The 229,376-nt window shown below is 71.6% G+C and carries 197 protein-coding genes (2 of these 197 cut by a window edge); 101 read left to right on the forward strand and 96 right to left on the reverse strand.

Annotated elements, in window-relative coordinates:
• The 4 genes from ACQP03_RS18980 to ACQP03_RS18995 all read right to left on the reverse strand — a co-directional run.
• Nucleotides 1-1,449 carry the 5' portion of an urease subunit alpha gene (locus ACQP03_RS18980; RefSeq protein ID WP_357117686.1) on the reverse strand. 255 nt of this gene lie to the left of the window's left edge, so only the first 1,449 of its 1,704 coding nucleotides appear in the window; its start codon is at nt 1,447-1,449; its stop codon lies beyond the left edge, outside the window.
• Nucleotides 1,446-1,811: an urease subunit beta gene (locus tag ACQP03_RS18985; protein WP_433457736.1), complete on the reverse strand. Its 366-nt coding sequence runs from the start codon at nt 1,809-1,811 to the stop codon at nt 1,446-1,448. Before ACQP03_RS18985 ends, ACQP03_RS18980 begins: the two co-directional genes overlap by 4 nt.
• The gene (locus ACQP03_RS18990) at nt 1,808-2,110 is read right to left on the reverse strand and encodes an urease subunit gamma (protein WP_222957358.1); all 303 of its coding nucleotides are present in this window, start codon (nt 2,108-2,110) and stop codon (nt 1,808-1,810) included. The genes ACQP03_RS18985 and ACQP03_RS18990 overlap by 4 nt, the downstream gene beginning before the upstream one ends.
• Before the next feature lie 92 nt (nt 2,111-2,202).
• Entirely contained in the window at nt 2,203-2,340 is a 138-nt protein-coding gene (locus ACQP03_RS18995; RefSeq protein ID WP_357117672.1) for a hypothetical protein, read from the reverse strand.
• A gap of 162 nt (nt 2,341-2,502) precedes the next feature.
• Between ACQP03_RS18995 and ACQP03_RS19000 the strand changes: the two genes are divergently transcribed.
• The 3 genes from ACQP03_RS19000 (at nt 2,503) to ACQP03_RS19010 (ending at nt 5,227) form a co-directional block, all read left to right on the forward strand.
• The gene (locus ACQP03_RS19000; RefSeq protein WP_357394707.1) at nt 2,503-3,321 is read left to right on the forward strand and encodes a hypothetical protein; all 819 of its coding nucleotides are present in this window, start codon (nt 2,503-2,505) and stop codon (nt 3,319-3,321) included.
• Nucleotides 3,322-3,450: 129 nt separating this feature from the next.
• Nucleotides 3,451-4,728: a barstar family protein gene (locus ACQP03_RS19005; RefSeq protein ID WP_433457739.1), complete on the forward strand. Its 1,278-nt coding sequence runs from the start codon at nt 3,451-3,453 to the stop codon at nt 4,726-4,728.
• Nucleotides 4,729-4,849: 121 nt separating this feature from the next.
• Nucleotides 4,850-5,227, forward strand: coding sequence for an Imm32 family immunity protein (locus ACQP03_RS19010; RefSeq protein WP_357117664.1), 378 nt, complete (start codon nt 4,850-4,852; stop codon nt 5,225-5,227).
• Nucleotides 5,228-5,244: 17 nt separating this feature from the next.
• On the opposite strand, the gene ACQP03_RS19015 is transcribed toward ACQP03_RS19010, so the two are convergent.
• Together ACQP03_RS19015 and ACQP03_RS19020 are read right to left on the reverse strand one after the other, a co-directional pair.
• Nucleotides 5,245-5,892 carry a hypothetical protein gene (locus ACQP03_RS19015; protein ID WP_357117661.1) on the reverse strand — a complete coding sequence of 216 codons (648 nt, stop codon included), beginning with the start codon at nt 5,890-5,892 and terminating at the stop codon, nt 5,245-5,247.
• A gap of 74 nt (nt 5,893-5,966) precedes the next feature.
• Nucleotides 5,967-7,157 carry an LLM class flavin-dependent oxidoreductase gene (locus ACQP03_RS19020; RefSeq protein ID WP_357117658.1) on the reverse strand — a complete coding sequence of 397 codons (1,191 nt, stop codon included), beginning with the start codon at nt 7,155-7,157 and terminating at the stop codon, nt 5,967-5,969.
• A gap of 147 nt (nt 7,158-7,304) precedes the next feature.
• Between ACQP03_RS19020 and ACQP03_RS19025 the strand changes: the two genes are divergently transcribed.
• The 5 genes from ACQP03_RS19025 to ACQP03_RS19045 are packed head-to-tail and all read left to right on the forward strand — an operon-like array spanning nt 7,305 to nt 11,863.
• On the forward strand, nt 7,305-8,270 hold the full coding sequence (locus ACQP03_RS19025; protein WP_357169551.1) for an aliphatic sulfonate ABC transporter substrate-binding protein: 966 nt from the start codon (nt 7,305-7,307) through the stop codon (nt 8,268-8,270).
• Nucleotides 8,267-9,097, forward strand: coding sequence for an ABC transporter permease (locus tag ACQP03_RS19030; RefSeq protein ID WP_357117652.1), 831 nt, complete (start codon nt 8,267-8,269; stop codon nt 9,095-9,097). Before ACQP03_RS19025 ends, ACQP03_RS19030 begins: the two co-directional genes overlap by 4 nt.
• Complete coding sequence (locus ACQP03_RS19035) at nt 9,070-9,801, forward strand: ABC transporter ATP-binding protein (protein ID WP_396832953.1); 732 nt, start codon at nt 9,070-9,072, stop codon at nt 9,799-9,801. Before ACQP03_RS19030 ends, ACQP03_RS19035 begins: the two co-directional genes overlap by 28 nt.
• A 29-nt stretch (nt 9,802-9,830) precedes the next feature.
• Nucleotides 9,831-11,237, forward strand: a complete 1,407-nt coding sequence (locus tag ACQP03_RS19040) for a selenium-binding family protein (protein ID WP_357394720.1) — start codon at nt 9,831-9,833, stop codon at nt 11,235-11,237.
• The gene (locus ACQP03_RS19045) at nt 11,234-11,863 is read left to right on the forward strand and encodes a hypothetical protein (protein ID WP_357394722.1); all 630 of its coding nucleotides are present in this window, start codon (nt 11,234-11,236) and stop codon (nt 11,861-11,863) included. The genes ACQP03_RS19040 and ACQP03_RS19045 overlap by 4 nt, the downstream gene beginning before the upstream one ends.
• Nucleotides 11,864-11,955: 92 nt before the next feature.
• Here ACQP03_RS19045 and ACQP03_RS19050 read toward each other — a convergent pair whose 3' ends face one another.
• Complete coding sequence (locus ACQP03_RS19050; RefSeq protein WP_396832950.1) at nt 11,956-12,807, reverse strand: alpha/beta fold hydrolase; 852 nt, start codon at nt 12,805-12,807, stop codon at nt 11,956-11,958.
• 168 nt (nt 12,808-12,975) lie between these two features.
• Here ACQP03_RS19050 and ACQP03_RS19055 point away from each other — a divergent pair, with 168 nt between their 5' ends.
• Complete coding sequence (locus ACQP03_RS19055; RefSeq protein ID WP_433457744.1) at nt 12,976-13,842, forward strand: metallophosphoesterase family protein; 867 nt, start codon at nt 12,976-12,978, stop codon at nt 13,840-13,842.
• A gap of 147 nt (nt 13,843-13,989) precedes the next feature.
• On the opposite strand, the gene ACQP03_RS19060 is transcribed toward ACQP03_RS19055, so the two are convergent.
• Entirely contained in the window at nt 13,990-14,448 is a 459-nt protein-coding gene (locus ACQP03_RS19060) for a MarR family transcriptional regulator (protein WP_433457746.1), read from the reverse strand.
• Between the two features lie 93 nt (nt 14,449-14,541).
• Between ACQP03_RS19060 and ACQP03_RS19065 the strand changes: the two genes are divergently transcribed.
• Both ACQP03_RS19065 and ACQP03_RS19070 read left to right on the forward strand, forming a co-directional pair.
• Nucleotides 14,542-14,928, forward strand: a complete 387-nt coding sequence (locus ACQP03_RS19065) for a MerR family transcriptional regulator (protein WP_357117631.1) — start codon at nt 14,542-14,544, stop codon at nt 14,926-14,928.
• A 251-nt stretch (nt 14,929-15,179) separates the two neighbouring features.
• Nucleotides 15,180-16,022 (forward strand): hypothetical protein, encoded by an 843-nt coding sequence (locus ACQP03_RS19070; RefSeq protein ID WP_433457749.1) that lies wholly within the window; start codon nt 15,180-15,182, stop codon nt 16,020-16,022.
• Nucleotides 16,023-16,211: 189 nt separating this feature from the next.
• On the opposite strand, the gene ACQP03_RS19075 is transcribed toward ACQP03_RS19070, so the two are convergent.
• Entirely contained in the window at nt 16,212-17,498 is a 1,287-nt protein-coding gene (locus ACQP03_RS19075) for a helix-turn-helix domain-containing protein (protein WP_433457751.1), read from the reverse strand.
• Nucleotides 17,485-17,646 (reverse strand): hypothetical protein, encoded by a 162-nt coding sequence (locus tag ACQP03_RS19080; protein WP_433457753.1) that lies wholly within the window; start codon nt 17,644-17,646, stop codon nt 17,485-17,487. The genes ACQP03_RS19075 and ACQP03_RS19080 overlap by 14 nt, the downstream gene beginning before the upstream one ends.
• A gap of 193 nt (nt 17,647-17,839) precedes the next feature.
• Here ACQP03_RS19080 and ACQP03_RS19085 point away from each other — a divergent pair, with 193 nt between their 5' ends.
• Nucleotides 17,840-18,589 (forward strand): helix-turn-helix domain-containing protein, encoded by a 750-nt coding sequence (locus ACQP03_RS19085; RefSeq protein ID WP_433457755.1) that lies wholly within the window; start codon nt 17,840-17,842, stop codon nt 18,587-18,589.
• 12 nt (nt 18,590-18,601) lie between these two features.
• Nucleotides 18,602-19,072: an NUDIX hydrolase gene (locus tag ACQP03_RS19090; RefSeq protein WP_433457757.1), complete on the forward strand. Its 471-nt coding sequence runs from the start codon at nt 18,602-18,604 to the stop codon at nt 19,070-19,072.
• Here the strand turns inward: ACQP03_RS19090 and ACQP03_RS19095 are convergent.
• The 4 genes from ACQP03_RS19095 to ACQP03_RS19110 form a co-directional block, all read right to left on the reverse strand.
• Nucleotides 19,060-19,614, reverse strand: a complete 555-nt coding sequence (locus tag ACQP03_RS19095) for an HD domain-containing protein (RefSeq protein WP_433457759.1) — start codon at nt 19,612-19,614, stop codon at nt 19,060-19,062. The genes ACQP03_RS19090 and ACQP03_RS19095 overlap by 13 nt on opposite strands.
• 334 nt (nt 19,615-19,948) lie before the next feature.
• The gene (locus tag ACQP03_RS19100; protein ID WP_433457761.1) at nt 19,949-21,562 is read right to left on the reverse strand and encodes a hypothetical protein; all 1,614 of its coding nucleotides are present in this window, start codon (nt 21,560-21,562) and stop codon (nt 19,949-19,951) included.
• 470 nt (nt 21,563-22,032) lie between these two features.
• Nucleotides 22,033-24,411 carry a galactose-binding domain-containing protein gene (locus ACQP03_RS19105; RefSeq protein WP_433457763.1) on the reverse strand — a complete coding sequence of 793 codons (2,379 nt, stop codon included), beginning with the start codon at nt 24,409-24,411 and terminating at the stop codon, nt 22,033-22,035.
• Between the two features lie 151 nt (nt 24,412-24,562).
• The gene (locus ACQP03_RS19110) at nt 24,563-25,150 is read right to left on the reverse strand and encodes a TetR/AcrR family transcriptional regulator (protein WP_357169515.1); all 588 of its coding nucleotides are present in this window, start codon (nt 25,148-25,150) and stop codon (nt 24,563-24,565) included.
• Between the two features lie 117 nt (nt 25,151-25,267).
• Between ACQP03_RS19110 and ACQP03_RS19115 the strand changes: the two genes are divergently transcribed.
• Nucleotides 25,268-26,467 (forward strand): FAD-dependent monooxygenase, encoded by a 1,200-nt coding sequence (locus ACQP03_RS19115; protein ID WP_433457765.1) that lies wholly within the window; start codon nt 25,268-25,270, stop codon nt 26,465-26,467.
• 72 nt (nt 26,468-26,539) lie between these two features.
• Here the strand turns inward: ACQP03_RS19115 and ACQP03_RS19120 are convergent, their stop codons facing one another.
• From ACQP03_RS19120 to ACQP03_RS19130, 3 genes are all read right to left on the reverse strand, one after another.
• Nucleotides 26,540-28,393 (reverse strand): adenylyl cyclase, encoded by a 1,854-nt coding sequence (locus ACQP03_RS19120; protein ID WP_357169509.1) that lies wholly within the window; start codon nt 28,391-28,393, stop codon nt 26,540-26,542.
• A gap of 232 nt (nt 28,394-28,625) precedes the next feature.
• The gene (locus tag ACQP03_RS19125; RefSeq protein ID WP_357117583.1) at nt 28,626-29,300 is read right to left on the reverse strand and encodes a maleylpyruvate isomerase N-terminal domain-containing protein; all 675 of its coding nucleotides are present in this window, start codon (nt 29,298-29,300) and stop codon (nt 28,626-28,628) included.
• Nucleotides 29,293-29,889: a DJ-1/PfpI family protein gene (locus ACQP03_RS19130; protein WP_357117580.1), complete on the reverse strand. Its 597-nt coding sequence runs from the start codon at nt 29,887-29,889 to the stop codon at nt 29,293-29,295. Before ACQP03_RS19130 ends, ACQP03_RS19125 begins: the two co-directional genes overlap by 8 nt.
• Before the next feature lie 53 nt (nt 29,890-29,942).
• Between ACQP03_RS19130 and ACQP03_RS19135 the strand changes: the two genes are divergently transcribed.
• The gene (locus ACQP03_RS19135; RefSeq protein ID WP_357169500.1) at nt 29,943-30,884 is read left to right on the forward strand and encodes a GlxA family transcriptional regulator; all 942 of its coding nucleotides are present in this window, start codon (nt 29,943-29,945) and stop codon (nt 30,882-30,884) included.
• Nucleotides 30,885-31,025: 141 nt separating this feature from the next.
• Here the strand turns inward: ACQP03_RS19135 and ACQP03_RS19140 are convergent, their stop codons facing one another.
• A complete protein-coding gene (locus tag ACQP03_RS19140; RefSeq protein WP_363660425.1) occupies nt 31,026-31,793 on the reverse strand; it encodes an alpha/beta fold hydrolase in 768 nt (255 codons plus the stop codon).
• 110 nt (nt 31,794-31,903) lie between these two features.
• On the opposite strand from ACQP03_RS19140, the gene ACQP03_RS19145 reads away from it, so the two are divergent.
• Nucleotides 31,904-34,945 carry a BTAD domain-containing putative transcriptional regulator gene (locus ACQP03_RS19145; RefSeq protein ID WP_433457769.1) on the forward strand — a complete coding sequence of 1,014 codons (3,042 nt, stop codon included), beginning with the start codon at nt 31,904-31,906 and terminating at the stop codon, nt 34,943-34,945.
• Nucleotides 34,946-34,964: 19 nt separating this feature from the next.
• Here ACQP03_RS19145 and ACQP03_RS19150 read toward each other — a convergent pair whose 3' ends face one another.
• The 9 genes from ACQP03_RS19150 to ACQP03_RS19190 all read right to left on the reverse strand — a co-directional run bounded on the left by ACQP03_RS19150 (nt 34,965) and on the right by ACQP03_RS19190 (nt 46,482).
• Nucleotides 34,965-35,519, reverse strand: a complete 555-nt coding sequence (locus tag ACQP03_RS19150) for a dihydrofolate reductase family protein (protein ID WP_433457771.1) — start codon at nt 35,517-35,519, stop codon at nt 34,965-34,967.
• Between the two features lie 73 nt (nt 35,520-35,592).
• Nucleotides 35,593-36,159, reverse strand: a complete 567-nt coding sequence (locus ACQP03_RS19155) for a hypothetical protein (protein ID WP_433457773.1) — start codon at nt 36,157-36,159, stop codon at nt 35,593-35,595.
• A 17-nt stretch (nt 36,160-36,176) separates the two neighbouring features.
• Nucleotides 36,177-38,012, reverse strand: coding sequence for a S9 family peptidase (locus ACQP03_RS19160; RefSeq protein WP_433457775.1), 1,836 nt, complete (start codon nt 38,010-38,012; stop codon nt 36,177-36,179).
• Nucleotides 38,013-39,791 (reverse strand): N-acetylglutaminylglutamine amidotransferase, encoded by a 1,779-nt coding sequence (locus ACQP03_RS19165; RefSeq protein ID WP_433457777.1) that lies wholly within the window; start codon nt 39,789-39,791, stop codon nt 38,013-38,015.
• A gap of 98 nt (nt 39,792-39,889) precedes the next feature.
• Nucleotides 39,890-42,556 (reverse strand): carboxylate--amine ligase/circularly permuted type 2 ATP-grasp protein, encoded by a 2,667-nt coding sequence (locus ACQP03_RS19170; protein WP_357119377.1) that lies wholly within the window; start codon nt 42,554-42,556, stop codon nt 39,890-39,892.
• Nucleotides 42,557-42,832: 276 nt separating this feature from the next.
• Complete coding sequence (locus tag ACQP03_RS19175) at nt 42,833-44,206, reverse strand: cellulase family glycosylhydrolase (RefSeq protein ID WP_433457779.1); 1,374 nt, start codon at nt 44,204-44,206, stop codon at nt 42,833-42,835.
• Between the two features lie 101 nt (nt 44,207-44,307).
• Nucleotides 44,308-45,171, reverse strand: coding sequence for a hypothetical protein (locus ACQP03_RS19180; RefSeq protein WP_396832942.1), 864 nt, complete (start codon nt 45,169-45,171; stop codon nt 44,308-44,310).
• Between the two features lie 191 nt (nt 45,172-45,362).
• Complete coding sequence (locus tag ACQP03_RS19185) at nt 45,363-45,965, reverse strand: dihydrofolate reductase family protein (RefSeq protein ID WP_357117550.1); 603 nt, start codon at nt 45,963-45,965, stop codon at nt 45,363-45,365.
• Between the two features lie 172 nt (nt 45,966-46,137).
• The gene (locus ACQP03_RS19190; RefSeq protein ID WP_396832941.1) at nt 46,138-46,482 is read right to left on the reverse strand and encodes a GNAT family N-acetyltransferase; all 345 of its coding nucleotides are present in this window, start codon (nt 46,480-46,482) and stop codon (nt 46,138-46,140) included.
• 135 nt (nt 46,483-46,617) lie between these two features.
• Here ACQP03_RS19190 and ACQP03_RS19195 point away from each other — a divergent pair, with 135 nt between their 5' ends.
• Nucleotides 46,618-47,595 carry an aldo/keto reductase gene (locus tag ACQP03_RS19195; RefSeq protein WP_357117544.1) on the forward strand — a complete coding sequence of 326 codons (978 nt, stop codon included), beginning with the start codon at nt 46,618-46,620 and terminating at the stop codon, nt 47,593-47,595.
• Between the two features lie 22 nt (nt 47,596-47,617).
• On the opposite strand, the gene ACQP03_RS19200 is transcribed toward ACQP03_RS19195, so the two are convergent.
• The gene (locus ACQP03_RS19200) at nt 47,618-48,361 is read right to left on the reverse strand and encodes a YqjF family protein (protein WP_396832939.1); all 744 of its coding nucleotides are present in this window, start codon (nt 48,359-48,361) and stop codon (nt 47,618-47,620) included.
• 177 nt (nt 48,362-48,538) lie between these two features.
• Here ACQP03_RS19200 and ACQP03_RS19205 point away from each other — a divergent pair, with 177 nt between their 5' ends.
• The 3 genes from ACQP03_RS19205 (at nt 48,539) to ACQP03_RS19215 (ending at nt 51,026) form a co-directional block, all read left to right on the forward strand.
• Nucleotides 48,539-49,462, forward strand: coding sequence for an RNA polymerase sigma factor (locus tag ACQP03_RS19205; protein WP_357394774.1), 924 nt, complete (start codon nt 48,539-48,541; stop codon nt 49,460-49,462).
• Between the two features lie 114 nt (nt 49,463-49,576).
• Entirely contained in the window at nt 49,577-50,461 is an 885-nt protein-coding gene (locus tag ACQP03_RS19210) for an alpha/beta fold hydrolase (RefSeq protein WP_433457783.1), read from the forward strand.
• 112 nt (nt 50,462-50,573) lie between these two features.
• Nucleotides 50,574-51,026: a DUF5709 domain-containing protein gene (locus ACQP03_RS19215; RefSeq protein ID WP_433457785.1), complete on the forward strand. Its 453-nt coding sequence runs from the start codon at nt 50,574-50,576 to the stop codon at nt 51,024-51,026.
• A 62-nt stretch (nt 51,027-51,088) separates the two neighbouring features.
• Here ACQP03_RS19215 and ACQP03_RS19220 read toward each other — a convergent pair whose 3' ends face one another.
• A complete protein-coding gene (locus ACQP03_RS19220) occupies nt 51,089-52,687 on the reverse strand; it encodes a DHA2 family efflux MFS transporter permease subunit (RefSeq protein ID WP_357117531.1) in 1,599 nt (532 codons plus the stop codon).
• A 314-nt stretch (nt 52,688-53,001) separates the two neighbouring features.
• Here ACQP03_RS19220 and ACQP03_RS19225 point away from each other — a divergent pair, with 314 nt between their 5' ends.
• Entirely contained in the window at nt 53,002-53,835 is an 834-nt protein-coding gene (locus ACQP03_RS19225) for a helix-turn-helix transcriptional regulator (protein ID WP_357169464.1), read from the forward strand.
• A 114-nt stretch (nt 53,836-53,949) separates the two neighbouring features.
• Nucleotides 53,950-55,554 (forward strand): ricin-type beta-trefoil lectin domain protein, encoded by a 1,605-nt coding sequence (locus tag ACQP03_RS19230; protein ID WP_357169461.1) that lies wholly within the window; start codon nt 53,950-53,952, stop codon nt 55,552-55,554.
• Nucleotides 55,555-55,647: 93 nt separating this feature from the next.
• Here the strand turns inward: ACQP03_RS19230 and ACQP03_RS19235 are convergent, their stop codons facing one another.
• Nucleotides 55,648-58,179: an FtsX-like permease family protein gene (locus ACQP03_RS19235; protein WP_433457788.1), complete on the reverse strand. Its 2,532-nt coding sequence runs from the start codon at nt 58,177-58,179 to the stop codon at nt 55,648-55,650.
• On the reverse strand, nt 58,176-58,934 hold the full coding sequence (locus ACQP03_RS19240; protein WP_357169455.1) for an ABC transporter ATP-binding protein: 759 nt from the start codon (nt 58,932-58,934) through the stop codon (nt 58,176-58,178). Before ACQP03_RS19240 ends, ACQP03_RS19235 begins: the two co-directional genes overlap by 4 nt.
• A gap of 148 nt (nt 58,935-59,082) precedes the next feature.
• Here ACQP03_RS19240 and ACQP03_RS19245 point away from each other — a divergent pair, with 148 nt between their 5' ends.
• The 4 genes from ACQP03_RS19245 (at nt 59,083) to sthA (ending at nt 63,489) form a co-directional block, all read left to right on the forward strand.
• On the forward strand, nt 59,083-60,285 hold the full coding sequence (locus ACQP03_RS19245) for a sensor histidine kinase (RefSeq protein WP_357117515.1): 1,203 nt from the start codon (nt 59,083-59,085) through the stop codon (nt 60,283-60,285).
• Nucleotides 60,282-60,920: a response regulator gene (locus ACQP03_RS19250; RefSeq protein WP_433457791.1), complete on the forward strand. Its 639-nt coding sequence runs from the start codon at nt 60,282-60,284 to the stop codon at nt 60,918-60,920. Before ACQP03_RS19245 ends, ACQP03_RS19250 begins: the two co-directional genes overlap by 4 nt.
• An 89-nt stretch (nt 60,921-61,009) precedes the next feature.
• A complete protein-coding gene (locus ACQP03_RS19255) occupies nt 61,010-62,032 on the forward strand; it encodes a fibronectin type III domain-containing protein (protein ID WP_357117508.1) in 1,023 nt (340 codons plus the stop codon).
• A 53-nt stretch (nt 62,033-62,085) separates the two neighbouring features.
• On the forward strand, nt 62,086-63,489 hold the full coding sequence (sthA, locus tag ACQP03_RS19260) for a Si-specific NAD(P)(+) transhydrogenase (protein ID WP_357117505.1): 1,404 nt from the start codon (nt 62,086-62,088) through the stop codon (nt 63,487-63,489).
• A gap of 161 nt (nt 63,490-63,650) precedes the next feature.
• On the opposite strand, the gene ACQP03_RS19265 is transcribed toward sthA, so the two are convergent.
• On the reverse strand, nt 63,651-65,045 hold the full coding sequence (locus tag ACQP03_RS19265; RefSeq protein WP_433457794.1) for an endo-1,4-beta-xylanase: 1,395 nt from the start codon (nt 65,043-65,045) through the stop codon (nt 63,651-63,653).
• A gap of 28 nt (nt 65,046-65,073) precedes the next feature.
• Complete coding sequence (locus ACQP03_RS19270) at nt 65,074-66,444, reverse strand: extracellular catalytic domain type 1 short-chain-length polyhydroxyalkanoate depolymerase (RefSeq protein WP_357169448.1); 1,371 nt, start codon at nt 66,442-66,444, stop codon at nt 65,074-65,076.
• A gap of 308 nt (nt 66,445-66,752) precedes the next feature.
• On the opposite strand from ACQP03_RS19270, the gene manD reads away from it, so the two are divergent.
• Nucleotides 66,753-67,961: a D-mannonate dehydratase ManD gene (manD, locus tag ACQP03_RS19275; protein ID WP_357134640.1), complete on the forward strand. Its 1,209-nt coding sequence runs from the start codon at nt 66,753-66,755 to the stop codon at nt 67,959-67,961.
• Nucleotides 67,962-68,007: 46 nt separating this feature from the next.
• Here manD and ACQP03_RS19280 read toward each other — a convergent pair whose 3' ends face one another.
• Nucleotides 68,008-69,747 carry an alpha-glucuronidase gene (locus tag ACQP03_RS19280; RefSeq protein ID WP_433457797.1) on the reverse strand — a complete coding sequence of 580 codons (1,740 nt, stop codon included), beginning with the start codon at nt 69,745-69,747 and terminating at the stop codon, nt 68,008-68,010.
• Between ACQP03_RS19280 and ACQP03_RS19285 the strand changes: the two genes are divergently transcribed.
• Together ACQP03_RS19285 and ACQP03_RS19290 are read left to right on the forward strand one after the other, a co-directional pair.
• The gene (locus tag ACQP03_RS19285; RefSeq protein ID WP_433457799.1) at nt 69,703-69,942 is read left to right on the forward strand and encodes a hypothetical protein; all 240 of its coding nucleotides are present in this window, start codon (nt 69,703-69,705) and stop codon (nt 69,940-69,942) included. The genes ACQP03_RS19280 and ACQP03_RS19285 overlap by 45 nt on opposite strands.
• Nucleotides 69,921-70,181, forward strand: coding sequence for a hypothetical protein (locus ACQP03_RS19290; RefSeq protein ID WP_433457801.1), 261 nt, complete (start codon nt 69,921-69,923; stop codon nt 70,179-70,181). Before ACQP03_RS19285 ends, ACQP03_RS19290 begins: the two co-directional genes overlap by 22 nt.
• On the opposite strand, the gene ACQP03_RS19295 is transcribed toward ACQP03_RS19290, so the two are convergent.
• From ACQP03_RS19295 to ACQP03_RS19315, 5 genes are all read right to left on the reverse strand, one after another.
• Entirely contained in the window at nt 70,171-70,860 is a 690-nt protein-coding gene (locus ACQP03_RS19295; protein WP_357134644.1) for a hypothetical protein, read from the reverse strand. The two genes, ACQP03_RS19290 and ACQP03_RS19295, sit on opposite strands and share 11 nt — an antisense overlap.
• 90 nt (nt 70,861-70,950) lie before the next feature.
• Nucleotides 70,951-72,591 (reverse strand): ABC transporter substrate-binding protein, encoded by a 1,641-nt coding sequence (locus ACQP03_RS19300; protein ID WP_357134645.1) that lies wholly within the window; start codon nt 72,589-72,591, stop codon nt 70,951-70,953.
• Nucleotides 72,592-72,635: 44 nt separating this feature from the next.
• On the reverse strand, nt 72,636-73,574 hold the full coding sequence (locus ACQP03_RS19305; protein WP_357134647.1) for a carbohydrate ABC transporter permease: 939 nt from the start codon (nt 73,572-73,574) through the stop codon (nt 72,636-72,638).
• Nucleotides 73,571-74,563, reverse strand: a complete 993-nt coding sequence (locus ACQP03_RS19310) for an ABC transporter permease (RefSeq protein ID WP_357134649.1) — start codon at nt 74,561-74,563, stop codon at nt 73,571-73,573. The genes ACQP03_RS19305 and ACQP03_RS19310 overlap by 4 nt, the downstream gene beginning before the upstream one ends.
• A 9-nt stretch (nt 74,564-74,572) precedes the next feature.
• The gene (locus ACQP03_RS19315) at nt 74,573-76,954 is read right to left on the reverse strand and encodes a glycoside hydrolase family 3 N-terminal domain-containing protein (protein WP_433457805.1); all 2,382 of its coding nucleotides are present in this window, start codon (nt 76,952-76,954) and stop codon (nt 74,573-74,575) included.
• Between the two features lie 248 nt (nt 76,955-77,202).
• Here ACQP03_RS19315 and ACQP03_RS19320 point away from each other — a divergent pair, with 248 nt between their 5' ends.
• The 3 genes from ACQP03_RS19320 to ACQP03_RS19330 all read left to right on the forward strand — a co-directional run bounded on the left by ACQP03_RS19320 (nt 77,203) and on the right by ACQP03_RS19330 (nt 80,575).
• Nucleotides 77,203-78,243, forward strand: a complete 1,041-nt coding sequence (locus tag ACQP03_RS19320; protein WP_357134652.1) for a LacI family DNA-binding transcriptional regulator — start codon at nt 77,203-77,205, stop codon at nt 78,241-78,243.
• A gap of 14 nt (nt 78,244-78,257) precedes the next feature.
• Nucleotides 78,258-79,247, forward strand: a complete 990-nt coding sequence (locus tag ACQP03_RS19325; RefSeq protein WP_357134654.1) for an acetylxylan esterase — start codon at nt 78,258-78,260, stop codon at nt 79,245-79,247.
• Nucleotides 79,248-79,378: 131 nt separating this feature from the next.
• Nucleotides 79,379-80,575, forward strand: coding sequence for a cellulose binding domain-containing protein (locus ACQP03_RS19330; protein ID WP_433457808.1), 1,197 nt, complete (start codon nt 79,379-79,381; stop codon nt 80,573-80,575).
• 235 nt (nt 80,576-80,810) lie between these two features.
• On the opposite strand, the gene ACQP03_RS19335 is transcribed toward ACQP03_RS19330, so the two are convergent.
• The 10 genes from ACQP03_RS19335 to ACQP03_RS19380 form a co-directional block, all read right to left on the reverse strand.
• A complete protein-coding gene (locus ACQP03_RS19335; RefSeq protein WP_357134655.1) occupies nt 80,811-81,377 on the reverse strand; it encodes a hypothetical protein in 567 nt (188 codons plus the stop codon).
• Between the two features lie 612 nt (nt 81,378-81,989).
• Nucleotides 81,990-82,454, reverse strand: a complete 465-nt coding sequence (locus ACQP03_RS19340) for a MaoC family dehydratase (RefSeq protein WP_357134656.1) — start codon at nt 82,452-82,454, stop codon at nt 81,990-81,992.
• An 89-nt stretch (nt 82,455-82,543) separates the two neighbouring features.
• On the reverse strand, nt 82,544-85,312 hold the full coding sequence (locus ACQP03_RS19345; protein WP_433457811.1) for an AAA family ATPase: 2,769 nt from the start codon (nt 85,310-85,312) through the stop codon (nt 82,544-82,546).
• A 69-nt stretch (nt 85,313-85,381) separates the two neighbouring features.
• Nucleotides 85,382-85,993: a TetR/AcrR family transcriptional regulator gene (locus ACQP03_RS19350; RefSeq protein ID WP_357134659.1), complete on the reverse strand. Its 612-nt coding sequence runs from the start codon at nt 85,991-85,993 to the stop codon at nt 85,382-85,384.
• 250 nt (nt 85,994-86,243) lie between these two features.
• Entirely contained in the window at nt 86,244-87,530 is a 1,287-nt protein-coding gene (locus ACQP03_RS19355) for an ABC transporter substrate-binding protein (RefSeq protein ID WP_396832933.1), read from the reverse strand.
• An 84-nt stretch (nt 87,531-87,614) separates the two neighbouring features.
• Nucleotides 87,615-88,727 (reverse strand): branched-chain amino acid ABC transporter permease, encoded by a 1,113-nt coding sequence (locus ACQP03_RS19360; RefSeq protein ID WP_357392886.1) that lies wholly within the window; start codon nt 88,725-88,727, stop codon nt 87,615-87,617.
• Nucleotides 88,724-89,602 carry a branched-chain amino acid ABC transporter permease gene (locus ACQP03_RS19365; protein WP_357392894.1) on the reverse strand — a complete coding sequence of 293 codons (879 nt, stop codon included), beginning with the start codon at nt 89,600-89,602 and terminating at the stop codon, nt 88,724-88,726. Before ACQP03_RS19365 ends, ACQP03_RS19360 begins: the two co-directional genes overlap by 4 nt.
• 31 nt (nt 89,603-89,633) lie before the next feature.
• The gene (locus tag ACQP03_RS19370; RefSeq protein WP_357134663.1) at nt 89,634-90,356 is read right to left on the reverse strand and encodes an ABC transporter ATP-binding protein; all 723 of its coding nucleotides are present in this window, start codon (nt 90,354-90,356) and stop codon (nt 89,634-89,636) included.
• Complete coding sequence (locus ACQP03_RS19375; RefSeq protein WP_357134665.1) at nt 90,353-91,138, reverse strand: ABC transporter ATP-binding protein; 786 nt, start codon at nt 91,136-91,138, stop codon at nt 90,353-90,355. The genes ACQP03_RS19370 and ACQP03_RS19375 overlap by 4 nt, the downstream gene beginning before the upstream one ends.
• A gap of 134 nt (nt 91,139-91,272) precedes the next feature.
• Nucleotides 91,273-92,172: an alpha/beta hydrolase family protein gene (locus tag ACQP03_RS19380; RefSeq protein WP_357134667.1), complete on the reverse strand. Its 900-nt coding sequence runs from the start codon at nt 92,170-92,172 to the stop codon at nt 91,273-91,275.
• 171 nt (nt 92,173-92,343) lie between these two features.
• Between ACQP03_RS19380 and ACQP03_RS19385 the strand changes: the two genes are divergently transcribed.
• Nucleotides 92,344-94,605, forward strand: a complete 2,262-nt coding sequence (locus tag ACQP03_RS19385) for a catalase (protein ID WP_357134669.1) — start codon at nt 92,344-92,346, stop codon at nt 94,603-94,605.
• Between the two features lie 158 nt (nt 94,606-94,763).
• On the opposite strand, the gene ACQP03_RS19390 is transcribed toward ACQP03_RS19385, so the two are convergent.
• On the reverse strand, nt 94,764-95,735 hold the full coding sequence (locus ACQP03_RS19390) for an LLM class F420-dependent oxidoreductase (protein ID WP_357134671.1): 972 nt from the start codon (nt 95,733-95,735) through the stop codon (nt 94,764-94,766).
• 59 nt (nt 95,736-95,794) lie between these two features.
• On the opposite strand from ACQP03_RS19390, the gene ACQP03_RS19395 reads away from it, so the two are divergent.
• From ACQP03_RS19395 to ACQP03_RS19405, 3 genes are read left to right on the forward strand one after another with little or no spacing between them, the layout of a single operon-like run.
• Nucleotides 95,795-96,928, forward strand: a complete 1,134-nt coding sequence (locus ACQP03_RS19395) for an acyltransferase family protein (protein WP_357134673.1) — start codon at nt 95,795-95,797, stop codon at nt 96,926-96,928.
• Complete coding sequence (gene alr / locus ACQP03_RS19400) at nt 96,925-98,067, forward strand: alanine racemase (protein WP_363661310.1); 1,143 nt, start codon at nt 96,925-96,927, stop codon at nt 98,065-98,067. The genes ACQP03_RS19395 and alr overlap by 4 nt, the downstream gene beginning before the upstream one ends.
• Nucleotides 98,061-99,080: a D-alanine--D-alanine ligase family protein gene (locus ACQP03_RS19405; RefSeq protein ID WP_357134675.1), complete on the forward strand. Its 1,020-nt coding sequence runs from the start codon at nt 98,061-98,063 to the stop codon at nt 99,078-99,080. Before alr ends, ACQP03_RS19405 begins: the two co-directional genes overlap by 7 nt.
• A 15-nt stretch (nt 99,081-99,095) precedes the next feature.
• Here the strand turns inward: ACQP03_RS19405 and ACQP03_RS19410 are convergent, their stop codons facing one another.
• The 4 genes from ACQP03_RS19410 to ACQP03_RS19425 are packed head-to-tail and all read right to left on the reverse strand — an operon-like array spanning nt 99,096 to nt 102,769.
• On the reverse strand, nt 99,096-99,587 hold the full coding sequence (locus ACQP03_RS19410) for a hypothetical protein (protein WP_363661309.1): 492 nt from the start codon (nt 99,585-99,587) through the stop codon (nt 99,096-99,098).
• Nucleotides 99,584-101,077, reverse strand: coding sequence for a HAMP domain-containing sensor histidine kinase (locus tag ACQP03_RS19415; RefSeq protein ID WP_363661308.1), 1,494 nt, complete (start codon nt 101,075-101,077; stop codon nt 99,584-99,586). The genes ACQP03_RS19410 and ACQP03_RS19415 overlap by 4 nt, the downstream gene beginning before the upstream one ends.
• Nucleotides 101,074-101,769 (reverse strand): response regulator transcription factor, encoded by a 696-nt coding sequence (locus tag ACQP03_RS19420; RefSeq protein WP_357134681.1) that lies wholly within the window; start codon nt 101,767-101,769, stop codon nt 101,074-101,076. Before ACQP03_RS19420 ends, ACQP03_RS19415 begins: the two co-directional genes overlap by 4 nt.
• A gap of 16 nt (nt 101,770-101,785) precedes the next feature.
• Entirely contained in the window at nt 101,786-102,769 is a 984-nt protein-coding gene (locus tag ACQP03_RS19425; RefSeq protein WP_363661307.1) for a phosphatase PAP2 family protein, read from the reverse strand.
• Between the two features lie 276 nt (nt 102,770-103,045).
• Between ACQP03_RS19425 and ACQP03_RS19430 the strand changes: the two genes are divergently transcribed.
• A complete protein-coding gene (locus ACQP03_RS19430; RefSeq protein ID WP_357169406.1) occupies nt 103,046-103,549 on the forward strand; it encodes a winged helix-turn-helix domain-containing protein in 504 nt (167 codons plus the stop codon).
• A gap of 348 nt (nt 103,550-103,897) precedes the next feature.
• On the opposite strand, the gene ACQP03_RS19435 is transcribed toward ACQP03_RS19430, so the two are convergent.
• The gene (locus tag ACQP03_RS19435; RefSeq protein WP_363661393.1) at nt 103,898-108,304 is read right to left on the reverse strand and encodes a S8 family serine peptidase; all 4,407 of its coding nucleotides are present in this window, start codon (nt 108,302-108,304) and stop codon (nt 103,898-103,900) included.
• A gap of 290 nt (nt 108,305-108,594) precedes the next feature.
• Here ACQP03_RS19435 and ACQP03_RS19440 point away from each other — a divergent pair, with 290 nt between their 5' ends.
• Together ACQP03_RS19440 and ACQP03_RS19445 are read left to right on the forward strand one after the other, a co-directional pair.
• Nucleotides 108,595-109,149, forward strand: coding sequence for a winged helix-turn-helix domain-containing protein (locus ACQP03_RS19440; protein WP_357133199.1), 555 nt, complete (start codon nt 108,595-108,597; stop codon nt 109,147-109,149).
• Nucleotides 109,150-109,327: 178 nt separating this feature from the next.
• Nucleotides 109,328-110,884, forward strand: coding sequence for an OFA family MFS transporter (locus ACQP03_RS19445; protein ID WP_357133197.1), 1,557 nt, complete (start codon nt 109,328-109,330; stop codon nt 110,882-110,884).
• A 37-nt stretch (nt 110,885-110,921) separates the two neighbouring features.
• Here ACQP03_RS19445 and nrfD read toward each other — a convergent pair whose 3' ends face one another.
• From nrfD to ACQP03_RS19465, 4 genes are all read right to left on the reverse strand, one after another.
• Nucleotides 110,922-111,872, reverse strand: a complete 951-nt coding sequence (gene nrfD / locus ACQP03_RS19450) for an NrfD/PsrC family molybdoenzyme membrane anchor subunit (RefSeq protein ID WP_357133195.1) — start codon at nt 111,870-111,872, stop codon at nt 110,922-110,924.
• Nucleotides 111,869-112,912: a 4Fe-4S dicluster domain-containing protein gene (locus tag ACQP03_RS19455; RefSeq protein ID WP_357133193.1), complete on the reverse strand. Its 1,044-nt coding sequence runs from the start codon at nt 112,910-112,912 to the stop codon at nt 111,869-111,871. Before ACQP03_RS19455 ends, nrfD begins: the two co-directional genes overlap by 4 nt.
• 3 nt (nt 112,913-112,915) lie before the next feature.
• Nucleotides 112,916-116,191, reverse strand: a complete 3,276-nt coding sequence (fdh, locus tag ACQP03_RS19460; protein WP_363661394.1) for a formate dehydrogenase — start codon at nt 116,189-116,191, stop codon at nt 112,916-112,918.
• Between the two features lie 147 nt (nt 116,192-116,338).
• Nucleotides 116,339-117,130 carry a PrsW family intramembrane metalloprotease gene (locus ACQP03_RS19465; protein ID WP_357133189.1) on the reverse strand — a complete coding sequence of 264 codons (792 nt, stop codon included), beginning with the start codon at nt 117,128-117,130 and terminating at the stop codon, nt 116,339-116,341.
• A gap of 59 nt (nt 117,131-117,189) precedes the next feature.
• Between ACQP03_RS19465 and ACQP03_RS19470 the strand changes: the two genes are divergently transcribed.
• Nucleotides 117,190-117,573, forward strand: coding sequence for a low temperature requirement protein A (locus tag ACQP03_RS19470; protein ID WP_363661395.1), 384 nt, complete (start codon nt 117,190-117,192; stop codon nt 117,571-117,573).
• Between the two features lie 113 nt (nt 117,574-117,686).
• A complete protein-coding gene (locus ACQP03_RS19475; RefSeq protein ID WP_357133185.1) occupies nt 117,687-118,097 on the forward strand; it encodes an NUDIX hydrolase in 411 nt (136 codons plus the stop codon).
• A gap of 42 nt (nt 118,098-118,139) precedes the next feature.
• Here the strand turns inward: ACQP03_RS19475 and ACQP03_RS19480 are convergent, their stop codons facing one another.
• Nucleotides 118,140-118,700 (reverse strand): dihydrofolate reductase family protein, encoded by a 561-nt coding sequence (locus tag ACQP03_RS19480; protein WP_357133182.1) that lies wholly within the window; start codon nt 118,698-118,700, stop codon nt 118,140-118,142.
• A gap of 126 nt (nt 118,701-118,826) precedes the next feature.
• Between ACQP03_RS19480 and ACQP03_RS19485 the strand changes: the two genes are divergently transcribed.
• From ACQP03_RS19485 to ACQP03_RS19495, 3 genes are all read left to right on the forward strand, one after another.
• A complete protein-coding gene (locus ACQP03_RS19485) occupies nt 118,827-119,846 on the forward strand; it encodes an RNA polymerase subunit sigma-70 (protein ID WP_363661396.1) in 1,020 nt (339 codons plus the stop codon).
• 18 nt (nt 119,847-119,864) lie between these two features.
• The gene (locus ACQP03_RS19490) at nt 119,865-120,578 is read left to right on the forward strand and encodes a permease-like cell division protein FtsX (RefSeq protein ID WP_357169391.1); all 714 of its coding nucleotides are present in this window, start codon (nt 119,865-119,867) and stop codon (nt 120,576-120,578) included.
• A 686-nt stretch (nt 120,579-121,264) separates the two neighbouring features.
• Nucleotides 121,265-122,794 carry a TROVE domain-containing protein gene (locus ACQP03_RS19495; RefSeq protein WP_357398552.1) on the forward strand — a complete coding sequence of 510 codons (1,530 nt, stop codon included), beginning with the start codon at nt 121,265-121,267 and terminating at the stop codon, nt 122,792-122,794.
• A gap of 39 nt (nt 122,795-122,833) precedes the next feature.
• On the opposite strand, the gene ACQP03_RS19500 is transcribed toward ACQP03_RS19495, so the two are convergent.
• Nucleotides 122,834-123,718 (reverse strand): LysR family transcriptional regulator, encoded by an 885-nt coding sequence (locus ACQP03_RS19500; RefSeq protein ID WP_357133174.1) that lies wholly within the window; start codon nt 123,716-123,718, stop codon nt 122,834-122,836.
• 81 nt (nt 123,719-123,799) lie between these two features.
• Here ACQP03_RS19500 and ACQP03_RS19505 point away from each other — a divergent pair, with 81 nt between their 5' ends.
• On the forward strand, nt 123,800-125,047 hold the full coding sequence (locus ACQP03_RS19505) for an MFS transporter (RefSeq protein WP_433457823.1): 1,248 nt from the start codon (nt 123,800-123,802) through the stop codon (nt 125,045-125,047).
• Between the two features lie 40 nt (nt 125,048-125,087).
• Here ACQP03_RS19505 and ACQP03_RS19510 read toward each other — a convergent pair whose 3' ends face one another.
• Nucleotides 125,088-125,837 (reverse strand): glyoxalase, encoded by a 750-nt coding sequence (locus tag ACQP03_RS19510; protein ID WP_433457825.1) that lies wholly within the window; start codon nt 125,835-125,837, stop codon nt 125,088-125,090.
• A 163-nt stretch (nt 125,838-126,000) separates the two neighbouring features.
• Here ACQP03_RS19510 and ACQP03_RS19515 point away from each other — a divergent pair, with 163 nt between their 5' ends.
• The 4 genes from ACQP03_RS19515 to ACQP03_RS19530 are packed head-to-tail and all read left to right on the forward strand — an operon-like array spanning nt 126,001 to nt 129,243.
• Nucleotides 126,001-126,924 carry a hypothetical protein gene (locus tag ACQP03_RS19515; protein ID WP_357133168.1) on the forward strand — a complete coding sequence of 308 codons (924 nt, stop codon included), beginning with the start codon at nt 126,001-126,003 and terminating at the stop codon, nt 126,922-126,924.
• Nucleotides 126,921-127,373: an ABA4-like family protein gene (locus ACQP03_RS19520; protein ID WP_433457827.1), complete on the forward strand. Its 453-nt coding sequence runs from the start codon at nt 126,921-126,923 to the stop codon at nt 127,371-127,373. The genes ACQP03_RS19515 and ACQP03_RS19520 overlap by 4 nt, the downstream gene beginning before the upstream one ends.
• A gap of 5 nt (nt 127,374-127,378) precedes the next feature.
• Entirely contained in the window at nt 127,379-128,620 is a 1,242-nt protein-coding gene (locus ACQP03_RS19525; protein ID WP_433457829.1) for a sensor histidine kinase, read from the forward strand.
• Complete coding sequence (locus tag ACQP03_RS19530; protein WP_357133162.1) at nt 128,617-129,243, forward strand: response regulator transcription factor; 627 nt, start codon at nt 128,617-128,619, stop codon at nt 129,241-129,243. The genes ACQP03_RS19525 and ACQP03_RS19530 overlap by 4 nt, the downstream gene beginning before the upstream one ends.
• 10 nt (nt 129,244-129,253) lie before the next feature.
• On the opposite strand, the gene ACQP03_RS19535 is transcribed toward ACQP03_RS19530, so the two are convergent.
• From ACQP03_RS19535 to nhaA, 5 genes are all read right to left on the reverse strand, one after another.
• The gene (locus ACQP03_RS19535) at nt 129,254-131,044 is read right to left on the reverse strand and encodes a gamma-glutamyltransferase family protein (protein ID WP_433457834.1); all 1,791 of its coding nucleotides are present in this window, start codon (nt 131,042-131,044) and stop codon (nt 129,254-129,256) included.
• A gap of 68 nt (nt 131,045-131,112) precedes the next feature.
• Entirely contained in the window at nt 131,113-135,147 is a 4,035-nt protein-coding gene (locus tag ACQP03_RS19540) for a discoidin domain-containing protein (RefSeq protein ID WP_357398569.1), read from the reverse strand.
• A gap of 149 nt (nt 135,148-135,296) precedes the next feature.
• Entirely contained in the window at nt 135,297-137,081 is a 1,785-nt protein-coding gene (locus ACQP03_RS19545; protein ID WP_433457836.1) for an alpha/beta hydrolase, read from the reverse strand.
• Between the two features lie 112 nt (nt 137,082-137,193).
• Entirely contained in the window at nt 137,194-138,180 is a 987-nt protein-coding gene (locus ACQP03_RS19550; protein ID WP_357133154.1) for a LuxR C-terminal-related transcriptional regulator, read from the reverse strand.
• A gap of 63 nt (nt 138,181-138,243) precedes the next feature.
• Entirely contained in the window at nt 138,244-140,175 is a 1,932-nt protein-coding gene (gene nhaA, locus ACQP03_RS19555; protein WP_433457838.1) for a Na+/H+ antiporter NhaA, read from the reverse strand.
• 139 nt (nt 140,176-140,314) lie between these two features.
• On the opposite strand from nhaA, the gene ACQP03_RS19560 reads away from it, so the two are divergent.
• From ACQP03_RS19560 to ACQP03_RS19585, 6 genes are all read left to right on the forward strand, one after another.
• On the forward strand, nt 140,315-140,713 hold the full coding sequence (locus tag ACQP03_RS19560; RefSeq protein WP_433457840.1) for a YbaB/EbfC family DNA-binding protein: 399 nt from the start codon (nt 140,315-140,317) through the stop codon (nt 140,711-140,713).
• A complete protein-coding gene (locus ACQP03_RS19565) occupies nt 140,700-141,020 on the forward strand; it encodes a type VII secretion target (protein WP_357133148.1) in 321 nt (106 codons plus the stop codon). The genes ACQP03_RS19560 and ACQP03_RS19565 overlap by 14 nt, the downstream gene beginning before the upstream one ends.
• A complete protein-coding gene (locus tag ACQP03_RS19570; protein ID WP_433457843.1) occupies nt 141,017-142,330 on the forward strand; it encodes a WXG100 family type VII secretion target in 1,314 nt (437 codons plus the stop codon). The genes ACQP03_RS19565 and ACQP03_RS19570 overlap by 4 nt, the downstream gene beginning before the upstream one ends.
• Nucleotides 142,327-142,719 carry a hypothetical protein gene (locus ACQP03_RS19575; RefSeq protein WP_433457845.1) on the forward strand — a complete coding sequence of 131 codons (393 nt, stop codon included), beginning with the start codon at nt 142,327-142,329 and terminating at the stop codon, nt 142,717-142,719. Before ACQP03_RS19570 ends, ACQP03_RS19575 begins: the two co-directional genes overlap by 4 nt.
• 59 nt (nt 142,720-142,778) lie before the next feature.
• Complete coding sequence (locus tag ACQP03_RS19580) at nt 142,779-142,958, forward strand: DUF4926 domain-containing protein (protein ID WP_433461191.1); 180 nt, start codon at nt 142,779-142,781, stop codon at nt 142,956-142,958.
• Nucleotides 142,959-143,177: 219 nt separating this feature from the next.
• On the forward strand, nt 143,178-143,435 hold the full coding sequence (locus ACQP03_RS19585) for a hypothetical protein (RefSeq protein WP_357133142.1): 258 nt from the start codon (nt 143,178-143,180) through the stop codon (nt 143,433-143,435).
• A 45-nt stretch (nt 143,436-143,480) separates the two neighbouring features.
• Here ACQP03_RS19585 and ACQP03_RS19590 read toward each other — a convergent pair whose 3' ends face one another.
• Nucleotides 143,481-143,732, reverse strand: coding sequence for a hypothetical protein (locus tag ACQP03_RS19590; RefSeq protein ID WP_363660715.1), 252 nt, complete (start codon nt 143,730-143,732; stop codon nt 143,481-143,483).
• Complete coding sequence (locus tag ACQP03_RS19595) at nt 143,729-144,031, reverse strand: DivIVA domain-containing protein (protein ID WP_433457847.1); 303 nt, start codon at nt 144,029-144,031, stop codon at nt 143,729-143,731. The genes ACQP03_RS19590 and ACQP03_RS19595 overlap by 4 nt, the downstream gene beginning before the upstream one ends.
• 232 nt (nt 144,032-144,263) lie before the next feature.
• Between ACQP03_RS19595 and ACQP03_RS19600 the strand changes: the two genes are divergently transcribed.
• The 13 genes from ACQP03_RS19600 to ACQP03_RS19660 all read left to right on the forward strand — a co-directional run bounded on the left by ACQP03_RS19600 (nt 144,264) and on the right by ACQP03_RS19660 (nt 155,782).
• Complete coding sequence (locus ACQP03_RS19600) at nt 144,264-145,151, forward strand: helix-turn-helix domain-containing protein (RefSeq protein ID WP_433457849.1); 888 nt, start codon at nt 144,264-144,266, stop codon at nt 145,149-145,151.
• Nucleotides 145,144-145,347 carry a DUF397 domain-containing protein gene (locus ACQP03_RS19605; protein WP_357133134.1) on the forward strand — a complete coding sequence of 68 codons (204 nt, stop codon included), beginning with the start codon at nt 145,144-145,146 and terminating at the stop codon, nt 145,345-145,347. Before ACQP03_RS19600 ends, ACQP03_RS19605 begins: the two co-directional genes overlap by 8 nt.
• A gap of 267 nt (nt 145,348-145,614) precedes the next feature.
• The gene (locus tag ACQP03_RS19610; protein WP_357392681.1) at nt 145,615-146,118 is read left to right on the forward strand and encodes a hypothetical protein; all 504 of its coding nucleotides are present in this window, start codon (nt 145,615-145,617) and stop codon (nt 146,116-146,118) included.
• A 67-nt stretch (nt 146,119-146,185) separates the two neighbouring features.
• Entirely contained in the window at nt 146,186-146,521 is a 336-nt protein-coding gene (locus ACQP03_RS19615) for a nucleotide pyrophosphohydrolase (RefSeq protein ID WP_357169337.1), read from the forward strand.
• 140 nt (nt 146,522-146,661) lie between these two features.
• Nucleotides 146,662-148,569, forward strand: a complete 1,908-nt coding sequence (locus ACQP03_RS19620) for a DNA/RNA helicase domain-containing protein (RefSeq protein WP_433457852.1) — start codon at nt 146,662-146,664, stop codon at nt 148,567-148,569.
• 227 nt (nt 148,570-148,796) lie between these two features.
• Nucleotides 148,797-149,273: a hypothetical protein gene (locus tag ACQP03_RS19625; protein ID WP_357133072.1), complete on the forward strand. Its 477-nt coding sequence runs from the start codon at nt 148,797-148,799 to the stop codon at nt 149,271-149,273.
• Nucleotides 149,274-149,301: 28 nt separating this feature from the next.
• The gene (locus ACQP03_RS19630) at nt 149,302-151,101 is read left to right on the forward strand and encodes a glycoside hydrolase family 15 protein (RefSeq protein ID WP_433457854.1); all 1,800 of its coding nucleotides are present in this window, start codon (nt 149,302-149,304) and stop codon (nt 151,099-151,101) included.
• Nucleotides 151,102-151,147: 46 nt separating this feature from the next.
• On the forward strand, nt 151,148-151,816 hold the full coding sequence (locus ACQP03_RS19635; protein ID WP_357133068.1) for a response regulator transcription factor: 669 nt from the start codon (nt 151,148-151,150) through the stop codon (nt 151,814-151,816).
• 43 nt (nt 151,817-151,859) lie between these two features.
• Nucleotides 151,860-152,345, forward strand: a complete 486-nt coding sequence (locus tag ACQP03_RS19640; RefSeq protein WP_433457857.1) for a hypothetical protein — start codon at nt 151,860-151,862, stop codon at nt 152,343-152,345.
• Entirely contained in the window at nt 152,288-153,010 is a 723-nt protein-coding gene (locus ACQP03_RS19645; protein WP_433457859.1) for a sensor histidine kinase, read from the forward strand. The genes ACQP03_RS19640 and ACQP03_RS19645 overlap by 58 nt, the downstream gene beginning before the upstream one ends.
• A gap of 92 nt (nt 153,011-153,102) precedes the next feature.
• The gene (locus ACQP03_RS19650; protein WP_357133064.1) at nt 153,103-153,597 is read left to right on the forward strand and encodes a DUF2231 domain-containing protein; all 495 of its coding nucleotides are present in this window, start codon (nt 153,103-153,105) and stop codon (nt 153,595-153,597) included.
• 66 nt (nt 153,598-153,663) lie between these two features.
• Nucleotides 153,664-154,500 (forward strand): aldo/keto reductase, encoded by an 837-nt coding sequence (locus ACQP03_RS19655; RefSeq protein WP_433457861.1) that lies wholly within the window; start codon nt 153,664-153,666, stop codon nt 154,498-154,500.
• Nucleotides 154,501-154,546: 46 nt separating this feature from the next.
• Nucleotides 154,547-155,782, forward strand: coding sequence for a hypothetical protein (locus tag ACQP03_RS19660; RefSeq protein ID WP_357169325.1), 1,236 nt, complete (start codon nt 154,547-154,549; stop codon nt 155,780-155,782).
• A gap of 307 nt (nt 155,783-156,089) precedes the next feature.
• On the opposite strand, the gene ACQP03_RS19665 is transcribed toward ACQP03_RS19660, so the two are convergent.
• Complete coding sequence (locus ACQP03_RS19665; protein ID WP_433457863.1) at nt 156,090-158,159, reverse strand: phosphocholine-specific phospholipase C; 2,070 nt, start codon at nt 158,157-158,159, stop codon at nt 156,090-156,092.
• Nucleotides 158,160-158,276: 117 nt separating this feature from the next.
• Here ACQP03_RS19665 and ACQP03_RS19670 point away from each other — a divergent pair, with 117 nt between their 5' ends.
• Together ACQP03_RS19670 and ACQP03_RS19675 are read left to right on the forward strand one after the other, a co-directional pair.
• Nucleotides 158,277-159,290, forward strand: coding sequence for an SEC-C domain-containing protein (locus tag ACQP03_RS19670; RefSeq protein WP_357133056.1), 1,014 nt, complete (start codon nt 158,277-158,279; stop codon nt 159,288-159,290).
• Nucleotides 159,291-159,390: 100 nt separating this feature from the next.
• Nucleotides 159,391-159,876, forward strand: coding sequence for a DUF2231 domain-containing protein (locus ACQP03_RS19675; RefSeq protein ID WP_357133054.1), 486 nt, complete (start codon nt 159,391-159,393; stop codon nt 159,874-159,876).
• A 49-nt stretch (nt 159,877-159,925) separates the two neighbouring features.
• Here ACQP03_RS19675 and ACQP03_RS19680 read toward each other — a convergent pair whose 3' ends face one another.
• Nucleotides 159,926-163,270, reverse strand: a complete 3,345-nt coding sequence (locus ACQP03_RS19680) for a S8 family peptidase (protein ID WP_433457866.1) — start codon at nt 163,268-163,270, stop codon at nt 159,926-159,928.
• Between the two features lie 322 nt (nt 163,271-163,592).
• Here ACQP03_RS19680 and ACQP03_RS19685 point away from each other — a divergent pair, with 322 nt between their 5' ends.
• Nucleotides 163,593-165,476, forward strand: coding sequence for a Xaa-Pro dipeptidyl-peptidase (locus ACQP03_RS19685; protein WP_357133050.1), 1,884 nt, complete (start codon nt 163,593-163,595; stop codon nt 165,474-165,476).
• Nucleotides 165,477-165,485: 9 nt separating this feature from the next.
• On the opposite strand, the gene ACQP03_RS19690 is transcribed toward ACQP03_RS19685, so the two are convergent.
• A complete protein-coding gene (locus ACQP03_RS19690) occupies nt 165,486-166,370 on the reverse strand; it encodes a helix-turn-helix domain-containing protein (RefSeq protein ID WP_357392658.1) in 885 nt (294 codons plus the stop codon).
• 189 nt (nt 166,371-166,559) lie between these two features.
• On the opposite strand from ACQP03_RS19690, the gene ACQP03_RS19695 reads away from it, so the two are divergent.
• The 3 genes from ACQP03_RS19695 to ACQP03_RS19705 all read left to right on the forward strand — a co-directional run bounded on the left by ACQP03_RS19695 (nt 166,560) and on the right by ACQP03_RS19705 (nt 169,181).
• Nucleotides 166,560-167,321 (forward strand): SDR family oxidoreductase, encoded by a 762-nt coding sequence (locus ACQP03_RS19695; protein WP_363660706.1) that lies wholly within the window; start codon nt 166,560-166,562, stop codon nt 167,319-167,321.
• 292 nt (nt 167,322-167,613) lie between these two features.
• Nucleotides 167,614-168,501: a DUF1996 domain-containing protein gene (locus ACQP03_RS19700; protein ID WP_363660705.1), complete on the forward strand. Its 888-nt coding sequence runs from the start codon at nt 167,614-167,616 to the stop codon at nt 168,499-168,501.
• Nucleotides 168,502-168,581: 80 nt separating this feature from the next.
• Nucleotides 168,582-169,181, forward strand: a complete 600-nt coding sequence (locus tag ACQP03_RS19705; protein WP_357133042.1) for a DUF305 domain-containing protein — start codon at nt 168,582-168,584, stop codon at nt 169,179-169,181.
• A gap of 22 nt (nt 169,182-169,203) precedes the next feature.
• Here ACQP03_RS19705 and ACQP03_RS19710 read toward each other — a convergent pair whose 3' ends face one another.
• Both ACQP03_RS19710 and ACQP03_RS19715 read right to left on the reverse strand, forming a co-directional pair.
• The gene (locus ACQP03_RS19710) at nt 169,204-169,938 is read right to left on the reverse strand and encodes an alpha/beta fold hydrolase (RefSeq protein WP_363660704.1); all 735 of its coding nucleotides are present in this window, start codon (nt 169,936-169,938) and stop codon (nt 169,204-169,206) included.
• Nucleotides 169,935-170,564: a TetR/AcrR family transcriptional regulator gene (locus ACQP03_RS19715; protein WP_433457870.1), complete on the reverse strand. Its 630-nt coding sequence runs from the start codon at nt 170,562-170,564 to the stop codon at nt 169,935-169,937. Before ACQP03_RS19715 ends, ACQP03_RS19710 begins: the two co-directional genes overlap by 4 nt.
• Nucleotides 170,565-170,673: 109 nt before the next feature.
• Here ACQP03_RS19715 and ACQP03_RS19720 point away from each other — a divergent pair, with 109 nt between their 5' ends.
• Entirely contained in the window at nt 170,674-171,777 is a 1,104-nt protein-coding gene (locus ACQP03_RS19720; protein ID WP_433457872.1) for an aldo/keto reductase, read from the forward strand.
• 61 nt (nt 171,778-171,838) lie between these two features.
• Here ACQP03_RS19720 and ACQP03_RS19725 read toward each other — a convergent pair whose 3' ends face one another.
• The 4 genes from ACQP03_RS19725 to ACQP03_RS19740 all read right to left on the reverse strand — a co-directional run bounded on the left by ACQP03_RS19725 (nt 171,839) and on the right by ACQP03_RS19740 (nt 176,117).
• Nucleotides 171,839-172,816 carry an alpha/beta hydrolase gene (locus tag ACQP03_RS19725; RefSeq protein ID WP_357133036.1) on the reverse strand — a complete coding sequence of 326 codons (978 nt, stop codon included), beginning with the start codon at nt 172,814-172,816 and terminating at the stop codon, nt 171,839-171,841.
• A 78-nt stretch (nt 172,817-172,894) separates the two neighbouring features.
• Complete coding sequence (locus ACQP03_RS19730) at nt 172,895-173,800, reverse strand: acetyltransferase (protein ID WP_357133034.1); 906 nt, start codon at nt 173,798-173,800, stop codon at nt 172,895-172,897.
• 155 nt (nt 173,801-173,955) lie between these two features.
• Nucleotides 173,956-175,155, reverse strand: coding sequence for a low temperature requirement protein A (locus tag ACQP03_RS19735; protein WP_357133032.1), 1,200 nt, complete (start codon nt 175,153-175,155; stop codon nt 173,956-173,958).
• Between the two features lie 53 nt (nt 175,156-175,208).
• Nucleotides 175,209-176,117 carry an NAD-dependent epimerase/dehydratase family protein gene (locus ACQP03_RS19740; protein ID WP_357133030.1) on the reverse strand — a complete coding sequence of 303 codons (909 nt, stop codon included), beginning with the start codon at nt 176,115-176,117 and terminating at the stop codon, nt 175,209-175,211.
• A 119-nt stretch (nt 176,118-176,236) separates the two neighbouring features.
• Here ACQP03_RS19740 and ACQP03_RS19745 point away from each other — a divergent pair, with 119 nt between their 5' ends.
• The 3 genes from ACQP03_RS19745 to ACQP03_RS19755 all read left to right on the forward strand — a co-directional run bounded on the left by ACQP03_RS19745 (nt 176,237) and on the right by ACQP03_RS19755 (nt 178,614).
• A complete protein-coding gene (locus ACQP03_RS19745; protein WP_357392657.1) occupies nt 176,237-176,647 on the forward strand; it encodes a VOC family protein in 411 nt (136 codons plus the stop codon).
• Between the two features lie 104 nt (nt 176,648-176,751).
• Entirely contained in the window at nt 176,752-177,171 is a 420-nt protein-coding gene (locus tag ACQP03_RS19750) for a PPOX class F420-dependent oxidoreductase (RefSeq protein ID WP_433457876.1), read from the forward strand.
• Between the two features lie 117 nt (nt 177,172-177,288).
• Nucleotides 177,289-178,614: a glycoside hydrolase family 18 protein gene (locus ACQP03_RS19755; protein ID WP_357392656.1), complete on the forward strand. Its 1,326-nt coding sequence runs from the start codon at nt 177,289-177,291 to the stop codon at nt 178,612-178,614.
• Nucleotides 178,615-178,704: 90 nt separating this feature from the next.
• On the opposite strand, the gene ACQP03_RS19760 is transcribed toward ACQP03_RS19755, so the two are convergent.
• Nucleotides 178,705-179,067, reverse strand: a complete 363-nt coding sequence (locus ACQP03_RS19760; RefSeq protein ID WP_357133022.1) for an effector-associated constant component EACC1 — start codon at nt 179,065-179,067, stop codon at nt 178,705-178,707.
• A gap of 168 nt (nt 179,068-179,235) precedes the next feature.
• Here ACQP03_RS19760 and ACQP03_RS19765 point away from each other — a divergent pair, with 168 nt between their 5' ends.
• Nucleotides 179,236-182,037: a M14 family zinc carboxypeptidase gene (locus ACQP03_RS19765; RefSeq protein WP_357392655.1), complete on the forward strand. Its 2,802-nt coding sequence runs from the start codon at nt 179,236-179,238 to the stop codon at nt 182,035-182,037.
• 53 nt (nt 182,038-182,090) lie between these two features.
• Here the strand turns inward: ACQP03_RS19765 and ACQP03_RS19770 are convergent, their stop codons facing one another.
• Entirely contained in the window at nt 182,091-182,891 is an 801-nt protein-coding gene (locus ACQP03_RS19770; protein ID WP_357133018.1) for an SAM-dependent methyltransferase, read from the reverse strand.
• A 283-nt stretch (nt 182,892-183,174) separates the two neighbouring features.
• Here ACQP03_RS19770 and ACQP03_RS19775 point away from each other — a divergent pair, with 283 nt between their 5' ends.
• Genes ACQP03_RS19775 through ACQP03_RS19790 form a run of 4 tightly spaced genes read left to right on the forward strand, consistent with a single transcriptional unit; the run spans nt 183,175 to nt 186,584 of the window.
• Nucleotides 183,175-184,089, forward strand: coding sequence for an ABC transporter ATP-binding protein (locus tag ACQP03_RS19775; protein ID WP_357133015.1), 915 nt, complete (start codon nt 183,175-183,177; stop codon nt 184,087-184,089).
• 1 nt (nt 184,090) lies between these two features.
• A complete protein-coding gene (locus ACQP03_RS19780) occupies nt 184,091-184,822 on the forward strand; it encodes an ABC transporter permease (RefSeq protein WP_357133013.1) in 732 nt (243 codons plus the stop codon).
• On the forward strand, nt 184,819-185,982 hold the full coding sequence (locus ACQP03_RS19785) for a sensor histidine kinase (protein WP_433457880.1): 1,164 nt from the start codon (nt 184,819-184,821) through the stop codon (nt 185,980-185,982). The genes ACQP03_RS19780 and ACQP03_RS19785 overlap by 4 nt, the downstream gene beginning before the upstream one ends.
• Nucleotides 185,979-186,584, forward strand: a complete 606-nt coding sequence (locus ACQP03_RS19790; protein WP_357133009.1) for a response regulator transcription factor — start codon at nt 185,979-185,981, stop codon at nt 186,582-186,584. Before ACQP03_RS19785 ends, ACQP03_RS19790 begins: the two co-directional genes overlap by 4 nt.
• 44 nt (nt 186,585-186,628) lie before the next feature.
• On the opposite strand, the gene ACQP03_RS19795 is transcribed toward ACQP03_RS19790, so the two are convergent.
• From ACQP03_RS19795 to ACQP03_RS19810, 4 genes are all read right to left on the reverse strand, one after another.
• Nucleotides 186,629-187,609 carry a LacI family DNA-binding transcriptional regulator gene (locus tag ACQP03_RS19795; RefSeq protein WP_396832715.1) on the reverse strand — a complete coding sequence of 327 codons (981 nt, stop codon included), beginning with the start codon at nt 187,607-187,609 and terminating at the stop codon, nt 186,629-186,631.
• Between the two features lie 90 nt (nt 187,610-187,699).
• Nucleotides 187,700-188,539: a carbohydrate ABC transporter permease gene (locus ACQP03_RS19800; RefSeq protein ID WP_357133006.1), complete on the reverse strand. Its 840-nt coding sequence runs from the start codon at nt 188,537-188,539 to the stop codon at nt 187,700-187,702.
• Nucleotides 188,536-189,534, reverse strand: coding sequence for a carbohydrate ABC transporter permease (locus ACQP03_RS19805; protein ID WP_396832686.1), 999 nt, complete (start codon nt 189,532-189,534; stop codon nt 188,536-188,538). The genes ACQP03_RS19800 and ACQP03_RS19805 overlap by 4 nt, the downstream gene beginning before the upstream one ends.
• Nucleotides 189,535-189,586: 52 nt before the next feature.
• Entirely contained in the window at nt 189,587-190,882 is a 1,296-nt protein-coding gene (locus ACQP03_RS19810) for an extracellular solute-binding protein (protein WP_357133002.1), read from the reverse strand.
• A 253-nt stretch (nt 190,883-191,135) separates the two neighbouring features.
• Here ACQP03_RS19810 and ACQP03_RS19815 point away from each other — a divergent pair, with 253 nt between their 5' ends.
• On the forward strand, nt 191,136-192,761 hold the full coding sequence (locus ACQP03_RS19815) for a glycoside hydrolase family 43 protein (protein ID WP_357133000.1): 1,626 nt from the start codon (nt 191,136-191,138) through the stop codon (nt 192,759-192,761).
• Between the two features lie 14 nt (nt 192,762-192,775).
• Here the strand turns inward: ACQP03_RS19815 and ACQP03_RS19820 are convergent, their stop codons facing one another.
• Both ACQP03_RS19820 and ACQP03_RS19825 read right to left on the reverse strand, forming a co-directional pair.
• Nucleotides 192,776-193,390, reverse strand: a complete 615-nt coding sequence (locus ACQP03_RS19820; RefSeq protein WP_357132998.1) for a hypothetical protein — start codon at nt 193,388-193,390, stop codon at nt 192,776-192,778.
• 184 nt (nt 193,391-193,574) lie between these two features.
• Nucleotides 193,575-194,453 carry a dihydrodipicolinate synthase family protein gene (locus ACQP03_RS19825; RefSeq protein WP_357169288.1) on the reverse strand — a complete coding sequence of 293 codons (879 nt, stop codon included), beginning with the start codon at nt 194,451-194,453 and terminating at the stop codon, nt 193,575-193,577.
• Between the two features lie 71 nt (nt 194,454-194,524).
• Between ACQP03_RS19825 and ACQP03_RS19830 the strand changes: the two genes are divergently transcribed.
• The 4 genes from ACQP03_RS19830 to ACQP03_RS19845 all read left to right on the forward strand — a co-directional run bounded on the left by ACQP03_RS19830 (nt 194,525) and on the right by ACQP03_RS19845 (nt 198,532).
• Nucleotides 194,525-195,442: a LysR family transcriptional regulator gene (locus tag ACQP03_RS19830; RefSeq protein WP_357132994.1), complete on the forward strand. Its 918-nt coding sequence runs from the start codon at nt 194,525-194,527 to the stop codon at nt 195,440-195,442.
• Nucleotides 195,443-195,560: 118 nt separating this feature from the next.
• Nucleotides 195,561-196,778, forward strand: a complete 1,218-nt coding sequence (locus ACQP03_RS19835) for a chitosanase (protein WP_357132992.1) — start codon at nt 195,561-195,563, stop codon at nt 196,776-196,778.
• Between the two features lie 22 nt (nt 196,779-196,800).
• Nucleotides 196,801-197,136 carry a hypothetical protein gene (locus ACQP03_RS19840; protein WP_433457885.1) on the forward strand — a complete coding sequence of 112 codons (336 nt, stop codon included), beginning with the start codon at nt 196,801-196,803 and terminating at the stop codon, nt 197,134-197,136.
• Nucleotides 197,137-197,278: 142 nt separating this feature from the next.
• Nucleotides 197,279-198,532, forward strand: coding sequence for an HNH endonuclease signature motif containing protein (locus ACQP03_RS19845; protein WP_357132990.1), 1,254 nt, complete (start codon nt 197,279-197,281; stop codon nt 198,530-198,532).
• A gap of 272 nt (nt 198,533-198,804) precedes the next feature.
• On the opposite strand, the gene ACQP03_RS19850 is transcribed toward ACQP03_RS19845, so the two are convergent.
• Nucleotides 198,805-199,683, reverse strand: coding sequence for an aldo/keto reductase (locus tag ACQP03_RS19850; RefSeq protein WP_433457887.1), 879 nt, complete (start codon nt 199,681-199,683; stop codon nt 198,805-198,807).
• Nucleotides 199,684-199,769: 86 nt separating this feature from the next.
• On the opposite strand from ACQP03_RS19850, the gene ACQP03_RS19855 reads away from it, so the two are divergent.
• Nucleotides 199,770-200,471, forward strand: a complete 702-nt coding sequence (locus ACQP03_RS19855) for a TetR/AcrR family transcriptional regulator (RefSeq protein WP_433457889.1) — start codon at nt 199,770-199,772, stop codon at nt 200,469-200,471.
• A gap of 188 nt (nt 200,472-200,659) precedes the next feature.
• Here the strand turns inward: ACQP03_RS19855 and ACQP03_RS19860 are convergent, their stop codons facing one another.
• Entirely contained in the window at nt 200,660-201,193 is a 534-nt protein-coding gene (locus tag ACQP03_RS19860) for a pyridoxamine 5'-phosphate oxidase family protein (RefSeq protein ID WP_433457891.1), read from the reverse strand.
• Nucleotides 201,194-201,263: 70 nt separating this feature from the next.
• Between ACQP03_RS19860 and ACQP03_RS19865 the strand changes: the two genes are divergently transcribed.
• On the forward strand, nt 201,264-203,174 hold the full coding sequence (locus ACQP03_RS19865; protein ID WP_433457893.1) for an ABC transporter ATP-binding protein: 1,911 nt from the start codon (nt 201,264-201,266) through the stop codon (nt 203,172-203,174).
• An 80-nt stretch (nt 203,175-203,254) separates the two neighbouring features.
• Here ACQP03_RS19865 and ACQP03_RS19870 read toward each other — a convergent pair whose 3' ends face one another.
• Together ACQP03_RS19870 and ACQP03_RS19875 are read right to left on the reverse strand one after the other, a co-directional pair.
• Nucleotides 203,255-203,785 carry a PepSY domain-containing protein gene (locus tag ACQP03_RS19870; RefSeq protein ID WP_433457895.1) on the reverse strand — a complete coding sequence of 177 codons (531 nt, stop codon included), beginning with the start codon at nt 203,783-203,785 and terminating at the stop codon, nt 203,255-203,257.
• A 97-nt stretch (nt 203,786-203,882) separates the two neighbouring features.
• A complete protein-coding gene (locus tag ACQP03_RS19875) occupies nt 203,883-204,362 on the reverse strand; it encodes a GNAT family N-acetyltransferase (protein ID WP_357169279.1) in 480 nt (159 codons plus the stop codon).
• 71 nt (nt 204,363-204,433) lie between these two features.
• Between ACQP03_RS19875 and ACQP03_RS19880 the strand changes: the two genes are divergently transcribed.
• Nucleotides 204,434-205,342, forward strand: a complete 909-nt coding sequence (locus ACQP03_RS19880) for a LysR substrate-binding domain-containing protein (protein ID WP_357125678.1) — start codon at nt 204,434-204,436, stop codon at nt 205,340-205,342.
• Here ACQP03_RS19880 and ACQP03_RS19885 read toward each other — a convergent pair.
• The 3 genes from ACQP03_RS19885 to ACQP03_RS19895 are packed head-to-tail and all read right to left on the reverse strand — an operon-like array spanning nt 205,326 to nt 207,887.
• Nucleotides 205,326-205,880: a DUF5872 domain-containing protein gene (locus tag ACQP03_RS19885; protein ID WP_357125675.1), complete on the reverse strand. Its 555-nt coding sequence runs from the start codon at nt 205,878-205,880 to the stop codon at nt 205,326-205,328. The genes ACQP03_RS19880 and ACQP03_RS19885 overlap by 17 nt on opposite strands.
• A 28-nt stretch (nt 205,881-205,908) precedes the next feature.
• Nucleotides 205,909-207,195, reverse strand: coding sequence for a HAMP domain-containing sensor histidine kinase (locus ACQP03_RS19890; RefSeq protein WP_433457898.1), 1,287 nt, complete (start codon nt 207,193-207,195; stop codon nt 205,909-205,911).
• Entirely contained in the window at nt 207,192-207,887 is a 696-nt protein-coding gene (locus tag ACQP03_RS19895) for a response regulator transcription factor (RefSeq protein WP_357125669.1), read from the reverse strand. Before ACQP03_RS19895 ends, ACQP03_RS19890 begins: the two co-directional genes overlap by 4 nt.
• A gap of 103 nt (nt 207,888-207,990) precedes the next feature.
• Here ACQP03_RS19895 and ACQP03_RS19900 point away from each other — a divergent pair, with 103 nt between their 5' ends.
• On the forward strand, nt 207,991-208,455 hold the full coding sequence (locus ACQP03_RS19900) for a septum formation initiator (protein WP_357125666.1): 465 nt from the start codon (nt 207,991-207,993) through the stop codon (nt 208,453-208,455).
• 57 nt (nt 208,456-208,512) lie between these two features.
• Here the strand turns inward: ACQP03_RS19900 and ACQP03_RS19905 are convergent, their stop codons facing one another.
• Both ACQP03_RS19905 and ACQP03_RS19910 read right to left on the reverse strand, forming a co-directional pair.
• Complete coding sequence (locus ACQP03_RS19905; protein WP_357125663.1) at nt 208,513-212,448, reverse strand: ThuA domain-containing protein; 3,936 nt, start codon at nt 212,446-212,448, stop codon at nt 208,513-208,515.
• A 150-nt stretch (nt 212,449-212,598) separates the two neighbouring features.
• Nucleotides 212,599-213,192 carry a hypothetical protein gene (locus tag ACQP03_RS19910; RefSeq protein ID WP_357125660.1) on the reverse strand — a complete coding sequence of 198 codons (594 nt, stop codon included), beginning with the start codon at nt 213,190-213,192 and terminating at the stop codon, nt 212,599-212,601.
• Nucleotides 213,193-213,315: 123 nt separating this feature from the next.
• Between ACQP03_RS19910 and ACQP03_RS19915 the strand changes: the two genes are divergently transcribed.
• A complete protein-coding gene (locus tag ACQP03_RS19915) occupies nt 213,316-213,924 on the forward strand; it encodes a class I SAM-dependent methyltransferase (protein ID WP_357125657.1) in 609 nt (202 codons plus the stop codon).
• Nucleotides 213,925-214,037: 113 nt separating this feature from the next.
• Here the strand turns inward: ACQP03_RS19915 and ACQP03_RS19920 are convergent, their stop codons facing one another.
• Nucleotides 214,038-214,649 (reverse strand): TetR family transcriptional regulator, encoded by a 612-nt coding sequence (locus tag ACQP03_RS19920; RefSeq protein WP_357125721.1) that lies wholly within the window; start codon nt 214,647-214,649, stop codon nt 214,038-214,040.
• A 66-nt stretch (nt 214,650-214,715) separates the two neighbouring features.
• Between ACQP03_RS19920 and ACQP03_RS19925 the strand changes: the two genes are divergently transcribed.
• From ACQP03_RS19925 to ACQP03_RS19960, 8 genes are all read left to right on the forward strand, one after another.
• On the forward strand, nt 214,716-215,657 hold the full coding sequence (locus ACQP03_RS19925; RefSeq protein ID WP_433457902.1) for an NmrA family NAD(P)-binding protein: 942 nt from the start codon (nt 214,716-214,718) through the stop codon (nt 215,655-215,657).
• Nucleotides 215,658-216,274: 617 nt separating this feature from the next.
• Nucleotides 216,275-217,078: a thioesterase II family protein gene (locus tag ACQP03_RS19930; protein ID WP_433457904.1), complete on the forward strand. Its 804-nt coding sequence runs from the start codon at nt 216,275-216,277 to the stop codon at nt 217,076-217,078.
• Nucleotides 217,075-223,701, forward strand: a complete 6,627-nt coding sequence (locus ACQP03_RS19935) for a condensation domain-containing protein (protein ID WP_433457906.1) — start codon at nt 217,075-217,077, stop codon at nt 223,699-223,701. The genes ACQP03_RS19930 and ACQP03_RS19935 overlap by 4 nt, the downstream gene beginning before the upstream one ends.
• Nucleotides 223,702-223,713: 12 nt before the next feature.
• On the forward strand, nt 223,714-225,102 hold the full coding sequence (locus ACQP03_RS19940) for an MFS transporter (protein WP_357125645.1): 1,389 nt from the start codon (nt 223,714-223,716) through the stop codon (nt 225,100-225,102).
• Nucleotides 225,099-225,329, forward strand: coding sequence for an acyl carrier protein (locus ACQP03_RS19945; RefSeq protein WP_355048096.1), 231 nt, complete (start codon nt 225,099-225,101; stop codon nt 225,327-225,329). The genes ACQP03_RS19940 and ACQP03_RS19945 overlap by 4 nt, the downstream gene beginning before the upstream one ends.
• Entirely contained in the window at nt 225,326-227,044 is a 1,719-nt protein-coding gene (locus tag ACQP03_RS19950) for a hypothetical protein (protein ID WP_433457909.1), read from the forward strand. The genes ACQP03_RS19945 and ACQP03_RS19950 overlap by 4 nt, the downstream gene beginning before the upstream one ends.
• Nucleotides 227,041-228,069 carry a 3-oxoacyl-ACP synthase III family protein gene (locus ACQP03_RS19955; RefSeq protein WP_357125637.1) on the forward strand — a complete coding sequence of 343 codons (1,029 nt, stop codon included), beginning with the start codon at nt 227,041-227,043 and terminating at the stop codon, nt 228,067-228,069. Before ACQP03_RS19950 ends, ACQP03_RS19955 begins: the two co-directional genes overlap by 4 nt.
• Nucleotides 228,070-228,107: 38 nt before the next feature.
• A protein-coding gene (locus ACQP03_RS19960; RefSeq protein WP_357169250.1) for an HAD-IIIC family phosphatase crosses the window boundary here: on the forward strand, nt 228,108-229,376 show its 5' portion. 615 nt of this gene lie beyond the right edge of the window; 1,269 of the gene's 1,884 nt are visible here — the first part of the coding sequence; it begins with the start codon at nt 228,108-228,110; its stop codon lies off the right edge, out of view.

The raw sequence follows: 229,376 nt of genomic DNA on the forward strand, positions 1-229,376 counted from the left end.
GCCGTACGCCCCGAACATCGGTCGCGGCAGCATCGGCTGCGGCGTCGGGATGGACGCGTTGGCGTCACCCATCTGGGCGTACGCGATCATGCCGCCCTTGATCACCAGGTGTGGTCGTACGCCGAAGAACGCCGGGTCCCACAGCACCAGGTCGGCGAGCTTGCCCGGCTCGACCGAGCCGACCTCGCCGTCCAGCCCGTTCGCCATCGCCGCGCAGATGGTGTACTTCGCCACGTACCGCCGGGCACGGTGGTTGTCGGCGGCCCCGTCGCCGGGCAGCGCGCCCACCCGCTCCTTCATGACGTGCGCGCTCTGCCAGGTCCGCAGGATCACCTCGCCCACCCGGCCCATCGCCTGCGCGTCGGAGCCGATGATGGAGATCGCGCCGAGGTCGTGCAGCAGGTCCTCGGCGGCCATCGTGGACGGTCGGATGCGGCTTTCGGCGAAGGCCAGGTCCTCGGGCACGGACGGGTTGAGATGGTGGCAGACCATCAGCATGTCCAGGTGCTCGGCGAGGGTGTTGGCGGTGTACGGCCGGGTCGGGTTGGTCGAGGACGGCAGCACGTTGGGCTCGCTGGCCACCGTGATGATGTCCGGCGCGTGCCCGCCGCCCGCGCCCTCGGTGTGGTACGAGTGGATGGCCCGGCCGCCGATCGCCCGCAGCGTGTCGGCCACGAACCCGGCCTCGTTGAGGGTGTCGGTGTGGATCGACACCTGCACGCCGGAGGCGTCCGCCACCCGCAGACAGGCGTCGATCGCCGCCGGGGTGGTGCCCCAGTCCTCGTGCAGCTTGAAACCGCCCGCGCCGGCGCGCAACTGCTCCCACAGCGCCTCTGGCGAGACGGTGTTGCCCTTGCCGAGCAGCAGGACGTTGACCGGCAGCGTGTCCAGCGCCTCGTGCATGCGCGCCAGGTGCCAGGCGTTCGGGGTGACGGTGGTGGCCCGGGTGCCCTCGGCGGGGCCGGTGCCGCCGCCGACGAGCGTGGTGACGCCGCTGGCGAGCGCCTCGGTGACGATCTCCGGGCAGATGAAGTGCACGTGGGTGTCGACGGCGCCGGCGGTGAGGATCCGGCCGTTGCCGGCGATCACCTCGGTGGCCGGGCCGATGACCAGGTCGGGGTGGACGCCGGGCATGGTGTCCGGGTTGCCGGCCCGGCCGAGGGCGACGATCCGCCCGTCCCGCAGGCCCACATCGGCCTTGACGATCCCCCAGTGGTCGAGCACCACCGCGCCGGTGATGACGGTGTCGAGGGCGCCCTCGGCACGGGTCGCCCGTGACTGACCCATCGACTCGCGGATCACCTTGCCGCCGCCGAAGACCGCCTCGTCGCCGCCCACGCAGTGGTCGGTCTCGACCTCGATCAACAGGCTCGTGTCGGCCAGCCGGATGCGGTCGCCGGTGGTGGGCCCGTACAAATCGATGTAGCGGTCCCGCCGCACGGCGCTCACCGCGCCGGCCCGTCGGTCGTCGGCGCGTCGGTCGTCGGTCTGGCTGGTGACGCCGTGTCCAGCGGCCCGGCGCACTCGCCGCGCAGGCCCGGCACGACGCGCGCGCCGCCGAGCGGCACCAGGTCGACGCGGCGGCTCACGCCCGGTTCAAACCGGACCGAGGTACCCGCCGGGACGGCGAGACGCTGCCCCCAGGCGACGTCCCGGTCGAACGCCAGGGCCGGGTTGGCCTCGGCGAAGTGGTAGTGCGAACCGACCTGCACCGGACGGTCGGCGGTATTGACCACGACCAGCGTGGTGACCGGCCGACCCACGTTGATCTCCACCGGGCTGTCCGCCGGCAGGATCTCCCCGGGGATCACGGGATCGGGTGGTGCACCGTCACGAGCTTGGTGCCGTCCGGGAACGTGGCCTCCACCTGCACCTCCCTCAGCAGCTCGGGGATGCCGTCCTGGACGTCGTCGCGGCCGAGCACGGTCCGGCCGGCCGACATGAGGTCGACCACCGAACGCCCGTCCCGGGCCCCTTCGAGCAGGAAGGCGGTGATGATCGCGACGGCTTCGGGATAGTTGAGTCGCAGGCCGCGCTCGCGGCGGCGGCGGGCGACATCGGCCGCGACGTGGACGAGCAGGCGGTCCTGCTCGTGCGGGCTGAGGAACACGGGATTCTCCGGTGGGGTTCGGCGTGGTCGGCTCGCCGTCGGCTCCGCGCTGAGCCACGCCCGGACAGCACCACCCGGGGTACGAGCTGGGATCACACGACCGCCGTGACGACCGTCGACGGGGTGGCCCGGGACTCCACCATCCCGGCCCGCACGACGGGCACCCGGCGGTGTCGGTCGGATGCGGACCGCACCGCCCACCGCTTCAGCAGACCGTAGAGGATCGTCACCGGCGGCGGCAACAGTGTGCCCGGGATGAGAGATCACGCTGGGACGTCGGACAGTTGACTCGATCCGCGCCGCAAGGCGGTCCGCCGACGAGCGCGCTGATGGGATCATGACGGGGGCGGTACAGTCCGCTCCGGCACCGCTATCCACAGTGGAGGTAACCGTTGGGTGAGTCCCCGCCCCCCGCACCGGCCGGCGGCAACAGCGACGACCGCCGGATCAGGACCCTCGCCGTGATCGGCGTGGCGGCGAACGTCCTCGGCGTGGTGACCGCGGTGGAGAGCTGGCTCAAACAGGACGTGCTGTTGTTCGCCCTCACCCTGACGGCGGTCCTGGTGCTCGGGGCGTTCTGGCTCTGGCGGCGGCGGACCCGCGTCGCGATCGCGTTGCTGGCACTCGGTTGCCTGCTGCTCGGCGGTGTCCTGGCGAGCCAGCTCCGCGATTCGTCGACGCCGCCACCCACCGCCGGCTCCTCGTCGACGTCACCGCCCGCCGGAGGGCCGACGGCGACGGCGACGCCGAGCGCCAGCCCGGCCGCGCCGCCCACCGGCCAGACCACCCCGACCCCCGGGGGTACGACGGACCCCGACGCGCCCCGCACCCTCGTCGTCCGGAACTTGGTGCTGCCCCGAGAGGCCGCCGTCGACGTCGACCAACCGGATCAGCCGGTCGTGCCGCACCACTCCGACGGGGCCACGGACGGGCTCGACCTCTACCACGATTGGGGCGATCTGCGTTCGGACAACATCCAGGTCGCCAACGCCCCGAGCGTGTACCAGTACTCCGGCGGCAACCCCGGCCAGGCGTACGCGGGGTGCGTCGCATCCGCCACCGGCTCGGCGCGGGCCTTGTTCACGCCCGGCGCCGACTGGTGCTTCCGCACCTCGGAGGGACGCCTCGGGTTCGCCACCATCACCAACGACAGCCGCGCGGACAAGGCGTTCGTCGTGCGCGTCGTGGTGTGGGACGCAACGGGCGGCTGACGCTGCGCCGCATCGCGTCGCGGAGCCCGCTGCTGCCGAGGAGCGGACGCATTGAGGTTACGGATGCCGTGCTTCGTCGTCCGCGAACGCGCTCTCCGCCGCGGCGTTTCCAGTTGGTAGGGTCGCGGCGTGACGACGAGCGCGGGCCTTGAGGCTGGCGTTCCGCCGGAGCTGCGGCGGTGGAAGTGGGAGCATCCGGTCAGCCCGCGCTGGCTGCTCCTCGGCGACGTCGACTTCGAGTGCTCCTACGAGATCGACATCCCGCTGGCGCTGTGCGCGGAGATCGAAGGAGTGTTCGTCGACCTGCCGCCACGGCCACGGGAGCGGTTCACGCTCGTCGGTTGCGCCCCGGCCGGCGCCCTCGCCGACCTGCTCGACCGGCTGCCCGCCGAGGCACTCGGAACCGAAAGTGCCTGGCTGGGGAACGTCTCCGTAACGGCGCCTCCCCCACTACCAGGCACGCCGCCGTCCTGGTGGGGCGAGGACCTCGCCGACGTCGTCGTCCTCGCGCAACGGCCAAACGCGACGATGCCGGAGACCGTGGACATCGACCTCGACGGGTTCGTCCACGTCTACGACCGCACGGACGCTGTCGAACGTCCTAGCGACGACGTCACCGAATTCGTACTCCTGAGCCCGGACGAGGCACCCTACGGCACCTGTCGGGACGTCATCGGCGTGTTCCGCGAGCAAGCCGAACCGCCGGTGCCGCAGGTCCGGCTGCTCGGCTGCCGACCGGAACCACTGTTGCTGGATGCGCTGGACGCGGTCGGGCAGTCGACCAAGGGCTGCCTGCGCCGCCGCCGGATCCGCGCCGAGGTCTACCTGGTCGCCGCCGACGGTTCGATCAGCCCGGTCATCGCCGCCGTGGTGTCCGGAACCGTCCAGGCCGGCGAGCCATCGCGCCTCGGTCCCGGACTCCTCGACGTGACCGTCGACAGCGACCCGCAGGAACCGATGCCGACCGGCGTCCTGGGCATCCTCAGGCACTGGTGGGCCGGACGGCCCGTCGAGAAGAACCTGTGGGCCGGCTACGACCGGGAGCTGCGCCACCGCTGGGCAGGAGCAGCACTCGCCCACCAATCCGGCGTGCCGGACCGGCCGGCCGGCAGCACGTACGAACTCGACGGCCGGTTCGTCACCGACGTTGAAGGGTTCTACTGCGCGATCGGCGAGGCGATCAACGGGCCGGGCGGATACTTCGGTTGGAATCTCGACGCCCTCGACGACTGCCTCGCCGGAGGGTTCGGCGCGCATACACCATTTCGGCTGGTGTGGCACAACTCTGCCATCGCCCGCGAACACCTCGTCGCCGGCTACGACCGGCGTTTGCTGCGTCCGGCGACGACGTTGGAGTATCTGCTGGGCATGCTCACCGAGCACCAGGTTGAGATCGACTTGCGCTGAGCCGTGAGCCGACGGGATCGCCGATCGCGCCACGGGTTGGCGGTCTGCCGGATGAACGACAAGACCCTCGGCGATCAGAGCTGAAAGTTGCTGGATAGACGCGGGAGCCTAGGGTTGCGGGGTGAACCTTGACTACTACTCAGCGGCCGAAGGTGTCGACATCGCGGGTGCCCGTGCTGAGCTTTGTCACCTCGCTGAACTGGTAGCAAGCGGAGGCGAGTTGAGCCTTGCGCCGTCGGCTCACTCTCGGCACCTACGGGGTGTTCTCATCGAAGCGACACAGGGGCCCGTCGTCATTGGTGTCGACGATCGCCACTATCTCAGCATCCACGGTGGCGCGGAAAGCCGGTCGCTCCTCGCCGACCTGCTACGCCAGGTAGCCAGCATGGACGACGGCGGCCACGTTCACCTCGAGTACTTCGAGGACCACTATTTTCTGGCACCAGACAGCGTGCCGCTCATAGTCAACAGTCCTCATGGCGGGATGCCTCGGCACTAATCAAGCCCCCGCTCGTCTCAGGACGGCCCGGCGGTCCAGGGCGCGTCCGGCCCGGTTCGGTAGGCGCTCTCGCCGGGGCCGAGGTCGAGGACGTCGAGCAGCGTGAGGTCATGTTCCACGGCGTGGTGAAGGTGGCTGAGCTTGCCCGTCGCGGGGTCGGCGTCGCTCGCGCCGATGAGTTGCCAGAGTCCGTCGTCGGCGTCGTGGCTGACGTACAGGATCGGCTCTTTCTGGTCGAAAACCTCGCTGGTCTGGATGCTGTTGGTCCCCAGCAGCCAGTGCTTCATCCACCGCGCGCGTCGGTCACGCTCCATGACGAGGTCCACCACCCACCAGATGAACGGCAGATCCTCGTGTGCGCGGGCCTCGGTCGCGGTGAGGTCCGGGCCGCCCTCGGGGACTCGCTCGAACGGCTCGTCGACGAGCGAGCAGGCGTAGCTGTTCTCGCTGTCGAAGATGATCGCGTGGAAGCTGGCGCCGCCGGGGTTTCCGGCCCCGATCCCTACCGTGAGCCGGGCGACGTGCTGCTCGGAGTTGGTCGTCCAGCCGAACGCGTACGAGGCGAGTTCGCCGTGGGGCCCGACGAACTCACCGAAAGCGCGCCGTTCCACACCCGAGCCGGCCTGCGTCTCGGTCAACCGGCCCTCGATCACCTTCGGATTCACGCGGCGAGACTACCGGCACGGACGGAACGGGAGGTAGGCGGCGGGGCGTCGCTGGGCGCTGGCGCGCCGCCTACTCAACGACCAACGATCGCGGGCTCCGGCGTCGGGCGGGGTGTCGTCGTGCCGGCGAAGGGGATGTCCGGGAGGTCCGCCGCCGAGGGCTGGGCGTCGGGGTGTTGCCACAGGCCGCGCTGGCGCAGGATCGGTAGCACCCCCTCGCCGAACCAGTACGCCTCCTCGAGGTGGGGGTAGCCGGAGAGGATGAACTCGTCGATGCCGAGCGCGTGGTACTCGGCGATCCGGTCGGCGATCTCGCGGTGGCTGCCCACCAGGGCGGTGCCGGCCCCACCGCGTACCAGGCCGACGCCGGCCCACAGGTTGGGTGCGACCTCGAGGCTGTCGCGAGAGCCGCCGTGCAGGTCGAGCATCCGGCGCTGCCCCTCCGACTCGCTGCGACGCAGCCCTTCCTGCACCGCCTTGATGTCGGCCTCGGCGATGCCGTTGAGCAGCCGGCGGGCCTGTGCCCACGCCTCGTCGGCGGTGTCGCGGGCGATGACGTGCAGCCGGATGCCGAAGCGCAGCTCCCGACCGGCCTGGGCGGCCAGGGCCCGTACCCGGTCGATTTTGTCGGCGACCTGGGCCGGCGGCTCGCCCCAGGTGAGGTAGACGTCGCTGTTCCGCACGGCCACGGGCAGGGCGGCGGCGGACGAGCCACCGAAGTAGACCGGCGGCGTGGGGTCGGGCAGCCGGTGCAGTCGCGCCTGCTCGACACGCAGGTGGTCGCCCGCGTGGTCGACGGTCTCCCCCCGCCACAGCGCGCGGACGACGTGCAGGAACTCGTCCGTGCGCGCGTACCGGGCGTCCTTGTCCAGGAAGTCGCCGTACGCCCGCTGCTCGGTCGACTCGCCGCCGGTGACCACGTTGAGCAGCAGTCGGCCCCGGGACAGCCGCTGGAAGGTGGAGGCCATCTGCGCGGCCAGGGTGGGTGAGGTCAGGCCGGGCCGGAACGCCACCAGGAACTTGAGGCGTTCGGTGACCTCGGTGAGCATCGCGGTGCTGAGCCAGGCGTCCTCGCACCACGCGCCGGTCGGGGTGAGCGCGCCGACGAAGCCGAGTTGCTCGGCGGTGCGGGCGATCTGACCCAGGTAGGCCACGCTCGGCGGGCGGGCGCCCCCGGCCGTGCCGGTGGGTACGCCGTGTCCACCGCCGACGACGTCCCGGCTGTCGCCGTTGGTGGGCAGGAACCAGTGGAAGGTGAGGGTCATCGGGACTCTTTCCGTGTGTGCGCGCGGCGCTCCTGAGGGGTGGGACGAACCCGCCGACAGCCTACCCATAAAACCTATCGGGTTAGTAGGCTACCGCCCACGCCGGTCGACGCGGCCCGGCTCATCCGCTCATGTCAAGGAGCCGCCATGCGTACCCCCTCACCTGTTCGTCCCCTGCTCACAGCGGCGTTCACCGCCCTCGTCCTGCTCGCTGCGGGCGGCGTGAGCGCCTGCGGCGGGTCCGCCGACGCCGGTGACGACGGGGGCAAGCTGCGGATCGGCTACCAGCGCTTCGGCGGGCTCAGCCTGGTCAAGGCGCGCGGCGCGGCCGCCGACGTCGAGTGGTCGCTGTTCGAGAGCGGGCCGGCGCTCACCGAGGCGCTCAAGGCCGGGTCGATCGACATCGGACAGGTGGGCGAGGCCCCGCCGGTCTTCGCCGCCGCCGGCAAGATACCGTTCTCCATCATCGGCACCTCCGCGCCGATCCCGCAGGGTGAGGCCGTGCTGGTCAAGGCCGACAGCGGCTACCGCAGCTTCGCCGACCTCAAGGGCCGGACGGTCGCCCTCAACAAGGGCTCCAACGTGCACTGGCTGCTGGTCCGGCTGCTGGAGGCCAACAGGATGACGCTGCGCGACATCAACGTGAAGTACCTCAAGCCGGCCGAGGGACGGCCCGCCTTCGACAGCGGGCAGGTCGACGCGTGGGTGATCTGGGACCCGTACTTCGCCCTGGCCGAGCAGCCGGGCGTACGGGTGCTCGCCGACGCGACCGGCCTGGCCAGCAACCGCGAGTACGTGCTGGCCGCCCCCGACGCGGTCACCAGGCGCACGGACGACGTCCGGGCGTTCCTGCAGAAGTACCGCGAGGTGACCGACTGGGGCATCGCCAACCCGCAGGAGCGGGCCCGCACCCTCGCGCCGGAGTTGAAGATTCCGGAGGACGTGACCAGCCGCGCCCTGGCCCGCAGCGCCAGGCCGCTCGCCCCGGTCAGCCCGGCCATCGGCGACGAACTTCAGGCGATCACCGACAGCTTCATCGCGCTGGACCTCATCCCGGGACCGGTCGACATCAGGAGCCAGGTGGACGACCGGTTCAGCGCGGTGTTCCAGTGAGTCGTACCCCTCTGCTGGAGACGCCGCCGGAGGTGGCGGCCGAGGCGACGCCCGAAGCGCGCCCCCGGCGGACCCGGCGGTGGCGGCGGCTGCTCAGCCCGGTCGCGCTGGTGCTGGGCTGGGAGCTGGCGGCCCGGACCGGCGTGCTGGCGCCGGAGAAGCTGCCCGCTCCCAGCGACATCCTCGCGACCGGCTGGCGACTGTCCCGCGACGGCACGCTCGCCGTGCACCTGGTGGACTCCCTCACCCGGGCCGGCGCGGGGCTGCTCATCGGCGGCGTGCTGGCACTCCTCCTGGGCACGGTGGCCGGGTTGTTGCGCCTCGGCGACGATCTCGTCGACCCGCCGGTGCAGATGGCCCGCATGTTGCCGCACCTGGGCCTGGTGCCCCTGCTGATCATCTGGGTCGGCATCGGCGAGTCGCTGAAGATCAGCCTGGTGGCGCTCGGCGCGTTCTTCCCCGTCTACTTCAACACGTACGCCGGCATTCGGGACATCGACGAGCGGCTGGTGGAGGCCGCCCGGGCCTGCGGGCTCGGGCCGGCCGCCCGGCTGCGTCACGTGGTGCTGCCCGGGGCGCTGCCGTCGCTCTTTCTCGGCCTGCGCCTCGCGATCGGCGCGGCCTGGCTCAGCCTCGTGGTCGGCGAACAGGTCAACGCCCAGACCGGCATCGGCTTCCTGATGATGGAGGCCCGCGAGTTCAGCCAGACCGACGTGGTGCTCCTCGGCCTGCTCGTCTACGCGCTGCTCGGGCTGATATCCGACCTTGCCCTACGCGTGGCGGAGAGGAGGATGTTGACATGGCGACGCGGACTGCGAGCCACCTGATCGGCGCGACCCCGGTGCTGACCGCGACTGCGATCCGCCGGTCCTTCGGGCCGACGGTCGTGCTGGCCGGGGTCGACCTGCGCATCGCCCGGGGCGAAGTCGTGGCCCTGCTCGGCGGCAGCGGTTCGGGCAAGAGCACTCTCCTGCGCATCCTCGCCGGCCTGGACGGTGAGGCGACAGGTGAGACCGCCGTGCACGGCACCGCCGCCGTGGTCTTCCAGGAGCACCGGCTCCTGCCCTGGAAGCGGGTGGCGGCCAACGTCGGGCTCGGCCTGACCGGCCCGGACACCGCCGGCCGCATCGAGCGGGCGTTGACCGAGGTCGGGTTGGCCGAGCGGCACCGGGCCTGGCCGGCCGAGCTGTCCGGCGGGCAGGCACAGCGGGTCGCCGTCGCCCGGGCGCTGGTCCGCGAACCGGACCTGCTGCTGCTCGACGAGCCGTTCGGCGCTCTCGACGCGCTCACCCGGCTGCGGATGCAGGTGCTGCTGCGCCGGCTGCGCGCCGAACACGGCTTCGCCGCCCTGCTGGTCACCCACGACGTGGAGGAGGCGCTGCTGCTCGCCGATCGGATCCTGCTCCTCGACGAGGGACGCATCGCCGCGGACCTGCTCGTCGACCTGGCCCCCACCCGCACGCCGGACGACCCGGGCTTCGGCGCGCTGCGCCGTCTCCTGCTCGACCGGCTCGGCGTTCCCACCACCTGAGGCCCACCACCTGACGAAGCGGAGATGCGATGACCCGCTGGACGCCCGACCCCACCTTCTACCCGTCACCCCGCGAGGCGGCCACCGCGCCGGCCGAGAAGCTCGCCTACGTGGCGGCCTTCGACCGTACGGCGAGCCGCCCGGACGCCATCGTGGTGCTCGACACGGACCCGGACTCCCCCGACTACGGCCGGGTCGTCGGCTGGACCGACCTGCCGCACCTCGGCGACGAGCTGCACCACTTCGGCTGGAACGCGTGCAGCAGCGCGCTCTGCCCGACCGCCCCGCACCCGCACGTGGAGCGGCGCTACCTGATCGTGCCGGGCCTGCGCTCCTCGCGTATCCACGTGATCGACACCCAACCCGATCCCCGCCAGCCGCAGGTGGTCAAGGTGATCGGCCCGGAGGAGCTGGCGAAACGGGCCGGCTACTCCCGGCCGCACACGGTGCACTGTGGCCCGGACGGCATCTACCTGTCCGCGCTCGGCGGCGCGGACGGCGAGGAGGGTCCGGGTGGCGTCGCGATCCTCGACCACACCACCTTCGAGGTACGCGGGGCGTGGGAGGCCGACCGGGGGCCGCAGTTCCTCGCATACGACGTGTGGTGGCACCTCAACCAGGACGTGCTGGTCACCAGCGAGTGGGGCACCCCGTCGATGATCGAGGACGGCATCATCGGGGAGCTGCTGCTGGGCCGCCGCTACGGTCACGCCATCCACTTCTGGGATCTCGCCAAGCGCCGGCACGTGCAGCGGGTCGACCTGGGCGATCAGTACCAGATGCCGCTGGAGCTGCGCCCGGCGCACGATCCGACGAAGTCGTACGGGTTCGTGGGGGTGGTGATCAGCGTCGAGGACCTGTCCGCCTCGGTGTGGCTGTGGCACCGCGACGGGGACGCCTGGGCGGTCACCAAGGTGATCGACATCCCGGCCGAGCCGGCCGACCCGGCGGACCTGCCCGACCTGCTCAAGCCGTTCGGCGCGGTGCCGCCACTGGTGACCGACATCGACCTGTCCGTCGACGACCGGTTCCTCTACGTGTCGTGCTGGGGCACCGGCGAGCTACGCCAGTACGACGTCAGCGACCCGCTGCACCCGGTGCAGACCGGCTCGGTGCACCTGGGCGGCATCGTCCGTCGTACCGCCCACCCGTCCGCCCCGGACGAGGCCCTCGCGGGCGGCCCGCAGATGGTGGAGGTCAGCCGGGACGGCCGGCGGGTCTACGTCAGCAACTCCCTCTACGGCGCGTGGGACGACCAGTTCTACCCCGACGGGGTGGGCGCGTGGCTCGCCAAGCTCGACGTGGACGTCGAAGCCGGCGGGCTCGCCCCGGACGAGCGGTTCTTTCCGCACGGGGACGAGTTCCGGGGGCTGCGCGTGCACCAGACGCGCCTACAGGGCGGGGACGCGTCCTCCGACTCGTACTGTTTCCCGTGACCGTCGCCACCCTGGTGACGCTCGCCGCGCTCGGCGCGTTCCACGGCCTGAACCCGGCGATGGGCTGGCTGTTCGCGGTGGCGCGGGGCCTTCAGGAGCGCAGCCGTTCGGCGCTGCTGGGGGCCCTGCCACCGATCGCGGCCGGGCACCTGGCCTCGGTGGGGATCGTCGCCGCCCTGGTCACGGCGACCCGCTCGGTGACGGCGAGCACCGTCCTGGCGGTGGTCGGCGGGGTGCTGCTGGTCGGCTTCGGACTGTGGCGGCTGCTCTCCGAGCGGCACTTCCGCTGGGCGGGCATGCGCCTGTCGGCGGCACAGCTCGCCGGCTGGTCGTTCCTCATGTCGTCGGCGCACGGCGCGGGGCTGATGCTGCTGCCGGTGCTGGTGGCCGAGCCGGTGTCCGGGGGCCATTCCGGGCATCTGGCCGCCGCGCCGGTGGGCGCGCTGCCCGGGTTGGCCGCGGCGGGCGTGCACACCGTGGCGATGTTCGGCACCGCCCTGGTCGTGGCGGTGCTGGTCTACGAGGTGCTCGGGGTGGGGGTGCTCCGCAAGGCGTGGTTCAACGTCGACCGACTCTGGGCCGGCGTGCTGGTGGCGGCGGGGCTGGTGACGCTGATCCGGGCGTGACCGACGCCGACACCCGGCCCCGGTGCGAAACCCTGGGGCCGGGTGCCGCAGCGCCGTTACGGCGCTGGCGTCCGATCGGCTACCGGTACGGGTCAGGCGCGCGCCTTCGCGGGCTGCTTCATGAAGTCCATGATCGCCTTGTTGACCTCGTCGGCGTGCGTCCACGGGATACCGTGCGGCGCGCCCTTGAGCGTGACGAGCGTGCCGGTCGGCATCATCGGGCCGAGCCGCTGACCGGTCACCGGGTACGGCAGCACCCGGTCCTGATCACCCTGCACGATCAACACCGGAATGTCGATCTTCGGCAGGTCCTGGCGGAAGTCCTCCTGCCAGGAGTCCACACTGTCGTGGGTGGCCTTGCCGGAGGCCATCGCACCGATCTGCCAGTGCGCCCGGTACGCCTCTTCGCTGACCCGCTTGCCCATGTTCTGGTCCGGGTTGAAGAACGCGTCGCAGAAGGACGTCAGGTAGGCGAAGCGGTCCTTGATGATGGCGTCCTGGAAGCCCTTGAAGAGCTTGCGGTCGACGCCCTCGGGGTTGTCGTCCGCCTTGGCCAGCATCGGTTGCAGCGGGCTGAGCACCACGGCCCGGCTCACCCGTCGAGAGCCGTAGTTGCCAAGGTAGCGAATCACCTCGCCGGTGCCCATCGAGTGCCCCACGAGGGTGACGTCGCTGAGGTCCAGCTCGGTCATCAGCACGTCGAGATCCGCCGCGAACGTGTTGTAGTCGTACCCGAACGCCGGCTGCGCCGAGTTTCCGTAACCGCGGCGGTCGTAGGTGATCGTCCGGTATCCGGCGTTCAGCAGCGCCCTGGTCTCCTTCTCCCAGGTCGCACCATTGAACGGGAAGCCGTGGATCAGCACCACGGGCTTACCGGAACCGTGGTCCTCGTAGTACAGGTCGATGGGTGCGGAGTTTTCCGTCCCCACGGTGATGAAAGGCATGTTTCGTCTCCTGCTCCGGTTTCGGGCTCTCGGACGCCCCGCGCTTTCCCGCCGGGTCACCGGATATGCCGGCCAGCCGGCACGTCCCGTGGTAGCCCACGGCGAGCGGAGGAGGACACGAGCGGATCGGAGTGTGCCGATCGGGCCACCGCCGCCTAGCCTCAAGGCGTGAGCGCTTCCCCCCGGCTGCGGGCCGTCAGCGACCTGCACATCAGCTACGCGGAGAACCGCGCCTTCGTCGAAGACCTGCGCCCGGACCACCCCGGCGACTGGCTGCTCGTCGCCGGCGACGTGGCCGACCGGTTCGCCGACATCGAGTGGGCGCTCGAGCTGCTGAGCAGCCGATTCGCCACGGTCGTCTGGGCACCGGGCAACCACGAGCTGTGGACACCGCCCGGCGACCCCGAGCACCTGCGCGGCGAAGCCCGCTACCGCGAGCTGGTGGCGATGTGCCAACGCCTGGGCGTCGTCACGCCCGAGGACCCGTACCCGGTGTGGGACGGCGAGGGCGGCCCGGCCACCATCGCCCCGCTCTTCGTGCTCTACGACTACACGTTCCGGGTGCCCCAGGCGAGCACCAAGCAGGAGTCGCTGGACATCGCGTACGCGGCCGGCGTGGTCTGCACGGACGAGGCGCTGCTGCACCCCGACCCGTACCCGAGCCGCGAGGCCTGGTGCGACGCCCGCGTCACCGAGACCGAGCGCCGGCTCACCGAACGCGACCCGGACCTGCCGACCGTGCTGGTCAACCACTACCCGCTGGTGCGCGAACCCACCGACATCCTGTGGTTCCCCGAGTTCGCCCAGTGGTGCGGCACCGTCCGCACCCGCGACTGGCACCTGCGCTTCGGCGCGTCCACGATGGTCTACGGGCACCTGCACATCCCCCGCACGACCTTCTACGACGGCGTCCGATTCGAGGAGGTCTCACTCGGCTACCCGCGCGAGTGGCGACGACGCGGCCCGGTCCCGAACCCGGTCCGCACCATCAACCCCGCCGACGACGTGCGCCGCCGCGAGTCCGTCACCGGGTAAGCCCAACGAGCGTCGCCAGCCGCGCCACGCCGGCCGGCGCCGGCTTGGCACGGGCAACATCGGCGATGAGGGTACGCGCCAGAGGCCGCCCCCGAACCTCAGCCGGCGCGACGGCCAGGGCAGGCCCGAGTACTTCTCACGCAAGTCTCAGGCTTCCGCCTCTGGCACCAGGGTGGTGTTGGCGATGAGTTTCTGCAGCACCGTCAGCGCCGCAACGTAGTCCGCGTCATCGATACCTCGGTGGATCAGCGACCGAATCTCGGGAGCTGACTGCCCCATCTGGAGACGAGCCGCCTCGCCGGCGTCGGTGAGTCGTAGGTGTCCGTCCTGATCTGCGTGGATCCATCCGCGGCTGAGGAGCACCTCGGCTTCGCTCGCGAGGTCGTCGTCGGGGCGGATGTACTCGGTCATGGCTTGCTGAAGTTGGGAAATGGTCCTGGCTGCGCCGTCATGAGGCGCGAGGTCGTGTGGAGACAGGTGGCGCAGGATCCAGAACTGCGGCTGCGTGAAGCCGCGCTTGGCCTGCTCGTCGCGCGTGAACCGGACGATGGATTCGTACGCCAACCGCGTCCAGTACGCGGCCACCTGGTTGGCGTCGGCCTGCATCGGGGCACCGCTGCTTCCTGGGATCTGCATACGGCTGATGCTGGGGGTTCAAGGACTGTTGAAGTCAAGAGGGTGTTGCAGCATGTTGGGGACATGACCGTCAGTCCGCAGGCCCCGACATCTTTCGTGTTCACCGTCAAAGACGTTGCACACGCGAGCCACGTCGCTCCGTCGGCGGTGCGCTTCTACGAAGAACAAGGTCTGATCCAAGCGCGCCGAACCACTGGAAACCAGCGCCGGTTCGACGAGAACGCGGCCTGTCGCATCCGGTTCGCCCGACTCGCTCAGCGGGTCGGGCTGACAGTTCGGGAGATCGCCACCATCTTCCAGGCTTTACCCGAGAAGCCGTCGGCGCAGGACTGGGCGCGGGTCTCCGACTCGCTGGTCGCCGAGGCCGAAGCCCGCGTGGCGCACCTGCGCCACGACCTCGACGCCCTCCAGACCGTCACCACCAGGTGCACTGCCGGAGTCCTACGGTGAGGAACGGGGCGGTCCTCCCTGGTGGTGACAGTGCCGCCGCCTCGGCGGCCGCAGTCCGGATCCGTCGTCTGGGCGTAAGCCAGGCGGCGACGACACCAGAGAGCACGCCCGTGGCCCGGGTCGACAACGTTGCGGGCCACTGGCGTGTGCCGCCCGTTCCTGCCACACGCCAGCGTGCCGGCATTCCGGAAGATCGACTCGGTTCCAGCCGCGGGTGCCACGTCTGGGATCCGCCTGTATACCCTGTGCGGATGCCTTCAGCGAAGCAGCTTCTGCTGCTCCTCGGGGCCGCGCTGCTCGCCGTCGTGGGCGCGCTGTTCGGATCCCCCTGGGCGACCGGGGCCGGCGTCGTCGTCGTGCTGAGCGTTCTTGCCGTCCACCCCGCGGTGACCGGTCCCGCGGTGCCTCGGTCGACACGTCTGCTGCTGCAGGGTGGCCTGCTTCTCCTCACCCTCGCGGGTCTCGTGCAGATGTGGGGATGGGCGGCCTCGTCATTCGGCGATGCTCCGCCGAGCGCGAGCGAGCTGATCGCGCTGGTGACCGACCCGGTACGGCAGCGGACGCAGTTCCTGCGACAGCTAGCGGTGGCAAGTTGTCTGATCCTGGCCTGCGCCTGCTTCGGCGTCGCTGTCGGGCGGTTGCCGCGGGATCGGCTGCGCCGGATCGGCCGGCCCGCGCCGGCCGTGGGCGTGCTCACGCTGGTCACCCTGGTATTCGTTGCCCTCCTGACGTCGGGGCTGACCGCCCTGCTCGGCTCGCTCACCAATGTGGCCGTGGCGGTGTTGCTCGTGCTCGGGGGGTATGCCTGGGTCGTGAGCCGCGCGGTCCGGCGCCATGGCACCGGCCCGATCGCCGTAATAGGTGCCACGCTGCTGGCCGCGGTGGCCTGGCTCGCGGTGGACGATGCCTTGCGGAGTCGGCCGGAGCCGCGCGGCAGCGACGCCTTCCACCAGCCGGGCGTCAGTGTGTCCGTGGCGGTCGAGACCGGGCCCGACGTTGAGACCGCCGTCGCCGTCGCGGCGCTGCTGCTCGGAGCCGCCCTGACCGTGCTGGCCTGCGCGAGGCTCAGCACGCCCCACAGCGAGACGCGCTGAGCCGGATCGGGTAGCTGTGCCATCCGCGTTGGCATCGTTGATGATGAGGATGTGGAGCACGTCGAAGAGGCAGTCTCAGCAGAGTGAGCACCGCTGAAGGTCTTTGGGCTTGGCGTTGTCTCACCGCCGCGTGACGGGCGGCCGCTCCACAGTGAGGCATCCGTATCGGTGACCAGCACATGCGCCGGCCTACGAGAGCGCGGTGGGTGGCGGCCGCCGGTCGGCGTCCGGCGGCCGAATAAGCCCAACCAGCGTCGCCAGCCGCGCCACGCCCGCCGGCGCCGGCTTGGCACGGGCAACCTCGGCGATGAGAGTACGCGCCAGAGGCCGCCCCCGAACCTCGGCCGGCGCGACACTGTCCGCGTCGACCAGGGCCCGCGCCGCCCCACGCAGGTCACCGGCATGCAGGTACACCCGCGCGGCGTCGAGCAGGTAGGCACCCCGACACTCGGCCGGCAACCGCCGCCACCCCTCCCGCCGAACGACGCTCACATGCCGTGTCAGTGCGCCGTCGACGTCACCCCGCTGCGCCGCGACGAGCACCCGCGCCATCTCTACGGCGACCGTCCCGAAGCCGATGGAGTGCGGTTCGTCGTACTCCCGGAGGTTGGCGGCAGTGCCCGCAGCCCGGTCGATCAGCTCGGTGGCCCGGCGGTGCTCGCCGCAGCCGGCGGCCGCGAGGGCGGCCTGGACCAGCAGGGTCCCACCCACCGCCCACCCACGACGGTCGCCCGGCCCTGCGTGCTCGCCCTGTCCCCGGTGATCAAGAGGTTTGCGTCGACTTTGATCTCCAAACGTGCCGCAAACCTCTTGATCACCGGGGCGCAGTGCCGGTGGCAGAGTTCGGTTGGCCGCTGTGAGGGTCGCCGACAGGGCGAGTCGGTCGCGGCCCGACGCGCGTAGGGCCTGGGCGACCGCGACTGCCGCTGTTGCCGCCAGGACTGGGTCGTCTTGGGCAGCGCCCATGGCCCGGTCGGCGGCGAGCCAGGCGAGGTCAGCCTCGCCGAGTTTGATCAGCAGCAGCGCGGTGATCCGGTACGCCTGTACCAGCACCTCCGGCGACCGCGCGCCCTGGGCGGCGTCGAGCAGGCTCGGCACCGCCCGCACCAACTGCGGGTAGTGCGCGTGCTGGTACGTCAACCAGGCATGCCCGACCTGACGCCGCAGCTCGTGCAGGTGTGGTGAGGTCGGCGGGGTGTCATAGCGGGCGAGCGCGGCCCGGATGTCGTCCACGCCGGTCGGGGTGCTCGTCGGGGTGCTGGGAGGCTGTCCGAGCAGCACCTCCGGGTCGACCCGCAGGACGCGGGAGAGTTCCTGGATGACCGAGTACCGGTCCAGGGGGCGGACGCCGCGCTCGATCTTGTCGACCCAGCTCTTTGACCTGCGCAGGCGATCGGCAAGCATCTGCTGCGTCATCGAGCGCCGCACCCGCCAGCCGGCCACCCGTCGACCGATGGGGAGGTCATCGCTGCTCACGCCGCCACCGCCGGTCCGGGACCGTACGGGTCGTGTCGTCCACGGGCACGCGTTCGGCCTCGGCCTGGGCCAGGATGCGCTGCTTGGCAGCCTCCCGCTCGGCCGCCTCAGCCTGTTCACCCTTGCTCGCCGTCTCGTCGCCGCGCATAGCCACCTCCATCAGGCCATCGGCGCGGCGATCCCGTTAGCTCGTCGCGTCCTATCTGGATGGCATGTGTTGTGGAGTCAGGTTCCGCGAATTGGTAATGACAACTTCACCGCGAGTCACGGACGAGTGGGGACGTCCTTGTTAGGGTGAGTCGTCCCCGAAGCCGTCCCAAGCCCAGTCAGCAGGAGACGCGATGCCGAACGATCGTCTTCGCAACGGGATGCTCAACAAGGGCCTGACGGCATCGGCATTTGCCGAGAGAGTCGGCGTCGACCCCAAGACTGTCGAGCGGTGGGTGACCCAGGCTCGCATCCCGTACCCGCGCTATCGCCACTCCATCGCCGAGCTACTGGACGAAAGCGAGTCGTACCTCTGGCCGGATGCGGTCCCGACGCAGCGGGCCGTGCAGATCAGCCAGTCGGAACTGGTCCACATCTACCCGCGTCGCGGAGCCGTCCCCACTGACCTCTGGCAGCGGCTCCTGGAGCAAGCCACCCGGCAGGTTGGCGTCCTGGTCTACGGAGGACTGTTCCTGCCCGAGTTCAACCACCGTTGGATCGCGACCCTGCGCGAGAAGGCGTTGGCAGGAGCGCAGGTCGAGTTGCTGTTCGGCGACCCGGAGGGTGTGCATATCGCCGAGCGTGGAGACGCCGAGGGCATCGGGGCAGCCATGTCCAACAAGATCCTGAACGCGTTGGCCTTCTACAAAGAGCTTCGGGATCTGGACAATGTCGGGATCTACTTCCACGACACCATCCTCTACAACTCGATCTACCGCTTCGACGACGAGATGCTGGTCAACACTCATCTCTACGGCACGCCGGCCGCGTACTCACCGGTGCTTCACCTGCGGCGTCTTGGCGGCGGGGACCTCTTCGACAGCTACGTAGCGAGCTTCAACCGCGTACTCGGGCAGAAGCGGGCTGTGTGGCCCGAACACTGACAGGGTGGAGGCATGGCACGGATCGAGCACTTCAACAACCCGAACGCTCCTAAGCCGAACAGGATCGTCGTAGCGGTGACTGTCTTCGTTCAGGACCGCCAGGGCCGGGTGCTGCTCATCCAGCGGACCGACAACGGCCTCTGGGCGCTGCCGGGCGGTGCTCAGGACTTCGGCGAGTCCATCGCCGAGACGGTCGTGCGGGAGACGCGCGAAGAGACCGGCATCGAGGTGGAGGTGACCGAGCTAGTCGGGATCTACTCCGACCCCAGGCATCTGGTGGAGTACAGCGACGGCGAGGTACGGCAGCAGTTCTCCATCTGCTTCCGCGCCCGGTACCTCTCCGGCGATCCGACGACCAGCGATGAGTCCTCGTCCGTGGTGTGGGTGGCCCGTGACCAACTGGACCGGCTTTCGATGCACCCTTCGATGCGGCTCAGGGTCGACCACGGATTCCAGCGGCGTCCAGTCCCCTACATCGGCTGAGCTGACAGGCGACATTGGGTCCTGTCCACGACCTCCCGAAGCATCGGCTCAGCTTTCTGCCAGAACCGCGTCACCACGTCGTCTGGCCCGTAGCGCTGCCGGATCTCCGCCAGCCTCTCGTCCACCGTGAGGTCCTGGCCGTCCGGGCCGGTCGTCATGTCCGCATACCAGAGGGCATCTGAGACAGCGGTCTCTTCCCGCGGGAACTCGCTGGCCAGAGCCTGCCCCAAGCCGCGCTCGTCTGCTTCGTGGACGGCGCAGGAGTGGTGAGCGACAAGCGCAGCGATGCGATCTCCAAAGCCATGGCGCTGAAGCCAACGTGCGCCGTCGAGCGCGTGGAAGCCCGTATCGGCGATACCTGGGGCGTAGCCGATGTCGTGCAGCCACGCCGCCGCCGTCAGCAACTCCGTATCGTCTCCTACCAAGTGCGCCAGCCCTTCCGCCCTCGCCGCTACTGCCCGCACATGAAGCCAGCGACGAGGTAGGGCAACTTGCAGATAACGCTGTGATGTTGTGGCGGCTAAACCGGAGGACGGATCCACGCGGCAAGTCTAGAACCCGGACCAACATCTTGACGCCCTAGAAACGCCGCGATCTTGAGCCCCGCGAAGGCGCGGTGACCTACGCGTCACGAGTTTCAGTTGCCCGTTTCGCAAACCTGGTCACACGAACGGTCCCGCAGGGAGGCGTGCAGATTTCGTCTTGGGCGCGTGATGTGGTCGATGCGATTACATAGCAATCCGATCGCTGCCGGCGAGGCTCAAAGCATTGCCTCCGGCAGGGGCCAGACGAATCCAGGATGCAATTGCCGAGGAATTCCAGTCGTGGATAGTTGGGACGTTTGCCTCGATGGGTGTTCTCGCGAGGGATGCGCCCTCAACTACCGATAATTATCTTCTTCGACCTGTCTGGATCTTGGAGAAGGTCGGGGTGCTGAAGGTATAGCTTCCTGACGCACTCAAGAACAACCCTTATAGCATAGTCTCGAGATTCGATTGCATCCGCAACGGTAATATTCTGAGCCCCGTGAAGCACTTTGCTACGTTTTGTGTATAGCCTTATCAGCCTCTTATGTTCCGCCAATCGATCAGCCGGCCCGTCAAAAAGCAACTTTGCCATCGCAGCACAGATACGAAACGACAGTTCGCCTTGATCGGTTCCCGCAAAGAGGCTCTCCCAGGCGATCACCGCATCGATGAACCCGTCGACGGGATCTCCCCGCTCAGCAATCGCAGAGAGTATCCGGCGGCGCGGTATCTCAACTTTGTTGGCGGGCGTAGATCTCAGCCTTTCCGCCCACGCACGAAGTTCCGAGACCTCCGAAGGAGACAACTGATAGTGCCCCACCGGCGCCAGCACGTCCGTGCGGTAAGACATGTGGCATCCGAACGAAAAGGGGTCGACAATCGCCGTCCAAAGATGCGCGCATGCCGCCGGCGGGTTGTTCTCGCTTGCGAGCGCTGTCGCGAAGAAGGTATGACTTAGCATTTCTGCGATCTTGGCTTGCTCCGCTTCCATACTCTCCGGCCAGACTATTTCGGATACTTCTGCCTTCGGCTTACCAATTACGATTTCATACAGGTAACTTGTCTCAAGAATTGCGCCAAGGGTTATGTGGTTACCCTCTTCGTCGCCCGTAATTGATGGCCTAGCACCAGGCGGGACCACCTCTAGCTCAGTCGGGAACGGATAACGACGGAGGCTGCCCCATGGCACCTCGACGTCATCTTCAGGCAAATGGATATTGCCGATACCGATCCAAGCCGGAACCGCAGTGGCCTGGCCACGGGCAACTGAGCGGAGAATTCTCAACGTCTCGGTCAGAGAATCCCGCAACTCCGGCGCAGAGGTTTGCTGACGCAAGCGAAACATCGTGTACGCGCATTTGAATATTGCACTACTCATGACGGCAAGTTGCAGCCCGCCTGCGGTTCCCGTGTTGGTAGCAGCCGGACTAACGATGTCGAAGAAGTCTTTACCTTGGTCAGGAAAGAGCCTCGAGAGGTCGTCGTCCTCGAGAACCACCCGGGCGAGGCGCTGCGATAGATCGGGGTCGAATGGGAAGTCGGGCGCCGGAGTGAACCGCGACGGCTGCCCGGTCAGATGACGGATCGCAAGCGTGGCCGGATACACAAAGGTGAGGCCCGGGGCCATAACGTCGATGACCGGGTCTCCGGTACGGAAATCGGGAATCGTCCCCCCGCAAGCAGCTCGCCACAAATTGAAGATCGACGTCTTTCTGCCCAATTCATCCAGGGCAGCAAGGTGGGGAATCAAAAGCTCCAGAGGGCTATCTGAAATCGCGGCTTGCACCTTAAGCTTGGTCAGTTCTTCGAAAACGATTAACAGGACTGAAGCGTGACCCTCAGGCAACTGATCGGGAGCAGCCTCGCATTCCTCAATGTCAGAAATGTCAACATTAAGGCAGTAAGCGAGGAGTTCCCTCCCATATACCTTGGTCAAGCGGCGCAGCTGAGCGGTTGATATCACGCCCTTGAACCTTACTGGGCTAACGGCTACACGTTCGACTGCTGGGCGGTGGTGGCGGTGAGGACGGTCAGACCGGCCAGGGCGAGCATGGTCAGGGTGTTGAAGCGTTACCAGCCGGTCCATCCGCGGACCTAGCAGTGGTCCAGGCCGACTGACCTTTGCCGAGCGGCCAGCCCTTCGTTGCTTCTGAGTCCGGGTACGTCGAGACCTACGTGCACGACAGCGGGGAGACGTACCCCTACCCGACAGCCGAGGATGTACGCGATCTTGTCCACTTCGCCCTCGGCGCTGGATGGACGCCGCAGGCGTTGGGGGGTGGGACGTTCAGAATCGCGCCACCGGCCGAACTTGAGCTACCGCGATTTGTCATCACCGAGCTTGTGCCAAACATCGACTAGCACCGCTAGGTTCTGGGTGCTCGACGGGAGGAGCGGCCGCCGGTCGGCGTCCGGCGGCCGCCCCACGTCCGGTCAGCTCGCGTACACCTCCAATGCCGCCAGCTGCCCGGCCGTCCAGCCGGTGTTACCGGTAACGGTGATCCGCACGTAACGAGCCTGCGCGGCACCGAACGTCAACGACACCGAGTTGCCCGTTGAAGGGTCAAAGGTCTGCCCCGCCGAACCAACCAGCGTCCCGAAGCTCGACCCGTCCGTACTGCCCGTGACGGCAACCGTCTGCGTCCGAGCACCCCACGCCGACGACGGCGGCAGCTTCAGCACCACCCGTCCGACCGTGCGCGCAGCGCCCAGGTCGACCTGCACCCACTGGGGGAAGGCGTTGTTGGCGCTCTCCCAGTAGCTGTTGGCGTCGCCGTCGACCACGTTGCCCGAGCCGTAGCTCTGCACGTGGCTGCTCTCCGAGGTGGACCGGCCGCGGGCCAGGTCAGAGTTGGCGGCGGCGTCGGTCGTCACGGTGACGGCGTTCGACGCGGTCGAGGTGTTGCCGGCCTCGTCGCGCGCCACGACGGTGAAGGTGTACGAGGTGGACGCGCTGAGCCCGCTCACGGTCGCCGTGGTGCCCGTGACCGTGGCGACGACCGTGCCGCCCTGGCGTACCTGGTAACCCGTGACGCCCTTGTCGTCGGTCGACGCCGTCCAGGCCAGGGACACGCTGCTCGACGTCTTGGCGGTCACCGCAAGATTGCTCGGGGCGGTCGGTGGGTTGTCCGTGGTGCTGCTGGCGCCGTACACCTCGACCTTGGCGAGCTGGCCCGCCGGCCAGCCGGTGTTGCCGGCGATGCTCAGCCGGACGTAGCGGGCCGTGGTGGTCGTCAGCGTGCGGCTGACGGTGTTGCCGGTCGCCGGGTCGAAGGCGAACGCCGAGGCCCCGGCGATGGTCGAGAAGGAGCTGCCGTCGACGCTGCCCTGCACGGTGATGGTCTGGGTACGTGCGCCCCAGCCGGCGGGGAGCCGCACCACGAGGCGGCTGACCTGCTGGCTGGCGCCCAGGTCGACCTGCCACCAGTGCGGGAAGGAGCCGCCGCCGCTCTCCCAGTAGCTGCCGGCGTCCGAGTCCACCGCGTTCGCGGCCACGAAGGAGCCGTTCTGGCTGCTGGCCGAGGTGGATCGGCCGGCCGCAAGGTCGCCGCTGGTCGGGGGCGGGGTGCCGACCATGGGCGGGGTGGGTCGGGTCGCGGTGAGGGCGAGCTGTCCCTTGAGCATCCGGCCGCCGTCGGCGGTGATCCGCAGGTAGTAGTCGGCGGAGCAGGCGACGCCGTCCTCGTCCAGGGCGCGGATGTTCGCGCCGGCCGGGGTGGTCGCCTGTGTCTCGGACGTCTTGGCGATCTGGTTGCCCTCGTTGTACTCGTCGAACATGGACACGTAGAGGCCCTGGGAGCCGAGCCGGACCATGTTGTAGATGTGCCGCCAGTAGAAGTCGCCGTGGCGGCGGTGCCCACCGGCCAGGTCGCCGGGCATCACGCAGGGCAGGTAGTCGATGCCGCGCGCCGCGCAGTCGGCCATGTCGCCGATGTTGACGTTGTTGTAGTACGAGTCGAGGCCTTCGAGGGTGTCCGTCCGGTAGACCATCCACGGCGAGATCGCGTTGAAGGCGTGGTAGACGTCGAGGAAGCCGGCGCGGGAGTCCTCGACTCCCTGCCGCCACCAGGTGGGCACGCCGCCGATGACGTAGCAGCCCTGCGCCTTGAACCAGTTGATGACCTCCAGGCACGGCCCGGGGGTGAAGGGTCGGCTGGGCTCGCTGAAGCCGAAACCCCAGATGCAGACGACCGGCTTGCCGTTCTGGCGGGCGTACGCGCTGGACGCGGTGTGCGTCGACATCTTGTTCAGCCAGTCGGTCTTGATGTCCGCCTGCATCGTCAGCCAGTCGGTGACGTCGTACATGATGTAGAACTTGCGGTTGTAGCGCTCGGCCGCCGCGCGGACCTTGAGCGTCATGGCGTCGCGGGTCGGCCCCTCGTCGCCCGTCGGGTTGAAGCGTTGCAGGGCGGCGGTGTCGCAGCCGTACTCCTGCATCCAGCGGAAGTGGGTGTCCACGGTCTGCTGGTCGTAGGAGGAGAAGAGGGTGGCCGGCGATCCGTTGCCCAGGTTCGGGTACGCGGTGGGATAGCTGCGCGTGTACTCCCGCATGTCCGGCCAGGACACGATTGTGGTGTTGCTGGGCGACGGCGGCTGGAACCGGTCGCGGCTCCAGTGCCACCAGCCGCCGATCGGCGCGGAGTCGCCGGGTGCGCTGAACCAGCCCTGGTAGCCGACGGTGACCTTGCCGACCACGTCGCCGGGAGGGCTGGCGGCCTGGGCGGGGCTGGCGAGGAGCTTCGTGGTGGAGGCGGCGGCGAGGGCGGAGCCCGCCAACACGGACGTGACGAACCTGCGGCGGGTTACCGCCATGACGACCACTCCTTCGGGACGGAAGGCATTGACGGCCATCGTGGCAGCATCGAATGCCACCCCGCAAGAGTACGACTGATCGATGAAATTTTGAGTCAGTCCGGCGGAAGGGTCGGAGGGCGCGCGACGGCGCGGCCACCCGGAGCCGGGTTCAGGGCTGCTCCGGCTGCGGTCGGAGCCCGTCCAGGATCACCGCGAGATAGGCCTCGGAGAGACTTTGTGAGGCGGACGCCGACCGCGCGATCGCGTAGGTCAACTCGTTGATCAGCACGGCGACGACAGCCACGTCGAGGTCGGTACGGATCACCCCCTCGTCGCGGGCCCTGGTGATCAGATCGAGTCCGACCCCGTCGAGGGCCGCCCGCTGCGCGGCGGTGGCGGGCAACTCCATCACCCCGAGCCGCTCGCCCATGACCCAGTGAGCGGACTGGAACGCCATCGCCTCGACCAGGAACCCGCGAAGAGCCTGCTCGGCGTCCGGCTCGGACAGCGCGGCCCGACCTCGTCGGATGAGCGGTTCGAGCAGGTCGGCCACGGCGGCGTCGACGAGCGCCTCCTTGCTGCCGAAGGTGCGAACGACTGTGGCGGCACCGACGCCCGCCCGCCGCGAGATCACGGTGACGGTGATGGCGTTGCCCCCCTCGGCGAGGAGCGCCTTGGTCGCCTCCAGCACGAGGTGGCGGTTGCGGACGGCGTCCGTCCTACGTCGAGGCACACCGCTCTCGGAAGGGGTTGACATCTGAAACGTCCATTCCATATCGTCAAGTGGAACGAGCATTTCACTTAGCCTACGAGACCCGCCCGGACGGCGCAAACCCGTCCGCGTACCCCTCCACAGCCCAGAGAGCAGGAGCCGATGAACCGGCGGATTCTCATCTCCGGCGCCAGTATCGCCGGGCCGGCCCTCGCGTTCTGGTTGGCCCGGTTCGGGTTCTCTCCCACCGTGGTCGAGCGTGCGCCCCGGCTGCGCGAGGGCGGCAACGGCGTCGACGTACGCGGGCAGGCCGTACACGTCGCCGAGCGGATGGGCATCCTGCCGCTGGTCCGCGCGACGGCGGCGGACGTCGTCGGCCTGTCGTTCGTGGACGGGGCCAACCGGAGTGTGGCGCGCCTCGACCTGCGGGCCATCCAACGTCGAGCCGGCGACGCCGATGTCGAGATCATGCGGGGCGACCTTGCCGCGATCCTCCACGAGGCGACGAGGAACGACGTCGAGTACGTCTTCGACGACTCCATCCGGCGGATGGACCAGGACGACGACGGAGTCACGGTCACCTTCGAGCGCGGGCCGACCCGGCGCTTCGACCTGGTGGTGGGCGCCGACGGCACCCACTCCACCGTGCGGCGTCTGGCCTTCGGCCCGGAGTCGGGATTCCTCACCCACCTGGGCCACCACTTCGCATTCGCCGAGGCCGACCCCGGGCTGGGCGAGAAGCGGTGGGTGACGCTCTACAACCTTCCGGGCCGGGCCGTCTCGATCTACCGCTCCGGCAACCATCCCGGCGCGAAGGTCCACTTCATGTTCCGCAGCAGGCCCCTGACGTACGACCACCGGGACGTCGAGCAGCAGAAGCGGTTGCTCACCGAGGCGTTCACGGATGTTCCGTGGCTCGTACCGGAGCTGCTGGCGGGAGCGCTGGCCGATCCCGACTTCTACTTCGATTCGCTGAGCCAGGTGCGGATGCCGTCGTGGTCGTCGGGGCGGGTGGCGCTCGCCGGAGACGCCGCCCACTGCGCGTCACCGGCGGCGGGTGCCGGGGCGACGCTGTCGCTCGTCGGCGCCTACCGCCTCGCCGGAGAACTCTCGTCGGCCGCCGGGGATCATCGGGTCGCGTTTCACCGGTACGAGCAGGGCTATCGCAAGACGGTGGAGCGGCATCAGTCGAACCTGTTTCTCGGCCTGCTCGCCCCGAAAAGCCGCCCCGGCATCTGGGCGCGCAACACGATGGCCCGACTGCCGGTTCTTGGCGCCCTGGCGGGGGTGGAAGGTCGCCTACAGCCCCGGACCCCGCCGCTGCCGGACTACGGGCCGGCTGCGGGCTCGCCCCGGACCTGACAACGACCCTCGGCCTGCCGCGACGCACCGACGGGGGCCGGAAGCGCCTCGGCTCCGGCCCCCGTCGGGACGCTACGAAGCCGGGTACTGCGCGAGGTAGACCGGCACGCCGACCTTCGTCATGTCGGCCGCATCGCCGACGCCGTTGACGACGTGGTCGATCGTGCCGGCGCTCAGGTTGACGGTCATGATGTGGTGCAGCCGCACACCCGGCCGGTTCGGCACCTCGAACCCGTTCTCGGTGTGGATCGACGGGTTGTTCTGGTTGAACACGTACACCCCGCCGCCGTAGAGGTCGTGGTGGCGTACCCGGTCGCCGACCTTGTAGCCGGCGTAGCCCTCGACCGGGCCGTTCATCCAGTCGGCCTGCGTCGGCGGGTCGTACGGCAGCTCGTTCTGGTAGAGGACCGTGGTGCCGTGCTCGCCGTTCCAGACGGTGTTGTAGCGCTGGAAGTGCTCGACGAACAGCCCGGTGGCGGTCACGTGGTCGCCGTTGATGACCGCGCCGTACCGACCGGTGTTGGTGCGCCACCGGTCGGTGTCACCGTTGACGCCCTCGGTGAAGCCCTCGACGCCGTGGTCGCCGCGCCACACCCAGGTGTGGTCGATGAGCACGTTGTCGCTGTTGACCTCCAGCGCGGTGTTCGTCCGGCCGATGTGCGGGCCGCCGACCCGGAAGTACACGTCGGACAACGTGGTGGGGTTGGCCGCGCTGCTGGCGTCGTGGCCGTGCTGCCGGCCCACCCGCAGCAGCACCGGCGACTCGACCGTGCCGGCGTCGATCGTGACGCCCGCGACGATGACACCGGGCACTCCGGCGACGTCCAGCGGGACCGCGCCGTTCACGGCCGTGAGGGTGGCGTGGCCGATGCCGAGCACCACCGTGTTGGCCCGCCGGATCTCGATGCTGCGGGCGATGTCGTAGACGCCGGGGGTGAGCAGCAGGTGCTTGCCGCGCGCGAGCTGCGCGTTGATCAATCGGACCGGGTCGGACGGCTTCGCGATGAAGAAGTCGTCGATGCCGATGGTCCGTCCGGGGGTCATGCCGTTCGCCCACGAGATGCCCCGGCTGTCGCGCTGCGCCGCCGGCACCCGCACGTTGTAGTGGCCTTTGGCGTCCACGAACAGGTACGGCTTCTCCCGGCTTACCGGGGTCGTGTCGAGGGTGGTGTACGGCGGGTCGGGGAAGGTCGCGTCGTCCGGGGCGCCCTCGACGCCCGCGAACACCTGGTTCCACACCGCGTTGGACCACCCGGCGACCTCGCTGTTGCGGGTGAGCCACTGCTGCTGCGAGCCGTTGGTGGTGGCCGGCAGCCGGGAGTCGGCGATGAAGCCGCCGCTGGCGTACTGCGGGCCGGCCGTGCAGTAGTCCATCAGGGACAATCCGCCGCCGGTGATGTTGAGCCGGCGCATCGAGACCGCCTGGGACACCGCCCAGAAGTTCGCCGTCGAGCGGCAGCCGTCCTGGCCGGCGGCGTTGACGGTGAGCGAGAGGTTCGACAGGGTGCGCCAGAAGTTGACAAGCGCGAGGCAGTTGCCGGTGCCGCCGTCGGCGAGGCAACGGTTGTAGACCTCGATCTTGCCGTTGACGGCGACGTCGGTCGGGGACGCGCCGAGGCCGGCGACCTCGGTGTAGTAGCCGACCTTCGTCTGCAACGGCTGCTCGGCCGTGCCGTAGCTGCCCGGCGTGAAGAGGTACGCGTGCCGCTCGGTGCCCATCTCGTTGTCGACCTGGCGGGCGTGCGCGGCGTCGAGGGTCTGCTGGATCTCCCCGACCGGCATGGACGGGTCGAAGATGGTCACGTTCGGCCCGAAATCGGGTGCGCTGTGCGTCGGGCGGCCGGCGCTGGCCGCGGTGCCGCTCACGGTGACGGCGGCGGTCACCAGCAGGGCAAGGGTGAAGGTACGTCGGGACGGGCTCGTCATGTGGTTCGTCCTATCGACTGGGCGGACCATGGGCGCGCTCGACAGTGAGAGCGCTCTCTGACCCCGTTTCTACCCGCTCGACGCCCCGTACGCCATCGCCCCGGCCACCTCGCCCGCGATCTTGCACTTTGTGTCGACGATTCGCGCCCTTGGATGGGTTATGTCGCCACCGAAAGTGCAAGATCGCGGAGCGGAGCGGGGGTGGGCCTGCGGGGCGGAGGCCCGGTGGGGGTCAGCCCAGGGTCAGGGGGCGCAGGCCCAGGTGGTCCAGGGCGCGGCGGTCGTTGGCGGTGGCGGGGGCGCGTCCGGTCGCCCTGCGCAGGAGGGTGATCGGGTCTCCGGTGGCGTCGACCGCGACCCGCCACTGTGGGCCGAAGAGCAGGCGCAGCAGGTGTTCGGTGGCGGCCGGGGTGAGCCACGGCTCGCGGGGTAGCGCGTCGGCGACGTCGAGGCCGTGCAGGACCACCTCGACGAGGCGGGTGGTCAGGAAGTCCGACAGCAGCATGGCGTCGCCGTGCCGGGTCCGGACCACCCGGCCGGCGGGCTCGTCGCGGCACACCTCGACCACGGCCCGCCCGGTGTCCGCGAGATCCCGCACGAGTGTCGCCGCGTCCGGGTCGGCCGCGCGGCGCTGCGCCGTCCGTACCCGCTCGTCGTTCGTGTCGTCGCTGAACCGCCCGTCCGCGCGGTAGTACTGCGCCGCCGTGGTCCCGGCCCGCCCGGGAGCGGGCGCCGCCACCATGTCCGGCACCCGCGAGAGTACGACGATGACGTGCCCCACCACGTCGCGTACCCGCCACGGGTCGCAGCGCGAAGGCCGCTCCCACTCCGGTGGCGGCACCTCGACCAGGGCACCGGTGAACGCGTCGATCTCGCGGCCCAGAACGGACAGGACATGGTCAGTCATCGTCCACCATTCTGCCACCGACGGGTCCGGCCGCCCGCCGGTACTCGATCGTCGCGGCGACCCGGTCGGCAGTGGTGACGTCCACCTCGCGTTCCGTGATCCACAGGGCCAGGTCCAGCCCGGCGGAGAGCGCGCCCGCAGTGATGCGGTCCCCGTCGTCGACCACCCGCTCGTCGAGGACGGTGACCCCGTACGCCCGCAACTCCTCGTACGCGTTGCGGTTGGTGGTCGCTCGCCGTCCGGTGAGCAGCCCGGCGGCGGCGAGCAGGAGGCTGCCCGTGCACACCGACGCCAGCCAGCGCGTCGCGGGTGCCAGCGCGGCCAGTCGGGCAGGCAGCACCCCGTGCTGCGCCTGCGCCCACGACCCCGCGGCGGCCCGGTTCAGCCAACCCCCACCCGGTACGACGATGCCGTCGGCCGGCCCGAGCACCGTCGGCACGTGCAGGGTCACCCCCCGCATGCTGCGTACCGGCCCTGGCCGCTCGACCGCGACCAGCTCGACGGCGAATCCCGCCATCGCCAGCACCTCGAAGGGACCGAACACGTCAAGTTCGTCGAAGCCGTCGAAGACCACGATCTGTATCCGCACCCGGCCAGGATCTCGTCCGGCCGCCGGCTCTGACGAGTGGCATTCTTGCCACTGTGCACAAGCAATCCGCCACGCACCGGGTCGCCGTCCTCGCCCTGCCGCCCGTCGTCGCCTTCGACCTGACCATCGCGACACACGTCTTCGGACACGAGGGCCAGGGCCGGTACGCGACCACCATCTGCGCCCCGGATATCGGCGGGCTGCCGACCACCACGGCCGGCCTCGGCATGAGCGTCGAGGCCGACCTTGAGGCCCTGCGCGACGCGGACACCGTCATCGTGCCCGGCTTCCGGCGCGGACCCGCGCCGGCCCGAGCGCTCGACGCCCTGGTCGCCGCCTACGACCGGGGTGCCCGGGTGGCGTCGATCTGCACCGGCGCGTTCGCGCTGGCCCAGGCCGGGCTGCTCGACGGCCGGCGGGCCACCACCCACTGGGTCCACGCCGAGGCGCTGGCCCGGGAGCACCCCACGGTCACCGTCGACGCGAACGCGCTGTACGTCGACGAGGGACAGGTGCTGACCAGCGCAGGGCTGGCCGCCGGCCTCGACCTGTGCCTCTACCTGGTCGGCCGGGACCACGGCCAGGCGGCGGCCATCGAGCGCGCCCGGGTCATGGTCACTCCGCTGCACCGGGCCGGCGGGCAGGCGCAGTTCATTCCGCTGCAACCCACCGACGACACCGCCCTGGCCGTGGTCACCGAATGGGCGACCGCCCACCTGCACCTGCCGCTGACCGTCGCGGACCTGGCCCGACGCGGCCACCAGTCCACCCGTACGCTGCACCGCGCCTTCCGGCACCGCTTCGGCATGAGCCCGCAGGCGTGGCTCACGCAGCAGCGCCTACGCGCCGCGTGTGGCCTGCTCGAAGACGGCACGGTCACCGTCGACGAGGTCGCCCGCCGAACCGGCCTGGGCACCGCCACCAACCTGCGGGCCCACTTCCGCCGCGCCTTCGCCGCCACCCCCACCGCCTACCGCCGAGCCTTCAACCCCTGACCCCACCCACCCACCCCGCCCCCGCCCCCGTCTCCGTCGATCATGTAGTTGTGGTGGTGTGCAAAAGGGACTTTGATGGCTAAGGTGGCCACCACAAGTCCATGATCGACGCCGCAGAGCCCGGGCTGCGGGGCGGGTGGGTCACCGGGCCGGCACCGGGTCGTCGAGGAACTCGTCGATCATGGGGGCCAGCCAGTCGGCGCGGTGCGGGATCGTGGTGTGGGTGGTGCCGGGGAGGATGGCCAGGCGGCAGGACGGTAGGCCGGTCAGGTCGCCGGGTACCGCGCCGCCGAGCAGCCGGAACATCCGTACCGCGTGTTCGGGCTGGACGATGTCCGCGTCGGCCAGCACGAGCATGGCGGGTACGGCCAGGGCCGCGATCTGCTCGGGCGTCCACCGGGGCAGGTTCGCGTCCAGCACCTTCATCTTGGTGACCAGGTTGGCCCAGCCCGTCGGGTCCGGGGCGGTCCGCAGGTACTCGTCGTGGAACTCCGAACCGTGCAGGTGCTCCGGTCGCAGGTCCTGGATGCCGTCGAGCAGCCCGGGGTGCAGGCCCGCGTCGTCGAAGCTCACCGAGGCGAGCACCAGCCGCCCCACCCGGTCGGCGTGGTGGGTGCCGAGGCGCAGCGCCACCGCCGCGCCCATGCTCCACCCGTACACGTCGGCCCGGTCGACACCGAGGCGGTCGAGCAGCTCGACCACGTCGGCGGCGAAGTGCTCGACGGTCAGTGGACGGTCGACGTCCGGGGTGTGGCCGTGCGCCTGCAACTCCACGGCGATCACCCGCCGGGACCGGGCGAGCAGCGGCAGGATCGTGCCGAACGAGGTGCCGATGCCGGAGAGCGCGCCGTGGATGAGCAGCAGTGGCCGGCCCTCGCCGGTGCCGTGAGTCTCGTGGTAGATGTCCATGCCCACACGGTGCGCCGGCCCGCTTACGGTCCGCTTCAGGTCGGCTTACCGGCGTTCGGAACTGTGCCGAACCCTTCGGTCCGACCGGGGACGTCGATACAGGCCATAAGATGACCGCCGTGCAGTTCGGGGTGCTCGGGCCGCTCGCCGTCACCACGGACGCCGGCGAGCCGGTGGTGGTGCCCGGCGCCAAGGTCCGCGTCCTCCTGGCCGACCTGCTCACCAACCGCAACCAGGTCGTCTCCGCCGACCGGCTCATCGACGACCTGTGGGGTGACGACTCCCCCGCCAACCCCACCGGGGCGCTCCAGGTGCGGGTGTCGCAGCTGCGCAAGGCGCTCAACGACGCCGAGCCGGGTGCCCGCGACCTGGTCGAGTCCCGCGCGCCCGGCTACCTGTTGCGGGCCGGGACGGTCGACGCCGACCGGTTCGCCGAACTGGCCCGGCACACCGACGTCGGCCGGCTGACCGAGGCGCTGGCGCTGTGGCGGGGCGAGGCGTACGCCGACGTGGCCGACGCTGAGTTCGTCCGCGCCGAGGCGACCCGACTCGCCGAGCAGCGTCTCGCCGTGCACGAGCGGTTGGCCGAGGCGCGGGTGGCCCGGGGCGAGCACGACCTGGCCGCCGCCGACCTGGCCGAGCTGGTGGCCCGCAATCCCCTGCACGAGGGGCTGCGGGCGGTGCAGCTCCGCGCGCTGTACGCGGCCGGTCGCCAGTCCGAGGCGCTGGACAGCTACGCCGAGCTGCGGGACCGGCTCGCCGACGAGCTGGGCCTCGACCCGAGCCCCGAACTGGTCGCCCTGCACCGCCGCATCCTCGAACAGGACGCCGGTCTGAGCGCGCCGCCGAAGGCCGCGATCATCCGCAACAGCCTGCCGGCGCAGCTCGACGAGCTGGTCGGCCGGGCCGAGGCGTTGACCGAGCTGCGTGCCCTGTTGCCCGGGCAGCGCCTGGTCACGCTGGTCGGGCCGGGTGGTGTCGGCAAGACCCGGCTGGCCACCGAGGCCGCCCGTACCCAGTCTCCGCCGGACGGCGTGCTGCTGGTCGAGCTGGCGCCGCTGCCGGCGGGCGACCCGGGCGTCGCCGAGCAGGTGCTCGGCGCGCTGGACGTTCGCGAGGCCGCCGGCGCCAGCCGGTCCCCCACCGACCGGCTCGTCACGGCGCTGCGCCAACGGCACCTGCTGCTGGTGCTGGACAACTGCGAACACGTCGTCGAGCCGGTCGCCGCGCTGGTCGCCCGGCTGCTGCGCGACGCGCCCGGCGTGCACGTGCTCGCCACCAGCCGGGAGCCGCTCGGTCTGACCGGCGAACTGCTCTGGGACGTACCCCCGTTGTCGTTGCCGCCGTCGGACGGTGACCCGGACGCGGTCCGGCGCTCGGCGGCGGCCCGGTTGTTCGCCGCCCGCGCCGCCGCCCAGCAGCGCGGCTTCCGCCTCGACGAGCGCACCGCGCCGGCCGTCGCCCAGCTCTGCCGTCGCCTGGACGGCCTGCCGCTGGCGTTGGAGCTGGCCGCGACCCGGGTCCGCGCGCTGGGCGTGCAGGGCGTGGTGGAACGCCTCGACGACCGGTTCCGGCTGCTCAGCACCCCGCAACGGGACGTGCCGCCGCGCCAGCGGACGCTGACCGCGGTGATCGGTTGGAGTTGGGACCTGCTCGACGAGACCGACCGGCAGGTGCTCGCCCGGCTCGCGGTGTTCCGCGACGGCTGCACGCCGGAGGCCGCCGAGCTGGTCTGCCGCACCGACCTGGACGCCCTCGCCCGGCTGGTGGACCGGTCGCTGGTGGTGTTGGACGACGCACCGGACGGGCCGCGGTACCGGCTGCTCGAATCGGTCGCCGCGTTCTGCCTGGACCGCCTGGACGACGCCGACGAGGTCCGGACGCGGCACGCCGGCTACTACACCGAGCTGGCCGAGCGGGCCGACCCGGAGTTGCGCGGGCCCGAGCAGCGGCGGTGGCTGGCGCTGCTGGACGCCGAGACGGCGAACCTGCGCGCCGCGCTGGCCCACGGGGGCGGGTTGCGACTGGCGGTCGCGCTGAGCTGGTACTGGTATCTGCGCGGCCGGCTCACCGAGGCGTGTCGGGCCCTGGCCGTCACCGGCGACCCGGAACAGGAGCGCAGAGCGGCCCCCTGGCGGGTCGGGTTCGCGCTGCTGCGGGGCGCGGCGGTCGCGCCGGCCGACGTCCGGGCGGCGGTCGCCGGCGACCCCGGCGGCCGGGGCGCGTGGTTCGCGGCGAACACGCTGATCGAGCACAGTGATCTCGCACTGGCCGTGGAGCTGATGCCGGCGGACGTCGACACGTGGACCGAGGCGGCCGTGCTCGCCTCGCAAGCCAAGATCGCGCACGTCGCGGGCGACCAGGCGACCCTGGAGCGGACGGCGACCCGCAGCGCGACGCTCTTCGCCGAGATCGGCGACCGGTGGGGCCGGCTCCAGGCCACCGAGTGGGTGGGCGGGCTCGCCGAGATGCGCGGCGACCACGAACGCGCCGCCGCGCTGCACACCGAGGGGCTGCGCTGGGCCGAGGAGTTACGGCTGTGGCCGCAGGTGTGCACCGAACTGTCCTGGCTGGCCTGGTTGGCCGTGCAGACCCGGGACTATTCGCAGGCCCGGGAGCTGGCCGAACGCGCGTACCACCTGGCGGTGCAGCAGGACGCCCCGGGCGCGCTGGTCTTCGCGGAGCTGAGCCTCGGGTTGGCCGCCCGCCGCGACGGCAAGCTCGACCTGGCCGTCACCCACCTCGGCAACCTCGCCGAGCGGGGGCGCGCGGAGGCGCAGACCGCGCTGTACCTGCCACCGGTCCTGGTCGAGCTGGGGCACGCGATCGAGCAGGGTGGCGACCCGGACGCCGCGCTGGCCCTGCACGTCGAGGCGTTCGAGGCCGCCGAGGCGATGGCCGCGCCCCGGGACGCGATCTTCGCGCTGGAGGGGATGGCGTCGGCGGTACGCGTGCCGGAGGTCGCGGCCCGGCTGCTCGGCGCGGCGACGGCCGCCCGCCTGGCCACCCGGTCGCCGTGCGCGCCCGCCGAACGCGACGAGGTCGACCGGGTGACCGCGCGGGTCCGGGCCGACCTCGGGCCGGACCGCTTCGACGCGCTGGTCGCCGAGGGCACGAAGCTGGGCCCGGGCGAGGCCCGGGCCCAGCTCTGAAGCGACCGTCGGGGGACGGTCAGGCGGCGCTCTTCGGCCGGTACGTCGCGACGATCACGCCGCTCTTGTGCACCCGCGTGTCGACCAGGTCGAACGACGCCGTGAAGTCGTTCAGCGGCGTCGTCACGCTGGACGCGCCCTGCAACACGGGGTGGATCCAGAAGCGGACCTCGTCCACCAGGCCCGCGTCGACGAGCTGGGCGGTGACCGAGCCGAAGCCGTACTGGATGATGTTCCTGCCGTCCTGGGCCTTGAGCGTGCGGACCGCCTCGACCAGGTCGCCCTGGAGCACCTCCGTGTTGTTCCAGGTGGGGTCGGTGAGGGTGGTCGAGGCGACGTACTTCTTGACGTTGTTGAAGTAGGCCGCGCCGGTGGTCGGGTCGCTCTCGTCCTGCTGCGGCCAGGCGACGGACATGCCGTCGTAGGTGGCCCGGCCCATCAGCATCGCGTCGGCGGCGTCGGTCAGCTCGCTGGCGAGGCCCCTGGCCTCCTCGTCGAAGTACGGCGCGGTCCACATCGGGTTCTCGATGACGCCGTCGAGGGTGATGTAGGTCGAGTTGACGAGCTTGCGCATCGGTATCTCCTGGGTGTCGGTCGTGTTCTCCGGTGACACCCAGGACACTGCCCGGCCCCGCTTACGATTCGCTTCAGGTGCCCTTGCCAGGGTCCGAAAGCGGGTCGACCAGCGGCTCTACCAGCGGGATCGGCAGCGCCTGCGTGGCCGCCGTGCCGCCGCCGGCCGAGTGTGCCGGCGCGGGCCGGTCGTCGACGCGGCTGTGCAGTCGTCCGCGCCCGGCCGGCCCGGGGCGTCGGGTGACCTCGACGGTCACCATCGCCACCGGTGGTGGCGGGACGGTGAACCGGCCGACGCCCCAGCGCACCCAGATGGGGATCCGCCCGGCGTCCGCCTCCGCGGTCAGCTTCTGGACCGTACGGGCCCGGTCGGTGTGGTCGACCTCCAGAACCACCGGCGGCCCGTCCGGGCGGGCGCACGCCACGTCGAGGACCGAGTGCCGCTGCTGCATCGGCGGCGGCAACGGCAGCACGCTGGGCGCCCGCCGGTAGACCCGCCAGCCCTGCGCCCTGGCCCACCGCACCACCGCGTCGATCACCAGCGCCGTGACCTCGTCCGTGTCCAGGTCGACGAAGGTCAGCTCGGCGAGGGACCGGCCCAGGTCGGCGGCCAGCCGCTCACCCTGCGCCGTGACGTCCACCGGCGCAGGATAGCGCCTCAGCCGAGGGTGATCACCGTCGTGGCGAGGTGCCGGGTCAGCCAGGAGGTGGTGGCCGTACGCGCCGCCTCGGCGTTGTCGCGGGCCAGGAAGTCGTGCCCCTCACCGGCGAGCACGAGGTGCCCGTGCGGCACGTCCCGGGCGGCGAGCGCCTGCGCCACCTGCGCCGACTCCCCGGCCGGCACGTTGGTGTCGTTCGCGCCGTGGATGAGCATCACCGGCACGTCGAGCTGGTCGATACGGGTCATCGGCGACAGGTCGCGCAGCAGCTCCGCGTCGCGCACCGGGTCGCCGTACTTACTGACGGCGGCGGCGGCGATCCACGGCTCGGTGCCGGCGTAGAAGGTGCGGAAGTCGGAGATGCCGCACTCGGCCACGCCGGCGGCGAACAGGCCGGGGAAGTTCACCAGCACCGCGAGGACCAGGTAGCCGCCGTAGGAGCGGCCCAGGCAGCCGAGGTGGCCCGGGATCGCGACACCGCTGTCGACGAGGTGCTCGGCGCACGCCGCCACGTCAGCGATGGCCCCGTACCGGCCGGCGAGGTTGTCGGCGGTGACGAAGGAGCGGCCGAAGCCGGACGAGCCGCGCACGTTCGGCGCGAACACCGCGATGCCCTGCGCCACCAGGGCCTGGAACAGCGGGTTGTAGCCGGGACGCTCCTGCGCCTCCGGGCCGCCGTGCAGACTGATCGCCGTCGGCCAGGGGCCCGGGCCGGCCGGGCGGTAGAGCCAACCGGACAGCGGCAACCCGTCGTGGGCACGCAGGTCGACCAGCTGCGGCGCGACACCCGGGCCACCCGTACGCGCGGCGTCGGTGTCCGGCCGCAGCGGGCGCGGATCGCCGGTCGCCAGGTCGACCAGCCACACCTCCCGGGGCTGCACCGGCCCCTGCGCGGTGAGGCAGAGCAGGTCACCGCCGTCGGCGAAGACGGCGTCGCTGAGCACCTCGCCGGGGGCGGTCACCGCCCGTTGGACGCCGCTGGTCAGGTCGAACAGGCTCAGCTCGCTGCGCCCGCCGTAGGTGTTCCACAGCAGCGCGGCCCGCTCCCGCCGGGTGTCGAGCGCGACGTGCTCCAGCTCCGCGTCCAGCCGCGCCGCGACGCGGGTCGGGGCCAGCGTCGGTCGCGCGAGGTCGACGCGCACCAGCGCCGCCAGCTCCGAGAACGCGTCGGTACGCGCCAGCACGCTCGTCCCGTCGGGGCCGAACCAGCCCTGGTCGGTGCTGCCCCGGCCGGTGTCCGGCAGCAGGCGTACCCGGTCGCCGGTGGTCACGTCGAGCAGTTCCAGCCAGCGGGCGTTACGGGGGCCACGCCGCAGCAGGGCGGACCCGCCGTCGTCGCTGACATCCAAGAGGATGAGCAGGTCGTCCTCGGCGAGCACCCGCCGGTGCCCCGTCTCGGCGTCGACGAGTACGGCGGCGCTCCGCTCGCCGCTCTCGGTGACCGCCATCAGCGCGCCTCCCGGCAGCCACCGGGACAGGCTCGCGCTGCGGCGGCCGAAGCCGGCGACCTGGCGGAGTCCCGTACCGTCCGGGCGCAGCACCCACAGCTCGGTGCGGGGCGCGCCGCCGGGCGCGACGACGCAGGCCAGCCACTGCCCGTCCGAGGACCAGCTCACCGAGAGGACCGGCTCGTCGCCACCGGGCAGCGCGACGGCCTCGACGGCGTCCACGTCCCGGACCCAGACGGCCGGGGTGCCCGCCCGGTCGGACACGTACGCCACCCGCCGGCCGTCCGGCGACGGCGCGGGCGCGAAATCCTCGCCGGGAGGCGGGGTCACCGCCGGCCGGTGCCGCGCGGGGCGGGTCCGGTGCGGCGCCTCGGTCCGTACGCTCATCTAAACCCCGATCCGCTGCAACCAGAGCTCAAGCAGCCCGAGCTGCCAGAGCGCGTTGGAACCCAACGTGGTCCGCTGGGCGTTCGGCGTGTCCAGCAATTCCTCCAGGTAGTCCTTGCGGAACAGGCCACGCTCGCGCGCCGGGCGCGCGGTCAGCGCGTCCCGGACGTCGTCCAGCAGCGGGCCGGAGAGGTGCCGGATCGCCGGCACCGGGAAGTAGCCCTTGGGCCGGTCGATCACCTCGTCGGGGACGATGCCCCGGCTCGCGGCCTTCAGCACGCCCTTGCCGCCCAGGGCCAGCTTGAGCGCCGGTGGGCAGGCGGCGGCCAGCTCGACGACCTCGTGGTCGAGGAACGGCACGCGGGCCTCCAGCCCCCACGCCATCGTCATGTTGTCGACCCGCTTGACCGGGTCGTCGACAAGCATCACCAGGCTGTCCTGGCGCAGCGCCGCGTCGAGCGCGGTGTCCGCGCCCGGCGCGCCGAAGTGGGCGGTGACGAACTCCAGGCTCGCGTCGTGGTCGAGCATCCACTCGGGCGCCAGGTGGCCGGCCAGCGCGTCGTGGCGACGATCGAAGAACACCCGGGCGTACGCCTCGACGGCGTCCTCGCGGGAGACGTTGGCCATCGGCGGATACCAGTCGTAACCGGCGAAGATCTCGTCCGCGCCCTGGCCCGACTGGACCACGGTGATCCGCTTCGAGACCTCCTCGGAGAGCAGGTGGAACGCCACGCAGTCGTGGCTGACCATCGGCTCGCTCATCGCGGCGATGGCGTCGTGCACGGCCGGCACGAAGCGGGCGGCGTCGATGCGGATCTGCTGGTGGTCGGTGTCGAAGTGGCGGGCGATCAGGTCGGAGTAGTGGAACTCGTCGCCGGTCTCCCCCGCCGCCGCCTCGAAGCCGATGCTGAAGGTGGCCAGCCCGGTCTGGCCCTGTTCGGCGAGCAGGGCGACGATCAGGCTGGAGTCGAGCCCCCCGGAGAGCAGCACGCCGACCGGCACGTCGGCGACCATCCGCCGCCGTACGGCGGTCCGCAGCGCCGCCATGATCCGTTCCTGCCACTCCTCGGCGGACATGGCTGGCGCGGCGGCGCGGTTGAACTCGGGCTGCCAGTAGACGGTGTCGGTGCTGCGGCCGTCGGCGGTGATCACCCGTACGGTGGCGGGCGGGAGTTTGCGGACGCCGGCCAGGATGGTGCGCGGCGGCGGCACCACCGAGTGGAAGCTCATGTAGTGGTGCAGCGCCACCGGGTCCAGGTCGGTGTCCACGTCACCGGCGGCGAGCAGCGCCGGCAGCGTCGACGCGAAGCGGATGCGGCCCGGCGTCTCGGCCAGGTAGAGGGGTTTGATGCCGAGCCGGTCGCGGGCCAGCACGAGGGTGTGCGTGGCCAGCTCGACCAGGGCGAACGCGAACATCCCGAACAGCCGCTCGACGCACGCGGTCCCCCACCGGTGGTACGCCTTGAGGATCACCTCGGTGTCCGAGGTGGACCGGAAGGAGTAGCCGGCGGCGGTCAGCTCGTCGCGCAGCTCCCGGTAGTTGTAGATGCAGCCGTTGAAGACCAGGGCGAGGCCCAGCTCCGCGTCGACCATCGGCTGGGCGCCGGTGTCGGACAGGTCGATGATGCGCAGCCGGCGGTGCACCAGCGCCGCCGGACCGTGCTGCCACCGCCCCTCACCGTCCGGGCCGCGGGACGACAGGACGGGGAGCATCCGCTCCAGGGCCGCCAGGTCCGGTGACGCCCCGTCGAGGCGGAACTCGCCTCCGATACCGCACATGGCACACACCTCTCATCGGCTCGGTCCGCTCGGGCCGCTGACCGGTCCAGGCTTGGTGGGCCCGGTTGCGTCCCGATGACATCCGCATCAAGCGTGGGTTACACCGAGGGCTCTCCGGCTCCGCCGAGCAGCCAGGTGTCCTTCGACCCACCTCCCCGCGACGAGTTGACGATCATGCTGCCGGCCGGCGCGACCCGGGTCAGGGCCACCGGCGCCACCTCCGCAGTCTCGCCGAGGAACACGAAGGCCCGCAGGTCAACGTGGCGAGGCGCGAGCGCCGTACCGTCGAAGACCGGGTGGGTGGTGAGCGTGACCATCTCCTGGGCGATCCACCGGTGTGGGGCGGCGAGGATCTGCTCCCGGACAGCGTCCAGCTCCTCGGCCTCGGCGCGCGGGCCGATCACCACCCGGTCGCCGCCGTACCCGTCGACCGGCTTGAGCACCAGCTCGCCGAGCCGGCCCAGCACCTCGGCGCGCTGCTCGGGCACCCCGCACAGGTACGTCGGCACGTCGCCGAGCAGCGCCTTCTCCCCGAGGTAGTACTCGATCAGCCGGGGCACGTACGCGTACAGCGCCTTGTCGTCCCCGACGCCGTTGCCGAGCGCGTTGGCCAGCGTGAGCCGCCCGGCGTGCACCGCCGCGAGCAGCGGCCAGCCCAGCGGCACCCCGTCCGCGCCCGGGGCGTGCAGCAGGGCCTCCTCGTCCATCCGCAGGTAGATCACGTCCACCGGGCTGCGGTGGCCCTCGGTGACCATGTGCACCCGGCCGTCCTGGACCAGCAGGTCACCGCTCTCGGTCAGCGGCACGCCCATCTCGTCGGCGAGCAGCCGGTGCTCGAACCAGGCCGGGTCACCCGGGCCGCTGCTGAGCACCACCACGGCGGGGTCGTCGGCGGCGGCCGGCGCGGCGGCGACCAGCGCCCGGCGCAGCATCGCCGGCGTCTCGTCGGCGGGCAGCAGGTCGGCGGGCACCGGCAGCTCGGGCAGCACCGCCTGGGTGAGCCGGCGGTTCTGCACGGCGTAGCCGATGCCCGAGGGCACCCGCAGGTTGTCCTCCAGCACGTACCAGCCGCCGTCGGGGTCGCGCACGAGATCAGTTCCGGACACCTGGGCGCGCGTGCCGTGTCGGCCCATGAGCGCGCCGGTCGGGCGCAGCCCCGGCGAGGATTCCACCACCCAGGCCGGTACGACACCGTCGGCCACCACGGCCCGCTCGGCGTAGACGTCGCGCAGGAACGCGTCGAGCGCGCGGGCGCGCTGTACCAGGCCGGCGCGCAGCGTCCGCCAGTCGTCGGCGGGCACCACCCGGGGCACCAGGTCCACCGGGAAGAGGCGGGTGCTGGCCTCGCCGGCCACGCTGAAGGTCACGCCCCGGGCGCGTTGCTCCTCGTCCCGGTCGTGCTCGCGGTGGCGCAGGCCGACGGCCCCGAGGGCGCGCAGGGCGGTGAGCAGCGGACGGTACGCGGGTGTCGGCCCGGCCGGGCCGAAGACCTCGTCGCCGGCGTCGGCGTACGTGGACAGCGCGGGCGGGGGCGTCGCACCGGGCAGGGGGGCGCGCACCCGACCCCGGGTCTCGTCGAGCAGCAGGTCGACCACGTCGGCCAGCCGGCCCCGCCGCTCGTAGGCCCGTCGCTGTCGGGCGGCGGAACTGCCCCGGTCGAGGGCGTACCGGGTCAGCTCGCGGACCTGCTCCCAGTCGCCGGTCGCCTCCAACTGGGGGCGCAGGTCGGCCACGAGGCGGCGGACCGCCTCGGCGGCGGGCACCGGCCGCGCCGAGCGGGGCAGGTCGAGCAGGTCGCCTTCGAGGCCGGAGCGGGCGGCCCGCCACACGGCGGCGCGCAGCACCGGCGGCCGGACGGCGGTGCGCTCGACACCGGCGCGCAGGGCGGCCACCTCCCGCCGCACGAGCGCCCGGAACAGGCCGGTGAGCAGGACGATCGTCTCGACGTCGGCGTTGGCGTCGGTGATGCGCAGCTCGACGGTGGGCACGTGCGCCGACGGCCGGACGTCGAAGTAGATCATGGCGGGGTCGGTGATGGTCTCGGACGAGATCAGCTCGGCGACCAGGGCCTCGTGGTCGGCCGCGCTGGTCACCTCGCCCGGGTCGCCGGCCGTGGGCCAGCGCTGCCAGACCAGCGAGCGGACGCTGGCGTAGCCGCTGTCCTGGCCCATCCAGTACGGCGAGCTGGTAGAGAGGGCGAGCAGCACCGGCAGCCACGGCTGGACGCGACGGGTGACGGCCACCGCCAGGTCCCGGTCGGAGACGCCCACGTGCACCTGCGCGCCGCAGATCAACTGCTCGCGGGCGAGCAACTGGTACTCGTCGACCATCCGCCGGTACCGCGAGGTGGGGGTGACGCTCGGGTCGCCGTCGGCGCGCAGCGGCACCGTACCGGCCGCCACGATGCCCAGCCCGGCCCGGTCGGCGACCTGGATCGCCGACTGCCGCAGCCGGGTCAGCTCGGCGCGGATCTCGTCCAGGGTGCGGCAGACGGCGGTGTTGGTCTCCACCACGCTGCGGTGCAGTTCGGCGGTGAACGACGTGGCCGGCAGCCGGTCGAGCAGTTCGCCGGCCCGGGGCACCAGCTCCCGGGTGTGCAGGTCGACGACGTGGAACTCCTCCTCCACGCCGAGGGTGGCGAGGTCCGCCGGGTCGTCGTGACCCGGTGGGGCCGGAGCCGGACGGGACGCGGGCACGGCTCGTCCGTTGCCGGACCGGCCCACCGGCCCGTCGAACGTTGCCGCGTTCGTGGTGTTGTCGACCATGGTCACCCCGGTTCGCGTGTCGGTGGTCTCGACTGTCCGACGAGCGTTCCCAGGCTTGGTACCGAGGGTGTTTCCGGCACGTTAAGGTGACGCGCTGTTCCGCCTCGTGGTCACCGGTCCTCTGATCACCTTCGGACACCGAGCCGCAAGCCTCAGGTGCCGCCCCGGCGAAGGCCGCGGGTGGGTGATCGACACGTGATCGCCGATGTCGGGGCATCCCACTGGCTCGGATACCTCGACATCGGCGATCTGGAGTCGATCAAGCGCGCGGCGAGGTCACCTCATGTTGGCCACCACGAACGGCGCGTGACCGTGCAGGTAGTTGTTCCATCCGCCGGTCACCGGCGCGCCGGGGCTGAGCAGGTTGGTGGTGTCGGTGCCGACGTCGAGCTTCCAGGCGGTCCAGGAGATGCCGTTCGCCCTCATCCAGTCGATCCAGGACTGCGCCTCCGGCAGGCAGGCGCGACCGTCGAGGCCGCCGTCGGCGTTGCTGGCCCCCCACTCGGTGACGAACAGCGCCAGACCGGCCCGGATCGCCGCGTCGCCCTTGGCGCGCAGCGACGCGCCGTGGGTGCAGGAGTAGAAGTGCAATGTGTACATGAGGTTGGTGCCGGAGAGCGGGCTGGCCGCCGCGGCGTCCACGTCCTGCGACCACGTCGGCGTGCCGAGCACCACGATGTTGTCCGGGTCGGCGGCGCGGATCGCGGAGACGACCGCCTGGTGGTACGGCTTGATGACGCCGGTCCAGCTGAACTGCAACGGCTCGTTCCACGTCTCCCAGATGACGTTGGGCAGGTGGCCGTAGCGGCGTGCCAGGTCACCGAAGAACGCCACCGCCTGGGACTGGTTGTTCTGCGCCTCGTGGGCGTGCCAGTCGACGATCACGTAGACCCCGGCGCTGACGGCGTTGTTGATGATGGTCTCCACCTGCGCCCGCGCCCTGCCCGGATCGCTCAGGTACGCCCCGGCCGGCTCGACGCCCATCGCCGCGCGGATCACCTGGAGGTTCCAGTTGTCCCGCATCCAGCGCAGCGCGGACAGGTTCTCGGCGTAGGGAGCGGTCTCCCAGTTGAGCCACATGCTGCTGACGCCGCGCAGCTGCACCCGCGCGCCGGACCTGTCGCACATCGTCGTGCCGCAGACCCGGAGCTGCCCGTACCGCTCGACCGGCGTACCGGCGGTCGGCGGCGGCGGGGTGGTGGGCGGTGGGGTCGTGGGTGGCGGAGTGGTCGGCGGTGGCGTGGTGGGCGGCGTTCCGCCGGAGCAGGAGACGCCGTTGCCGTTGATGGTGCAGTTCACCGGGGTGCCGGTGCCGTCGACGAGGAAGCCGAACGACGTCGACGCGCCAGCGCCCAGGGTGCCGTTCCACGACACGTTGCTGAAGGTGTAGTGGCTGCCGGCGGTCACCTGCTGGGCGTTCCACGACTGGCTGATGCGCGACCCGGCTGGCAGGTCGAACTCGACCCGCCAGCCGCTGATCGGCGCGGAGGTGTCGTTGGTGACCGTGACCTGGCCCTGATAGCCACTGCCCCAGCTGTTGGTCACGGAGAACGCGGCTGTCGCCGCGCTGGCCGGCGTGGCGATCGTCGCCACCGCGCCGGCGAGCAGGCCGGCGACGGCCAGCGACGTGACAAGTCTCAGTGTGCGCATGCGGAACCCGCTTCGGATCGACGGTGATGGTCTGCGGCGGGGCGGCGCCTTCGCGCACAATATCGATGGCCGACGATTCCATGCAAGCCGGGTCAGTCGGCTCAGCGCCGCCGGCCCCAGCGACGTGAACCGGCCCCGCCCCGCGACCCACCCTTCTCCCGGGCCAACATCTCGGCCGCGACCCGCAACTTCTGGGCCGGCTCGGCGGCGGCCGGGCCCAGCGTCTCGACGAACCGGTTGCCCATCGACAGCACGATGGCCGCCCGGTCCAGGTCACCGATCAGGACCAGACACTGGGCGTACACCCCGTACGTGTTGGCCATCTCCCAGAACGACAGTGGACGCGCCATGTCCAGCAGACCCTGTCGCAGCTCACAGGCCCGCGACGCCGCCAGCGCCGCCTCCTGGGCGCCCTCGGTCGGCGACGGCCGGGTGAGGTGCCGATGCAGCAGCGCGACCGCCTGGTTGTGGTAGGCCGTCCCCATCGCCTCCCGGGTCCGCGGCCCGGCGGACGGGGGCGACCCGGCGGAGGTCAGACCCGTCGTCACGGCACGCTCCAACAGGTCCCGTCGGGTGGCGGGCTGACCAGCGGCGAACGAGACCTCGGCCAGATCGACGAGCGCGGTGATCAGTTCGGCCAGGGCCTCGTCCCGGGGCGTGGCGAGCACGCTCGCAAACTCGGCCGCCACGGCGTCGTACACCCGCTCGAAGACGACGACCGCCTCACCGCCGGGCGCCATCGCGTCGGCGGCCCGGCCCCGCGCGGACAGCAGCATGCTGTGTCGCCACAGCGCCCGGGCCAACTGCTGCTGGTCCTCCCGCGCGGCCCGGCCCGGCCCCCGCACGGCCTCCCGGTACGCCTCGATCACCCGGCTCCAGAGCCGGTCGGCTTCCGCCCACGTCTCCTGTCGCGTCGAGCGCTCCCGCGCCTGCTCGAACAACCGTCGCCGCTCGTCCGGCCCCATGCCACACACCGCCCTTCGTGGTAGCCCCAGCCCACGCCGCACGGAACAGTGAGCCCTGTCGATTCTAGGCCGGACCGATGACCACCACCCGCGCGGTCGCGTCGACCGCTGACCGCCCGGGATATCGCCGCCACCTCGAGCAGCGCGCTGCCGCGCCTCGGGGCCGCCCGCGCGGGCCGGCCCCGACGCGGTCAGGCCGCCGGCCGTACGCGGTAGGCGAGGTGCGTGACGCCGTCGCCCTCGACGACGCGGAAGGGACCGTCGAGCTGAAGTGGTGCGATCTTCAGGTCGGCGAAGAGCGGGACGCCGGCACCGAGCACGACCGGGACCAGGTCGACGTGCACCTCGTCGAGCAGGCCAGCCTCGACGACCTGGGCCGCGATGGTGCCGCCGTTGACCCCTACCTCCTTGTCACCGGCGAGCGCCTTCGCGCGGTCGATGGCGCTGGCGACGCCGTCGGTGACGAAGACGAAGGAGTCGTTCTCCGGTGCCCAGCCCTCCGGCACGGTGTGCGTGACGACCACGACGGGCACGTCCATCGGGTGCCGGCCACCCCACCCGCCGGTCATGTCGAACAGCCTCCGGCCGACGACCAGCGCTCCGGTCCGCTGGTTGAGGTCCCGCAGGTGCTGGGCGCTCGCGGCGGACGTCCGGAACGTCATCTCGGGGTGGGCGGTCGGCGTCTCGACGTCACCGCTGCCGTACCACTGGAAGAGGTGCTCGAAGCCGCCGTGGGAGGCGTCCGCGATGTAGCCGTCCAACGACATCGTCGCCCCGGTCGTCACCTTCGTCATCGGTCCACTCCTTGGTCGCTGCGGTGTCAGCCCGCCGGTGGGACCGGTCGTGTCCGGCCCTCATCCTGTGGTCGAAGCAGGCGGTGCCGTTCTCGACACAGCCGCCGAATTCCGTGTCGAGGTGGGACCGCCCGCCGGTCAGCCACGGCGAGCGGTCAGCCGGCGGCGCGGCTCACCGGCTCGTGGCGGCGTCCAACGGTTTGGAGCAGAGCACGTCCGGCTGGGGCAGGTAGCCCAGCGCCTGCCAGAACCGCAGCGCCGCCGTGTCCTGCGGAAGGACCAGCAGGTTCACCCGTGGACACCCCAACGCCGCGAACCGCTCCTCCAGCTCCACGACCAGCGTGGTGGCGATACCCCGGCGGCGACACGCCGGGTCCACGGCCAGTCGCAGGATCATGCCCCGTCGGCCGTCGTACGTGCCGAGCACGACTCCGGCGACGGCGCGGTCCACCTCGGCGACCAGGAACAGCTCCGGGTCCCGGGCCAGTTTGGCGGTCAGTTCGGCACGCGGCAGCACGTCCCGGCCCGCCGCTCTCCAGAGCGCCGCGACGCGGTCCTAGTCGGGCCAGTCGAACTCGCGGATGCGCACCACGCGACAGTAGTGAGCGCCGCCACCGTGCCGGGCGGCAGGCAACGGTCGTAGCGTGGGGTCATGCGAACCACCACGCTGGGCAGTGCGGGGCCCGAGGTCGGCGTCATCGGTCTCGGGTGCATGGGCATGAGCCACGGATACGACATCACCGGCCCTCGCGACGACGACACCTCGATCTCCGTGATCCGGCAGGCGCTGGATCTGGGCGCCACGCTGATCGACACGTCCGATGTGTACGGGCCGTACACCAACGAGGAGCTGGTCGGGCGGGCACTGGCCGACGGCCACCGGGAGCGGGCAGTCCTGGCGACGAAGGTCGGACTGGTCGCGACGCCGCCGGCCGACGGCTCCAGCAAACTACCCACGATCGGTAGGAACGGCCGGCCGGAGCACATCCGCGCGGCGATCGACGACAGCCTGCGTCGCCTCGGCACCGACCACGTCGACCTCTACCAACTGCACCGCGTCGACCCCGAGGTGCCCATCGAGGAGTCCTGGGGCGCGATGGCGGAGGTCGTCGCGGCGGGCAAGGCGCGACAGATCGGCCTGTCGGAGGTGACGGCGACCGAGATCGCGCGGGCCCAGGCGGTGCATCCGGTGGCGTCGGTGCAGTCCGAGCTGTCGTTGTGGACCCGGGATCCGCTGGCCGAGGTGCTGCCGTACTGCGTCGAGCAGGGCATCGCCTTCCTGCCGTTCTCTCCGCTGGGCAGGGGTTTCCTCGCCGGACGATTCGCCTCGTTCGACGACCTGCCGGCGGACGACTTCCGACGAGGCCTGCCGCGCTTCCAGCAGGAGGCGCTGCGCGCCAACCTCGCCATCGTCGCCCGGGTCCGGGAGGTCGCCGAACGGGCCGGCGTCAGCCCCGCGCAGGTCGCGCTCGCGTGGGTCGTCGCCCAGGGCGACCGGGTCATCCCGATCCCCGGCACCAAGACCCCGACCTACCTGGTGGACAACTGCGCGGCCGGCGACGTGCGGCTCGGCGCGGAGGAACTCGCCGACCTGGACGCCCTGCCCGCCCCCGAGGGCGGGCGGTACTGACCAACCGGCGGCCCGGTGTCACTCAGCCGGGCCGCCGGAGCCCGACGGGCGGCCCGAATCGCACGCCGACGCCGGGCGAGTAGAGCACGCTGACCGGCGGCCCGACCGGCGCCGGCAGGCCCGCCGCGGCGACCAGCTCGTCATCCAGGCGCAGCAGCTCCGCCCGGTACAACGGCCAGCGGGGATGCCAGTTCGGCAGGTGCCGCGTGCGACCGTACGCCCGGGTGTGCAGCCCCCAGCGGGCGGTGAGGAAGTGTTCGACTCCGGTCGGATCGGCGATGCGCTCCCCCACCCGGACCTCCATCCGGCTCGCCGTGCCCGCCGGACCGGGCCAGCGTCGCCGGCACCGGGAGGTGAGTCGGTCGCCGTCGCGGTCCAGCCGCATCGAGGACCAGAGGTACGGCAGACGCAGCGTCGCCCGCGCGACGAGCACCGGCACCAGGCGGGACGCGTCGAGCGACCGGAACACGACGGCACGCCGGCCGGTGTCGTCCACCGAGTAGAGCCGGACGTTCGTCTCGGCGAAGGTGCCGAGGTACGGCACGCCCGGCCCACGACCGAAGCCCAGCCCGACCATCCGGAAGCCGATCAGCCCGACGTAGCTGACCCCGCCGATGGTGTCCGGCGCGGTGCCCGCGGGCAGCAGGGGCGCGACGACCTCCGGCGCGACGGCCCAGTGCAGGAAGGTGAGGTCCTCCCAGCGCTGACGCAGGAGCGCCCAGCGGAACGCCTGCCGGGGCGCGCCGTCGACCGGTTCGATGTCCACGCTCCCATCCTGGCCCAGGCGTGCGCACCGCCACACGGCGTGCCGGCCGCAGATCGGCGACCCCGGAACACCCGTGGCCGCCGGCCGCCGACAACGGCCGCACCGTCCTCGCGCCGGTCCGCCGTACGCTTGAAGAGCAGACGTGTTCAGAACAGGTGTTTCGGGGAGGAACCGGGCATGACGCTGGGTGACGCCGAACTGGTGACGCTCGCGCAGGCGGGCGACGCGGGCGCGCTCGGCGTGCTGCTGACCCGCCACGAGGCGGGCATGCGGGCGGTCGCGATGAGCCTGCTCGGCTACGGACCGGATGCCGAGGACGCCGTGCAGGACGCGATGGTGACGGCGCTGCGGCGCGTCGGCGAGATCCGTGACTCGGCAGCCGTCGGGCCGTGGCTGCGCACGGTCGTCCGCAACAACGCCCGGATGACACTGCGCGCGCCGCGTCCGACGCCGGTCGCCGATCCGGAGTGGTTCGCCCACCCCGCCACCGATCCCACCCCGGAGGAGTCCCTGGACTCCGGCGCGCTGCGCGACTGGGTGTGGCACGCCATCGGCGAGTTGTCCGAGCCCGACCGCCTGGTCACCATGCTGCGCTACTTCAGCGACGCCTCCTCGTACGACCAGATCGCGGCCGTGTGCGGTGTGCCGGTCGGCACCGTCCGCAGCCGCCTCAGCCACGCCCGGCGGGCCCTCGCCGGCGGCCTGCGCGCGGCGGCGACCTCGGCCCACGCCGACGTCCGCGCGGCCGGCGACGCGCGGTGGCGCGAGGGCGTCGACATGATCGCCACGGCGATGCGGGGCGACTTCGACCAGGTGGTCCACGACACCTGGTGGCCGGAGGCTCAGATGATCGTTCCCGGTGGGCCACGCGGCGGGCCCGAGCTGGCGCTGCGTGGCATGACCAGCGACCTGAACGCCGGGGTACGACAACGGCTGCGCAGCGTCGTGGCCAGCGGCGACGTGCTCATCTGGGAGACCGACCTGATCAGCCCGACGGACAACCCGGACCACTGCCCGCCGGCGGCGCTGTGGTTGCAGGTGCTGCGCGAGGGGCGGGTACGTCAGCTCACGCTGTTCCACCCCGTTCCGGCGCGGCTCTGAGAAAACGTTTCCCGCCGAGCGAACTTTCCCGACGACCCGCGCATCTGGTCGGTGTCCAGCCACCAGTTGCCGTCGCGGCACACGCCGCACGGGTCACGAATCGGGAGACAGTTCATGGGTTCCACCCACCACGACACCGGCGCGCTCGCGCCCGGCGCCCACTCGTTCACCGTCGACGGGGTGCGGCAGGTCTACCACGTCGCCGGCACCGGCCCGGTCTGTGTGGCGCACTCGGGCGGCCCCGGCATCGAGTGGTCCTACCTGCGGACGCCGAGCCTCGAAGAGCACTACACGATGGTGTACGTCGAGCCGGTCGGCACCGGCGCGTCGGGACGACTCGACAGTGCCGACGACTACCGGATGGACACCTATGTCCGTTTCCTGGACGCGGTCGTCGCGCACCTCGGGGAGCCCCGGGTGTACCTGCTCGGCCACTCGTACGGCGGTTTCGTCATCCAGCGCTACGCCCTGGAGCACCCGGACCGGGTGGCCGGGCTCATCCTGTACGACACCTCACCGCTCACCGGCGCCGACTTCTGGGCCGAGGCGATGACCAACCTCGCCGCCTACCCGCAGCGGCACCCGGACCGGCCGGAGGCGGCGGAGATCCCGGCCGCTCTCCAACGGGCCCTCACCGCCACCGACGACGAGACGCTGAGCGCCGGTCTGGGCGCCGCGCTACCGGTCTACTTCGCGGACTTCTGGGCTCGGCAGGCCGAGTTCGCCCCGTTGCAGGCGGGTCTGCGGGCCTGGGCGGCGCCGGCCGGCGCGCAGGACCCGGTTCCCTTCGACGTACGCGACCGGCTCGGTGAGATCACCGCTCCGGCCGTGGTGGTCGTCGGGGCGCACGACTTCATCTGCGGCCCGCGCTACGCCGAGGAACTGCACGCCGGCCTGAAGGACTCGCGGCTGATCGTCCTGGAGCAAAGTGGGCATTTCGGTCACATCGAGCAGCCGGAGGAGTTCACCGCGGCCGTGGTGGAGCTGCTGAAGCGGTGATTCCCGCCGCCCCCCGAGGCCGGTTCGTCACAGCGGGCAGGCCTCGGGGGCCGGCCGTGTTGCACGGTCATAGGCTTGGCACTTCGCTGCGCCGTGACGAAGGAGAGATGCCGTGAGCCAGACGGATTCCGTCGACGAGTGGAACGTGGCCGAGGACGACGGGGTGCTGGACGCCTCCGACACCCTCGACGACGACCTGGTCGGCGACCCCCTCGACACCGGCATCGTCGCCGCGGACCACTGGACGGCGGCGAACCGGTTCGGCACCACCCCCGCCGAGGAGCGGGCGGGCGAGTCGTTGGATCAGTACCTCGCCCAGGAGGAGCCGGACGTCGACCCGTACGCCGAGGGTGGCGACGACGAGGACGAGCTGACCCGCCGGGGGTACGAGACCGAGGCGCGCGCGGGCCGTCTCGTCGAGTACGACGAGGGCGTCCGCGAGGACGACGAGGCCGACTCGGTGGCGTGGGACGCCGGGATCGACGCGGGTGGCGCGAGCGCCGAGGAGGCTGCGGTGCACGTGGTCGACGACCCGAACGGGCCGGGCGACGGTCCGCTGCGCTGACACCCCGCACACACCGCCGCGCTCGACACCGCAACGGGCGTCGAGCGCGGCGGGCGCGTCGGTCAGTGGATGACGACCGGCGTCTTCGGCAGGTCGGTCTGCTCGTCACCGAGCGGCTGCGCGGGCGTACGTCGGCGCGGCAGCAGGGCGGCCGGGATGAAGGTGGCCAGCACGAGCGCGAACCCCACCCAGAACGTGTGGGCGAACGACTTCGCGGCGAAGTCGAGACCGCGCTCGATGATCGAGGCGAGGGTCGAGGGGTCCACCGGCACCTGCGCGAGCACCTCCGGTCGTTGCTGGGAGGCGATGGCCAGCCCGGCCTCGGTGACCGGCTTGCCGCTGCTCTCGTCGACCAGGCCGGGGATCGGCCGGGAGCCGTTCAGCTCGTTGGTGAGGATCACCGACATCACGGCGGCGCCGACCGAGCCGCCGATCTGCTGCAGGATGTTGACGAGCGTCGAGCCACGCGCGACCTCCTGCGCCTGCAACGTGCGCAGCGCCGACGTCATGATGGGCATCATCGTGCCGCCCATGCCCAGGCCCATCACGAACAGCGACCCACCGAGCAGCCAGTACGACGTCTGCGGGTCGACCTGGGTGAAGCCGAAGAACCCGACGACGATCAGGGCGAGCGCGAACGGGACGGTACGGCCGATGGGTACCCGGTCGGCGAGCGTTCCGGCGATCGGCATGGTGATCATCGCGCCGATGCCCTGCGGGGCCATCAGCAGGCCGGCGGCCAGCGTGGACTCACCGCGCACCTGCAGGAAGTAGCTCGGGAAGAGCAGGCCGGCGCCCATGAACGCGATGATGAACACGAACAGCGTGCCCGCCGCGATGGTGAGGTTGCGGTTGCGGAACAGCCGCAGGTCGAGCAGCGGGTGCCGGGGCTTGAAGGAGTAGAGCACGAAGGCCACCACCAGCGCGCCGCCGACCAGCATCGGGGCCCACACCTTGGTCGCGCTGAACGTGCCCGCCTCCGGCAGCGACGAGACGCCGTACAGGAAGAGCGCGAGACCCGGGGAGAGCATCAGCATGCCGAGGAAGTCGAAGGACTCCGACGGCTCGGGGGCGTCCTTCGGGAGCGCCATCTGCGCGTAGATCAGGGCGATGACACCGATCGGCAGGTTGATCAGGAAGATCCAGTGCCAGCTCGCCGTGTCGATCAGCCAGCCACCGAGGATCGGGCCACCGATCGGGCCGAGGAGCATCGGGATGCCGAGGACGGCCATCAGCCGGCCGATCCGGTGCGGCCCGGCCGCCCGCGTCATGATCGTCATGCCGAGCGGCATGAGCATGCCGCCGCCGAGGCCCTGCAGGACGCGGAAGCCGATCAACTGGCCGATCGAGTCGGCGGTGGCGCAGAGCCCCGACCCGATCGTGAACAGAGCGAGCGCCACCATGTAGAGCCGCTTCGTACCGAACCGGTCGGCCGCCCACCCGCTGAGCGGGATCACCGTGGCCAGGGCCAGCGTGTAGCCCGTCATCGTCCAGGCCACCCGGGCGTAGGAGGCGTCGAACTCGGTCTGGAACGTGGGCAGCGCGACGCTGACCACCGTCACGTCGAGGATCGACATGATCGCGCCAAGGACGACGACACCCGCCACCTTGAGCACCGCGGCGTCGAGCTTGTCCGATGTCGCGACGGATTGCTGTGTCACTAACTCTCCTGAGGTCGGTTGATCCGGACCGATGGTGGGCGGTGGCGGCGATCGCCGCGCCGACCAGGCGCGGGACGCGACGTGCCGGTGCGACGACGCGCGGAGGCAGACTAACCGGGGACTGTGACGCTCTGCCGCCGGATTTCGTGACGGTCGTGTGGCGTAAACCGATCAGCCGTCCGATTGCAGCCAATCGGCGGAGTGGCCCGCAGCGTCGAGCAGCAAGCGCACGGCGCGGAACATCCCGCGCCGGCCCGTCTGTTGCACCCACCGTGCCGGTCCACCAGCCGGCGCCCACCCCGATCGGAGTCACCGTGAACCGCGCCCACCTCGCCAGCTTCCTGCGCAGCCGACGCGAGGCGCTGCGCCCCGAGGACGTGGGGTTGCCGCGCGGCCCGCGCCGACGCACCGGTGGGCTGCGGCGCGAGGAAGTCGCCGCGTTGAGCGGTATGTCCACTGACTACTACACGCGGTTGGAGCAGCAGCGCGGGCCGCACCCCTCCGAGCAGATGCTCGCCGCCCTGGCCCGCGGCCTACGCCTGTCCCTGGCCGAACGGGACCACCTGTTCCAGCTCGCCGGGCACGCCGTGCCCCACCGCGCGGTACGCGCCGACCACGTCAACCCCGGGATGACACGCATCCTCGACCGGCTGCACGACACCCCGGCCCTGGTGGTGAACCACCTCGGCGAGACCCTGGCGCAGACCGCGCCGGCCGTCGCCCTACTCGGCGACGAGACCCGGCACACCGGTCTGGCGCGTAGCGCGCACCACCGCTGGTTCACCGACCCAACGGCGCGGGAGCGGCATCCGGCGCAGGATCACCCGGTGCTGAGCCGACTGTTCGTGGCGCACCTGCACGCGGCGTACACCCGTGATGGCGGTGGCTCTCGAGCCGCGGCGATCGTCGACGATCTGCTGGCCACGAGCGGGGAATTCGCGCAGCTGTGGCGGGAGCATCCGGTGCCGGGCGGTCCCTGCCCACCGAAGCGCCTCCTGCACCCGGAGGTCGGCGCGTTGGAGTTGCACTGCCAGACGCTGGTGGATCCGGACCAGTCCCAGACCCTGCTGGTCCTCACGGCCGCGCCCGGCTCGGAGAGCGACGACAGGTTGCGCCTCCTCTCCGTCGTCGGCGGTCCGCTCGGCTGAGGGTCGACGCCGGTGGCGGCGGGCAATTGTGGTGAAGGCATTGATATCGATGCCTGCGACTGTAATGATTAACACACTTTACAGTTGTTTCCGCCGCCCCGGAAGGACCCCGCCATGGCGCGACGAACGGTTGGGCACCCGCCCCGCCGCACCAGGTTGGCCGCCGCGTTCGCCGCGGCCCTGCTCGCCGTACCGACCGGCCTGATCGTCGGCGTCTCCCCCGCGGCCGCCGCCGCCACGGGCGCCATCACCGGGTACGGCGGCAAATGCGTCGACGTGGCGGCCGCCAACCCGGCCAACTCCACCCCGGTGCAGCTCTACGCCTGTAACGGCTCGACGGCGCAGCAGTGGACCGTGGCCGACGACGGCACGATCAGAGCCCTGGGCAAGTGCCTCGACATCGCGGCCGCCAGCACCGCCAACGGTGCTCGCGTGCAGATCTACGACTGCAACGGCACCGGGGCGCAGCAGTGGTCGTCCAGCGCGGGGCAGCTGGTCAACCCGGCCTCGGGCAAGTGCCTCGACGCCACCGGCACCAGCTCCGCCGACGGCACGCCGCTACAGATCTGGAGCTGCACCGGCACCGCCAACCAACTCTGGACGCTGCCCACCGGCGGCACCACCCCACCGCCGTCGAGCGGCTTCACCCACCCCGGAGTGCTGGTCAGCAGGGGGCAGCTCGACTTCGTACGGGGGCGGGTGCAGGCAGGCGCACAGCCCTGGGCGGCGGCCTACAACCAGATGATGTCCAGCCGGTACGCCTCGCTGTCCCGCACCCCGGCGCCCCGCGCGGTCGTCGAGTGCGGCTCCTACTCCAACCCCAACAACGGCTGCACCGAAGAGCGCGAGGACGCGATCGCCGCGTACACCGACGCACTCGCCTGGTACCTCACCGGCGACTCCCGGTACGCCCAGAAGGCGATCCAGATCATGGACGCCTGGTCGGCGACGATCACCTCCCACACCGGCAGCAACGCGCCCCTGCAGACCGGTTGGGCGGCCTCGACCTGGCCCCGGGCCGCCGAGATCATCAAGTACACGTACAGCAGTTGGCCCAACGCCAACCGGTTCGCCACCATGCTGCGCACCGTCTACCTGCCGGTGGTCCGCAACGGCTCGAACAGCAACGGCAACTGGGAACTGACCATGATGGAGGCCGCCATCGGGATCGCCGTGCACCTGGACGACCGGACGGCCTACGACGCGGCGGTGACCCGCTTCCTCAACCGTGCCCGCGCGTTCATCTACCTGCCCAGTGACGGCGCGCTCCCGTACACCGTGCCCGGCAGCGGCCTGGACACCAGCGGCGAGATCATCGGCTACTGGCAGGGCCAGTCCACCTTCGTCGCCGGCCTCGCGCAGGAGACCTGCCGGGACTTCGTCCACACCGGATACGGCATCTCCGCCATCTCGCACGTCGCGGAGACCTCCCGCATCCAGCAGCGTGACCTGTATCCGCAGGTCGGTGAGCGGCTGCGGCAGGCCCTCGGCTTCCACTCGCGCTACCAACTCGGCGAGGCGGCGCCCTCCTGGCTGTGCGGCGGCACCCTCACCCGGGGCCTCGGCCCGATCACCGAGGTCGGTTTCAACGCGATGAGTAACCGGCTGGGCAACGTCATGACCAACACGCAGACCCTCACGCTGCAACAGCGTCCCGCCGGCAGCAACAACCTCTTCGTCGCCTGGGAGACGCTGACCCACGCCAGCAACCCCAACTGACCGCGCGGCGGGCCGGCGCCCACCGTAGGGCGTGTGTCAAAGCCCCTGGCCAAGGACTTTGACACACGCCCTGACGCCGGCCCGCCCCCGCACCTATCCCTCGACGCCCAGCGCCGCCACCGGGCTCACCCGCGAGGCCCGCCGCGCCGGCAGCACCCCGGCCAACGCGGTCAGCGCGACGAGCGCCACGAAGAGCCCGACCAGGGGCAGCACCGGCAACGTCAGCGGCGCGTTGAGCCCCAGCGCCCGCACCGCCAACCAGGCGTACGGGACGCCGAGCAGCAGACCGAAGGTCGCCCCGATCACCCCGTAGAGGCCGGACTCGACGGTCAGCATCGTGCGCAACCCGGCCCGGGACAGGCCGACGGCGCGCAGCAGCCCGGACTCGCGTACCCGCTCCACGACCGACAGGGCGGTCGTCGACCCCACCCCGACCACGGCGATCAGCACGGTGAGACTCACCAGGCCGGCGGTGATCCAGACCAGGGCGCTCAGCACCGCGTCGTTGCGGTCCCGATCGTCGGCGAGCACGCCGATGTGCAGCCCGGGGGCGTCCCCGACCGCCTGCCGCAGCGCCCGCACCCCGGCGGTACGGCCGTCCTCGCCCGCGCGGGCGGCGTCGGCCAGCAGACCGCTGTACGCCGTCGGCCCGCCGATCCGGTCCAGGTCGGCACGGTCGGCGAGGATGCCCGCGTACAGGGGGCCACGGTCGGGCAGGACCGCCGCCACGCGCACGTCGACCGTTGACGCGGCGCGGCCGAGGGTGACCGTGTCGCCGGCCCGCAGCCCGGTGACGCTGGCGACCGCCTGGCCGAGCACGATCCGGCCGGGTCCCCGGTCGGCGAGGCTGCCCTGCGCCACGGGCAGGTCGGCGAGGGTCGGCAACGCCGACAGGTCCAGGTCGGTCGTTGAGTACCCGGCCTCGACGTCACCGATGCGCGCACCGCCCCGCAGGAGCGCGACGTCGTGGAGCATCCGGTACGGCACGACCCGGGTCAGCGCCGCGCTGGCCGCCCGCGCCCGCGCCAGGACGGCGACCGGCAGGGCCGTACCCTCGGCGGACGCCACTTCGAAGTCGGCCGGCGCGGAGAGGGCCATGTCGCGATCGGCGACCACCCGCATGGACGCGCCACCGATGACCACGCCGGAGATCAGCGTCACGCCGAGCGCCACCACCACGGAGACGGCCGCGGCGCGGCGCGGCGTTCCACCGATCCCGCCGACCGCCAACCGTCCGAGGGCGCCGAGCTGGCGCAGCGGCCAGCCCACGACCGCCAGCACCGGACGCACCAGCAGCGGCCCGAGGGCCACCAGGGCGAAGAACGCCAACGCGCCCGAGGCGACCAGCAGGAACAGACCGAGCGTCGGGTCGTACGACTCCGCGCCCGGCGTCGGCATGCGGCGCACCGCCGCGACGCCGGCCAGCAACGCGCCGAGGGCCAGCAGCGCCCCGGACACCAGGCGACCCGCTCCGATGCCCCGCCGGCCGGCGGTGACGCTGGCCGCGCGCAACGCCTCCAGCGGCGAGACCCGAGCGGCGGAGAACGCCGGGGCGAGGACCGCCAGCACGGTGATCACGACCGCCCCGACCACCACCGCGACCGCCGGTGTCAGCGGCAGCCCCGGCGACGACACCACCGTGCCGAAGGCGCGCAGGACCGGCGGAAGCGCCTGCCCGACGGCCAGCGCGGCGGCCACCCCGACGACACCGGCGACCAACCCGGTCAGGGCACCCTCGGCGGTGAGCGCGCCCACCAACGCTCCCCGGCCCGCGCCGACCGCCCGCAGCAGCGCGAGGTGCTGCATCCGCTGGGCGAAGACGATGCGGAACGTGGAGGTGACCACCAGCGCCGCGGCGGCCACCGCGATCCCGACGAACATCCCGACCAGCGCGAACAGCCTGCCGACCTGCTCGGCCGCCGCGTCGGCCTCGGCGTCGCGTACCTCGGCGCCCGAGCGGACCGGCTGCTCGGCGGAGACCGCCGCGGCCAGGCGCTGGTGGACCGCCTGCGTCGCGCCCGGGGCCGCCCGCAGGTCGATCCGCTCCACGAAGGTCAGGTGACCCCACGCGGCCACGACGTCGTCCGGCGCGTAGGCGTTGGCGCCGTCGTCGACGGGGGTGTCGACCACTCCCGTGACGGTGAGCGGCGACTCGGCCGTGCGGTCGCCGCCCGTCCCGGTGGTCACCGTGCCGACCGTCAGCCCCAGCCGCTCGACGGTACGCGGACTCACCGCGATCTCGCCGGGCTGGTCGGGATAGCTGCCCTGGACCAGGCGCACCGTGGCCAGCGGGCCCCGGCCCGGATCCGCCTGGAGGTTGACGTATCCCCCGCCGACCGAGACACCGATGGTCACCCGGCCCACCGCCTCGACGACGCCGGGCACGGCGCGGACGTCCCGCAACGCCGTCAGGGCGGGCGGCCGCTCGGGGTCACCGACCACCAGGTCGGTGGCCGCCGGGGTGCCGCTGAGGGTGTCCCGGGCGGTCCGTTCGGTGATGTCCCGCGCCAACACGGTGCCGAAGACCACGAACGACGCGACGAGGATCGCGAGGCCGGTGAGAATCAGCCGGCCCGGCCGGCGGGCCGCGGCGATCACCTGGGTACGCAGCACGGTCGCCCTCATGCGGCCACCGCCAGGGCGCGCAGCGCGTCGGTGATCGAGCCCTGGTCCGGCTCGTGGATCTCGCCGGCGATCCGACCGTCGGCGAGCAGCACCACCCGGTCGGCGTACGCGGCGGCGATCGGGTCGTGGGTGACCATGACCACCGTCTGGCCCAGGTCGCGTACCGAGTCGCGCAGGATGGCGAGCACCTCCGCCCCGGTGCGGGAGTCGAGGTTGCCCGTCGGCTCGTCGGCGAAGACGACCTCGGGCCGCGACACCAGCGCCCGGGCCAGCGCCACCCGCTGCTGCTGGCCGCCCGAGAGCTCGCTGGGCCGGTGCCCGAGCCGCTGGCCGAGACCCAGCACGTCGACGAGGTGCGCGAACAGGTCACGGTCGGCGTCCCGGCCGGCGAGGTCCAGCGGCAGGGTGATGTTCTGCGCGGCGGTGAGCTGCGGCAGCAGGTTGAACGACTGGAACACGAAGCCGATCCGGTCGCGGCGGGCCCGGGTCAGCGTACGGTCCGACCGACCGGTCAGCTCCGTGCCGCCCAGCAGGACCCGCCCGGACGTGGGGGTGTCCAGCCCGGCCAGGCAGTGCATCAGCGTCGACTTGCCGGACCCGGACGAGCCCATGATCGCGGTGAACCCGGCCCGGCCGAAGGCGACCGAGACGTTGTCCAGGGCGCGGACGGCGGTTTCGCCGCTGCCGTACACCTTGACGAGGTCGACGGCCGCGACGGCCGCCTGCCCGGTCTGCGGTGGGGCGTGGGTTGTCATGGGTTCCTCCAGTGGTTGCGATGTGACCGCCGGAAGCCTCGCCCGCGCCGGGCGGCGGCCGCATCGGTCCCCGGTCGGGGAACGCGGCCGGGGGGTCTGTCTTTCGGCCGATCTGGGCCGGCCCTCCGCGTGGCTACGCTGGGTCACGATGAACGCGCCGATCTCCTCCACCTGGTGGGTACGCCTGGGTCAGCTCGCCGGTCTGACGGCGCTGGCCCTGCTCTGTGCCTTCGACCTGCGGTACGGCCTCGCCAGCGGGATGGGGGTGGTCGAAGCGCTGCGGGCCCTGCTCCAGGTGGGGTTGGCGGCGGCGACGGCGGTGGTCTGGCTGCCCGTGCACCGAACGGAATCCCGGGCGCTGCCGATCGCGGCGCTCGCGCTCGGTGTCGTCTCACTCACCGTCACCGCGGGCCTTCTGCTGCTCGGCAGGAGCGGGGCCTATCTGCTGGGTGGCACCTGGGGGCTGGCCGAGTCCGCCGGGATGATCGCGGTGGTGTTCGTGGTGACCCGCTTTGGCGCGGCCCGGTTCGCCCCCTGGGCGGCGGTGGTCGCCGCGCTCGCCGCCGCCGCGCTTCCGCTGCGCGCCGGCGCCGACCTGGTCTACGTGATCTTCGGGCTGCTCCAGGCGCTCGGCGCGGTCGGCGCCGCCGCCGCCGGGATCTACCTGCGCGTCGTCGCCAGCGGCCGGGAGCGGGCCATCGCGCTGGTACGCGCCGAGCAGCGCGCCGAGTTCGCCCGCGACCTGCACGACTTCATCGCCCATCACGTGACCGGCATCGTGGTGCAGGCGCAGGGCGCCCGGTTCGTCGCGGAACAGGACCCGCAACGGGTGATCGTCGCCCTGGAGCAGATCGAGCGGGCCGGCGCCGAGACGATGGCCTCGATGCGGCGGATGGTCGGCGTGCTGCGCAATCCGCACGCCCCGCCGGACGCGCCGCTGGCCCCGCTGGCCGGTGTGGCCGATCTCGCGCCGCTGCTGGAGGGCCACAACGGCACGACCAACGCGCCGGCCCGACTGTACGTCGACGGTCCGCTCGACGGGCTGCCGGTGGAGGTCTCCACCTCGGCGTACCGGGTGGTGATGGAGGGGCTGACCAACGCCCGCCAACACGCGTCGGACGCCCGGTCGGTGGCGGTGTCCGTGCGCCGTACGCCGGACTGGCTGCTGGTCCGGGTCGCCAACGACGGCGCGGGCCCACGCACGACGCCGGCCCGGGGGCACGGCTTCGGCCTGGTCGGTCTCACCGAGCGGGTACGCGCCCTGGACGGCACGGTCACCGCCGGACCGGGCGTCTCCGGCGGCTGGGTGCTCGACGCCGCGTTTCCCCTGCGCGCGGCGGTGACCCGATGATCCGGGTGCTGATCGCCGACGACCAGGCGATGGTCCGCACCGGTTTCGGCATGATCATCGGGGCGCAGCCGGACATGGCGGTGGTCGCTGAGGCCGCCGACGGGATCGCGGCCGTCGAGATGACCCGTCGGCTCCGTCCGGACGTGGTGCTGCTGGACATCCGGATGCCCCGCCTCGACGGCCTGGAGGCGCTCCGGCTGCTCGCCGGGCCGGGCGTCAAGGACCCGGTGCGGGTGGTCGTGGTGACGACCTTCGACCTCGACGAGTACGTGCACACCGCGCTGTCCCACGGCGCGTGCGGCTTCCTGCTCAAGGACTCCGGGCCAACGCTGCTCGTCGAGGCGGTCCGCGCCGCCGTCTCCGGTGACGCGCTGATCAGCCCGTCCATCACCGTACGACTGCTGGAGCACCTCAGCTCGCCCACCGCGCCGCGCGACGACGCGGGCCTGTCCCCACGGGAACTCGACGTCGTGAAGCTCGTCGCCCGGGGCCTGACCAACGCCGAGATCGCCGGCCAACTCTTCATCGCCGTCGGGACGGTCAAGACACACCTGGCCAGCGTTCAGGCGAAGCTGCCGGCCCGCAACCGCGTCGAGATCGCCGCCTGGGCCTGGGAACGCCGCCTGGTCAGCTAGACGGGGCATCCTCGCGCCGCCCACTGCCCTAAAATCGACGGCAGTGAATCGCCGGCCCGCTGCGGACAACCGGAGGCGAGGGATTCATCGTGCACCCAATCCGAACACGGCCCCGATCACGGGCCACCACCCTGGCCGTCGCCGCGCTGGCGGCCGCAGCGGTCGCGCTGGGCCCGAGTCCGGCGTACGCCGCCGACGACACCGAGCGCCCCACCGCCCCCGGCCCGATCACGGTCACCGCCATCGACACCACCTCGGTGGAGCTGACCTGGACCGCGTCGACCGACAACGTGGGCGTGGTCGGCTACGCGGTCTCGGCGCTGTTCGAGGACACCGGCCGGGCGTACTCGACCGACACCACCACCATCCGCATCACCGACCTGCGCCCGTCCCGGACGTACACCCTCAGCGTCGCGGGGCTGGACGCGGCGGGCAACCGGTCGGTGTCCAACCCGACGCTGCGGTTGACCATGCCACCGGGTGACACCGAGCCGCCGAGCACGCCGGGCCAGCCGGTCGCGTACGACGTCGCGGCGACCCTGGTGTGGCTGCGGTGGACCCCGTCGACCGACAACGTCGTGCTCGACCGGTACGAGGTGTACCGGGTCGACGCCAGCGGTCAACTGACCCTGGTCAGGGAGTTGTACCAGTTCCCGCCGAGTCCCACCATGACCCAGGTCAGCGGGTTGACGCCGAACACGACGTACACCTTCGTGGTGCGCGCCCGCGACGAGGCGGGCAACTGGTCGGCGCTGTCGTCGCCGGTCACCGTGACCACCCTGCCGCCCCCGCCGAGCTGCGCGGTCCGCACGGTCGCCCGGCAGGGGCCGGACGGCTTCGTGGCGTACCTCGCCGTCGAGAACACCGGTACGACGGCGGTGAACGGCTGGACGATGACCTGGCGGTTCTGGGCCAGCCAGCAGGTACGGGCCCTCTGGGGCGCGCAGGTCGTCGACCGGCCGAACAACAGCTACCTGCGGGTCCGCAACACCAGCCACAACGCGGTGATCAGGCCGGGCGGCACGGTGTCGCTGGGCATCGTCGCCACCGGCACTCAACTGCCGGAGGAGGTCACGCTCAACGGTGGCGTCTGCGTGGTGGCAGACGAGTAACGCTCGCGTCCGGGGTCTGGTGTCGACGGCGACATCTTGCGACGCTAACGCTCGTGTATGACTACGACCTGTTGGTGCTGGGCTCCGGACCCAGCGGTCAGAAGGCCGCGATCGCCGCCGCCAAACTCGGCCGGCGGGTTGCCATCGTGGACCGCCGCGACATGCTCGGTGGGGTGTGCATCAACACCGGCACCGTCCCGTCCAAGACGCTGCGCGAGGCGGTGCTCTACTTGACCGGCCTGAGCCAGCGCGACCTGTACGGCAGCAGCTACCGGGTCAAGGAGGAGATCACGGTCAGCGACCTGGCCGCCCGCACCCAGCACGTCATCACCCGGCAGACCGACGTCATCCGCAACCAACTCGCCCGCAACCGGGTCGCGATGATCACCGGTACCGGCCGCTTCGCGGATGCCCACTCCATCTGGGTCGACGCGGGCTCCGGGCGCGAGTCGAAGGTGACCTTCGACAAGGCCGTCATCGCGGCCGGCACCCGCCCGGCCCGCCCGGACAGCGTCGACTTCGACGAACGGACCATCGTGGACTCCGATGGCGTCATCAACCTCCAGGCCGTACCGCGCAGCATGGTCGTGGTCGGCGCCGGCGTGATCGGCATGGAGTACGCGTCGATGTTCGCCGCCCTCGGCACCAAGGTGACAGTCGTCGAACGCCGCGAGCAGATGCTCGACTTCTGCGACGAGGAGATCGTCGAGTCGCTCAAGTACCACCTGCGGGACCTGTCGGTGGCGTTCCGCTTCGGCGAGGAGGTCGCCGCGGTGGAGAAGCACCAGACGGCGGCGCTGTGCATCCTCAAGAGCGGCAAGAAGATCGTCGCGGACACCGTCATGTACTCGGCGGGTCGGCAGGGCCAGACCGACGACCTGGCGTTGGAGGCGGCCGGGCTGACGGCCGACCGACGCGGCCGGATCGCCGTCGACGCCAACTACCGCACCTCGGTCGAGCACATCTACGCGGTGGGTGACGTGATCGGCTTCCCGGCGCTGGCCTCCACCTCGATGGAGCAGGGTCGGCTGGCCGCCCAGCACGCCTGCGGCGAACCGATCCGGGAGATGCACGGCCTGCAACCCATCGGCATCTACACCATCCCGGAGATCAGTTTCGTCGGCCAGACCGAGGCCGAGCTGACCGACGCGTCGACGCCGTTCGAGGTGGGCGTCGCCCGCTACCGGGAGCTGGCCCGGGGTCAGATCGTCGGCGACTCGTACGGGATGTTGAAGCTGCTCGTCTCCCCCGAGGATGGCCGCCTGCTCGGAGTGCACGTGTTCGGCACCGCCGCCACCGAGATCGTCCACATCGGTCAGGCGGTGATGGGCTGCGGCGGCACGATCGACTATCTGATCGACGCGGTGTTCAACTACCCGACCCTGGCCGAGGCGTACAAGGTGGCCGCATTGGACGCGTCCAACAAAATCCGCAACATAACCCGAATAGACGGCTAACCCCACCCACCCCCACCACCCCCAGGCCCCACCCCACGACCCCGGTGATCAAGAGGTTTGCGTCACGACACGCCGGGGCGGGTGACGCAAACCTCTTGATCACGAGGTAGAGCGGGCGGTGGGACCGGGGGGTGAGGGTGGGGTGGGGCCCGGAGGTGGGGTTAGGCGGGGGCGCAGGTGGGGCTTAGGGTGCCGGCGGTTCCGGTGCCCTGGAAGCCGAACTCGGTGGACTGTCCGGCGGCGACCTGGCCGTTGTAGGAGACGTTCCTCCAGGTCGTCGTGCCGGTGCTACCGCTGTTGGTGGCGCTCCAGGCGTTGGTGACGGTCGCCCCGGACGGCAGGTCGATCGTCACGGTCCACCCGTTGAGGGCAGACGAGCCGGCCGTCACCCGTACGTTCGCCACGAAGCCACCGTTCCACTGGTTCACCGTCACGGAGGCGGAGCAATCACCCTGTCCCGGCGGCGGAGTGGTGGGTGGTGGAGTCGTGGGTGGTGGAGTCGTGGGCGGAGGTGTCGTCGGCGGTGGGGTCGTCGGGGTGGTGCCGCTGTTCAGCGCGGCGAGCACGGCGTCGTACGCGGGCTTCTTCTGGCCGCTGTTGTTGAACAGCAGCGGCGACTGGTAGGACCGCCACGAGTCGCTGTCCCGGATGCCCCACACGGTGATGCCGTTGCAGCGGGCCACCGCGAGGCAGTCCTCGACGACGCTGCGGTACGTGTTGGCCGGAGCGCCCTCGATGTCCAGCTCGGTGATCTGCACGTCCACACCCAGGGCCGCGAAGCTCGACAGTGTGGTGCGGTAGTTGCTGACGTACGGGGAGTCGCTGTTGAAGTGCGACTGGAAGCCGACGCAGTCGATCGGCACGCCACGGGACTTGAAGTCGCGGACCATGTTGTAGACGCCCTGGGTCTTGGCCCAGGTCCAGTTGTCGATGTTGTAGTCGTTGTAGCAGAGCTTCGCGCCCGGGTCCGCGGCCCGCGCGGCGCGGAACGCCGCCTCGATCCAGTCGTTGCCGGTGCGCTGGACGTTCGAGTCGCGCCGACCGCCAGAGTTGCCGTCGGCGAACGCCTCGTTCACCACGTCCCAGGAGTAGAGCTGCCCCCGGAAGTGCGTGGCGACCTGCGTCACGTGGTTCAGGATCGCCTGCCGCAGGGCGCTTCCGCTCATGCCCTGCATCCAACTCGGCTGCTGGGCATGCCACGCCAGCGTGTGACCGCGTACCTGCATGCCGCGACTGCGGGCGTGGTTGACGATCTGCTCGGCCGAGCCGTAGCTGAACCGGTTCTGCTGCGGCTCGGTGGCGTCGATCTTCATCTCGTTCTCGGCCGTCACCATGTTGAACTCACGGTTCAGGATCGTGGTGTAGGTGCTGTCCGAGAGCTTGAAACCGGCCACCGCCGTACCGAAGTAGCGGCCCTTCTCGGCGGCGGACGCGCCGAGCGTGGTCCCGGCGGCGGCGGGCGCCGTCAGGACCAGCGTCATGCCGGCGGCGAGCGCGCCCGCCCCGGCCAACGCGACGGCGGCTCTCGACGCCGCCCTCCATCTCGCGTTTCGCATTCGTGCAGCTCCTTCTACTGAAAGGGAGTCAGGCGATCGAGCAGGTGGCCCCGTTGAGGGCGAAGGCCGTGGGCTTGCCGGCGTCGCCGGTGTGGGTGGCCTGGAAGCCGATCTCGACCGACGTGTTCGGGGCGATGGTGCCGTTGTAGGAGACGTTGCGAGCGGTCACCGCGCCGCTCGTCGGGGAGTAGGCGGCGTTCCAGCCGCCGGTGATGGTCTGGCCGCCGGGCAGCGTGAAGGTCAGCGCCCACCCGTTCACGGCCGTCGCGCCGGTGTTGGTGATCCGTACGCTCGCGGTGAGCCCGTTGTTCCAGGCGTTGACCGTGTAGGTGACCCCGCAGGCGCCCGCGCTGGGCGGCGGCGTGGTCGGCGGAGGCGTCGTCGGGGGCGGCGTGGTCGGCGGCGGGGTCGTCGGGGGCGGCGTCGTCGGCGGAGGCGTGGTCGGGGGCGGCGTCGTCGGCGGAGGCGTCGTCGGCGGGGCGGTGCCGTCCAGGCCGAAGAAGCGGATCACCTGCGCGGCGTCGACGGGGATGTTGTGCGTGACGCCCTGCATGCTGATCGCCTCGACCGGGGCCATCGGGCCGCTGCTGCCGTACCGGGTGCGGGTGTAGCCCGACTGCGGGGAGTCGGTGTACGTCGGGGTCTGGCTCAGACCGTGCACGTTGGTCCACTGCTTGACCTGCTCACCGAAGTTCGGGTAGCGCAGGGTGTCGTCGCTCGTGCCGTGCCAGATCTGCATCCGCGGCCGCCGGCCGCTGTAGCCGGGGTACGCCCCGCGGACCAGGTCCCCCCACTGCTGGGCGGTCTTGATGGACTGCCCGTTCGCGCACTGGCTGTTCCACTCCGAGCTGCCCCCGGTGGCGAAACAGGCGAACGGCACCCCGGCGAAGGACGCGCCGGCCGCGAACACGTCCGGGTAGTCACCGAGCATGACGTTGGTCATCATCGCGCCCGACGAGGTGCCGGTGGCGAAGACGCGGTCCGGGTCGGCGGAGTACCGCTGCTTGACGTAGTCGATCATCGAGACGAGTCCGACCGGGTCGCTGCCCCCGCCTCGGCGCAACGCCTGCGGCGAGGCCACGTCCCAGCACTTGCTGCTGCGGGTCGCCGACGGGTAGATGACGATGAAGCCGTACCGGTCGGCGAGGGAGGCGTACTGCGTGCCCGAGTAGAAGGCGGGGCCGGTGCCGGTGCAGTAGTGCAGGGCGAGCAGGATCCCCGGACGGGATGCCACCCGGTCCGGGACGTACAGGTGCATCTGGAGGTTTGTGGGGTTGTTGCCGAAGCCGGTCACCTGCGTGAGCGTCGCGGCCGACGCGGGCGTGGCGAACGCCAGCGCGGCGGCGGCGACCGTCGCGACCGCGGTGAGGACGCCGAGCAGCCTTGTCTTCAGTGTCATGGTTCGCGATTCCTCGGGAGAATGGCGCATGGAAGGGGGTTAGTCGAGGACTGCCCTTCGCCCGACCGTGACCGCGGCTCGCGTGACCGATGTCAGCTTCGATCGAGGTCGCTCGATTGTCAAGGATTCCGGAAACCTTTCGGCGCAAGGGATTGCGCGGTCACCTGCGCACGTGCCAGGGGTCGCGGGGCCGTTCGTCACCTGCCCACGGCGGGCTATTATCGGCAGGTTCCCGATAACCAGACCGTCCTCGCGTGCACCCCCTGCGAGCGTCCTCACCCGACTCCCGCGGGCACGAAGGAGATCGAGTGAAGATCGTCGACGCCCGGGTCATCGTGACCTGTCCGGGCCGCAACTTCGTCACCCTCAAGATCGTCACCGACGAGGGCGTCACCGGCGTCGGTGACGCCACCCTCAACGGTCGGGAGCTGGCCGTCGCGTCGTACCTGCGCGACCACGTGGCGCCGCTGCTGATCGGCCGGGACCCGGCCCGGATCGAGGACACCTGGCAGTACCTGTACCAGGGCGCGTACTGGCGGCGCGGCCCGGTCACCATGAGCGCGATCGCCGCGGTGGACACCGCCCTGTGGGACATCAAGGGCAAGGTGGCGGGCCTGCCGGTCTACCAGCTGCTCGGCGGCCGGTCCCGCGAGGGCGTCACCGTGTACGGCCACGCCAACGGCGAGACCGTCGAGGAGGTGCTGGTCGAGGTCGCCCGCTACGTCGACCTCGGCTACCGGGCGGTACGGGTGCAGTGCGGTGTGCCGGGCCTGCCCAAGACGTACGGGGTCAGCGCCGACAAGCTCTTCTACGAACCGGCCGACGCGGCCCTGCCCAGCGAGGCGACCTGGTCGACGCAGCGCTACCTGTCACACGTGCCGGGCGTGTTCGCGCGGGTCCGCGACGAGTTCGGCCCCGACCTGCGGCTGCTGCACGACGTGCACCACCGGCTCACGCCGATCGAGGCGGCCCGGCTCGGCCGCAGCCTGGAGCCGTACGCGCTGACCTGGATGGAGGATCCGGTCCCCGCCGACCTGCAGGAGGGCTTCCGACTGATCCGGCAGCACACCACCACGCCGATCGCCGTGGGCGAGGTGTTCAACAGCGTCATCGACGCCGCTCAGCTCATCCGCGAGCAGCTCATCGACTACATCCGGGCCACGGTGGTGCACGCCGGAGGGATCACCCACCTGCGGCGCATCTTCGACCTCGCGGCGCTGCACCACGTCCGCAGCGGCTCGCACGGCGCCACCGACCTGTCGCCCGTCTGCATGGCCGCCGCGCTGCAGCTCGACATCTCGATCCCCAACTTCGGCCTGCAGGAGTACATGCGGCACACCGCGCAGACCGACGAGGTGTTCCCGCACGGGTACCACTTCGCCGACGGCTACCTGCACCCCGCCGAGACGCCCGGGTTGGGCGTCGACATCGACGAGGAGGCGGCGGCCCGCTACCCGTACGCGCCCGCGTACCTGCCGGTGAACCGGCTGGAGGACGGGACCGTACATCCCTGGTGAGCACGCCGGCGCCGGTGCTCCGGCCGGCCCGATCGGGCCGGCCGGATCAGTGGATGCGCCGCCCCCGCGCGTCGGGCACCCCGGACTTGCGGAAGAAGTACGTGTTGATCTGATCCCGCCACTCGGTGGCGCTGCGCACCTGCTCGTCGAGGCGCTCGGCCACCCGCTCGTACACGGCCGGGTCGATCATCCCGTTCAGGGTCTGCCACCGGCGTCGCATCACCGCCACCTCCTCGACGCCCGCGAAGTGGGTGTCGTAGATGTGCTGGATGACCGTCGACCCGCTGTGCAGGACGTGGTCGTACGGGACGTGGTGGAAGAAGAGCAGCAGCTCGTCCGGGCAGGTCACCGGCGACTCGTACACGTCGGCCCAGTACGGCGGGTACTGGCCGGCGAAGCCGGTGCCCGTGGCGCGACTGCGGTCCACGCCCACGCCGTCGCGGTCGGCGAAGTGGTAGGTGCCCCACCGCGAGTACTCGTACCCGTCGACGTCGGGGCCGTAGTGGTCGCCGGGGTGGACCATGAAGCCGACCCCCAGCGGGGCGGTGTACCGCTCGTAGGTACGCCACGAGTCGTCCATGATCTCGTGCAGCGTCCGCCGGACCAGCTCCGGGTCGGCGGTCGCCGACGGCGGGAACGTCAGCGTCATCCACTCGTCGAGGACCGCCGTCGGGTCGAGCCGCGGGTCCCAGGCGAGCCGGCCGACCGTGTAGAGGTTGGCCTGGGCCAGCGGATGCCCGGTCCAGAAGGCGTCGTCGCCGGTGTTGGCGACGGCGACCAGACCGCCGCCCTTGCCGGCCTCGCCGGTGACCACGTCGGCGATGGTGCGCCCACCGGGACCCCACGGCGCGAAGCTCAGCACCTCGCCCCAGCACGGGCCGAGGTGACAGACGTGTCGCTGCTGCCCCGTGTACTCCTGGGTGACCTGCACCTCCACCGCGACCCGGGTGGCCGGCATGGCGGCGAGCACCGGCGAGACCGGCTCGCGCGTCTGGAAGTCCACCGGACCGAACTTCACCTGCAGGACCACGTTGGTACGGAACCGTCCGTCGAGTGGGGCGAAGTGGTCGTACGCGGCGCGGGCGCGGTCGGTGGACCGGTCCCGCCAGTCCTGGTGATGGTTGTAGACGAACGCCCGCCAGTGCACCACTCCCCCGTACGGGGCGAGGGCCTCGGCGAGCAGGTTCGCCCCATCGGCGTGGTCCCGCCCGTAGCTGAACGGGCCGGGTTGCCCCTCGGAGTCGGCCTTCACCAGGTAGCCGCCGAAATCGTCGATGCGCTCGTAGACGCGCCGGGTGGCGGCCGCCCACCAGGCGCGTACCTCCTCGTCGAACGGGTCGGCGGTGGGCAGTCCGCCGAGGACCAGGGGCGCGGCGAAGGTGACCGACAGGTGCACCCGGATGCCGTACGGGCGCAGCGCGTCCGCGATCTGGGCCACGTCACCGAGCCGGTCGGTGAGCAGCAGCGCCTCGGCCCGACCCACGTTGACGTTGTTCACCGAGATGGCGTTGATCCCGCTGGCCGCCAGCAGCCGCCCGTACTCCCGGATCCGGGCCAGGTCCCCGCGCGGACGGCCACCGGCCCAGAAGATCGAGCCGCCCGCGTACCCCCGTTCGACCTGGCCCATCACCGGGTGCACGGCCACGTTGTCCCAGTGGTTGAGCATGCGGCGGCGCAGCGCGGGCCGGTGCAGCTCGGGTGGGCGGGCCGGGTCGAAGGCCGCCGCACAGAGCCGTACGACGTGGAACAGCCCGTAGAGGAGGCCGGCGGGCGCGTCGGCCAGCACGACCGTCGTCTCACCGCTGCGGGCCAGCAGGAAACCCTCGTCGCCGAGCGTCTCGCCGAGGTCGGCGAGCGCCGCCTCCCCGCCGCGCGGGCCGCCCGCACCGCCGTGCTGGGCAGCTCGGGCGCCCCGCGCAGGGCGAGCACCACGTCGACGTCGACGTCCCAGGACGGGGAGTGCCAGACCCGTCCGCCGTAGCGCGTGCAGGCGCGCGTCACCTCGTCGAGAACGGTGTCGACGAGCAGCCCGTCGCCGTGCACGAGGACGCGCCGCGCGCCGAGGGCCCGGAACGCCTCCGGTGGCAGCCAGGCGGGGTGTACGCGGGGATCCTCGACGTCGTGCGGCTCCGCCACGAACACCGGATCCTCCAGGTCGGCGTTCACGCGACCCCCCGCGTGACGATCACCTCGGCGGTCGTGGAGCGGCTCATGCGGTGAACTCCTTCCGGATCAGGTGGACCATCGGGTCGGCGACACGGAGAATTCCGAGGGCCAGGACCGAGGCGAGCAGCGCCGGCACCGCCTCGGAGAAGACCGCGGTGATCCCGGCCGCCGCCGCGAGCAGCAGGGCGTTGCCGGCGGTGACACCGGGGGTACGGACGAGGAAGTGCACGGCCAGGCGTAGGACGTCACGGGTGCGGAACTCGAACAGCGAGGTGATCACCAGCGCGTTGAGCGCGCAGAGGGTCACCCCGACCGCGACCGCGATCAGCGGGGCCACCCACCAGCTCGGTAGGCCGATCGCGTCACGGTAGGCGAGGTTCAGCGCGAGCACCGTCAACCACAGCAGCGTCGGCGTCCAGACCCGCAGCGCGCCCCCGGCGTTGCCGCGGTAGCCCCGCCAGAACAGCGCGGCGGGCCGCAGGTCGGTCAGGTCGGGTCGCTGGTGGCGCAGCGCGTACAGGGCGGCGGAGGCCGCCGGTCCGACCGGCGTCAGCAGCAGCGCGACCAGCGGCAGGTTGCTGGGGTCACGGTCGAGCAGCAGCAGCGGGAGCAGGGCGGGCACCGTGGTGAGAAGGAGCAGCGCCTCGACCACGAGCAGGATGTAGACGCGGGACGCGAACCGGGACAGGGGTCCGTCGCCGATCTGCCGCCCGGCCTGCGCGGCGTCGTTCACTGTCCATCTCCTCCCAGGTCCGGCGGTCGGTCGCACGCGGGGGTGCCGAGGTCGGCCGGTCCGGTGCGCGTCACCGGACCGGCCGACGCCTCAGCGATGGTCCTTCTGGTAGCGGTCGTACGCCTTGTTGACCATGTCCAGGTAGGCGTCCATGTTCTTGCCCTTCAGCTCGGCCAGGTAGGCGTCCCACTGGGCGAGGTCCCGCTGGCCCAGCGCGAACTGCAGGGTCGCCTGGTAGACGGCGTCCTTCAGCGGCGTCTCCCACAGGGACGCCTGCTCCCGCTCCTCGTCGTTCAACGGGTGCGGCGGGGGCACGACGACCGGCGTCCGGGCGTTCATGACCTTCTGGAACTCCTGCTCCTCCGGGGCGAAGAAGCCCTGCACCAGTTCCGGCTTGCCGCCGTACGCGAAGACGCCGTTGTAGAAGCCGAAGTCCTTCTGGAGGTGCTTGGGGGCCGTGGGGTTGAGCCCGATGACGTTGACGTCGGGCGCGAGCTTGGGCATGCCGGCGCCGTCCCGGACGAAGGTCTTGCCCTCGACGCCCCACTTGGCGAACTCCTGGCCGGCGTCGGAGTACCAGAGCCAGTCGATGAACTGCATCATCGCCACGAAGTTCTTGCTCTCGCGGGCCTTCGAGGAGATCATCACGCCGTTCTCCAGCCGGTTGGCCGGGTTGACCTCACCGGCCGGCCCGATCGGCAGCGGAATCTTGGCGATCCTGGCCTTCGGGTTGGTCTTGGCCAGGTCCGGCCGGTAGTCGTTCACCACGGCCTGGGCGTTGGCGCTGATCACGAAGGACTTGCCGTTGGCGAGCTTCTGCCGGGCCTGGTCGTCGGTCTGGGTGAAGCTCTCCGGGTCGAGCAGCTTCTCCTTCACCAGCTTGTTGAGGTACTGGAGCATCTGCTTGTACTTGTCGCTCGCGCCGGTGTAGACGAACTTCTTGGTGTCGGCGTCCCAGCTCGTGTGCTGGAAGTTCCAGCCCGCGCCCTGGAGTCCGTACGACACGGCCAGGATGTTGAGCAGGTTGCCGGCCGGGTTGGGCTTGCTCCACCGATCCGAGAACGGGTAGACGTCCGGGTACTTGGCCTTCATCGCCTTGAGCACCGTGTACAGCTCGTCCCAGGTCTTCGGGGGGCTGAGCTTCAGCTCGTCGAGGATGTCGGTGCGGATGGCCACCGAGTAGTCCTGCCAGGGCTTCTCGTGCAGGCCGGGCAGCAGGTAGAACTTGCCGTCCTCCTGACGCCGGGTGTCGATCTCGGGCTTCAGGTTCCACTTCGAGATCTTGTCCTGGAGGTTCGGCATCAGGTCCAGGTAGTCGCTGACCGGCAGGACCGCGCCCGAGGACACGTAGGCGTCCTCCTGCCCCGGGTACGTCTTCGGGATGATCATCGGGGCGTCACCGGCGCCGATCAGCAGGCTGCGCTTCTGCTCGTAGTCGCTCAGCGGAACGGCGACCGGGGTGAGGGTGACGTTGGCCCGGGACTTCAGCTCCGACCAGAAGAGCCAGTCCTCGCGCAGCGGGTAGTTCGGGTGGTTGTTGTACAGGATGGAGAAGGAGACCGGCTCGCTCGCCTTGAACTGCTTGCCGATGCCGTAGTCGGACATCGCACCGGCTTTGTTCTCCGACAGGTCCTTGGCGTCGGACGGGTCATCACTGCAGGCGGCGATGCTGGTCGCCGTGAGCAGCACGGCTACCGCTGTCGCGACGCGGCGCCACGATCGGTGGAGCATGGCGGTCCTTTCGGGTTCGGTGGAGGAAAGGGTGGACGTGCTGGCTAGCCCTTCACGGCGCCGAGCATCACGCCGCGAACGAAGTACCGCTGGACGAAGGGGTAGACCAGGAGGATGGGCAGGGTCGTGAGCACGATCGTCACGGACTTGAGCGTCGCCTCGGCCTGCACCTCGTCGGCCTCGGCGATCGCACCGACGTTCTCCGCGCCGGTGGCCCCGGCGATCAGGTTGCGCAGATAGACGGTCACCGGCCACAACTCCTGCTGGTCCATGTACAGGAAGGCGGCGAACCAGGAGTTCCAGAAGGCCACGGCGTAGAACAGCACCATCGTGGCGACGATCGCCTTCGACAGGGGCAGCACGATGCGCAGCAGGATGCCGTACGTGTTGAGCCCGTCGACGGCGGCGGCCTCCTCCAGGTCGGTGGGTAGCGACTCGAAGAACGCCTTCATCACCAGCAGGTTGAACACGTTGATCGCGTTGGGCACCGCGATGGCCCACACGGTGTTCTTCATGCCCAGGCTGGTGACGAGCACGTAGTTGGGGATCAGGCCGCCGGTGAAGAACATGGTGAAGACCGCGATGCCGATCAGCGCCGTACGTCCCCGGAGGTGTTTCTTGGACAGCACGTAGGCGTAGCAGGTGGTCAGCACGATCGAGATGGTCGTGGCGACGACGGTGTAGAAGACGGTGTTGCGGTAGTTGGTCCAGAACAGCGAGTCGTTCAGCACGAGCCGGTAGGTGTCCAGGTTGAACCCGCGCGGCACGAGGTTGACCTGCCCGGCGATGATGTACCCCTCGTCGCTGAGCGAGCGGGCCAGGACGTTGATGAACGGAAACAGGGTCACCACCACCACGATGGTGAGCACGACCGCGTTGCACGCCTGGAACACGCGGTAGCCCCGGGTGGGCCGGATACCGCGGGGTCCGACGCGGGCGGGCAGGTCGCTCACCTGGGCCGGGTCGGTGGCGTCGACGGTCACCACAGGCTCGTCCCCACCGTACGCCGGGCGATCAGGTTCGCCGTCAGGACCAGCGTGAGCCCGATGACCGCCTCGAACAGCCCGATGGCGGCGGCGTAGCTGAAGTTGCTGGACCCGAAGCCCATCCGGAACAGGTACGTGGAGAGCACGTCGGCGGTCGGGTAGGTCAGCGGGTTGTACAGCAGCAGGATCTTCTCGAAACCGACCGCCATGAAGGTGCCGATGTTGAGGATCAGCAATGTGACCATGGTGGGTCGGATGCCCGGGAGCGTGACGTGCCAGGTCTGCCGCCAGCGGTTGGCCCCGTCGATCCGGGCCGCCTCGTACAGGTCGTCGTCGACGGTGGTGAGCGCGGCGAGGTAGAGGATGGTGCCCCAGCCGACCGTCTGCCAGACCTCGGACGACACGTAGATCGTCCGGAACCATTCGGCGCGTTGCAGGAACGGCACCGCGTCGCCGCCGGTGGCCTGCACGATCTGGTTGACGGTCCCGTCGACGGAGGTCAGCTGCATGACCATCGCCGCGACGATCACGATCGACAGGAAGTGCGGCAGGTAGGACACGGACTGCACGAACCGCCGCAGCCGTCGGGCGCGTACCTCGTTGAGCAGCAGCGCGAGGATGATCGGCAGTGGGAAGCAGAACAGCAGCGTCAGCGTCCCGAGCACCAGCGTGTTGGTGAAGACGTCCCAGAACGTCGGGTCGGCCAGGAACATCCGGAAGTAGCGCAGCCCGACCCAGTACTCACCGAAGATGCTCCCGCCCGGCTTGAACCGGCGGAACGCGATGATGTTCCCGATCATCGGGAGGTAGCGGAAAACCAGGAAGAAGAGCAGCGGCAGGACGGCCAGCGAGTAGAGCTGCCAGTCCCGGCGCAGCGCCTGTCGCCAGGTGCGACGCCGACGGGGTGCGCGCGGGGCGGGGACGGTGGCCTCCACCGCGTCGCCGGGTGGCGCCGGCGGCGGGGGTCGTAACGTCTCGGATGTCATCCTCGCCTCCTATGCGGAGTGCGGAACGGCCACGAGCGGCTCGATCCGCACCGACGTGAGTAGGTCCCGCTCGTGCCCGACCTCGCGCTCGGCACCGGTGAGCCGCAGCGGCAGGGCGTCCTCGATCTCCGCGCTGGAGCGCCCGAACCGCAGCTCGACCGCGCCGGGCTCGACCACCCGCCGGCCGGACCGACCGGTGAACGACGTGACGTCGGCGGGTACGCCGAAGGTGACGTGCGCCCGCGCTCCGGGCTCCAGCGGCACCCGGGCGAAGCCGACCAGCCGGTGCACCGGCCGGGTGGTCTGCGCCACCGGGTCGTGCAGGTAGAGCTGCACCACCTCGGTGCCGGCCCGGTCACCGGTGTTCCCGACGGTGACGCGCACCTGGACCTCGCCGTCCACCGCCCAGGGGGTTGGTTCGTCCCGCGTCGCACCCACGACGGTCGCGTCGGACCACTCGAAGGTGGTGTAGCTCAGGCCGTGACCGAACGGGTACGCCGGGGTCGGGTCGATCGAGGACACCTTGTTGCGACGCCCGAGCGGCGGCGACAGGTAGGTGCCCGGCAGCCCACCCGCGTCACGGGGCACGCTGACCGGCAGCCGCCCGGACGGGTTCACCGCGCCGGTGAGCACCTCCGCGAGCGCCTGCCCGCCGAGTTGGCCGGGGAAGAACGCCTGCACCACGGCCGCCGCCGGGTCGAACTCCGGGCCGAGCGCGTACGGGCGACCGGTCAGCAGCACCAGCACCACCGGGGTACCGGTGGCGAGAACGGCCCGGACCAGGTCCGCCTGCACGCCGGGCAGCCGCAGGTCGGCGGCGTCGCAGCCCTCGCCGGAGGTGCCCCGGCCGAACATCCCCGCCCGGTCCCCGACGGCGAGCACGCACACGTCCGCGTTGGTCGCCGCGGTGACCGCCGCCGGGATGCCGGACGCGTCCTCGCCGGTGACGGCGCAGCCCGGCTCGTGGACCAGCAGCGGGACGCGGCGGGCCAGCTCGTCGCGCAACGTGCGGATCTCCACCCCGAGGCCGTGGTCGGGGTGGTTGACGCCGACGTGGTTGGGGAACGTGTAGCAGCCGAGCATCGCCATCGGGTCGTCGGCGAGCGGACCCACCAGGGCGACCCGGGTCGCGACGGGCAGCGGCAGCACGCCGGTGTTGCGCAGCAGCACGACGGACTCGCGGGCCAGGCGTACGGCGACGTCCCGGCTGGCCTCGTCGTCGAGGCGCAGGGCCGCGACGTCGTCGGGCAGGGCCCGCCAGTCCTCGTCGAGCAGGCCGATGTCGATCTTCTGGATGAGCACCCGGCGCACCGCCCGGTCGATCAGCGCCGCGTCGACCTCGCCGGCGTGCACCGCCTGGACCAGCGCGTCACCGAAAGCGTCCACGGTGGGCAGTTCCACGTCGATGCCGGCGCGCAGGGCGAGGCGGGCGGCGTCGACGGCATCAGCGGCGACACCGTGCAGGGTCTCGAGGAACCGTACGGCGAAGTAGTCGGCGACCACGATGCCGCTGAAGCCCCACTCGTCGCGCAGCAGCCCGGTCAGCAGGTGCTCGTCGGCGGCGGCGGGCATGCCGTCGATCTCGGCGTACGAGTTCATCACCGACCGTGCCCCGCCGAGCCGCAGCGCCATCTCGAACGGCGGCAGGATGTGGTCGGCCAGTTCGCGGCGGCCCATCGACACCGGGGCGAGGTTGCGTCCGCCCCGGGAGGCCGAGTAGCCGGCGAAGTGCTTCAGGGTGGCGACGAGGCCGGCGTTCTCCAGGCCCCGCACGTACGCCGCGCCGGTCGTTCCGACCAGGTACGGGTCCTCCCCGATCGTCTCCTCGGTGCGGCCCCAGCGGTAGTCGCGGGTGACGTCGAGGACGGGCGCGAGCCCCTGGTGTACGCCGGCGGCGCGCATCGACGCGCCGATCCGACCGGCCATCTCCTCGACCAGCTCGGGGTGGAACGAGGCGCCCCAGCCCAGTGGGGTCGGGTAGACGGTGGCCTTGAAGGCCGCGAACCCGGTCAGGCACTCCTCGTGCACCTGGGCCGGGATGCCGAACCGGCTGGCGGCCACGATCTGTTCCTGGGAGGCGGCGAGCGAACGGGCGCCGAGCACCGGGTCGACCGGCGCGGTGCCGAACGGGCGGGTGAGCTGACCCAGGCCGTACCGGATGATCGTGTCCCACGACGGGGTGTTGGCGACCATGTCGGACTGGTGCGGCGCGACGCCCTGGCCGGACGCGTCGGCGCCGACCCAGACCCCGAAGAGCTGGGCGACCTTCTCCTCGACGGACATCACCGCGAGCAGCGCCTCGGCCCGGTCGGCCGGCGACAGCCGGGTGTCGCGCCACGGTGCGGCGTCGCGCGACGCCGATTCGCTGTCGACGGGCTGCTGACTTCTCATGCCGAGACCCCTTAGCTCCGGCCACGAACCGCGCCGTCGTGGGACCGGTTGGTGGCGCGCGGTTCCACAATCCGAAACTTTCCGGAAACCAGAGCAACCTTTTCGGCAACCTAAGTCCGCCGCCTGGACCTGTCAAGAGTTTCGATGTGTCGTGGGATGCCTACCAGCGCGCTCAGCTGCATCGACGGGAATCGTCGGCTGATCGTGTTAGTGTCCTCCGAAACTTTCGGATGCGGTATGAGGCTGCGATGACAGAGCACCACCCGCTCGGCCCACCCGGCTCCACCACCACCATCGCGACGATCGCCCACGACGTCGGAGTGTCGGTCGCGACGGTCTCCAAGGTCCTCAATGGCCGCGAGGACGTCTCCCCCGGCACCAGAGCCCGGGTCGAGGCGAGTCTCGACCGCCACCAGTACCAGCGCCGCAGCCGGCGTTCATCCTCCGCCACCCGTCGGATCGACCTCGTCTTCCACGAGTTCGACACCGGTTGGGCGATGGAGGTGATGCGCGGGGTCGAGGCGGTGACGAGCGTCGCCGGGATCAGTCTCGCCGTATCCCAGCTCGGCGGCGCGCACCGCCCGGCGTCGCGATGGCTCGACACCCTGCTGGGTCAGCGTCCGCTGGGCGTGCTGTTCGTCCTCTGTCACCTCAGCGACGCGCAACAGCAGCTCCTGCGGCGTCAGGGCGTACCGTTCGTCGTGATCGACACCGACAGCGCGACCTCGGCGTCCGTGCCCACGGTCGGCTCGAACAACTTCAACGGCGGCCTGCTCGCCGCCCGGCACCTGATCGAGCTGGGACACCAGCGGATCGCGGTCATCTCCGGGCCGCCCGACATGCTCTGCAGCCGGGCCCGGGCGGCCGGCTTCCAGTCCGCGCACGACGAGGCCGGGTTGACCCTCGACCGCGAGCTGGTCCGCTTCGGCAGCTTCTCCGCCGGCACCGGGCACACCCACGGCCTCCAACTGCTGCAACGACCGGACCGACCCACCGCGATCTTCGCCGGTTCGGACATCCAGGCGATGGGGGTGCTCCGGGCCGCACGCCGGTGCGGCCTGCGCGTCCCCGAGGACCTTTCGGTGATCGGGTACGACAACCTGCCGCTCGCCACCTGGACGGACCCGCCCCTCACGACGATCAACCAGCCGCTGCGCGACATGGCCGGCATCGCCACCCAGATGCTGCTCGACCTGTCCGCCGGCACCGAGCCGGCGACCAGCCGGATCGACCTGGTGACCGAGCTGGTCGTCCGGGAGAGCACCGCGCCCCCCGCCCCACCCCGCTGACCCTGCGAGGACCCGTGCCCGACGCCGCTGTGCGCCTCGACGAGCTCGAGCGATACTCCCCCACCGTCACCGAGCCGGAGGACTTCGACCGGTTCTGGGGTGACACCCTCGCCGCTGCCGCCGCCCGGCCGGTACTCGTCGACGTCCGTCCCGAGCCCACCGACCTGCGCGTGCTCGACACCTGGGACGTCACGTTCGCCGGCTTCGACGGCGACGAGGTACGGGCCTGGTTCACCCGCCCGGCGGGCGTACCCGGACCGCTGCCCGCCGTGGTGGAGTACGCCGGCTACGGGCGCGGCCGTGGTCTGCCACACGAGCGGCTGGTCTGGCCGGCGGCCGGGTACGCGCACCTGTTGATGGACAACCGGGGCCAGTCCGGGCTGTACGCCGCCGGGGACACCGCCGACCGGCACGGCGCGCCCGGCGGGCCCTGGCCGGCGACCTGGGGAATCCTCGACCCGTACGACTACCACTACCGCCGTCTGATCACGGACGCCGTCCGGGCCGTCGAGGCGGTGCGCGCCCTGCCCGGAGTGGACGCGGGCCAGGTCGCCCTGCTCGGCAACAGCCAGGGCGGGGGCGTGGCGCTGGCCGTCGCCGGCCTGGTCGACGATCTCGCGGCGGCGCTGATCACCGCGCCGTTCCTCTGCGACGTCCAGCACGCCATCGAGCTCAGCGACGCCTCGCCGTACGGTGAGATCGCCCGGTACCTGGCGGTGCACCGGGAGGCCGAGGCCGCGGTCCGGCGCACGCTGTCCTACGTCGACGGGGTGACCTTCGCCCGGCGGGCCACCGCGCCGGCGCACTTCGGCATCGGTTTGCGCGACACCGTGTGCCCGCCGAGCACCGGCTTCGCGGCCTACAACCAGTACGGCGCCGCGACCGGCCGACCCGACGCGCCACGGCGGGAGATGCACGTGTACCCGTTCAACGGTCACGAGAGTGGCGAGGCCCTGCACGTCCGGCGGCAACTGCGCTGGCTCGCCGCGACGCTCGCGAGTTGACCGTACCCATGGTCGGCGGTCGATGCGTTGCCGGTGTTAGCGATAACAAGCTATGGTGCGTCCGGGCGGGGTGAAGGGCACATCCCGACGTCCGGGTTCCTGGTCGTCGTCCCATCACCCGAGGAAGCCCCATGAGCCCTGTGACCCTTGGTAAACCCGTACCCCCGACACCCGACAGGCCCGCGACGACCCCGAGGCCCCGCCGGGCCCGGCTGTGGTGGGCCGCGCTGGCCGCCGTCGCGGCCATGACCGCCGCCGTACCGGTGGCGACCGCGCCCGCGAGCGCCGAATCCAACGGCGGGGTACGCGTGATGCCCCTCGGCGACTCGATCACCGACGGCTTCAACGTCGCGGGTGGCTACCGGATCGAACTCTGGCAACGGTTCGCGTCCGGCGGCTACCGGATCGACTTCGTCGGCTCGATGTTCAACGGCCCGTCCAGCCTCGGTGACCACGACCACGAGGGCCACTCCGGTTGGACCATCGCGCAGATCGACGCCAACATCGTGAACTGGCTGCGCGCCACCAACCCGCGCACCGTGCTGCTGCACATCGGCACCAACGACATGTACGGCGACACCTCCGGAGCGCCCGGCCGGCTGGCCACCCTGGTCGACCGCATCACCAACACCGCGCCGAACGCGGACGTGTTCGTAGCGACGATCATCCCGAAGTCCGGCGCGGACAACGTGGTCCGGGGCTACAACGCGGCGATCCCGGGGATCGTGCAGACCCGGGCCGCGGCCGGTAAGCGCGTCCACCTGGTCGACATGTACCGCGCGCTGACGCTCAGCGACCTGGCCGACGGCGTGCACCCGAACGCCACGGGCTACCGCAAGATGGCCGTCGCCTGGTACGACGCCCTGCGCGCGGTTCCCGGCAGCATCGGCGGGGACACGCCGACCACCCCGCCGCCCACGACTCCCCCACCGACCACGCCGCCGCCGACCACGCCCCCGCCGACGACCCCGCCGCCGACCACTCCCCCGCCCACCACGCCGCCGCCGGCGGCGGGCTGCCGGGTCACGTACACGGTCAACGCCTGGAACAACGGGCTCACCGCGGCCGTCTCGGTGACCAACACGAGCAGCAGCGCGATAAACGGCTGGGCCCTAGGGTTCACGCTGCCGAGTGGACAGACCATCACCGGGGGCTGGAACGCGGACTACTCCCCGACCAGCGGCGCGGTGACCGCCCGCAACGTCTCCTACAACGGCACGATCGCCGCGAACACATCGGTCGACATCGGCTTCCAGGCCACCCACACCGGCAACGCCGGCAAGCCGACCGCCTTCACGCTCAACGGCACCGCCTGCACGGTCGCCTGACACACGCCCCGGACAAGGAACGCGGGGGCGGCGAGAAGAGCTTCTCGCCGCCCTCGCAAGCACGGGTGGCTCAGGGGCGCGGCTGGAGTCGGGTGGTCGGACCATTGGACGCCACCCCAGCATGCATACGGAGGCATGTGGTCGACGCGCCAGCGTCCGGATCTGCCGATGAGCGTGCACGGTCCCGCCCGTATCTCGGATCTCCGGTGACGGCCGAAGGTGCGGTGTGTGCCTGTCAGCTGGGTTGTGTGTCCCACCAGCGCGGCAGGTCGACGTCCGGCGCTTCCGGGTTGGTGAAGTGGAACGGCACGCCGGCATGTCGCGCGACAGCCTGGCCCTGCTCGATCGCCTGTTGTGCCTCCGGCCACGGCGGTACCTGCCCGGTGAACAGGCGGATGTCTCCGCCGTGTCGTAGCACCGTCAACGGCACCTCATCGAAGCGGTCGTGGTGTCGGCCCGGTCGGCTCACGATCGCCACCAGGACGACGAACCAGCCCTGTGTGTCGCCGTCCCAAAAGGCTTCGACGGCGAGGATTGGTGCGGCGATGGCGTCCGCCTTCTCGATCAGCTGCGCGGTCGTCGGTGGCGGTGGCTCGGGCTCGAGGAGACCCTGCCGGTCCAGTTCGGCGCGTCGCTCGATCAGAAGATCCTGCGCCTCGTACAGGCCGGGCGGCGGTTGCAGTCCGCCTTCCTGGCGCAGGAGGACGACCGCCTGGATCAGTCGACGCGTGCACAGCAAGTCGTCTAACTGCTTCAGTAACTGCGGGTCGATCGCGTTCCACCAGGCGTTGGGCGCAAGCATCTCGCCATTATCGTCGGGCGGCGTCAACGCCGACGGACAAGCCCTGATCCGGCATCCGGATCTGCCGCCGACCGTGCGCGCTGGTGCGGAGCGTCCGTCACCCCTGGTAGCTGTCGGAGGTCGTGCCTATTTGCAGCATGTGGCGGCGGCATCGGGTGGCCGGGGCCGTGGCGGCCGACGATCTGTCCGAGGTCGCGGCAGCTCTTGCCGCGGTGGGTGAGCTGGGCGAGTGCCCGCAGGGACAGGCCAGCCTGCTCACTAAGTTGCCGGAGGGTGGCGCCGAAGCGTGGGTCGACGTGGGCCGTCATGGCGGTGCTCCCAATAGCGGACGGCAATGGCGGCACCGCCGGCTACTACACCGCCGGGCCACCATGTCGAGGCTAGCGCCCTTGTGCCTGGCTTGGCATGCTCCGACGCGCACTAGGGGCGCCCCGGGCGCTGATCGTCCGCTGTGGCTGACCGCCGTGTCGATGTGCTGTTGAGCGTGATGCCACAGGGGCATCAAGATGACTCTGTGGCATCACGCTCAAGGAGGCATCCGCCCCTACCGAGGTGACCGGGGGTCACCGCCGGCCGCCGGCTGCCTGTTCGATACGACCGACGGCCGACCGCTCAGCGGGTCGCCGCACGGTAGAGGCGGCTCACCGTCTCGGCGACGCAGACGGGCTTGTCGCCACCATCGCTGTTGACCGTCACCGCCGTGACCAGCTGCACCCCACCGCTGACCGGCGACACCTCGGCGATGACCGCGCTGGCGCGTACGGCCGCGCCGACCCGCAGCGGCGCGGGAAAGCGCACCCGGTTCAGCCCGTAGTTGACGCCCATCGCGACGCCCTCGACGCGGTAGAGCTGGCCGGCCAGGGCCGGCACCAACGACAGCGTGAGAAAGCCGTGCGCGATCGGGGCGCCGAAGGGTCCGGCCGCCGCGCGTTCCGGGTCGATGTGGATCCACTGGTGGTCGTCGGTCGCGTCGGCGAACAGGTTCACGCGGTCCTGCTCGATCCGCTGCCAGGGGCCGGGGCCGAGGGTCTCGCCGACCGCGGCGGTCAGCTCGTCGACGGAGGTGAAGACGCGCATGCGGGTGTCCTTAGTGCTGGAGGGTGCCTGACGCACAAACTAGCGGTGATAGTTAACGCCGTCCAGACCCGATGACGCCGTGGCGGCGCTCAGCGTTCGGAGGCGAGACCGGCGTGCTGTTCGGTGGCGAACGCGCGGGCCAGCTCGGTGCGGGAGCGGATCCCGAGCCGGTGGAAGACGTTGCGCAGGTGGTGGTCGACCGTCCGGGTGGACAGGAACATCCGGGCGGCGATCTCCCGGTTGGTGGCACCCTCGGCGACGAGTCGGGCGATCCGGAGCTGTTGACCGGTCAGCAGTCGGGCCGCCGGCAGATCCGGCGGCCCGACCGACTCCCCGGCGGCGCGCAGCTCGGCCGTGGCCAGCTCGGCCCAGCGACCGACCCCGAGCAGGGTGAACGCCTCCCGGGCGCGGTGCAGGTGCTCCCGGGCGTCCCGTGGTCGCCGGCTGCGCCGCAGGTCCTGGCCGAAGAGCAGCTCGGTCCGGGCCCGTTCGAACACGCCGGCCTCCGTCGGGTGCAACCGCAGCGCCGTCCGGAACTCGCGCTCGGACTCGACGCCGCCCCGGGTCGCCAACAGCGCGTGGCACCGGGCCGACAGCGCCCGGCGCAGCGGGCTCGCGGTGCTGCTCGCCCACCTGTCGAAGGCGGCGAGGGCGGCGGTCGCCGCCGGCCGGTGCGGCAGGTGCGCGGCGGCCTCCACCAGGTACGGGGTGGCCATCACCTGGACGAGCACCTGGCCCCGACCGGTACCGAGCCGGGCCAGGGACGCGAGGCGGGTCGCCGCCTCGGCGTGCCGACCGTCGACGAGGTCCAGCACGGCCAGCGCCCAGCCGGCGAGCGCGTGCGGTCGGCTGCCCGGTGTCGACGTCGTACCAATCTCCCGGATCCGCCGCAGGCTGCTCTCGCGGTCGGCGCGTACGGCGGCCAGCACGGCGAGCATCCCCAGGTGGACGTCGGCGCAGTTGAACTGCCCGGTGGCCCGCGCCACCCGCAGCCCTTCGCGGGAGGTCTCGGCGGCCGTCTCGTGCCGGCCCAGCCAGTACTCGGCGACCGCCCGCAGCTCCAACGCGCGGGACAGCATGGACAGCTCGCCGTGCTCGCGCGCCAACCCGACGGCGCGTTCGGCGAGGCGGTGCGCGGCGCCGTCCACGGCCACCACCAGTCCGGCCGCCGCCGCGCAGGCGAGCGCGGTCGGGGTCAGCTCCGGCCCGGCGAGGCGGCCACCCAGCACGACGGCCCGCCGCAGCGCGGGCCCGGCTCGCTCGTGATCGCCGCGCAGCGTGGCCGCCACCCCGGTGACGAGGCATCCGGTCAACTCCACGGCCGGCGGGTCGTCACGCCGGCGGAGCGCGTCGGCACGCCGGCCGACCTCCGTGTACCGGTACTGGTCGCCGGCGAAGCAGACGGCCTCACCGGCGCGCGCGAGCCCCTGCATGGCTCGGGCGCGGTCGGCGGCGGCCACCGTCCGCGCGGCGGACAGCAGGGTGGCCGCCGCGCCGGGCGCGTCGTCGCAGCGCAGGTCGATCTCGCCGCGCAACAGCCCGGCCTCGCCCTCGACGAGCGGGTCCGCGCAGGTCGCGCGGAGACGGTCGAGCAGCAGGCGGGCCTGGCCGGGTTGTCCGCCGGCCCAGGCGTAGCGGGCAGCCGCGAGCAGGCGGGCGGCGGCGTCGTCGGGGCGGTCGCTGAGCGCGGCGGCCCGGCACAGCGCCGCCGACGCAACGGCCCAGCCGTTGCGCCCACCGGCCGCCGCCCGCTCCAACTCGGCGGCGAGGGCCGGATCGGCGCCCGCGGTCGCGTCGGCGAGGTGCATCGCCCGGCGTAACCGCTGGCCGAGCGGATCGAGTACGCCCGCGAGCAGCCGGTGTGCGGCCCGGCGCTGCGCGAGCGGGGCGGCGGCCGCCACCATCGCGCGGGCCAGGGGCTGGGCGAAGGTGACGCCTGCCGAATCGACGCGGACCAGCCCGGCGGCCTCGGCCGGGGCGAGCGCCTCGATGACCATGCCGGCGGCGTCGGCCGCGCGGACCAGGGTCGCCGCGTCGTCCGACTCGTCGAGCGCGGCGAGCAGCAGCATCCGACGCGTGTCCGGCGGCAGCCGGTCGAGACGGGCCCGGTAGGAGCGCCCCAGCGCGCCGTCGGCCGGCGGCGCGACCGGAAGCGGTTCCTCCCCGCGCCACTGCGCCGGGGTGAGTACGTCGGCGAGGTCCACGAGCGCCTGCGGGTTGCCGCCGCCGACCTCGGCGAGCATGGCGGCGACCGGAGCGGCGGGCCGCTCGGACAGTCGGTCGGTGAGGACGGCGATGCAGTCCCGCTCGTTCAGCGGGGCCAGTCGGTGGGTCACGAGTCCGTCGACGGTGGCGGTGGCGTCCGCGGTGAGCAGGACGACGACCGGCAGCTGCCGCAGCCGGCGGGCAACGACCGCGAGCACCTGCGTGGTCTGCGGGTCGCCCCGGTCCACGTCGTCCATGGTGGCGAGCAGCGGACGCTCCCGGGCGGTCGCGGCGAGCAGCCCGAGGACGGCCACCGACAGGGCCAGCCGGCGCTCGGGTGGGCAGCCCTCCCCGTCCATGACCCGGTACAGCAGGCGGCGGCGCTCCTCGGGCAGGGCGGTCGCGCGGTCGCGCACCGGGTCGAGCAGGCGTTGCAGGCCGGCGTACGGCAGCATCGCCTCCTCTGGCAGCCCGGTCGCGGCCAGGACCGCGCAGTCCTTCGCGTACCGGTGCGCGTAGGAGATCAGCGCGGTCCGACCCGACCCCGGCTCGCCGTGCAGCAGCAGAGCGCCGCCACCGTCGGTGACGTCATCCAGCAGGCTCCGGACGGCCGCGCACTGGTCGTCCCGGCCGCGCAGCACAGTTATTTGCACTCGTGATGCAGCAACCATGCGTCTCAGTGTCACTCATCCGGAAGCGGATGGAAAGAGGACAGGCCGGGATCAGTCGGCCGCGACCTCGGCCAACAGCGCGCCCACCGTCCGGGTCATCACCGCGCGGGCCGCGTCCACCCCCAGACCGAGGCCGTAGCGCAACATCGACCAGGCCGGCCACATGCTCGCCGCCACCACCGCGTTGAGCAGTTGGCCGCGCTCGCGCCCGGCGCGCGCCAACTCGGCGGCGAAGAGCTGCTCGACCTCGTCGCGGACCCGGTCGACGTGCTTGACGCGGTTGCGGCGCAACTGCTCGGAGACCGGCTCGCGCATCTGCGCGGCCCGTGCCGACGGCGCGATGAGCTGGAGCAGTCGCGCCCGCTGCCGGCAGTACGCGTCGACCCGCTTGGCCAGCGGCAATGTCGTCGAGATCGGCCGGTAGGCGGCGTCCTGCTGCCGCAGCACCTCCGCGCCACTGGCCTCGAAGAGCGTCTCCATGTCCTTGAAGTTGGTCCAGAGCGTCCGCAGCGAGATGCCGGCCCGTTCGGCGATGCGCTCGCCGGTGGGCCGCAGGTCACCCTCGGTGATGAGCGCCAGGTGCGCCTCGACGATGGCCGCCCGGGTGCGTTCGGCACGGGCCGTCCGTCCGTCGACCCGCGCCGGCGTCTCGACCCTGTTCATCCGCCCCCGCCCTCTCACCGCCACGGTGTCGTCCGGCTCTGCGACGAGTCTAGACAGGCGATGATCGGGACACTGCGCGTACGCGTGGGCGGCGTCATCCGGGCCGGCCGGATTGCATTCACGGTGCAAATAGTATGAGAGCTGTTCGGTATCGGTCAACGCCCGCCAGCGGTGACCGCCGCGCACCCCCGCGCAGGGTCGTACGGCCCGGACGTGGTCACCCCCGGGCCGTACGACCAGATGCCGCGGGTCAGGAGGCGGTCGGCACCCCGTTCGCGGGCGGCGCGACCGGCGCGGCCGTGTACTCCTTGACCGGCCCGTCGCGCTCGTCGGTCTCGTAGGTGGGCCCGAAGTAGCTCTGGACTCCCCCGCTCACCCGGCTCAACCGCTGCCCGCCGTAGCCGGAGTGGTCGTCGGCGGCGAAGCGCAACGGCGCGAGACCGGGCCCCTGGAAGCCACCCTTCTCGACCGCGTCGACGACCTTCTCACGGGTGACGTCCTTGCCGGCGGCGAGCAGCACCTGCACGAACAGGTAGCCGACGGACATGCCGTAGACGGTGTTGCCGTCGAACGGCGCGTCCCCGTTGTGCGACTTGTTGATCTTCGTGAAGAGCTGGATCCACGGGTTCGCGGTGTCGTTCTGCATCGGCAGGTAGTTGGTGCCGACCATGCCCTCCAACAGCGGCGCGGCCGCGCCGAGCTGCTTGGCCAGGGTCGGCTGGTCGGCGCCGACGTTGGACACCAGCCACTGTGGCTTGAAGCCCAACCGCGCGGCGGTGCCGATGGACAGCGCGGTGAAGCCGGGCACGGTCGCCAGCACGACGACCTGACAGCCGGCCGCCTTGAACGCGCCGATCTGCGGGGCGACGTTGGTGTTGCTGGTGACGTACGTCTGCTTGACCGCTACCGCCTGAGCGCCGAGGACCTTCTCCACGCCGGCCAGGCTGTCGCGGCCGAAGTCGTCGTCCTGACCGAGGAAGCAGACCTTCTGGCCGGCCAGGTTCGACTTCGCGTAGTTGGCGAGGATCTTGCCCTCGACGGTGTAGTCCGGGTTGAAGCCGAACGTGCCGGGATAGGTGTCGGGCTGGTCCCAGCTCCGGCTGCCGGAGGCGACGAAGAGGTCCGGCACCCGGTTGCTCTTGAGGAAGTCGAGCACGCCGCTGTGGGTCGGCGTGCCGAGGCCGTTGAGGATGGCGAAGACCTTGTCCTGCAACACGAGCTGGCGTACCACCTGCTGGGTGTTCGCGGGGTTGTAGCCGTCGTCCATGACCTTGTAGGTGATCTTCCGGCCGTGCACGCCGCCGTTGGCGTTGACGTAGTCGAAGTACGCCTTCGTCGCCGGCGCGATCTTGGAGTAGCCGGCCGAGGCCGGCCCGGTGAGCGGCATGTGGGTGCCGACGACGATCTCGGTGTCGGTGACCCCCGGCACCAACCTCCCGCCGGAGGCGGGACCGTCGTCGCCGCCACAGCCAGCGGCGGCGATGAGCAGAACGATGGAGCTGGCGATCGCGAGACCGCGTCGCGCCGTAGGGTGCATGGGAGACACCGACCTTTCTCGGTCCGGTTGGGTGGGAGCGGTGTGGTGGGTGGAGCGCCCGGCGGAGGCCGGGCCGGGGACAGCTCAGGAACGTCGCGCCGGCCAGCGGGCCAGCAGCGCCCGACCGAGGCGGGCCAGCAGACCCTGCACGCCGCCGGGCGCGGCGATCATCACGACGATCAACGTGATGCCGAAGATCGCCAGCGGAAGGTTGCCCTCCAGTCGCTGCGCCACCGCTGGCGAGAGGGTGAGCAGCTCGGTCACGGAATGGGTGAGATCGGGCAGGGCGACCAGCAGCACGGCCCCCCAGAGCGCGCCGGCGAGGCGACCGAGACCGCCGATGACCACGGCCATCAGCAGGAACAGCGACAGCGTCAGCGAGAACGCCCCAGGTGACACGCTCTGCGCCAGCACCGCGAGCAGGCCACCGCCGAGCCCCGCGGTCGCGGCGCTGACCACGAACGCGAGAACCTGGGTACGGGCCACGTGGATGCCCGCCAGTCGGGCCGCCACCTCGTCGTCGCGAACGGCCCGGAAGGTCCGCCCGTACCGGCTGCGGACCAGGTTCGCCAGCAGCAGCAGCGCCAGCAGCGTGGCGGCGCCGCAGACCCAGAGCTGCCACCGCTCGTACGGGAAGTACGGGCCGAGCGCCAGCGGCGGCGGCTCCACCGGCACCGACAGCCCCTGCTCACCGCCCAGGACGCCGTCGAAGGTGACGGCCAACGCCGGCACGACGACGGCCACGGCGAGCGTCACCCCGGCCAGGTAGGGGCCGCGCAGCCGGGCCGCCGCCACACCGACCACCGCGCCGACCACGACCGTGCCCAGCACCGCCGCGAGCAGCGACAGCGCCAACAACCAGCCGCCGGTCCACCCCCGGTCCAGGAACGCGTTCTGGCACAGCGCCACCGTGTACGCCCCGGTCGCCATCAACGCCCCGTGCCCCAACGACAGCTGCCCGTTGAGCCCGGTGAGGACGGTCAACCCGGCGGTGGCGCAGAGGTACGCCGCGATCGTGGCGAGCTGGAAGTTGCGGAACGGCTCGGCGGCGTAGCTGACCGCCACCAGCAGCGCCCCCACGGCGAGCGCCACGGCCAGGTGCCGCAGCAGGGTGGAGCCCCGTCGCGGCTCGGGCGGACGGTCACCTGCGTCGGCCGGCCGGCGCTTCGGCGGCAGGACCGCCCGGGTCGCGCTCACACCCGCCTCGCCGCGACCGGGGCGAACAGCCCGCCGGGCCGCACCAGCAGCACCGCCAGCAGCAGGACGAGCACCGCCAGCGGGGTGAGGTCGCTGCCGGCGTACCCGCTCACGTAGGAGAGCAGCAGCCCCACCGCGAGGCCGCCGACGACCGCCCCCGGTGGACTGTCCAGCCCACCCACCACCGCCGCGGTGAACGCCGAGACGAACACCAGGTCCATGGCGTGCGGGTGCAGGCCCAGCTCGGTGGGGATGACCAGCATCGCGGCGAGCGCGCCCACGCCCGAGGCCAACGCCCAGCCGAGCGTCAACATGCCGCCGACGTTCACCCCGAGCAGTCGGGAGACCTCCGGCGCGAACGCCGCCGCGCGCATCCGCAACCCGATCGAGGTACGGGCGAACATCCAGCCCAGCCCGCTGACCACCACGGCGATCGTGGCGAAGACGAACAGGTCGTACGGCGACAGCACGGCGATCCCGCCGACGGTGAGGGCGGACCGGCTGAACGGGACCTCGGCGGGGCGGAACTCGTTGCCGTACACCATGCCCAGCACCGCCTGGATCAGCAGCACCAGACCGAGCGCGACGATGACCGGGTTGAGCGGTGACGCGTGGTCCACGTGCCGCATCACGACCCGGTCCACCAGCGCGCCGAGCAGCAGGCCGGCGACGATCGCGACGACGAAGCCGAGCCAGTAGACGCCCGTCGCGGCGGACACCGAGTACGCGACGTACGCGGCGGCGACGGCCATCGCGCCCTGGGCGAAGTTCACGACCCGCGCGGCCCGCCAGATGAGCACCAGCGCGAGCGCGAACGCGGCGTACACCGCGCCCCGGGACAGACCGTCGACGGTGAGGAAGACGAAGCGGTCCAACTGTTCTCCCTCCAGGGACATCCGGTGTTGGTCAGAAACCGAGGTACGCGTGGCGCAGGTCGACGTCGTCGCGCAGCGTCGCCGCCGGGGCGGCGATCACCACCTGGCCGAGGGACATCACGACGCCCTGGTCGGCGACGGCGAGCGCGCTGCGCACGTTCTGCTCGACCAGCAGCACGGTCAGGCCGGTCCGGTCGCGCAACTGGCGCAGCAGGGCCATGATCCGGGCGACCACCCGGGGCGCCAGGCCCAGCGACGGCTCGTCCAGCAGCAGCAGACGCGGCCGCCCGACCAGCGCCCGGCCGAGCGCGAGCATCTGCCGTTCGCCTCCGGAGAGCTGGTGGCCGAGGTGACGACGACGCCGCGCGAGGGGCTCGAACAGCTCGTAGACCTCGTCGAGGGCGCGGCCGGCGTCCGCCCGGTCGCGTCGCCACAGCCCACCGAGCCGCAGGTTCTCATCGACCGTCAGCTCGCCGATCACGCCCCGACCCTCCGGGACGTGCGCCATCCCGCGCCGTACGAGCTGTTCCACCGGCGTACCCCGCAGGTCCTCCCCGGCGAGGACGACCTGGCCGGCGGCCGGCCGGATCATCCCGGAGAGCGCCCGCAGCAGCGTCGTCTTGCCGGCGCCGTTGGCGCCGACGACGGCGGCGATGGTGCCGGCCGGCACGGTGAGGTCGACGGCCCGCAGCACCGGCGCGGCCCCGTAACCGGCCACCAGCCCCCGGACCACGAGCAGATCCGGCGCGCTCATGGTGTGGGCTCCTCGACGAGGGCCCCGAGGTAGGCGTCGGTGACCGCCGTGTCGTCGCGGATCTCGTCCGGCGGCCCGGTGGCGATCACCCGGCCGAAGTCGAGGACCACGATCTCGTCGCAGACGTTCATCACCAGGTCCATGTGGTGCTCGACGAGCAGCACCGCGCACGGGTCGACGTCCCGCCGGGGCAGCCGCCGGATCAGGTCCGCCAGCTCGGCGATGTCGTCCGCGCCGAGGCCGCCGGCGGGTTCGTCGAGCAGCAGCAGCCGCGGTCGCGCGGCGAGCGCGCGGGCCAGGGCGACCCGCTGGCGTACGGCGAAAGGAAGCGTGCCCGGCGCGGCCTCGGCGTGCTCGGCGATGCCCAGCTCGTCGAGGACGTCCAGGGCGTGTCGGCGCAGCCGGCGCTCGTCGCGGTCGCTGCGGGGCAACCCGAACAGCGCCGCCGCGAAACCCGCACGGGCGGTGTGGGATGCGCCGGCCATCACGTTCTCCACCACACTGAGCCCCGCGAAGAGCCCGGTCCCCTGGAGGGTTCGGGCGATGCCGAGGCGGGTCAGCCGGTGGGGTTGGGGGCGCAGCGGTCGACCGTCGAGGGTGAGCGAACCCGTCTGCGGTGTGACGAAGCCGCAGACCACGTTGAACAGGGTGGTCTTGCCGGCGCCGTTGGGCCCGATCACGCCGACCACCCGGGAGGGTGGCACCCGGAGCGAGACGTGGTCGAGGGCGGTGAGGCCGCCGAAACGGACGCCGATGTCGTGCAGTTCGAGGCCGCGCTCCATGCACCCATCCCTTTGCCGTGGCGGGTGTTATTTACACTCGCAGTGTACGTTTCTCGGTGATCGCGTCAAGACCCCTCGATACGCCCGAACGGCCGGGACGGCCGCCGTGGGGCGACCGTCCCGGAGGCGCGCGCTCAGGCGCTCGGGCAGGTGTTGCGGTACTCCTCGATCTGCGACCCGGTGGGGCCAGGGCAGAGGAACTGCTCGTAGCGGGTGTCGTCGTCGACGAACCGCTTGAGCCAGGCCACCATCTGCCGCGCCGTCGGGGTGTTGACCGTCTGCGGGAAGAAGTGGCTGGCCCCGTTCAACTCCAGGTAGGCCTTCTCGGCCGAGGACGGAATGCTGTTGTAGAACGGGACCGAGTGCGTGGCGACCGGCGCGACGGTGTCGCTCTCGCCACCGATGATCAGCGTCGGCACGCGCAGCTCGGACCAGCTCTTGTCCGTGTTCCAGGGCGCGAGGGGCACCGCGGCCTGCAACGACGGTCGGGACGAGGCCGCCTCCAGGCTGCCTCCGCCGCCCATCGAGTGGCCGGCCACCGCGAGCCGGCTGCTGTCGATCCGGCTCCGCACCGAGCTGCGCTGGGTGAGGTAGTCCAGCGCGGCGAGCAACTGCCGGCCCCGGCTGTCCGGCTGGTCGAGCCGGGTGTTGGTCTCGATGCCGATCACCACGAAGCCGTGCGAGGCGATCCGTGGGCCGAGCCAGCTGATGCTGGACCAGGCGGCGGTGTAGCCGGGTGAGATGGCGACGGCGCCGAAGGTGCCCTCGCTGGTGCTGGTCGGGTAGTAGATGACCCCGCCGCCGAAGCCGGTGACGCTCAGCGCGGACACGCTCTGCGACGCGGTGGCGAAGGGGCCACGGCTGGCCTCCAGGATCGCGGTGGTCGGGTCGGGACCCCGGTCGTAGGGGCCGGCCGCCTGTGCGGCACCCGTCGGTCCGACGAGGACACCGGCGACGAGCAGGGTGGCGGCCAGCGCGAGCCGGGCGGCTCGGGCGGGCAGGGAACGGGGACGGGTGGTGGTTGGTGACGACACGTCGGGCACTCCCTAGAGTCGAGGAATATCGACGTTCGTCAGTGTCATTTGCCCGGGTCGGGCGGCGCATCGGTGAAATCACCAGTCCCGGATTTATCGTGCGTTTCGCCCCTCAAGGCAGGGGTAGGGGTGCAGGGGCCAGCCCAAACGCTCCAGCGAGAGGTTCGCCCAGTGGATTCCAGCAAGCCCGCCGAGGCGGTCAAGAACGTCGTTAAGACCGCCTCCGATAAGATCGCCGACGCCCTCACCCCGGACGTGCCGGGCGCACCTGGCAGCGCGCCGCCCACCGTCGAGGAGCCGACCTCGCCGCACGATCCGCTGCCGCCCAAGACCGAACAGGGCGCGCCGCAGACGCGTACGCCCACCGGCGTCGAGACCGGCGCGCCGACGACCGCGAACGGCCAGCAGGGGGCGTACCTCACCACGGCGAACGGGGCCCGGCTGCGCGACACCGACCACTCGCTCAAGGCCGGCCCCCGGGGACCGGTCCTGCTCCAGGACCACCACCTACGCGAGAAGATCACGCACTTCGACCACGAGCGCATCCCGGAGCGCGTGGTGCACGCGCGGGGCGCGGGCGCGCACGGGGTGTTCACCGCGTACGGCACCGCCGAGGCGGTCACGAGGGCCGGCTTCCTGAAGAAGGGTCGGGAGACGGAGGTCTTCGTCCGGTTCTCCACCGTCCTCGGATCGCGCGGCTCGGCCGACACCGTCCGGGACACCCGGGGCTTCGCCACCAAGTTCTACACCGACGAGGGCACCTTCGACCTGGTCGGCAACAACATGCCGGTCTTCTTCATCCAGGACGCCATCAAGTTTCCCGACATCATCCACGCGGCGAAGCCGCACCCGGACCGGGAGATCCCCCAGGCGCAGAGCGCGCACGACACGTTCTGGGACTTCGTGTCGCTGCACACCGAGGCGCAGCACCACACCATCTGGAACATGTCCGACCGGGGCATCCCGCGCTCGTACCGGACCATGGAGGGCTTCGGCGTACACACCTTCCGCCTGGTCAACGAGGCCGGGGAGACGGTGCTGGTCAAGTTCCACTGGAAGCCGAAGCTCGGCGTGCACTCCCTGACCTGGGAGGAGGCGCAGATGCTCGGCGGCATCGACCCCGACTTCCACCGTCGGGACCTCTACGACGCGATCGAGGCGGGCGCGTTCCCCGAGTGGGAACTCGGCATCCAGGTCTTCCCCGACACTCCCGAGGAGACCTTCGCCGGCATCGACCTGCTCGACGCCACCAAGATCGTCCCGGAGGAGTTGGCGCAGGTGCAGCCGGTCGGCCGGCTGGTCCTCAACCGGACGCCGACGAACTTCTTCGCCGAGACCGAGCAGGTCGCCTTCCACCTCGGCCACCTGCCGCCGGGCATCGACGTCACGAACGATCCGCTGCTGCAGGGGCGACTCTTCTCGTACGTCGACACGCAGCTCACCCGCCTCGGCGGGCCGAACTTCACGCAGATCCCGATCAACCGTCCGCACGCGGCGGTCAACGACATGCTGCGTGACGGCTTCCACCAGCACGCCGTGCACGCCGGGGTGGCGCCGTACCGGCCGAACTCCCTCGACGGCGGCAACCCCTTCGAAGCCGGGGACGCCGAGCACGCCTTCGTCGACGTGCCGGTGACGGTGGCGCAGGCGCCCAAGGTCCGCGCGAGCCCCGCGTCGTTCGACGACCACTACAGCCAGGTACGACTGTTCTGGCTGAGCATGTCGCCGGTCGAGCGGGAGCACATCATCCGGGCGTACACCTTCGAGCTGGGCAAGTGCTACCACCAGGCGATCAAGGAACGCCAGCTGCGGTGCCTCGCCAACATCGACCCGGTGCTGTGCGAGCAGGTGGCCACCGGCCTGGGGCTGCCCGCGCCGCAGCCCACGGTGACGCCCGTCGACGTCACGCCGAGCCCGGCCCTGTCGCAGGTCGGCGGGGAGTGGCCGGCCGACGGTCGCACTGTCGGGATCGTCGTCGACCCCGACGGTGACCTGAACGACGTCGACGAGGTCCGCCGGGCCGTCTTCGACGCCGGCATGGTGCCGCTGCTGATCGCCCCACACGGTGGCCTGGTGGGCGACCTGACGGTCCAGCGGACCTTCGCCACCGGCCGGTCAGTCGAGTTCGACGCGCTCCTGCTGGCCGGGGCCCCGGTGCCCGCGCCCGACGCGCTGCCCGCCCGCGACGCCAAGGCCGGTCGGCCGGACGCGGCGACCGTCGACCCGCGCGTGCTGCTCCTCGTCGAGGAGTGCTGGCGGCACGCCAAGGCGATCGGCGCGTGGGGCGCCGGTGTCAGCGTGCTGGAGCAGGCCGGGGTGGCCGGCACCCCCGGCATCGTGGCCGCCGGCTCCGGCGTCGAGGCGCTGACCGGGGTGCGGCGGCTGATGGCCGCGCACCGGGTCTGGGACAGGTTCCCCGCCTCGGTCGGTTGATCCGACGTCGACGAGGGCCGTCCCTCCGCTTCGGCGGGCGGGCGGCCCTCGTCGTCGTGGACGGGGCTTGATCGACGCGACATCGCCCATCTGGCGGTAACCGGGCCGGCAGATGCCCCTACTTCGCTGAACTGGTGTCGATCACGACCGCGCCCGACTCAGCCGATGTCGGCCAGCCGCGGCAGCACCTCGTCGCCGAGCCGCCGGGCGAACTCCACGGGGTGCCGGTCCGGCGTGACCTGCACCTCGGTGACGCCGAGCGCGGCGTAATCGGACACCTCGGCGAGGAACGCGTCGAGATCCTCCAGCGGCGGCTTGCTGGCCAGCACGGTTTTCTCGATGCTGTCGTAGTCGCGGCCCTCGGCGGCGCAGTGCCCGCGCAGCACGTCCAGCTTGTGCGCGATCCCCTCGGCGCCCGTGCCGAACAGGTTGCAGGCGTCGGCGTACCTGGCGACCAGCAGCAGTGTCTTCTTCTCGCCGCTGCCGCCGATCATGATGGGCGGATGCGGACGGCGCAGCGGCTGCGGCGAGTTGATCGTCTCCGTGAGCTGGTAGTGCCGCCCGTCGAACGGCCCGTCGTCGTCACTCCACATCTGCTTGCAGATCCGCAGCGTCTCCTCCAGTCGCTCGAACCGCTCGGCGACCGGCACCACGGGCACGCCCAGTCCCCGCTGCTCCCGCTCGTACCAGGACGCCCCGATGCCGAGCCGGGCCCGGCCGCCGGAGAGCACGTCGAGGGTCGTCACGGTCTTGGCCAGCAGCCCCGGATAGCGGTACATCACACCGGTGACCAGTACACCCAGCGTCATCCGCCGGGTCTGCGCCGCGACGTAACCCAACGTGGTGTACGCCTCCAGCATCGGCTCCTCGGCCGGCGCCAGCGCCTCCATCTGGAAGAAGTGGTCCATGACCGTGAACGAGGCCACTCCGGCCTGTTCGGCGATGGTCGCCGCCTCGCTGAGGGTCGGCGCGATGGCCGCCGGATCGGCGGGAGTCGAAAAGTTCCAGTAGTGCAGACCGAGCTTCATGTTCGGCACCTCCGCGATCGAGCCTAGTAGCGCTCCCCGGGTTCCCAACGCGTCGTCGGCACGATGGTGGTGGTCCCGCTCCGACGAACTGACGGAGTCCATTACCGGATCATGACAATCCGAGGATCAGGCGCGGATATCCCGCTGGCACCTTCTGCTGGGTGATCCAAGAGCTGTCTCTCACCGAGCCACGACCGGGCGGGTACGACCCCGACGCGCGCGTCCGGTTCCGTCACCGGCGGCAGGCCGACACCGGCGGACCGCAGCGGGTGCAGTGGGCCGACGCCGCGAAGGGCGTGTGCATCGTCCTCGTCGTCGGATGGCACGTCGTCGTCAAGGACTACCTGCAGATCGACTGGCACGTGGGGGTACCCGTGCCGGGCCTGTGGGGCACGCTGGGTGAGCAGTTGCTGCCGCTGCGCATGCCGCTCTTCTTCACCATCAGCGGCCTCTTCGCGGCCAACGCCGTGCAGCGGCCCTGGCGCGCCGTCGCCCGGGGCCGCATCGCGGGCTTCTTCTACCTGTACGCCCTCTGGCTGCTCATCCACACGGCGGTCCTGGCCGTGACGCCGGACTTCCCGACCGACCGGGCCACGTCCGCCCTCGGTCTGCTGGCACAGCTGACCGTCACACCCTCCAACCTCTGGTACCTGTACGCCCTGGCGCTCTACTTCACGCTCGCCAAGGCGACCCGCCGGCTGCCCCGGTCGCTGGTCGTCGTACCCGCCGCGGTGTTGTCCGCCGTGACCGCCGCCGGCCTGCTGGCCACGCCGGGCAACCGGGGCGGCCTCTATGCGAACCTGGTCTTCTTCCTGGCCGGCCTCTACCTGCGGCCGCACATCCAGCGGTGGGCCGCCACCGCCACCCGGCGTCGACTGGCGCTGACCGGCGGGGCGTACGCCCTCGCGCTCGCCGTGATGGCGGCGGCCGGCGCGCAACGGTGGTTCGGCGTCTGGCCGGCGGTCTCCGTCGTCGCGGTGGCCTTCGGCGTCACCGCCGCCGCCCGGCTGGTCCGGTGGCCCGCTCTCGGCGACCGACTGGCCGCGCTCGGACGCGTCACGTTACCCATCTACGTCATCCACATGCCGCTGCTGGCGCTGCTGCACCGCCTGCTGGCCGCCCCGGTCTCCGAGCTGGACGCGGGCGCCCAGGGCCTGATCGTGCTGGGCTACCCGATCCTGCTGACCGCGCTCGTCGCCGGGCTGAGCCTGGGCGTGCACCGCGCGCTGCTGGCGGCGCGCGGCCGGTGGCTGTTCGCGCTCCCCGGGACGCGTCGCGAGGCGGTCGCCGGATGAGCGCGTTGGCCGAGGCGGTGGTCGACCTCGGGGCGATCGCCGACAACGTACGGACGCTCGCCGCCGCCACCGGCACGGAGCTGATGGCGGTGGTGAAGGCCGACGGGTTCGGGCATGGCGCGGCGCCGGTCGCCCGGGCCGCGCTGCGCGCCGGCGCCACCTGGTTGGGCGTGACCTCGGCGGCCGAGGCCCTGGCCCTGCGCGCCGCGGGCATCACCGCGCCCACGTTGAGCTGGCTGCACCGCCCGGACGACGACTTCACCGGGTTGATCCTCGCGGGCGTCGACGTGGGCGTCTCGACGATCACCCACCTGCACGCGCTCGCCGACGCGGCCCTGCGGGTCGGCGTGCCCGCGACAGCGCAGCTCAAGGTCGACACGGGCCTCACCCGCAACGGCGCCGGCCGCGACGACTGGCCCGACCTGGTGGCCTGGGCCCGCAAGTACGAGGTCGAGGGCACGGTCCGGGTACGGGGTGTGTGGTCCCACCTCGCCGACGCGGACGTACCGGGCGCGCCCGCGCTGGACGGTCAGGTGCGGACGTTCGCCGAGGCGCTGCGCGTCGCCCGGACCGCCGGCCTGGACCCCGACCTGGTCCACCTGGCCAACTCGGCGGCGGCACTGTCCGCGCCCCGGACCCGCTTCGACCTCTGCCGGATCGGGCTGGCCCTCTACGGCGTCGACCCGTTCGGCGCGGTCGGTCCGGGGGCGTTCGGGCTGCACGCCGCCCTGACGCTGCGCACGACCGTGGTGAACGTGAAGCGGGTGCCGGCCGGCACCGGCGTCTCGTACGGGCCGGAGCACGTGACCGCCGCCCCGACGACGCTGGCACTGTTGCCGCTCGGCTACGCCGACGGGCTGCCCCGCGCGACCGAGGGCCGGGCCGAGGTCTGGCTCGGCGGCCGGCGCTGCCCGGTGGTCGGGCGAATCGCCATGGACCAGTGCGTGGTCGACGTGGGTGACCTGGCGGTGCGGATCGGCGACCCGGTCGTCGTGATCGGCAGGGGACGCGACGACGACGCGCCGGCCGTCACCGAGTGGGCGCGCTGGGCCGGCACCAACCCGCACGAGATCTTGACCGGAATCGGGGCGCGGGTGGGCCGCGTCCATCTCCACGAAAGGGCGGACGTCGCATGTTGACGCGACTGGCAGTGCTGTACGGCGGACGAAGCGGCGAACACGAGGTGTCGCGGCGCTCGGGGGCCGCCATCCTCGCCGGTCTGGACCGGGAGCGGTACCAGGTCACCGAGGTGCTCATCGACACCGACGGAGGCTGGCACGTGGACGGTCGTCCGATGGGCCTGCCGCAGGCGTTGCGGGTGCTGCGCGCCCAGGACGTGGTGTTCCCGGCCCTGCACGGCCCGTACGGCGAGGACGGCACGGTCGCGTCGCTGCTGGAATGGCTCGGCGTGCCGTACGTCGGCAACGGGGTGTTCGCCAGCGCGGCGGGCATGGACAAGGGCGTCACCAAGCGGCTGCTCGCCGCGGAGGGCCTGCGGGTCAGCCCGGGTGTGACCCTGCGGCACGGGGAGACCCTGTCGCCGGCCGACCAGCAGCGGCTGGGACTGCCGGTCTTCGTGAAGCCGGCGCGGGCGGGGTCCAGCCTGGGCGTGGTCCGGGTCACGGAGTGGTCGGCGCTGCCCGCCGCGCTCGCGCAGGCCCGGGAGGTCGACCCGAAGGTGCTCGTCGAACAGGGCGCGCACGGCCGGGAGATCGACGTCGCCGTCCTGCAGCACCCCGACGGACGGGTGCAGGCCGGTCCGCCACTGGAGATCCGGGTCAGCGGCGCGGGCTTCTTCGACTACGACGCGAAGTACGACGGCGGGGCGGTCTTCCAGATCCCGGCCCAGCTGGACCCGGCCACCACCGAGGTGCTCCAGGACCGGGCCGTCCGCGCCTTCGAGGCCCTCGACTGCCGGGGGCTGCTGCGGGTCGACTTCTTCCTCCCCCACGAGGGCGCCGAGCCCATCGTGAACGAGGTCAACACGTTCCCCGGCTTCACCGCCGAGTCGCAGTTCCCGCAGATCTGGCAGCGGGCGGGCATCGAGTTCCCCGCCCTGCTCGACATCCTGATCGCCGGCACGCTCACCGACCGGAGTCGGGTCCTCTCCCCGGGGCTGCTCCGACCGGAACGGGCGGTCGACCTGGTGTGAGCGGCGTCGCCCCGGTCACTCGATGGGGCAGGACCAGGGCGGCCGGGTGCCGTCCGAGCCGACGAGGGTGACCGGGGCGGAAGTGGGCTGCTGGCCGGCGAGCGCCACGGTGCAGATGATCTGATTGGCCGCGAGGGTGGACAGCGGCAGCACGGCGCCCTTGAACCGCACCGTGATGCCGGGCTCGTCGGTGCTCGGTGTCATGCTCACCGGCGCGGCGTCGGCCGGCACCTCGCTGGTGAGCCCCGCGCTCCGCTCGGCCTCGGTGGGACCGGACACGAGCAGCACGAGTGTCTCCAGCGGTGGCCCGGGCACGTTCTTCACCGGCCGGACGACAAGCGCCAGTTCGCCGTCCGAAATCAGGTAGAGGCCCCTACCGGTGAACGGGCCGCTCACCGCGGAGCGGCCCGTGATGACGTCGCTGGGCCGGACTCCACAGCCCGCCGTGAGCAGCGCGACCAGGAGCGCGACCCCGAGCAGCGCCCGGGCTCCGCGACGGCGGCTCACCGTACGCCTCCGGCGTCCGCGGCTGTCCGTACGCCTCTGGCGTGTACGGTCTCGGCGGCCACCCGGGGCAGACGGAGCGTGAACACCGCCCCGCCCGGCGGGTGGTTGCCCGCCACCAGGCTCCCCGACTGCCCGGCGTGCCGGTGCAGGCGCGCGTTCTCCCACGCGATGGCGAGTCCGAGGCCGCTGCCCTCGGAGCGGGTCCGGGCGGTGTCCGCCTTGTAGAAGCGGTCGAACACGTGCGGCAGCACCTCCGGGTCCAACCCCGGTCCCTGGTCGGTGACCTCGATCGTGAACCAGTCGGGTTCGGCGGCAAGACGGACGGACACCGGCTCCGTGCCGTGCCGGAAGGCGTTGCCGACCAGGTTGGCGACGATGACGTCGAGCCGCCGGGGGTCGAGTCGGGCGACGACACCGGACGGCAGGTCCGCCCGTACCCGGTCGGCCCACCCGCGCAGCCGCAGCGTCGCGGTGACCGCCGCGGCGACGTCGACGTCGTCGAGGGCGAGCCGGGCGGTGCCGGAGTCGAACCGGCTGACCTCGATGAGGTCGTTGACGAGCTGGGTGAGGCTCTGCGTCTCCTGACTGACCAGCCGCGCGGCGCGGCCGGCGTCTCCCGGCAGCCGGTCCGCCTCCTCGTCGAGCACGTCGGTGACCGCCGTCATGGCCGCCAGCGGCGTACGGAGTTCGTGGGACACGTCGGCCACGAAGCGCCGCGCGTCGGCCTCCATCCGCCGCAGCTCACCGACCTGACGCTCGATGGTCGCGGCGGTGTCGTTGAAGGTGCGCGTGACGTCGGCAAGCTCGTCGACGCCCCGGACGGTCAGCCGGGTGGACAGGTCTCCCTCACCGAGCCGGCGGGCCGCGCGACCCAGCTCGCGTACCGGCCGCAGCACCCCCTGGGCGGCCAGCAGGGCCAGCAGGACCGCGAGGATCAGCGAGAGCCCGCCGGTCACCCACGCGAGGGTGGCGAGCCGGTCGATGCTCTGCTGCTCGGAGGCGAGGCTGCGCACCGAGTAGACCTCCACTCCGGACGCCACGCTCGTGCCGTCGGACCGGTCGAGCCGGAGCTGTGTGCCGATGAGCAGCACCGGATGTCCGCCACGGTCGACGCGTTGCCAGGCGATCTGACCGCGCGCCACCTCCTGTCGCAGCTGCGGGGTGAGCTGGTCGACACCCTCGACGCTCGACGACCAGCGCTCCCGGTAGTGCACGACGGCGTAGCTGTCCCGGTCGGAGAGCCTCCCCGCCAACAGGTCCATCTCCTCCTGGCCGGGCGGCAGGCTCAGCACCGGGTACACCTTCGAGAGCTGGTCGGTCAGCGAGGCCACCGCCGCGTCCTGCGCCTGCTGGAGGATGACCGTCCGCGCCTGGAAGTAGCTGCCGCTGGCCACCACCGCCGTGGTGGTCACGCCCAGCAGGGCGAACGCCAGGAGCAGCCGGGTGCGCAGGCCCAACGCCATGGCGCGGGCCCGGTGCCAGGGGGTCACAGCGGCCCGAACCGATATCCGAAGCCGCGTACCGTCTGGATGTAGACCGGCGTCGAGGGCTCGTCCTCGATCTTGGCGCGGAGCCGCTGGACGCAGGCGTCCACCAACCGCGAGTCGCCGAGGTAGCCGTGCTCCCAGACGGCCTCCAGCAGTTGTTGGCGGCTGAGCACCTGGCCCGGCGTGTGCGAGAGTTCGAGCAGCAGACGCAGTTCGGTCGGGGCCAGGCCGACCGGCACGCCGTGCTTGGTGACCACCAGCGCGGCACGGTCGATGGTCAGGGCGCCGTGCCGGTGCAGCCCGGGCCGATCCGCGCCGGGCCGTCGTGAGTCGCCGCCGGTGCGTCGCAGCACCGCGCGGATGCGCGCCTCGAGCACCCGGGCCTGTACCGGCTTGACCACGTAGTCGTCGGCGCCCGCCTCCAGGCCCGCCACCACGTCCATGTCGTCGTTGCGCGCGGTGAGCATGATGATGGGCAGGTCACCGTCCTGGCGAATGCGACGGCACACCTCGAACCCGTCCATACCGGGCAGCATGATGTCGAGGACCACCACGTCGGAGGCGGTCGTCCGCAGTCGCTCCAGCCCCTGTTCACCGGTCGCCACGGCGACCACGGTGTGGCCCTGCCGGGTGAGCGCCAACTGCAGTCCGTCGCGGACCGTCTGGTGATCTTCGATCAGCAGGACCTGGGGCATGCCGTCAAGTATCCCATCACGCAGATTGTTCATATTTGTCGATGCCTCGCGCCGATCCGACGAACTCCACCGACCGGATCAGGAACGCCGCCACGCCCACCGCGAGCATCGTCGACGCGGTCGCCAGCAGGACGGCCAGGACCGGTCCCCAGCGCAGTTCGGCGGCCAGACCGGGAACCAGCACCCGAACCGCCCAGACCAGCACGACCAGCCCCAGCGCGCCCTCGACGAGAGCACGCCGGACCCGCCCGGAGGGCGGCCCGCCGGGCGGACGGAGCGCGTCGCTGCCGGACCGGGCCGCCAACGCGGCCGCCGCCAGGCAGAACAGCGCCATGCTCAGCAGGACGCCCCCGAGCACGTCGCTGAACCGGTGCCATCCCGCGATCATGGTGGCCGCGCCGATCACCGAGACACCGGCCGCGCCGGGCACCACCAGCCACCGTCGGGCCGCGCCCGGCGCCGCCAGCAGGAACGCCAGCGCCAGGGCCGTCGCCACCGCGACGTGACCACTGGGGAAGCTGTTGTGGGTGGTCGAATTCGGCACCGCAAGGTCCGGGCGGGGCAGCGCCGACTTCGCCACGCCGGCCGCCAGCACGGCGGTGAGCACCATGCCGACGCCCACGACGCCGGGCAGCAGCCGACGGCCGAGCAGGCCCACCACCAGCACGGCGCTGAGCAGGACGGCCAGCGGCGCCGGCTGACCGAAGTGCCGCAGGACGACCGTGGCCGGACCGAACAGGCCGCCAGGCTGCTCGTAACCCCCGCCCCGCTCGGCGCGCGGCAGCAGCAGCCCGTCGACCCACTGACCGGGCTGGGTCCACACGAAGACCACGCCGACCAGACACAGCGCGAGCAGGCAACAGACGCCCGCCGCGAGCAGCCGGAGAGCCGGTGGCGCGGCGGGCCGGCCGGCGGCCAGCGCGCGCGCCGGGCCAGGCGACGGCGCCGGTGGCGGCGGCACCGACGAGCGACCGATGGAGTACGACGATGCGTGGGACATGCGACCATGCTCGGCCCGCCAGATCCGGGGGCTGTCCGTGGATTGTCTTGGTTCTGTCACAACCGACGCTCGTACCGGAAAAACCCGGGCGATCCTCCCCCGCGAACGCCCTGCCGCCCGCGCCGCCCAGACGTGAGCCTTCATTCACATGCTTACATGCAACTATGTTTTACCTGGCCGAGACGAGCCGTCACTAAGATCAAGACGCCGATCGATGATTCTCGGCGGTGCGAAAACCATCCGGAGTGTTCGTGGGGAACCGGAAGGGGTTGGGCAATGCACGGCGTTTCGGTCGCTCCACTCGTCATCGGCATCGCGTCGTCACCGGCCGAGCGCCGACAGTTGGCACGGCTGCTCGGCGGCAGCGACGCCTTCCTGATCGTCTCCAGTGTCGAGCAGGCACGGGAGTTCCTCGGGGTGGGCGACCTGCCCCCCGTCGTACCTCCCCCGGCCCCGCCCGCACGGGCGGAGGTGGCGCGGCGCCCACAGCCGCCGCCCGACCTGAGCGTCGACTCCGACCGCCGCGTGCTGCGCTGGCGCGACCAGGAGATCGACCTGACCCGGCTGGAACACGACGTGCTGATCTGCCTCGTCGACGCTCCCGGGCAGGTCTGGACGTACGAGCGGCTGCACCTCGAGGTCTGGGGCAACCGGCACCTGGGCCGCGGGTCCGACATGCACTCGGTCGTGCGTCGGGTACGCCGCAAGCTCGCCCGGCTCGACGCCGCCGCGACCATCCACGCGGTCCGTGGGGTCGGCTTCCGGCTCGCACCTCTCTAGGCAGTGTCCTCAAAGGTTCACCACCATTGGGGTAGCGCGGCGATGGTGATGGTGGCCTGGAACGAGGTCGTGGTAGCTCTGCGGCGGATTGACGGCTCGCGGTCTCTCCGGCCGCCACCAGCGCGGTCGGGGACGGGGTGCTGAGCGGCGGCGGTAATGCTGATGAGCGTGATGCCGGTGAGTCATCTAGATGACTCACCGGCATCACGCTCATCCGGGTGGTGTCGCCGTCGGTCGCCTGGCGTGGCGGTCGCGAAGACGCGCGGCGTGGCACTGCGTGAGCCGGTTAAGGCCGGCCCGCCTGGTCGAGGACCAGGCGGGCCGGATCACTGCGTCAGCGCTCCGGGGTCAGCACCGGATCGGCGCCAACCCGAAGTTCTCCACCGTGGGAGTGGTGGTGCTGATCTTCGTCTGACGGGTCTGGGGCTTCCAGCCGTCCTTGGCGACGATCAACGTGAGCGGGTTGTTCCGGCGGTCCATCCAGTAGGCGTAGTTACCGGCGGCGTCGGTCGCGAAGGTGAACGACATCGCCCACGAGTCGACCTGCACCACCGCACCGGCGATCGGCGCGGTCGCGCCCGCGCAGCTCGTCCCGGTCACCGTACCCATCAGCTTGCCCCAGGTCTTCGGGGGCGTCACGATCATGGTCACCGCCACCGGCGGCACCGAGTACGGCGTGTTCTCCCGGATCGTGACTCCGGCCGAGTAGGTGCCCGGCTGGTCCACGTTCGCGGTCAACCCGACGGTGACCGTGACCTTCTCCCCCGGCGCGAGGGTGGCCGTGGTCTTGTCGATCGTCATCCAGCTGACGTCGGCCGCCGCCTCGGCGCACCCCTCGAAGCCCGGCAGCGCCTCGCTGTCCGGCGCCGCGTCGAAGCTGCCGGACGAGCCACCGATCTTGTAGAAGCCACACGCCGCGCCACCCCGGTACCGGGCGGTGTTGGCGTTCGGCAGGTTCGACCACGAGCTGGTGGCCGGGTCGAAGGCGAAACCGGCGTTGGTGATGGCGCCGCCCTGCGAACCGCCCACGACCAGCAGCTTGCCGCTGGCCACCGCGTACGAGCTGGCCCAGTTGTCGGTCGGCGCGTCCGCGATCGCGGTCCAGGTGTTGGCGCCCGGGTCGTAGGCGTAGCTGGCCTTCTGCGCTGCGGTGCCGTCGTTGCCACCGGTGCAGTAGAGGACGCCGTCGATCCCGCCGCAGGAGGCGAAGGCCACCGACTTCGGGTAGTTGGCCACCGTCTCCCAGGTGTCGGTGCCGGGGGTGTAGCGGACCACGGTGTTCGACATCGGCACGCAGGCCGCGGTCGTGCACCCGCCCACGGCGTAGAGCTTGCCGTCGACGACCGCCTGCCCGGCCGCGGCCCGTGGCGCGGGGTTGTCGGCCAGCTCGGTCCAGGTGTTGGCCGCCGGGTCGTACGACCAGGTAGCGGCGTCCGGACCGGAGTCGCCCCAACCGCCCGTTGCGATGATCTTCCCACCGACCACGCCGACGGTCAGCGCGTTGCGGGCGCCGGGAAGGTCGGCGGCAGCCGTCCAGGCCTGCGCGACCGGGTCGTAGGCGTAGGTCTTCGCGGTGGAGGCGGTTCCGTCACCACCACCGATCGAGTACACCTTGCCGTCCAGGGTGACCACCCGGTTGTCCATGATGTTGCCCGGGTAGTCGGCGATGTCGGTCCACGGCGCGGCCTGCGGACCGGCCGCCGCGGGCGTCGCCGTCGCCGCCTTGCCGGACGACCTGGCCGCGACCGACGTCGGGACCGTCAGCCGTTGCTCGGCCGCACCAGCCGCGCCGAGCGCCTGCTGCCGGGTCACCCGCGAGCCGTCGGCCCGCAGCAACTCGAAGCCGTCGTCCCGCTCACCGAAGGCGACCTCCACGGGCGCGCCGCCCGTGTTGGTCACGGTGAACGTCCTGGTCGCCTTGCCGCTGGGCATCTGGAGCGTCGCGCTCAGCGCGGCGGGTGCCACCGACAGGCGGCCGGCCGCGAGGACGAAGTTCGCGGTCGTCGCCCAGTCAGGCTCGACGTCGACCTGCTTGCTCTGGCTGACGTAGCTGCCGGCCGTCGCGGTGAACTTGTGGGTACCGGTGAGCGTCGAGTAGATCCAGTAGAACCCGTCCGGCAGCCCCGGGTCGTCCGGGGTCGCCACGGTCACCGCCTTCTCGGCGGGCCGGTCGTTGCTGGTGACGGTGGCGCCGTTGAGGTAGCTGTCGTCGTTCTTGTCGCGGACGTTGCCCACGACCAGGCCGCCGTCGACCGGCACGCAGGTGACCTGGCTGCCGATCAGGACGTTGTCGACCTCCCACCACCAGTCGTACTTGGCGTCGTAGTAGTGGAACCGCACCTGGACCTGTGACTTGCCGGCCGCCTGCGGGATCGGGATCTCGGTGAGCTTCGGTCCCCGGACGTCGGTCTCCTGCCGCAGGACGTTCGTCCAGGTGGCGCCCCCGTCGATGCTCAGGTCGACATCGGCGGTGTCGTCGTTGAGCTGGTTGAAGTCCTGGTTGAACCGGATGACCGGGGCGCTGACGGCGGTCAGGTCGACAACCGGGCTGACCAGGGAGCTGTCCTGGGTCTTGCCCGCGCCGTAGTCGTCACTGTCGATCATCGCGAAGTTGCCGGCGCCCCCGGTCAGGTTGCCCCGGCCACCGTCGTCGGTGAACTTCCACACCTGGCCGCCGCCGACGTTGTCCACCACCGACCAACCGGCCGGGGTGGTCGTCGCGTCGAAGGTCTCGTACTCGCCGTCGGAGCCGAACGTGTAGCCGGGGGCTGTCGTGCACCTGGTGGTGTCCACCGGCACCGCGACGTTGGCCGTCACGTTGCGGGTGCCGACCACGACCTCCTTGGTGACCTTCTGGTAGCCCGGGTACTGCACCTCGTACGTCAGGGTGTACGTCTGCCCGGCCGGCACCGTGATGCTGTAGCGGCCGTTCGACGGGGTCGTGTAGTCGTACACGCCCGCCGGGCCGCTCACGGTCACCTTGGCGTACAGCGGCCAGCCGTGGCCGGAGCCGTCGGTGACCGAGCCGGTGACGTTGACGCGCGGCACCGCCGTCAGGGCGACGTCGAGCGTCGTGGTCGTGCGGTTGGTGACCGTCGCCGTCTTCGTGGCGCTGCCGTATCCGAACGCGGACACGACGACCTGGTAGTCACCGGTCGGGAGGAGGGTCGAGTACGTGCCGTCGGCGCCCGTGGTGATCTCGCGCGAGGTCGGGCCGGTGAGCGTCAGGGTCGCGCCGGCGATCGGGGCGCCGGTGGCCGCGTCGGTGACCGTGCCGGCCAGGGTGCCGACGTCGCCGGTGGGGGCGGCGTTGAGCAGCGCGAGGGCGTCCAGCCGGCCCTCACCCCAGACGTTGTTGTCCGCGGCGGTGCCACCGCACTGGTCGTCGGCCTTGTCGATCGCGGTGCCGTTGAGCAGCGCGCGCGTCGCGTCGACGTCACCGACCAGCGAGGGTGCCGCCGAGTACAGCAGGGCGATCGCGCCCACCAGGTGCGGTGCGGCCATTGACGTGCCGCTGGCGGTGCCGTACCCGTTGCCGGGGACGCTCGACCGGACGTTCACGCCGGGCGCGGAGATGTTGGGCTTGATCTCGCCGTTCTGCCCGACGCCCCGGGCCGAGAAGCTGGCGATGTTGTTGTTGACGTCGTACGCGCCCGCCGAGTAGTTGCTGGCCAGGCTTCCCGGCGAACCGCTGGTCTGGCACGCCGGTCCGCTGTTGCCGTTGGAGAACACCCCGAAGATGCCCGAGGCGGCCCAGGCCAGGGTCACGTCCTCCATGAACGGCTCGTTGGACGGCAGTCGGGTGCCCCACGAGTTGTTGATGATGTTGGGGCGCTTGCTGGCGTCCGGGTTCTGGCCGTTCGAGTCGGTCGGCTCGAGCATCCACTGACCGGATTCGATCAGCGCCTCGTCGGTGGGGCAGCAGCCGTTCGCCGCGATCCACTTGACGCCGGGCGCGACACCGATCTGGTTCGCGCCGGCGGAGCCGGCCATGGTGCCCATGGTGTGCGTACCGTGGCCGTCGTCGTCGCAGGGCGCGCCGTCGCACGTCCCGGCGGCGTCGAACCAGTTGTAGTCGTGGTCGAACGTGCCGTCGCCGTTGTTGCCACGGTAGGAGTTCACCAGGGCCGGGTGGTCGTACTGCACACCGCTGTCGATGCTCGCGATGGTGACGCCATCGCCGGTGACGCCGTACTGGGACCAGACGTCGTCGGCGTTGATGTTGGCGACGCCCCACTCGACCGCGTTGACGGTCTTCTCGTCGGTCCCCTTGGTCAGTTTCGGCAGCTCGTAGGCGACCGGGGCGTAGAGGCCCTCGACCTCGCTGCGGGCGGCGAACTGCTGGGCCATCGCCAGGGAGCCGCTGTTCACCTTGATGGCGTTGGTGGCCCAGAAGCTCTGGTACTTCGTACCGGAGCTGTCGAGTTCGGCGCGGACCTTGCTCTGGCTCCCGGCGGCGCTGTCCCGCAGCGCCTGCGCCACGGCCGCGCCCCGCTTGGTCCAGTCCTTGATGGCGCTGGCCTTGCTCAGGTCCGCGCGGTCCTTGAACCGAATCCAGAAGTCCCCTGCGCTCTTGGCCTCGAACTGCTTGGCGAGTTCCGGCCGGATCTTGTCCCCGACGGCGGTACCCGTCGAGCCGGGCGCGGCCTGCGCCCCGGAGCCGAAGCTGGCCAGGCACGTGGCGGCGAGGACCAGCGCCGCGCCGGCGCTTACCGCCGATCTGGCCGTGCGTCTCCATTGTGGACGTCTGAACATCGGTGCCGCCTTCCTCAGAACGACCCAGGGGTGTACGTGGGCCATGGTGGGAAGTGCACGAGATCCACTCGACGGAACCGAGCGAACGGACCCCTTCATGCCTCCCCCATGCACCGCGCGGGTCACGCCGGTTGCCCGAGTGGACACTATGATCGAGAGGAAAGGACGATCAAGAACTTGCTGTGAGCATCTTGTCGCTACCGGTTGCCCTGCTGGTGACGCGCTTGCCAAACATTGTCAGGACCATGACGATAGGTGGGCAGGGATGCCCATCGATTCCAGGCGGTGCGGTGGCGGAGACCGACGACGCGGCGTTGGACGGGGGCGACCCGGCCGACGAGGAGTTTCCGCTGCTGATCGCGGTAACGCCGTCACCGCGCGAGCGCATTCGACTCGCAGAGCGGCTCGACGGCGTCGCGCCGCTGCTGCTGGTGGCCGACCTCGACGAGCTGCGCCGGCTGATCGGAGCGCCGCAGCAGCGGACCGGGCCGCCGAGCGAGCCGTCGCCGGGCCGTCCGCCGACGGCCGAGTCCCACCCCGCCCTGGTCGTCGACTCGGCCCGCTCCACCGCCCGCTACGCGGCGCGCGAGGTCGGCCTGACCCGGTTGGAACATGACCTGCTGATCTGCCTCACCACCGAGCCGGTCCGGGTGTGGAGCTACGCCGAGCTGCACCGGTCGGTGTGGCACGACGAGGGGCGCGCACAGCGGGCGGACGTCCAGTCCCTGGTGAAGCGGCTGCGGCGCAAGCTGGTGGTCCTCGGCACCGGCGCCACGATCGAAGTGGTCCGTGGCGTCGGGCTGCGGCTCACCGACCGGCAGGACCCGCGGATCGGGCGTGCCTGACTGCCGCCTGATTCAGGCAGTTCGTCAGCACGGGCCGACCGCCACGGCCCGGGTCAGCGTGTTTTCCCGTATCCGGGAGGAGCGCCGTACGGGCACGTAACGTGAACTACAGCCGATCAACGGCGAACGCCGGACGCGCCCGCCGCCTGCCCGCTCAGCCGCAGGAGGTGAGAGTTCCATGCTGTCGGTATTCGATCCCCGGCACACCGTCGCTCCCCCGGGATACAGCCGCTGGCTCATCCCGACCGCGGCGTTGGCCGTGCACGTGTGCATCGGTCAGGTCTACGCGACGAGCGTCTACAAGAACTCGCTCATCGCGCACTTCGACGCGAGCCAGACGGCGATCGGGGCGATCTTCAGCATCGCCATCGTCATGCTGGGATCGTCGGCGGCGGTGGGCGGCCGGTGGGTGGAGCGCAACGGCCCGCGCCGGGCGATGTTCGTCTCCGCCTGCTTCTGGGCCACCGGCTTCCTGGTCGGCGCGCTCGGCATCGCGACCCAGCAACTCTGGCTGCTCTACCTCGGCTACGGCGTCATCGGCGGCATCGGACTGGGCATCGGCTACATCTCGCCCGTCTCCACGCTGATCAAGTGGTTCCCGGACCGGCCGGGACTCGCCACCGGCCTGGCGATCATGGGGTTCGGCGGTGGCGCTCTGGTCGCCGGTCCACTCGCGCGCCAACTGCTGTCGCTCTACGACCCCGACTACAACCCGGCCAACCCGGCGGCGGTGGCGTCCGGGTCCGCCCTCGTGGGACTGTTCGTCACGTTCGGCATCGGCTACTTCGTGATCATGATGTTCGGTCCGTTCAACGTGCGGGTGCCACCGCCCGACTGGCGGCCCGCCGGGTTCGACCCCGATCGGGTCGCGGCCCGACCGCTGGTGACGAGGGCGAGCGTCTCCGCGTCCAACGCCGTACGCACCCGCTCGTTCTGGCTGCTGTGGATCGTGCTGTTCTGCAACGTCACGGCGGGCATCGGCATCCTGGAGCAGGCCAGCCCGATGATTCAGGACTTCTTCCGGGACAACGGGTCCACCGCCGTGTCGGTGTCGGCGGCGGCCGGCTTCGTGGGTGTGCTGTCGCTGTTCAACATGGCCGGCCGGTTCGTCTGGTCGACGACGTCCGACGTGATCGGCCGCAAGCCGATCTACCTGGTCTACCTCGGTGTCGGCATGGTGCTCTACGCGCTGCTAGCGGTGGCCGGGCACGCGGCGACGGCGCTCTTCGTACTGATCGCCGCTCTGATCATCTCCTTCTACGGCGGCGGCTTCGCCACCATGCCCGCGTACCTGCGGGATCTGTTCGGGACCTTCCAGGTCGGCGCCATCCACGGGCGGTTGCTGACCGCCTGGTCGGCGGCGGGCATCGCCGGCCCGCTGATCGTCAACCGGATCCTCGACACCCAGGGCAAGCCCGGGACGCTCACCGCGTCGGCGTACCGGCCCGCTCTGTTCACCATGGTCGGCGTGCTCGCCATCGGCTTCGTCGCCAACCTGCTGGTCCGTGCCGTCCCCGACCGGTTCCACGAGCCGGACCGGGGGTCGGCCTCGCCCGTGGCCCGGGCGAGCGTCACCGAGCCGGTCGCCCTCGGCCCGCAGAGCACACCACCCGTGCCCGAACACGTCGGCGATCAGACCGGGCGGCTCTGGCTGTCGTGGCTGCTCGTCGCGGTGCTGCTCGGCTACGGCATCGTCGAGACCGTCAGCACGGCCGCGAAGCTCTTCACCGGCTGAGGCGGCCGGAGCGGCCGGCGCTCACCGCGCGGGGCGGTCAGCGCCGGCCGGCGCCGGCGAGGCGTTCCCGCTGGGGTACGACCGTGTATCTCGGATCGCGCGCGGACACCGATCCGGCCTCGAAGATCCCGAACCGGGTGGCCACCGACGAGGCCACCAGGGCCGCGCCGGAGAGCACCGACAGGAACCGGCTACGTCGGGAGAGCAGCGCGGCGACCGCGCCAACGCTGATCAACACGTTGCCCGCCCGGACCAGGCGACCGCTGTGACCGCTGCGGTAGGGCTCGCCCGTGACCGGCAGCCGCTCCATCCGGTGACCACCGACCAGCTTGAGGGCCGCGCCGGCGACGGCGAGCCGGCGCAGCGGGGCGGTCTGGGCGGGGGGCGCCACGATGAGGCCGACCCCGGCGGCCGCGACGAGCGCGCTGCCGCCGAAGACGAACGGCAGATCGGGGTACGCGTCGTGCCAGGCCGGTACGGCGGTGTCGGCGAGCAGGACCCCGGTGTACGTGGCCAGTGCCGGAGCGGTGGCCGCCGCGGCGAGACCGGCGATGTCACCGACGCCGGGCGCCAGCCGACGGGCGAGGCCCAGCACACCGTGCCGTGGCAGCCGTGGCGCGAGTTCGGCGACCGCGGCCACCCCGGCGGCCGGGCCGAACGCGGTGAGGATCCAGGTGCCCATCGACATGGGCGAGGTCGGTTTGGCGACCCGGAGCATGTGGTGGAACCGCGCCGGCCGACCGAGGTCGTGCACCAGCAGGTACGCGCTGGCGAGGGTGCCGCCGAGAGCCGTCCAGCGGCCCACCCGGCGCAACTCGGGACGTCCGGTCAGTTGGGCGCCCGCGCCGATCAGGGCGCCGCCGGCGGCGAGGCCCCCGGTGAACAGGTATCCGGCGATGTCGCGCTTCCACACCGGCGCCTTGAGGATCGGCCGACCGTAGTAGGAGCTGAAGTCGGCCGGTGGCACGGTCAGCTGCTCGCGCGTCATGACCGCCTGCCGAGGAACGCGCCAACCGTGACGGCGGCCATCGTCAGGGCGGCGATGCCGGCGTGTTTCCACATGGCCGGTAGGTCCCGGGTGGTCACCACCGGGTCCGGCGGCAGCCCGTACACCTCGGGCTCGTCCAGCAGCAGGAAGAACGCCCCGTCACCACCCACACCATCGTCCGGGTCGTGCCCGTACAAGCGGGCCTCGGGAACACCCCGGCCGTGCAACGTCGCCACCCGCACCGCCGCCCGCTCCCGCAACTCATCGAGGGGCCCGTACTGGATCGACTCCGTCGGACACGCCTGCGCACACGCCGGCGTCATCCCCACACCCAGACGGTCGTAACACAACGTGCACTTCCACGCCCGACCATCACCCTTACGCTGATCAATCACCCCGTACGGACACGCCGAAATGCAGTACCCACACCCATTACAGATGTCCTCCTGCACCACCACCGTCCCGAACTCCGTCCGGAACAACGACCCCGTCGGACACACATCCAAACAAGCCGCATGCGTGCAGTGCTTACACACATCCGACATCATCAACCACCGAAAATCACTCCGACCCTCCGCGCCAGAACCACGCCCCGGCGGCTGCGCCCCCGGCATACCCAGGAACTCCGGGCCGCCCGACATGCGGGTCGCCGCAGCGGGCTCGCCAGGTGCCAGACCCGGGTCGGTGCCGGTGTCGGCGGCGGTCCGCGCCCCGACGGCCGCCGTCGCCGGGCTGACCGCCGGCCCGTCCGGGTACCCGGCGAACGCCGGGGTGGTCCCACCGAGTGGGCGCGGCTGCTCCACGAACGCCACATGCCGCCACGAGTTCGCCGTCAACGCACCCGTGTTGTCATACGACATCCCCAACAGATCCAGACCACTTCCCGGGACGTCGTTCCACTCCTTGCACGCCACCTCACACGCCTTACACCCGATACACACACTCGTATCGGTGAAGAACCCCATCCGCTGCGGCGCGTCCACATAACCCGCGTCCGGCGCCGGATCGAGCGGCCCGTACAGGGCGTTGGCATGCGGCATCGCTCAGTCCTCCTGGTCGCTGCTGCTGTCGGCGACGTCGGTCGTGACCAGCGGCGGATAGCGGTGGCTCAGGTTGCCCGACCGTCGCCGGTAGTCCAGGACAAGATCCAGCAGGTCCTGTCCTCTCGGTCGCCGGCCGGGCCGTACGTCGCACGTGCCGACCTTGCTCTCCTGGATGAGGACGTTGGGGTCGAGGGTGATGCCGAACAGGTCGTTGGCCGAGTCGCCGGTCACCAGACCCTCGAACCCGAAGTGGTACGGCAGCCACACCTGGTGCAGGATCCGACCGTCAACCCGCAGGGGTGTCACGCGGTCGGTCACCAGGACCCGTGCCTCGATGGCCGCGCGGGTGGTGACCAGGTGCGCCCAACCCAGGTGAGTCAGTCCCCGGTGCGCGGCCAGCTCGGGCGACACCTCGACGAACATCTCCGGTTGCAGCTCGGCGAGGTGCGGCACGGTCCGGCTCATGCCGCCGGCCGTGTGGTGCTCGGTGAGCCGGCTGACCGTGAAGACGTACGGGAAGACGTCGCTGTGCTGCTCCGGTGGGCTCGGGTTGAGGTTGTTGATCGGATGGATGTAGACCTTGCGGGTCGGGTTGGCCTGCTGGCGGTAGAGCGGGTTGCGCACCGGCGACTCGACCGGCTCGTAGTGGGTGGGCAGCGGCCCGTCCAGGACGCCGCTGGGCGCGTACAGCCAACCCTTGCCGTCGCCCTGGAGGATGAACGGGTCGTCGCCCGCGATGCCCGCGACGCCCGAGGTGTTCGGCGGGGGCCGGTACGAGGGCGCCTTGGTCTTCTCAAAGTCCGGCACGTCGTAGCCGGTCCACTCGGATTTCTCCGCGTCCCACCAGACGTACTTCTTGCGTTCGCTCCACGGGCGGCCGTCCGGGTCGGCGGAGGCACGGTTGTAGAGGATGCGCCGGTTCGACGGCCAGGCCCAACCCCATTCGGGCGCCACCAGGGACTGTTCCGCGCCGGGCTTGCGGCGGGCGGCCTGGTTGACGCCGTCGGCGTACACCCCCGTGTAGATCCAGCAGCCCCCCGCCGTGGAGCCGTCGTCCTTCATCTCCGTATAGCTTGCCAACGGTCGGCCGGTCGTCACGTCGTACCCGTTGATCTCGCGCAGCACCGACTCGGCGCTGGGCTCCGCGTGCGGACCGTGCGTGGGGTAGTCCCAGGTGAGGTCGAGCAGCGCCCGGTCGCGCGGCAGCGACGAGCCGGCCAGCTTCTCCCGCAGTCGGCGGCCCAGGTGGTAGAAGAACCACAGCTCGGAGCGGGCGTCGCCCGGCGGCTCGACGGCCTTCTCCCGCCACTGCAACAGCCGCTGGGTCTGCGTGAACGTGCCCTCCTTCTCCACGTGCGACGCGGCGGGCAGGAAGAACACCTCGGTGCGGCACTCCCGCGGCACGATCTCGCCCGTCTCGATCTCCGGACCGTTCTTCCAGAAGGTCGCGCTCTCGATCATGAACAGGTCCCGCACGACCAGCCAGTCGAGGTTCGCCATGCCGAGACGCTGCGCCCGGCCGTGCGCGGACCCGACGGCCGGGTTCTGACCGAGCAGGAAGTACCCCTTGATCTTCCCGTCGATCATGTCCAATACCTGCTGGTACGTGCCGTGGTCGCCGGTCATCCGGGGCAGGTGGCCGTAGCAGTAGTCGTTCTCGGCGGTGGCCGCGTCACCCCAGTACGCCTTGAGCAGGTTTACCCCGTAGGCGCGCGCGTTGCCCCAGAAGCCCTTCTGCTCGGGATGGGCGATGCTGCCGATCCACTCGTCGAGGGTCGGGTGGTCGGCGTGGTGGGGCATGGGCAGGTAGCCGGGCAGCAGGTTGAACAGGGTCGGGATGTCGGTCGAGCCCTGGATGCTCGCGTGCCCGCGCAACGCCATGACCCCGCCACCCGGACGGCCCACGTTGCCCAGCAGGAGCTGGATGATCGCCCCGGCACGGATGTACTGCACGCCCACGCTGTGCTGCGTCCAACCCACCGAATAGACAAGCATCCCGGTGCGTTCCCGGCCCGAGTTCTCCGTCCACGCCCGCGCCAGCTCCAGGAACTTCTCCTGGGGAATACCGCAGACCCGCTCCACCATCTCCGGCGTGTAGCGGGCGTAGTGCCGCTTGAGGATCTGATAGACGCAGCGCGGATGGTGCAACGTCTCGTCCCGCTGGGTCTGCCCACCCACCGGTGCGCCGTGCGACTCGTGCTCCAGCCCCGCCGCCGTCTCCCGTTGCGTCTCGGTGTCCCGGGTGGAGATGTTCTCCGGGGCGCCCTCGTACTGCCAACTGCTCTGGTCGTAGCTGGCGTTGGCCTCGACGAAGCCGGAGAAGAGCCCGTGCAGGTCCTCGGTGTCCTGGAAGTCGTCGGTCACGATGGTGGCGGCGTTGGTGTAGGCGAGGACGTACTCGCGGAAGTCCAGCTCGTTGTCGAGGATGTACCGGATCACCCCACCCAGCAGGGCGATGTCGGTGCCCGCCCGGATCGGCAGGTACGCGTCCGCCACCGCGCTCGTGCGGGTGAACCGCGGGTCGACGTGGAACACCTTCGCGCCCCGACGCTTGGCCTCCATCACCCACTGGAACCCGACCGGATGCGCCTCGGCCATGTTCGAACCCTGGATGATGATCACGTCGGAGTTCGACAGGTCCTGCTGGTACTGGGTGGCGCCGCCGCGACCGAAGCTGGTCCCCAGACCGGGGACGGTGGCGGAGTGTCAAATACGCGCCTGGTTCTCGATCTGCAACGCCCCCATCGCCGTGAACAACTTCTTGATGAGGTAGTTCTCCTCGTTGTCCAGCGTCGCCCCACCCAGGCTGGAGATCCCCAGCGTCCGGTGCAACGGCCGGCCCTGCTCGTCCACGTCCTCCCAGGTCTCGTCCCGGGCGGCCAGGACCCGGTCCGCGATCATGTTGAGCGCCGTGTCGAGGTCCAGGTCCTCCCACTCGGTGCCGTACGGACGGCGGTAGCGGACCGTCGTCTGGCGCAGCGGACTCGTCACCAGGCTCTTGCTCGCGGACCCCTTGGGACACAACCGACCGCGCGAGATCGGACTGTCCGGGTCACCCTCGATCTGCGTGACCTGCCCGTCGGCGACGAAGACCCGCTGACCACACCCCACCGCGCAGTACGGACACACCGACCGCGCGACACTCTCGGCGGTCTCGGTGCGGGCGGTCAGCGACCGGGATCGGGCCGACTTGGCGGCGGCGCCGCGACCGAGCGGGTCGGTGCCGCTGAGCTGGCGATAGAGCGGCCAGCTCTCGATCCAGCGGCGCACCCCCATCGCTGCACCTTCCCGACGAAAGACCCAAAATATGAATACTCCGACAGTAGCTGAGCGGACGGGCCCGCCGCAGCGAGATCAGCAGAGCGATGCCTCCCCCGGCCGGGTCACGGCGGCCGAGGGAGGCATGGTGGACGGGGTCGTCGACTACGGATGCCCGGCGGCCAGATGGTCGCCGAAGGTCCGGTAGCGGCGCAGCTCCCAGAGCAGCCAGCCGATGCTGACGATCGCCACGGCGACGAAGACGAACGAACCGGTGAAGGTGTCCCAGAGCGTGTGCAGGACGACGACGCCCACGAAGGTGCCCAGGAACCCGAACAGGCGGCGGACGCTCGGGGTGGCCAGCAGCGCCCACAGCGCGCCGGCGGTGAGCCCGGTCCAGGCGGTGTGCCCGGCGGGCGCGGTCAGCCCCCGGATGAACAGGGTCTGCTCCACCGCGCCGATGTTGCCCTTCGAGCTGAGCAGGGCGGTGAAGGCGTACCCCATCGTCTCCAGCGCGGCGAAGCCCATGCCGGCCGCCACGCCGATGACCAGACCGTCGGACGGCACCCGACGGCGATGCTGGGCCAGGGCCGTGAACAACAGCACCACGGGGACGATCAGCTTGGCCGACTCCTCGATCAGCGCCACGAACAGCATGGGCAGCCCACCGAGGCCGCGCAGGGTGTCGTACTCCAGGGTGCCGGCCACCACCGTGCCGATCACCCCACCGAAGAACGCCGACGTCACCAGCACCGACGCCGGCACCTGCCACCGCCCGGTACGGGCCTGGGCGAACGTCAGGAACGTCAGGGGCGCCAGGGTCGCGCCGAGCAGGATCAGCGCCGGCACGAAGTTCGGATTCTGGGTGCGGACCAGGGTCCGCAGCACCGCCACGTAGAGGATCAGCCCGACAAGGAGGACACCGACCCACGCCCACCGGCGAGAACGATCACGCATACCGGGGAGTCTGGCGGATCCAGGTTACGAAGACCAGCGCGGGTGCTGAGATGACTGCGATGAATCGCCACGCACCGCAGCGGCCACTGCTGCGCGACCGCTGGCCCACCCCGAGCCGGCTCGGACATGAGCGGGGAGCGGCCCTGGAGATCACCGCCACCCACATCGCCGAGCGTTACCGGCAGGTCTTCATCATCGCGCTCGGCGAGATCATCCTGGCCATGGGCATTACCTTCACCGCCACCAGTTCCTACGGGTTCACGCCCCGTCGTACCGTGGCGCTCGTCCTCGCCTTCGTCCTGGCCGCCCTGTCCCCCGTTGCGGTCCACCTGCCGCCGGAGGTGCCATTGGCCTTCACGACGCTCGTCCTCGCGGCGCTCGCCGCCGAGGACACGGCGCGCGGCCGGCGCAGCCCTCCGAACCAGGCGATGCCACCCGCCTGACAGCGGCCCAGCGTCCACCGCAAGCCCTGCCGGTCACGGTCACGGCGGACGCGGTGGGCAGCAGAGCGGAGGAGCGGCGTGACAGGAGTCGGGCAGGGTGAAATGGTCTCGTGGTGGCCACCTACGACGTCGCCCTCGTTCTGCTCGTCGATCCGTCCGGAGCCGTGCTCATGCAGCATCGCGATGAGCACGCGCCCGTCTCGCCGAACCAGTGGAGCCTTCCTGGCGGCCACGTTGAGCCCGGCGAGTCGCCCGAGCAGGCGGCCCGCCGCGAGCTGCTGGAGGAGACGGGCCTGACAGCCGGTGAGCTGCACCTGCTGTGGAGCGGTCCACGTCCGTACGAGGCCGCTTTTCCCCACACCGTGACGGTGCACGTGTTCCGTGGCGCCACCACCGCGCGGCAGAAGGACGTGGTGCTCGGCGAGGGGCAGGCCATGGTCTTCGTGCCGCGCGACGAGGTGTTCGATCGTGAGCTGGCGGTCTCGACCGTGGCGGCGCTGTCGATGCACCTCGGGGACGCCTGATCCAGGGTTCGGCCAGGCATCCCCGAGGCTCTGGAACGGTGCTCAGCGCTCGCGGCGCAGCACGGTGAACGCGCCTGCCTCGACGGCTTCCACCTCCTTGAAGCGAAAGTCGGCCCGCGCCCCGGGCGCGAACAGTCGCTCGCCCGCACCGACGATCGTCGGGAACGTGATCAGCCGGTACTCGTCGATCACGTCCGCGGCCGCCAGCGTCCGGACCAAACTCAGGCTGCCGATCACCACGACGTCGCGCCGCGTCCGCTCGTCCGCCGCCCAGGCCACCGGGTCGCCGTCGATCGGGGCCGAGTTCGACCAGGCCGCCGCGTCGATGCCGGTGGTGGTCGCCACCCGCTTGGGCACGGCGTTCATCAGCGAGGCGTAGCCTCCATCGCGTTTCGGCCACAGTTGGGCGAAGTGCTCCCAGGTGCGCCGGCCGTAGAGCTGGACGCCCTGCTCCATCCGGGCGCCGAGGCGGAACTTGTCGTCGCTGACCGGCCCTGGCCCGTACCGGAACGCCCACCCACCGTGGTCGGTGCCCCAGCGCCCGTCCGGGTCGGAGACCACGCCGTCCAGCGTGGCGAACTGAATGACGATGATGTCGCCCATGCGGATTCCTCCCGCCGTGGCGGTCCACCGCGGACCGCTCCTACCGCACACCTACCGACGCCGCGCCCCGAACTCATCGGCCTCGGCTGGGAAATCTCGACGGTGGTGCGGCGTACGCTCTGCGGTGTGGTCGAGGCGGCGGCGCAGGACCGGGACGAACGGTACGAGGCGTACCGCGCCGACCTGCTGGCGCACTGCTACCGGATGCTCGGCTCGGTCGACGAGGCCGAGGACCTCGTGCAGGAGACGCTGCTGCGCGCCTGGCGGGCGACCGACCGGTACGACCCGCAGCTGTCGTCGCTGCGCACCTGGTTGCACCGGATCGCGACGAACGTCTGCCTCACGGCGCTGGCGGGACGCGCGCGCAGGCCGCTGCCGAGCGGGTTGGACCCGGCCGGCGATCCGGAAGCCCCGCTGCTCCCCCGCCTCGACATCCCCTGGTTGCAGCCGTTCCCCGATTCGCGGCTCGGCGATCCCGCCGACGCCGTTGAACAGCGGGCGGGTCTGCGGCTCGCCCTGGTCGCGGCGCTGCAACTGCTGCCCGCTCGACAACGCGCGGTGCTGGTGCTGCGGGAGGTGCTGCAACTGTCGGCCGTGGAGGTGACGCAGATCCTCGGCGGCAGTGTGGCTTCGGTGAACAGCGGTCTGCAGCGGGCCCGAGCGACGCTGCGGGCCGCCGGTCCGACGCTGGAGGAGTTACGCGAGCCGGCCGACCCCGACGAACGTGCCGTGGTCGAGCGCTATCTGGCGGCGTTCGAGGCCGCTGATGTGCCCGGTCTGGCCCGCCTACTCGCCGACGACGTCGTGTTGGAAATGCCTCCGGTGGCGCTCTGGCTCGCCGGCAGATCGCACTATCAGCGTTTCCTGGAACGCGTCTTCGGCATGCGGGGGACGGGGTGGCATCTTCTGCCGGTGGCGGCGAACAGCTCCACGGCCCTGGCGGCCTACGCGCCCGACCCGGACACCGGTCGCGTCCGCGCGCACTCGCTCCAACTCTTCAGCGTGACGGACGGCCTGATCCGGCGATGCGTGACGTTCGTCGACCCGGCGCTGTTCGGCCTCTTCGGACTCCCGCCCACCCTGCCCTGCCGTGCACCGGTGCGGCAGGGGCATCGGCCGACAATGGACGGCGGCGCCCGCGAATGATCGTTACGATCTCCGCCCATGCGTCGCCTCGCCCCAGCCCTGGCACTGGTCCTCCTGCTCGCCGTGTCCGCCTGCACCTCGAAGCCCCCGAAGCCGGCGGAGTTCACGAAGGTCGCCCTGACCGTCTTCCTGGAACACGACATCACGGCGGACCGGAAGACCACCGTGGAACAGCGGCTGAGGTCGATGCCCAGCGTCGAACAGGTGACGTTCGAGAACCGCGAGCAGGCGTACGCGCGAGAGAAGGAGGCGCTGAAGGACAGCCCCGACCTGTTGGCGGAGATCAAACCGGAGTACCTGCCGGAACTGTTCCACGCCACGGTCACCGACGCGCCGATCGCCGAGGCGGTCGAGCTGGTGATGGCCGACGTCGCGGGCGTCACGGATGTCGTCCTCAAGGTCGCGGACGTCGATCCCCTGCCCTCGCGGATCGGCATCGTCGTCCGGGTGAAGCCGACCGTGACCGACGGGCAGCGGACCGCCGTGGAGCAGGCGGTACGGGCGCTGCCGACCGCCCGGTCGATCGCCTTCGAGGACCGGGCCGCCGCGTACGAACGTCTGCGTGAGCGCTGCCAGGGCAAGGGCGACCTGACCACGCAGCTCGATCCGCAGATGGGACACGAGTCCTGGCGGTTCGAGATGCCCTTGGACAAGAAGGGCGCGGGAGTGTCCGAGCTGAGGAAACTCGACGGCGTCGACACCGTGCAGCTCGTTCCGCTGGCGATGCTGTAGCCACGTACCGCCCTCGACAAGGCTGCGAAATGGGTTGTTGGTGTGGCGACGCGGGCCTACCGTCGTGGGGCACTTCCCGGTGCGCAGGCAACGGCTACTTCCGCTTCAAACGGGGAGACGGGGGTTCGAATCCCACCGCCACTTCGGGTGGCGTCGACCAGCGGCCTAGGTCACCTTGGCCCGCGAGGGCCGGTCGCCGTCGCCGCTTCGATCTCGGGAGGTGCGCTCGCCGCACGCCCGGTGCGACGGATACGGCTACTTCTGGTAACGGCCCGGCAAGGGCCTGCGGTTCGAACCCGCGAAGCCGTGTCCACCTTTGATCTCGGGCGTGCGGCGCGTACGCAGGGCGCTCGTAACGTGATCACAAACTCCGTTGCCCGCCCGGCGCCACCGCCGCTACGGTCGTGACCGCACTTCCCGGTGCGTAGGCGACGGTTACATCTGGAGGGGTTCCGGCCCCGGTGAAGGACCTCCGTCGCCGACCTCGATCTCGGGAAGCGCGACCACACGCACACCCGGTGCGCAGGCAACGGTTACTTCGGGATCCGCAGATGGGGGTTCGAATCCCCCCGACACCTTCGGGTGGGTAGTTCAACGGACAGAACGGCGGACTGTTCCGTGGCCGACTCTGATCTCGGGTGTGCGTGGTGGTGGCGCCTTCTCGGCCGACCGACGTGGGGGACGTCATGGCCAAGTTCAACCTCAAGCCGCGCACGAGCCAGCAGCGGCCGGTGACCGCCGAGGGCGCCCCCGGTTTCGTCCGTGAGCCGCGCCTCGAACTGTTCCTTCTCGGTGTCTCGAACATGGTTGGCGAGGCCACCTTCTACGAGGGCTCCACCGATCGGGACGCTCGTTTCCGGGACCTGGTCGCCACCGTCGCGGTCGCTGATCCCGACTGGTTCGGCCGGTTCGTGTCGTGGCTGCGGATGGGCGCGATGATGCGCTCGGCGTCCGTGGTGGCGGCCGTCGAGGGCGCCCGCGCCCAGGTGGCGGCCGGCATACCGGGTTCGCGCGCGGTCGTCGACGCCGCGTTGCAGCGTGCCGACGAGCCGGGCGAGGCGCTCGCGTACTGGCTGGCTCGTCACGGCCGGGCACTGCCCAAGCCGGTGAAGCGGGGCATCGCCGACGCGGCGGTCCGGCTCTACACCGAGCGGAGCCTGCTCAAGTACGACTCCGTCGGCCGTCAGGTGCGCTTCGGTGACGTCATCGACCTGACCCACCCCACCGCGAGGGACGAGCGACAGGGTGACCTGTTCCGGCACGCGCTGGATCGGCGGCACCATCGGGACAACCCGGTCCCGGAGTCCCTGCGGATGCTGAGGGCGCGGGACGCGCTCATGGCGATGCCGGTCGAGCAGCGCGGGGAGGTCTCCGACCGGGCCGTGCTGGACGAGGCGGGTATGACGTGGGAGGCCCTGGCCGGCTGGCGACAGCGGGCGATGGACGCGGCCGCGTGGGAGTCCGTCATCCCGACGATGGGCTACCTGGCGCTGCTGCGTAACCTGCGCAACTTCGACCAGGCCGGGGTCGGCGACGCCGTCGCGGAGACGGTGGCGGCCACGCTCTCCGACCCGGCGCGGGTGGCGACTTCGCGGGTACTGCCGATGCGCTTCCTGTCGGCGTACAACGCGGCACCGAGCCTACGCTGGGCGTACCCGCTGGAGAAGGCCTTGCAGCACGCCCTCGCGAACGTTCCCGCCCTGAACGGACGGACGCTGATCCTCATCGACACGTCCGGCTCGATGCAGAGCGCGTTCAGCAAGGACGGCACCCTGTGCTGCTGGGACGCCGCCACGGTGTTCGGTCTCGCGCTGGCCGCCCGCGCGCAGGCGGCCACCGTGGTGTCGTTCTCCGATCACAGCCGGGTGTTCCCCTCGGTGGCGGGCGAGTCGGTCCTCGCGGCGGTGCGGCGGTTCAGGGAGGGCGGCTACTTCCTCGGCCGGGGAACCGACACCGAGAAGGCGGTCCGGGAGCACTTCGGCGCACACGACCGGCTGATCATCCTCACCGACGAGCAGGCGCACTGGCACGGGTCGGCGGATGTGGCCGCGTCGGTGCCGGCGGAGGTGCCCGTGTACACCTGGAACCTGGCCGGATACCGGGTCGGGCACACATCGACGGCGACCAGGCGACACACGTTCGGCGGGCTGTCCGACGCGGCGTTCGCGATGATCCCGCTGATCGAGGCCGGGTCCGACGAGCAGTGGCCCTTCTGATTCGCGCCGCGCGGGGGCACGACTGCCCCGCGGCGCGAATCAGGGCAGGAACTCGCCGGTCAGGGCGATGAGGGCGCGGGCTGCGGCGCCGACCGGGCGGTCCACGGGCGTGGCCAGCGACGCGGTCCAGTCCAGGTCGGCGTCGGTGACGGTCAGGGTGCGGACTCCGGGAGCGTCGGCGACGACGAAGCGGGGCAGCAGGGCGATACCGAGACCGTGCCGGACGTGGTCGGCGCCGGTGGCGATGTCGGGGATCTCGATGGTGACGCGCCGGGACAGGCCGGCGGTGGCGAACGCCCGGTCGGTCACGGTGCGGTTGCCGTAGCCGATCGGAGAGTCGATGAAGTCGAGACCGGCGAGGTCGCGCAGCGACACCGCCTCGTTCGCGGCGAGCGGGTGACCGTCCGGCACAACGAGGTCGATCACCGACCGGGCCAGCTCGGTGAGGTGGATCTGCGCCGGTGGCGTGCCGGGCAGCGAGACGAAGGCGAGGTCGAGTCGGCGCTCGGTGAGCGCGTCGATGAGCCCCTGGGAGCCGGACGGCGCGACGCTGGTGTGCAGCAGCACTCCGGGGTGCCGGCGGTGGAACTCGCCGAGCAGGGCCGGCAGGTGCAGGAGCCTGATCGAGGTCATGGTGCCGATGCGCAGGGTGCCCCGGAGGCCGCCGTGCACCTCGGCGACCGCGTCGCGGGCGTCGCGGGCCGCGTCGAGGGCGATGCGGGCGCGCGGCAGCAGCGCGACGCCGGCGTCGGTCAGGAGTACGCGTTTGGAGTTGCGGTCCAGCAGGGGTGCGCCCAGTTCACGTTCGAGCGTCTTCACGGCCGCCGAGACGGCGGACTGGACGACGTGCAGGCGGGCGGCGGCGCGGGTGAAGTTCTGCTCCTCGGCCACCGCGACGAAGTACTCGAGCTGACGCAGTTCCACGCCCCAAGTATCACTCGCAGCGATGGTGACTAGCGTCAACTTTCGTTGGACGTGATGATCGAGTGGGGTGACAGTGGGCTCATGTCGTCAACGACCCTGCCCTCCCGTCGGCCCGTCGCCCCGGCTGGCCCCGGCGAAGGATCATCCCGCCACGGCCGTGGCTTCTGGGCGATCGCCCTGGCGTTCCTCACCGCGATGGCGTTCTGCACCGTTCCGTCCCCGCTGTACCCGCTCTACATGGCGCGGGACGGCTTCTCCACGTTCACGGTCACGATCGTGTTCGCGGCGTACGCGGTGGGTGTGGTGATCAGCCTGCTGCTCGCCGGGCACGTGTCGGACTGGGTCGGCCGCAAGAAGATCCTCATCCCGGCGCTGGCCCTGGAACTGGTCGCCGCCGCGCTGTTCCTGGGCGACGCGTCCCTGCCGGTGCTGCTGGTCGCCCGCCTGGTGAGCGGGCTGGGCATCGGCATGATCACCGCGACCGCGACCGCGTACCTCCAGGAGTTGCACGCGGCGCACCGCCCCGGCGCGTCCCGGCAGCGCTTCGAGGTGGTCTCCACCGCCGCGAACATCGGCGGCCTCGGCGTCGGCGCGCTGGTCGCGGGCGTCCTCGCCCAGTACGTCGACGCGCCGCTGCGCACCCCGTACCTGGTGTTCGCCGTGCTGCTGGCCGTCAGCCTCGTGGCGGTCGCGGCGACACCGGAGACCGTGTTGGAGCGGCCGGTCCGGCCCACCTACCGGCCGCAGCGGATCAGCGCCGACCACGGCGACCCCGCCGGGTACGTGGCGGCGACCGCCGCCGGCTTCGCGTCGTTCGCCGTGTTCGGCCTGTTCACCTCCGTGGCGCCGGGCTTCGTCGCCGGCGCCCTGCACCTGCCGTCGCGGGCGCTGGCCGGCGCGGTCGTGTTCGCCGTGTTCGGCGGCGCGGCCGTGGCGCAGAGCCTCACCACCCGGCTGCCCGCCCCGGCGAAGGTACGGCTCGGGTTGCTGGCGCAGGCCGTCGGCGTGCCCGTCGTGCTGGTGGGGATGCACACCGCGAGCCTGACCGCGTTCCTGCTCGGTGGCGTGCTCGCCGGCGTCGGCGCGGGTGTGCTGTTCAAGGCCTCCGTCGGCACGGTCGCGGCGATGGCCGCGCCGGCCCGGCGCGGTGAGGCCCTGGCCGGGCTGTTCCTCATCGCCTACCTCGGGATGAGCCTGCCGGCCCTCGGCATCGGGATCGCCACCCGCACGGTCAGCACGATCACGGCCATGAACTGGTTCACCGGTCTGCTGCTCGTCCTGCTGGCCGGCGTGACGGCGCTGTTCCACCGCAGCTCCGCGAACCGCTGACCGGACCGGGGCCGGGCCGGGCCCGGCCCCGGTCGCCGCGTCACCGTGGATCGGACCAGAACGGTTCCAGCAGGGCCGGGTCCGCGACATAGGCCGCCACCTGGGTACGCTCCGACTCCGTCAACGTGAGCGCGCGCAGCCGGGCCCCCCACTCGGGCACCCGGTCGGTCTTGCCCAGCGCCACCGACAACTCGACGAGCGCGGCCAGCGCCATCGCCTGCTCGACCACCGGGGCGTCGTCGGCACGGCGGCGCATCCCCGAGTCGAGCGCCCGGTAGGCGGCCCGGTCGTCGGTCTTGAACTCGCGCAGGATCCGCGCGTTGTCCAGCACCCGGGCCAGCCCCTGCAGCTCGGACGACCCTCCGTACTCCACGTCCTTCGGCTCGTCGCGGCGGATGAAGACGATGGTGTTGCCCGACGGGTCGACAATGCTGAACCGCGACGCTCCCGCCCGGAAGCGGGTCATCCGGGGCAGGCCCTTGACGAGCACCTTGCCGTACGCGCGGCGCATCGCGTCGGCGAACGCCGCGTGGTACGGCGCGACCGCGTCGACCATGACCAGGGCGCCGCCGGACTGCTCCCGGGCCGGGTCGAGGTCCTTCGGCGCGGGGCCGTAGTGCAGGTCGAACCCGCTGAACCGGAACGCCAGATAGACGTACGGTCGCAGTTGCTCGTAGGTCACCTCGAAACCGAGGGCCCGCCAGAACGCCAGGGTCTCCTCGGGCGCTGGGCAGGGCAGCAGCGGCACGGTGGTCTCGTTCGGCTGGACACGGTCCTCGCTGGACGTCACGGTCACTCCCCCGGTCGGCAGGCCGGCCATTGTGCCAGCATCGGCGGCGGATCGCGCCCGATCTCACCTCCTACCCAGGGAGGAGGCCGGCTCCGACCCGGGGCCGCGACCGGGGCCCGAGGTCGGACGCGTACGGCACGGGCGGCCACGAGCATCTACAGGCATGACTACCGTTCTGCGCCGGGCGGCGCGCTGGAACCGCCCGCTGACCCTCTTCGTGGCCGCGTCGGCGGTGCTCGCCGTCGTCGCCGCCGTCGGCGTCCTCGTCGACCCCCGCGTCCTCACCGGGGCGCCGATCTGGCTCAAGCCGTTCAAGTTCGCGGTCTCCTTCGTCGTCTACGGCGCGACGCTCGCGTGGATGCTGTCGCTGCTGCCGCGTCGCAGCCGGGCCGCGGAGTGGGCGGCGGCGACCATCGTCGCGCTGGCGCTGGTGGAGATGGTGGTGATCGTCGCTCAGGTGATCCGGGGTACGACCAGCCACTTCAACGACACCACCGCGCTGAACGCGATCCTCTTCGCGGTGATGGGCGCAGCGATCATGGTGCTGTTCGTCGCGCACCTCGTCCTCGCGGTCGTCCTGCTGATCCGGCGGATTCCCGACCGGGTCGCCGCGACCGCCGTCGGGTGGGGGCTCGGCCTGTCCCTGCTCGGTATGCTCGCGGCCGTGCCGATGGTGCTTCCGACGCAGGACCCGGGCATCGAGGGCGTCTCCGGGGCGCACAGCGTGGGCGTGGCCGACGGTGGGCCGGGGCTGCCCGTGGTCGGTTGGAGCACCACCGGCGGTGACCTGCGGATCGGGCACTTCGTGGGGCTGCACGCCCTGCAGGCCCTGCCGCTCCTGGCGATCCTGCTGACCCGGTACGCGTCCCGGCTCGACGCGCGTACCCGCGTCCGGCTGCTGGTCGTCGCGGGCACGGCGTACGGCGTACTCACTCTGGTGTTGACCTGGCAGGCCCTGCGCGGGCAGCCGCTGCTGCGCCCGGATGCCCTCACCCTGGCCGTCGTCGCGGCCCTGGCGGTCGCGACGGCGACCGCCACCGCCCTGGTGCTCGCGCGCCGCCGCCCGGAGCTGGCGCTCGCGGCATGACCGGGGCGCTGTTCTCGCTGACGTTCGCGCTGGCCGCGCCGTTCTGGGCGCTGATGATCCTGCTGCCACGCTGGTCGTGGACGGCCCGGATCGTCGGCTCGCCGCTGATCGTGCTGCCGGTCGTGGTGATCTACGCGCTGCTGGTGGTGCCGGCGTTCGGCACGGTGCTGCCCGCAGTCACGGCGCCGACCCTCGACGGGGTGCGCGACCTGCTCGGCACACCCGACGGCGCGGCGGCGGGCTGGGCGCACATGATCGCGTTCGACCTGTTCGTGGGCCGCTGGGCGTGGTTGGACAGCCGGGAACGGGGGGTACCGGCGCTGGTCATGGCCCCGGTGCTGCTGCTGACCATCCTGCTCGGGCCGCTCGGCCTGACCGCCTACCTGGGCGTACGGGCCAGGTGGCGGCGGCCGGCGGTCGCAGCCGTCGACACCGGGCACCTAGGCTGACGAGCGTGGCGTGGTGGGGGCGGCTGTTCGACGCGCGGGACGCGCGCGGGCGGATGCTGCTGCTCGACCTCAGCGGATTGGGCTACCTGCTCTTCGTGCCCCACTCCGCTTCCGTTCCCACGCCGACACAGTGGACCCTCGCGGTGGCCGCGTTCGCCGTGGCGGTCGTGGCGTACCGCCGGCCGGTGGTCAACCTGGTGGCGCAGACGGCGTTGCTGGCGGTCGCGATCTGCCTCGTCGACGACGTCACCATCAACCAGGTGGGCGCGAGTTGGGCTCTGCTCGAGGTCACCATGCTCGCGGGTCGCGCCCGCACGATCTGGCTGGCGGCCGGGCTGCTGACCGTGGTCGACCTGACCACCAGCATCGGTGCCCCGCTGCGCCAGGTCGGCTCCGGCGTCGTCGGTCTGGGCCTGGAGGTCGGCGTCCCGGTGCTGCTCGGCCTGGTCATCCGGGCCAACCGGGAGGTGGGCCGGCAGGCGTTGGAGCGGGCGCTCGCCGAGCAGCGACGCCGCGAGTCGGAGGGCCGGGCGGCGCGCGCCGACGAGCGCGCGGCCATCGCCCGCGAACTGCACGACGTCGTCGCCCACCACGTGGCGTCGATGGTGCTGCGGGTCGGTGTGGCCCGGCACGTCCTGACCGACCTCGATCCGCGGGTGGACGAGGTGTTCGACGACGTGCACGGCACGGGCACTGCGGCCCTGTCGGAGCTGCGCGGGCTGGTCGCGGTGCTGCGCGACCCCGACGGGGTACGCGGCGACGCCGCGCTGACCGCGATCGAGCCCGCGGCGCTCCCCTCGGCGCTCGGCGCCGCCGTCGACCGGGCCCGCCAGAGCGGCATCACCGTAGAGGCCGACGTCGACGCGGCGATCGGCTCACTCGACGCGGTACGGGGTCTGGCGGTGCTGCGGCTGACCCAGGAGGCGTTGACCAATGTGGCCCGCCACGCGGGGACGTCCGCGCGGGCACGCCTGGTGGTGGCGGTCCGCGACGGGGCCGTGCACTGGGAGGTCACCGACGACGGGGGTGGTGTCGACGGCGACCGCACGTCGACGGCGGTGCCGGCCGGCGGTGGTCACGGCGTCACCGGGATGACCGAACGCGTCGAGGTCCTCGGCGGCCGGCTGGAGGCGGGTCCGACCGGTACGGGCTGGCGGGTGCGTACCGTCCTGCCGAACACGCTGCCCACGCCGGCTCCCCGGGCCCGCGCGGTCCCGCCCGGAACACCCACCCGGAGGCCGGCGTGATCCGTGTCCTGCTCGTCGACGACCAGCACCTCATCCGGGCGGGCCTGCGCATGCTGTGCGACGCGCAGACCGACATCGAGGTCGTCGGCGAGGCCGACAACGGCCGCGAGGCGGTCACCCTCGCGGCGCGGCTCGTCCCCGACGTCGTCGTCATGGACCTGCGCATGCCGGGCGTCGACGGGATCACCGCGACCGGGCGCATCCTCGCCGAACGTCCCGCCACCCGGGTGCTGGTGCTGACCACGTTCGGCGACGACGACCACCTCTACCCCGCCCTGAGCGCCGGCGCGTGCGGTTTCCTGCTCAAGGACGCGCCGCCGGCCGAGCTGTTGGACGGCATCCGGCGGGCCGCCGCGGGCGACAGCCCGTTCAGCCCGGAGGTGCTGCACCGCCTCGTCCAGCGCGCGGTGCGGGCCCGCGTCACGCCGCCCCGGCAGCATGACGGGCTCACCGCACGCGAGCAGGACGTGCTGACCCTGGTCGCCGAGGGCCTGTCCAACACCGAGATCGCCGAGCGGCTCCACATCGGCGTGACCACCGTCAAGACCCACATCACGAGCCTCATGACCAAGACCGACAGCCCCAACCGGGTACGCCTCGCGCTGTTCGCGCGCGGCGCCTGACCGGCGTCTCCTACCGGCCGCAGGCGTAGCCCTGCATGCCCCTCGGGTTCGCGCCCGCGGCGAGCACTCCGGTGGCCGGGTCCCGGGACACGGCGCAGAGCCGACCGAGGCTCCACGCGTCGGCGAGCCGCACCTCGTGCCCGTACGCCCGCAGGGCCGTCACCACGGCGGCGTCGAGCCGGTCCTCCACCAGCAGCACGCCGGGCTCGCGGTCGCGGGGATAGAACGACGACGGCACGCCGAGGCTGTGCCAGGCGGGCGCGTCGATGGCCTGCTGGAGGTGCTGACCGCCGACGAGGTGACGCAGCAGGAAGGGCACCTGCCACTGGTCCTGCTGGTCGCCGCCGGGCGTGCCGCACGCCAGGACGGGCTGCCCGTCGCGCAGCACCAGGGTCGGGCTGAGCGTGGTGCGTGGCCGGCGGCCCGGGACGAGCGACGCGGGCAGTCCCTCCTGAAGCCAGCACATCTGCAACCGGCTGCCCAGCGGGAACCCGAGCTCGGGGATCGTGGGTGAACTCTGCAACCACCCACCGCTCGGCGTCGCGGAGATCATGTTGCCCCACCTGTCGACGACGTCGACGTGGCAGGTGTCGCCCCGGGTGACCCCGTCGGACCGTACCGTCGGCTCGCCCGTGGTGGGGTCCGGCACGTCGGCCCGGTGGGTGACGCCCGACCGCAGGTGGTCCGGCAGGCGCGGTTGGGCACCGCCGGGGCTTCCGGGTCGCAGCTCGCTCGACGCGCGGTCCCCGATCAGGGCCGCCCGGTCCCGGGCGTACGCCGGGTCGAGCAGCGCCGGGGCGGGCACGTCGGCGCTGTCGCCGTACCACGCCTCGCGGTCGGCGAACGCGAGCGTCAACGCCTCGGCCTGGGCGTGGATGCCGGCGGCGGTGGCCGTGTCGTACGCGCCGTCGTCGTCGAGCGCGTCGAGCACGGCGAGGGTCTGCAGCAGCACCGGGCCTTGGCCCCAGAAGCCGGTCTTGGCGACCGTCCAGCCCTGCCAGTCGAGGGTGGTCGGCGTCTCCCAGGTCGCCGAGAACGCGGCCAGGTCGTCGCCGGTGACCAGCCCGGCGTGTGCGCGTCCGCTGGAGTCGCGGAACGGCCGCCGGCTGAACGCGTCGATCGCCTCGGCCACGAAGCCCGTGCCCCAGGCTCGGCGGGCCGCCTCGATCTGCGCCTCCCGGTCCCCGCCGGCCGTCTGCCCCGCCTCGACGAGTCGGCGCAGCGTGCGCGCGTACACCGGGTTGGCGAACCGCTCCCCCGCGACCGGCGGCCGGCCGCCGCGCAGCCAGAGCTGGGCGGAGGTGGGCCAGTGCTCCTCGAACAGCGATCGCACGGCCGCCACCGTCGCGCCGACCGCGCCCACCAGGGGGTGGCCGGCGGCGGCGTAGCCGATCGCCGGTTCCAGGACGTCGGCGAGGGAGAGCGTGCCATGGTCGCGCAGCAGCAGGAGCCACGCGTCCACCGCGCCGGGCACGGCCGCCGCGAGCGGGCCGGCACCCGGGACGAGGTCCAGGCCGAGCGACCGGAAGTGGGCGATCGTCGCGCCGGCCGGCGCGGGGCCCTGCCCGCACAGCACCGTCGGGCGCGGATCCCGGGCGGTGGCGACGACCGCCGGCACCTCACCGGCCGGGCCGTTGAGGTGGGGTTCGACGACGTGCAGGACGAACCCGGCGGTCACCGCGGCGTCGAAGGCGTTGCCGCCGCGTTCGAGGATTCCCATCGCCGACTGGCTGGCGAGCCAGTGCGTCGACGACACCATGCCGAAGGTGCCCTGCAGGGTCGGTCGGGTGGTGAACGACATGACAACACCTCACTGGGGGCCCGGGTGGCGCTGGGAGACCGCCGTCGGCGGCCTCCCAGCGGGCAATGCTAGGCCGCGTTGTACGCCTGGGCGGTCACGGTGGCCTTGCGGGGCAGGCCCGGCCGGGCCGGCCAGGAGATCCGCACCTCACGCGTCTCCCCGGGCAGCAGCCAGAGATAGTTGTCGTCGTAGCGGGCCGGAAGGATCCGCTTACCGTGCTCGTCGCGCACGGCGAGCCGGACCATGGCGGCGACCGTACGGCCCTGGTTGCGGACCGTCGTGGTGACGGTGTTCCGGCCGTCCACGACGCGTACGCCGCTCGTCGACGTCGACAGTCGCGCGCCCGCCAGGGTGGTGAGCGCCCGCATCTGCTCGGCCTTGTCGTAGCGCCAGTAGGTGTTCTCCGCGAGCAGCCGGTCCCGGCCGTCGCGCAGCTCCAACCGGACCAGGTGCAGCCCACCGCCGTCCGCCGACGCCACGGCGAACGCGGGCGTCGTCGACGAGCGCGCCACGTCCACCCGCTGACGCTGCGCGGCGCCCAGCGACCGGCCGTTGAGGTCGTACCGGCGGGCGGTGACCGTCACGCCGGTGAGCGCGGCCGTGGTGTGGTTGACCACCCGCGTCTGCCAGGTGCCCGGGTCGGCCTGGACGTGCACCGGCTCGCACCCCTTGCGGGCACCGAAGTAGGCGCCGTTGATGTCCAGGTCGTAGTCGTACGTCTGCCAGACCGTGCTGTGCCACGCCGGGTGCGACATCCACAGCAGCAGGCCGGTGGCGTCCTGCCACAGGTTGGCGTTCCACGCCTCGAACATGGCCCGGTGGCTCTCGTAGTTGACGAACTGCGCCCGGGCGGCGAACTCGTCGAGCGAGCCGGACGCGCCGAGCCGCGTGTCGATCGCGTCCTGGTACGTGCCGACGCGCTGGTTACCGATGGTCGACCAGTCGTGGTAGTTCCACACCTCGCCGATCGGCCACTCGGGAGCGTCGCCCACCAGGTTGCGCATGCTCTCGGCCACCGACACGACGGGCATGCCGATCTCGGTGTGGAAGCCGAACGAGTCGGCCTCGTAGATCGTCGCGTCGGTGTAGGTGGTCGGGTCGACCCAGCCGTACGGTCCGCGTCCGCTCACGATGCCGCTGGCGGAGTTGGGGATGTACAGGATCTCCGGGTGCTCGGTGGCGACGGCCTGCTTGAGGCCGGCGTCGACGATCGGCGGCGGGTCGCCCTCGTTCGCGCCGCACCAGACGACGATGCTCGGGTGGTGCCGGAACCGCCGGATCGTGTCGGCGGCGATGTCGACGTAGCCGGGCGGGTTTGGCAGGAAGCCGCCGGCCTGCCAGAAGTCGTTCCAGACCAGGATGCCCTGCTCGTCGCAGGCCCGGTACAGCTCCTCCCGGTTGCTGCTGCCCAGCCAGTTACGGATCATGGTGAAGTTCATGTCGCGGTGCATCTCGACCGTGTCGGCCAGCCGGTCCGGCAGCACCCGGCGCAGCAGCTCGTCCCAGCCCCAGTTGCCGCCCCGGACGAACACCGGCACGCCGTTGACGCTGATCTTCAGCTCGGTGATCTTGTTGCTGACCGCCTTGACGTCGGTCCACGACTGCCCGTCGTCCGACACCTGGATGACGAAGTCGCGGGCGTACGCCTGCTCCCAGACGATCGTCACCTGGTCGAAGGCGACCGGAGCACCGAGGTCGACGGCGATCCACTGGTTGTCCTCGAACGCCGACGACCACCGGGTACGAGGGTTGCCGTCGACGGCCCGGTCCGGCCCGTTGGAGTCGCCGTCGGACGACGACGCGGTCGCCGTCCGGTGCAGCGCCAGGTCGACGTTCGGCTCGGCCTGCCGTTGCACCGACAGCCCCCACATCGAGACGCCCCACGAGGTCACCCGCGCGCCGGTCCGGACGCGCAGGTGCCGGGCGGTCCGGCTGGCGAACGTCTCGACCTGGGTGGCGCGGCTGCCCAGCGGGGTGTCGTTGCTGACCGACGTGACGTCCGTCCACTCCTGCCCGTCGGCGGAGACCTGGACGCGGTAGTCCAGGGCGTACGCCTGCTCCCAGACGATGGTGACCCGGTCGAAGTCGACGGCGGCGCCGAGGTCGACCTGGATCCACTGGTCGTCCTCGGCCTGCGAGGCCCAGCGGGTCGACATGTCACCGTCGACCGCCTTGGCGGGCACGTTGCTGTCGTTCTCCGCCGACGAGGCGGTCGCGTCGCGGCGCAGCGCGAGGTCCGGGCCCGAGCCGTCGGCCACCGACAGCGCGTACATCGAGATGCCCCAGCCGGTGGCGCGCTGACCCGCCTGGATACGCACGTGCCGGGCGTGCTGCCGGTCGAACGTGACGGTCTGCGTGGCGGCCCCGTCGACGAAGTCCAGCGGCGGCTGGCCGGGTGGGGAGATCACCACGGGCTGGTGCCAGTCATAGCCGAACTGGCGGACACCGAAGCGCACTTCACGCCGGTCGCTGACCGCGCGCCCGACGGTGGCGGTGAGCGTCAGGTCGTACAGGTGCGGCTCGCCGTAGCCGTTTGGCCACCAGAGGCGGGGCTTGGCGAGGCGCAGGGCCCGGAAACGCTCGGGCGCGAAGGTGACCGTCACGGATCCGCGGGCGGGGACGGTCACCGACGACTCGACGCGTACCTTGTCGAACTCCGCGCGCACGGTGACGGTGGTCGCGGTGGCCGTGGCGTTGCGCACGGGCACCCGGATGGTCACCTCGGCCGTGCCGGTGTCGGGCAGTTTCGGCAGCGTGGTCTCGACGTGCGGGTCACCGACGACCACGGCGCCCGTGCTGCGCAGCCGCACGTGGTCCCACAGGCCGGTGACGCGGTCCCGGACGGCGGGCATCCAGTCCCAGCCGGACACCGCCAGGTAGGTCGGCGCGTCGAGGTAGTGGTGGGCGGACTGGAGGAAGGTACGGCCGTCGGGGCCCTTGTCTCCGGGGGTGCCGACGTGCGGCATCGGGGTCACCCGGACGGCCAGGACGTGGTCGCGGTGGCCCGCGAGGGCGTCGGTGATGTCGAAGGCGGCCCGAGCGAACGGGTGCTTGACGCTGCCGACCTGCACGCCGTTCACCCAGACGGTGGCCTCGTGGTTGATGCCGTCGAACTCCAGCCAGATCCGGCGGCCGGCGGAGGTGTCCAGGCCGCGCGGCAACCGCAGCGCCCGCCGGTACCACCAGGTGTGCCGCGACAGCGCCTCGGGGATGCGCAGGTTGTTGAAGCCGGCGACCGGGTCGGGCAGGTGGCCCTGCTCGACGAGGGTGCCCAGGACGGTGCCGGGCACGGTGGCCGGCAGCCACGAGCCGACGTCGACACCGGCCCGGGACAACTCGGCCCCGTCGGTGGTGCCCGCGAAGTCGTCCATCGTCAACGACCAGCCGGATTCCAGCGCGACCGTGCCGTTCGGGGCCACCGTCAGCTCGGGCGGCCGGCCGGTGTTGCCGCCCTCCCAGCTCGTCCAGCCGTCCGCCTTCGGGCGAGGTGCCAGAGCGACGCCGTAGACCTGGAAGCCGTTCAGGCCGACCGGATTGGTGTTCGACCGTTTGGTGACCGTCATCCGGACCCAACGCGCGGTGACCGGCTCTGGGAGCTTGATGGCCTGTACGCCGCCCTGGCCGTCGGTGGTCTCGTACACCAACCGCCAGTCGCGGCCGTCGGTGGAGACCTCGATGCGGTACGCCGTCGCGGCGCTGGAGAGGATCTCGTCGCCGTCGGTGTCGGTGTAGTTGCCGTCGAACGGCCCGTCGGCGAGGGTCGCCTCGAAGACCAGGGTGACGGCCTCGACGCGGCACGGTGCCTGGAGGTCCACCGAGATCCACTGCGGATCGCCGTTCGCGGCCCGCCATCCGCTGCCCCGGACTCCGACCTGGGGCAGGCCGTCCACGGCGAACGCGGCGGGCGTCGGCGCGTAGTCGGTCGAGGAGACCGCCACCGGCCGATATCTGGCCAGGTCAGTGGTGGTCGACGGGCCGCCGGCCGACGGCGCGGCGGCGGCAGCGACCGCGTCCGGCAGGACGGCGGTCACCCCGACCGACGCCAGCAGCGTCGCTCCGGCGGAGAGGAAGGTACGCCGCGAAACGGGCGATGGCTCGGACATTGCGCCTCCAGGGTGGCAACGTTGTCAGAAGGGACGGGGGTATGTGACAACGTTGTCAGATGGTGGCCCGATGTTTCCCGGGAGTCAAGAGGCCGCGTCCTGTCCATCGGGGAGCGGGCGTCAGGTCGCCGCCCGCTCCCCGAGGAGCGTCACTCCGGGTACGACGGTCCCGGCTCGGTGCGCAGCATCCGCTTGAGCATCCGGTTGGCGGCCCGCATGTCGTCGGTGATCAGACGGGTCCGCACCGTCCCCTTGCCGGTCAGCTTGCCGCCCACCTCGAACACCGTGCTCTCGCCCGGCAGCGGCACCGCCTGGCAGCCCGTGTACGTCTCGGCGGGCAGCCGACCGTCCAGCAGGTAGGCGTAGACCGGGTCGTCCACGCACGGGGTGTAGTACGGGAAGACACCGTGGCTGCCCTCGTTGTCGACGCTGATCATCGACGCGCCGGGGAGCTTCTTCGAGGCCGCCAGCGCGCCCTCGTACGCGGTCGCCACGTCGAGCTCGTCCTGGAGCATCAGCACCTTCGGGAACGTCCTGCGGTCGAACTTCGGCATCCGGTTGCTGGTCGGCCAGTACGCGCACGCCGGCGGGTTCTGCAGGTACGGGGCGACCAGCGGCGCGTCCCGGGTGAGGCGTCGGCTGAACGCGTTCCAGTGCGCGACGCTGTCGTTCCACTGCCCGTCCTGGCAGCGGATCACCTCGAAGACGTAGTCGATGTCGTACGTGTACTCGTCCGTGCCCTGGGCCAGCAGGGACCGGTCACCCTGGGTCTTCAGCGTCGCCTGGGCGGCAACGCGGGACTGCTCGATGTACGCCCGGCCGTCGGCCGTGATGCCCGGCGCGGCGAGCAGCTTCGCGGTCGCGGCGCTGAGGATCTGCTCGGGCGTCCAGCCGTTCCACTCCTCGTAGTACTGGATGACGGTGTTCACCGCCGCCGCGGCCGTCGGATAGTTCTGGGTGTCGTAGAGCGCGCCGAGGATGAACCAGCCGAACATGAACGGTCCCATGCCGACGCGGGTGCCGCCGGCCCGCTCGAACATCTCCCGGATCTTCATCGGGTCGCTGCCCCGGCCGTACAGGTCGTCGTGGCGGGCCATGTACGGCAGCAACTGCTCCTGGAACGCCCGGTCCCGGGTGAACGGTTGCAGGTCCCAGGTCTCCTGCAGCGTCGGCGAGCCGACCGCCGCCACCGAGTCGAGCACCATCCGGCCCGTCCGGCTGCCGAACGTCGCCGCGTACCAGGTGCCCAGCCAGGTGCCGTACGAGTAGCCGAGGTAGTTGAGCTTGCGCTCGCCCAGCAGCACCCGGATGAAGTCCATGTCGTACGTGGTCTGCTCGGTGGTGATGTACTTCGTCAGCTCGGTGCTGCGGCACCCGCGCACGTTGGCCTGGGTGATCAGGTCGTTGGTGTTGTCGGTGTCGCGGTAGGTCACCGTGCAGAGCAGCGGGGTGCTCTGCCCCACCCCGCGCGGGTCGAAGCCGATCACGTCGTACCGCTCGGCGAGGGCGGGCGCGGACCGCGCCACGTACGGCGCCAGCGACAGGCCGCTGCCGCCGGGGCCACCCGGGTTGACCAGCAGGATGCCCGCCCGGTCGGGGCCGGACGCGGCGGTGCGACTGATCCGGACCTGGATCGTCTCTCCGTCGCGCGGGTGGTGCCAGTCGCGCGGCACGGTGACCGTCGCGCAGGACAGGCGTAGCTGCGCCTCGTCCTCGGGGCTGACCTCGGTCAGCCCGCACGGCTCCCAGGCGAGCCGCTGGGTGGCCAGGGACGCGGCCAGGGCGGCGGTGTCCGGCTCGGTGGCCGTGGCCGCGTTGGCGGCGGTGCCGGCCGCGCCGCTGGTCAGGGCCGCCGCGACCAGGGTCACGGCGAGCAGGGCGGCCGGCCGGCGCACGCGGCGTGGGTGGCGCGACCCGGTCGTGGGATGGGGCATCGTCCCGTCCTCTCAGACAGCGATTGATCGAACGGACTTCACCCTGGCCCAGGAGTGTTTCGCCGCCGCCGTCCCGCCGTGACGAAGACCGGTCATGGCAGGATCCGGCCAGTTACAACCAGCCGCGGCGGGTGGCCTGCACGCCGAGTTGGAACCGGCTGCGCGCGCCCAGCAACTCCTGGAGGCGGCTGACCCGACGGTGCACCGTACGGTTGCTGACACCCAGGTCACGGGCGATCGCCTCGTCGGTCAGGCCGGCGGTGAGCAGCGCGAGCAGCCGCTGGGTGGCCACCGTCGGCTCGGCGTCCGGTTCGGCGGTGTCGGCGGTGGCGTGGATCGGCGCTCCGAGCCGCCAGAACACCTCGAACAGCTCGGACAGCCCCTCCAACAACCGGGAGCGGTGCACCAGCACCGCGTCGGCCTCGTCACCGCTGGCCCGGGGCAGGACGACCAGAGCACGCTCGGCGTCGGCGAGCATCATCTTCAGGGGCAGCTCGGGAAAGACGCGCGCCTGCTCACCGGCGGCGACCGTGGCGCGCACGGCCGCCAGCATCGCCTCGTCGTGCAGCAGCTCGCCCTCGTACACGCAGCGGTACCGCCGCCCGCGCCGCAGCGCGTCGTACTGCACCTCCTCCGGCACGCGGGTGGTGTCGCGCAGGTACGGCCCGCGTTCCAGACCGCGCACCTCGGCGTGGGCGCCGGCCTGCAACTGGCGGAACAGCTCGCGGACGGCGTCCTTGCCCTCGATGACCTCGACGAACGCGGCGCCCGCTCCGTGCACGGCGGTGTAGAGCCCGGAGAGCGTCTCGGCGGCGGCGCGCGCCCGGGCGGCCTCCATCTCCCGCAGCGCGGCCCAGTTCTCCAGGGCGGTACGCGGTGGCCGGACGTGCAGCACGCCGGCGTCGTCGCGGTGCACGGCGCCGCTGCTCAGCAGGCCGGCGAGCGCGCGCGTGGCCCGTGGCGAGGCGGTGGTCAGGAAGGTCCGCTGCGCCACCGGCGCCACCCGCAGGAGGTTTTGGTAGACGTCCACGGCGTCCGCCGTGAGCGGGAGCGATTCCACGTCCAGGGCGGGCGTCACGGCGGGGGGACCGATCCGCATGCCGGCGATCGTAGAGCGCGTCGATGTCGACGGTTCACGCAGGTCGGAGGGCATTTATTGCGATCATTCCGGGGCCGCGTCCCCGCCCTGGCCGGGCTCGCGACGGTACTTGGGTTGCAGCCGTGCGCTCGTGAACGCCGACTTCACCGCCGCCGTGAGCGCGGCGATGTCGTACGCCCCATGGTGGCGCTGGCCGTTGACGAAGAAGGTCGGCGTGCCGGTGACGCCGCTGAGGTCCGCCGACTCGACGTCCTCGGCGATCCGGTCGACGCCCATCCGCTTGACCATGTGCTCCCGGAACTCATCGAGATCCAGGCCGAGCTGCTCGGCGTACCGCAGCAGGTCGGCGGGGTTGAGCGCGTCCTGGTGGGCGAGCAGCAGGTCGTGCATCTCCCAGAACGCGCCCTGGTCGCCCGCCGCCTCGGCGGCCTCGGCGGCGACCTGCGCGTGCGGGTGGACGTCGGTGAGCGGCAGGTGCCGCCAGACGTACCGGACGTTGGCGAAGTCGGCCAGCAGCTCCCGGACCGCCGGCTCGGCCTGCCCGCAGTAGGGGCACTCGAAGTCGCCGTACTCCACCACCGTCACCGGCGCGTCGAGCGACCCGCGCAGGTGGTCGCGCTCCGGATCCACCGGAAGTTTCAGGTCGACGATGCCCATGGCCATGCCGAGCAGCACACGGGCGCGGCGGGTCGGCGAGAGCCGGGCGACGATCCGGAACAGCAGCCAGGTGAGGACGGACGCGCCCACCGTCGCGACGAGGATGCCGAGCTTCGCCTCGTCCAGCGCCGGGCCGTGCAGGGCATGGTTGGCGATCAGGAGCGCCACGGTGAACCCGATACCGGAGACCGTGCCGACCCCCACCACGGCGATCCAGCCGACCGGCGGCCGGAACCGCTCGCCGCTGAGCCGGGTCACCAACCACGAGGTGATCACGATGCCGACCGGCTTGCCGACGACATACGCCGCCACCACGCCGAGCGTCACCGGAGACGTCACGGCCCGGCCCAGCAGCTCGCCGTCGATGACGATCCCGGCGTTCGCCAGCGCGAACAGCGGCACGATCACGTAGCTGGCCCACGGATGGTAGAGGCTCTGTAGTCGTTCGTTCGGTGACAGCGCCGCGGTGAGCCCGGCCTGGGCCATCCGGGCGAGCTTGGGGGTGGGCTGCTCCCGGAAGAGGCGGAACTGGTCGCTCGCCCACTGCAGGTCCTTGCGGCCCGGGTCGTACGCGTAGGTCAGCAGCCCCATCAGCAGGCCCACCACGACCGGGTCGACGCCGGACTCCGACACCGCGAGCCAGGCCGCCACCCCGAGCAGCGTGTAGAACCACCCGTGCCGGATCTTCCAGACCCGCAGGAGCAGCACGACGGCGAAGATCAGAGCCGCGACGAGCAGCGCCCTCGGCGAGGAGTGCGACGGGTAGGCGACCGCCAGCACCGCGATCGCCACCAGGTCGTCGACGACCGCGACCGTCAGCAGGAAGGCCCGCAGCCGGTCCGAGAAACGCGGCCCGAAGACGGCCAGCGCGCCGAGCGCGAGGGCCGTGTCCGTGGCCATCACCGCACCCCAGCCCACGGCGGTCGACCGTCCGGCGTTGATCGCCAGGTAGATCCCGATCGGCAGCAGCATGCCGCCGAACCCGGCCAGCATCGGCAACCACAGCCGACGCCGCTCACGCAGCTCACCGATGTCGAACTCGCGGCGCAACTCCAGGCCGGCGACCAGGAAGAAGAACGTCATGAGGCCGCTGTTGACCCAGGTACGCAGGTCGTGCGAGACGGGCCAGTCGCCGAGCCGGACCGACAGGCTGGTGCGCCACACCGACTCGTACGACGACGGGTGCAGGTTGGCCCAGGCCAGGGCCACCACGGCGGCGAGCAGCACCACCCGCGCGCCGCCCGTCTCGGTGCGCAGGAACGCGCGCAGCGGGGCGTTGATCCGCCCCTGCCAGGCCGTCCGGGCGGACCACCCCCGGTGCGCGTTGTCGCTCGTCACGGAGGCAATCTTCCTCGGCCGGACCGTCTCCCGGCGCGGATTCGCGATCGTCTCGGGCGTGCACAGAAAGCGACTGGTTGATAGCGTACCGGTGATCTCGCTGGCGGTGGCCGGCGGTGGTCCCCTGGGGAGGGTCAGCATGTGGGCGGACGACGCCGCGCTCGACGCGGCGGAGCGCCGGCTCGACGAGTGGGAGTCGTCGCTCGCCGAACGGGCGGAACGGGCCAAGACGCTGTCGACGCGGATGCGGGAGCTGACCGGCACCGCCCACACCCCCGATCGGACGGTCCTGGTCACCGTCGACTCGGCGGGCCTGCTGATCGACCTGCGGCTCGACGAGCGCACCCGGCACCAACCCGCGGCACGTACCGCCGAGCAGATCGTGCACACCACGAGAGCCGCCCGCTCCGACCTGCTGCGGCAGGTCGCCGACGTGACCACGGAGTCCCTCGGCGACAACGCGGGCGCGCGGGCCATCATCGACTCCTACCGCAGTCGGCTGCGCCACGATCCGGGGCCGAACGATGCCCCGCGGTGACGGCATCCAGGTCGACCCGGACGACCTGACCGCCCACGCCGCGCGCCTCGATCGCTGCGCCGGCAGCCTCGACACGACCCAACAGGCAGGCCAGCACGTCCGGTTGGGCACCGACGCGTACGGGCAGCTCTGCGCACTGATGCCGACACTGCTCGACGGCCTCCAGCGGACCCTGGTCGACGGCATCGGCGTCGCCGCGGGCTCGGTGCGGGACACCGCCGGAAAGCTGCGGACCAGCGCCGACCGCTACCGACACTCCGACGCCCACGCCAAGCACCTGCTCGACGGGGTGCGGCAACGCCCGTGACGTCCAACCCGCTCGTCGCCACCGCAGCGGACACCCCGCCCAGCGCCTGGGCGGGAGTGTGGATCTGCGAGGACATCGAACTCATCGCGCAGGGCATCCGCAGCGGCAGTTGGATCGACGGCAGCCTCGGCGTCGTGAGCGCCGGCCTCGACGCGCTCGCCTTCGTCTCCGACCCGGTCGGCGCCCTGCTCCAGTACGGAATCGCCTGGCTCATCGAACACGTCAAGCCGCTCAGCGAGGCGCTCGACTGGCTCGCCGGCGACCCGGCGCAGATCACCGCACACGCCCAGACCTGGCGCAACGTCGCCACCTCGCTCCGCGACGAGGCAGCCGAGCTGACCCGGGCCGTCCGCGACGACGTCGCCGGCTGGGGCGGCAGCGCCGGCCCCGCCTACCGCGCCTGGACCGCCGAACAACACCAGGCCATCACCGGCCTCGCCCAGGGCGCCGACACCATGGCCGCCATCACCGAAGGCGCCGCCGGCCTCGTGGCCGCCGTCCGGCTCCTGGTCCGCGACGCGATCGCCACCTGCGTCTCCCGCCTCATCACGTACGCGGGCGAACTCGTCTTCACCGGCGGACTCGCCACACCGCTGGTGGTGGAACAGGTGACCACGCTGGTCGCGTCGTGGGGGGCGCGGATCGCGCGGATGCTTCGTGCACTCCTGGCCAGCCTGCGACGACTGATCCCGGAGGTACGCCGGCTCGGCGACCTCATCGACAAGCTCAAGCAGGCGCTGGGGCGACTGACCCGCCTCGGGCCTTCCGACCGGATGGGACAGCGACGTGACTGGGCCGACCCGAGGACCCGGCCACTTCCGCCAGAACGGACCCCGGATTCCCACCTCTCCGCCGGCGATCCGGTCTACCACTCCGATCACTCGACGGGCATCGGCTACGACGACTTAACGATGCGGAACTTTGACAAGGTGCGGCCACTGGATGAGCACCATGACGTCATCGTGCACGGCACCGACCAGGGATACTTTGTCCCAGGCAAGGTTTCAGCAGATGGAGCGCACATGGACGGAAACGCCACCAACGCGGCTCAGATCGCCGCCGCGGTTCGGGAAAATCCCGCCTATGACGGCGGCCCTCTCCGTTTGGTCTCCTGCTATGCCGGCACCGTCAAGCCTGACGTCAACGCGGTACCACTCGGCCAACAGGTCGCCGACGAACTCGGGGTCAGCGTGCTCGCGCCAACGGCTCGGGTGGGGACCCAGCGATGGGCCGCAGAGCCCCAACCGCCGGTCGTCGAAAGCGGCGGCTCCTGGGAGGTCTTCGTACCACGAGTGAGAGGGCACCGATGAAGACGGTGGGGTTCTTCCGAGAACTGGGGCCCACCCAGACCGAGGTGTACGCGGAGAGCATCCACGCGCACGTCAACGCGCAGCCGTTGCCCGACGCCGTCCAGGTCGAGGACTATCTACGCCATGGACATGGCCTCATCGACGTCATGGGCGCGGAGATCGACGTCCTCGGGAGCGGCCGACACCTTGTCGGGGGTGCATCCGTGCTGACGGATGGCGAGTGGTTGTGGCGCGACGACCTGCGCTTCTACCTGGCCACATACAGCGTGCTGCTACCCACGGAATTCTTGAAGACAGTGCGGGGCAATGATTACCGCGTGCCCGATCTCCGAGGAGATCAGCTCCAGCTGGCCGGCGAGGAAGCAGCACGGATCCTCGGATACCACTGACGCCGTACACGATGACCGACCAGGCCCGCGCAAAGTTTGACGATATCGGAGCTGTAGACATGGTTGAGCTCCGAGAGGCCATTCCGGGGGAAGGATTGCCTGCCGGGACAGTCGGGACCGTCGTTCATATTTTCAGTGGTCCCCCGGCTGCCTACGAAGTCGAGTTCACCGATGCCGATGGCCGTACCGTCGCCATGGTCACGCTCCGGGCTGACCAGCTGGTTCGCCGAGGCGAGTAGCCGTCCGGGCGGACCGTCCCGGTGCAGATTGTTGCTCATCGCGGGGGCACCCCCCCTGGCCGCCGCCCGGTCCGGATTCGAGCGCACTGCTGCGCCACCCGTTCGGCCCGTACTACGGAGGCCGCCCCAACGGATAGCCTTACACTCACCAACTTCGATGTCCCGGTCTCGACTCAGCGCGGAGCACGTGCACTGTGGACGGTGACGGAAGGAGACTCCATGCGCGGACGCAGATGGGCGACGCTGGCGGTGGCGGCGACGCTCGCAATCGGTGGACTTGTCGGAACCGGCGCCGCCGCGGCGGCAGCCGACCCGCAGGGCGGCACACTCCGCGGCGTCTACTCCGATGGCCAGTTCTGCAACAGCTACGGCAGCGAGGGTGCCCGCACCGGCCAGTGGAGCTGGTACTACTGCGAGTACCGCCAGTACGGTCCCAACGCACCCGGGTTCTACTTCCTCTGGACCTTCACGTACTGAGCGTTGGTTCCGCCGCCGGCCCCGCTCGGCCGGCGGCGGCTCCCCTCATCTGCGTAGGCGGCGGGAGCATTCGCCGTCGTGGCCGTCGCGCAGGAGGCAGCGCCGGCCGCCGGGCAGCCGCAGGTCGCAGAAGACCCGGTGGCGCAGGAACTGCTGGTCCTCCTCGGAGACGGTGGTCTCCCCCGGGTCCGTCATCGGCAGCACCAGCATCCATCGACCGATGACCCGGGCCAGGCGTTGCGCGGCGGGCAGGTCGGTGGCGACGACGGGCAGGTGGATGACGTACCGCTGGCTCATTGGACCTCGTCCCGTTCGTTGCGGGCGCGGGCCTGATCAGTCTGCCAGCGACGCAGCCCGGCCTTGATCCGGACGGTCTCGCGGCGACTTTCGGCGAGAGCGGCGTAGACGGCGGCCATGTCGGCGGCGACCCGGTCAAGGAAGGCGTACACGTCGTCGGGGTTCAGACCGCGACGTCCGAGCCCGGCCGGCGTGAAGCGGCGCTCACGCACCTGCCACGGCAAGAGACCGGTGTACGCGCCGGAGCGGTAGGTCGCACCACCGCGCGGCGGGTCCGGTCGCTGGTTTCTGGCGTTCATGTCTGCCTGCCTTCCTGACGCGGAGGGGCGAGGGGTGCTCGGGAATGCACGGCGGCCGTTCGGGGGGACCGGCCGGCCGCCGTGCTGTGGTCAGCCTGCGACAGTCCGCATCGGAAATGCAACGTTCAATACCGCGATTTCCCCGTCGTGCATTGACTTTCTTTGCTGAAACCCGTAGGAGTTGCAGGAGCAGGTAACGCAGTGTTGCGTGTTGGAACCAGGGAGTGTGCGGATGCCCGACGACATCGGATCGACCGTCCCGCGCCGGCAACTCGGTCGGCTGCTGCGCCAGTTCCGCAACGAGGCCGGCGTGACACTCGACGCCGCCGCCGAAGCGCTCGAATACAGCCGGCAAAAGATCTGGCGTCTCGAATGCGGCCAGGGCTCGGTGCGGGTGCTCGACGTCAAGGCGATGTGCGAGCTGTACGGGGTGTCGTCCGAGATGACCGAGGCGATGCGCGGACTGGCCGCCGAGACGAAGTCGAAGGGCTGGTGGCACGCGTACGGCGATGCGGTGCCGAACTGGTTCGAGCTGTACGTCGGCCTGGAATCCGCCGCCGCCCACCTTCGCCGTTACGACGAATCGCTCATCCCTGGGATCCTTCAGACCAAGGAGTACGCCCGCTCGCTCTACCGCCTCGGCGGGATGCTGAACGAGGAGGAGCGCGAGCGGGCGGTACAGGTCCGACTTCAACGGCAGGCATTGCTCATTCGACGCTTGCCGGCTGCTCCCAGGCTTGAGTCCGTGCTGTCTGAGGCGGTACTCCGTCGCAGCGTTGGTGGCTCGCCGGTCATGATCGAGCAGCTCGCTCACCTCACCAAACTGTCCGAGCTAGCAAACGTCAGCGTCAGGGTGCTGCCGCTGGCCGCAGGCCCGCAGCCGGGCGCGGTTGCGGGGTCCTTCGTAATTCTGGACTTCCCGGCGACCAAAGGCGGTCGTGCCGCCCCGGAACCGTCGGTGGTCTACAGCGAGTCGTTGACCGGGGCGCTGTACCTCGACAAGCCCGACGAGTTGGCCGCCTACCAGCGCGTCTGGCGAGGGCTGGATGCGCTGGCCCTCAGCGAGGCAGAATCGACTGACATGATCAAGCAGATTTCCGGGGAGATGCGGCATGACTGACCTGACCGGCGCCGCTTGGCGCAAGAGCACCCGCAGCGGCGACAACGGCGGCGACTGCGTCGAGGTCGCCACCAACATCCCCGACATCGTCGCCGTCCGCGACTCCAAGGATCCGGCCGGACCAGCTCTCACCTTCCACCCAACCGCTTGGTCCGCCTTCGTCGGCAGCACCCATGAGAACGCGCTGATCCACTGAACTCAGATGCAGACGCGCCGGCGCTAATGACCGTCGCGGCGCAGAGCCACTGATTGTCGCCACCGGGACCGGTCCCATGCCATTTGCCTCTGCGGGAATTGCGGATCGAGGATCGCGATTAGTCACGGCTGTCCAAAAAGTCGGCGAATACTTGTCGAACATGCGACCTCGGGAATTCGGGCCGGATAGACGACAGCGTGCTTCTTCGCCCACCGGGCTAGCCTCCTCTCGTCCGTCCAATAAGGCAGCGAGCCGGAGGTGCATGTCATGTTCATCGTGGCGACCCAGGACCCGAATACCCGCCGTCAATCGGAAGGGGCCGAATCGGGCGCCGCCGCATGGGGTGCACTTCTGCCCATCGACGCCGGACTCACGCAGGCCGAGGCGGATCGGCAGTTGGCCACCTACCTGGCTGGGGTGCAGGCAGGGGAGCCGCTGTGCATCCGCGCCCACGGCAACGACGAGGAGATCGGTGACGCCGAGGCAGGTGCCAAGGACTGGGGGTGGACCTACAAGAAGCTGGCCCGGATGCTGGCAACCCACCTGACCGCCACCCCGAGCGTGGTCCTGATCCGGTCGTGCGCCGAGAAGGTGACCAACTTTCCCACTCGGATGGCGGTCCGCCTGGAGTCGGACTGGCCGGGCGCGAACCACCTCGACGGAGTGGCCATCTACGGCTACAACCTGTCTGTCAACATCAGCACGCCTGTCCCCTCGCCTGAGCAGCTGACCAAGAACGTCCAGGTCCAACCGGTCGTCGTCTCGTTGTGACCGGCGAGCATCGCGCCATTGGTGTCGGCATCGCATACCAACCGGGACTTCTGCGATGCTGCCCACCATGAAGGACCTGACGAGTCATGTACGGGCGTTCGCCGAGGAGCGCGACTGGCAGCAGTTTCACACGCCGAAGAACCTAGCTATGGCGCTCGCCGGTGAGGTCGGCGAATTGATCGCTGAATTCCAGTGGCTCACACCTGAACAGGCCGCAGCCGTCATGACCGACCAGGAGGCGGGAGCGCGGGTCAAAGCCGAGATCGGCGACGTCATGATCTATCTGACCCGGCTCGCCGACGTCCTCGGCATCGACTTGGTCGAGGCGGCTTCGAGCAAGCTCGAGGAAGTGGCTCGTCGCTACCCGATCGACCAGGCTCGCGGGTCGGCGGCGAAGCGGTAACCGCAGGCAGCACCACCATGGCGCTGAGTTGATCTCTTCGCTACAGTCCATCACGTAGGAGCGCGTCACGACGGGCTTCCGGCGGCTGCCGGACACGCCCCCCATGCGCACGATCACTTCGTGCTGCCCGGGGGCAAGTGTTGTCAGCGTTCCGTACGTCCGCCGATGGTCTGCTGCGGCTGGTCGCCAGCGGCACACTCGCGGACCGGATCGTCGAGCAGATCGGCCGCAACGTGAGCCCGGCGGAACGCCGTTCCTGGTCGCGGAGCCTTGAGGTGCTGGGTCAGGATCTGACCGACGCAGGGTTGGGCCAAGTCGAGATGCTTGTCGAGTACCAGCTACCGCTGACCAGCAAGCGGGTCGACGTGGTGCTCGCCGGTGTGGATCCGAGGACGTCCGACGACTCCTACGTGGTCGTTGAGCTGAAGCAGTGGTCCTACGCCGAGTCCTACGAGGGTTCCGACACCCTCGTGGCGATCGAACACGCGCATGGCCCGCGGCTGCATCCCGGAGTCCAGGTCGAGCAGTACTGCGAATACCTCACGGATTTCCTCGGCGTCCTCGCCGGGCGTCCCCACCCGGTGCATGGGGTCGCGTACCTACACAATGCGGTCGACCGCGACATCAGTGACCTGTTCGACCGCCCGGTGACCGAGCAGAGCCGCATCTTCACGAAGCAGCGGCGTGGCCAGTTCCTCGACTACCTGCGCAGCCGCCTGGCTCCGGCATCAGGCGCAGGCGCCGCCGACCGTTTCTTGACCAGCGCGGTACGACCCAGCCGCCATCTCCTCAGGTATGCCGCGCAGGAGCTGAAGGACCGATCACACTTCACCCTGCTGGATGAGCAGCGTGTGGCGTACGAGTTGGTCTTACACGCCGTTGAGCGGGCACGATCGGCGGACCGCAAGTCGGTAGTGGTCGTCGCCGGTGGACCGGGCAGCGGCAAGAGCGTGATCGCGCTGTCGGTGCTCGGTGAGTTGGCGCGCCAGAACCGCTCCGTCATGCACGCGACGGGCTCGCGGTCGTTCACCCAGACCTTGCGCCGGTACGCCGGCAAGGGGTCGACCCGGCTGAAAAACCTTTTCGGCTACTTCAACAGCTTCATGTCCGCCGAACGCAACGGGCTGGACGTGCTGATCTGCGACGAGGCGCACCGCATCCGCGAGACCTCTGTCAACAGGTTCACGCCGAAGGCCAAGCGGGAGAAGTCTCGTCCACAGATCGACGAACTGATCGCCGCCGCCCGGGTGCCGGTGTTCCTGCTCGACGAGCACCAGGTCGTGAAGCCGGGTGAGCTCGGCAATGTCGAGGTCATCTCGTCCCACGCGAGGCAGCTCGACCTGGAGATCGAGGTCGTGTCGCTGCACAGCCAGTTCCGCTGCGGGGGCAGCGAGACGTACGAGCAATGGGTTGTCGACCTGCTCGGCCTCGGCGGCGATGAGCCGTCGGTCTGGACCGGCGACGGCAGGGTCGACCTGCGTCTCGCCGAGTCGCCGGAGGAGATGGAAGCCTTCCTCGCCCGCAAACAGGCGTCCGGGGTCACTGCCAGGATGTCCGCCGGGTACTGCTGGCCGTGGAGCGATCCGCGTCCGGACGACAGCCTGGTGTCCGACGTCCAGATCGGCGCGTGGTCGCGGCCGTGGAACGTCAAGAGCGACCGCAGCGTCGGAGACGCGCCGGGCAGCGCGTTCTGGGCCACGGACCCGAACGGGTTCGGCCAGGTGGGTTGCGTCTACACGGCGCAGGGCTTCGAGTACGACTGGTCCGGTGTCATCATCGGGCCGGACCTGGTAGCCAGGGACGGTCAGCTGGTGACCCGACGCGAGGAGTCGAAGGATCCAGCGTTTCGCAGTCGCAAGTCGGTCAGTGACACCGAAGCGGACCTGCTGATTCGCAACACCTACAAAGTCCTCCTCACCCGTGGGATGAAGGGCACGATCGTCTACTCGACCGATCACGAGACGCGGGAGTACCTCGCCTCGATGGTCAAGGTGGTCCGGCCGGTCGAGACGGTCTACGAGACGGCGGTCGGAGACGACCTCGGCTGACCACGGGTGGACTCGCGGCAGCCCGGACACGCACGAAAAGGATTCGCCGCTCGGCGGTCGAACTCGTCAGGAGACGTCTGGGCGAGCAGGCCAGCGCGACAGCTCCAGTGGCTTATGGTGATAAACCGGACGCCTGGTGGGTGAGCGTCCGGTCGCAGCTCGCGCGCCGTTTCAGCCGAAGGGTGGACCGATGACTGAGCACGCCCGCGACGTCGACGACTGCTGAGATGGACTGGGCCGGATGGGCGTTGTTCGGGTTGGTCGCCACCGCGGCGCTCACCGCGGCGATGATCACCGCTCAACTGGCCGGCCTCACCCGGCTCGATCTTCCTCTGGTGCTCGGGACCTTCGTCACCGCCGATCCCGACCGGGCCCGGGTCGTCGGGTTCTTCCTGCACCTGTGCGCCGGTCAGGGGTTCGCCCTCGGGTACGCGGGCACGTTCGCGCTGTTGTACCGCGCCACCTGGTGGATCGGAGCGCTGCTCGGGATCGTGCACGTCAGCATCGCCCTGACGGTGCTGCTGCCGCTGCTTCCTGGTGTCCACCCCCGCATGGCGTCGCAGCGGGCGGGACCGGCCAGCACGGCGGTGTTGGAGCCACCCGGGCTGTTCGCCCTCAACTACGGCGTCCAGACTCCCCTGGTCACGGCCGTCGTCCACGTCGTCTACGGGGTCGCTCTCGGGGTACTCCTGCAGGCCCGGTGACCCGGCGCTCGTCGCGGGAGCGATCGCCGTGACCGGTGAGCGACCGATCAGCGACTACGGGCTGCTCGGCGACACGCGTACCGCCGCCCTGGTCGCCAGTGACGGCGCGATGGACTGGCTCTGCGTGCCGCGCTTCGACGGTGAGCCCCTGTTCGGCAGGCTGATCGGAGGTCCGGACGCCGGAACGTTCCGGGTCGGCCCGGCGCGGTCGGCCACGGTCCTCGAACGGCGGTACCGGCCGCACACCGCCACCCTGGAGACCACCTGGGCGGTGGGCGGCGGCCGGCTCTGCCTCACCGAGGCGATGGTGGCCGAGGTCAGCGGTCGCCTGCTGCCCACGACGCTGGTCGTGCGCCGGCTGTCGGCCGAGGGGGCGGCGGTCGACGCGGTGGTGGAGTTCGATCCCCGCCTGGGCGTCCGGCACCGCCGGCCCCGCGTCCAGCACCGGCGTCAGACCCTGGTGTGTGAGTGGGGTGCGCTGGCGGTCGCGCTGGACAGCACGCCCTCGTTCCGGATCGAACCGGGCCGACCCACTCCCCTCACGGTCCGGCCGGGTCGTCCGGTCACCCTCGTGCTGGCCGTGGCCCACCGTGAGCCGATCGTCCACGTCGAGCCGACGGCCGCCTGGGACCTGCTCGTCGCCGACGAGGCCCGCTGGCGCGCCTGGACCGCGGAGATCGACGAGCGGGTGCCCTTCCGGGAGCACGTCGTACGAAGTCTGCTCACGATGCGGCTGCTCACCTACTCGCCCTCGGGCGCGCCGGTGGCCGCGCCCACCACGTCCCTGCCCGAGGATCCGGGTGGGGTACGCAACTGGGACTACCGCTACGTCTGGCCCCGGGACGCCAGCATCGGTGTCAGCGCCTTCCTCAGCGTCGGCAAGGCCGACGAGGCACAGGGCTTCCTCGCCTGGCTGTTGCACGCCAGCCGGCTGCAACGACCACGCCTGCCGGCGCTGCTCACCCTGCACGGCCGGCGCGTACCGGCGGAACGGGAACTCGGTTGGCCCGGCTACCTCGACAGCCGGCCGGTGCGCGTGGGCAATGCCGCCGCCGGCCAGCACCAGCTCGACGGCTACGGCTGGGTGATCGACGCCGCCTGGGCGTTCGCTCAGGCCGGACACCGCCTCCATGCCGAGACGTGGCGGGCGGTGCGCGGTTTCGCCGACGTGGTCTCCCGATGTTGGCCGGAGCCCGATGCCGGTATCTGGGAGGTACGCGAGCCCGCCCAACACGTCCATTCCAAGCTCATGGGCTGGCTCGCCCTGGACCGTGCCCTGGCCATCGCCGACACGCATCCCCTGCCGGACGGTCAACGTCGACGCTGGCAGCGATCCCGGGACGCCATCGCCGCCGAGGTCCGGACGCGTGGCTTCGACCCGGCGACGGGCAGCTACGTTCGCACGTACGGCTCCCGGGACCTCGACGCGGCTCTGCTCGTCCTGCCGCTGCTCGGTATCGACCGGACCGGCTCACCGCGGATACGCGGCACCATCGACGCCATCGGGGACCGGCTGTCGGCCGGCGGTCCACTGCTCTACCGCTACCCGCCTGGGCGGGACGGCCTCCCCGGCACCGAGGGCGCGTTCCTGCCCTGCTCGTTCTGGCTCGTGCAGGCCCTGGCCCGCACCGGGCGTCGGCGCGAGGCCGTCGAGCTGTTCGAGGCCATGGTCGACCACGCGAGTCCCCTCGGCCTGTACGCCGAAGAGGTGGACCCGGCGACGGGCGCCCACCTCGGCAACTACCCCCAGACGCTGACCCACGCCGCGCTCGTCCAGGCCGCGCTCGCCATCCGCGACGCCCCCGTTGGTGATCCCGGCCCGGTCTGAGGGGAGTTGCACGGCCAGCGCCCCCGCACCCCGTGATACTGGGCCGGTGGAGAGTGCCCGCCCCCGCCTGCTGCTGGTCGAGGACGACCGTGCGCTGACCGCGCTGCTCACCGACCTACTCACCGACGAGGGGTACGAGGTCGACCTGGCCGCTGACGGGCAGAGCGGCCTGCACCAGGCGTTGGCCCGCGACTACCAGCTCATGGTCATCGACCGGGGGTTGCCGGTGCTGGATGGCCTCGGCCTGGTCACGGCGCTGCGCGGACGCGGTGTGACCGCCCCGGTGCTGATGCTCACCGCCCGCGGCGCCCTCGACGACCGGGTGGAAGGGCTCGACGCGGGCGCGGAGGACTACCTGGTCAAGCCGTTTGAGGTACCGGAGCTGCTGGCCCGGCTGCGCGCGCTGCGCCGCCGCCATCAGGACGTGGCGAGCCGACTGCCACTGGGTCCACGGCGCTGGTTGGACGTGGGTAACCGGCGGGTGTTCGACGACGGTCAGGAGATCCCGTTGTCCGCCCGCGAGTTCGCCGTGCTGCGGGCGCTCGCCGGCCGGCCCCTGAAGGTCTTCACCCGGGCGGAGCTGCTCAGCACCGCGTTCACCCATGCCGACGCCCCCGGCAGCGTCGACGCCTGCGTCCATCACCTGCGCCGCAAGCTCGGTCGGGGCGCGATCCGTACGGTCCACGGGCTCGGCTACCGCATGGGTACGGGCTGACAGCGTGAACGAGGCCCGGCTGACTCGTGCGCGTCGACGCAGCGTGGCCCAGACCGCGGGGGCGATCGGCGTCGTGCTGCTGCTGGTCGGCGCGTTGATGTTCGTCCTCACCAGCCGCCAGGAGTCCCGGGCGCTGAATTCCGAGCTGGGTCAGGTACTCGCCATGGCCGAGGACGTGGACGACCCACCGCCCGGCCAGGTCCTCGCCCAACGGACAGCCGGGACCGACGCGGTCGAGGTGACCCCGAGCGCGTCGCCGGAACTGGTGCGCGTTCTCGACGACGCGCTGCGGCGGCAACCGGGGCGGTTCGACACCGACGCGGGCGACGACCACCCGGTCCGTGTGCTGGTCGCTCATCGGCCCGACGGCAGCCGCTGGGCGGTCGCCGCCGACCTCGCGCCCCTGCGCGAGCGGCAGGGCAGCTCGGCGTCGCGCTGCTCGTCGCCGAACTGGCCGGTCTGGCCGGAGCGTTGGCGGCCGCCGCTCTGCTCGCCCGCCGAGCCGTCGCTCCCCTGGCCACCGCGCTGACCCTGCAACGCCGCTTCGTCGCCGACGCCTCGCACGAGCTGCGCACCCCGCTCACCGTGCTGCACACCCGGGCGCAGATGATCGCCCGTCGCGCCCGGGCCCAACCGGTGGAGCAGCTCACCGACCAACTCGACCAGCTTGTCGCGGACACCCGGGCGCTCGGTGAGGTCGTCGACGATCTGCTGGTGTCGGCTGCGGCCGAGCAGAAGCCGCCCCCGGACACCGTCGTCGACCTGGCCGAGGTGGCTCGTGAGGTGGTGGCGAGCATGTCGGCGTACGCGCGGGAACGGGACGTCGAGCTGCGCGTCGAGGTCGAGGCGACGGCGCCGGTGCGGGGCGCTCACGTGGCCCTGCGGCGGGCGCTGACCGCTCTGGTGGACAACGCTCTGGGCCACGTGAGCGCGGGCGGGCACGTGCGGGTGCGGGTGCGTCACCGACCGGGGTGCGTCGCCGCCGAGGTCGTCGATGACGGGGTCGGCCTGGACCCGGCGGAGGCGGATCGACTCTTCGAACGCTTCGCGCATGGCACCGCCGGGACGGGTCGTCGGTTCGGGTTGGGCCTCGCGCTGGCGCAGCAGGTGGCGCAGGCGCACCGGGGCTCGCTCGAGGTGACCGGCGCCCACGGCCGGGGCGCCACGTTCACGCTGCTGCTACCCCTGGCCTGACCTGTCGGGTGCGAATTCGGCCCCGCAAGGACTTCGCAAGAATTCGGCTATAACGTCCCGCGCAGTGACATCCCGAGCGCCGAGGAGATCCTGTGCCTGACACCGTCAATGGCCTGCCGCTGCACCCCCTGGTGGTGCACGTCGTGGTGGTCCTGCTGCCGCTGGCCGCGATCGGCGTCGCCGCGCTGGCCGTCAAACCGTCGTGGCGCGGCCGGTACGGCACGCTCGTCGTCGTGATCGCCGCGCTGGCCACACTCGCTGTGCCGCTCGCCTCCTCCAGCGGTGAGGACCTTGAGCACCGGGTCGGTGACCCGGGGGTGCACGCCCAGCTCGGAGACACGTTGATCTGGTTCGCGATACCGCTGCTCGTCGCCGCCGTGGCGCTGGTCTGGCTGCACCGCCGCACGTCGCGGCCGGCGGAGAACCGGACCGGCACCGCGGGGAAGGTCACCGTGGTCGTCGCCGCGCTGGCCGTGGTCGTGGCCGCCGCGAACCTGGTGCAGGTCTACCGGGTGGGCGACTCCGGGGCGAAGGCGGTCTGGGGCAACACCCCGGCCGCGTCCGCCGGGCACGGCGACGACGACTGAGATTAGCCGGTGCCTGGGCTGCCCAGCCGACGGTGACGCGCCAGTCGTGCGAGTAGGGTCCCGATCATGACGATTCCGCACCTGAGCGCTGCCGACGGCACGACCCTGCCGGCGATCGGGCTCGGCACGTACCAGTTGAACGGCTCGGCGGGCGTCGACGCGATCGGGCACGCGATCCGGGCGGGCTACCGGCTACTCGACTCGGCGGTCAACTACGAGAACGAGGGCGCGGTCGGTCGGGCCGCGCGGGACGCGGGCGACGTCCGCGACGAACTGATCGTCACCTCGAAGCTGCCGGGGCGGCACCACGGCCACGACGCGGCGCTGGCCGCGATCGAGGAGAGCGTGTTCCGCACCGGCCTCGACCGGATCGACCTGTACCTGATCCACTGGCCGAACCCGAAGGCCGACAGGTACGTGCAGGCGTGGCGGGCGCTGATCGAGGCGCGTGAGCGGGGTCTGGTGCGGCACATCGGGCTCGCCAACTTCCTGCCGGAGCACATCGACCGACTGGTGGCCGAGACCGGCGTCGCGCCGGTGGTCAACCAGATCGAGGTGCACCCGTACTTCCCGCAGCAGGAAGCGCTGGACTACCACCGGGAGCAGGGCATCCTGGTGCAGGGGTGGAGCCCGCTGGGCCACGGCAACGACCTGCGACAGCACCCGGTCATCGCCGAGATCGCGGCCGCGCACGGCGTCAGCACCGCGCAGACGATCCTGGCCTGGCACGTGGCCCGCCAGGTGATTCCGCTGCCCAAGGCCGCGTCGCCGCAGCGGCAGATCGAGAACCTGGACGTCTTCGACGTCACGCTCACCACCGACCAGGTCGAGGCCATCACCGCGCTGGGCCGCCCCGACGGGCGGCTGTCAGATCAGGACCCCGCGGTGTACGAGGAGTTCTGACCGACCCGCCACGCCGAACTGTCATCGCGCCGGGAGAGCATGTGTCGTGCTCGACGGACTTGACGACATCGACTGGGCGCGGCTGGGCCACGCCTACGGGGCGGCCGACGACGTGCCCGGCCAGCTGCGCGCCCTGCTCTCCCCCGATGCGACCACCCGGGACGAGGCCCTGGGTGAGCTCTACGGCAACGTGTTCCACCAGGGCAACCGGTTCGAGGCGAGCGCCTACGCGGTGCCGTTCCTGCTGGAGATGCTCAGCGATCCGGCCACCCCGGACCCGGCGTCGGTACTCGGGCTGTTGAGCGCCCTCGCCGTCGGGTACGACGAGGGTGTCCTACCCGACGGCTTCCCGGTGGCCGAGTACCGCCGGGCCGCCGAGGGCGGGCGCGCGCTGCTCGCGGCCAAGCCGCCGCCGTGGACCGGCAGCGACGAGACCCAGAAGGAGTACGTCGAGTACCTCTACCTCGAGTCACTGTCGACGACGGATCAGGGCCGACTGTGGGCGTACGTCGCGCTGGCGGCCTACGACGCGGTGCGCGTCGGGGTCCCCGTGTTCCGCGACCTGCTGGGTCACTCCGATCCGGATGTGCGCCTGGTCGCGGCGTACCTTCTCGCCTGGTTTCCCGAGGAGGCCGACGGCAGCATGTCCGCGCTGGCCCGCGCCCTCGACGCCGCCTCGGGCGTCGCGGCGACGCCCGGCGAGGTGGCCACCATGCTGGTGTCCTCGGGGCTGCTCGGTACCGTGCCGGACGCCCGGCGGCTGACCGATGCGCGCCCGCTGGTCCGCTGGGCCGCCGCGATCGGTCGGACCCGGGTCCTCGGCGCGGCGGCCGACCCGGTGACCGTCGCGGAGCTGGTGGGCTGGGCGTCGGCGGCTTCCGGCGAGGCTCCGGCCGCGCCAGCAGAGGGTGAGTGGGTGCCGTTCCTCGGTGGCGATCTCGGCGGTTACGCGGCGCTCGCCCTGCGCCAGCTCGGTCCGCGGCACGCCGACCACGCGTTCGACGCGCTGCTCGAACGGTTGCCGACCGTCAGCGGCGAACGGTCGTTGACGGCGTTGGGCGCGGCGCTCCCGCTCGCGTTCCCAAACGGCCCGGCGACGGCAGGAACGGCGGCGGACGCCCTCACACCCCGCCAACGTCGGCTCGCGGAGACGCTGAGCCGGTCGGCCGAGCCATGGCTGATCGACGGTCAGAATTTCGGCAACGTCACCGAGCTGGTCTGCGGCTACGGCCTCCCGGGAACGCGGGAGGAGATGCGCGCCTACCTCGCCCGCACTCCGTAGCGGGGCGTCGAGGTCACCCGATTGATCGCTACCGTGGGTGACCTCGGTGGGGGCAGGCACCCGGCCGAGCGTGATGACTGTGTGGCATCAAGATGCCGCTGAGGCATCACGCTCGCCGGGGCACCCGGGCCCCACCGCGGGCCGGGCCCCACCGCGGGCCGGGCCCCACCGCGGGCATCCGGCCCCCACCGCCGGGCACAAGCCGCCCACCGCGCCGACGCTGTCGGCCACCGCGCCCAGGTCGCCCACCGCCGGCTGCGGCGCGCGCCACCCGGGCCGAGAACGGCCCGGGTAACGCCGACACCAGCTAGACGAGCCCGCCCAGGGCCGGGTCGCTGATGCTGTCCTTGCCGTTCTCGATGTGGCCCGCGCAGCGGTACGTGAAGTCGGGGTCACCCGCGACGGCGACCGTCAGGTCGTACCAGCCGTGCGTGCGGGCCAGCTGCCAGGTGGCGCGCTCGGTGTGACCGGGGCGCAGCGACAGCGTGACCGCCCGCGAGTGGTACCCGTCCCGAACGGTCACCTCGACCCGCTTCGGCCCACGGTTGGTGAGCGTGAGCTCGATCTTGTCGCCCCGCTCGTCGAAGGCGGGCGTGATGTCGAGATCCGAGCGACCGGCGGCGAACCGACGGAAGAAGCCGTTCGGTCCGTGCACCGACAGGTCGTACCCGGAGGAGACCTGCCAGGTGTCGGCCAGGCGCTTGCCCGGCTCGACCGTGTAGCTGCGCGGCACGGCCGTGCTGCCGGCCTGACGGACCTGGAAGACCGCTCCCGCGCCGCCGGTGTTGCGGAACTCGATCCGGAACTCGCCGTCGCCCCGCCGTCCGTCGGCGTGCAGGGCGTACGGGATCGCCCGCGCCGGGCGCACGCCGCGCTCCTGCTTGGGTAGCCGCCCCTCGGCCGGCGGCACCGGCACTTCGTCGGGGTGCCGGACCAGGTCGGCGGGCTTGAAGTCATCGGTGTCCGGCAGCTTCACGTCGCGCGAGCGGTTCGGGTGCCGGAAGTCGAAGGCCGTGGTCAGGTCACCGACGACGGCACGCCGCCACGGGGTGATGTTCTTCTCGACCAGGTCCGGCCGGCCGTGCCCGAACCGCGTCTCCAGGAACTTGATCAGCGAGGTGTGGTCGAAGACCTGCGAGTTGACATAGCCGCCCCGGGTCCACGGCGACACGATGATCATGGGTACGCGGATGCCGAGGCCGTAGGGGCCCGCCGGGTGGTCGGCGTCGCCGGGGAAGATCTCGTTGGTGGTCGGCACGGTCGACTGCCCGTGCTCGCGCGTCTGCGGAGGTGTCGGCGGGACCACGTGGTCGAAGAAGCCGCCCTCCTCGTCGTACGTGATGAAGAGCGCCATCTTGCTCCACACCTCGGGGTGCGAGGCGAGGATGTCGATGACCTGCGAGACGTACCAGGAGCCGTAGGCCGGTTCCCAGTTCGGGTGCTCGGTGTACGCCTCGGGCGCGGTGATCCAGGAGACCTGCGGCAGGCGTCCCGCCTCGACGTCGGCCCGGAAGTCGGCCAGCAGCGCCTCGGGGTCGCGGCCCTGGGTACGGATCTCGGTGCCGGTCTTCGCGCGGTCCGCCAGCGGCGTGCCGGGCTGCGCGTTCTGGTACTGGTGGAAGTAGAGCAGCGAGTTGTCGCCGTAGTTGCCGATGTACGGGTCGTTCGTCCACCCCCAGGAGCCGGCGGCGTTGAGCCCGGTGCCGACGTCCTGGTAGATCTTCCAGGAGATGCCGTTGCGCTCCAGCCGCTCCGGGTACGTCGACCAGTCGTAGCCGGCCTCGGCGTTGGTGATGACCGGGCCGCCGCCCTTGCCGTCGTTGCCGACCCAGCCACTCCACATGTGGTAGCGGTTCGGGTCGGTCGGCCCGATCAGCGAGCAGTGGTAGCTGTCGCAGACGGTGAACGCGTCCGCGAGCGCGTAGTGGTAGGGCAGGTCCTGCCGGGTGTGGTACGTCATCGACGTGACGCCCTTGTTCGGCACCCACCCGTCGAACCGGCCGTCGTTCCAGGCGGCGTGCCCGTCGTTCCAGCCGTGCGGCGGGTCCGGCAGGAAGGTCTGGCCGAGGTCCTTCACCTCGGGGCGGAACGGCAGCAGCTCGTCGGCGCCGTCGGGCTGGTGCCACACGTCCTTGCCCGACGGCAGGGTCACCGGATGCGGGTCGCCGAAGCCACGCACACCGCGCATGGTGCCGAAGTAGTGGTCGAAGGACCGGTTCTCCTGCATCAGGATGATCACGTGCTCGACGTCCTCGATCGAGCCGGTCCGGTTCTTCGCCGGGATGGCGAGCGCCTTGCTGAGGTCCAGCGGGAGCGCCGCGCCGATCGCGGGAACTCCCATCGCCTTGAGGAACGTACGCCGATCCACCGTGCCCATAACTCCGCCTTTGTGTGCTCTGGTCGAGAAACTGGCGACCGGACGGTATCGGGGGCGGGTTGACGGCAGATGACCATAATTGGACCGGACGGGAGCCCTCCGACGTACCGTGAGATCGTGCCGACGAGAGACGTACTCACCAAGGCTGACCTCGCCGAACTGCGCCGCTCGGCGCTCGGTGCGGCCGACCCGCTCGGTGTCGCGGCCGACCTCGCCGAGGCAGTCGAGCAGGGCCGGTTGGAGGATCCGGACGATGCCGGGGACGCCCTGACGCTCGCCGCCGAGATCGCCCGGATCCGGGCCCGGACCGACGCGGCCCTGCGGTACGCGGATCAGGCGCTGGCGGCGTACCCCTCGGTCGACGACCCCCGGGCGGGCGTGGCCCGCGCGCTGCGGGCCCGGGTGATGTTCCAGGCCGGCGGCCGGGACGACGAGGCGATGGCCGAGCTGACCGCGCTGCGTCCGTTGCTGCTCACGCAGCCCGACGTGCCGGCCTACCTGAGCGCGGCGCTGGACGCGGCCGGTCGGTCGTCGACCGCCGAGACGTGGCTGAGCGAGGCGGTCGGCACACTGCTCGCCGAGCGCGACACCACGGCGGACCCGGAGGTCGGTCCGCCGGACGCCCCCGGTGTGCTGTTCCTGCTGCTGCAACAGCGCCACCGGGTACGCCGCAACCTCAACCTGACGCACGACCGGCAGGACGATCTGGCCGACCGGCTGGAGAACCAGCTCGTCCGCCAGGTCTCGGAACGCCAGGGCGGCGCGTCGGATCTGCTGCTCTGGCCCCGCGACGAGTTCGACGAGCTGCTCGCCGCCCACCCCGAGCTGACCGACGTGTACGGGCCGGACTGGGACGCGCACCGGGCCCGACTGGAGAAGGAGTTGGTACGGCTGACCGGCGCCGGCCGGACCGGGCTGGGCGTGTACCGGGCGACGGTGGCCGGCCTGGACGCGTTCGCCCGTGGACGCGACGGCGACCCGACCGACGCGGCGATCCGGGCCGGCTACGCGGCCGAGGTGTCGGCGCGGCCCGCCGCCCGCGTGCCCTGGCCACCCGAGCGCAACGACGCCTGCTGGTGCGGATCGGGCCTGAAGTACAAGAAGGACTGCCTGCCGCGCTCACGGAGCTGAGTGGTGGCTCCGCGTACGCGACTCTGGGCACGCCCGATCGGTACCGATAGCCTCCATGCCGCGGATCATCGAGATCCGCCATGGCCGGAGGAGTCGCCGAATGTTCGAAGAGTTCCAGGGCATCCCCGCCCACCCGCTCGTGCTGCACGCCGCGGTCGTGTTCGTGCCGCTGCTGGCGCTCCTCGCGATCGGCTACGCGCTCGTCGCGCCGATCCGGCCGCACACGCGCTGGGTGCTGGCGCTGCTCGCGGTGGGCGCGCCCATCTGCGCGCTGCTGGCGAAGCTCACCGGGGACGCCTTCTTCGAGCGGTTGCGCTCGGCGAACCGGGTGACGCCGGAGTTCGTCCCGAAGCTGGAGGCGCACCAGGATTTCGGGGACATGACCCTGTACGCGACGATCGCGCTGGGAATCGTGGCGCTGGCCCTGGTCCGCTTCGTCCCGCCGCGCGCCGTCGAGGGCGTACCCGCCAACCGGGCGGTGACCGTGGCGTTGCAGGTGCTGTCGGTGGTGGCCGCCGCCGTCGCCGTGTACTACGTGGTCCGTACCGGCGACTCCGGCGCGAAGGCGGTCTGGGAGGGTCAGTGACGGCGGTGGTGTCGGCCCGGCCGTAGCCGAGCCGACACCACGTCACCCGTCAGCCGGCGTGGTACGCCCGGATGACGGTCTGCTCGATGCCGCTACCGCCGTTGCCGGCGGCCTTCACCCGCAGCGAGACGGCCTGCCCGGAGGCGACCTTCGGCAGGTCGAACCGGTAGTTGTCACCGCTTCCGGTGACCCGGGCCGACTTCCAGGTGACGCCGTCGTCAGTCGACGTCCACACCTGCATCGACGTCACCTTCTGCGCCTTGACGCCGTACGCCTGCCGGACGGTCAGTTCCGCCGGACCGCCGACGGTGTGGTTGTCGTGGTCCATCGGCAGCGCGTAGTCGACCGCGAGCAGCGGCAACGGCACGCGGCCGGTCCCGACCGGCCCGGCGGACCGGAACGTCCAGGACGTGTTGACCTTGGTGGAGATCGGCAGGATGAGGCTGGTGTCGACGTCGAAGGTCAGCCGGTAGTCGGCCATCGACTGCGGCACCGTGAAGTCGGCGATCGGCCGGTCGCTCTGCTCGACCAGCTTGCCGTTGCGATACAGCGACAGCGTGCGCTTCACCCCGATCGCCTCACCCTGCAGGCAGTCGGCGCGCTGGTGCTGGTCGGTCAGCGTCACCATGTCCAGGTGCAGGTTGCCCTGGGTCCGCGACGGCGGGCTGGCGCAGCTCCAGCCGTCACCGGCCGGGTCGTCGTACCAGTCGGAGTGCAGCGGCTGCCGCGCCCAGACCTTGGACTGCTGGCTGCCCGGCCGGTACTGGCGCGGCGCCTCCATGGCCCCCAGTCCGCCGTAGACACCCTGGTCGGCCCAGACGATCTCCGGTGACAGGTACGACGTCCGGTTCGGCGGCATGACGCCCTCGAAGGTCTGGGTCACCGGCACCCCGTCGACAGTCTCACCGAAGCGGACGAACGTGGTGTACATCTCCGGTGAGTCGGTCTGGTGGAACCGCTCGTCGATGCGGGCCAGCCGGGCCTGCTCCGCCCTGGTCACCCGGAACGACGGGTCGGCGGGCACGCCGGCGGTGTACTCGTGCACGATGTTGTAGCGGTACGGCTTCGCGGTACCGGCCGGCGAGTCCATGTTGACCGCCGCCCAGGTGCGCCGCGATCCGATGGTGGGCTTCGGGACCGCCACGCTGCGGATCGCCGTCGCCACACCGAACCCGCTGATCTGGTGCCACCACGGCAGGCCGTTCACCGCGGTCTGGAAGGTGGTGAGGTCGGTCCGGGTGGTCCGGGTGGCCGCCCCGTCGACGGTCGCCGTGACCGGCCGGGCCTGCGCCGGGTCGAGGGTCACGCTCCGGTCGGCGCGCATGTCCAGGTCACCTGCGGCGGTGAGGGTGCTCTCCTGCACGTCGCTGTCGACGTAGTAGGCGATCGACGCGCCGAGCACCGAGTACCGTCCGGCCGGCACCCGCAGGGTGAACGTGTCCCCCGGAGTGCCACCGGCTCCGCCGTAGAACAGCAGCGGGTCGGTGAGGTTGGCGACCATGAGGTTGATCCAGGCGTCCGCGCCCTCGCGCAGGCCGGGCATCGGCTTGGTGTGGATCGTCAGGTCGTAGCTGGGCTGCTCGACGTAGAAGCTCACCGGAGTGGAGGCGACCACGTTGCGGCCGGTGCGGGCGGTGACGGTGGCCAGGTAGAGGCCCGGCCGGCTGGCCAGCGCCGCGCGGTTGATCCGCAGCGTCGCCGCCCCCGTCGCGCCCCGCTTGAGGGTCACCCGGCTCGTCGACAGCGACGCCGCGCCGCGCGGCACGCTCTGGCCGTCGTGGTTGACGATCGACACGTCGAGGTCGAGGACCGTCGTGGCCGGGGTGGACCCGCCGGTCCAGCTCAGCTTCGTCTCGCTGGTCCCGGCCTGCGGGTACGCGAACGTGCCGAGGTTGATCACCGGCTGGTCGCTGGTCGGGCCGCCGAGGGCACGGGCCGCGTTGAGGCGGCCGGCTCCGATGGCGTACGGGTCGATGCCGGTCAGCGGGTCGGACGCGCCGACCAGGGCGGCCTTGATCTTCTCGCCGGTCCAGTCGGGGTGCCGCTGGGCGAGCAGCGCGGCGGCGCCGGCGACGTGCGGCGTCGCCATCGAGGTGCCGCTGAGCGACTCGTAGTACCTGTCGATCGGGTCCTGCAGGTTGGTGCCGGCGGCACGGGCCGCGACGATGTCGACGCCCGGCGCGACCAGCTCCGGCTTGGCCGCGTGGTTGTTGATCAGCGGTCCCCGGCTGGAGAAGTCGGCGAGCTTGTCGTCGCGGTCGACGGCCCCGACGGTGAGCGCGGTGGCGGCCGACCCGGGCGAGGAGATCTGCGCGCCGCTGTTGCCGGCCGCGATGACGAACAGCGTGCCGGTCTGCCGGCTCAGGGCGTCGACGGCGAGCGAGAGCGGGTCGCTGCCGTCGTCGGCCTGGCTGCCGCCGAGGCTCATGTTGATGACGTCGGCCCGGGTGGCCGCCCACTCCATGCCGAGGATAATGCCGGAGTCCTCGCCGGAGCCGTGGTCGTCGAGCACCTTGCCGATCACGAGCTGGGCATCCGGCGCGACGCCACGACGCTGACCGTGCGAGGCTGCGCCGGTGCCGGCGATGGTCGAGGCGACGTGCGTACCGTGGCCGTTGTGGTCGACGGCGTCACCGCCCTCGGCGGTGAAGTCGGCCCGCTCGACGACCCGCCCGGCCAGGTCCGGGTGGCTGAAGTCGGCGCCGGTGTCGAGCACCGCGACCCGGGCGCCCTTGCCGGTGTAGCCGGCCTTCCAGGCGTCGGGCGCGTCGATCTGGGTCAGGTTGCGGTCCAGGCCGGCGGGCTTCGCGGCGGCGGGCAGGGCGGTGGCGCGGACCTTGCGGTCCAACCAGACCTTCTTCGCGCCGGCCAGCAGCGAGTTGGTGGCGAGCTTCGCGGTGGCCGGGCTCTTCTTGGGTACGTGGCCGGCCACGGCGCCGATGCTGGAGAGCGTCTGCACGTCGGCGAGCGCGGCCACCCGGGCGGAGGCGGTGGCGGGCTGCACGATGACCGGCAGCTGGGTGGTGCTCTCGTCGTCGTACCCGTCGGCGATCAGGGCGGTGACGTCGAACAGGTCGGGGTCGAGGACCGAGCCGATCTGGGACGCGACGCGGGCGGGGACGACGTGCAGATGCCCGTCGGGGCCGCAGCTCTGGTCGATCACCGCGTTCTCGTCGACCGGCCGGATCGTGACCTGCGGGCAGCCCGAGCCGGTGCTGAGGACGGTCACCACGTCGCCGGTCAGCAGGGTGACGGTGTGCGTCTTGCCGTCGGTCGAGGCGGCGGGTGCGCCGGACCGTTCGATGCCGCCGGCTGTGGCCGAGCCGCCCGGTAGGGCGGTCAGCGTCGTGGCTGTGACGGCGACCGCCATCAGCAACCGGGTTCTCCTGAGCATTTTGCTCCTCGTCTAATGTGGACGAAAGCGCCTCTTCGGACGACTTCCCGCAAGATCATAGGGCTGCGCGACGGATCTTCGGGAGGTCGCGAAGACGGTTTTTTCGTCCACCGAGACAACGTTGCCTGTCATGTGTCGACGGCCCACCTGGTTCGATGTCGATTCGGTTACCGCCGCCGACCCCGATCGGGAGAACGGCCGGAGTCGGCCACCCGAAGGGATCGACGCCGACGTCCACCCGCACCTAGCATGGCGACGAATGGATCTTCGCGACTGGCCCCTGCCGAGACCCGGCAACCAGCCCGACCGAAGGGAGACGCGCGTGCGTCGACCCCGTCATCTGGCACTTCTGAGCGTCGGCGTGTCCGGCGCACTGGTCCTGAGCGCGACACCGACACCCGCAGCCGCCCGCCCCACGGCGTCCGCGCCCACCGGCATCGTCGTGGCCGACGGCATGACCCAACCGGTGTTCTCGCTCGCCGACGCCATCGAGGAGCGGGTGTACGTCCAGACCCCGGTGGACACCGACCACGACGGTCGTCCCGACCGGGTGGCGATCGACATCTCCCGGCCGCGGGAGACCGCCACCGAGGGCTTCAAGGTGCCGGTCATCTTCGAGCACAGCCCCTACCGCAAGGGCACCTGGGGCGACGTGCCGTACCCGAGCGTGCTCGTCGACGACCTGCCGCAGAACGGCCTGACCGACCGCTCCGGCCGGCGTGCGCTCGACGCCGGCACGCAGCGCGCCCAGGCCAAGGCCAACCTGCCCGGCTCGCTGGACGACTACTACGTGCCGCGCGGGTACGCGGTGGTGCTCGGCCAGAGCGTCGGCACCGGTGACTCGGACGGCTGCCCGACCAGCGGTGACCAGGCCGAGACGCTCGGCACCAAGGCCGTCATCGACTGGCTCAACGGGCGGGCCAAGGGGTACGACGCCAACGGCGCCCCGGTCACCGCCGGCTGGACCACCGGCGCGGTCGGCATGACCGGCGTCTCCTACAACGGGACGTTGCCCAACCAGGTGGCCACCACCGGGGTCAAAGGCCTGAAGACCATCGTGCCGGTCTCGGCGATCAGCAGCTGGTACGACTACTACCGGGCCAACGGTCTGGTGGTCGCGCCCGGCACGTTCCAGGGCGAGGACCTCGACATCCTGGCCCAGTACACGGCCGGGCAGGCACGCGCCGAGGGGCAGTGCGCCGACGAGCTGGCGCAGATCACCGAGGAGCAGGACCGGGTCACCGGCGACTACTCGAAGTTCTGGCGCGACCGCGACTACCTCGACGCCCGCAACGTTCAGGCCAGCGTCTTCGTCGTGCACGGCCTCAACGACTGGAACGTCAAGACCGAGCACTTCGCCGGCTGGTGGGACGAGCTGGCCAAGCGCCACGTACCGCGCAAGATCTGGCTGCACCAGGGCGGGCACGGCGGGCCGGGCAGCAGCGCCTCGGTGACCCTGCCCAGCGGGCAGACCTGGACGTACAAGCAGACCGAGAACCGCTGGTTCGACTACTGGCTGTGGAACGTGCGCAACGGCATCATGGACGAACCGACGGCGGTGCTCCAGCGCGAGGACCGGGTTTACACCACGTACGCCAACTGGCCCGACCCGGCCGCACGCGAGGTCGGGCTGCGGTTCGCCGCCACCGACGCCACCGCCCCGGGCACGCTCACCACTGCCAAGCCGCCGAAGGCCCGCATCGAGCAGAGCTTCGTCGACGAGGGACGGACGATCCACCCGGACACCCTGGTCGCCGACCCGGACACGGCCAGCGCCAACCGACTCGCCTACCGCTCCCCCACGCTCGCGCAGAGCGTGCGCATCTCCGGCCGCCCCGAGATGCGGCTGCGGATGGCTATCGACAACAAGCCGGACGCCAACCTCACGGCCTACCTGGTCGACTACGGCCCGGCCGGGTCGACCGCCACGCCCGTCGTGGTGACGCGCGGCTGGATGGACCCGCAGAACCGCGTCAGCGCCGCGCGCACCGCGCCGGTCAAGCAGGGCAAGCTGTACGACTACCGGTGGACCATGGAGCCGAAGGACTACGTCTTCCCGGCGGGCCACCGGATCGGCGTGGTCGTCTTCTCCAGCGATCAGGAGTACACGCTGTTGCCGTTGGGCGGCACCGAGCTGCGGGTCGCCCCGAACGACAGCGAGCTGCGGCTGCCCGTGGTGGGCGGGCGGGGCGTACTCGGTTTCTGATCGACTCCGTCAACGGGTGGGGCGGTCCGACGACGCGTCGGGCCGCCCCACCCGTGTCTGGTCGTCGGCGCTCCCGGTGTGGGCGAGTGCGGCGAGGAGTCGCAGCTTCTCGTCGCTGTCGCTGTCCTTGTCGGGGTAGTAGACGACGAGGATGACGTCCTCGATGGGGAGCTTGTCCCGGTGCAGGCGTAGGTCACCGACGACGGGGTGGTGCACCGTCGTCGTGCCTCCGTCGAGATTGCGGACGTCGTGGCGGGCCCACAGGGTGCGGAACCGCTGACTGGACAGCGCGAGTTCGCCCACCAGCTCGACGAACCGGGGGTTGTCGATGTCGTCCCCGATGGTGGTGCGGAGGGTGGCGATGAAGTTGGCGGTGGCCTTCGTCCAGTCCTGGTGGAAGGCTCGTTCCTCGGGATCGAGCAGGAGCGACCGCAACCGGTTCTCACCGGGCCGCAGGCGCGGGGAGAACGCCACGGCCATCGGGTTGGAGGCCAGCACGTCGAAGGCGCGTCCTTCGACGAACGCGGGGACCTGAAGGTGGGCAAGCAGCTCGTACACGCGCGCCGGTACCTGCTCGGACCGCTTGCGGCGCGGCGCCCGGGGGCGCGCCGCCGCGAGGTCGAGCAGGTACATCCGCTCGATGTCATCGAGCTGCAGGACGCGCGCGAGCGATTCGAGAACCTGCGGTGAGGGGTTCCTGTCCCGCCCCCGTTCCAGCCGCAGGTAGTAGTCGGGGCTGATCCCGGCGAGCAGGGCGACTTCCTCTCGGCGTAGGCCGGGTACGCGGCGCCGGCCGCCGCTCGGCAGCCCTACCTGCGACGGTGAGACCAGTTCGCGGCGGGCCCGCAGGTAGCTGCCCAGCCGGTGGCCGCCGCCCGACTCCTCTTCCCTCATGGTCACCACGGTAGTGCGGCGCGGGTGCCGCAGAGGGGCCCTGGTGGGACCTGGGAAAACCGGGGCCCTGCCACCCCCGCCGGGCTCGGTCAAGACTGGTGATCGCCCTGTTCGGCAAGGACAGCGAGCAGCACCGTCTGCGCCCGCGAGTTTCCGCGTCGGCGCCCTCTGGATCGAAGGGAAGATCTCGTGGATCTCTCCAACCGCACAGTTCTCATGGTCGGCGGCACCTCGGGTATCGGGCGGGAGTTGGCCCGGCGGTTCGCCGCGGCGGGCAGCACCGTGGCCGTTGGCGGTCGCAACCCCGAGGCCCTCGCGGACCTCGCCACGGAAGGTTTCGGCACGTTCGGCATCGACGTCACCGACGGCGCCTCTGTCGCATCCGCCCGGGACGCCGTGCTCGCCCGCTACCCCGAGCTGGACACGGTGGTGACGATGTCGGGTGCCATGCTCCTGGAAGACCTTCGCGACCCTGCGCACTTCGCGGCGGCGCAGACGACGATCGACACCAACCTGGTCGGCACCATCCGGGTCATCGACGCCTTCACGCCGCATCTGGTCGGTCGGGGTGCGGGCACCTTCATCACCGTCACCTCCGGCATCGCCTTCCTGCCGTTCCCGCCCATGCCCAGCTACGCCGCCTCGAAGGCCGGGGTGCACGCCTACTCCGAGGCACTGCGCGCGCAACTCGACGGCACCGGTGTCGACGTCGTCGAACTCGTCCCCCCGGCCGTCGCGACAGCCGGTCAGGAGAAGGTAAACCCGCGCGCGCTGCCGCTCGACGACTTCGCCACCGAGGTCATGCAGCTGCTCTCGGCGAATCCCACCCCGAGCGAAATCCTCGTCAAGGGCGTACACATGCACCGTTGGGCCGAGCGCGACGGCACCTACGCGGACCTCGTCGCGCAGCGCTCGAAGGCTCTGGCGGTGCTTCCCGGTCGCGAACGCTGACACCGTCCGGGGCGGCGGGCACACCCGCTTGGGCATCCTAGGAAGATAGTTCACCGCGCGGCAGCCGGCCGGGCCCTCACCACGGGCCCGGCCGGTGTGCTGTCGTCGTCATTTTTCCAGCAACTGCGGGACGTATTGACAACTTTCGACATCAGGGTGAGGCTTGAACTGCTGAGAGCGCTCTCTCGCACCGGCCCACCGGGCCACCACCAGTCTGGCCAGGGCACACTCCGCTGTCTTCGGCGGCGGCATCGGAGTTGCCCCTGACCCGTCCCCCGACAGGAGTTACCAGATGGACAGGGCCGCACCCCACGTCCCCCGCCGGCTACGCCTCACCGTGGCGATCGGCGCCCTGCTGACCCTCCTCGGCACGTACCTGGTCTCGTCCACCGACCGGGCCGACGCCGCCCCGGTCGCCAACGTCATCCGGGTCGCCGAGTTCCCCGCCGACTGCACGTACAGTCACCGGCTGCCGGACGACCCGATCGTCTTCCCCGGACTGCCGGGGGCCTCGCACATGCACAGCTTCTTCGGCAGCACGGCGACGAACGCCACCACCACCCTGCCCGACCTGGTGAAGTCCACCACCACCTGCAACCCGGCGGTGGACGTCTCGTCGTACTGGGTGCCGACCCTCTACCGCGACAACGTCGCGGTGGAACCGGCCATCGCCACGTTCTACTACCTCGGTGAGGGGGTGCGCTCCGACGTCGTCGCCAACACCCAACCGATCCCGCAGGGCCTGCGGCTCGTCGCCGGCAACGCGAAGGCCACCGGCCCGAACGACAGCATCGCCCGCTGGTCCTGCCTGCACGCCGGTCAGGTGCCACCGTCCAAGGACTTCGTCAACTGCCCGGCCGGCACAATGCTGGAGTCGTACCTGGACTTCCCGCAGTGCTGGAACGGCCGCGACCTGGACTCCGCGGACCACAAGAGCCACCTGGCGTACCCGGTGAACCAGGCCTGCCCGAGCACCCACCCGGTGCACGTGCCGAAGCTGCGGCAGGTGCTGCGGTACCCGGTCAACGGCGACCCGTCGCACTTCCGGCTCGCCTCCGGGCCGGGCTACACGATGCACGGCGACTTCTTCAACGCCTGGCCGACCGCGGAGATGGCTCGCCGGGTCCAGGACTGCATCCGTCCGGTCATCAAGTGTGGACACGACGGCCGACCGATCTGAATCGTCGTACCCGACGGGGACGGCCCGGTCCTGCCGGGTCGTCCCCCGCTCCTCGGGAGGCCGCGCCGGAAGGAGGAGGCATGCGCGTGCAGGTCGCGTTGCTCATGACAGCGGTACTCGCCGCCGGCTGCGCCGGTGGACCGTCGAGCAGCACGGACGAGGCGGCACCACCGCTCTCCACGCCGGCCGTCGCCGCCCCGTCGACCGGCGCGTTCAGCCCCACCGACATCGCCTGGCTGCAACTCACGGCGGCGATGACGCAACGGTTGCTCCCGGTGCTGGACCTGGTGCCCACCCACACCACCGACCCGACCTGGCGCGGGCTGGCCGCGCGGGTCCAGGCGGGCAACCGGGCCGACCTGGCCCGCTCCCGTGACCTGCTCGGCGAGGCCGGAGCGCCGACGACCAACCCGCACGAGGGTCACGACATGCCCGGCATGATCACCGCCGACGAGCTGGCCGCGCTCCGGTCGGCCACCGGGAAGGCCTTCCAGCGGCTGCTCGCCACGCATCTGCGGGCGCACCTCGCGCAGACGGTCAAGATCGCCGCTGCCGAGCAGCGGGCCGGCGTCCACCCGGACACCACGGCGCTGGCCGCGGCCGTGATCCGAGCCGGTGACGGCGATCTCGCCCGTCTCGACCAGCTCGACCGACCACCGGGAACGCCCCGGCCGACCTGACGGTTCGGGCCCGCCGCCGCGTTCAGCTCACCAGCAGCCGGGCGATCGTCGCCGGTTCCGCCAGGTGCGGGAAGTGGCTGCCGGGCAGCACGGTGACCTCGACCTCCGGCAGGACTCCCGTCAGCCAGGCGAGGTAACGAGCCGGCGGCTCGGACGAGGTCACCCAGCGGTAGGGAACTCCCCGCTCCGCGATCGACCGCAGGTCACCGGAGCGCGCGGCGGCGATGTCCTCGTCGGAGGAGTGCAGGATCTCGCCCCAGTACCCCAGCAGCAGATCCGGCCGGGGGTCGGTCGCGGTGGTGACGATCGCCCGCGCCTCGGCCGGCAACGACTCGATGCCCATACCGGCCAGCATGCGATCCCACACCTGCCGCCACTGCGGGCCGCGCAGCGTCGGCTCGGCCTCGCGTACGGCGGCGCCGAACGGGCCGGGCAGCAGGATCTGGTCCAGGTTGACCACGCCCCGCACCGGATAGTGCGCCGCGTAGGTCGTGGCGACGACCGCGCCCACCGAGTGCCCCACCACGATCGGCGTGCCGAGACCCGCCTCGGTCACCCGGGCGTGCACGACCTCGGCGACCTCGGACATCCGGTAGGAGTCCCGCCGGGGCGCGTCGCCGTGACCGGGCAGGTCGAGGGCGAGGATCCGCCGGTCCGGGTCGATCGCCGCCAGCTCGCGCCGCACCGGGTCCCACTGCCTCTTGTCGTAGGTCAGGCCGTGGATCAGGACCAATGGCGGTCGGTTGTCGTCGGTCACTGCGGTGCCTCTTCCCGGTTCGGGTTGCCGCTGCGGCCGGCCCGCAGCGAGTCGAGCGTGAGGTCCAGGGCGGCCTCCAGGTGGTCGACCTCTCCGGTGTTGATCAGCAGCAGGACGCCGCCCTGGATGCCGGCCAGCAGCGCCGCCGCCGTTCGGTGGGCGTCCACCTCGGCAGCGATGTCTCCGGTCGACTGCATGTGCCGGATGCCCTCGGTGATCTTGTCCTGCCAGCGCCACATGAGCCCGGTCACGATCGCCTGCGCGCCCGGCGCGCGCCGACCCGTCTGGCCGAGCAGCCCGTTGAGCGGGCACTTCACGCCCTGCGCGAGGTAGCGCTCGACGAGCCGGTCCCGCCACGCCTGCCACGCCGGCCAGGAGGTCAGATTGCTGAGCATCGGCTCCTGGTCGGTGAGCACCTGGTCGGCCTCGTGCTGGGCCACCGCGAGCAGCAACTCCTCCTTGCCGTCCGGAAAGTAGTGGAAGAGCTGACCCTTGCTGGTGCCGGTGTGGGCCATCACATCTTCCAGGCGTACCTCGTCGACGCCGCGCTCACGGATCTCGGCGGCGGCGCCGGCGACGATCCGCGCCCGGGTCGCCTCGCCCTTGCGGGTCAACGTGCGAGTCATGGCCTCACCCTAGCTCGGGTTTTGGACTTGCAGGTCCATTTCTGGCGAGCCAAGGTCGTGAACGCGCGGCCCGCTCCGAGGACCGCACAGCGACCGGGAGGACGCGACGATGAACCAGTACTACCTGCTCGGACGGTCCGGCCTGCGGGTGAGCCGACTCGCGCTGGGCACGATGAACTTCGGTGTCGACGGCTTCCACGCCGCGTACGGCAAGACCGAGGAGGAGTCCGAGCCGATCTTCCGCCAGTATTTCGAATCGGGCGGCAATTTCGTCGACACGGCGGACTTCTACACCGCCGGGGAGAGCGAGAAGATCCTCGGCCGCCTGATCGACCGGGCCGGTGTCCGCGATCGACTCGTACTCACCAGCAAGTTCACCAACACCATCGACGCGGGCGACCCGAACGCGAGCGGCAACGGCCGCAAGCACATCATCCGGGCCGTCGAGGCGTCACTGGGCCGACTCGCCACCGACTACATCGACCTGTACCTGCTGCACACCTGGGACCGGATCACCCCGGTCGAGGAGGTCGTGCACACCCTCGACGACCTGGTGCGCTCCGGCAAGATCCGGTACGCCGGCCTCTCCGACGTACCGGCCTGGTACGCGGCCCGCGCGCAGAGCTACGCCGAGGCGCACGGCCTGGCCCCGCTGAACAATCTGCAACTGCCGTACTCCCTGGTCAACCGCGGCGTCGAGGCGGAGTTCGTGTCGATGGCGCAGACCGTGGGCATGGGGCTGACCGCGTGGAGCCCGATCGCCGGCGGCCTGCTCACCGGCAAGTACCGGCGCAGCGGCGAGGGCCTGAGCGGGTCTGGCCGGTTGACCACTCCCAACGCCGGGGGTCGGGAGATCAGCCCCGGCGACTGGCAGGTCATCGACGCGCTGGAGAGCGTGTCCGCCGATCTGGGCCGCAGCATGGCACAGGTCGCGATCAACTGGGTCGCCACCCAGCCCGCCGTCGCCTCGGTGATCATCGGCGCGAGCAGCGCCGCGCAGGTCGCCAGCAACTTCGAGGCGCTCGACTTCGAGATCCCGGCCGACGCCCGTCGCCGGCTCGACGAGGCCAGCGCCCCGAACCTCGGGCTGCCGTACGGCATGTTCACCCCGCAGTACCAGTCCTGGGTGGTGAGTCCGGGTCTCTCCATCGGCGACAAGCCGGCCGGCTACGCCCCGCAGGTCGTCAACGCCGCTGCCGACACCGCGCGGTAGCCACGCGTCGAGGCGGTGTGCCGCTGCTTGCGCGCGGCGCACCGCCGCACCCCAGCGTGGGTCACAACCCTTGGCCGCCCACGGCGGCTGAGGTCGTCGACGCCGAAGAGCCCTCGTAGAGGTCGACGTAGCGCCGCAACACGTCGGCGGCCCGGTCGTCGAGCGCGGTCAGGTCGAGGGTGTTGTGGCGAACCCCCAGCGACTCGGGCAGGGCGTACACCCGCAGGTCGATGCCGTTCGCCCGGGCGATCCGGCGGGGCACCCGCACTGCCGCGGCGGGATCCACCACCGTGTCGAGCGGGCTGATCGCCACGGCCGCGCTCACGAGGCCGGTCCGTCGCGCCGTACGCGGCAGGGACCGCACGATCGTCAGGTACCGTGTGACCGCCGCCAGCGAGTAGCCGCGCGCGGTGACCCGGTCGCGCAGAACGCGCCGCCCGTACAGCGTGATGAGGGGCCGGACCGCGAACGCCGGGGCCTGCCGGGGGCCGAAGAACGGCGACAGCACCAACAGCCGCCGTACGACGTCTCCCCGGGTCTGGGCCAGCCAGGTGGCCAGCACCGCGCCACCGGAGATGCCGACCACGCCCACCTCGTCCCCCAGGCCCGCCGCGACCGTCACGGCCTGCTGGGCGTACGCCGTCAGCTCGCCGGCCCCGACCCGGTGGTGGGCCCGCCGGTCGACGGTGCCGTGGTGCGGGGCGCGCGGTATCCACACGTTGTAGCCCCGGGCGAAGAACACCTCGGCCAGGGCGTCGTACTGCTCCGGCGCCATGGTGTAGCCGTGCAGCAGCAGGACGGCCCGCGCGGTACGCGAGCCGTGGCTCAGCAGACGGCTGCGCGACTCCGGCCGTACCTGCGGATCCGTGGCCTCTGCCGCCGTGGTGCTCTGCGCGGCAGCGGTGGCGGCATCGAAGTCGAGCGGTGACGCCGGTGCGAGCCGCAGCTTCCGGTGCCCCAGCGGCCAGAGGTACAGCCCGGCGACCGCCGCCGCGACCAGCGCCGTCGCGCCGACGACGAGGGTGAGGAACTCCGGCATGGGCAGATCCTGACAGGAGGTGACGTCGGCACGGCCGCGGGGGCGCGCCCCGGTGACCCGGGGCGCACCCTGCAGGGACTACGCCGTCCCGCCTGGCGAGGCAGGCGGTTCGAACAGCACCCGGGCGCGGAGCTGCCGGAATCCGGTGCGTTCCAGCTCCGCGAGCACCGCGACGCGGTGGGCGTCCACGTCGGCGATCACCTCCCGCGCGCCACCGGCGGCGAGCACCCGGACCGCCTCGGTCAGCAGCTCACCGCGCGCCGCGTCGTCGAACAGGCCGAGGTACGCCAGGAGTGGATAGCAGGCGTCGCCGGCCGTGCCGACCAGCCCCACCGGCCGCCCGTCCGCCACGCCGACCCGCCAGTCGTCGGGCGACTCCCCCAGCCAGGCCACCGGATCGGTGGCCAGGTCAACTCCGGCGACGGCACTCGCGATCTCCCTGCCGGTCAGGACGTCGGGCTCGGCGATCCGGGCGACCAGGGCGTTGATCTCCGCCACGTCGACGGGTGGCCGGAAGGTGTAGCGGCCGGAGGTCGCCGGCAGCGGCGTGCCCGTCCACGAGCAGCGCAGCCGCTCACCCACCTCGACCAGGCCGGCGAGCCGGGCCGCCTCCATCGGCGCGCTGACCACGGCCAGCACCTCGGGTCGACGCCGCCAGTGCGCCGGCAGCGCCGCGTAGTAGCTACCGGGACCTCCCAGCGCCTCGTGGGCGGCGCGCAGCAGCGCGGCCCCCACCTCCGGCTCGGCGGCCAGGTCGAACCGCTCCAGCCAGGGGGCGCCGACGGCCCCGGGCGGGAGGAGCCAGGCGGCCCGGCCGACGACCCGGCCGTCGCGCAGGGCGATCCAGGTGGTCTCGGGTCGGTAGCCGCCGCCGGCGATGCCGTCGGCGTACGGGATCTGCCGCAGTTGGGGCAGCGGATCGGTCATGGAGTCGAACAGATTTTCCTCGCCCGCGACGAGCGGGCGGATGAGCAGACTGGTCATGGCGGACCTCCGGAAAGCGAACGCCCCGGGTCAGATCCGCGCGGACGCCGGTGCGCGGAGGGGGCGCAGAACATCGGACATTGTTCTGACCTCCTCTCGGCTCGACGGCGTGCCGCCACCATACGGGAGGCGCCGTCGGCGTTCAACACCCCGGCTCACAGCGTCGGATTGGTCTGCGCGCCGCGTCGGTGGGCGTGCCCGTCGGCGACGGCGATCCCGGCCAGGATCAGCGCCGCCAGGCCGGTCACGGCGACCGGCGGGAGCAGGACGCTGGGCAGGGCCGCCACCGCCAGCACCGCAGCGCCGACAAACAACATCTGGCAGCGCGGCGCGGACTGGTACCGGCGCTCCAGGAAGCTGCGGCCGATCAGGAACAGCACCGGACCACCGAAGATGATGGCCACCAGCGCCCAGTCGATGGGCGGATGCGGATCCTCGATGACCTGCCCGAAACCGACGGCGGTGCAGATGATGCCACCGACGATGAACAGCAGGCTGTAGCTCGCCAGTCGCGACAGTTGGAGTCCTTCCCCGCCGGCGCTGCCGCTGGCCTGCTGGCCCGGCCCCACGTGGTAGAAGTAGATCCGCCAGAACGAGACCGTGGCGACGAACGCGGACACCAGGACGATGGTCCGCTCGGTCGAGAAGCCCGGGAAGCTGACGGCGGCGCCGGCTTCGAGCACCACCTCGGCCAGCGCGATCATGAAGAACTGGTTGTACCGCTCCGCGAGGTGCACCTCGGACACCGAGACCAGGCTGGCGATCGGCGCGCGGCCGATGCGCGGCACGGGCCAGTTGAAGGCCGCACCGACCAGTTCGATGCCGAGCGCGAGCGTCCAGAAGACACCGCGACCGAGGCCGCCGTCGAGGCCGCCACCGATCCAGAGCGCGCCGGAGACCGCGTGCCAGGTCAGCACCCGGTACGAGAACATCTGCGCCGGATGACCCCGGAGGGCAAACACCAGGTAGAGCGGCCTGCCGAGCTGGATGACGACGTACGTGCAGGCGAAGATCATGCCTCGCTGACCGAACGCCTGCGGCAGCGAGACCGCCAGCACCAGCGTGCCGAACATGGTGGCGAGCAGGAGGACCTGCAGGTCCACCCGGCGCGGGTCGTAGGTGCTGGCCACCAGCGCGTTCAGCGACCAGATCATCCACATGGCCGTGAAGAACAGCAGCGTCTGCCCCGCCTCGGACAGCAGGGTGTGCCGGACGATGGTCAGGTCGTCCGCGACCCGCCCGGCGAGGCGGGCGAGCGCGAAGACGTAGACGATGTCGAACAACAGCTCCAGGACGGTCGCCGAACGCGGGCTCGTGCTGTCGGCCAGCCCGCGCATCCAGGTGCGCGTCAGCATGGCCGCACCCCCTCGTACCGGTTTAGGGAACTTTATCCCGGTACGCCCGCTCGTCAGGCCGGATCGCCGGCAGCGGGCTCGACGTGGTCGCGCCACGAGTGCCGGGGCTCGTAGCCCAGGACCCGCCGCGCCTTGTCGATGCTGAGCAGGGTCTCGTGCTCGCCCAGCTCCTTACGGATCTCGACGCCCGGGTAGACCTCGGCCAGCAGGCTGGCGCTGGAGCGGGTCATGACGGTGTCGGCGTTGGCGATGATGAAGACGTCCGCGCCCGGCCGGTCGTACGCGAGGGCCCGTTCCACCGCCTGGGCGCCGTCACGGGAGTCGATGTAGCCCCACAGGTTCCACCGCCGCGCCCGCGGGTCGGCGTCGAACGACGGGAACGGCGCGTAGTCCTCGACGTCCATCACGTTGGAGAAGCGCAGACCCACCATGACCAGCTCCGGGTCCCACCGGCAGAAGTGCCGCGCCATCTCCTCCTCAAGGGCCTTGTTCAGCGAGTACGTCGACTCCGGCCGGGGCGCGTACTCCTCGTCGACCGGCGCGTACGGCGGTGGGGTGTCGAACGGCAGGCCGAGCACCGTCTCGCTCGACGCCCACACCACCCGCCTGATGCCGGCCGCCCGGGCGGCGGCGAAGACGTTGTACGTCGCGGCCGAGTTGTTCGCGAACGTGACCGCGTTCGACATCAGCCCGGGCGCCGGAACGGCGGCCAGGTGCACGACCGCCTCGATGCCACCGGCGTGCTCGTCCGCGCCCCCGGTGAACGCCTCGACGACCTGCCCGTAGTCGGTCAGGTCGACGAGGAGGAACTCGCCGTCGACGTCGCGGGGGTCGCGCCCGCCCGCACGGTCCACCGCGAGCACGTCGACGCCGACGCCGCGCAGGTGGGCGACCACGGCGCGGCCGAGCTTGCCGGTGGCGCCGGTGACGACGACACGTGCGGGGAGTACGGGATCGCTCATGGAGCCATCCTTACCGGCCCGTTCCGGTGGCCCGCACGCGGGTGCGTACCGGCGACCACCCGCCGCACCGATCAGGAATCGAGAAGTCACCGCTGGTGGCCCTCCCTAGCATGACCAGCATGGACATCACCATTCACACGACCATTCTCCCGCACGTCGACCCGGACGCCTCGGTGGCCTTCTACCGCGACGCCCTCGGCTTCGAGGTCCGCAACGACGTCGGAACGGGCACGATGCGGTGGATCACCGTCGGCCCCGTCGGGCAGCCCGGCACGTCCATCCTGTTGGCGCCCCCGGCCGCCGATCCGGGGATCACCGAGGACGAGCGGCGCACCATCGCGGAGATGATGGCCAAGGGCACGTACGGGTGGATCCTGCTGGCGACCCGGGACCTGGACGGCACCTTCGAGAAGGTGCAGTCCGGTGACGTGGAGGTCGTCCAGGAGCCGACGGAGCAGCCGTACGGCGTGCGGGACTGCGCCTTCCGGGACCCCGCCGGGAACATGGTCCGCATCCAGGAACTGCGCTGAGCCCTCGGATCCCCCGCCGCGCCGAACCAGCCGGCATGTCGCCCGACCACCGGCCGTCGGTGCGTACGGTGCAGGGGTAGCTGTTCCACGCGAGGAGGAGACACATGTCCAAGCCACCGCTTCCCGAGGCCGCGGTCGAGATGCTCAAGAAGCCGAACCCGGCTGTCATGACCACGCTTCGCAATGGTGGTCAGCCGGTGTCCGCCGCGACCTGGTACCTGTGGGAGGACGGCCGGATCCTGGTGAACATGGACGAGAGCCGCCGCCGCCTGGAGCACGTCCGCAACGATCCCCGGGTCTCGCTCACCGTGTTGGACGAGGCCGGCTGGTACACCCACGTGAGCATCGTCGGGCACGTCGCCGAGCTACGCCCCGACGAGGACTTCACGGACATTGACCGGTTGGCCCGGCACTACATGGGCAATCCCTATCCCCGGCGTGATCGGGGCCGGGTCAGCGCCCTGATCGAGGTCGACCGGTGGCACGGCTGGGGGTCGATGAAGGACAACAGCCAGGTCGGTTGACCGACCGGGGCGGCGGTGGCGGACGGGCTGCTCTTGACCGCAGAGCGTGATCGGCTTAACTTCATCAATCAGATAAGTGTCTTTACTAATTCTGTTTGATAAGTCGTGGGAGTGCCGATGCGTCCATTGCGCCACCGCCGCCTCACCGCCGTCGTCGCCCTGGCGGCCCTGCTGATCACCGCCGCCCCGCCCGCCGCCGCGAGCGCCACCGCCAAGCCCGACCGCCAGCCCGGCTACCACCGCGTCGGCTACTTCACCCAGTGGGGCATCTACGGCCGGGCCTTCCCGGTCAAGAAGCTCGACACGTCCGGGGCGGCGAGCCGCCTCACCCACGTCAACTACGCGTTCGGCAACATCAGCGAGGACGGCCGCTGCTATCTGGACGGCGGGCCGGGCGAGGGCGACGCCTGGGCCGACTACCAGCGGCCGGTGCCCGCCGAGGAGAGTGTCGACGGCGTCGCCGACGCCCCCGGCCAGGCCCTCAACGGCAACTTCCACCAGCTCGCCAAACTGAAGGCCAAGCACCCCCAGCTCAAGGTGCTGATCTCGCTGGGCGGGTGGAGCTGGTCGACGTACTTCTCCAACGCCGCCCGCACGGACGCCTCCCGCAAGGCGTTCGTCGCCTCCTGCATCGACCTGTACCTCAAGGGCAACCTCCCGGGCGCGCCGGGCGCCGGAGCGGGCGTCTTCGACGGCGTCGACCTCGACTGGGAGTGGCCCAACTGGGACGGTGAGCCCGGCAACGTCATCCGCCCCGAGGACCGGGAGAACTTCACCAAGCTGCTCGCCGAGTTCCGCCGGCAGCTCGACGCGTACGGTCGCACCACCCGCTCGCACCACCCGCTGACGGCCTTCCTGCCGGCCAACCCGGCCACGATGGACGCCGGCTACGAGGGCCGCAAGATCTTCACGTACCTGGACTTCGCCACCGTGCAGGGGTACGACTTCCACGGCGGCTGGGAGGCCCGCGCCAACCAGCAGTCGGCGCTGCGCGTGCCCACGGGCTCGCCCGACAACCCGGACTTCTCCGTCGAGGTGGCCGTCGACGGGTGGATCGCCCGTGGCGCGCCACGGCACAAGCTGGTCCTCGGCATCCCCTACTACGGTCGCGGCTGGACCGGCGTCACCGGCGGCGGCAACGGCCTGTTCCAGCCGGCCGCCGGGCCCGCGCCGGCCGCCTTCGAGGCCGGGTACGAGGACTACAAGAACCTCAAGAACCTGGCCGGAAACGGCTACACCGTGCACCGCGACCTGCGCGCCGGGCACGCCTGGCTGTTCGACGGTACGACCCTCTGGACGTACGACGACCCGGCCGTCGTGTTGCAGAAGACGCTCTACATCCGACGGGCCGGCCTGGGCGGGGCGATGGTCTGGTCGCTCGACGGCGACGACGACAGCGCCACCCTCACCAAAACGATCGGCCTCGGCCTAACCACCCGGTAACCCCGCGCGGCTCCCTTGATCACTTGATGACCAGCAGTTGCCAGTACCGGTTCCCGAACTGCTCCGCATCAAGTGATCAGGGGGTCGGCCCTACTCCGGGGCCACCGCGCGCACCGCGGCCTCGATGAGCGCCGTCACCTGGTCCATGTCCCGCGCCCGGCGGACGTCCAACTCGGCCGACGATCCGCCGGGTAGAACGAGGTGCACCGTCACGTCCTCGCGGCGGTGGGTCAACCAACTGGCGACCGCCTGGACCAGCACCATGACAGTGCCGGCGTTGCCGATCGCCACCCGCAGCACGTCCGTGCCGTCCGTTGACGTCTCATCGGTCGGCGGTGTCGTGGTCACCCCGTCGCGCAGCCGGTCGTCGGCGCGCAGCCAGGACGCGAGCGAGCGCTGGACATCGACAGACGGACGATCCGGACGAACCGCGATGGTGATCGTCTCCGGCACGTTCTGCCTCCTCCAGGACGACGCTGAGTCACACCACCATCCTGCCAGCCGGTCCCCGACCCGGCATCCCACGCACTCACCGAAGTCGATCAGGCCTTGACCGTCGTGTCGGCCCGTCCATAGGCTCCGGCCACTGCGAGGCTTTCCCCCAAGAAGGGAACCCGAGACATGGCCCCATCGTCGCGTCCGTTCTGGACGGTCCCTCCGAGGCGGTTGGCGGGTGCCGCCGCGATCACGCTCCTGCTCGGCACGACTCCCCTGCTCGGCGGCACCGCACCGGCGAGCGCCGCCCCACCGTCGACGTGCAGCAGCGATCCGACCGCCCGGCTGGGTACCGTCCCGACCCCGGAGGCGACGCTCGGCTTCCCCCTCGGCCTCGGCCAGGAACGGGTCGTGACCAACGACGAGGTCCGTACCTACCTGGGGGCCGTCGACCGCGCCTCCGAGCGGGTCGTCACCGGAGTGCTGGCGGCCAGCGTCCTCGGGCAGCCCCTGCCGTACGCGGTGGTGTCCAACGAGCGCAACGTGCGCCCGTCCGCGCTGCGCAAGATCGCCGACGACGTACGCGACCTGCGTGATCCCCGCCGGACGAGCGCGCGGACGGCCGCCCGTACGGCGAAGGACAGCCCGGCCATCGTCTGGATCACCGCGAACGTGCACGGCGGCGAGAAGAGCGGCACCGACGCGGCCCTCAAGACCCTGTACGAGCTGGCCGCCGGCCTGTCCTGCGAGGTCGCCCGGCGCAACGACAACCTGGTCACCGTCATCGTGCCGACGCAGAACCCGGACGGCCGCGACGCGACCCGGCGGCAGAACGAGTTCGGCTTCGACCTGAACCGGGACTGGTTCTCCCGCACCCAGCAGGAGACCGACGGCAAGCTCGAACTGCTGCGCCGCTATCCGCCGCAGGTGTACGTGGACGCGCACGAGATGGGCGGCCGGCAGTACTTCTTCCCGCCCAACGCCGACCCGATCCACCACGAGATCGCCGGTGAGGCCGTGGACTGGATCAACCGGATCGGCGAGGCCAACAAGGCCGGCTTCGGTTACAACGGCGCCTGCGACGACACCGTCACCACCGAGTGCTACTTCAACTACGACACGTACGACATGTTCTTCATGGGCTACGGCGACACCGTGCCGACCACCGGTTTCGGGGCGGCCGGCATGACGTACGAGAAGGGCAGCGCCTCGGCCGTCGCCGACCGGGTGCAGCAGCAGTTCCACACCCAGTGGTCGACGCTCGGCTGGGCCGCCGCCAACAAGCGTGCGGTGTTGGACGGCTACTTCGACATCTGGACCGACGCGCTGGCCCAGGGCCGGGCGGGCACCCTCGAACCGAACGAGGTGGTGCAGCCCACCAACGAGGTCCAGTTCCCGGTGCCCGACGTGACGATCCGCTCGTACTTCCTGTTGCCCGACCGGCAGCTCGCCGACGTCCGCCGGCTCGTCGAGCGGCTGCGCCGAATGGACGTCGAGGTGTACGAGGTGCAGAAGCCCACCCGGGTGCCCACCGCCCGCGTCTTCGGGGGCCGCAGCGCCACAAACGTCACGGTGCCCAAGGGCGCGTACTGGATCCCCATGGACCAGCCGCAGAAGCACTGGATTCAGGCCATCATGGGCGAGGATCCGTACGTCCCGTTCCCGTACTTCTACGACGTGTCGTCCTGGAGCAACCCGCTGCTGATGGGTGTCTCCACCATCTACACGGTCGACAACGTCCGGCCGAAGGCCCAGTTGGTGCGGGGCATCACCGGCGGCCGGAGCGGGCTGGCGTGGCCGTGGGGCTCCTACACGTACCCGCTGGACTCCGCCGCCGCCGCCGAACTCACCTTCACCCTGCTCGGCCGGGGCATGCCGCTGACCCGTGACCTGGCGACCAACACCGTCGCCGTCCCGGCGAGCAGGGTGAGCCGTACGGTCGACGACCTGGCGAAGGCCGCCGGGGTCACCCTCGCACCGGGCGGACGCCCCACCGGCACCCCACTCGCCCTGCCCGACGTCGGGCTGTTCCAGGGCACCGGCGTCTCCACCACGTCCGGCTCGCACGGCGAGGCCCGCTACGTGCTCGGCAAGCGGTGGGGACTCGACCTGAAGCCGGTCACCACGGCCGACATCAACGACAACACCGAGGCGTTCACCGGACGTACCGTGCTGCTGGTCCCCGACGGCAGCAGCCCCACCGGCGGTCTGACCGCCGCCGGCCAGGCCAACCTGCGCGACTGGATCGCCCAGGGCCACACCTACCTCGGGCTGCGCAACGAGGGCACCCGGCTGGCCCGCGCCGCCGGCCTCACCTCCACCACGGAGAAGACCAGACCGGTCGACTACCTGGTGATCGGCTCACACCTGCGGGTCGACGTCGACACCGACAACCCGGTCGCCCTGGGCCGTCCCGCCGAGGACTTCGAGTTCAACAACAGCGACCCGATCCTCACCCCGAGCAGCACCGGGACGAACGTGCTCAGCTACCCGAGCGGAGACACGTTCTGGGCCAACGGCTACACCGTCGGCGCGGACATCCTCAAGGGCACGGCCGCCGTTGTCGACGAACCCACCGGCGCCGGTCGGGCGGTGCTGTTCGCGTTCAACCCGCTCTTTCGGGCGTACAACGAAAATGGTCTGCACCTGGTGGCGAACGCGCTGCTCTACCCGCCGGGCGCGCCCGACGCCCGACGCGCGCCGGGCGGGGACGCGGCGCGGGCCAGCGCCGCCGCCGCGCCGGTCGCGGCGGACCTGGGCGGCGGCTGGCGGCCGATCACCATCGAGGTCGCGGCGGCCGACCTGCCCCGAGCGCGGGCCGTCGTCGAACGCTTCACCACCGACGCGCGCACGACCGCGAAGGACACCTCGGCGTACGTCGTGATCCCCAACCCGCGGGGCCTCCAGGCCGACGAACACCCCTTCACGAACGATCTGGTACGCGCGCTGCGCGCCGCCGGAGTGCCACTGCGGTCGGTGGTCGCCTGACCGGTTCGCGGCACCGGCCAAGCGCCCGCCCCGGCTGATGTCGGGGCGGGCGCTTACGGTTTGCGGGCCACGCCGCTGTAGCCGGTGCGGGCGACGTCCGCGTCGACGGTGGCCGGCGGCTCGGGGTACGGCCACATGTTGACCAGGCCGGGCGGCTCGAGGACGAAGTCGCCGAAGAACCCGCTGACGTCGACGTGGCTGCGGGGCACGAACGGGGTGTTCGCGCGGGCGTAGATCGCCGAGATGCGGGCCATCAGGTCGGGGTGCACGTCGGTGCTGGCGTGGGACAGCGCGAGGTAGCTGCCGGGGGCGAGCGCGTCGCGGTAGGCCGCCACGATGCGCTGCGGGGCCTGCTCGTCGGGCACGAGGTGCAGCACGAACATCATGAGGACCGCGACCGGGCTGTCGAAGTCGATGGCGGCGGCGACCTCCGGGTGGCCGAGCACCTCGGCGGGTCGACCCAGGTCGGCCTGCACCACCGACACCGTCGCCGCGTCGGCGAGCAGGGCACGCCCGTGGGCGCAGACCACGGGGTCGTTGTCGACGTAGACGACGCGTACGGCCGGGTCGATGCGGTGGGCGATCTCGTGCACGTTGTCCCGGGTCGGCAGCCCCGAACCGAGATCCAGGATCTGCCGCACGCCCTTCTCCTCGACGAGGTGGCGGACCGTACGGGCGATCAGGTCGCGGCCCTGCCGAGCCGCCTCGGGCATCCACGGCGCGACCTGCAACACCATCTCGGCGGCGGCCCGGTCGGCGGCGAAGTTGTCCTTGCCGCCGAGGTAGTAGTCGAACATGCGCGCCGCGTTCGGTCTGTCGGTCTGGAGGTTCACTCCGGGCTCCGACTGCGTCATGGTCGACCACCTCTCCCCCCGCGGAGCCCGCAGCATAGCGTCCACAATGGTTGGCCGGCTCCCCGGCCGTACCCTGATGAGCTTGATGCCGGTGAGTCATCTAGATGACTCACCGGCATCAGGCTCACCGACAGGTGGCCTCGGCCGCTCGTGTCGAACGTCAGTCGCCCAGGCCCGGCTGGCCCGGTGAGCACGCACCGGTTCGCGCCCGGGACAAATGTCCTGGCCGACCGCGTACCGGTGACTCTGCCCGCGCCCCGCGCGCCTGAATAGCGTGACAGGCATGGATGACACAGCCGTACGCCTCGACGGCCTCACCCGGCGGTTCGGTCCCGTCCGAGCTGTCGACGGGCTCGACCTGACCATCGCGCGGGGCAGCACGGTCGCCCTGCTCGGGCCCAACGGCGCCGGCAAGTCCACCACGATCTCGATCATGCTGGGTCTGGACCGACCGGACAGCGGCACCGCCACCGTGTTCGGTCGGCCGCCGGCCGAGGCGGTCCGGGCGGGACAGGTGGGCGCGATGCTCCAGGACGCCGGCTGGGCGTCCAGCGCGACCGTCCGCGAGGTCGTCGACCTGGCTCGGGCGCTCTACCCGCGAACGATGGCCACCGACCAGGTGCTGGCGCTGGCCGGGCTGACCGAGCGTGCCGGCCGCCGCCTCGACAAACTCTCCGGCGGCGAGGCGCAGCGCGCCCGGTTCGCGTTCGCGCTGGCCGGCGACCCGGACCTGCTGGTCCTCGACGAACCCACCGCCGCGCTGGACGTCGCCGCCCGGCAGGCGTTCTGGGCGGCCATCGACCGGTACACCGCCGACGGGCACACCGTCCTGTTCAGCACCCACCACCTGCACGAGGCGGACGAGTTCGCCGACCGGGTCGTGGTACTCGCCGCGGGGCGGGTCGTGGCCGACGGGCCGCCCGCCCAGATCCGCGCGCTGGCCGGCGGCCGTACCGTCTCCTTCGACCTCGACGGCGGTCCGGTCGACGGCCTCGACGCGCTTCCCGGGGTCCGGTCGGTGCAGGTCCGGGGCGGCCGGGTCGCGCTCACCACCGACGACGCCGACGCCACCGTCCTCGCCCTGGCCGGCACGCGTGGCTTCCAGGGCCTGGAGGTCACCACCGCCGCCCTGGACGCCGCCTTCCTCGCCCTCACCGCGACACCGACGACCCGCACCGCGACACCGACGGAGCACTGACATGCGCGCGTACCTGCGATTCGAACTGCGCCGACTGGCCCGCGACCCACGGCTGCTGCTGTTCACCGTCCTCGCGCCGGTGGTCACGTACCTCATCTTCTCCGGGGTTGGTCCGGACGGCGACCGGGTGGAGGGCGTCGACGCGGCGGTGGCCCTCATGGTCGGCCTGGCCGGCTACGGCGCGGTGGCGGGCGTGCTCTCGGTCGGGTCCGCGGTCTCGCAGGAGCGGGCGTCGGGCTGGCTGCGCCAGCTCCGCGTCACCCCGCTGCCCGCCTGGCGGGCGGTGACCGCGAAGGCCCTCGTCTGCACGCTCAGCGGGGTGCCGTCGGTGGTCGCCGTCGGCTGCGCCGGACGCCTCGCGCACCACGTCGAGCTGGGGGCCGCGCGGTGGGTCGCGCTGCTGCTGCTGATGTGGGTCGGCACGGTGCCGTTCGCGCTGCTCGGGCTCGCCATCGGGTACGGCCTCAGCCCGCAGCTCGCCCAGCCGGTCAACTTCCTCGCCTTCCTCGGCCTGTCGGTGCTGGGCGGCCTGCTGGTGCCCGTCGCCTACTTCCCCGCCGTGCTGCGTCAGCTGGCACACGCCCTGCCGACGTACCGGTTCGCGGAACTCGGCTGGCGCTCGGCCGCCGGGCTGACGCCCACCCCGTCGGGACTCGCCGTGCTCGCCGGGTGGACGGTGGCGTTCACGGCCCTGGCGGCGTGGGCGTACCGGCGGTCCACCATTCACCGGTGACCCCCGATACGGTGTCCACCATGTCGTCCGGTACGGCTGCTCCCCGCCGGAGGCAAGGGTTCGTGCTCGTCGCCGCGCACACTCTCTGGCTCTGGCTGCTGCTGACGCCCGCCGCCGCGATCGCACACGGGCAGGTGCGCCCCGCCCTGCCGGCGGCGGTGGGGCTGGTCGTCTTCGCGCTGTTCTACCTGGCCCTGGTGGCCGTACCCGTGGCCGACCTGACCGTCCGACCGGCCGTGCACCACGGCGGGCTCGTGGTGTTCGCGCTGCTCGCGGTCGGGCTTGCCGCCGCGTACGCCGGCGGGCCGGAGGGCTGGCTGGTCCTGTTCCTGTACGTCGCCACGGCCGGCGCGGTCGCCTTCGTGCGTCCGGCCTGGGGGTTCGGGTGGGTCGGCGGATCGGTCGCCGCCATCGTGCTCATCGGTGCGGCGCATCGGCTGCCGGCCACCGAGACCGCCCAGATGGCGCTGATCACCGTGCTCGGGGGCACGCTGACGTTGGCATTCGCCCGCACGGCCCGGCTGGTGGAGGAGCTGCGGCGTACCCAACGGGAGCTGGCCCGCACGGCGGTGGAGCAGGAGCGGCTGCGTTTCGCGCGGGACCTGCACGACCTGCTGGGCCATACGCTGTCGCTGGTGGTGGTCAAGGCGGAGGTGGTGCGCCGGCTCGCCCCGACCGATCCGCGGCGGGTCGTCGCCGAGGCGACGGACATCGAGCGGATCGGTCGTACGGCGCTCGCCGAGGTGCGCGAGGCGGTCACCGGCTACCGGGAACGCAGCTTCGCCCGGGAACTCGACGGCGTCCGTACGGTCCTGGGCGACGTCGGGATCACCGTCAGCGTCAGGGGCGGTGACCGGCAGCTCGGGGTGGAGGCCGACGACGCGTTCGGTTGGGTGCTGCGGGAAGGGGTGACGAACGTCGTGCGGCACAGCCGGGCGTCGCGGTGCGACATCGAGGTCACCGCCGACACCGACGAGGCGGTGCTGACCATTCGCGACGACGGGGTGGGTGGCCGGCCGCGGTACGGCAACGGCCTGCGTGGCCTCACCGAACGGTTGGCGCAGGCCGGCGGGACGCTGCACGTCGGCCCGGCGCGCGACGGCGGCCTGCTGCTCACCGCCCGACTCCCCCACGCCCCCACCGGACGGTGGGCGTCGTGATCCGGCTCCTGCTCGCCGAGGACCAGGGCATGATGCGCGGCGCGCTGGCCCTGCTGTTGAACCTCGAACCCGACATCGACGTCGTGGCCGAGGCCGCGACCGGGGCGCAGGCCACGCGCGAGGCTCTTCGGGTACGCCCCGACGTGGCGCTGCTGGACATCGAGATGCCCGACGGCAGTGGCCTCGACACGGCCGCCGCGCTGCGCGACCAGTTACCGTCCTGCCGGGTGCTGATCCTGACCACCTTCGGCCGCCCCGGCTACCTGCGCCGGGCCATGGAGGCCGGCGCCCATGGCTTCCTGGTCAAGGACGGGCCGGTGCAGGAGCTGGCGGTGGCCGTCCGACGGGTGCTGGCCGGCGAGCGGGTGATCGACCCGACGCTGGCCGCCGCCGCCCTCGCGGCCGGCCCGAACCCGCTCACCGACCGGGAGCGCGAGGTGCTGGTCGCCGCCGTGGACGGCGCCACGGTCGCCGACATGGCCGCCGCGCTGCACCTGTCCGAGAGCACCGTGCGCAACTACCTGTCCGCGGCCATCGGCAAGACCGCCACCCGCAACCGCATCGAGGCGGCCCGCACCGCGCGCGCCAACGGCTGGCTCTGAGGCGGCACGGCCCGCGCGGTCCGCTCCGCACGGACCGGCCGGGGTCAGCGCGGTGGGCGGGCGCTGTCGCGCACGACGAGTTCGGTGGCGAGTTCGATGCGCGGGCTCTCGGTCTTCTCGCCTCCGGCGAGCCGCAGTACCGTCCGGGCCGCCAGCATGCCCATCTCCGCGAGGGGTTGGCGGACGGTGGTCAGCGGTGGGGAGCACCAGCGGACCTCGGGCAGGTCGTCGAAGCCGATCACGCTGATGTCGTCGGGCACCCGCAGGCCACGTTTGCGGACCGCCTCGTAGACGCCGAGGGCCATCTGGTCGCTGGAGGCGAAGATGGCGGTGGGTGGGTCGGGCAGGGCCAGGAGCTGCGTACCCGAGGTGAAGCCGGACTCGTGGTAGAAGTTGCCGGGCCGGATGAGGGCGTCGTCGACGGCGATGCCGGCGGCCCCCAGAGCCGCGCGGTAGCCGTCCATCCGGGCTCGGCTGCACATCAGGTGCGGCGGCCCGGCGATGAAGCCGATACGGCGGTGACCGAGGCCGATCAGATACTGGTTGGCGCTCAGGCTGCCCGCCCAGTTGGTCGCGCCGATGGTGGGTGACTCCTGCGGGTCGACGCCAGCGGGGTCGATGATGACCACGGGAAGGTGCAGCCGGCGCAGCTCCGCCTGAAGTGGTGGGTTCACCATCGAGGTCACGAAGATGACGCCCTCGGTGGATCGGGTACGCATGTTGTCGAGCCACTGCTTGGCCGAGGAGATGCGCCAGTGGATGGCGGAGACGACGGTGCCGACGCCGCTGGCGCGGGCGACGTCCTCCACCCCGCGGATGATCTCCACCGCCCACGGGCTGTCCAGGTCGTTGAAGACCAGGTCGATCAGCGCGGCCTCGGTGCGCCTGGCCTGGGTGCGTCGGCGGTAGCCGTGCTGGTTGAGCAGGGCCTCGACGCGCTCCCGGGTATCGGGAGCGACGTCGGTGCGACCGTTGATGACCCGCGAGACCGTGGGCACGGAGACACCGGCCAGTCGCGCGATCATCGCGATGGTGACGTTTCGGCCGTTGTCGGAGCCCACGGTCCGCTCCTTCGTGTGGCGGGGCGTTTCAGGTCGGTCGGTGATCCGGTGTCGTCACCCCTTGACGCTGCCGGTGAGGCCGCCGATCAGTTGACGTTCGGCCACGGCGTAGAAGCCCAGCGCGGGAAGCATGGACAGCACGACGTAGGCGAGCACCCGGGCGGTGTCGTCGGCGTACTGCCCCTGGAACGCCTGGACCCCGACGGGCAGGGTCCACCAGCTCTGATCGCTGAAGACGACCAGCGGGAGCATGAAGTTGTTCCAGCTGGTGACGACGGCCAGGACCGAGACGGTGGCCAACGCGGGGCGGGCCATCGGCAGCAGGACCCGCCAGAAGAACCCGAAGGAGCTACAGCCGTCGAGGACGGCGGCCTCCTCCACCTCGGCGGGGATGGTCCGGAAGAACTGACGCAGGATGATGATGGTGATCGGCAGCCCGAAGGCGGCCTGGGGAAGGATGACGCCGAGCGGGTTGTCCAGCAGGCCGATGGAGCGCAGCAGGACGAACAGCGGCAGGATCGCCACCGCGAACGGGAACATCAGGCCGATCGCGAACAGGGTCACCAGGAACTCGCGGCCCCGGAAGGCGTACCGGGCGAAGACGAACGCGGCCATCGCCGCCGCGGCGACCACGATGAACGTGCTGCTGATGGCGATGAGCAGGCTGTTGCCGAGCTGCCGCCAGAACACGCCGGAGGCGAACAGATCGGTGTAGTTCGACGGCACCCAGGGGTCGGGCAGGCCCAGCGGGTTGGTCGACAGCTGGCCGTTGTCCTTGAAACCACCGATCACACCGAACCAGACCGGCACGACGATGAGCGCGCCGACGCCGATGCAGACGAGGTGCAGCACGATGCTGCGGGTCCGCTGGGCGCCACTGGTCTTGGCGGTCATCGCTGGCCTCCCTGGTTGGTGATCGCGCCCGCGGTGTCCCGACGCAGGACGACGCGCTGGTAGAACAGGGCGAAGACGAGGCTCAGCAGGAACATGACCATGCTGATCGCGCTGGCGTAGCCGACCTCGAACCGACGGAAACCGAACTGGTACATGGTGACGGCCATGGTCTCCGAGGAGTGGATCGGACCGCCGCCGGTGAGCACCCAGACCATGTCGAACAATTGGATGGTGCCGATGACCGACAGGAAGATGCTGATCCGGATCGTCGGCCCGAGCAGCGGCAGAGTGACGTGGCGGAAGGCCTGCCACGCGGTGGCGCCGTCGGTGACCGCGGCCTCGGACAGCTCCTTCGGGATGCCCTGCCGGGCCGCCAGGAAGAGCATCATGTAGAGGCCGAAGTACTTCCAGGACACCACCAGGAAGACGGCGTACAGCACGGTGGACGGGTCGGCGAAGACCGCGCCCGCCTCCGCGCCGAGGAACTTCGAGACCGACTCGCCCAGACCCCGGTTGGGCGAGAACACCAGGGTGAACAGGACCGCCGTGGTGACCTCGGAGAGCACGTACGGCGCGAAGAAGATCAGCCGGTAGGCGGCTCGGCCGCGCAGCGGCTGGTTGAGCAGCATCGCCAGGGCCAGCGCGGCGGGCAGCTGCACGGTCAGCGACAGCAGCACCAGCACGAGGCCGCGCCACAGGTCGCCGCGGAAGGTCGGGTCACCGAAGGCGCGGGTGTAGTTGTCCAGCCCGATGAAGTTCTCCGGCAGCCCGAAGCCGTTCCACTTGTAGAGACTGGCGTAGGCGGCCACCAGGATGGGCGTGATGACCAGCAGCAGGAACAGGGTCAGGGCGGGCGTCAGGAAGACGGCAAGGACGCCACCCCGCCCCGGCCGGGGCTGGCGGCCGCGCCGTCGCGCGGTGCCCGGCCCCGGTGCCGGCGGATCTGTCGCCGTGTCGCCGCGTCCTGGGTACGACACGGTCGATGGCCTGGTCATGCCTGCTCCACTCGGTTTCTATCGCCGGCTACGGATGGGTACGGGGTCACGATCAGACGGTCTTCGCCACCTGCGTGATGTCCTTGAGGATCGCGGCGGGCGCCTTCTTGCCCGCGATGATCTCGGCGACGCTGTCGTTGATCTGCTGCCCGAGCGCGGGCGCGTACGCCTGGTCGAGGTAGAGCTGGAAGCCGGTGTTCTTGGCCAGCGTCTCCGCGACGACCTTGTTGTTCGGGTCGCTGATGGCGTCGGTGGCGTCCTTGACCGTGGGCAGAACCGCGCCGGTCTTCGCGGACCGGCGCTGGTTGTCGACGCTGAGCAGGAACTTCAGGAAGTCGATGGTGGCGGGCGGGGCGTCCTTGCCGACGGCGAAGCCGTTGCCGCCGCCGAACACCTCGGTGGCGGTGCCCTTGCCGCCATCGACGGCGGGGAACGGGAAGAAGCCGAGCTTGTCGCCGATGCCCTTCTTGCTGGTCGAGCTGGATGCCTGTACCGCCGGCGCCCACTGACCCATCAGCTCCATGGCCGCGCCGCCGTTGCCCATGGTGGCGGCCTGCCCGTCCGGGGAGCCGTACTCGGCGCCGAGGAAGCCCTTCTGGAAGGGTTGCAGGTCGACGAGCTCCTTGAGCCGCTCACCCGCGGCGGTCAGGTCGGGGGTGTCGAAGTTCTTGTCGTCGACGGCCTTCTGCAGCGCGCCGACGCCGCCGATGCGCATCGCCAGGTACGACCAGTAGAAGTGGGCTGGCCACTTGTCCTTGCCGGCGATGGCGACCGGGGTGATGCCGGCGGTCTTGAGCTTGCGGACCGCGTCGAGCAGGGCGGTCCAGGTGGTGGGGGGCTCGGTGATGCCGGCGCGGGTGAAGAGGTCCTTGTTGTACCAGAACCCGACCATGCCGATGTCGAACGGGATGCCGTAGATCTTCCCGTCGATCGTGTACGGCCCCATGGCGGCCGGCAGGATGCCGCTGACCAGGTCCTTCACGTCGTCGGTGAGGTCCTTGACCAGACCCGCGTCGACCTGCTGCTTGAGCACGCCGCCGCCCCACGACTGGAAGAGGTCCGGCGGGTCGCCGGCCTGCGTGGCGGTGGTGAGCTTGGCCTTGAACGCCTCGTTCTCCAGCGGCTGGATGGTGAACGTGACGTTGCTGTGCGCGGTCTTGTACTCGTTGGCCATCGCGGCCCAGACCGGCAGCATCGGCTCGGTGTTCTGGATGTGCCACCAGTTGATCGTCTGCGCCGCGTTCGGGTCGCTGGACTTGTCGTCGCCGCTACAGGCGCTGAGCAGGTAGGCGCCGGCGCCGGCGCCGGCGATGCCGAGCAGCGATCGGCGGGAAAGGTGCGCTGTCATGATCCATCCCTTCGGGGACTCACGGTGTGCTCGGACGCCGGCCGAGCCGGCAAGGGTTCGAACCTGGATCTCCGGAACTTTCATTGCTTCGTCGGTATTACCGATCGATGGCCGGGACGCTACGAGCAGTTCCCCCAGCGGTCAAGACCCCTGTCCTATCGCGATAAGACCGGCTACCGTACGAGGGGCTTCCAGTGATCTGGTCCCGCAAGTTTCCGGAAGTTTCACAGCCGCACCGCACAGAGGAGCCCCCGTGTCGACCGACACCGCTGACGTGGCGACCGCTGCCTGGTCGATCCGCAACCCCGTCCTCGCCGGGTTCCACCCGGATCCGTCGATCCTGCGCGTCGGCGATGACTTCTACCTGGCCACCTCGACCTTCGAGTGGTATCCCGGGGTACGCGTGCACCACTCGCGCGACCTCGTGAACTGGCGCCCACTGGGTGGGATCATCACCGACCGCCGCCTGCTGGATCTGCGCGGCTGCGGCGACTCCAACGGGGTGTGGGCGCCCGACCTGACGTACCACGACGGGCAGTTCCACCTCGTCTACAGTGACGTGGCCAGCTTCGCCAGCGGTTACTGGGATCCGCAGAACTTCCTGATCACCGCGCCCGACATCGCCGGGCCCTGGTCCGACCCGGTGAAGCTGCACGGGCGTGGCTTCGACGCCGCCCTGTTCCACGACGACGACGGCACCAGCTGGCTGCTGAGCATGAGCGCGGACTGGCGTCCGGGCCGGGACCGCTTCGGCGGCATCGAGATCCAGCAGTACGACCGGGCGGCGCGGCGTCTCGTCGGCCGACCCCGCATCCTGTTCACCGGCACACCGGTCGGGGTGACCGAGGGGCCGCACCTGTACCGCCACGACGGCTGGTACTGGCTGATCACCGCCGAGGGCGGCACGAGCTGGGAGCACCAGGTCACCGTGGCGCGCTCGCGGGAGTTGTTCGGCCCGTACGAGGTGGACCCGGACGGGCCACTGCTCACCTCGGTGGGCCGCCCCGACCTGCGCCTGCAGAAGGCCGGGCACGGCAGTCTGGTCCAGACCCCCGACGGTGGGTGGTACCTGGCCCACCTGGTCGGTCGCCCCTACTCACCCCTGGGCAACTGTGTGCTCGGGCGGGAGACCGCGATCCAGCGGGTCGAGTGGCCGGACGGTGGCTGGCCCCGCATCCCCGGAGGGGTCCCGGCCGAGGAGGTCGTCGCTCCGGACCTGTCTCCGCACCCGTGGCCCGAGGAGCCCGCCACCGACGGCTTCGACGCCGCCGAGCTGGAATCCTGCTGGTCGACGCTGCGCCGGCCGGCCACCCCGGACTGGGTCGACCTGCGCTCCCGTCCCTCGCACCTGCGCGTGCACGGTGGACAGTCGCCGGTGGGTCGCCAGGCGCCGAGCCTGGTCGCGCGACGGGTCGGGGCGACGCACTGCTCGCTGGAGACGGTCGTCGAGTTCGACCCGATCGACCACCGGCAGCTCGCCGGGATCACCGCGTACTACAACACCCTGAACTGGCACCACCTCTACCTGACCCGTGCCGACGACGGCCGTACGGTGTTGGAGCTGCTCAGCTCCGACAACGGCCGGCGCACCCCGTACCCGGAGCTGACCGTCGACGCCAGTGGTGTCACCCGGGTCGGTCTGCGGGCGGTGTTCGACGGGCCGGTGGTCCGCTTCGACTACGACCTCGGGGCCGGGTGGCAGCGTCTGCCCGTCGACCTGGACGCGACCATCCTGTCCGACGAGCACGCCGCGTTGATCATCGACGGGGAGCCGGCGGCGTGGGGCTTCACCGGCGCCTTCGTCGGGTTGTGGGTGCAGGATCTCGGCGGTGACGGGGTGTACGCCGACTTCGACCACGCCACCTACCGGGAGCACTGACCTGGCGAGGCGCCTCACGGCCGTTGGGCGACCGCGCGCAACTCGCCGAGGGTGGTGCGCAAGCCGTTGCCCGACGCCGTCGCGTCCTCGGTGCGCAGGCCGGTGACGGCCATGGCCGGCGAGCGGGTGGCCGCGACGGCGTCGTCGCCGGACCCGGTGACGTCGAAGATGCCGAAGTCGCCGCTGAGCGTCCGGTACGTCGGCGTCGCGGTCCCCGCGTCCTGGGACAGGTAGAGGACCACGTGCTGACCCACGTCGAGGGTCGACATGTGGGCCATGTCGGCCACCCCGGCGTCGAGGCTGGCGAGCGTGATCGACGCTCCGGGGCGTACCCCGGAATCGGTCCTGGCCCGCAGCACCTCGTCCACCCGGAAGCCGGCGGACGTGACCTGGCCGCGTACCACCAGGTCGGCGGCCTCGGTGAGCTGCTGCACCGTGCCGTACCCGCGCAGCTTTCCGCGGGCCGGCGCGGGCGGCGCGCTCGCCGTCGGCGCGACCGCGCCGCCGGTGGTGGGCGCGGCGGCCGGCTCGGCGCCGTCGGCGCTGCCGCAGGCCGACAGCGCCGCGACGGCGAGCACGGCGGTCGCGGCGGCCCACCAGGGCAGGGTACGGCGGAGATCGACTGCCATGGAACGCTCCTCGCGGTCGGTGGCGCTGCTGACGAACCCGGGTCGGTGCGCTCGCAGGCACCCTCGGGGCCCGCGCGCGGGCTGACGATAGCGACCGACGCGCACGGCCGCGCAACGGCCGGATGAACAAATGATCTTCGTCTCCGACGTGTCGCATCGCGGTCTCACGGCCTGGCCGGACCGGTCACGCCGGATCGCTTGCCAAGCCGTCCAGGCGACGCAGCGCCCGCCGGGCGGTGTCCTGGTCGGCGGGCAGCAGCGGCAGTCGGACCGCCGGGGTCGGAATGCGTCCCCGCGCGTGCAGCACCGCCTTGATGACGGTCGGGTTGGGTCCGGCGAACAGCGCGGCCGACAGGCCCGCGAGTCGATGACCGAGCGACCGCCCACGGACGACGTCACCCGCCTGCCAGTGGGTGACCAACCGGACGAACTCGGCCGCCGCGACCTGGGCCGAGGCCGCGATGGCACCGTGCGCGCCGAGGGCCAGCAGCGGCGAGAGGAGCGGATCTTCACCACCGAGTACGGCGAAGCCGGGCGGAAGGTCGGCGAGGAGGTCGATCGCGTCCGCGTCGATCCCACCCGTGGCGTACTTGACGCCGACGACGCCCGGCACCTCGGCGAGCCGGCGGAGATCGTCGGCGTCGAGTTGCTGCCCGGTCCGGTACGGGACGTGGTAGACGACCAGCGGCACCGGGCTTTCCTCGGCGAGGTGGGCGAAGTGGGCGAGCACTCCGGCAGCGCCCGGCCGCAGGAACGGGGGTACCAGGCTCAGGGCCGCCGTCACCTCGGGCCGCTCCCTGAGGGCGCGTACCGCCGCGACGCTGTTGGCGCCGACGAGCAGGCGCGCGCCGCGTTCCCGGCACACCGCGGCCAGGACGTCGAGGACCACGCTCTGCTCCTCGTCGCTGAGGGCGGCCGGCTCGCCCGTCGTGCCCAACGCGACCACGCCGGCCGCGCCGGCGTCGAGCGCGTCGAAGGCCAGGGCGGTCAGCGCGTCGACGGCGACGGCTCCGGACCTGTCGAACGGGGTGATCAGGGGCACGTACAGGCCGGTCAGGGTCATGCCTTCACTCTCGACGGACCAAACCGGGTAGGTCCAGTTCCGATTACTCACGCAATACCTAAGCTGAGCTGATGCTTGACGTCCGTCGCCTCGTTCTGCTGCGGGACCTGGCCCGTCTCGGCACCATCGCCTCGGTCGCGCGGGCACACGCCTACACGCCGTCCGCCGTGTCGCAGCAACTGGCCGCTCTGCAACGGGAGGCCGGCACCCGGCTGCTGGAGCGCACCGGCCGCCGGGTCACCCTCACGCCGACGGCGACCGCGCTCGTACGGCACAGCGAGGTCATCCTGGCCGCGCTGGAAGCCGCCGACGCGACCCTCGCGGCCGCCCGAACGGGACTGCGCGGGAGCGTACGCATCGGCGCCTTTCCCAGCGCCGTCCGCACCCTGCTCCCGGCGGCGCTGGTCACCCTGGCCCGCGACCATCCGGCGCTCGACCTGATGATCACCGAGTTGGACCCGGTCGACGTGCCGGCCGCCCTGCGGGGCCGGCAGCTCGACGTCGCGCTGCTGCACGACTACGACATCGCGCCGGTCGCGCCCGATCCGGCGCTGGACTCCATCGCGCTGCTGGAGGAGACCGTCTACCTCGCCGTACCCCCTGGGGTCGTGCCGGACGGCGGCGGCGCCGGTCCGGTCGGCGAGGCGCGCGACGCGCAGTGGATCGTCGGCACGCCCGGGACGCTCTGCCACTCGGTCGCGCTGCACGTCTGTCAGCTGGCGGGCTTCGCCCCGGCGGTACGGCACCACGTCGACGACTTCACCGCCATGCTCGCCCTGGTCGCGGCGGGTGAGGGGGTCGGGCTCGTGCCACAGCTCGCCATCACGCGGCCCTCCGCGCAGGTTCGCCTCCTCCCGCTGGCCCTGCGCCGTCGCACGAGAGTCGCCTACCGCAGGGGTGCGGGTGAGCACCCCGCGGTGCTGGCGTGCGTCTCCGCGCTACACAGAGCCACCACCGCCCTGCCCAGCGGAGTTCCGATTGACAGTTGATCGACGTACTGCTATCTGTTAATACAGTTTCCTGATATTCGGGGTGCCCCGGCGCCCTCCCCCACGCCGGGCACCCGACCGGTCGGCGGCCTGCCGCCCCTTTCCCCCGAGGAACACCATGGTGCGTAAGAGAACAGCCGCCTACGCCGTGGGCACCCTGCTGATCGGCGTCGCGGCGGTCGGCTACGGCCTGCCGTCGGCCAGCGCCGCGACCGCCGGCCCGATCACCGGCCTGGCCGGCAAGTGCGTCGACGTGGCCGGCGCGAACTCGGCCAACGGCACAGCGGTGCAGCTCTACGACTGCAACGGCAGCGCGGCCCAGACCTGGACGGTGGGCAACAGCGACAGCTCGATCCGCGCGCTCGGCAAGTGCCTCGACGTCACCGCCGCGTCGACCACCAACGGCGCCAAGATCCAGCTGTACGACTGCAACAACACCGGCGCCCAGAAGTGGACCGCCGGCAGCGGTGGCGCCCTCGTCAACACCGCCTCCGGCAAGTGCCTCGACGTGACCGACCGGAGCACCGCGAACGGCGCCCGGCTACAGATCTGGACCTGCGGCGGCACCACCAACCAGCAGTGGACCCTGCCCGGCGGCGGCACCCCCACCCCCACGCCGACCGCCAGCGGCTCCACCGGCACCAACCTGGACGACCCGGCGAAGAAGGACGTCGCCATGCAGCTCGTCTCGGCGGCGGAGAACTCCTCGCTCGACTGGCGCGCCCAGTTCTCCTACATCGAGGACATCGGCGACGGTCGCGGCTACACCGCCGGCATCATCGGCTTCTGCTCCGGCACCGGCGACATGCTCGAACTCGTCCAGGCGTACACGAACACCAAGCCCGGCAACGTGCTCGCTGGCTACCTGCCGGCGCTGCGCGCCGTCAACGGCACCGCGTCGCACTCGGGCCTCGACCCGAACTTCACCCGCGACTGGCGCACCGCCGCCAACGACTCCGTGTTCCGGGCCGCGCAGGAGGCCGAGCGGGACCGGGTCTACTTCAACCCGTCGGTCCGCGACGGCAAGAACGACGGGGTACGCGCACTCGGCCAGTTCGCCTACTACGACGCGGCGGTCATGCACGGGTACGAGGGCATGCGTCAGATCCGCAGCCGCGCCCTCACCCGCGCGAAGCCCCCGGCGCAGGGCGGCGACGAGCGGACCTGGCTCAACGCGTTCCTTGATGAGCGGGTCATCGAGATGAAGAAGGAGGAGGCCCACTCGGACACCTCCCGCGTGGACACCGCCCAGCGGGTGTTCCTCAACAACGGCAACTTCAACCTGAACACGCCGTTGACCTTCGCCGTCTACGGCCAGCAGTTCCGCATCAACTGACCCGCCGGCGGCGCATCGCGCGGTGACGACATCGATCGCGCCGCCACCCCTGCCCCGTTTGGGCACGGGTGGCGGCGCGATCATCGTCCGGGCCGCCGGCCCCATGCAGCGCTACGGTGCCACGGTGGTGGTCAACACGGTGGAGAAGTTCGGCGCGGACGATCTCCTCGAACGTGCGTGGGATCTGCCGACAGCGGTCAGCGAATCGCTTCGTCCGCTCGTTCAGATGACGCCTGAGGGCTGGGTCGTGGACGCGTGGCCCATGACGGCGCAGCTTGCTGCGATCGTGCAACCGTGGGTGGACGAACCCGTCGATGTGGAGTCAGGCTGCTGGTTCGTCAGCTCCGCGCGGCATTGACGCGATGCCGGCAGCACGCCGCCAGCGGCCACTTGACGCTCCTGCGAGCCGTCCGTCGCCGGCTGCCGAGGATCGGCACCGTCCGGACATCCAATCGATCATGATTACTGAAACTGTCGTACACCTGTTCTAATGTCAGGTCATGGTCGAGGAGCTGACGCAGGCAGACGCGGCGGTCGCCGCCTGCCTCGACGCGTCCGCCTGGAGCCTCGCCGAGCACGAACTCGTCGCCGCGCTCGACGCCGCGCACCGCCTCGCGCAACGGCTCGCCGCGCTCCAACTGACCCTCGTTCGCGAGCTGGACGGTCGGGGCATCGCCCGCGCCCACGGCGCGTCCGGCACCGCCGTCTGGCTCCGCGAACGCCTACGCCTCACGATTCCGGCGGCCCGACGGCTCGTCGACCTCGCCGCCGCCCTCGACAACGGCCACAACGGCGGAGTCCGGCAGGCGTTGGCCGACGGGAACATCACCGCCGAGCAGGCCCGCGTCATCACCGACACCGTCACCACGGTGCACGACAGCGCCGGCTCGACAGCCGCCGACAAGGCCGTCGGCGTCCTCATCGAATGGGCCGGGCAGTTCGACCCGACCCTGCTGCGCAGGTTGAGCACGCGCATCCTCGACCACGTCGCCCCCGACGTCGCCGAGGCCGCCGCGAAGGCCGCGCTGGAGGCCGACGCCCGCCGCGCCGACCGCGATCGGCACCTGACCGTTTCCGAGCAGACCGACGGTCGGCTGAGACTCGCCGGCACCCTCGACGTCGAGACCGCCGGACTGCTCCGCGCCGCCATCGACCCGCTCAGCGGTCCCAGCGGCCCAGACGACACCCGTACGCCGGGCCAACGCCGCCACGACGCCCTCGCGGACGTCTGCCGACTCGCCCTCCGCACGGGCGACCTACCTGCGAACGGCGGTGAGCCCGCCCAGATCGTCGTCACCACCGGCTACGACGCCCTGAGTCAGCAGCTCGGCGCCGGCACGCTCGACACCGGGCTCTCCCTGACCCCGCAGACGGTACGTCGGCTCGCCTGCGACGCCGCCATCCTCCCCGCCGTTCTGGGCGGCAATGGCCAACCACTCGATGTCGGCCGGCAACGCCGCCTCATCACCGGTCCCCTGCGGCGCGCCCTCGTGCTTCGCGACCGTGGCTGCGCCTTCCCCGGCTGCGACCGGCCACCGCGCTGGTGCGACGCCCACCACGTCCGTCACTGGGCCGATGGCGGCGACACCTGTCTCACCAACGCCGTCCTGCTCTGCGGCCACCACCATCGCCACGTACACAAGGGAGAATGGACGGTCCGGCTCGGCAGCGACGGCCGACCGATGTTCGTTCCGCCAGCCTGGCTGGACCCCGACCAGCTACCCCGCCGCAACCGCTACCACCGACGCAACTAGACCCGTGTCTGATGATGATCGCTTTGCTGGTTGGCGGAGCGCCAGAGCAGCGTTCCACGACGTCGCCTGCTGGTCCGCCCGTGCGTCGAAGGCGAGCGGGCTGCCCCGCGCGGGAGCCCTGGCGGAGCCGGTTGGCCTGCTGGTCCCGCCGCGCGGCCGTCGACGGCCAGGTGGACCTTGGTCGTCGACAGGCGAAATGGGCGCCGTCTCAGAGCCCCGAAGATCATTTGTCAGATGCGGCCGAGGCCGACAGCGACATCCCCGGGGCCCTCTCAGCGGTGGCCAGGAACGGGGGGCGTGGGCTGGCCGAGGACCGCTTGCGACTCGTCGACGAGTCCGGTCAGGCGCGCGACCTCGGTGTCGGTCAATTGTTCGGCAACTTCGGAGGCTGCGATGTTGGACCGCAGGTGGTCGGTGCTGCTCGTGCCGGGGATGACGACGATGGAGGGCGAACGGCGCAGCAGCCAGGCCAGTGCGATCTGGGCCGGTGTGGCACCCAGGCGCTCTGCCGGGCCGGTCAGCTCCTGGTGGCCGCTGAGCCGTCCGGCGGCCAGCGGGAAGTAGGGGATGAAGAGGATGCCCTGGGTCTCGCAGTCGGCGAGGACCTGGACGCCGCTGCGGTCAAGCAGGTTGAAGCGGTTCTGCACCGCCGCGATGGGGGTCATCTGCTGGGCGCGGGCCAGCATCTGCGGGGACGCGCCGGACAGGCCGATGCGGCGGATCAGCCCCTGGTCTCGCAGCTGGACGAGTGCGCCGAGCGACTCCTCCAGCGGTACGTCCTGGTGCGCGCCGGGGGTGTCGCCGACGAGTCGGAGGTAGGTCAGCTCGCTCGCGTCCGTTCCCAGGTCGGCAAGGGACTCGTGAACCTGCCGCCGGACCGTCTCCGGGCGACCGTCGACGACCCAGGACTTGTCCGGGCCGCGCTCTGCGCCGACCTTGTTGCCCACGATCACGCCCTCGGGGATCGGTCCCAGCGCCTGCCCGATCAGCTGGTTCACCGTTCGTGGCCCGTAGGCGTTCGCGGTGTCGAAGAAGGTCACGCCCAGCTCGACAGCCAGGCGCAACAGCCGCCGTGCCGCCTCCGGGTCGTCCGGGAACCCCCAGACCTTAGGGCCCGCAAGCTGCATGGCGCCGTATCCCACACGATTCATCGACCTCTCCCGCCGTATCACTGATACGGTATCTCCCGTATCGCTGACCGAACCAGTGATACGCCTTATGCCGTAGCATTGCAACCGTGGATGACGCGAAGACCCGCAGTCGCCGGCAGATCCTGGAAGTCGCAGCCGAGCTTCTGGAACGCGAGGGCGCCCACGCGCTCTCCACCCGCGCCGTCGCAGCGGCGGCAGGCATCCGTGCCGCCTCCTTGTACCAGCTCTTCGGCGACAAGAACGGGCTCCTTTCGGCGCTGGCCATCCACGGCTTCGACCTGTACCTGGCGCAGAAGCACACCTTGTCGTCGAGCGGCAACCCGGTCGACGACATGCGCCGCGGATGGGACATGCATGTCGACTTCGGCCTGAAACACCCCGCCTTCTACCTGCTGATGTACGGCACCGACCGCCCCGGCCGGCGCCCACCTGCCGCGCGGGAGGCTCAGGAACTCCTCATGACGTTCCTCGGCCGCGCCGCCTCCGACGGCCGCCTACGGGTGCCGCCCGTCCTGGCCGCCCACCTCACGCTGGCAGCGGTAACCGGCACCACGCTCTCCCTGATCGGCATCCCCGAGGGCGAACGCGACCCGGAGGTCTCACCGCGCATGCGGGAAGCACTCATCGAAGCCCTGACCACCGACACGAGCCCAGCCCCGGACTCCACCCTCGCCGCTCGCGCCCTCGCGCTCGATGCCACCCTCGGCGGGGCGGATCCAGCCATCGTCCCGCTCCGCCCCGTCGAGACCGCACTCCTGCGGGACTGGCTCCAGCATCTCGCCCACTAGGGGCTGTTTCATAAGGGCGGTCGAGCCGAGGCGGAGTCCGGGCGGCGATCCGGCAAGGCGCGGTGGCGTCCGGATACCGGTGTTGTATCCGGACGCCACCGCAACGCCGCCGGTCGTCGTCCGGGCCCGCCGCAGGCCGGCCAGCTCTTATGAAACAGGCCCTAGTGCGCTGGGCCATTTGTCAGGGCCTAGGTGCACTGCCGCGCAGGTGACGTGCGGCGCCAGACCTGGCGGGGTGCGAACCCTTCACATCGCAGCCAGTGCTCGGTATAGACAATCCGCTCGGGCTCAACGACCACAAGGGTGTCTTCGGGCGGCTCGGACACCGAGCGTCCCCGCTCGGCGTGCTCGTTCTCCCATCGGAACGCCTCCCAGTAGTGCGTACGGTCCGGATGCGCCGGATCGAGCACCCGGGCGGTACCGAACACCTGCGCCCCACGGCTGCTGGCCAGCCCGACCAGCGGCGCGAAGATCCCGACGGACACTCGCGGATCGGCGGCGATGTTGCGCATCTTGGGCGAGCGCGGCGAGGCCGTGAACAGCACCGTGAAGCCGAGCGGGTAGTACCGCACCGGGGTGGCCAGCGGGCCGTCCGGACCCGTGGTCGCGAGTACGCACATGTTCTGCGACGACAGCAGGTTGAGAATGCGCTCGTCGAGCCGTTCACGGTCGAGCCGCCCAACCGGCGTGGGCCCGGCCAGCCATGGATTGGTCAATGGCACGCGGGAACCTTATCGCGCGGCTTGACCTGAAGCTTGGATGAGGTCCTAGCCTCCGGTATCGGAGGTACGCATGAGCATGGAAGTTACCGCGTGGACGTCTCTGCGCCACGCGATGAACGCGCGGGACGAGCGACCGCTGTCCCGCGCCACCCTGAAGCGGATCGCGCGGTTCGCCCGGCCGCACCGCGCACTGATCGTCAGATTCCTGCTGTTGAGTGTGGTGACGGCAGTCCTCACGGTGGCGTCGCCGATTCTCGCCGGTCGGGTGGTCGACGCGATCGTCGACGGCGCCGACGGCGGCGTCGTGGTCCGGTTGGCCGTACTGATCGCGGTGATCGCCCTCGCCGAGGCCGGCCTCGGGCTGGTGACCCGATTCCTCTCCGCCAGCATCGGTGAGGGGCTGATCGTTCAACTGCGGACGGCTGTCTTCGACCACGTCCAACAGATGCCGGTGGCGTTCTTCACGCGGACCCGCACAGGTGCGCTGGTCAGCCGCCTGAACAACGACGTGATCGGCGCGCAGCGCGCGTTCAGCGACACCCTGTCCAGTGTGGTCGGCAACGCGGTCACGCTGATGCTGACGTTGGCCGTGATGCTCAGCTTCTCGTGGCAGATCACGCTGTTGGCGCTCGTCCTACTGCCGATCTTCGTGCTACCGGCCCGCCGCATGGGCTCACGGCTCGCCCGCTTGCAGCGTGAGGCCGCCGAACACAACGCGGCCATGAGCACCCGCATGACGGAACGGTTCTCCGCGCCCGGCGCCACCCTGGTCAAGCTGTACGGGCGACCGGCCGAGGAGTCCGCCGAGTTCGCCGCCCGGGCACGGCGGGTACGGGACATCGGCGTCCGTACGGCGATGCTGCAGTGGGTCTTCATCACCGCGCTCACCGTGGTCGGCTCGCTGGCGCTGGCCCTGGTCTACGGGCTGGGCGGCCTGTACGCCCTGCGCGGCAGCCTCGACGCCGGGACCGTGGTCGCCCTCGCGCTGCTGCTGTCACGCCTCTACGCGCCGCTGACGTCGCTGGCCAGCGCCCGGGTCGAGGTGATGAGCGCGCTGGTGAGCTTCGAGCGGGTCTTCGAGGTCCTCGACCTCAGGCCGCTGATCCTCGACAAGCCCGACGCCCGCCCCCTCCCCGACGGACCGGTCGCGGTCGAGTTCGACGGGGTACGGTTCGGCTATCCGTCCGCGGACCGGGTGTCCCTCGCCTCCCTCGAGGACGTGGTGAAGCTCGACACGCGCGGCGGCGAGGACGTGCTGCACGAGGTGTCGTTCCGCGCCGAGGCGGGTCAGATGGTCGCGCTCGTGGGCTCCTCCGGGGCGGGCAAGTCGACGATCGCGCAGTTGGTGCCCCGCCTGTACGACGTCGATGACGGGACCGTGAAGCTCGGCGACGTCGACGTACGCGACCTGTCCGCCGAGTCGATCCGGACGGCGCTGGGCGTGGTCACCCAGGACGGGCACCTCTTCCACGAGAGCATCCGCGCCAACCTGGCGTTCGCCCGGCCCGACGCCAGCGAGGACGAGATGTGGGACGTGCTGCGGCGGGCCCGACTCGACGACCTGATCCGTACGCTTCCCGATGGTCTCGACACCATCGTCGGCGAACGCGGATACCGCCTGTCCGGCGGCGAGCGGCAACGGTTGACCATCGCGCGACTGTTGCTGGCCCGGCCGCGCGTGGTCATCCTCGACGAGGCCACCGCGCACCTCGACTCCACGTCGGAGGCCGCGGTCCAGGACGCCCTCGCCGAGGCCCTGACCGGTCGCACGAGCGTGGTCATCGCGCACCGGCTGTCCACCATCCGGGCGGCCGACCAGATCCTCGTCGTGGAGGCCGGCCGGATCGTCGAACGCGGACGACACGGCGACCTGCTCGCGGCGGGCGGTCGCTACCACGAGCTGTACCGCACCCAGTTCGCCCAGGAGCAACCGACGGCCCAGGAGCAACCGACGGTCCAGGAACAACGCGTGCCGATCTAGACCACCGCGCCGGGGCATCTGCTCCACGACGTCGCCGTCCGCCTCGGGTCGACCCCGGGGCGGGCGGCGAGATTCGACGATCAGTCGTCGTCGCTGTCGTCGCCGTCGTCGTCCGCGTCGTCGTTCTTGTCATCGGCGTCGTCATCGGCGTCGACCGGCTCCTGCTCGGCCTTGACCACCGAGCCGTCCGCACGGTCAACGTCCACCTCGTGCTCGGTGTCGCCGACGACGACCTCGACGCTCCAGACCGCACGGCCGTGCTCCTGCTCGGCCTCGATCTCGACGATCTGACCGCCGCCAGCCTTGGCGAGCGCGATCTCCCCGGCCCGCTTCTCGTCGACAGCGGCGCCGGCCGGCGCCCCGCCCGCAGACGGGGCTCCACTTGGCGACGGGGCACCGCTCGTCGGCGTACCCGATGGTGTGCCGGTCGACGACGGACCGCCGGTCGCCGGCGCGGCGGTCGTGCTCTCGGCCGTCGGCGCGACGGTCGCGGCGGCGAGCGTCGTGTCGGTGCGCGAGTCCTTCGCGGCGGTGACGCCGAGCGCGGCCCCGGCCACTGCCAGCACCGCCACCCCGCCGGCCGACGCCAGGAGCAGATTGGTCCGCTTCATCGTGGTGTCCACCTTTCCTCGGTTGTCGACTACGAGGATCGGCGGAACCGGGATAGCAGCGCGCTGTCCCAACGCTAAGGCCGGGTTAAGCCGGCGGTCAGAGCGCCATCCGCATGAAGACGTCGGCACGGTCGTACGGCGCCAGCGGGATCTGTTCCGCGGCGACGTGCTGGAAGCCGGCCGTTTCGTAGAGGTGTACGGCGTTCGGGAGCTTGGTGCTGCTGCCGAGGAACAGGGTGGCCGCGCCGAGCTCGCGGGCGCGCCCGATCGCGGCCTCGATGAGTTGCCGGCCCAGGCCCCTGCCGCGCAGCGCCGGGGTCACCGCCATCTTCGACAACTCGAAGACGTCCGCCGAGCTGCGTACCAGGGCGACACAACCGACGATCTCCCCGCCGTCGCGCAGGACGAGCACGTCGCCGCCCGGCGCGACGATGGCAGCGAACGGGTCACCGAGCGTCTTACGGTCCGACTCCTCGATGGTGAAGCGGTGGGAGATCCACTCTTCGTTCAGCGTCCGGAAGGCATCGGCCTCCTCGGGGGTCGTCATGGACGTGACGGTCAGCGTGCTCGGATTCATGACCCCGATTCTCCGGCCGCCCTCATTCGAACGTCCAATATCTTGTTTGGACTGATTCGTATCCTCGACGTATGGATCCCGAGTTGCGCCACCTGCGGTACTTCGTCGCGGTCGCCGAGGAGCTGCACTTCGGTCGGGCCGCGGTGCGACTGCGGATGGCCCAGCCGCCGCTGTCGCAGCAGATCCGACAGCTCGAGGCGATGATCGGTACGCCGCTGTTCGTCCGCACCTCCCGGTCGGTGGCGCTGACGCCCGCCGGTGAGGCGTATCTCGTCCGGTGCCGGCGGGTGCTGGCCGCCGTGTCCGACGACGTGCACGAGGCGAGCCGCATCGGGCGCGGGGAGCAGGGACGCTTCGACATCGGCTTCGTCAGTTCGGCCATCCAGCTCGGGCTGGCCGGGCCGATCCGTCGTTTCCGTGAGCGCCATCCGGCCGTCCACCTACGCCTGCACGAGGCGTACACGGCGCAGATCGTCGACCGGCTGTTGAGCGGCGAGGTCGATCTCGGCGTGGTTCGGGACGCGGACGACCACGACGACCTGGTCGGCGTCACCTTCGCCACCGAGTCCTTCGTCGCCGTCCTGCCGGCCGACCACCCGCACGCCCGAAGCCGCGCGATCAACGCGGCGGTGCTGCGGGACGACCCGTTCGTCTTCATCCCGCGAATGGCCGGCGAGCGGGCCTACCAGCGCAATCTCCGGCCGTGCCTGGAAGCCGGCTACACGCCGAGCATCGTCCAGGACGCCGGCAACTGGACCACGGTGGTGCACCTGGTCGCGGCCGGCCTCGGGGTGACGATCGCACCGGCGAGTATCACCGCCGTGACGCCTCCTCCGGTGGCGGTGCTGCCGTTGACCGGCACCGGGGCCACCACCGAGGTGCGGATCCTGCGTCGCCGGGATGACGAGCGGGTCACCGCGACCGGCTTCGGGACCGCAGGGCGATCTCCGGGCCTGCTGGCGGCTAGCCACGCCGGTTGAGTTCCGCCTCCAACCGCTGGACGAGGGTCTTGCGGTCCTTGCCGGCGTGCTCGTTGCGCAGGGCGGTCCGGAGCTGTCGCGTGTCGAGGCCACGGACGAGTTTGCTGGCCTCGGCCACCGACATCTCCGACATCCGGCCGGAGGTGGTGGCGTCGCGTCGTGCCTTCTTGGCCGGGCCGGTGTTGGCCACGTACTGCCGGCCGGTCCGGGACGCCTCCCGCTTCTTGGTGTCGGTCGCGCGTTTCTGGCTCTCGGACATCTCGTCCCAGGCCTTCTTGGGCAGGTAACGGCTCGTCGTGCCGTCCTTGCGGGCCCGGGCGTCGCCCTCCTTCGTCTGCCACTTCTCGTTGCCCCAGCGCTGCAACGCCTTCTGCCGATCGTCCTTTTCGCCCAGGAACGCACCGCCGCGCCGCTTGTACTCCTGCGTCACCAGCTGTGACTTGCGCGCCGACCACTGACCGGGCTTTCCGCCCTTGTCGGACGCCTTGATCTCTTCCTTGATCTGCTCTCTGAGCTCGGGTTTCGTATACCGCGCCATGGGTGGCAGCTACCCGGCAGCGCAGCGGCTATGCCTGGCGCCGCGGTGGCGGGCCGAGCCGCAGCAGCACCTGCGCCCCACCATGCGGGCCGGAGCGCAACTCCAGCCGGCCGCCGCCGGCCTGGGCGGCCCGCCGGGCGATGTCCAGGCCGAGCCCGGTCGAGCCGGCCGCGCTGGCCCCTCGCTTCACGGCGCCCGGCGGCATTCCGGGGCCCTCGTCGGCGACGGTGAGCAGCACCTCGCCGGCGTCGGACACGAGGCGGACCGTGAACGGCGTGCCGTCGGGGGTGTGCGCGAAGACATTGCCGAGCAGGGCGTCCACGGCGGCCGTCAGGTCGTCGGCGGCCACCCCGACGGTCAGCGGGCCGGGGGCCAGGTCGAGGTGGACGGCCCGGCCGGTGTCCTCGGCGAGCACCGACCAGAACGCGACCCGGTCGGCGACGATCGCCGCGGCATCGGAGGCGACCGCGCCCGGCACCGGAGCGCGACGCCAGCGGGCCTGCTCGATCAGCCCGGTGACCGCCCGTTCGAGCCCGTCGGCGGCGGCCGCGATCCGGACCGCGTCGTCCGGGTCGCGCAGTGACTCCGCCTCCAACCGCAGCGCCGTCAGGGGTGTCCGCAGCCGGTGGGACAGGTCCGCGACCTGCTCGCGCTCCTGGATCAGGAGGACCTGGATCCGCCCGGCCAGGTGGTTGAGCGCCCCGGCGACCTCCCGCAGCTCGGCCGGGCCGGCGGGTACGACCCGGGCGTCCAGCTCGGCGTTCGCCAGGCGGTGCGACACGGCGGACAGGTCGCTGATCGGCCGGACCAGCGTGCGCGCCAGCCGGTCGGCGACCGCCAACCCGATCAGCACCAGCACCACACCGAGCAGCGCCAGCACCAGCCAGGCCCGGGTCACCCCGGCGGTCAACTCCTGGCGGGGCACCACGATCCGGATGACGCCCGTGCCGTCCGCCCGGCCCTGCACGGCGATGACCACCTCCCGTCCGGCCGCCGACTCGCCGGTGAGGCTCTGCCCTCGTGCGGCCAGGGCCACCGCGGGCGTACGGGGCGCCTGGGCGCCGAGCACCGTGCCGTCGGGCAGAAACACACTCACCGGACGGCCGGACTCCGCCGCCAACTGCTCGACGGTGAGCCGGATGGTGGGCGCGTCGGCGGTACCGACCACCGGCACGAGGCTCTGCGCGTCGGCGGTGGCCCGTACGGTCGCCCGGTCCTGCGCGACGGTGCGCACCAGCAACGCCAGCGGCACCAGGAACGCGACGAGCGTGAGGACGCTGACCGCGGCTACCAGCAGCGCCAGACGCGCCCTCACGGGCGGGCCGAGGGCGCTTCGAGACGTACGCCGACGCCGCGCACGGTGTGCAGGTAGCGGGGTTGCTGGGCGGTCTCCCCCAGCTTGCGGCGCAACCAGGACAGGTGCACGTCGACGGTCTTGTCGGCCCCGCCGTACGGGATCTGCCAGACCTCGGTGAGCAGCTCGCGTTTGGTGACCACCTGACCGGGTCGCCCGGCCAGGTGGTGCAGCAGGTCGAACTCGCGCGGCGTCAGCTCCACCGGCGTGTCGTCCAGGGTGACCTGCCGGGACCGGGGATCGACCCGCAGACCGCCGACGACGAGGGCCGGGTCCGGCGCGTCGACACCGGCGGGGCCCCGCCGCAGCACCGCGCGGGCGCGGGCGTCGAGCTGCGCGGCGGTGAACGGCTTGACCACGTAGTCGTCGGCGCCCGCGTCGAGGACCCGGACGATCTCGGTCTCGTCGTCACGCGCCGTGGCCACGATGACCGGCACCGAGCTGACCGCGCGCAGCATCCGCAGCAGCTCACGTCCGTCCAGGTCGGGCAGGCCCAGGTCGAGCACCACCAGGTCGGGCCGGTCGTCGAGGGCGTCGCGCAGGCCCGCCATCGCGGTCGAGGCCGCGGCGACCGCGTGGCCGCGTTCCCGCAGGGCACGGATCAGCGGGGTACGGATCGTCAGGTCGTCCTCGATGAGCAGCAGGCGGGCCACAGCAGGCAGGCTAGCCGCTGTCACTGCCGGCGGGGCCCACGTTAACCGTGCCTTAGCCTCCGGATGTGCCGGCGACAACCGTGGATCGGGGATAGTCGGTGGCATGAGCCGTCGTTCGGTCCTCGTCGCCGCCGGGTGGGTGGCCACCGTCGCCGTGGCGACCCTGATCGGGTTGGGCGCGATCCGGCTGGTGGGTGAGAGCATCACCGGCACACCGGGCGGGGTGCGCAGCGAGGCGGAGATCGAGCGGGCGCTCGCCGCGCCGGAGCCGGGCCCGAGTGGCACCGTGGGCGCCGCGCCGGGCGGGCCGTCCACGGCGAGCGCCGCACCGAGCGCCAGCGCCGGGGTCCGCCGGAGTTTCGCCACCGGCGGCGGCACGGCCGTGGCCGAGTGCGGCCCCGACGGGGTACGCCTGGTGTCGTGGGCGCCCGCGCAGGGTTACCGGGTGCACGAGGTGGACCGGGGCCCGGACGACGACGTCGAGGTCACGTTCGAGGGTTCGGCCGGACGGCACGAGTTGAAGGTCCGCTGCATCGGCACCGAACCGGTGGCCGTCGCCGACGACTGACGGAGCCAGCGGCGTGGCCGGCACGGAGAACCGTGCCGGCCACGTCGTGGTGGTGGTTCAGCTCGTGTACGCCTCCACCTCCCAGAGGGAATGGCCGTAGCCGGTCCCCCGGGCCGTGCCGTAGATGCGCAGGTAGCGGCCGTTCGCGCCGAGGCCGCTGTGCTCGTCCACGCCACCGTCGGCGCCGGTCACCGTCTTCACGGTGGTCCAGGTGGTGCCGTCGTTGGAGGTCTGGATCTGGTACGCGCTGCTGTAGGCCGCCTCCCAGGCCAGCTTGACCCGTCCGATCGCGGTCGGGCTGCCCAGGTCGACGCGGATCCACTGCGGGTCGGAGAACGCGCTCGACCAGCGGGTGGCGAGGTTGCCGTCGACGGCCTGCGCGCCGGTCACGTCGGCCCCCTCGCTGCTGGACGTCGTCGTCGGCTTGTTCAGCAGCAGGTTGCCGCCGGTCGGGGTGCCGGTGCCGCCGTACACCTCGAACTCGTAGAGCGAGTAGCCCCACGCCGTGCCGCGGCCGGTGCCGAGGAGCCGGACGTACCGGCCGGAGCCGGTGAGCCCGGTCAGGTCGTCCACCCCGCCGTCGCCGCCGGTCACCGTGCGGATCGTGGTGAAGGTGACGCCGTCGGTCGAGGTCTGGATCTGGTACGCGCTGCCGTACGCGGCCTCCCAGGTCAGCTTGACCCGGCTGAGGGCGTACGTCGCGCCCAGGTCCACGTCGATCCACTGTGGGTCACCGAAGGCGCTGCCCCAGCGGGTGCCGGCCACACCGTCGAACGCGTTGGCCGCGACGAAGGCGCCCTCGAAGCTGGAGGCCCGCGCCGGCTTGCCCCTGGCCAGGTTGGTGCCCGTGCCGGGATCCGGGTCCGGGTCCGGGCCGGGACCGCCGGGGCTGGTGGAGAGGGTGAACTCGTCGATGTCGAACCACGGCCCGGCACCCTTGAAGACCAGGTACAGGGTGCGGGTGCCGGTCGGCGCGGTGACCCCGCCGGTGACCGTGGCGAAGTTGGCGTACCCGCCGGTGGAGGTGACGGTCGCCGAGCCGACCAACTGCCCGGTGGGTGAGTCGACGCGCAGCTCCAGCGTCCCGCCGCCGCCGGCCGGCGCGCCGACCCGGGCGCTGAACGACTGGATGCCGGTCAGGTTGTACGGACGGAACGAGATCCAGTCGTTGTTGTCGATGTAGCCGACGGCGGCACCGCCGTGCCCGGCCGCCCCGGCGACGATCTGGACGCCGGACGAGTCACCGAAGTGCTCGGCCTGGCGGATGCGGGGTTGCAACACCGCCTGGGTGTGCGTGGTCAGCGCCGGCTGGCCGCCTCCGCCCAGGTCGGTGTACTCGGCGTCGATGATGCCGAAGATGTTCGCCGCGGTGTCGTGCTCGCCGTCGGCCGAGGTCTGGATGACCCCGGTGCAACCCTGCGCGCTGGCGAGCTGGTGGCCGTGCGAGTCGTGCCCGAGGACGTAGTTCACCTTCACCCGGGCGCAGTTGATGGTGCCGTCCTGGGCGTCGGTGACCGTGACGGAGAACGGGATCGCGTCTCCGAAGGTGAAGGTCTGCCCGTTCAACGGGGTGTTCACGGTGACCACCGGGGCGCTGTTGCCGACGGTGACGACCACGCTCGCGGTGGCGGTCTTGCCGGTGGTGTCCCGCACGGTCAGCGTCGGGCTGCGGGTGCCGTTGGTGGTGTACGTGAAGCTGGGGTTCGCGGCGGTCGAGTCGGTGGTGCCGTTGTTGTCGAAGTCCCAGGCGTAGGTGAACGGGTCACCGTCCGGGTCGAGGGTGCCGGCCGAGGAGAAGGCCACGGTCAGCGGCGCGGTGCCGCTGGTGGGGGTGGCGGTGACTTTCGGTACGGGCGCGCGGCCGCCGCGGGCGTACTCGATGCGGTAAAGCGCCGAGTTGGCGTCGCCGTTGAACCAGCCGGTGCCGTAGTCGAGCACGTAGAGCGCGCCGTCCGGGCCGAACTCCATGTCCATGACCTGGGTGCCGGTCCACGGGAACGGGTGGATCTTCAGTGGCTGACCGCTGGAGTCGAGCTTGACGTTCTTGATCCAGCGGCGGCCGAACTCGCCCGCGAAGAAGGTGCCGTCGTAGTACTGGGGGAACGCCACGGGCGAGGTGTTGTTCGGGTCGTACCGGTAGACCGGGCCAGCCATCGGCGACAGGCCACCGCCGGTGAACTCGGGCGGCGAGCCGGAACCGCCGTACGGCAGCCAGGCCGGGATCGCCGGCGGGAGCTGGGTGATGCCGGTGTTGTTGGGCGAGTTGTTGACGGGCCCGCCGGCGCAGTTGAACTTCGCCCCGGACGGCCCGGACGGGAAGGTGTAGTCGTTGTAGGCGTCGTTGCGGGCGGTGCAGTACGGCCAGCCGTAGAAGCCGGGCCGGTCGATCCGGGCGAACTCGACGTTGCCCGCCGGACCCCGGTTCGGGTCGGCGGTGCCCGCGTCGGGTCCGTAGTCACCGAGGTAGACGATGCCGGTGGCCTTGTCCACGCTCATCCGGAACGGGTTGCGGAAGCCCATGGCGTAGATCTCCGGGCGGGTCCGGGCCGTGCCGGGCGCGAACATGTTCCCGGCCGGGATGGTGTAGCCGCCCGCCGCGCTCGGCTTGATGCGCAGCACCTTGCCGCGCAGGTCGTTGCTGTTCGCCGAGGTGCGCTGCGCGTCGAAGGCCGGGTTGCGGCCGGACCGCTCGTCGATCGGGGTGAAGCCGGCCGAGTCGAACGGGTTGGTGTCGTCCCCGGTGGACAGGTAGAGGTTGCCGGCCGCGTCGAAGTCCATGTCGCCGCCGACGTGGCAGCACATGCCCCGGCTGGTGGGCACGTTGAGAATCAGGGTCTCGCTGGCCAGGTTGATGGTGTTGTCGGCGTTCACGGTGAAGCGGGACAACCGGTTGACCCCGTCCCAGACGGCGAAGTCGGCCGGCGTGCCGGTGGCCGGCGCCCCGCCCCCGGGGGTGCTCAACGGGGGCGCGTAGTACGCGTATACCCAGCGGTTGGTGGCGAAGTTGGGGTCGGCCTTGATGCCCTGGAGCCCCTCCTCGTCGCCGCTGTAGACGGCGAGGGTGCCGGCGACCTTGGTGTTGCCGGCGGCGTCGGTGTGCCGGATCACGCCATCGCGGGAGGTGTGCAGCACACCCCGGTCGGGCAGGACGGTCAGGCTCATCGGCTCGCCGGTCTCGGCCGCGCCCTTGGCCAGCGCCACCTGCTGGAATCCCGTGGTGACCGTCGCGCCGCAGTCGGCGGTGACCGCCCCGGCGGCGGTCTGGATGCCGCCGAGCAGGTGCTGCCGGAAGGCCGCGTCGGTGTACGAGGCGTCGGTGTGGCCGAGGCCGGTGTACCAGGCCCGGCCGCCGGAGTAGTTCTGGCACCAGGAGATCGGGTGGTCGTACCCCATGCTGCCGCCGGTGTAGGTGCTCTCGTCGAGGGTGGCCAGCACGTGCACGGTGCCCCGGGGGTTGGCGCGGTAGTTGTACAGCTCGTCGAAGCGGCTCCACCGCTGCGGCAGCCCCTTGGTGGACGGGTGCACCTGGTCGGCGACCGTCACGGTGGCGGTCTGCTCGGCCGGGTGCGAGGCGAAGTACGCGCCGACGAGCCCGCCGTACCAGGGCCAGTCGTACTCGGTGTCGGAGGCGGAGTGCACGCCCACGTACCCGCCGCCGGCCGTGATGTAGCGCTCGAAGGCCGCCTGCTGGGTGGCGTTGAGCACGTCACCGGTGGTGGACAGCCAGATCACCGCCGCGAACCGGGCCAGGTTGGCGTCGGTGAACTGGCCGGCGTCCTCGGTGGCCTCGACGGTGAAGCCGTTGGCCGCGCCGAGTTGCTGGATCGCCGTGATGCCGGGGGTGATCGAGCCGTGCCGGAATCCGGCGGTCTTGCTGAAGACCAGGACGGTGAACGGAGCGGCGCTGGCCGCGGGTGGCGTGGCGACGACGCCGCCCAAGACGAGGATCGCGCTCAACACAGCGCCGAGCCATGCTCTCGGGGATCTGCGCACGGATTGGTCCTTTCGCGGGACGACGTGCGCCGATCACGCCGGTGGGGGTGTGCATGCATCGTTACGGGTCGATTACCACCTCGTCAAGGACTTCCGCACTATCCGAGAGAGCGTTATCTCGGCAGCTCAGGGCGACTGCGGCAAGAAAGATCAGATTACGGTTTCCGCGCGGTCCCGCGCGGCGTCCCGGCGCAGCGCCGGCAGCGTCGGCGCGAGCGCCACCGCCATACACAGGCCGCCGAGCGGCAGCAGGTCGAGCGTGACGGCCGGTAGGACGATGCCGACGAGCAGCAGGGCCACGCTCCACCAGGGCAGCCGCCGGTGCGCCGCGAGCATGCCCGCGAGGACGAGCAGACCGAGGAAGAACAACTGCGGTACGACGTCGTAGAACAGCACCTCGACGCCGGGCACGTCCTTGAAGTCCGCGCCGAGCGCCGACATCTCCGCCCGGTCGGCGGCCAGCAGACCCTCGACGATGTCGGCGCCGAACTGCACCATCGTGGCGGCGAGCCCGACCAGCGTGACGGCCACGACCGACGTACGCCACGGACCGGGGCGTAGCAGGCCGGCCAGCGCCAGCACCACCGGCACGAACAACACCATGCCGGCGAGGCCGACCAGGTGCGCGGCCTGCCAGTCGAACCCGGGACCATACGTCCCGTCGGACCTACCCCACAGGCGGACGAGCCCGTAGCCCACGATGCAGGCCGGACCGGTGATCACGAAGAATGCGGCGCGTCTCATGATCACCATCATCTGGCCGTCCACACCCGTCCAGCCTCCGGGCGCAGCCCCGGTACGGCCCCGGTTTCCGCCTCAGGTCTTCCACCGAGCAACCCTGATCCCGGTGGTCTCTATAGTCGCGCGGTGAGCATGGAACGGGTACGGCAGGCGTACGCCTCGGTCGCGGATCTCTACATCGAACTGTTCGGCACGCGTGAGCAGGTCGACCCCGACGACCTCGCCCTCATCGGCCGGCACCTGGCGGGTCGACCCGGGAAGGTGCTCGACCTGGGTTGCGGCCCCGGCCACCTCACCGACTACCTGCGGTCGTCGGGCGTCGACGCCACGGGCATCGACGTGGTCCCCGAGTTCGTCGCCCACGCCCGTGCGACGTATCCGAGCGGCAACTACCGCCTCGGGTCGTTGGGCGACCTCGACGTGGCCGACCACTCCGTCGCCGGCATCCTGGCCTGGTACTCACTGATCCACCTGCCGCCGGAGCGCCTCGACGGCGTGCTGACCACGTTCCGGCGTGCCCTGGCCCCGTCCGGGAGGTTGGTGCTGGGCCTCTTCTCCGGCGACGAGGTCGACGCCTTCGACCACAAGGTCATGACCGCCTACCGTTGGCCGGTCGACGAGATCGCCGCGCGGCTGGCGCGCGCCGGCTTCACCGAGGTCGAGCGTTTGGAGCGCCCCGACGGTGGCGCCCATCGGCCGCACTTCGCCATCGCGGCGGTCACCATCGACGGGTGAGCGTACGGCGCCTCCTCAGCCGTGTCGGGAAATGCGGCGAGGCGACCGGATCGCCGGTCGGCCAGCCGCCTGGACGCATTGCGGGGCTGTTCTGTGTGCCGCTGCGCGGCGGGCTAGGAGACGCCCGTTCCATGGCGCAGTTGGGCGAAGGCTCGGTCTGCGTCGGCGATCGCCTCGGGTTGCACGTCGTGTGCGGTTCGCCCATCGGCGATCCTCTGCCAGTTGGTCCGGGCCAGGACGCGGTGAACCGCGATCACCTGGGCGGCCTGCAGTAGGGCGTCGATGCCCGGGCCGAGGGCCGCAGCCAGCGCCTCCTCATCGTCGAGCAGGTACTGCGTGAGCCGTCCCGCCAGGCTCGGGGTGGTGAACACCAGCCGATGAAACGCCACCACCTCGGGATGATCATTGAGGCCGGTGACCGGCTCGAAGCGATCGAGACCGGCTCGGAAATGCCGGTGCAGGGCTGTCATCGGCGCGATGTCGGGCCGACGGTCGCGCACCACACGTGCGGCCTCGCCGTTGTGGTCCGCGAAACGGTGCAGGACCAGGTCTTCCTTGGTGGCGAAGTAGCGGAAGAGGGTCGGTTTCGACACCTCGGCCGCGACGGCGATGTCGGAGACCGATACCTGCTCGAACCCGCGCGCCAGGAACAGCGAGATCGCCGCGTCGGCGATCGCGTCCCGCGTACGCAGCTTCTTGCGGGCGCGTAGCCCGACAGGCTCCATCACCGTGTCAGACTAACATTCGTTACCGGGTTGCTTTTTTAACTCGGTAACGGTTTCATGGAAGCCATGGAACAGGTAGACACCCCGATGCACTCCGTCAACCAGGGCGAGGTCGCCGCGACACCCCTAGGAGGACCTCCGGTACTTGTCACTGGGGCGACCGGCCGCATCGGGCGCAGCGTCGTCGATCTGCTGACCGATGCGGGTGTGCCGGTCCGCGCCCTCGTGCGCCGCTCCGAGACGGCGGCGACACTGCCCGCCAACGTCGAGATCGTCACCGGCGATCTCACCGTGCCCGAATCGCTCGACGACGCACTGCACGCCGTCAGCACGGTCTTCCTGGTCTGGACCGCTCCGGCGCAGACCGCGGCGGCGGTCGTGGACCGGCTGGCCGCCCAGGCGCAGCGGGTCGTCTACCTGTCCGCACCACACCAGACCCCGCACCCGTTCTTCCAGCAACCGAACCCGATGGCGGCGTTGCACGCGGAGATCGAGCGGCTCATCTCGGCCGCCGGGCTCGACTCGACGATCATCCGACCAGGGATGTTCGCGTCGAACGCCCTCCTCTGGTGGGCCGCCGCCATCCGTGGCAACGGCGTGGTCCGGTGGCCGTACGGCGCGGCCGAGACAGCCCCCGTTGACGACCGAGATGTGGCCGAGGTCGTCGCGCGCACCCTGTACGAGGACGGGCACGCTGGCGGTGACTACGTCCTGACCGGCCCCGAATCACTCAGTCAAGCTCAACAGGTAAGCATCATCGGTGACACGCTGGGGCGCCCGATCGCGTTCGAGGAACTGTCGCCCGACGACTTCCGGCGCGAGACTCCGGAAGCCGCGCGCGCGGCAGTGGACATGCTCCTCGCCGCGTGGGACGCCACGACGGGACACCCGGCATACATCACGTCCACGATATTCGACATCCTCGGAACACCACCGCGAACGTTCCGCCAGTGGGTCACGGACCACGCCACCGCCTTCACCGAGCATCCCCACCCACGGAACCCCTGACCACCCTCGACGTCAGCTGACCAGTACCGAACGGCGGATTTCTCGTTCCACTGGCGGCGCGGCGCAGGGGGCGAAGCGGCTCGACCATCCCCCGTCCGGCATCCCGTCGAGGGCCAACAGCTCGAACACGTTGCCATCGTGGCTGACCGGAAGCGGGCCGGCGGCCGTCGAAGTAGGTGCGCCAGATGTATTCGTCGGTCCACGTCACCCGGAGGCCCTGACGACGTGAAAAAGGTAGGCGTCCGAGATCGCGTCCAGCCGCGCCGACCCGTCCTCGCGCAGATCGATCCGGTCGCCGGAGGATCCGCACCAGGTACCCGTCAGGTCAGCCTTCGTAGGCTGTGGCGGAGGGGTCGAGGGCGCACAGCCGACCAGATTGGGCGCTGAGTCGTAGTCGCTCGGCTGTTCTTGCCGCCTCTTGGATCGGGGTGGTTGTTGCGGTCGGCGCAGTTGACGACCAGACCGCGAGCGAGGTTCTGAAGCCCTGCCCGCTTCTCGTTGCCGCCGTATTCGTTGACGTTCAAATCCACCTCACGCGTCGCGCGCAGCGGACACCGCGAGGAACCCTCAGCCGACGCTAAGACCGCTCTCACGGCCCGTTCCTAACGTGTGCGGGCATGGCGACACCACCCGTATCCCCGCCGACGACCGCCGACGTCACCTCCTGGCTGACCTGCGTCGCGCCCCGCCCGGCCGCCCGGCTGCGGCTCGTGTGCCTCCCGTACGCCGGTGCCGGCGGCGGCGCGTACCGGCCGTGGGCCGCGCTGCTGGGCGACGACGTGGAGGTGTGGGCCGCGCAGTTGCCCGGCCGTGAGCGTCGGCTGGCCGACCCGCCGCTGAGCACGATGGACGAGGTGGCGACGCCGCTTGTCGACGCGATCGTCGCGCGGGTGCCGACGCCGTTCGCGATCTTCGGGCACAGCATGGGTGGCCTGATCGGGTACGAGGTGGCGGCCCGCCTGGTCGCCCGGGGCGGCCCGGTACCACAGCGGCTGGTGGTCTCGGCGGCCCGTCCGCCGCGCGACGCCGCGCCGCTCGGCACGGCACACCGCCTCGACGACGCGGCGCTGACCCGCTGGCTGCACGACCTCGGCGGGATACCCGACGAGGTGCTCACCGACCCCGGTCTGCTGGAACTGATCCTGCCGACCGTGCGGGCCGACCTGAGCGTGGTCGCGTCCTACCGCCCGACGACCGTGCCGCCGCTGCCGCTGCCCGTGGACGCGGTGGCGGCCGCCGACGATCCCCTGGTCGCCCCGGACGAGGTGGCCGGCTGGGCGGCCTGCACCGCGGCCGGTTTCTCGCTGACCGTCGTCCCCGGAGGCCACCTCTACCTGCACGACACGCCTCCCCCGCTGTCCCGCCTGCTCGACGGCGGGCTGGCCGCCGACCGCGCGTACGTCGAAGGGGCCACCCGATGACCCAGGACCTGCACCCGGACCTCGCCGACCTCACCCCCGAGCAGCGGGAGCTGCTGGCCCTGCGGCTGCGCCAGAGCCGCGCCGGCCAGAGCCAAGCCGGCCAGGCCCGCGCCGGTCGCGCCGATCCGACACCGACTCCCGCGACGGCGGCCTACCCGCTCTCCTTCACTCAGGAGCAACTCTGGTTCCTGGACCGGTTGGAGCCCGGCACGCCGGTCTACAACGTGCCCTTCGCCGAGCGGATCACCGGTCCGCTCGACGTCGCGGCGCTGCACCGGGCGGTCAACGCGGTGGTGGCCCGGCACGACGCGCTGCGGGTCGTCTTCGCGACCGTCGACGGCGTCGTCACCCAGCGGGTGTCGGACGCGCTGGAGCTGCCGTTGCCGCTGCTCGACCTGACCGGGCTCCCCGCGTCGGAGCGGGAGGCAACGGCCGAGCGGGAGATCGCGGCGCACGCGGCGGTCCGCTTCGACCTGACCAGCGGGCCCCTGCTCGCGGCCCGGCTGGTCGCCCTCGCGGACCACGAGCACCTGTTGCTGGTGACCGCGCACCACATCGTCTTCGACGCCTGGTCGGCGGGTGTGTTCGTCGAGGAGCTGGTGCGCTGGTACGGCGAGTTCGCCGGGGACGCCCCGGCCGGGTTGCCCGCGCTGCCCACCCGGTTCGTCGCGCACGTCGCCGCCCGCCGCCGGCCGGAGGCCGAGCGGGAGCTGGCGGGTCACCTGGCGCACTGGCGGGAACGACTCGCCTCGGCGCCGGCCCGGTCCACGCTGCCGCCGGACCGGCCCCGGCCGCCGGTGCAGACCCACCGGGGCCGGAGCCTGCCGTTCACCGTCGACGCCGAGCTGACCGACGCCCTCGGCGGGTTGGCCCGCCGCGCCGGAGCCACCGTCAACGCGGTGGTCCTCGCCGGGCTGACCGCCCTGCTGCGCCAGGCCACCGGCCAGGACGACCTGCTGCTCGGGATGCCCGCCGCCGGCCGGGCGAGCACCGATCTGGAGCCGCTGATCGGCTGCTTCGCCACCATGCTGGTGCTGCGCGTGGACACCACCGGTGACCCGAGCGTCCGCGACCTCGTCCGCCGGGTGCACCGGACGGTGAGCGAGGCGTACGCCCACCAGGAGGCCCCGTACGCGCGGGTGGTGGAGGAGGTCCGCCCGGTCCGCGATCCCAGCGTGAACCCGCTCTTCCAGGTGCTGGCGACCATGACCGACGGCGGCGTACGGCAGCGGCAGGCGGCCGGTGCGACGTTCCGTCCGGTGCCGGCGGAGAGCGGGCTCACCGACTTCGACCTTTTCGTCAGCCTGACCGTCGAGGGTGACCGGATCGACGGCGCGGTCGACTTCAACGCCGACCTGTACCTCGACGAGACGATCGCCGCGACCGTGGGCCGGCTGCCGGAGCTGCTCCGCGCCATGGCGGACGACCCGGACCGCCCGTTGTCGCAGGTGCCCGGCCTGCGCCGGCACCGGATCGCCCTGGCGGCCACCTTCACCGTGGACCCGCTGCGCGACCCGGTGGAGTTCTGGCTGCGCTTCCTGCGCGTACCCGCGTCGGTGGAGCTGGTCGGGTACGGCCAGCAGGTGGCCCACCTGCTGGCCGGGCCGACGGCCGACGCCACGGTCTGCCTGCTGCGCTTCGAGGACTGGCTGCGCCGGCAGGACCACACCGCCGGGGCCCTCGACGCGGCGATGGACGACCTCGACGCGGCGGTGGCGGCGTACCGACGGCGGACCGACGCACCACTGCTGCTTGTGGTGTGCCCCGCGTCGCCGCGCGCCGCCAACCGGCTCGGCGAGCGGTCCGGCCGCCTCGACGACCGGCTGGCCGCGTTGGCCGCCCGTACGCCGGGGGTCCACGCGGTCTGGGCCGCCGACCACGTCAGCGCCTACCCGGTGAGCGAGATCAGCGACGAGCGCGCGGACGAGTTGGGCCACGTGCCGTACACGGGCGAGTACTTCGCGGCGCTGGGCACGATCGTGCTGCGTGAGCTGCGGCGGCTCGCCGGCCAGCCACGCCGCCTCGTGCTCGTCGACGACGAGCGGTTGCCGCTCGACCGGCTCGCCGACGCGCTGCCCGGTCACGAGGTGCGGGCGTACACGGCGGAGGCGCTGGCCGCCGCCGATCCGGCCACCACGATGGTCCTGGACACCGACCCGCAGGCCGTGGCGGCGCTGCGCGGCGCATACCCGGGCGTGCTGGCGTTGGCCGTGCCCACCGGCGCAGCGGACCTGCGCCGGCAGCTCGCCCACGTCTGGGCGCTGGACCCGCCGCTGGCGAGCGCCGGCCCGAATGAGCTGTGCACGACGATCGGATCGGAGCGGGCCGCGTACGTCGTCGAGGAGCTGAGCACCGCCGCGGCGGTCGCCGAGCGGAGCCGTCCGGCGCGCGCCGCCACGACGGACGACGGCGAGGTGGTCGCGCCGCGCACCGCCACCGAGGAGCGGCTCGCCGGCCTCTGGGCCGCCGCGCTCGGCGTCGAACAGGTCGGCGTGACGAGCGACTTCTTCGGCCTCGGTGGACACTCGCTGCTCGCCACCGGGCTGCTGTCGCAGGTACAGGCCGAGTTCGGCCGGGAGGTGTCGCTCTACACCCTGTTCACCAACCCGACGGTGGCCGGGCTCGCCGCCGTGCTGGACGCCGATGAGGACGCCACCGCGCTCGCCCCGCTCACCCCCGCCCCGGCGGGTACGCCGGCCGTGGCGTCCTCGGCGCAGGAACGGCTCTGGGCGCTCGACCAGCTCGGCGACGACGTGGTCCGGCACAACACCACGGCCGCCGTCGAGCTGCGCGGCGACCTCGACACGACCTCGCTGCGCCGGGCGTTCGAGGACGTGCTGGGCCGACACGAGGTGCTGCGGACCACCTTCCGGGGCCGTGACGGCGAACCCGAACCCGTCGTGCACCCGCACGTCGACCCGTGGCTGGAGACGCTGGACCTGACCGCGCTGCCGGCGGCGAAACACGCCCGTGCGCTGCGCCGGGCGGCCGCCGAGCTGGCCGCGCACCGGTACGACCTGGGGACCGGCCCGCTGGTGCGGGCCCGCCTGCTGCGGCTGCCCGACCAGCGCTGGCACCTGCTGCTCGGCATGCACCACATCGTCTGTGACAACACCTCGTGGAGCATCCTGCTCGACGAGCTCGCCGCCCGGTACGCCCACCACGCCACCGGCGTCGACCGGCCACTGCCGCCGCTGCCCGTGCAGTTCACCGACCACGCCCGACACCAGCGCGACTGGCTGGCGTCGGCCGCCGTCGAGCCGCACCTGACGTACTGGCGCAAGCGGCTGGCCGACGCGCCGCCGCTGCTGGACCTGCCCACCGACCAGCCCCGCCCCGACGAGCGCTCGGACGTCGCCGGGTACCAGGCCCAGCGGCTGGGCGTCGGGCTCGGCGCAGCCGTGCGGGAGCTGGCCCGGGTGGAGGGGGTCACCCCGTTCGCCGTCCTGCTGGCCGGTTTCGCGGCCCTGCTGCACACCGAGAGCGGGCAACCGGACCTGGTGCTCGGCACGCCCACCGCCGGCCGGGAACGCGCCGAACTCGCGCCGCTGATCGGGTGCTTCGCCGACCTGCTGCCGTTGCGGATGGACGTGGCGGGACGGCCCACGTTCCGGCAGCTCGTGACCCGGGCCCACCGCACGGCCCGGGAGGCGTACCGGCACCAGGGGCTGCCGTTCGCGACCATCGTGGAGGCGCTGCGGCTACCCCGGCAGGCCGCGTACCACCCGCTGTTCCAGTGCGTGCTCAACGTCCTCGACGGCTCCGACGAGCTGCCGGAGTTCGCCGGGCTGACCGCCACGCCGGTCGAGGTGCCGAGCGTCGGTGTCGACTTCGACCTCTTCCTCAGCGTCACCTGGCAGGGCGACGACCTGCACGCCGACCTGGCGTACCGGGCCGACCTGTTCAGCCCGGAGCGGATGGTCCGGCTGTTGACCGGGCTGGCGAAGGTGCTCGACGACGGGGTGCGTCGACCGGACACGCCGATCGGCGCGGGTCGACGTGCGCCCGTCTCGCGGCGGTCGACACCGCCCGCGCCCCGGCTGGTGGTCGGCGGCACCGTCGAGGTTCCGCAGCTCGCCCAGGCCGTCCGCTTCTGGGCCGGGTTGCTCAACCTGCCGCACACCCTCGAACAGCTCGCGCCCGGCGCGCTGCTGCGGCTGCTGCGCGACCCGGCCGCCGGCCTGGCGACCGGCCGGCGCGACCGCAACGCGCTGGTCCTGCGCTGGGAGGACCGGCTCACACCCGGTCCGCTCGCGGCGGGCATCGTCGGGCTGCGCGACTTCCTCGCCGAGCTGCTGGCGGCGCTGGACGTGCACCGGGCGCACAGCGTGGCGGCGCTGACGATCGCCATCTGCCCGCCGTCGCCGCCGTACCGGACGTCGCCGTACACCGCCGTCTTCGCGGAGCTGACCGCGCGGCTGGCCCAGGCCCGGCCGGACGTCGACGTCGTCTCCGTGGCGGCGTGGGCGCGGCGCTACCGGGTGCCCGAGCTGCCCGGCGACGCCTGGTCGCCGGAGCTGGCGGCGGTCACCGCGACGCTGCTGGTGCGGCGGGCGGTGCGGCATCCCGCGCTGCGCCGGCTGGTCGTGCCGGCCGGCCCGGCGCACCGGCAGGCGGAGCTGGCACGGCTGCTCGCCGCCCAGGCCCACGCCGGGCGCGAGGTGCTGCTCACCACGACGCCGCAGCGCGCCGAGCTGTCCGCGCTGGTCACCGCCGGGATCATCGGGTACGCCCCGACGCCTCCCACCGACGCGGCCACCCTGCTCCTGCATCCGGCCAGCACACCCGCGCCGCCGGACGTCCCGGCGCTGCCCGTCGACGAGCGGGTCGGGCCGGTGGAGCTGCTACGGGGTCTCTGGTCGCTCGACGCCGGGACCACCGTGGACGGGAACGCGCCCGTCGACCGGATCCCCGCCGGCCTGCTGGCCGAGGTCGCCACCGAGTTGGCCGATGCGGCGGCGGTGCGCGGCGCGGTCACCGACGGGTACCGGCGCTCGGCCGACCGGGCCGCCGCCGCGCCGCGCACCGACCGGGAACGCCAGCTCGTGGCGATCTGGTCGGAGCTGCTGCGGACCAACCAGCTCGGCATCACCGACGACTTCTTCGCCTCCGGCGGCGACTCGCTGCTCGCGATGCAGCTCGTGGCCCGCTGCGCGGCCGCCGACATCCACCTCACCCCGCGACAGCTCGTCCGCCACCCCACGGTGGCCGAGCTGGCCGCCAGCCTCGGGGAGGCCACCGCGACGCCGAACGCCGAACAGGGCGAGGTGCACGGCGACGCCCCGCTGACCGGCGCGCAGCGCTGGTTCACCGACGTCATCGCCCCCTGCATGGGTCGGCCCGCCCTGTTCAACCACCCCTACTACCTCGAGCTGGCCCGGCCGCTCCCGGTCGGCCTGGTCCGCGAGGCGGTACGTCGGCTGGTGGCCCAGCACGACGCGCTGCGGCTGCGCCTGACCCGGCAGGCGGACGGGAGCTGGCGTCAGCGCCACGGCGACCCGGCCGACGCCGTGCCGTTCGTCAGCCACGACCTGACCGGGCTCGCCGTCGACGAGCGGAAGGCGGCGGTCGAGGCCCACTGCGCCGAGGCGCAGACCGCGCTGGACCTCGAATCCGGCCCGCTGGCCCGGGTGGCGCACTTCCGGCTCGGCCCGGAACTGCCCGACCGGCTGCTGCTCGTCAACCACCATCTCGTCGTCGACGCGGTCTCCCGGGGGGTCCTGCTGGCTGATCTGGAGACGCTCTGCGACCAGCTCGAACGTGGTGTCGAGCCGACGCTGCCGGCCAAGACCACGTCGTACCGGGACTGGGCGCGGCGACTGGCCGGGTACGCGGGTTCGCCGGAACTGCGCGAGCAGGTGCCGTTCTGGCTGGCCCAGGCCGACGAGGGGGTGCTGTCCCGGTTGGCCGACGAGCCGTCCGCCACGCCGTTCCGCCTCGGTGACCTGGGCCTGGCCACCGTGACCCTGGACGAGGCCGCGACCCGGGGACTGCACGCCGCCGCCCGTCGACTGCGCGCCAGCGTGCGGGACCTGCTCGTGTGGGCGGTGGTGGACACCGTCGCGGGGCGTACCGGCGGCGCGGTCACCGTCGCCACGACCGGCCACGGCCGGGAACCGCTCTTCGACGACGTCGACGTGAGCCGTACGACGGGCTGGTTCCAGGTGCTCTACCCGTTGCGCCTGGAGCTGCCCGCGACCGCCGACGCGACCCGCTCGGTCCGCTCGGTGATCCGCCAGCTCGGCCGGGTTCCGGACAACGGCATCGGCTACGCGCTGCTGCGTCACCTCTGCCCGGACGACGAGGTGCGCGCCCGGCTGGCCGCCACCGCCGCGCCGATGGTGGCGGTCAACTACATGGGCGGGTACGGCTTCGACGACGTCGCCCCGGCCAACCAGCTCCTCGACGTCTGCGCGGCGCCGTTCGGACCGACCGAGGACCCCGACGGGCACTGGCCCTTCCCCTTCGACGTGACGGGGTCGCTCACCGGCCCCACGCTGCGCGTCGATCTGAGCTATGCCACTCCGGCCTTCCGGCCGGAGACCGCCCAGAACCTGCTCGACGGCATCCGACAAGGCCTGTTGCGCCTGGCCGGACGCCCCGGGCAACCGCCACGGCAGTAGGAGGAGACCCCCATGGCGTTCCGACGCCCGTCCCGGTTCGCCGGGTTCACCACGATCTGGTTCGGCCAGCTGCTGTCGGCGCTCGGCACCCGGATGACGAACTTCGCCCTGAGCATCTGGGTGTGGGACGCCACCGGCCGGGCCTTCGACCTGACCATGCTGATGGCGTTCGCGTTCGGCGCGACAGTCATCTTCAGCCCGATCGCCGGCGCGCTGGTCGACCGGTGGGGCCGACGACTGACCATCGTGCTCAGTGACATCGGCTCGGCGCTCACCACCGCCGTCGTGCTGCTGTTGTTCCTCAGCGGCTCGGTCGAGGTGTGGCACCTCTACCTGGTCAACCTGGTGACCGGGGCGTTCCTCGCGTTCCAGCTCCCCGCGTACCAGGCGACCATCACGGTGATGATGGAGAAGGGCCAGTACCCGAGGGCCAACGCGATGATGTTCGCGGTCCGGACCATTCCGGTGATCTTCGCTCCCGGCTTCGCCGCCGCCCTGCTGGGCTTCATGGACATCAAGGTCATCCTGCTCGTCGACGCGCTCTCCTACGTGGTGGCGATCGGGGCGGTGCTGCTGGTGCAGCTCCCACCCCGGCCCCGCTCGACCCAGCCGGACGAGGGCGGCTTCTGGTACGACACGATCTACGGCTTCCGCTACATCCTGGCCAGCCGGGCGTTCACCGGGCTGGAGGCGATCATGTTCGCCATCAACGTGCTCGCGGCCGTCGGCTTCGCCCTGCTGGTGCCGCAGATCCTGGCCCGCACCGACAGCAGCACCAACGCGGTCGGTCTGGTGCAGACCATCGGCGCGGTGGGCGGCGTGGCCGGCGCGCTCCTGCTCGGGCTTTTGCCCAACACCCGCCACAAGATCCGCCGGATGCTCGTCGCCATCCTGGTCTTCAGCGTCCTCGGCCGGATCGTCTACGGCGTCGGGGACAGCATCATCGTCTGGTCCGTCGCCCTGCTCTTCCTGCACCTGTCCATCCCCTTCATCGACGGGTACGCCCAGTCGGTGTGGCAGGAGAAGGTCGAGCCGTCCCACCAGGGCCGGGTCTTCGCCGCCCGCCAGTTCATCGAGGACCTGGCGTACCCCGGCGGCACCGCCCTGGCCGGTATCGCCGCGGACCGCTGGTTTGAGCCGATGATGCGCGAGGGTGGCCCCGGCGTGCCGTACTTCGGGTGGCTGGTCGGCAGCGGACCGGGCGCCGGAATGGGCCTGATCTTCGTGATCGTCGGCCTGTTCGGCATCGGCGTGGCAGCCGCCGGGTTCGCCTCGCCGAGCATCCGCCGGATGGAGACCGACCTGCCCGACTACGACGAGCCGACCGACCCGCCGGCCCCGCTGCCCTCGCCGACCGGCACCGATGAGCTGACCGACGACCGCGCGGTGGTGGCGAAGTGACGCTGACCGAGGTGGTGGCCGGGGTCCTGGAGGTCGACCCGGCCGAGGTGACCGACGAGTCCGGGCCGGAGACCATCGGCACCTGGACCAGCCTGCGCCACCTGCAACTGGTGGTGACCCTGGAGGAGGTCTACGGGCTCTCCTTCGCCTTCGACGAGATCCGCGACGTGCGCAGCGTCGGCGAACTGCGGACGGTGCTGCGCGCCAAGGGCACGGAGACGCGATGAGCACCGTCCTGTTCACCCGACGCGCCCGCTGGCAGGCGCTCAGCCGCCGGCGGCCGGCCCCGACGCTGCGCGTCGCCCTGCTGGCCAGCTACACGGCGGACCCGCTGGTGCCGTACCTGGGCCTGGACCTGCACGAGCGCGGCCTTTCCGCCACGCTCACCGTCGGCCCGTTCCAGCAGGTCGTGCAGCAGTGCCTGGCCACCGACGGCTTCCTCGCCGAGGTCCGGCCGGACGTGCTGGTGGTGGCGCAACGCCTTGAGGAAGCGGGCGAACCCGGCGCGGGCGGCGACGCCTGGGCGACGGAGCTGCTGGCCGGGGCCGAGGCGGCCGTCACCGCCGCACGTCGGCACGGCGCCCTGCTGGTGTACGTGCTGCCGGCGATCCCCGCGGCCCGCCCGTCCGGGCCGGCCGACGCGATGCACGCCGACGGGGTGGCCGCCAGCGCCACCGTCGTACGGCAACGCCTGCGCGACCGGCTGGCCGGCGACCCGTGGGTGCTGCTCGTCGACGCCGACGAGGCGGTACGCGCCGTCGGCGACGAGCGGGCGCACCACCCGGTGCTGTTCCGCCTCGCCAAGGTGCCGTACACCGAGGAGGTCTTCGCCCGGCTCGGGGCGACCGCCGCCACGCTGGTGGCGTCCTGGTTCGGCACGGGCTGCCGGGCGCTGGTCGTCGACGGCGACGGGCTGACCGGCGCGGCGCACCTGCTGCCGGCGCTGCGCGAACTGCGCGCCGCCGGCGTACGGGTGGCGCTGCGGGCCACCGGCGACGGGTGCTGGTCGGACGGCGATGCCGTCGACCTGCTGGGCGTGCTCGACGGCTGGGTCACCGACGACCGGCCGATCGGCGCACAGCTCGCCGAGATCGCCGAGGCGCTGGACGTGGCACCGGCGCAGCTCGTCCTGGCCGGCGTCGACGCGGCCCAGCTCAAGCCGCCCAGTGCTGGGCCGCCCAGTGCAGGGCCGCCCAGCGAAGGGCCGACCAGCGAGCGGTCGACCAGCGAAAGGCCGACCAGCGAAAGGCCGACCAGCGAAAGGCCGACCGGCGATGAGCCGACCGGCGACGGGCCGGCGGTCGAGGGGCCGCCGCGGCGCGTGCTGCTCGGGGCCGACCCGACGGCGTGGCCGGACGAGCTGCGGGCGGCGCGGTTGACCGACCGGCTGCCGGAGCGACGGTGGATGGGCGGCGGGACCGGACCCCTCGCCGCGCCCGCCGAACTGTCCCTGGACGACTTCGTGGCCGGCCTGGACGTTCAGGTCGACTACCGGCCCGTCGTCGCGGACGGCGTCGGCGAGGTCGCCGAGGTGGTGGCCCGCGCGCACGACTTCGCCCTCGCCCCGGCCCCACCGGCCGCCGCGTTGGCCCAGCGGGCCGCCGATCTCGTGGCCATCCGGGTCCGCGACCGGCTGGGCGACTACGGCACCTCGGGCCTCGTCGCGCTGGACCGCGGCGCCGACCGCTGGACCGTCGACGTCTTCTCGCTCTCCTGTCCCGTGCTGGGCAAGGGCGTCGAGGCGGCCGTGCTGCGGGAGGTGACCCGCCGGGCCGGCGCGGCCGGCGCGGACGAGGTGGTCGTCCGGTGGACCGACACGGGCCGCAACGGCACCGCCCGGCGCTTCCTGTCCGAGGTGGACAATCTCGCGCCCGCCGATCCACGGGTCCGGCTACGCGCCATCCACGCGAGCGACGACCGGAGCACGGGGGTACGGCCATGAGCGCGCCGCCGGTCGGCGTCGGGGTGGCCGCCCTGGCCCACGTCCTCGGCGAGCCGGTCGACGTGGCGGCGGCCGCGGCCGCGTACACCAAGGATCTTGATCGTCTGCGGTCCTGGGAGTACCGGACCTTCCACCGGGCCGGTCCCACCGTCGGGGTGACCGACCTGGCGGTGGTGGCCGGCGGCACGGCCCTGGACCGGGCCGGGCTGTCCGCCGCCGACGTGGACCTCGTGGTGCTGGCCATCCCCGACCTGGCCGAATACCTCTACTGGGACCCGGCCGCGCACACCCAGGCCCGCCTCGGCGCGCACCGGGCCGAGGCGGTGCTGCTCAACCAGGCGTGCGGCGGCGGGGTGGCCGCGTTCGACACGGTGGCCGGGCGGTTCGCCACCCATCCCGACTACCGGACGGCGCTGGTGATCGGCGCGAACCGGGTGTGCGAGCCCTACTGGAACCGGATGGAGGTGAACACCAGCGTCTTCTCCGACGGCGCGGCGGCGGCCGTGCTGGTCCGTGACCACGACCGGTGCCGCTGGCTGGCCACCGAGACCATCACCGACGGCCGGTACGCGGGCTTCATGCGGATGCCCGTCGGCGGCGCCGCCCAGCCGTTCACCCCGGACGCCGGCACCCCCCGCGTCGGTGACCCGGCGGACCGGCTCAACGAGTTCTTCGCCGGGGACGTACGGCGGATGTTCCGGTTCGTCGCGACCATCCGGGAGCGCAACCGGCAGGTGGTCCAGGCGGCCTGCGACCGGGCCGGCGTCACGCTCGCCGACGTCCGCCGCTTCGTGCACTTCCACGACAACGCCCGGCAGTTCGCCGAGCTGGCCAAGGACCTCGGCGTGGAGCTGGAACGCACGAACGTCGAGCTGGCCCTCGCGCACGGTCACATCGGCTGCGCCGACCAACTCATCAGCCTGGAGCGCCACCTCGACAGCGGCGAGGTGGCCACCGGCGACCTGGTCGCCCTGACCAGCACCGGCAGCGGCATGCACTGGGTCTGCACCCTGCTGCGGGTCTGACCGGCCGCCGCACCCACCCACGGGAAGGAACACCGAACATGAGAGTCGAGGAGGTCCTGCACCGGATCCGCCGGCTGCGCCGACCAGGCGCGGCCGCCGACCCGGAGCTGGCGCCCGGCCTGGTCCACCTGGACGACGCGGCGGTCACCGCCGTCGCGTCCGCCGGTCGGCTGCTCGCCGACGTACCCGTCGAGAAGCTGGCCAGCCCCGACTTCCCGCTGCGCCCGCTGCGGGTCGCGGTCACCGGCACGTTCACGCCCGGCACGCTGGAACCGCTGCTGCGGGTGGCGCTGCTGCGGATCGGCATCGCCGCCGAGATCCACGTCTCCGGCTTCGACCAGCTCGTGCTCGACCTCAGCGACCCCGGCTCGGCACTCGCCGAGTTCCGGCCGGACGTCACGCTCTGCCTGCTGCACGACGGCTGGTTCCTGCCCGCCGAGTGGGACCCCGGCGACCTGGCCGGCCTCGCCGACGTGCTGCGCGAACGGGCCGGCGTGCTCACCGCCGCGCTGCGCGGGTACGCCACCCGCACCGACGGCGCGGTGCTGCTGCACACCGTGCCGCTGTCGCCGTTGGAACACCGCAGTCTGGTCAGCTTCCGGGGGCGGGCCGAGCTGGGCCTCCTCTGGCGGGAGCTGAACGCCCAGCTCCTGGAGCTGGGTGGACGGGACACGACGTACACCCTGGACCTGGAAGCGCTGCTGGTGGACCACGACGGTCCGGTGCGCGACGAGCGCCTGTACCGGTTCGCCAGCATGGCGTGGACGCCCACCGTGGAACGCCGGTACGCCCACGAGGCGGCCACCTTCTGCCGGGCGGCCCTCGGCCGGACGGCCAAGGTGCTCGTGCTGGACCTGGACAACACGCTCTGGGCGGGCGTGCTCGGCGACGACGGGCTCACCGGCATCCGACTCGGCGCCGACTACCCGGGCAACTGCCACCGGGACGTGCAACGTCGCGCCCTGGCGCTGCGCCGGCAGGGCGTGCTGCTCGCGGTGTGCAGCAAGAACGACCCGGACCTGGTGACCGAGGCGTTCGCGCAACATCCGGACCTGCTGCTGCGCGCCGACGACTTCGTCGCGCAGGCGGTCAACTGGGGGCGCAAGGACGAGAACCTGCGCCAGCTCGCCACCAGCCTCAACCTGGGCCTGGACGCCGTCGTGTTCGCCGACGACAGCCCGTTCGAGTGCGAGCTGGTACGCCACGAGCTGCCGAGCGTACGGGTGGTGGAGCTGGCCGGCGACCCGGCCGGCTTCTCCACGCGGCTGCTCACCGAGGGGCACTTCACCGTACTGTCCACCGGCGCA

The sequence above is a fragment of the Micromonospora sp. CA-248212 genome (assembly GCF_050948405.1).
Classification (GTDB): Bacteria; Actinomycetota; Actinomycetes; order Mycobacteriales; family Micromonosporaceae; genus Micromonospora.

What these genes read in the sequence shown, in the direction of transcription:
- ACQP03_RS19615 (WP_357169337.1), top strand. Translation starts at nt 146,186, where the DNA reads ATGAAGGACCTGACGAGTCATGTACGGGCGTTCGCCGAGGAGCGCGAC.
- ACQP03_RS19885 (WP_357125675.1), bottom strand. Translation starts at nt 205,880, where the DNA reads ATGGCGCGGTATACGAAACCCGAGCTCAGAGAGCAGATCAAGGAAGAG.
- ACQP03_RS19160 (WP_433457775.1), bottom strand. Translation starts at nt 38,012, where the DNA reads ATGAGCGTACGGACCGAGGCGCCGCACCGGACCCGCCCCGCGCGGCAC.
- ACQP03_RS19175 (WP_433457779.1), bottom strand. Translation starts at nt 44,206, where the DNA reads ATGCGCACACTGAGACTTGTCACGTCGCTGGCCGTCGCCGGCCTGCTC.
- ACQP03_RS19595 (WP_433457847.1), bottom strand. Translation starts at nt 144,031, where the DNA reads ATGAACGCCAGAAACCAGCGACCGGACCCGCCGCGCGGTGGTGCGACC.
- ACQP03_RS19550 (WP_357133154.1), bottom strand. Translation starts at nt 138,180, where the DNA reads ATGCGGATCGGTCCCCCCGCCGTGACGCCCGCCCTGGACGTGGAATCG.
- ACQP03_RS19310 (WP_357134649.1), bottom strand. Translation starts at nt 74,563, where the DNA reads ATGACATCCGAGACGTTACGACCCCCGCCGCCGGCGCCACCCGGCGAC.
- ACQP03_RS19590 (WP_363660715.1), bottom strand. Translation starts at nt 143,732, where the DNA reads ATGAGCCAGCGGTACGTCATCCACCTGCCCGTCGTCGCCACCGACCTG.
- ACQP03_RS19020 (WP_357117658.1), bottom strand. Translation starts at nt 7,157, where the DNA reads ATGACCCTCACCTTCCACTGGTTCCTGCCCACCAACGGCGACAGCCGG.
- ACQP03_RS19025 (WP_357169551.1), top strand. Translation starts at nt 7,305, where the DNA reads ATGCGTACCCCCTCACCTGTTCGTCCCCTGCTCACAGCGGCGTTCACC.
- ACQP03_RS19565 (WP_357133148.1), top strand. Translation starts at nt 140,700, where the DNA reads ATGCCCCGCGGTGACGGCATCCAGGTCGACCCGGACGACCTGACCGCC.
- ACQP03_RS19330 (WP_433457808.1), top strand. Translation starts at nt 79,379, where the DNA reads ATGAGCCCTGTGACCCTTGGTAAACCCGTACCCCCGACACCCGACAGG.
- ACQP03_RS19835 (WP_357132992.1), top strand. Translation starts at nt 195,561, where the DNA reads ATGGTGCGTAAGAGAACAGCCGCCTACGCCGTGGGCACCCTGCTGATC.
- ACQP03_RS19070 (WP_433457749.1), top strand. Translation starts at nt 15,180, where the DNA reads ATGCCTTCAGCGAAGCAGCTTCTGCTGCTCCTCGGGGCCGCGCTGCTC.
- ACQP03_RS19950 (WP_433457909.1), top strand. Translation starts at nt 225,326, where the DNA reads ATGAGCACCGTCCTGTTCACCCGACGCGCCCGCTGGCAGGCGCTCAGC.
- ACQP03_RS19185 (WP_357117550.1), bottom strand. Translation starts at nt 45,965, where the DNA reads ATGACGAAGGTGACGACCGGGGCGACGATGTCGTTGGACGGCTACATC.
- ACQP03_RS19370 (WP_357134663.1), bottom strand. Translation starts at nt 90,356, where the DNA reads ATGAGCGCGCCGGATCTGCTCGTGGTCCGGGGGCTGGTGGCCGGTTAC.
- ACQP03_RS19880 (WP_357125678.1), top strand. Translation starts at nt 204,434, where the DNA reads ATGGATCCCGAGTTGCGCCACCTGCGGTACTTCGTCGCGGTCGCCGAG.
- ACQP03_RS19355 (WP_396832933.1), bottom strand. Translation starts at nt 87,530, where the DNA reads ATGCACCCTACGGCGCGACGCGGTCTCGCGATCGCCAGCTCCATCGTT.
- ACQP03_RS19600 (WP_433457849.1), top strand. Translation starts at nt 144,264, where the DNA reads ATGCCCGACGACATCGGATCGACCGTCCCGCGCCGGCAACTCGGTCGG.
- ACQP03_RS19935 (WP_433457906.1), top strand. Translation starts at nt 217,075, where the DNA reads ATGACCCAGGACCTGCACCCGGACCTCGCCGACCTCACCCCCGAGCAG.
- ACQP03_RS19560 (WP_433457840.1), top strand. Translation starts at nt 140,315, where the DNA reads ATGTGGGCGGACGACGCCGCGCTCGACGCGGCGGAGCGCCGGCTCGAC.
- ACQP03_RS19490 (WP_357169391.1), top strand. Translation starts at nt 119,865, where the DNA reads ATGCGTCGCCTCGCCCCAGCCCTGGCACTGGTCCTCCTGCTCGCCGTG.
- ACQP03_RS19265 (WP_433457794.1), bottom strand. Translation starts at nt 65,045, where the DNA reads ATGCGAAACGCGAGATGGAGGGCGGCGTCGAGAGCCGCCGTCGCGTTG.
- ACQP03_RS19035 (WP_396832953.1), top strand. Translation starts at nt 9,070, where the DNA reads ATGGCGACGCGGACTGCGAGCCACCTGATCGGCGCGACCCCGGTGCTG.
- ACQP03_RS19270 (WP_357169448.1), bottom strand. Translation starts at nt 66,444, where the DNA reads ATGACACTGAAGACAAGGCTGCTCGGCGTCCTCACCGCGGTCGCGACG.
- ACQP03_RS19080 (WP_433457753.1), bottom strand. Translation starts at nt 17,646, where the DNA reads ATGCGCGGCGACGAGACGGCGAGCAAGGGTGAACAGGCTGAGGCGGCC.
- ACQP03_RS19825 (WP_357169288.1), bottom strand. Translation starts at nt 194,453, where the DNA reads ATGACCCTGACCGGCCTGTACGTGCCCCTGATCACCCCGTTCGACAGG.
- ACQP03_RS19535 (WP_433457834.1), bottom strand. Translation starts at nt 131,044, where the DNA reads ATGTCGTTCACCACCCGACCGACCCTGCAGGGCACCTTCGGCATGGTG.
- ACQP03_RS19050 (WP_396832950.1), bottom strand. Translation starts at nt 12,807, where the DNA reads ATGCCTTTCATCACCGTGGGGACGGAAAACTCCGCACCCATCGACCTG.
- ACQP03_RS19735 (WP_357133032.1), bottom strand. Translation starts at nt 175,155, where the DNA reads ATGCTGACGCGCACCTGGATGCGCGGGCTGGCCGACAGCACGAGCCCG.
- ACQP03_RS19800 (WP_357133006.1), bottom strand. Translation starts at nt 188,539, where the DNA reads ATGACCGCCAAGACCAGTGGCGCCCAGCGGACCCGCAGCATCGTGCTG.
- ACQP03_RS19210 (WP_433457783.1), top strand. Translation starts at nt 49,577, where the DNA reads ATGGGTTCCACCCACCACGACACCGGCGCGCTCGCGCCCGGCGCCCAC.
- ACQP03_RS19170 (WP_357119377.1), bottom strand. Translation starts at nt 42,556, where the DNA reads ATGGTCGACAACACCACGAACGCGGCAACGTTCGACGGGCCGGTGGGC.
- ACQP03_RS19725 (WP_357133036.1), bottom strand. Translation starts at nt 172,816, where the DNA reads ATGCCGGAGTTCCTCACCCTCGTCGTCGGCGCGACGGCGCTGGTCGCG.
- ACQP03_RS19940 (WP_357125645.1), top strand. Translation starts at nt 223,714, where the DNA reads ATGGCGTTCCGACGCCCGTCCCGGTTCGCCGGGTTCACCACGATCTGG.
- ACQP03_RS19435 (WP_363661393.1), bottom strand. Translation starts at nt 108,304, where the DNA reads ATGTTCAGACGTCCACAATGGAGACGCACGGCCAGATCGGCGGTAAGC.
- ACQP03_RS19580 (WP_433461191.1), top strand. Translation starts at nt 142,779, where the DNA reads ATGGTTGAGCTCCGAGAGGCCATTCCGGGGGAAGGATTGCCTGCCGGG.
- ACQP03_RS19745 (WP_357392657.1), top strand. Translation starts at nt 176,237, where the DNA reads ATGGACATCACCATTCACACGACCATTCTCCCGCACGTCGACCCGGAC.
- ACQP03_RS19730 (WP_357133034.1), bottom strand. Translation starts at nt 173,800, where the DNA reads ATGACCAGTCTGCTCATCCGCCCGCTCGTCGCGGGCGAGGAAAATCTG.
- ACQP03_RS19810 (WP_357133002.1), bottom strand. Translation starts at nt 190,882, where the DNA reads ATGACAGCGCACCTTTCCCGCCGATCGCTGCTCGGCATCGCCGGCGCC.
- ACQP03_RS19140 (WP_363660425.1), bottom strand. Translation starts at nt 31,793, where the DNA reads ATGGACATCTACCACGAGACTCACGGCACCGGCGAGGGCCGGCCACTG.
- ACQP03_RS19505 (WP_433457823.1), top strand. Translation starts at nt 123,800, where the DNA reads ATGTCGTCAACGACCCTGCCCTCCCGTCGGCCCGTCGCCCCGGCTGGC.
- ACQP03_RS19765 (WP_357392655.1), top strand. Translation starts at nt 179,236, where the DNA reads ATGGCCCCATCGTCGCGTCCGTTCTGGACGGTCCCTCCGAGGCGGTTG.
- ACQP03_RS19315 (WP_433457805.1), bottom strand. Translation starts at nt 76,954, where the DNA reads ATGAGAAGTCAGCAGCCCGTCGACAGCGAATCGGCGTCGCGCGACGCC.
- ACQP03_RS19375 (WP_357134665.1), bottom strand. Translation starts at nt 91,138, where the DNA reads ATGGAGCGCGGCCTCGAACTGCACGACATCGGCGTCCGTTTCGGCGGC.
- ACQP03_RS19240 (WP_357169455.1), bottom strand. Translation starts at nt 58,934, where the DNA reads ATGACAACCCACGCCCCACCGCAGACCGGGCAGGCGGCCGTCGCGGCC.
- ACQP03_RS19165 (WP_433457777.1), bottom strand. Translation starts at nt 39,791, where the DNA reads ATGTGCGGTATCGGAGGCGAGTTCCGCCTCGACGGGGCGTCACCGGAC.
- ACQP03_RS19250 (WP_433457791.1), top strand. Translation starts at nt 60,282, where the DNA reads ATGATCCGGGTGCTGATCGCCGACGACCAGGCGATGGTCCGCACCGGT.
- nrfD (WP_357133195.1), bottom strand. Translation starts at nt 111,872, where the DNA reads ATGACGCGCGAGCAGCTGACCGTGCCACCGGCCGACTTCAGCTCCTAC.
- ACQP03_RS19830 (WP_357132994.1), top strand. Translation starts at nt 194,525, where the DNA reads ATGCTTGACGTCCGTCGCCTCGTTCTGCTGCGGGACCTGGCCCGTCTC.
- ACQP03_RS19405 (WP_357134675.1), top strand. Translation starts at nt 98,061, where the DNA reads ATGTTGACGCGACTGGCAGTGCTGTACGGCGGACGAAGCGGCGAACAC.
- ACQP03_RS19320 (WP_357134652.1), top strand. Translation starts at nt 77,203, where the DNA reads ATGACAGAGCACCACCCGCTCGGCCCACCCGGCTCCACCACCACCATC.
- ACQP03_RS19680 (WP_433457866.1), bottom strand. Translation starts at nt 163,270, where the DNA reads ATGCTCAGGAGAACCCGGTTGCTGATGGCGGTCGCCGTCACAGCCACG.
- ACQP03_RS19925 (WP_433457902.1), top strand. Translation starts at nt 214,716, where the DNA reads ATGGAACAGGTAGACACCCCGATGCACTCCGTCAACCAGGGCGAGGTC.
- ACQP03_RS19705 (WP_357133042.1), top strand. Translation starts at nt 168,582, where the DNA reads ATGCGCGTGCAGGTCGCGTTGCTCATGACAGCGGTACTCGCCGCCGGC.
- ACQP03_RS19145 (WP_433457769.1), top strand. Translation starts at nt 31,904, where the DNA reads ATGACCGCCGTGCAGTTCGGGGTGCTCGGGCCGCTCGCCGTCACCACG.
- ACQP03_RS19900 (WP_357125666.1), top strand. Translation starts at nt 207,991, where the DNA reads ATGAGCCGTCGTTCGGTCCTCGTCGCCGCCGGGTGGGTGGCCACCGTC.
- ACQP03_RS19775 (WP_357133015.1), top strand. Translation starts at nt 183,175, where the DNA reads ATGGATGACACAGCCGTACGCCTCGACGGCCTCACCCGGCGGTTCGGT.
- ACQP03_RS19465 (WP_357133189.1), bottom strand. Translation starts at nt 117,130, where the DNA reads ATGCGTGATCGTTCTCGCCGGTGGGCGTGGGTCGGTGTCCTCCTTGTC.
- ACQP03_RS19425 (WP_363661307.1), bottom strand. Translation starts at nt 102,769, where the DNA reads ATGTCCCACGCATCGTCGTACTCCATCGGTCGCTCGTCGGTGCCGCCG.
- ACQP03_RS19230 (WP_357169461.1), top strand. Translation starts at nt 53,950, where the DNA reads ATGGCGCGACGAACGGTTGGGCACCCGCCCCGCCGCACCAGGTTGGCC.
- ACQP03_RS19085 (WP_433457755.1), top strand. Translation starts at nt 17,840, where the DNA reads ATGCCGAACGATCGTCTTCGCAACGGGATGCTCAACAAGGGCCTGACG.
- ACQP03_RS19540 (WP_357398569.1), bottom strand. Translation starts at nt 135,147, where the DNA reads ATGTCCGAGCCATCGCCCGTTTCGCGGCGTACCTTCCTCTCCGCCGGA.
- ACQP03_RS19350 (WP_357134659.1), bottom strand. Translation starts at nt 85,993, where the DNA reads ATGAACAGGGTCGAGACGCCGGCGCGGGTCGACGGACGGACGGCCCGT.
- ACQP03_RS19675 (WP_357133054.1), top strand. Translation starts at nt 159,391, where the DNA reads ATGTTCGAAGAGTTCCAGGGCATCCCCGCCCACCCGCTCGTGCTGCAC.
- ACQP03_RS19665 (WP_433457863.1), bottom strand. Translation starts at nt 158,159, where the DNA reads ATGGGCACGGTGGATCGGCGTACGTTCCTCAAGGCGATGGGAGTTCCC.
- ACQP03_RS19575 (WP_433457845.1), top strand. Translation starts at nt 142,327, where the DNA reads ATGAAGACGGTGGGGTTCTTCCGAGAACTGGGGCCCACCCAGACCGAG.
- ACQP03_RS19420 (WP_357134681.1), bottom strand. Translation starts at nt 101,769, where the DNA reads ATGCCCCAGGTCCTGCTGATCGAAGATCACCAGACGGTCCGCGACGGA.
- ACQP03_RS19110 (WP_357169515.1), bottom strand. Translation starts at nt 25,150, where the DNA reads ATGTCAACCCCTTCCGAGAGCGGTGTGCCTCGACGTAGGACGGACGCC.
- ACQP03_RS19845 (WP_357132990.1), top strand. Translation starts at nt 197,279, where the DNA reads ATGGTCGAGGAGCTGACGCAGGCAGACGCGGCGGTCGCCGCCTGCCTC.
- ACQP03_RS19060 (WP_433457746.1), bottom strand. Translation starts at nt 14,448, where the DNA reads ATGCAGGCCGACGCCAACCAGGTGGCCGCGTACTGGACGCGGTTGGCG.
- ACQP03_RS19335 (WP_357134655.1), bottom strand. Translation starts at nt 81,377, where the DNA reads ATGCTTGCGCCCAACGCCTGGTGGAACGCGATCGACCCGCAGTTACTG.
- ACQP03_RS19235 (WP_433457788.1), bottom strand. Translation starts at nt 58,179, where the DNA reads ATGAGGGCGACCGTGCTGCGTACCCAGGTGATCGCCGCGGCCCGCCGG.
- ACQP03_RS19515 (WP_357133168.1), top strand. Translation starts at nt 126,001, where the DNA reads ATGACTACCGTTCTGCGCCGGGCGGCGCGCTGGAACCGCCCGCTGACC.
- ACQP03_RS19955 (WP_357125637.1), top strand. Translation starts at nt 227,041, where the DNA reads ATGAGCGCGCCGCCGGTCGGCGTCGGGGTGGCCGCCCTGGCCCACGTC.
- ACQP03_RS19910 (WP_357125660.1), bottom strand. Translation starts at nt 213,192, where the DNA reads ATGAGACGCGCCGCATTCTTCGTGATCACCGGTCCGGCCTGCATCGTG.
- ACQP03_RS19610 (WP_357392681.1), top strand. Translation starts at nt 145,615, where the DNA reads ATGTTCATCGTGGCGACCCAGGACCCGAATACCCGCCGTCAATCGGAA.
- ACQP03_RS19715 (WP_433457870.1), bottom strand. Translation starts at nt 170,564, where the DNA reads ATGACTCGCACGTTGACCCGCAAGGGCGAGGCGACCCGGGCGCGGATC.
- ACQP03_RS19105 (WP_433457763.1), bottom strand. Translation starts at nt 24,411, where the DNA reads ATGGCGGTAACCCGCCGCAGGTTCGTCACGTCCGTGTTGGCGGGCTCC.
- ACQP03_RS19480 (WP_357133182.1), bottom strand. Translation starts at nt 118,700, where the DNA reads ATGGGCGACATCATCGTCATTCAGTTCGCCACGCTGGACGGCGTGGTC.
- ACQP03_RS19195 (WP_357117544.1), top strand. Translation starts at nt 46,618, where the DNA reads ATGCGAACCACCACGCTGGGCAGTGCGGGGCCCGAGGTCGGCGTCATC.
- ACQP03_RS19115 (WP_433457765.1), top strand. Translation starts at nt 25,268, where the DNA reads ATGAACCGGCGGATTCTCATCTCCGGCGCCAGTATCGCCGGGCCGGCC.
- ACQP03_RS19545 (WP_433457836.1), bottom strand. Translation starts at nt 137,081, where the DNA reads ATGCCCCATCCCACGACCGGGTCGCGCCACCCACGCCGCGTGCGCCGG.
- ACQP03_RS19920 (WP_357125721.1), bottom strand. Translation starts at nt 214,649, where the DNA reads ATGGAGCCTGTCGGGCTACGCGCCCGCAAGAAGCTGCGTACGCGGGAC.
- ACQP03_RS19625 (WP_357133072.1), top strand. Translation starts at nt 148,797, where the DNA reads ATGGACTGGGCCGGATGGGCGTTGTTCGGGTTGGTCGCCACCGCGGCG.
- ACQP03_RS19445 (WP_357133197.1), top strand. Translation starts at nt 109,328, where the DNA reads ATGCTGTCGGTATTCGATCCCCGGCACACCGTCGCTCCCCCGGGATAC.
- ACQP03_RS19605 (WP_357133134.1), top strand. Translation starts at nt 145,144, where the DNA reads ATGACTGACCTGACCGGCGCCGCTTGGCGCAAGAGCACCCGCAGCGGC.
- ACQP03_RS19430 (WP_357169406.1), top strand. Translation starts at nt 103,046, where the DNA reads ATGCACGGCGTTTCGGTCGCTCCACTCGTCATCGGCATCGCGTCGTCA.
- ACQP03_RS19865 (WP_433457893.1), top strand. Translation starts at nt 201,264, where the DNA reads ATGAGCATGGAAGTTACCGCGTGGACGTCTCTGCGCCACGCGATGAAC.
- ACQP03_RS19520 (WP_433457827.1), top strand. Translation starts at nt 126,921, where the DNA reads ATGACCGGGGCGCTGTTCTCGCTGACGTTCGCGCTGGCCGCGCCGTTC.
- ACQP03_RS19300 (WP_357134645.1), bottom strand. Translation starts at nt 72,591, where the DNA reads ATGCTCCACCGATCGTGGCGCCGCGTCGCGACAGCGGTAGCCGTGCTG.
- ACQP03_RS19180 (WP_396832942.1), bottom strand. Translation starts at nt 45,171, where the DNA reads ATGGGGCCGGACGAGCGGCGACGGTTGTTCGAGCAGGCGCGGGAGCGC.
- ACQP03_RS19930 (WP_433457904.1), top strand. Translation starts at nt 216,275, where the DNA reads ATGGCGACACCACCCGTATCCCCGCCGACGACCGCCGACGTCACCTCC.
- ACQP03_RS19805 (WP_396832686.1), bottom strand. Translation starts at nt 189,534, where the DNA reads ATGACCAGGCCATCGACCGTGTCGTACCCAGGACGCGGCGACACGGCG.
- ACQP03_RS19875 (WP_357169279.1), bottom strand. Translation starts at nt 204,362, where the DNA reads ATGAATCCGAGCACGCTGACCGTCACGTCCATGACGACCCCCGAGGAG.
- ACQP03_RS19690 (WP_357392658.1), bottom strand. Translation starts at nt 166,370, where the DNA reads ATGAGGGAAGAGGAGTCGGGCGGCGGCCACCGGCTGGGCAGCTACCTG.
- alr (WP_363661310.1), top strand. Translation starts at nt 96,925, where the DNA reads ATGAGCGCGTTGGCCGAGGCGGTGGTCGACCTCGGGGCGATCGCCGAC.
- ACQP03_RS19770 (WP_357133018.1), bottom strand. Translation starts at nt 182,891, where the DNA reads ATGACGCAGTCGGAGCCCGGAGTGAACCTCCAGACCGACAGACCGAAC.
- ACQP03_RS19120 (WP_357169509.1), bottom strand. Translation starts at nt 28,393, where the DNA reads ATGACGAGCCCGTCCCGACGTACCTTCACCCTTGCCCTGCTGGTGACC.
- ACQP03_RS19740 (WP_357133030.1), bottom strand. Translation starts at nt 176,117, where the DNA reads ATGAGCGATCCCGTACTCCCCGCACGTGTCGTCGTCACCGGCGCCACC.
- ACQP03_RS19820 (WP_357132998.1), bottom strand. Translation starts at nt 193,390, where the DNA reads ATGGCAGTCGATCTCCGCCGTACCCTGCCCTGGTGGGCCGCCGCGACC.
- ACQP03_RS19090 (WP_433457757.1), top strand. Translation starts at nt 18,602, where the DNA reads ATGGCACGGATCGAGCACTTCAACAACCCGAACGCTCCTAAGCCGAAC.
- ACQP03_RS19795 (WP_396832715.1), bottom strand. Translation starts at nt 187,609, where the DNA reads ATGATCGCGCGACTGGCCGGTGTCTCCGTGCCCACGGTCTCGCGGGTC.
- ACQP03_RS19245 (WP_357117515.1), top strand. Translation starts at nt 59,083, where the DNA reads ATGAACGCGCCGATCTCCTCCACCTGGTGGGTACGCCTGGGTCAGCTC.
- ACQP03_RS19585 (WP_357133142.1), top strand. Translation starts at nt 143,178, where the DNA reads ATGCGCGGACGCAGATGGGCGACGCTGGCGGTGGCGGCGACGCTCGCA.
- ACQP03_RS19390 (WP_357134671.1), bottom strand. Translation starts at nt 95,735, where the DNA reads ATGGACTCCGTCAGTTCGTCGGAGCGGGACCACCACCATCGTGCCGAC.
- ACQP03_RS19125 (WP_357117583.1), bottom strand. Translation starts at nt 29,300, where the DNA reads ATGACTGACCATGTCCTGTCCGTTCTGGGCCGCGAGATCGACGCGTTC.
- ACQP03_RS19470 (WP_363661395.1), top strand. Translation starts at nt 117,190, where the DNA reads ATGAATCGCCACGCACCGCAGCGGCCACTGCTGCGCGACCGCTGGCCC.
- ACQP03_RS19870 (WP_433457895.1), bottom strand. Translation starts at nt 203,785, where the DNA reads ATGAAGCGGACCAATCTGCTCCTGGCGTCGGCCGGCGGGGTGGCGGTG.
- ACQP03_RS19720 (WP_433457872.1), top strand. Translation starts at nt 170,674, where the DNA reads ATGAACCAGTACTACCTGCTCGGACGGTCCGGCCTGCGGGTGAGCCGA.
- ACQP03_RS19040 (WP_357394720.1), top strand. Translation starts at nt 9,831, where the DNA reads ATGACCCGCTGGACGCCCGACCCCACCTTCTACCCGTCACCCCGCGAG.
- ACQP03_RS19205 (WP_357394774.1), top strand. Translation starts at nt 48,539, where the DNA reads ATGACGCTGGGTGACGCCGAACTGGTGACGCTCGCGCAGGCGGGCGAC.
- ACQP03_RS19850 (WP_433457887.1), bottom strand. Translation starts at nt 199,683, where the DNA reads ATGAATCGTGTGGGATACGGCGCCATGCAGCTTGCGGGCCCTAAGGTC.
- ACQP03_RS19495 (WP_357398552.1), top strand. Translation starts at nt 121,265, where the DNA reads ATGGCCAAGTTCAACCTCAAGCCGCGCACGAGCCAGCAGCGGCCGGTG.
- ACQP03_RS19750 (WP_433457876.1), top strand. Translation starts at nt 176,752, where the DNA reads ATGTCCAAGCCACCGCTTCCCGAGGCCGCGGTCGAGATGCTCAAGAAG.
- ACQP03_RS19780 (WP_357133013.1), top strand. Translation starts at nt 184,091, where the DNA reads ATGCGCGCGTACCTGCGATTCGAACTGCGCCGACTGGCCCGCGACCCA.
- ACQP03_RS19150 (WP_433457771.1), bottom strand. Translation starts at nt 35,519, where the DNA reads ATGCGCAAGCTCGTCAACTCGACCTACATCACCCTCGACGGCGTCATC.
- ACQP03_RS19700 (WP_363660705.1), top strand. Translation starts at nt 167,614, where the DNA reads ATGGACAGGGCCGCACCCCACGTCCCCCGCCGGCTACGCCTCACCGTG.
- ACQP03_RS19755 (WP_357392656.1), top strand. Translation starts at nt 177,289, where the DNA reads ATGCGTCCATTGCGCCACCGCCGCCTCACCGCCGTCGTCGCCCTGGCG.
- ACQP03_RS19655 (WP_433457861.1), top strand. Translation starts at nt 153,664, where the DNA reads ATGACGATTCCGCACCTGAGCGCTGCCGACGGCACGACCCTGCCGGCG.
- ACQP03_RS19340 (WP_357134656.1), bottom strand. Translation starts at nt 82,454, where the DNA reads ATGCGCGTCTTCACCTCCGTCGACGAGCTGACCGCCGCGGTCGGCGAG.
- ACQP03_RS19065 (WP_357117631.1), top strand. Translation starts at nt 14,542, where the DNA reads ATGACCGTCAGTCCGCAGGCCCCGACATCTTTCGTGTTCACCGTCAAA.
- ACQP03_RS19455 (WP_357133193.1), bottom strand. Translation starts at nt 112,912, where the DNA reads ATGCCGCATGCCAACGCCCTGTACGGGCCGCTCGATCCGGCGCCGGAC.